The following is a 223,182-nucleotide window of genomic DNA, read 5'->3' on the forward strand; positions in this document are numbered from 1 at the left end:
GGTTGGTCGCGATCTCGTTGATCACGATCCGCAGCGCGACCATCGCGGCACCCTGCTGACCGTCGACGACCTCCACCGCGAGCTCGATCCGCTCACCGGAGTCGGTCTCGAGCCGGGACACCCCGGACGTGAGGATCGTCACCGGCCCATCCTCGGGTCGCTTCTCGATCACCATCACGGACCCGCCGATGCGGTCTTTGAACACGATCGGGTCCAAGCCGAGGGCATCGAAGATGTGGAGCGGGAAGGCGTTTTCGCCCGGGACGAGAGGGACATCGTTGCTCATGCGGCGAGCCTAGCCAAACAGGTGATCGGCGAACCAGAGGGCAGGCACCGAGCCCACAGATCGAACTGGAGCCGAGCCGCCCCTACGGCATCACCGGCAGCGCCCCCGAGGCGTGCTTGCTCAACAGCTTCACCGACTCCTCGAAGACCGCACGATTCTCGGCCGGCAGGACGGAAAGCAGCAGCCGCTCGATGTTCCGAGCATGCAGACCAGCAGCCTCGACGACCGCCCGCTCACCCTCCGCCGTCAACTCGATGAGCTGCACCCGGCCATCGTCGGCAGAGGCCCGGCGACTCACCAGCCCCTGCTCGACGGCGCGATGCACGAGCCGCGTCGCCCCACCGGACGTCACGACCTTCGCCTGTGCGATGTCCCGCACCGACAGCCCGCCGACACCCGCCCGGCCAACGATCAGCAACAGCTCGAACAGCGAATGGCTGAGACCGGTCTGCTCTTCGAGCTCCTTGCCCAGCAGGTACTCGAGCCCGTTCGCCGCACCCAACAGACGACCGAACACCAGGATGCGCGCATCACTCGCCGCGTCCTTCGCCGAAGCGAACTCGTTCTCAGTCGTCACGTCTCCACAGTAGACGCCGGGGGCAGGCCGCCGATCGGTCGGGAGATCTTCGTCCAAAGATCAGGAATAGCTGACGAGTCAGCTTTTGTTGTAGCTTCATGTACGCCGCACCGCGGCATCGACTCGGGCGCACCGAGCCTCGTCCAACCGAAGGATCCACCACCATGACGCTCAACTTCGACGTCTTCGACCTCGACTTCCCCGCCGGTTCGAAGAACAAGTCCGCCGTCCTCGTGACCGGCGAAACCGAGGCGCTCCTCGTCGACGCCGGCTTCACCCGTGCCGACGGCCACCGCCTCGTCGCGGCCATCCTCGACTCCGGCAAGACGCTCACCACGGTGTTCGTCAGCCACGCCGACCCCGACTTCACCTTCGGCCTCGAGGTCGTCGCAGACGCCTTCCCCGACGCAGCGCTCGTCGCCACCCCCATCGTCATCGAGCACATCAACGCGTCGTTCGACGGCAAGCTGACCGCCTGGGCCTCCCTCGGCGCGAACCTGCCGACGCGACTCGTCCCCCTCACCCCGCTCAGCGGCGACGCACTCGTCGTCGACGGCCAGCGCCTCGAACTCAAGGGCGCTTCAGCCGCCCTCCCGGACCGCCAGTACCTCTGGAACGCGGAGCACCGCGCCATCCTCGGTGGCGTCCTCCTCTTCCAGCAGGAGCACGTGTGGACCGCAGACACGGCGACGCCGGAACTCCGCGCAGCCTGGATCGAGCTCCTCGACGAGATGCAGGCCCTCGACCCGCAGCTCGTGATCGCCGGCCACCGCCTCCCCGACACCGCGAACGACGCGACCGCCATCGACTACACGCGCTCGTACCTGCAGGCGTTCGAGACGATCGTCGCGGCGTCCGCCGATGGTGCGGCCGTGACGCAGGCGCTCGTCGAGCAGTACCCGTCCTCGGGCATGCTCATCGCCGCCCAGATCGGACCGAAGGTCGCGAAGGGTGAGATGACATGGGGCTGAACGAGACCACCACGACCGAGCCGTCCTCGGCACCACGAGACGTCGTGCGGAGGCAATACCTCGCCTCCGCCGCCGGCGACCTCGACGCACTGCGCGCGACCCTCGCCCCCGATGTCGAGTGGACCGAGATGACCGGCTTCCCGCTCGCCGGAACGTACCGGACGCCGGAGGGCGTCACGAGCAACGTGATGGAACAACTCGGCGCGGACTGGGCCGACTGGACCGCGCACGACGACACCTACGTGGTCGACGGCGAGAACGTCGTGGTGCTCGCCCGGTACACGGCGACGCATCGCGGCACGGGTAAGGAGCTGAACGCCCGGGTGGCCCACCACTTCGTCGTCCGCGGTGGACTCATCGTGCGCTTCGAGCAGTTCGTCGACACGGCCCTCGTGCGCGACGCGAGCCGGTAGCGACGGGCGCGAGCAACCCGAGGGGCGGGGCTGACACGCCCCGCCCCTTCGCTGTCGACATGGACCGCGAACCGAAGACGGCAGTGATCCAGAGCGTCGACCTCGGTACGGTGGAACCAACGCAGCAGAGAGGCACCACGCGCATGTCGTATTCGAATCAGCCGCCCGCCCAGAACCAGCCCTACCCGTTGCCCGTGCCCGGCCCGGCTCCGGTGAAGACCGGCAAGCGCGGCAACGGCCTCGGCATCGCCGCACTCATCGTCGGCGGGTTCGCGCTCATTGGGGCGTTCATCCCGATCCTCAACTACGTCGCTGGGTTCGTCGGACTCGTCGGCCTCGTCCTCGGCATCATCGCGCTGTGCCTCAAGAACCGGAAGAAGGGCTTCGCCGTCGCCGGCACGATCGTCTCGGCCATCGCGATCGTCCTGAGCATCATCCTCGCGATCACGTACACAGCCGGGTTCGCCGGACTCGTCAGCGACGCCGTGAAGACCGCCGAAGCGAAGTCCTCCGAAGCCGCCAACAAGGAGATCTCGATCGTCTACGAGGTCAACGGCACTGCCACCGACGCCTCCATCACCTACTCCACGTACTCGGCCGGCAGCAGCAGCACCGAGCAGTCCTCCGGTCAGGCGCTCCCATTCATCAAAGAGCTGACGGTCAAGGCCGGCCAGCAGTACGACTTCGCCTCCTACTCCCTCCAGGTGCAAAACGGCGCGGAGGACACCGGGTCCGTGAGCTGCAAGATCACCGTCGACGGCGACGTGGTCGCCGAGCAGACGTCGACGGGCGCGTACGCGACGGTGTCGTGCTCCGCGTCGGGTGCCGACGGGGTGACGGAGAACAAGTAGCGCGGGCTACGAAAGCGCCTCCAGATCAGCAGACAGATCGCTGTTAGTACTCTTGGGCCGGAAGCAGCTCGGCTTGGAGCACTTCGAACAGTGGGACGGTAGTGTTCCCACCAATCTGAGTGTCGTAGCTATAACTGCCCAGAATCGTCACCCACATTTTCACATGGTCTCCCTCAACAAGCGGATCGAAAATTGGGCAGTCGGATTCCCCGTCGCCTGAGGTCGCCAGAGTGTTCTGACCGTAGTCGTAAGAGAATTCGGTCTGAGCCGCTCCAGCGCTGACCAGCATGTTGCAGCGACCAGTGGCAGAGTCGAGCTGAGTGATGGACCCGAAGACGATGAGGTTGGTGCCGATGTAGGCGTCTGGGTCCTTAGCGATGAGCGCAAACGTGCGTTCGTCCGTAGGAGCGAACGTAGACAGATCCGGTGCCGCCGGCGCAGGCGGCGGAACCGCCGTCGGCTCTTCGGTGATCGCTGGTGCCTCTGCGTCAGGAGTTTCGCTGGCACTGGTGGAACTGTCAGGGGCCTTCGCTTGGGTGCTGTCGAACCCAGCCATGAATGAGCTGAAGGCAAGGGTGATGATCAACGCCGTAATGAGCCCAAGGCTGCCAAGAATGGTGCCCACAAGGGCCATCCATCGAGTCTGCTTCTTGACCAGCGCAACGATACCCACAACAACTGCGGCCAGCCCAAGCATGACCCCCAGGACCGGAACCCAGGGAAGGAGAAAGGCTGCGATGCCCAGAATGAAGGCTGTCAGAGCGAGACCGCTGGAGGGCTTTGGCTTCTGACCCGGCGGATATCCTCCGTACGGATGTTGAGCCTGCGGGTTCGGGGCATACGGCTGCTGCTGCCCACCATACTGTGACTGCCCATGCGGGTTCGGCGTGTATGGGGGAACCTCATTCGGAGTCGCCCCCGCAGACTCTGGTGTGCTCATACGCCGAGCTTAGAGGTGGTTGACCACCTTGCTCGGCCCCTGGATGGAGCTAGTCCTCGACGACAGGGGGAAACTCCCACCCCTGAAGCGAAACTGTCTCCGACGCGCAGATCGATCAGCCCTTCGAGACGGTGATCTCCACCGGCGTCGGGTTCTGAAACAGGTCGAGCACCGGGCAGTGCGCATCGACCGCGGCGCGCAGCTCCTGGTAGCGGTCCTCGGTCTCGGGGCCGGTGATGTTGATGTTCAGCCGGATCGTCGAGAACCCCGCGCGAACCTCGTCAGTGATGCCGAAGAGGTTGCGCACGTCGAGGTCGCCCTCCGCTTCGACACCGATGTCGTCGACCTGGATGCCCAACGCGCTCGCATACAACCGGTAGACCACGATCTGGCAGGAGATGAGCGCTCCGAGCGCGAACTCGACTGGGCTCGCCGCCACATCGTCACCGGCCAGCGCAGGCGGCTCGTCGACGAGGAAGCGGTGCTTGCCCGCGGTGATCTCGCTCGCGACCGAGCCCTCGCCGGAGCCGGAGACACGGTAGGTGAGCGCCGCACTCGATGGCGCAGAGGCGATGCGCTCGGACCATGAGGCGCCGGCGGCGGCGAGGCGGTCCGCGCGCTCGGTTGCGGAGACGGAGGGGACGGGGCCCAGGTCGTTCGTGAGGAGAGTCATGCGGACAGTGTCGGCGGTGTGAGCGGTTCCTGGCCAGCGTCCGGTGTCACAACTCGTCACGAAGTCGACGGCACCGGCCTCAGGGCGGCCGGAACGTCACAACTGACCGGGCGACTCGCAGTCAGTACCGCCACTCCCAAGCGGGATTCGTCGACAGTTCGAAACCCAGGACCATGATGGCGGCGACACCGGCTCCGAGCGCAGCGAGCAGCGCTCCTCTCGCGACCGATCGCGGACGCGCGGCGCAGATGCCCGCGGCGACAGCGACGGCCGCGAGGAGAAGCACCGTGGTGAGCAAGCCAGGCAGGTCGACTTCCAGGAACTGGCAGCTCATCGGATACGACTCGCGGCAGCCGCCGTCGAAGTTCGTGACGAACAGCAGGATGAGCGCGATGTAGAGGGCGGTCAGGCCGAGGACTGCCCAGAGGACGGGTTGTCGAACGACGCGCGTCAACCGTGCCCATGTCAGCCCTTCGACAAGCTCAGGGACCGGGGATGTGCAGGTCACGGACACCCCTCCGACACGCTCACGGACCGGAGGAGCCGCCATTCCGGCGACCGACGCCGCACTCACATCGAGAGGCGGCGCACCAGCTCCTCGACGGTCGAGAACTTGATCGACTCGACGCCCTCTTCGTCGTCGTCGTCAGCCTCGACCTCGACGGCCTCGAACGCGAGGTCGGCGTCGAGCTGCACGAGCACCGAGCTGTCGGGGAACTGCTTCGGCGCGTCGAACGACAGCAGCACGGCGTCGATGAAGACGATCACCGAGCGCAGCACGAGGTCGTCACGCAGGTCGGCGGTCTCGATGACCTCGTCCGACTCGACGGCCTCTTCGATCTCCGACGCCACCCGGTCGAGCAGCACCTTCCATTCCGCCGTGGGCGTCGAGAGGACCCGCTGCGCCAAGTCGGCGAGCGCCGCCGGCTCCGGCTCGCCCTCCTGCTCCTCGGGCTCGGGGTCGACGTTGAGCATGACCTCGGCGTCGATCGCGTCAAAGCGGGCGAGCCCGTAGACGAAGGTGTCCTCGATCTCCGGTGAGGCGACGAGGCCCCGACGGGTGAGTTCTTCGGCCAGGGCAGTCAGCGATGCAGTCATGCGCGCCAGGCTATCGCGACCGGGTGAACGGAGGCGGAACATTGGTCGGCCGCCGCTACTCCTTCGTGGCGTAGATCCGGAACCGGCGCTGCGTCACGGTGATGGGGGCTGCAGTGTTCAAGTCGGAGAGTCGCTGAGCGTGCGCTTGCACGGTGAAGTCGGGAGCGTCCCACGGGACGAGGCCGACGTAGGTGACGAGGGCGACAGCATCCTTGAACTGCATCGATCCCTCCCAGTGGTCGACCTGGTCGATCCGCATCCCCACTTCCCGCAGAGCCTCCGCGTGGGCATCCACGGTGACATCGGGGTGGGTGTACTCGCTCCCGAACCATTCATGGATCTGGGGCGCGTCGAAGCCGTCAACCTGTTGGGTCAGGAACCTGCCGCCGGGGGCCAAGACGCGGGCGACCTCGGCCGCGTCGTAGGACTCGTGCCGAGACATCACCAGATCCTGGCACTGATCAGGGAGGCCGAGGACGTCGTCAGCATCCGAGTCGTACTGCAGCACCGCGACGTGGCGGGGTGCGAGCTGCGCTCTCGCTACGGGGACGTTGGGTGGCCATCCTTCAGTAGCGACGACCACGGGCGGCTGTGCGGACTCTTGGGAGAGCGATTCCAGGAGCGCGGACAACCGCTCCCCACCGCCCGTTCCCAGATCCAGGGCTCCGATGCGAGAGTCGCGCAGCGCCTGCAGGCAGTCGGTTTCGAAGTCCCACCACGGACTGTCGGAGATGAGTGCGCCATCCAGCCGAGAGAAGTCCCATCCAACCATCTGCGCTTCGGCATGTGCCGCGTTGAGGCGTTCGAGGAGGTCGTGATCAGCTCCGTGGAGCCCGCCGCTGAGCTGCTGGGAGTGCTGTTGTCGGTCGCCGATCGTCACGTTCCGAGTCTGACACTGGGCCGGTTGGGTGTCGACCCGACCTCGGTGATCTCCGCGGCAGTGCCGAGCGCAGCAAGGCCCAACCATGCTGAGTTTCCCGAATGTGTTGCGAATCGGGCGACGTTGGAACACATTCAGGCGACTCAGCACAGGTGGCGGCGCCCAAGCATCTTGAGTCGCCCAGATCTGTTGCAGATTGCGCGGAGTCGGAACACATCCGGGCAACTCAACTCAGCCCCGACCCCTTGCCTGTCAGCGGCACACGCCATGATCGCCGTATGCCCTTCGCAGACGAGCTCCTCGGCACCGCCGTCGCCCGCACCCTCACCCGCTCGCTTCAGGAGGCCGCGCCGGGCAGCCCGTTCGGGGCCACGGCCCATGCAGCCGAGCACCTCGACGGTCTCGCGCTCCGCGAGCGCGCCGACCTCCTGCGCGACGCCGTGCTCGAGGACGTCCCGGGCGACTACGCGACGCTCGCCGGCATCATCCGCACCGCCCAGGCGACGAACCCCGCGTTCACCGGCTGGCTGATCTGGCCGGTGACGAGCGCCGTCGCGGCCCGTGCAGTCGACGAGAGCACCCCCGACGCCTTCGACGACGCCATGCGACTCCTCGCCGAACTCACCGAGCGCCTCAGCGCCGAGTTCGCCATCCGCACCCTGCTCCGCCACGATCTCGACCGCGCGCTCGCCATCGTCCTCGACTGGACCACCTCCGACAACGAGCACGTCCGCCGCCTCGCCAGCGAGGGCACCCGCCCCTACCTGCCGTGGGCGGTGCGCGTGCGGGAGATCGTCGCGAACCCGGGCGTCACCGTCCCGATCCTCGATGCCCTCTACCGCGACCCGAGCGAATACGTTCGCCGGTCCGTCGCCAACCACCTCAACGACCTCAGCCGCGACGACCCGGACCTCGTCGTCGCCACAGCGAACCGCTGGCTGGCCGACCCCGACGCCAACACCCCGGTACTCGTCCGCCACGCGCTCCGCACCCTCGTGAAACGCGGTGACCCGGGCGCTCTCGCGGCTCTCGGCTTCGCCGCGGCGACGACGGAGGTCGAGGGCTTCGCGGTCGATAGCGCCCACATCCCGTTCGGCGGAACGGTCCGGTTCGTCGCGACCGTACGCAACACCGGCACCGAGACGGCCCGCCTCGCGATCGACTACGTCGTCCACCACCAGAAGGCGAACGGCTCGCAGACGACGAAGACGTTCAAGCTGACGACGACCGAGCTGGCGCCCGGCGAGCACATCCTTCTCACCCGCGAGCACTCGTTCCGCGCGATCACTACCCGTCGCTACCACCCGGGTGCGCACGGGATCGCGCTGCAGGTGAACGGGGTCGCGACCGAGCCGCTGGCGTTCGAGCTGCTGCCGCCGGTGGAGTGAGGCGAACGGCCCCACGGCCGAGCTCCGGTCCCTGAGCCGGTCCAAGGGCGCACTTCGACAAGCTCAGTGACCGAGGAGGGTACTCAGAGACCGAGGAGGGCGCTCGGTGACGGCCTGGGCGGGCCGCCCCGCACCCGACCGCATCCGGTAGTCACACCGCTCGGAATACATGTGTATTCTTACGCTATGCCTCCTCTCCCCGTCTCTGCCTCGGCACCGGCCCCCTCCCCCGAGCAAGGACCGCCTGGCGACCACCACATCGCGAGCTGGCGCGTGCGCGCGCCGTGGCTCGCCGCCATCGCCTTCGCACTCGTCCCCGTGGTGTTCACGGCCGGCGCGTCAACAGCAGCGCAACTCTCCGGGGCGAGCGAGGCCGGAGCAGCCCTCACGCTCGCCGCCGGGGCCGCCGTCTCCGCGATCCTCGGCCTGGTCGTCATGCGCCTGTCGCCGCCTCGAGTCCGCGACTACGGCTTCCGGCGTCCGCGGCGAGCGCGCGCCGCACTCTGGTTCGTCCCGGCGGCAGCCACCGTCCTGATCATCCCCTCCCAAGGCATCCGGGTCGACGCACCGACCATCGCAGCGTATGGAGTCCTCGTCGTCGCTGTCGCGCTGAACGAGGAGACCTGGTTCCGCGCCATCGTGTTCGCGATCCTCCGCGCACGCAGCACCCGCACTGCTGTCGTCGGCAGTTCCGTCCTCTTCGGTGTCCTGCACCTGGCGAACCTTGCGGGCGGTGCGGACGTCGGTTCCTCCATCCTGCAGGTGGCGTTCGCAGCCCTGTTCGGCTTCGTCGCCGCCCAACTCCTCGTGCTCACCGGCAGCCTCTGGCCCGCGATCGCCTGGCACGCCACCTGGAACTTCGTCAGCTTCATCGGCGGCGACTCGACCGACGACCGGTCGCTCATCGGACTCGGCGCCGCCTGCGTCGTCATGCTCGGCTACGCGGTGTTCCTCGGGCGCCGAACGTCCTCGCGGCCGGACGGCGCAGCGACGATCGACGCCCCAGCCCTACCCTGAGAACGTGGACCTGACCGAGCGCCAAACCCAACTCGCCGACGCGGCGCTGCGGATCGTCGCGCGGTCCGGCCTGGGCGCCCTGTCGTTCCGCGCCGTCGCGAGTGAGGACGACTGCTCGCTCGGTTCCGTGCAGAAGGCGTTCCCGAGCAAGCAGCGGATGGTGGCGGCGGCGTTCACCCGACTCCGCGACACGTCGGCGCCCCTGCCACCCGGCGAACCGGGCCGCCCGAATCTGCGGCAGTGGCTCGTCGACCTATTCATCGGCGTCCTCCCGCTCGACGAACCACGCCGAGCCGCACACCGCCAGGGCGAGGTGTTCGCGCAGGTCGCGCTCGTCGATCCGGACATCGCCGCCGCCATCGCCGAGAGCGACGCCCGACTCCGCGGGCTCATCGCCTCGCTCGTGGCACGCGGGCGTGCTGAGGGCGAGATCCCCGCGTGGGTCGATCCCGACACCGCCGCCTGGGCCGTCTGGGCGCTCGCGGGCGGCGTCGCCTCCCAGCTCACCTACGATCCCGAGCTGGAGGACGAGGTCCGCAGCCGACTCGACGCGGCGATCGGCGCCCTCCTCGGCGTCGCGTCCACCGACTGACGCGACCGCGTGGCGGGATCCGCTGAAACAGCTCGACGACTACTGGTGAACGTCCGCTGAGAATCGGTCAGGCCCGGAATGCGACCACCGCACCGCCCGTTCCCCTGAACATGACAACCATCGGAATCATCGGTTCAGGAAACATCGGCTCTCAGCTCGCACGCCTCACGGTGGCGCAGGGTCACGACGTCATCGTGTCCAACTCGCGCGGACCGGAGACGCTCACCGACCTCGTCTCGGAGCTCGGCGAGCACGCCACCGCCGGCACCGCCCTCGACGCGGCCGAGCGTGGCGACATCGTGATCGTCACCATCCCGCTGCACGCGATCGACACCGTCCCCGTCGCACCGCTCGCGGGCAAGGTCGTCATCGACACGAACAACTACTACCCCGAGCGCGACGGCCACATCGCCGAGCTCGACGAGGAGACCACCACCACGGCCGAGATGCTGCAAGCGCACCTCCCGGAATCGAAGGTCGTGAAGGCGTTCAACCACATCTACGCCGCCGACCTCACCACCAAGGGCAAGCCGTCCGGCACCCCGAACCGCCGCGCCCTCGTCATCGCCGGTGACGACGCCGACGCGAAGGCCACGGTCGCCGCGCTCATCGACTCCTTCGGGTTCGAGCCCCTCGACATCGGCGCGCTCTCCGAGGGATGGCGCATCCAGCGCGACACCCCCGGCTACGGTCCGGACGTCGACGCCGACAAGCTGCGCGAACTCGTCGCCGAGGCCAAGCGCTACCGCGACATGTAAGTCACGCCGCATCGCGAATCGCCTCGAGTGGTCGTCCAGGAGGTCCTGGAGCGACCACTCGGGGCGATTCGTCGTTCAGCGGCCCGGTGGGTCGGCCCGCCACTCGAGGAGCAGCGGCGCTTCCTCGAACCCGGCGCGGCGGTAGACCGGCGCACCCGCGTCGTTCGAGCTGACGGAGACCCGGCCGATGTCGCGAGCGCGTGCGGCGTCGAGGAGCCCGTCGACGAGGCGACCGGCGATGCCGCGACCACGGAACTCCGGGCGGACGAAGACACTCTGCACGTCGCCCGTCAGCCGGCGGAGTGTCCCGATGTTGGGTACGCGGGAGAACACGACAAGCCAAGCCATCCCGACGAGCTGATCGTCGACCTCGGCGACCAGGCACACCCGGGAGTCGGGGTCGACCGCGATCCACGAGACGAGGTCATGTGCGAACAGCGCCCGTTCCCAGTCGGCGAGCGGGGCGGTGGGCGGCGACATCATGAGCTTCAGCTCGGCGAGCCCGGCGGCATCGGCCGACGTTGCAACGCGGATCACGGCCTCGGGTTCCATGGGTCGAGTGTCGCATGGGCTGGCGGGTCCTGCGTAGGCTGCCCGCATGTACCCGCGAAGCTCGCCCACCCCTGCGGTTCGACGCGCGCTTCGGGTCGCCATCGCTGTCGCGGCGATCGCGGCGCTCAGCTCGTGTGCGCAGACCAACGCCCCGGTCGACGTCGGTGGACCGGCCACCCGCGCCATCTGGAAGCACAAGGATCCGCTGATGAGAGCCCTGGCCGACGCGCATGCGATCGATCATGACGTGTTCCTCGCCGAGCTCCGCAGCACCGACGGCAGCTTCCCCAGCGTCTACTGGAATGGCGACGATGACCCGGCGTCGCTCGGGCTGGAGGACGGAGGAGCGGTCATCTACAACCTGGTCGACGCCGGAGACGAGGCCAGTTTCCAGGGGATCATCGTCACCGGCACCGAAGTCGACCCGGCCGTGTACACCTGCTTCCAGGCGACAGTGCGGTTCGAGCGAGGAGTGGTCGTCGGCTGGAGTTCCGACCACGAGGCGGGGCAACCCGACGAACACTGCGCGGCGGAGATCGTCAATGTCCTCAGCGAGGATGCGCAGGTGGCGCCGTTCTCGGCCTTTGACGGCTGATTGTCGGCCGCACGATGGGGCGGCCGTTCGACAGGCTCAGGGACCCAGCGCCGCGAAGCGGTCCAGGGCCGCACGGAGCACGGCGCTCTCTTCGGTGCCGCCGTGGCCCTCGGTCTCGACGATCGTCAGCTCACTCGCCAGCCAGAGCTGGTGGAGCCGCCAGGCGGTCACGGCCGGTCCGCTGATGTCTCGGCGGCCGTGCACCAGCGCGCCGGGGAGGTGCGCGATACGGTCCATCCGCGACAGCACCGCCCGGTCGCCAGTGAGGAAACCGTCGTGACTCCAGTAGTGGGTGACGAGCGTCGCGAACGCCTCGCGCACGATCGCGTCAGTGAACAGCTGACCGACGCGCTCCGGGTGGTCGAGCGACACGTGCGCACTCTCCCAGCGGTCCCAGGCGGTCGCGGCGTGTGTGCGGTCCGTCGCGTCGCCCTCTCGGAGGCGGCGCGCGTAGGCCTCGACGACCCGCTCACCCTCCCGCCGACCACTGTCACCCTCGAACCGCGCCCACTCTTCAGGGAACACACGGCCGACGCCCTCGGTGATCCAGTCGACCTCGTCACGACTCGTGGTCGTCACCGCGACGAGCGCCAGCGCGATCACCCGGTCGGGATGCTCCTGCGCATAGGCGAGCGCGAGGGTCGTTCCCCACGAGACCCCGGCCACGACCCAGCGCTCTACCCCCAGCGCCTCACGCACCTGCTCGATGTCGGCGATCAGACGCTGGGTCGTGTGCTCGTCGAGCTGGTCGCGGGCGTCCACGATGTTCGGGAGGCTGCGGCCACTTCCGCGCTGATCGATGCCGATGAGGCGGTACCGCGACAGATCGAAGTGCGAGCGATACCAGCCGGAGCCGAGCGACCCGCCGGGGCCGCCGTGCAGCCAGAGCGCTGGGACGCCGTCGGGGGTGCCGGACTCTTCGACGAAGATCGACGCGCCGCCCTCCACGTCGACGAAACCGGTGGTGTGCGGGTCGGCTTGCTCCTCGGTCATCCGTGCCACGCTACACAGCTCGGGTCCTGCGTGCAGGCGTTTCGACGGGCTCAGGGACCGGCAGGGGGCGCCGCCCTTCGACAAGCTCAGGGACCGGGGACAGTTGCGCGCCCTCCGACGGGCTCAGGGACCGGGGATCCGCGAAGCGGGAAAAAGCCCGTCCGTAGACTGGGCGCCCATGGGGGAAACGAACGCAGTCACGTCAGGGTCCAAGCAGGTGTGGATCGTCGCCGGAGCGCTCCTGGTCGGGTCGGTCCTGCTCGGCCCACTCGTCCAGATCGGGTCGTTCCTCGGCTCGACCGGTGGCATCCTCGCGACGTTCTTGTCCGTCTTCTCGATCGCCCTGTTCGCGATCGGCTCAGACCGTTCCAGCAGTGTGACCGCGAGGCGCCCGCTCGGCACCGGCGCCCTCATCACGCTCGGCGTCTGGATGACGATCAGCTCGTTCGTCCGCGGTCTGGCGACGATCCCGGCCGCCGTCGAGACGTTCCTCAGCTTCGGCTACATCGACCTGCTCATCCAGTTCGTGCTCGCGGCCATCGCGACAACGCAGATCGCGCGCGCCGGAACCGTGCCCCGCCCCTGGAACCTCGCGCCGCTGTGGGTCGTGGCGGTGACAGCAGCATCGTGGGTCGTCCAGCAGATCATCGTCGTGGCGGCGGGCTCGAACGTGTCCCTCTTCATCCCGATCATCGTCATCCTCGACGGGTGGGTCCGTGTCGTCGGCCCCGTCTTCCTCGGGATCGTCGCCATCGCCCTCGCCAGCCGCGAGTCGGCCGTCGCGACTGCCGTCCGGGAGCAGGAGTCGTAGGCTGTCGGGAATCGACATCGGGGGACGTCACATGCATCGACGCATCGCAGCAGGACTCATCGCACTCACACTCGCCGCGGGGCTGAGCGCCTGCACCGGCGGAGTGACGAGCTACGCGGACCTCGAGCGCGACCAGGCCGACAAGGATCGGCTCCCGGCGAGCACCACCGGAGCCGGCAGCGACGACCCGTTCACGATCGACGCCGACTCGACCCGACTCGTCGCCGTCCAGGGCGACACGGAGATCTTCCTCGCGTCGGCGACCGAGCAGGGTCAATCTCGGAACTGCATCATCGTGTTCGCTGAGACCCAGCCGTTCCGGGCCTGCGGCAGCGGTGACCGCGTCGGCATGAGCGACAGCGTCAACGAGTACACGGTGCTCTCCGACGCCGTCGTCGACACCGCGCTCGACCCCGCCGAGGACTGGACGAAGATCAGCGAGAACGTCTTCACCCGCCCGGTCCAACCGACGACGAGCGACACGCAGTAGGGATCGGACATAGACCCTTCGACAAGCTCAGGGACCGGCGTGGTGCGTCGAGAAGACGCGGCCGCGCGATTGCGCGCGCCCTTCGACAAGCTCAGGGACCGGCGCGGCACGTCGGGCGGATACGGCCGCGGGAGTGCGAGGGCCCTTCGACAGGCGGATCCTGAGCCTGTCGAAGGGCAGGGACCGGGAGCGAGCTAGGAGACGAGTCGCTCGCGCAGGCGCTCGCCGGACGGGGCAGTGTCGCGCCGAGCCGGGCTGATCGTCGCCCAGACCTGGTCGAGGGAGAGGCCGAGCACCTCTGCGATGGCGGCGATGGTCGAGAACGCCGGCGTGGCCACGCGGCCCGACTCGATCTTCCGCAGCGTCTCCGGCGAGAGGCCGGCATCGAGGGCGATGTCGAGCATCGAACGCTCACCACGGGCCTCGCGCAGGAGCGCACCGAGGCGCTGACCGCGTTCGACATCGGTGGGGGTGAGCGGGAGGCGGACCATGCGCCCAGTGTAGTACGGGATAGTTTGACCGGTATAGTTATTGGTCGAGCGCCGTTCGCGGCACGAACACCACCGCACCACGCACGCAGCACGCCGATGGAAGGGCCCCGCATGATCGAGATCTTCACCCCCACCGAGGTCGCGAAGGCGCGTCGCACCGGCGAGCTGGTCGCGAACATCCTTCACACGCTCAAGCACCGCGTGACGGTCGGCACGAACCTCCTCGAGATCGACCGCTGGGCCAAGGCGATGATCCTCGAGGCCGGCGCCGTCTCCTGCTACGTCGACTACGCCCCCTCCTTCGGTCGCGGACCCTTCGGCCACTACATCTGCACCGCCGTCAACGACGCCGTCCTCCACGGCCTCCCCCGCGACTACACGCTGGCCGACGGCGACCTTCTCACCCTCGACCTCGCCGTCCTCCTCGACGGCATCGCCGCAGACTCGGCCATCAGCTTCGTCGTCGGCACGGCGACCCCCGAGGACCTCGCGCTCATCGAGACCACCCAGGAGGCCCTCGCCGCCGGCATCGCCGCCGCCAAGCCGGGTGCGAAGATCGGCGACATCTCCTTCGCGATCGGCACCGTGCTGCGTGGCGCCGGCTACCCGGTCAACATGGAGTTCGGTGGCCACGGCATCGGCACGACGATGCACCAGGACCCGCACGTCTCGAACGACGGTCGCGCCGGCCGCGGCTACAAGCTGCGCCCGGGCCTGCTCCTCGCGATCGAGCCGTGGGTCATGGCCGACACCGACAAGCTCGTCACCGACGCCGACGGCTGGACCCTCCGCAGCGTGACCGGCAGCCGCACGGCCCACAGCGAGCACACCATCGCGATCACCGAGGACGGCGCTGAGATCATGACGCTGCCGACCGTCACGTTCTAAACGCCTGAAGGCCTGTCGAGCCCACTCGACCGGCCCGGCACACCGTGTTTAGGCTGGTGACATGACCGACGATCGCCGCACGGTCCTCCGGGGCCGGTACCTGAGCCTCGGACTCGGCGAGCTGTTCGCCGCCGTCGTGTTCATCTGGGTCGCGTTCGTCTCGGCGCTCCCGTTGCTCGAACAGCCGACCGATGCGCTGGCGTTCTGGTCTGCCCTCGTACCGCTGCTGGTGATCCTCGTGCAGGCCGGCGTCTACTGGTTGCTCGCCCGGCGGTGGGTCAAGCAGGGCACCATGCCTCCTGGGCTGGCCGCCACCTACCGCGGGTTCCGCGTGCTCGACGCGGTCCTACTGCTCGCCGGACTCGTCGGCATCATCGTCTGGTTCCCCGCCCACCCCTTCGCGGCCATCGGCATCCCATTCGTCTGGCTCTTGGGCGCCACCGAATACGTGAACTACTTCGTCGTCCGGCTCGCCTACCCACCGCCCGTGTGGTTCAAGCGGATCGGCGAGTGGCGTACGCCTCGACTCATGCAGGACGTCCGGGCGGCTCAGCGGAGCTGACGCTCAGCGAGCGGCGCTGAGCCCGTCGATCCACTGCGCGAAGGTCTGCACACCGCGCTGCGCATCTGGCCCGGCGAGGGTGGTGCCGTCGCGCATCGCCTTGCCGAAGCCGCCGGGCAGCGGGATCTGCACGACCGGGCCACGGATGCCCGTGGCGGCGGTGTAGGCCTTGACCATCGCGGTCATCCGAAGTTCCTCGGAGCCCGCGAGATCAGCCGGGCGCCCCTGCGGCTCGCCCTCGGCCAGCTCTACCAGGCGCTCGGCGACTTCGCGCGCGGCGACCGGTTGCGAGGTCATCGTGGGCACCATCGTGACCGGCCCGAAGCGGAACCGCTCGACCATCTGCTGCGCGAACTCGTGGAACTGCGTCGCGCGCAGGATCGTCCACGGGATGCGCCCGGTGCTGACGAGTTCCTCCTGCAGCGCCTTGCCCGCGTAGTAGCCGAAGGGTGCCTTGTCGCTTCCGACGATCGACAGCGCGACGTGGTGGGGCACGCCTGCGGCGCCCTCGGCCTCGAGCAGGTTGCGGGTGACCGCCCCGAAGAACTGGCGCGACTGCTGGGCAGACTGCGTGGCTGTCGACGTCACGTCGATGACGACGTCCGCGGCCTCCAACTGCTGGGCGAGCCCGGCTCCGGTGGCGAGGTCGACGCCGGTGGAACGCGACAGCACGACCACCCGGTGTCCGCGCTCCTGGGCCACCGCGACGACGTGTCGCCCGACCATCCCGCTGCCTCCTGCGACGACGATCTTCATGCGACACTCCCCTCTGCTCGACGGATGTCACTCTATCGGCGGGAGGAAGCAGCCGTTCTCGACCGTGATCCGCAGCACGTCGGCATCGGGTCGGAGCTCCCGTTCGAAGATGATGGCGTCGTCGCGGAGCTGCGTCGACAGCTCCAGCTCGCCGTACGAGGGCACGATGAGCTTCGACCGGAACTCGTCCGAGTCGGTCGCGAGTTCGAGCGGCGGGGCGTACCCGTTGATGAGGTCGACGAGCACGGCGCGACTCGTTCCGACCGGCAGCTCGACCTCGACGGCCATGCGTGCCAGCTTCGTGGCCCGACCGGACGGCGCCTGACTGCTGCAGGGCGCCTCCGAGGCCTGGGGCGAGAACGCGAACGGCTGCCCGCCCGTCGCCGTGTTGACCATCTGCCCAAGGAGGTCTGCAGCCACGGCGAACACCTCGTCTCGGGTGGGAAGTTCGTCGTCACGCTGAGGAGCGCTCGGGTCCATCGCCGGCGCCTCGGCCACCGGCGAAGCACGATCACCCCGCGGCTCACCGACCTGTCCCGTGCAGGAGACGATCAGCAGCGCGAACACACTCAGCTGAGCGATCACTGCGACGACGATCGCCATGATCGAGCGCCGCCCGAGCGACCTGGAACGGCGGCCTGGCGGCGCCTCCGCGCGCGCATCGGTGGTCATTTCGTCCGGGATCGTGTCCACGCCTACTCCTGTCTGGCCGTGTGTCGCGACGATGGCCGTCGCGATGCTGCAGCGACGGTATCGATCGGGAGCCGGTCGACGGCTCGACAGTTGGCGGGCATGACCCGGCGAGCGCGGATCGGGTGCCTGTGGAGCGGTGTCAAGCTTGTGCACCGTCGACGATGCCGCCTCGACGACTTGCAGGCACGTCTACCACGGTGTATAACAAATCTGCACTTCAAGATACAGATCCGGATCTGACCGATCAGCCGTCCCCGAAGCGCGTTTCCCGACCGAACCCGACCAGGAACCACCCGACCCCGATGACGACCCTGCAGCACCCCGCCACCACCGGCTCCATCCGCACCCCACGCCCGCAGCTCGCGGCACTTCCCCGCACCCTGCGCCGCAGCATCCCGGCCGAGCAACGCCAGCTGTGCCGCACCCTTGCCGCCACCATCGGTGGTTTCACCCTCCTGGCAGGCCTCGTCGGTGCGCTCATCACCGGCTGGATGATGCTGCTCGCCCTCCCGGCCGCGGCGATCCTCCTCGGCGCGACCACGCCCTGAGTCTCCTGACGGGCGTCAGATCACGTCACGCGGCGATGAGCCCGGCGGCGACGTTGCTGACGGCGTGGACCATGGCGCCGGGCACGAAGGTCCCGGTCTTGTGGCGGAGCCACCCGAGCAACCATCCGGCGGCGAACTGCACCGGGATGATCGGCCAGGTGCGGAGGTCGACGGCCAGGAGCAACAGATGCGGCACGACGAACAGCGCCGCCTGCAACAGGTTGCCCCACCAGAAGCCCAGCCGACGCATGAAGACGCCGCCGAGCAGTCCGCGGAACAGCACCTCCTCGCCCACCGCCCGCAGCACCACGCCGACGCCGACGCTCACCGAGGTGAGTCGAGCGACCGACACCCCGGGAGCCTCGAGGACCTCCGCCGGAATCGTGACGATCGCCAACCATCCCGCGAGCAGGAGCGGCACCAGCAGGGCTGCCGCCCAGCCAGAGGCCGAAGGAGCTCCCCAGACGGCCCCGAGTCGCTGTCGCGCGACAGTGAGGGAGCTTCCCGCTCGGCGCGACTGCACGATGAGGTAGATGACGGCCGGAACGCAGAACACGATGAACTCGACCATGGCCCGACCCTAGCGGCACCTCTCACGAAACGAGGTGCCCGACCCGATCTCTTAAAAGTGCGTCCGCAGGAATGGCGCCGGCTCCGACGCGAAGGCGAGGTCGAGCGCTCGGACCGCCTCCGAGGACCCGGTGATGAGCCCTGCTTCGGCGAGCGCCGACACGCGCGGGCCGCCGAGGAGGACGGCTGACAGCTCGTTGATGGTGAGGCGCACAGCGTCGTCGTCGTCGTCGGCCGACTCCGGCACGTCGCCGAGGCGTTCTGCGACCGCGGCACCGTGCTCGTCGATGCGGAGCGCGAACCGACCGCCGGCGAGACCGAGCGCGTCCTCGACGTCGAGCAGGTGCTCGCGACGCTCGGACGCCGCCGGGATGGTGAACCGGCGCGCACCGAGCACGGTCGGCACGTCGACGATGCGCAGCCAGAGCGCGTCGGCTCGCGCGGTGGTCTTGACGGCGCGGCGGTCGACAAGTCGCCACTGGATGGCTTCGACCGTCGGAGCCTGGTGGAAGGTGACCTTCGTGGTGAGGCTGATCCCGGTGAGGTGCCGCCAGAGCGCGTAGCGGGCCTCCGGGGTGGTGGCGACGAGGTCGTCGACGACGATCGTGCCCCACTCCTCGCCGACGCGGTAGAGCGCGTAACCCTGTGGTTCGCCGTCGGCGTCGTCGTAGCGGAGGGCGAGCGTGTCTCCCTCACCGTGGCTGAAGTGCCGGATGGTCACCTCACGGAGGGCCTGCTTCCACCACGCGACCCCGCGGTCGATGTCACCGGTGCTGCGGGAGCGCTCGAACAGCCCGGGTGCGACGGTGGCGAGCGAGCGCGGGTCGAGCGTGTGGACGCGGCCGGCGGGCGGCGCACCCCGCCAAGCGACGCGCTTGGGGTCGACCTCGTGCGTGAACTCCCAGGTCGCCGGGGCGAAGCCGTAGCGACCGTAGATGGTCGCCTCACTCGCGGTGAGCGCGACGACTGCGGCACCGGTGGCCTTCGCGTGGTGGAGTCGGTTCTCCATCAGTGATCGCGCGATACCGCGACGTTCGTGCGAGGTGGAGACGGTCACCTCGGTGATGGCCAGGGCGCGGACGGAGCCACCGGGGATCGACAGGGCGGTCGGGAAGGAACCGAGCGTGCCGACGGGGACGAGTGGTTCGGCCGCGGTGTCGTCGTAGACCCCGAGGATGGAGCTGCCGACGAGGAGCTGACGCCGCTCGGCACGCACCGCCACGTCGGTCTCGGGCTTCGAGAGGAAGCCGCGGGACGCTGCACCCCACCAGAGGTCGAGGGCGGCGTGGTCCGTGTGGTCGAGCTCGACGGTGCGCAGGTTCATGCGACAAGCCTATTGCGGCCGCGGTGACGGACCTCGGTCGGAAAACGAACCCCGGTCACTGAGCCTGTCGAAGTGCACACCGAGAACATCACCCGGCGAACAGAGGCCAGCCCGAGAACCCTTCGACAAGCTCAGGGACCGAAAGAAGGCAGCCGGTCGGAGAAGGAACCCCGGTCACTGAGCCTGTCGAAGTGCACACCGAGAACACCACCCGGCGAGCAGAGGCCAGCCCGAGAACCCTTCGACAAGCTCAGGGACCGAAAGAAGGCACCCGATCGGAGAACCCACCCCGGTCACTGAGCCTGTCGAAGTGCACACCGAGAACACCGCCCCGAGAGAGGAGGTCACCCCGGAGCCCTTCGACAAGCTCAGGGACCGGATGAGGCTGAGCTCAGGGACCGGAGTGGCAGGAACGCAGGAGATCGGCGCGAGAGCAGGACGGGCGGGCGCGAAGCGTCCTGCTGTCGGGCGGATGTCCTGCTGCCGCGCCGGGCGGGTCAGGCGATGTAGACCTTGCGGAGGGTCTCGCGGACCGTCCAGGTGGTGCGGGCGCCGGCGGTGAGCCGGCCGATGGAGCCGGCGCGGAGCTCCAGCGACGGGGTGCCGTCGGCGAAGTCGACCGTCGCCTCACCGGAGAGGACCACGAACACCTCGTCGATCTCGGTGTCCTGCACGACACCGACACCCAACTCCCAGACGCCCACCTCAGTGTCACCGACGGCCGTGAGGGACAGGATCCCGCTCCGCGGCGACCCCGAGACCACGTCCGCTGGCGCGAGCGGGTTGTCGGCGAGCGCCACCTCGGCACCCTGAAGCACCGTGTTGGGAGCGAGCAGGTGGTCGGTCATGAGGTACCTCTCTGAGCAGGACGAAGACGAGGGGGCGGGTCGGCGCGGCCCGACGACCTACCCGACGCCCCAGCCGTAGGCGAGCTTGTGGGCTTCGAGGACGAAGAAGGTCTCGGTCGATCGCACGCCGGGCGTCGGCTGCAGGGTGTCGAGGAGGAAGGTCTTGTAGTGGTCCATGTCGCGGCACACGGCCTCGACCATCACGTCGAAGCCGCCGCTCGTGAGCACCACGTAACTCGTCTCCGCGTGCTTCGACAGCTCCTGGCACACCCCACGCGCCATCCCCGGCTCGCAGCGGATGCCGATGAGCGCCAGGTGGTCGAAGCCGATCGACAGCGGGTTCGCGATGCCGACGATCTGCAGGATCCCGGTGTCCTCGAGTCGCTGGATCCGGTAGCGGACGGACGACGCCGGCAGCCCGGTCTCGGTGGCGATCTCGGAGAACGCCTTCCGTCCGTCCTGCTGCAGGATCGCGATCAGCCGACGGTCGATGTCGTCAAGGTCGTTCATGTGGCTCCTCCGGCAGCGGGCGGATGGTCATCTGGCAAGCGTAGCGAGGGAAGCCGTGCGGCCCGGGTGCGGTGTCCGCCCCACCCGAGCCACGAGCCCCGGCCGGCCGACCGACCGACCCGAACACGGGCGGTCGACCGGGGCGACGCCGATCGAGCGGACCGAGGGAGGTCGCTGATCGGCGGATCGGTCCGACTAGCGGACGTGGATCGCGCCCGTCCGGAGGTCGGTCATGTCGTGCAGCGTGTACATGCCGCCGATCCGACCCCAGCCGGTGCCCTTGCCGCCCGCGCCACCGAAGGGCATGTTGATGTCCCACCAGCCGTTGGAGTCGTTGACGATGACCTGACCGGTCTCGAGCTCCTCCATGAAGCGGTAGGCCTTCGACAGGCTCTCGGTGAACACCGCGGACTGCAGGCCGAGCGCGTCGGCGTTGGCGATGCGGAGGATGTCGTCGTCGTCCTGCGCCGTGAGGATGGGGAGGACCGGACCGAACGACTCCTCGCGCGACAGCAGGCTGTCCTCGGAGACGCCGTCGACGATCGTGAAGTCGTAGTAGAGGTCCGTCGGGTGGCCGGTGGCACGACCGCCGCCGAGCAGGATGTCGAAGCCGAGCGCGCGGGCCTCGTCGAGGTGGCGGTCCATCTTCGCGGCGACGCCCTCGTTGTTGAGCGGGCCGAGGTTGATCCCCTCGTCGAAGGGGTTGCCGAGTCGCACGGTGGCTTTCGCGTAGGCGAGGGCGGCCTCGACGAAGGCGTCGTGGACGTTGTGGTGGACGATGAGCCGCTCGGTCGCGCAGCAGACCTGCCCGCCGCTGTAGAACGCGGAGTCGACGGCGGCCTTCGCGGCGCGTTCGATGTTCGCGTCCTCGAGGACGACGATCGGGCCGTTGCCGGAGCACTCCATGAGCGAGCGCTTGAGGCCCGCGGTGCGGACGATCTTCGCCCCGGTGGCGGACGAACCGATGAAGCCGATCGCGTCGATGCCGTCGTGGGAGACGAGCTCGGAACCGAACGCGCCGTCGCCGGGGAGGACGCTGACGAGCCCGGCCGGGACGCCCGCCTCGACGAGGCAGTCCATCGCCGCGAGGACCGCGAGGGGCGTGTTGCTCGGCGGCTTGACGATGCAGGCGTTACCGGTCGCGAGGCCCGGGGCGACGAACTCGCTGAACATGAGGAGCGGGAAGTTCCAGGGCGTGATGATGCCCCAGACGCCGACCGGCGCGCGCCAGGTGAACATGCGCTTGTCGATGTCGCTCGACGGCAGCGTCTCGCCGTAGAGGCGGAGGGCGTCCTCGGCGTGGAGGTGGAAGAGCTGCGCGGCCTCGGCGATGTCGGCGATCGACTCGGCGAGCGGCTTGCCCTGCTCCAGCGTCTGCAGGCGGGCGAGCTCTTCCACGCGGGCGCTGATCGCGTCGCCGACCCGGTGACAGATCTCCGCGCGCTTGAACACGCCGAGCTTCCGCCACTCCCGCTGCGCCTCGTGCGCACGTCGCACCGCCTCGTCGAGTTCGGCGGTGCCGGCCACGGGGATCGACGCGATGACGTCACCGGTGACGGGGCTGATCACCTCCGAGCGCTCCGAGCTGGATCCGTCGGTGAACTCGCCGGCGATGAAGAGCTGGGTGCGAGTGGGTGTCGGCAACGTGGTCATTCCGGACCTCCTGGTGTCGTGGCTGGGCCGACGACGCCGAACAGCGTCGTGCGGATGTCGTCGGGAGAATGTGGGATCAGCCTAGGACCTTGCGATTCCTCGAACAAGCAGTATTGTTTCGTCAAAGTTACGATTACAACAACGAGACCGACGCGATCTTGTCGTCACAACAATTCTTCGGCACATTGAGTGCACCAGCAGCGAGACAGCGACGTCCCGTCCCCCACGAATCGAGAAGAGCCCATGTCGACCGAACACGTCACCAGCACCGACGAGACCACGCACCTGCCGAAACGGATGCGCTGGTTCGACGGCTTCGCCATGGCGATGACCATGCCAGCCGCGCTCATCGCCACCCTCGGCGCCTCCATCACCGGCCTCGGCGGCTGGGGGGCCGCCGTCCTGTGGGCGATCTCCATGATCCTCGCCATGGGCGTCAACTGGATCTACACCGAGCTCGCCACCATGTTCCCGAACTCCTCCGGCGGCATCGCGCACTACGCGGCCGAAGCGTGGAAGTCGCGTGCACCCTGGGTCGCACCGATCACGGGCGTCGGCTACTGGCTCCCCTGGGGCACCAACCTCGCCACCTACGGCGCGGTGACCGGTGCGCTCATCCAGGCGCAGTGGTTCCCGAACGAGGACTGGGTGATCCAGCTCGGCCCGATCTCCATCACCTTCCCGATCCTCATCGGACTCGGCGTCATCGGCGTGATGTACCTCATCAACGTCATCGGCGTCCGCGTCACGATGGCGTTCGTCTACATCACGGCCGGCATCCTGCTCATCCCCCTGTTCGTGTTCATCGTCTTCCCGCTCTTCAGCGCCGACTGGGCACCGCTCGACCTCACCTGGAAGCTCGAGGGCATCGAGGGCCTGCACACCGCGATCGTCTGGCTGTACATCATGGCGTGGACCACCTTCGGCATCGAGGTCTGCGCGACCTTCGCCCCGGAGTACCGCGACTCGGTGAAGGACACGACCAAGGCGATCAAGGCCTCCGTCCTCTTCTGCCTCGGCGTCTTCTTCGTCATCCCGCTGACCCTCGGCGGCTACGCGGGTGAAGCGGCGATCGCCGACAACCCGGCGACCTTCTTCGTCGCGAGCTTCGCCTCGCTCGTCGGTGGCGCTGCGGACGTCATGGTGCTCTGCCTCATCGCCTCGCTGCTGCTCATCATGACCACCTCGGTGGCCGACGCCTCGCGCGTGCTGTTCAACATGGGCAAGGAGCGCGTCACCGTCCCGTCCCTCGGCGTGCTCAACCGTCGCGGGGTGCCGTTCCGCTCGCTCAACGTGATGCTCGTCATGAACGTCGTGATCCTGGTGGTGCTGCAGAACCCGCTCGCGATCATCGTGACCGGCAACCTCGGCTACATCCTCACGCACTTCTTCGCGGTCTCCGGCTTCTTCCTGCTGCGCAAGGACCGCCCCGACGCCGTCCGCCCGATCCGCCTGCCGCGCTTCTTCGTGCCGCTGTCGGTCGTGCTGTCGGTGCTCCTCGCGATCATCCTCATCGTCGGTGCCACCGGGTTCTCCACCACGGGCTACGGCGGGTTCCTGGAGCTCGGCATCGCGCTCGGACTGCTCGCACTGGGCGTCGTGATCTGGCTGTTCGTGCAGCGGAGCACCAAGCGCGACGCGGGCCTCGGGAGCGGCGGGGCATCCGCCGGAACCCCACGTGCCGAGACCGAACGCACCGACGCCGCCCGCACCGACTGACCGCGCACCACGCGACCGCACCGAACCACGCACCACAGGGGACCCACCATGAGAACCACCTACGAACTGGCCGAAGAGCTCGCCGACACCGCACGCCTGCGGGAACAGCTGGCCTCGGCCGAACCGGAGCCGTACTGGCTCGACGACCCGGCACGGCCCGCCCCGCTCCCCCGCCTCGAGGCGGACGTCGAGACGGACCTGGCGATCGTCGGTGGTGGGTACTCGGGCCTGTGGACGGCGCTGCTCGCGAAGGAGCGCGACCCGGACCGCCGGGTCGTGCTCCTCGAGGGCCGGCGCATCGCGTGGGCCGCGTCCGGTCGCAACGGCGGGTTCTGCGAGCCGAGCCTCACCCACGGATCCTCGAACGGCAAGAGTCGCCTGCCGCACGAGTTCGACCGCTTGGAGGAGCTGGGACGCGAGAACCTGCGCGAGATCGGCGAGACCATCGCCCGGTACGACATGGACTGCGACTGGGAGGAGACGGGCCTGCTGCAGGCGGCGACGGCCCCACACCACGTCGACTGGCTGCGGGAGAGTGCCGAGGAGCACGGCGCCCGGTTCCTCGACCGCGAGGCGATGCAGGCGGAGGTCCACTCGCCGATCTTCCAGGCCGGCCTGTTCGAGCCCACCGGAGCGGCGCTCGTCAACCCGGCCAAGCTGGCGTGGGAGCTGCGACGCGTCTGCCTCGACCTGGGTGTGGAGATCCACGAGTACACGCACGTCCGCTCGATCCGGTCGGACGCGACGTCGGTCACCCTGACGACGACGCACGGTTCGGTCGTCGCGAAGCACGTCGCCCTCGGCACCAACGTCTTCAAGGCACTCATCCCGAGCGCCCGGAAGTACACGGTGCCGGTCTACGACTACGCACTCATGACGAACCCGCTCTCCGCCGAACAGCTCGAGAGCCTGGGTTGGAAGGGCCGGCAGGGCATCTCCGACCTCGACAACCGGTTCCACTACTCGCGGCTCACGACCGACGCGAACGGGTCGACCCGCATCCTCTACGGCGGCTACGACGCGGTGTACAACTACGGCGGGCGCGTCGAGCCGCGGTTCGACCAGCGTGAGGAGTCCTTCCTCAAGCTCGCCGCCCACTTCGCCCACACCTACCCGCAGCTCGCCGACCTCGGCTTCTCCCACAAGTGGGGCGGGGCGATCGACACCTGCGGGCGGTTCTTCTCCTTCTTCGAGACCGCGCACGGCGGCAAGGTCGCGCACGCCGCCGGGTTCACCGGCCTCGGTGTCGGCGCGACGCGGTACGGCGCGAACGTCATGCTGGACCTCCTCGCCGGCACGCCGACCGAGCGCACGACGATGGACTTCGTCCAGAAGAAGCCGACGCCGTTCCCGCCCGACCCGCTCGCGTTCATCGGCGCGCGCATCTCGCTGTCGGAGATGGCCCGGGCCGACCGCAACGAGGGCAAGCGCGGGCTCTGGCTCCGCACGATGGACGCCGTCGGGCTTGGCTTCGACTCCTGAGCCGGGTTTCGACGCAGGAGCCGCAGTCCAACCCATGACAGGCGGAGCCTGGTTCGATACGGTGCAGGTGGTGGTCCCGCTCACGTCGAACCCGCACAGCTCGCATCGGCCGGCAACGGACACCGCACCGCACCAGCAGCACCTCAGACAAAGGAGCACACCAGTGAGCGACTACGCCGTCGTCAACCCCGCGACCGGAGAGACTCTCCGCGACTACCCGACGATCACGGACGAGGAGCTGCAGCAGGCGATCACCGCCGCGTCCGCCGCCCACGAGGAGTGGTCGCGTCGCGCTCCCGTCGCCGACCGCGCCGCGCTCATCGCCCGCGTCGCCGCCCTCCACACGGAGCGCCGTGAGCAGCTGGCCGAGATCGCCGTCCGCGAGATGGGCAAGACGTACGAGCAAGCGCTCGGCGAGGTCGACTTCGCCGCCGCGATCTACCAGTACTACGCCGACAACGGCGAGGCCTTCTCCGCCGACGAGCCGATCGAGCTGTCCGACGGCACCGGCTCCGCGTTCATCCGTCGCGCGTCGCTCGGCGTGCTGCTCGGCATCATGCCGTGGAACTTCCCGTATTACCAGGTGGCGCGGTTCGTCGGCCCGAACGTCGTCAACGGCAACACGATCCTCCTCAAGCACGCACCGCAGTGCCCCGAGTCGGCGCTGGCGATCGCGCAGATCTTCGACGACGCCGAAGCCGAACTCGGCGCCCACGACTCCGTGTACGTGAACATCTTCGCGACGAACGACCAGATCGCGACGGTCATCGCCGACCCGCGCGTGCAGGGCGTCTCGGTCACCGGTTCGGAACGCGCCGGTTCCGCCGTCGCCGAGCTGGCCGGCAAGCACCTCAAGAAGGTCGTGCTCGAGCTCGGCGGGTCCGACCCGTTCATCCTGCTGTCGACCGACGACCTCGACGCCGCCGTCCAGGACGCCGTCAACGCCCGCATCGACAACAACGGCCAGTCTTGCAACGCCGCCAAGCGGTTCATCATCATCGACGAGCTGTTCGACGACTTCGCCGCGAAGTTCACCGAGGTCTTCACCGCGAACGCGCCGGCCGACCCGATGGCGGAGAGCACGCAGCTCGGCCCGCTGTCGTCGGCCGCCGCGACCGAGCGACTCGGCGAGCAGCTCGGCCGCGCGAAGGCGCAGGGCGCGACGATCCTGGCATCGGGCGAGCCGGATGGGAACTTCTTCCCGCCGGCCGTCCTCACCGACGTGACGCCTGAGATGGACGCGTTCCACGAGGAGTTCTTCGGACCCGTCGCGTCGCTCTACCGGGTCGCGTCCGAGGAGGAGGCCGTGCGCCTCGCGAACGACACCCCGTTCGGCCTCGGCTCGTACGTGTACACGACCGACCAGGAGCAGGCGCTGCGGGTCGCGGACGGGATCGACGCCGGCATGGTGTGGATCAACCTCGTCCTCGGCGACGCGGCAGAGCTGCCCTTCGGCGGCGTGAAGCGCTCCGGCACCGGCCGCGAGATGGGCAAGCCCGCCATGGACGAGTTCGTCAACAAGAAGCTCATCCGCATCGCGTAGGTGTCGCGGCCCCGGTCACTGAGCTCGCGCCACCGGTCGCTGACGCCCCATCCGGCCACTGAGCTTGTCGAAGTGCGGTCCCGCCCCATGTCGACCGCCCTTCGACAAGCTCAGGGACCGGGATGGTGTGCGCGCGAGGACCGGGACACGGTGCACCCGCTCACCGCGCTCCTCACCCGCGGAACGCTTTCCGGTCACTGAGCTTGTCGAAGTGCGGTCCCGTCGTGCGGTCGCTGCCCTTCGACAAGCTCAGGGACCGAGAGGGGTGCGACTCAGGGACCGGACCGGGATGGTGCGGCTCGGGGACCTGGACGGCAGGGTGCGACTTGGGGACCGGAACCCCGTTGGGGTTCGTCTGCAAGCGGCGGTCACCCCGAGCCGAGCACCTTCTCCGCTCCCTGAGCCTGTCGAAGGGCCCACGGAGGCACCTCGACAGGCTCGGTGACCGGGGTTGGGCTCGGTGACCGGGGTTGGGCTCGGTGACCGGGGTGGGCTCGGTGACCGGGGTTGGGCTCGGTGACCGGGATGGGCTCGGTGACCTGGGCCCGAAGGACCTTCAGCCGTCGGTGAGCTGGAGGGCGCTCCACAGCTCGGCGCGGTCGCCGAAGCGCGAGAGGTCGAGGTCGAGCAGCGACTCGAGCGTGGTGATGCGCGCGCGGAGGGTCTGCCGGTGGATCCCGAGGCGGCCAGCAGCCTGATCGGTGACGCAGTTCGCCTCCAACCACGCCCGGGCCGTCTCCACGTGGACCGCCCGAGCCTCGGCTCCGAGCCCGCCCAACGGCTCCAGCAGCCGATTCGCCAACACCGATCCGCCCGACGCACTCAGCAACCCGAGCAACCCCTGCTCGGCGAGTGCCTCGTACCGCACGAGTCGCGGCGTCTCCCCGGCCGACGCGCGCGCCCGCTCGGCCTCGGACAGCCCGTCCCGCAACCCCTCCCAGCTCGTCCTCGCCGACACCCCGCCGGACAGCCCGTGGCGGCCGACGACGGCGTCCCAGAGTCCGGTGTCCGCGTCGCTCGACACGATGACGATCCGCTCGTCCTGCTCGGCGAAGAACAGCTTGCCGCCGTGCGCCGCGGCCTGCACGTCGAGCTCCGAGAGGAAGCCCAGCTCACCCTCGGGGATGTCGACCACGGCGACCCGGATCGGGTCGGGCGGCAGCGGCCCCCAGAGCCGCTGGGCGGTGCGCTCGGCGACAGCGCGGTCCCCGGAGAGCAGCAGCTCGAGGAGCCCGGAGCGCAGCTGTCGGCGTGCGAGGTCGAGGGCGCTGTGCTGCTCGAGGGCGATGCTCGCGAGGCCGATGACGCTGGAGACGAGGTCGTGCTCGGCGTGGTCGAGCGGCACGCTGGAGCCGACGGCGAGGATGCCCCGCAGCTCACCCCGGCGACCGAGCGTCAGCAGCGTCGCACCCTCGGCTCCGTCCGCGAGGTGCAGGCCGGCCCGCGACCCGCGGCGCAACACCTCCGCGACGGCGGCCTCCACACCCTCCGGCACCGGCTCGCGCGTCCTCGTCGTGACCCGGTTGCCGAGGGCGTCGTACAGCGCGACCCAGCAGCCGAGCTGCTGCCCCAGCTCCGCGAGGATCGCGGTCAGGCCGTCGGGTCGGAGCGCCGCCCTCGCGACCGCACGCTGGGCGGCGAGCGACCACTCGAGCGATGCCACGCGCGCGGCCGCGACCGCGTCGGCGACGAACCGGATGATGCCGATGAACGGGGTCCGCTCGCCAACCTCGAGCAGGGTGAACCCGTGACGCCCGCACGCGTCGACGAGACGCTGCGGGATGTCGGCGTGGATGATCCCGGTGGCGAACCCCAGCGCGAGCACGCCCCGGGCGGAGAGGCGACGGACGTACTCGTCGGCGCGACGGTCGGCGAGCTCGTCGCTCATCTCGCCGGTGAACTGCATGCCGTCGGTGAGGAGCAGCTGGCCCGGCTCCAACCAGGGCGTCGGGTCGCCGAGGTCCGAGCTGTGCACCCAGGCGATGTCGCGATCGAGGACGTCGGCGTCACCCGCGACGACGAGGCCGAGCTTGAAGACCGGCTCCGCCATGAGCGTGCGCAGGGACACGTTCGAGGACGCACGGCCGACCTCGCCAGCGATCACTGAAGTGGTGGACATGTGCCGAAGCTATCACCGATCCCGCCATGTACATCGGCCGCGTCGCTTGTCAGGCTGCAGGGGTGATCAATGACTTCCTCTCCGGCCTCGACAACGCCGGCGTCCGCGACGCCGACACCCAGCGCGTCCTGCACTCCTGGTCCGCCCAGAGCACGCTCAAGCCACTCCCCATCGCGGGTGGGCTCGGCAGTACCGTGTGGGACCACGACGGACGCCACTACCTCGACTTCTCCAGCCAGCTCGTCAACGTGAACCTCGGGTACCAGCACCCGAAGGTGGTCGCGGCGATCCAGGAGCAGGCGGCGCAGCTCACCACGATCGCGCCCGCTGCGGCGAACGCGACCCGTGCCGAGGCGGCTCGTCTCATCCTCGACCGCGCCCCCGAGGGCTTCGAGAAGGTCTTCTTCACCAACGGCGGCGCCGACGCGAACGAGAACGCGATCCGCATGGCGCGCATCGCCACCGGCCGCGACAAGGTCATCTCGACCTACCGCTCGTACCACGGCAACACGGGCGCGGCCATCGTCGCGACGGGCGACTGGCGCCGCATCCCCAACGAGTACGCCCGCGGCCACGTGCACGTGTTCGGCCCGTACCTCTACCGCACCGAGTTCTGGGCGACGACGCCGGAGGAGGAGTCGGAGCGCGCCCTCCGCCACCTCGAGCGCACCGTCCAGGCGGAAGGCCCCGGCTCGATCGCCGCGATCCTCCTCGAGACCGTGCCAGGCACCGCCGGCATCCTGACCCCGCCGCCCGGCTACCTCGCGGGTGTCCGCGCGATCGCCGACCGCTACGGCATCATACTCATCCTCGACGAGGTCATGGCCGGCTTCGCCCGCACCGGCGAGTGGTTCGCGTTCGACGCGTTCGACGTGCGCCCCGACCTCATCACCTTCGCGAAGGGCGTCAACTCCGGTTACGTGCCGCTCGGTGGCGTCATCGTCTCCGAGCACATCGCCCGCGTCTTCGACGAGCAGGTGTTCCCCGGTGGGCTCACGTACTCCGGCCACCCGCTCGCCGCCGCGAGTGTCGTCGCGACGCTCACCGCGATGGCCGAGGAGGGTGTCGTCGAACACGCCAAGGCGATCGGCGCCGACCACATCGGGCCCGCGCTCCGCTCCCTCGCCGAGCGTCACGAGCTCATCGGCGAGGTCCGTGGCAGCGGCGTCTTCTGGGCGGTCGAGCTCGTCGAGGACCGCGACACCCGCGCACCGCTCGATGCGGCGTCGATGGGTCGGTTCAAGTCGTCCCTGCTCGAGGCCGGCCTCCTGCCGTTCATCAGCGAGAACCGCATCCACGTCGTCCCGCCCGCCGTCGTGACCGCCGACGAGGTCGCCTCGGGCATCGCGATCATCGACGCCGCCCTCGGGGAGCTGCGCGCGTGAGCGGCGACCCGGACTCGTTCTGGGACTCGGTGTCGGGACTCCCGGCACCCGTCCCGGCACGACCAGCACCCAGCACCCCTGCACCCCACGACGCCCAGGAGCCCCCCGCATGACCACCACCGCCACGAGCACCACCCCCACCACCGACGCCGGTTCGCTGCCGGTCGTCCCGCACTGGATCGACGGAGCCGAGGCCCCGTCCACCTCGGGTCGGACCGCCCCGGTCTACGACCCCGCGCTCGGTGTCGCGACGAAGCACGTCGCGCTCGCGAACCAGTCGGAGATCGACCGCGCCGTCGCATCCGCTGCCGCGGCCTTCCCCGCTTGGCGCGACCTGCCGCTCGCGAAGCGTCAGCAGATCGTGTTCAAGTTCCGTGAGCTGCTCGAGGCGAAGAAGGGTGAGCTGGCGGAGATCATCACCGCGGAGCACGGCAAGGTCGTCTCCGACGCGCTCGGTGAGATCACGCGCGGGCAGGAGGTCGTGGAGTTCGCGACCGGCCTCGCACACCACCTCAAGGGCGAGTTCTCCGAGCAGGTCTCGACCGGTGTCGACGTGTACTCCACGAAGCAGCCGCTCGGGGTCGTTGGGATCATCTCGCCGTTCAACTTCCCCGCGATGGTGCCGATGTGGTTCTTCCCGATCGCGATCGCGGCCGGGAACACGGTCGTGCTGAAGCCGAGTGAGAAGGACCCGTCCGCGGCGATCTGGCTCGCGAAGCTCTGGAAGGAAGCAGGCCTCCCCGACGGGGTGTTCACGGTGTTGAACGGTGACAAGGAGGCCGTCGACGGGCTCCTCACCCACCCCGACGTCCGCGCGATCTCCTTCGTGGGTTCCACCCCGATCGCGAAGTACGTGTACGAGACCGGCACCGCACACGGCAAGCGCGTCCAGGCGCTGGGCGGGGCGAAGAACCACATGCTCGTGCTGCCCGACGCCGACCTCGACCTCGTCGCCGACTCCGCGATCAACGCCGGTTTCGGTTCCGCCGGTGAGCGGTGCATGGCGATCTCGGTCGTCGTCGCCGTGGAGCCCGTCGCGGACGAACTCATCGCGAAGATCGCCGAACGCGCAGCGACCCTGCGGATCGGTGACGGACGCCGGAACTGCGACATGGGCCCGCTCGTGACGAAGGTGCACCGCGACAAGGTCGCGTCCTACCTCGACATCGCCGAGCAGGACGGCGCCACGATCGTCGTCGACGGCCGCAACACCCCCATCGACGGCGACCCGAACGGGTTCTGGCTCGGCCCGACCCTCATCGACAACGTCCCGACGACGTCGAAGGTGTACACGGAGGAGATCTTCGGCCCCGTCCTCGCCGTCGTCCGCGTGCAGTCCTACGAAGCGGGTGTCGCGCTCATCAACGGTGGTGCGTTCGGCAACGGGACCGCGATCTTCACCAACGACGGCGGTGCCGCCCGACGGTTCCAGAACGAGATCCAGGTCGGCATGATCGGCATCAACGTGCCCATCCCCGTCCCGGTCGCGACGTTCTCCTTCGGCGGGTGGAAGGACTCCCTGTTCGGCGACACCAAGGCCCACGGCGCCGAGGGCGTCCGCTTCTTCACCCAGCAGAAGGCCATCACCTCCCGCTGGCTCGACCCCTCCCACGGCGGCATCAACCTCGGCTTCCCCCAGAACTGAGGTTCGCGCGGCGGGGGCTGGCCCTTCGACAAGCTCAGGGACCGGCGGGTGGTGTTGGTCCCTGAGCCTGTCGAAGGGCGGTCCCTGGTCCCGCCCTTGCCACGGGTCGGACTCAGCCGCGACAATGGCCCCGCCGACCACGACCGACGAGGGGCACCACCGATGGCCATCGAACCGACCGAGCTCGATCACTGCTTCACCGCGCCGATCGGCGTCGACGTGAAGGGCGACGTCTGGTCCTGCGTCGAGATGCCCGGCTCGGCCGAGTTCTTCGGCACCGGCAAATCCGTCCGCGTCGATGCGACCGTCGACGGTGTCGACCTCCCGAACGTCGGGCTCATGCCGACCGGCTCCGGTGGTCACATGCTGTCCATCAGCGCGAAGCTGCGGAAGCGTCTCGGCAAGGACATCGGCGACACCGTCGACGTCCATCTCACCCGCCGCCTGAGCTGACGACAGGAGATCCGCGCGACAGCAGGAGATCCTGAGGGAGGACCTCCTGCTGTCGGGCGGATCTCCTGTGCTCAGCCGCCCGTGACCCGGCGGATGAGGTCCTGGATGAACGGCACCACGTCCGATGCCTGGTCGACGCCCGCGAAGGCGACCGCCAGCAGCGGCCACAGCGACACGAGGAGCGCCGAGATCACCGCCGCGACGGCCAGCACCCAGGAGAGTGCGCCGTTGCGGCTGCGGACGCACCCGAGCAGGAACAGCAGCGCGAGGACGTACCCGATGAGGAGCGCGACCACGATGCCACCGACCGGGACGTTGAGCGCACCGACCGTCGCGCCGTCGGCCGCACCGATGAGCCCGAGGATCGGGATCAGCACCCCGACGACGATCAGGACGAGGAGGACGACTCCCGTGATCGCGGCCGCCCACACTGCACGCGGACGCGGACGGACGCCGTACGACGTGGTCCGACTGAAGAGCGGCATGTCACTGCTCCTTCGTCGGCGCCGCAGCTTGGACGGCCGTGGCCTCGGCGGGAGCGTCCGCCACCTCGTCGACATCAGCGACCTTCGGGGCAGGCTGGTCGTGCGTGTCATCGTCGGCGGGCTCGAGTGCGCTCGGGGTTCCGTCGACGGGCTCCGCGGCGCCGCCGTTCTGCTCGGGGTCCGAAACAAGGTCGGCATCCGGGCTGGTGGTGGCCGGCACTTCCGCTGGAACGTCGTGGATCGCGTCAGCCGCCCCGACGGGCTCGGCGCCGGCGAGGTTCGAGTCGCCGTGCGTCACCTCGTCAGCGACGGTCGCGAGCGAGTCGGCCGCGGTGGCCAGCTGGCGGGCGGCCTCGGCGAGTTCCTCCGACACGTCGTCGGAGGAATCCGACACCACCGCATCGATCGGTTCACCGGCGACGTCGCCGTCGGCCGTGAGCTCGTCGTCGGCACCCGCGACCACGCCCGGCTGCTCGTTCCCCAGCGACCGGCCGTCGTCGCCCTCGGACCGGCCGGTCCGCTGCTCCACCGCATCGCCAGCGGCGTCGGCCAGGTCGTCCGCTCCGGCTCGCGCCGAGTCCACCGCGTCCGATGCAGCAGCCTTCGCCGTGCCGAGGGCATCTCCGGCGGCCTCCGCAGCATCGCCGATCACAGCACCAGCCGCCGACGTCGCGTCACCGATCGCGGCCGTGGCGTCGTCGATCGCCTCCCCAGGATCGGGCTCGATCGGGTCGAACGGCCCGTGGATGTCGGTGACCGTGATGTCGATGTCGACCGGTCCGGGGTGGCGGGCCTCCAGCACGGCCGCGACGTCGGCCCGGACCGTGTCCGCGACCTCGTCGATGCTGGCCGGGTACTCGGCCACCAGTGAGACCTCGACGTTCAGCACGTCGTCGTCGGCCAGGACGTTGACGCCGGGGACGGCGGTGCGGCCGAGCAGGCGGGTGCGGGCGCTGTCGATGGCGCGGGCCGTCGGGGAACCGAGGGCGTGCACACCGGGGACCGTCTCGGCCGTCGAGGCGATGACCTGGGCGAGCTCGTCGGCCTCCTGCTCACGTCTCCGGCCGGAGTCGAGCTCGACCACCGGAGCGTCCGCGGGTTCCGGCGAAGCCACCGGCTCCGACACCGTCACTGTCACCGTCGGCGTCTCGGCGGAGACCGAGTCGGCCACGGCCGGTTCAGCGGCCTCCGGACCAGCGACAGCCCCGTTCGCCGGCGCGACCACAGGAGCGGGCGCGGTCCCACCCGCGTGCTCGCCGTCGTGCGACTCGATGCGACGGACCTCGTCATCGGGATGCGCGGGCACGAGCACCGTCGGGTGCTCAGCCCGGACCTCGGCCGGGGTGGGGATGTGGTGCTGGTCCGGGTGCTTCGTGTCGTCGCTCATGCGATCCTCCTCGCACCGCGTCGGCGGTGCATCGGTCCTACTGCTGTCGGTTCGGGTGCCGCAACGGCACCGCGGGGTGTCGGGTCAGACGACCCGGTTGGTGCTGGCGAGCCGCGTGCGCAGTCCGCTGACGATCTGGATGACCACCGGGGTGGACGTCCCGAGGACGCTGTCCCACTCGTGGATGGCCGCCTCGATGTCGCGCCGCAGTTGGACGGGCGAGGCGCCGCGACGAGCGTGCGCGGTGAGGCGCAGCGTGGACTGCTTGCGGATCCGGAAGCCGGTGACGTCGACGGCAACCACGTCGGGGTTGCGCCCGATCGCCTCCTCGAGGACCTGCTCGGCGACCTTCACGTCGAGCAGGACGCGACCACCGGTCGGGGTGTCCTTCGTCCGCTGCTCGTCGACCTGCAGCAGCGTTCCGGTGTGCCCGCGGCCCTGCCGGAACACGAACCAGAGGATGACGAGGATGAGCAGCAGGGCGACGACCGCCGCGACCCACAGGATCCACGGCTGGGCGTCGATGGTGTCGTTCGTCGGTCCGACGGCTCGCTCCGCGTTCTCGCTGATCGTCCGCTGCACGTCCGGCAGGAGCGCGCCCGCGGACAGGGCCGCACCGGCCGCGAGGACGACGAGTCCCACGACGAAGATGAAGAACCGGTTGAGGAATCGATTCGTGGAGTTCATCAGGCAACCGTTCCCTTGCTGCTCACGCGGACCTTGGCGCGGAGCGCCGGCCGGTAGTCGTAGGACGCGACCTCCGCGTCCACGGCCTGCTGGATCTCGCGCTGGTCGACGCGTCGGCCGCTCGTCGGCGTGACGTCGACGCGGGCGCTCCTGGCGCCGACGCTGACGCTCACCTGCGAGGGGTCGATGTCACCGGCGTACGAGGCGACGCGGGCGAGCGACTGCGCGATCACGCGGTCGTCCACGACGGCCGCGGTGCGATCGGCGATCGACCCGCGACGCCCTTGGCGGGCGGGGGCCAGCGACAGGACGATCAGCACGAGGCCGATGATCGCCGCGACCGCGCCGATGGCGACGAGCAGCGGGGCCGGTGCGGTCGCGGCAGTGAGCACCGCGGTGACGATGTCCTTCGGTGCGACGAGGAGCGCCGGCTGCCCGATCGCGGCCAGGACCGATTCGGTGCCGAGCCAGGCGAGCACGAGCGCGAGGATGATCGCGATCGTGATTGCAAGCGTCGACCGCGGCGAGTGGGTCTCGCGACGCACCGCGCGGCGGTACAGGGCTGGGGTGCTCACAACACCCTCCTTCGTTCTTCGAGCTTCGCGCCCGTGATGTGGAGGTCGACGCGTCCGATCGTCGACCCGGTCAGGTCCAGGCACCGCTCACGGATGCTGGTCTGTGCGCGTGCCAGGCGTTCGAGGACGGTTCCCGAGGTCCGGGATCCGGCGCCGAGCGGCGACACGTGGATGGGCGTGCTCGCGGTGACCGTGAGGGCACCCTGGGCGTCGGAGAGCTCGACCGAGACCTCCGACGCCCGCACACCGAGTTCCTCCGCGGTGACGGCAGACACGACGCGACGCACGGCGCGGGAGCTGATCGTGTTGCGACCATGCACGGCCTGTTCGGCCGTCACCGCCGCGGTCACGACGACCGCCGCCCGCGGAGCGCGTCGGCGACACCGCGCAGGTCGAGCTTGCCCTCGAGAACGCGTCCGATGCCGAATCCGATCAGCATGAACAGCGCGACGAGGATCATGCTCCAGAACCCGAATGCGACGGCAGCCAGTGCCAGGACGGCACCGACGAGGATGCCGCGATCGGTCGTGGTCACTGGACGCGGCTCTCGTCAGCGTCGTTGTCGTCGTCCGACGGGATGTGGACGTCGGAGACGGTGACGTTGACCTCGGTGACGTCCATGCCGACGACGTTCGAGATCGCATCGGTGACGCTGCGACGGACGTCGTCCGCGACGCGCTGGAGGTCGACGGGGTACTCGGCGACGATCACGATGTCAGCGGCGACCTGCTTCTCGCCGACCTCGACCGAGACGCCCTGACCGCGGTCCTGGGCGTTGATGGCGTTGCGGATGGCGCCGATGGCGCGAGCTGCTCCGCCGCCGAGGTCGTGCACGCCCGGGACCTCGCGGGCTGCGATGCCGGCGACCTTCTGGACGACGCCATCGGCGATGACGTTCTTGCCCGTGGAGGTGGTGGCGGCGTGGTTCGCGGTGTCGGTGGTGTTCGACATGGTGTTGCTCCTTCGGTGGCTGGTACTGCGGTTTCGCGGTCCGGGTGTCCGGTCGCGGTGCCCGTGTTCCGGGCGACATCTATGAGACTGCGCGTCACGCCCGATCCTCACGGTCGATCTCGTTTTCGTCGCGAAGCACTCAGTTTCTGGATATTCGCGACTCGTCGATCAGGCGCGGAGGGTCTGGCTCGGGCCCTCGCCGAAGCGGTTCCGGTAGGCGGAGGCGAAGCGGCCGAGGTGGACGAACCCCCACCGCTTCGCGACCTCGCCGACCGTCGTCTCCTGCGGCGAGCTGTCGGCGAGCTCGCGCCGGGTGCGGTCGAGGCGGATGTCGCGCAGGTAGGCGGTGGGCGACATGCCGAGCTCGCGACGGCAGTGGAGCTGCAGCGTCCTCGTGTGCAGCCCGGCCGCCTTCGCCGCGTCGGCGGGCGTGATGGGCTCCGCCGCGTGGTGGTGCAGGTATTCGACCGCGAGGCGGGTGCGCGCCATCGAGGGCTCGCGGAGCGGCTCCGGCAGGTCGACCACCGCCCACGGTGCGAGCTGCAGCAGCGCGAGGGCGAGCGGTCGCTGGGCGTTCATGCGGAGCAGCGGAGGGGCCGTCTCGTCGGTGAGCACCGGGGTGGAGGCGTTCAGCGCCACGCGCCAGCGCTCGATCGCCTCGGGTGTCGGCGTCGCCTCGAGGTCGAAGGACACCGCTTGACTCGGGCCGGCGTGGATCTCGGTCGCGATGTCCTCGAGGTACGGTGCGGAGAACAGCACGGAGTTCTGCCGATGCGGGGTGAGGTGCACCGTGTACGGCCGGTGGAACGGGAGGACGAACGGCGAGCGCGGGATCTCCATCCGTTGGCCGTCGCGACGCACGATCCAGCCGCCGCCGGTCGTGACCCACGAGACCACGTAGTCGGTGAGGCCCGGGGTCTCGCCGGTGACGTGCCCGGTCATCGTCGCGGTGCGGAGCGAGACGCGGTCGTCGCCGATCGACACCCACTGGAACGAGAACGGCTCGGAACCGCGGGTGACGGTGAAGCGGCTGCCGTCGTAGGCGCGCTCGTAGTTCTGCCGGGCGACCGCCGGGTCGTCGCCGCTGACCGTGACCTTGCGGATCGGAACCGTCGACACCGAGCTACTCGTGCTGCCGAGCAGCGGGCCGGTGTCGGAGTCACTCTCCGGATCTGATTCGGATGCGAGGAAGGAGTGTTGCATGGTCGTCCTTGTGCGAGTGGGGGTCTCTTCGTCGCGGGACGGGCCCCATGGCCCCGTCGGTTTCCCGCGTCATTGGAGAGACGGACCGAGAGGAGGGAATCTCACGGTTCACTCAGCAGTTCGTCAGACAACGCCGTACCGGATGCCTCGCCGCACGCGTTTGGGTGAAAACTCAGTAGTCGGGACCTCCTGGTGAGGAGATGAATCCGTCCCCGTCGCCCCGTCCCTGAGCCTGTCGGCGGGCAGCCGAAAGCGCCCGTTCCGTCGTCCTGAAGCTCTCCAGACGACGCAACGGGCGCTCTCGGTGATGTCGCAGTGCCGCCTACGTTGCGTCCAGATACCCGTTCGGGTTGAGGACGAACTTCTGCGCAGCCCCCGCATCGAACTCGGCGTACCCGCGCGGGGCGTCCTCGAGGGTGATCGCGGTGGCGTTGACGTTCTTCGCGATGTGGACCTTGTCGTGCAGGATCGCCATCATCAGGCCGTGGTTGTACTTCATGACCGGGCACTGACCGGTGGTGAACGACAGCGACTTCGCCCAACCGGTGCCGAGACTCAGCGACAGCGCGCCCTTCTTCGCGGCCTCGTCGATGCCGCCCGGGTCACCCGTCACATAGAGCCCGGGGATGCCGAGCGCGCCGCCGGCCGCCGTGATGTCCATGAGCGAGTTGAGCACGGTCGCCGGGGCTTCATGACCCGCGTCACCGCCGTGGCCACGAGCCTCGAAGCCGACGGCGTCGACCGCGCAGTCGACCTCCGGGACACCGAGGATCTGTTCGATCTGCTCCGCCGGCTCGCCCTTGGTGAGGTCGACGGTCTCGCAACCGAAGCTCCGCGCCTGCGCCAGCCGGTCGGCGTTCATGTCGCCGACGATGACTGCAGCGGCGCCGAGGAGCATGGCCCCGGTCGCTGCGGCGAGGCCGACGGGACCCGCGCCTGCCACGTAGACGGTGGAGCCGACGCCGACACCCGCCGTCACCGCACCGTGGAAGCCGGTCGGGAAGATGTCGGAGAGCATCGTGAGGTCCATGATCTTCTCGAGCGCCTGGTCGCGGTCCGGGAACTTCAGGAGGTTCCAGTCGGCGTAGGGCACGAGCACGTACTCGGCCTGGCCGCCGACCCAGCCACCCATGTCGACGTAGCCGTAGGCACTGCCCGGGCGGTCGGGGTTCACATTGAGGCAGATGCCGGTCTTGCGCTCCTTGCAGTTGCGACAGCGACCGCAGGCGATGTTGAAGGGCACCGAGACGATGTCGCCGACCTTGATGAACTCGACGTCCGGTCCGACCTCGACGACTTCACCGGTGATCTCGTGTCCGAGGACGAGGTTCGGCGGTGCCGTGGTGCGGCCGCGGACCATGTGCTGGTCGGAGCCGCAGATGTTGGTCGCGATGGTCTTGAGGATGGCACCGTGGGGGACTTTCCGGCCGACGTTGGCCGGGTTCACCCCCGGTCCGTCCTTGAGTTCGAAGGTGGGGTAGTCGATGTCGATGACCTCGACGACACCCGCTGCTTTGTAGGCGACAGCTCTGTTACCTGACACGTGATCCTCCTTGATCGCGGGCGCCCGTTGTGTGGCACCCTGTGTCTGCTCGACCCTATCCCGCCCCTGCCGCGAGCGGCAGTCCCCCGGTCCCTGAGAACACCTCCGCCGGTCGGCGAGCGCACCTCCGCCGGCCCCTGAGCCTGTCGAAGGGCCCGGTCCCTGAGACCACCTCCGCCGACCCCTGAGCTTGTCGAAGGGCACCGGTCCCTGAGCCTTTCGAAGGGCTGCCATCCCGAGACCGGCCCGCTCCCCCGCACGTTCCTCGGCACACGTCCGGTCCCTGAGCCTGTCGAAGGGCACCCCTGTGGAGAGCACGCTCGGTCGTCCGCACACCTTGTCTCGGCAGCCCGGAGGCCGTTGTCCGAAGCTGCGGTCATCCCACATGTACAGACGGAGGCCCAAAACGTACACTTGCGACATGTCCCGGATCAACGTCACCGAAGCTCGCGCGAAGTTCTCCGAGCTCATCGCGCGATCCCACACCGAAGCCGTCTTCGTGGAGCGTCGCGGGCGCGCGGAGGCCGTCATCATCAGTCCCGAACAGTACGACCGGATGATGGAGGCGCTCGAAGACGCCGAGGACGCCCGTGCCTTCGATGCGGCGATGGCCGAGGAGGGCGACAGCATCCCGTGGGCGCAGGCGAAGGCCGACCTCGGCTGGGAATGAGTCGATACGACATCGAGCTGCGGCCGGCCGCGATCAAGGCGCTCCGCAGGATCGACCCTCAGGACCAGCGGCGGATCCGTGCCGCGATCGCTCTGCTCGGGGAGAATCCACGCCCGCCGAGCGCCACGGCGTTGCAGGGGCGCCCCGGCTTCCGAGTCAGGGTGGGCAACTATCGGATCGTGTACACGATCGATGACGGTGTGCTCCTCGTGGTCGTCATCACGCTCGGCCATCGGAGCGACGTCTACCGGGGCTGACGTCCGGCGACTTCGTGTCGGCGCCCACCTCTACGCTGGTGGAGCAGACCCCGAGGAGAGCACCCAGCATGAAGAAGACTCCCTTGGCGTTGCTCGTCGCGCTCCTTGCAGCCGTCGTGGTGCTCGTCGCAACGCAGTTCGACGGCGGGATCGTGTTCGGCGAGCCGGGGTCACCAGCGCCGACGTCGCTCGCACCGACGCCCGCGGCGGTCAGTCCGAGCGCGCGGGCATCGCTCGAGGCCGCCGGCTTCGCTGTCGTGGACGCGTCCGGGCAGTTGGTCGTCTCGGCCACCGCCGTCGAAGACGCGCTGGCCGACGTCGACACCGCGACCCGGGTCGCCACCGGCTACGACCGGGACCGGTTCGGTCAGCGCTGGGCCGACATCGACCGCAACGGCTGCGACACCCGCAACGACGTGCTGGCACGCGACCTCGTCGACGTCACCTTCAAGCCGGGGACCCGCGACTGCGTCGTCCTCACCGGAGCGCTGCACGACCTCTACACGGGGACGACGATCGACTTCCAGCGCGGTGAGCGGTCGAGTCAGCTCGTGCAGATCGACCACGTCGTCCCGCTCGCGTGGGGTTGGCGTCACGGCGGGAACACGTGGACGGAGGAGCAGCGCGAGCAGTTCGCGAACGACCCGATCAACCTGCAGGCCGTCGACGGCGCGACGAACTCGTCGAAGTCCGACTCCGGCCCCGGCGATTGGATGCCGCCGGCGGCCGCGTCGCACTGCGAGTACGCGGCGCGCTTCGTCCTCGTGCTGATGGCGTACGACCTCACGGTCGATGACGCCGACCGCCAGGCGCTCGCGGGCACGCTGGACAGCTGCCGGGCGTAGCGGCGCGTGGCCGCCGCACGAGAACAGGACAACCGCCCGAGAGCCGGAGATTTCCCGCGATTCCATCCGGTTCTCGCGCCGATATCCTGCTGTCAGGCGGGACGAAAAAAGCGGCCCACCGAAGTGGACCGCTTTTCAGAACGTGCGCCCGAAGGGATTCGAACCCCCAACCTTCTGATCCGTAGTCAGATGCTCTATCCGTTGAGCTACGGGCGCATTGCTTGCTGAGAGAAGAGAACTTCGGCTCGGCAGGCCGAAGTAGAGCCTACAACACGGAAGCCGAAGACGCGAATCGTGCTGCGACGAGGTCCCGGAGCGGGAGGGGCGGCCCTTCGACAGGCTCAGGGACCGGCGTGTTCACTCAGGGACCCGGATGGCCGCTCAGGGGGGCGGGTGCGGCCCGGGACCACAGGAGCCCTCCCCATCGACACGACGGGTACCGACATGGAACAGTCGATGCGACCACCTGCCGAGAGGACGACGTGAGCGCAGCACCAGGACCGACGAACGACGGCTTCACCATGATCGGCCGACCTCCCGTCCGGGCGAACCTCGTCCTGATCGTCATCCTGTCGGGCATCCTCGCCACGATCGTCGGGTGGGGCCTCGGGAGCATCATCGATTCCGTCTTCGACATCGCGCTCGCCCCGATCATCACCATTCCGTTCTGCTTCCTCCTCACCGCCGGCATCTGCCTGTCCTACCTCCGGACCACCTTCCGCCCGGTCGGCGTCGACACCGTCCGCGGGACCGCGCTCCTCGGCGGCGAGACGATCCCGATGCGCTCGATCGTGAGCGGTGAACTCCTCACCCGCAATCCAGCCGCCACCACGCCGGCCCTCAGCCTGCGACTCACGACCGACACCGGCGCACGCGCGCGGATCATCATGAATGGCGGGTGGCTCCGGAGCCTCCCCACCTCCGACCTCGTGCCACTCGTCGCGCTCATCGCCGGCAGCGGCATCCCCGATGACACCGGTCAAGATCCGCTCGACGTCGGACGAGAGCGCATCTCCCGTTCCCTCGCCGGGAAGGGCTCGGACGTCATGATCGGCCGACGCGGGTTCATCGGCGACTGCATCACCGTGGTGGAGTCCACCGGCGACGTGAAGCTGCTCGACGCGGTGGTCCAGGCCGCGGGGCCGCTCGGCCGGAGCATCCGGGACGAGGCGATGCGGGCCGCACAGGGCGCAGTGGAGGAGGTCGTGCGCGCGCATCAGGACGTGGCTCCAGCGGCGCCTGACGCTCTGAACCCGACTCCCCTCGTGCCGCCTGCACCGCAGTACGGGTCGGTCGTCGCGGACGAGGCCGCGGGGACGGCGGTCGACGACGACACGGACGACGATCGGTTCCGTCGACCGGACGACCCGGCCCGGCTGGCCGCGGAGCAGATCGTCGACCGAGTGCGCCTCGACAAGCTCGGTGACCGGAATGGGGCGCTCGGCAATCGGGATGCGGAGCGCGTCGGCCAGGATGGGTATCGCGGCGGCCAGGAGGACGCGCTTGTCGACCCGGACGACGGACGCGAGTTGCCGTCGTGGATTCCGCCATAGGACCAGGCTCGGGTGCGGTCCTGGCTCGCGGACGACGACGACGTCGTCCACCTGCAACCGATTCCGGAGACGGTCGGCGCACGCACCCTCCGGAAGGTCTGCGATCGGATCCTCCTCGGGCTCGCCGGCATCGGGTTGCTGGCTATCTTCGGGGCGGCCATCGCGGAAGGGGTCATCGACCGCCTCCTGCCGTCCGACGCGAACGCGCTCGTCGCTGTCGCGGTCGTCGGATCCGCGCTACTGGCGTTCGTCGCGTGGATCGTCGGCGGCATCGCGCGGGCACGCGAGATCCACATCGCCCAGCGGTTCTCCCTCGAGTGGCTCGACCGGCGCGGCCCGGAACAACGCCGCCGCGGACTCCCGCCGGTGCTCCTGCAGCACTTCCTCGGCCCGATCCCCGCGTCGCGCCTGTTCGCGGCCGGGGCGTACTTCGGCACCTGCATCGGCGGCGTCGGTGTCCTCGCGGGCGCCCTCCTGTCCGTCGACCCGGAGGAGCTCGGCGCGACCGGGCCGATCATGCTCGGCGTCAGCCTCGTACTCACGGCTGTCGGGACGGTGTTCTTCATCCTGAGGTGGCGGCGGGTGAAGCGGCAGCGGGCGCTGGCGATCGAACTCGGCGGCGAGCGACTGGCCTACCTCGGGAACCTGTAGGCGAGCGGGCGGTCGGCGGGCCCTTCGACAAGCTCAGGGACCAGGGCTCAGGGACCGGAGGGAGGCTCAGGGACCAGAAGAGGGCTCCCAGCCCTTCGACAAGCTCAGGGACCGGAAGAAGACACCCAGCCCTTCGACAAGCTCAGGGACCGGAAGAAGACACCCAGCCCTTCGACAAGCTCAGGGACCGGAAGAGGGCTCAGGGACCGGAAGAGGGCTCCCAGCCCTTCGACAAGCTCAGGGACCGGAGGGAAGCTCAGGGACCGGGGACTCTCAGGGACCGGGGACTCTCAGCGAGCGACGACCTTGGCGAGCACCCAGCGCGCCTTGTCGAGGGTGTTCGCGGGTGCCGGCAGGTACTGGAACGCCCGAGCACCACGCTGCACCGGCACGCCCTGCGCCTTCGCCGCCTCCTCCAGCTGCGTGGCGAAGCGCTGCCAGCCGTCGAGGCCCTGCGGGAAGCCGAGGTACTCGGTGAGCGACGTCACCACCACCTCGGAACCTGCGCCCGTCGGCTGGACCTCGATCGTGACGTCGTCTTTGGCGACGTAGTCGATGCCCCACACGCCAGGCCGCAACGACTTGGCCTTGCGCTTCGGCAGCCCCTCGATGAGCGCGGTCGCACCGGCGGGGTCCGTGCCGAGGACGACCGAGCGCCCGAACTCCTGCAGCATCTCCGGCACCTTGGTGGCGCGACGGTTCGTCGCCGTCTCCCGAATCTTCCGGCGGCCGAGTCCCTTCAACACCCCCAGCCCGACGATGGCGAGCAGGACGAGAATGGCGATGATCGCGAGTACGTTGCTGTCCACAGGAGCCCCCCAAGGCTGTCGGTCACGAGCGGTATCACTCAGGACGAGGATGCCGCAGACTCGCCGCACGCTCAATGGGGACCGGTCCCCACCGCCGCGCGCGGGCGCGATCAACGCGGGTCAGTGCGCTTGGGAGCCGAGCTCGATGACGAGGACACCGACCGCGATCAGGCCGATACCGACGATCATCTTCGGCGTCAGCTTCTCCTTGAAGAGCACGCGCGCACCGATGGCCGTGAGCGCGACCCCGCAGGCGGCCCAGATCCCGTAGGCGATCCCGACGGGCATGCCGTTCGCGAGCGCGATGGTCAGCAATCCGAAGGCGGTCACGTAGAACACGGCGACGGGAGCGATCCACCGCTTCTTCCGCAGGCCTTCCGAGGCGCGCAGGGAGAGCGTCGCGGCGACCTCGGTGACGATGGCGCCGGCCAGGAGCAACCAGGTCATGCGCCGACCTCCTCGTTGGTCGCGGCGGGCGTCGGCGACTCCGGCGCGTGGCCCGTCTCCACGAGCACGACGCCGGCGATCACGATCGCGATGCCGAGCCCGATCGTGAAGGTGAACTGCTCGCCGAACACGAGCGACGCGAGCACCGCGGTGAGTGCGACGCCGGCGGCCGCCCAGATCCCGTAGACCACCCCGATCGGCACCCCCATGCGGAGCAGCAGGGAGAGCGCGATGAAGGAACCGGAGTATCCGACCACCGCGAGGATCACCCACCGTGGGTCTTCGATCGAGCCACGGAGCGAGAGGGTCGCCGTGACCTCCAACAGGATGGCGGCGGAGAGGATCAGCCACTTCTTCATCGAGCTTCACCTCCAGCGAGGGCCAGGAGTCGCGAGACGAGGTCGGCGCGCTGGTCGCGGCCGACGTCGAGGATGCCGGTCGCCTCGGCGATCCAGAGGCCGTTCGCCGCCAACCAGACGAGCAGGAGGGAGGTCGAATCGGTATCCTCACCGAACCCGAACCAGGTGCGGAGGTACTCGAGCCAGGGAGCGGCGAGTTCGGGACGCCTGACCGCCTCGGCGAAGACGACGAACTCGCCCTGGCTCGCCCCGCCCTCCCCGGCGAAGGCGACGAAGGCCCGCACACGCTCCTCGAGTGTCGACGTCTCGAGCGGCGCCCCCACCTCCTCCACGAGCTCGCGCTGCCAGCGAGCGACCACGTGCTCGATCACCGCGATCATCATCGCGTCCCGTGAGGGGAAGTGGTAGCGCAGGCCGGCCTTCGTCAGACCGACCTCCTGCGCCACCGCCTCGTAGGTGATGTCGGCCTCTCCGGAGGCGTCGACGACGCGGACGGCCGCGTCGAGGATCTCGTTCCGTGCACTGGGTCTCATGGAAGTTACTTTACCTTACGTAAGGTAAAGTAACTCTGGGAAGGAACCGTGAGGAAGCGGCCCGTCGCGGCCCATGTGACGCTCTGTTTCGGGCACCTCGCGAGCACCCGAGCCCCCGAGTACCGTCGTGCTGGACGGCGCCGTGATCGCCGTCGGACCCAGCCTCGACGAGACGACCCGGTGGTATCCCTGTGAGCAAGCGCATCATCCTCAACGCGTTCGACATGAGCTGCGTGACCCATCAGGCGCCCGGCCTGTGGAAGCACCCCGACAACCAGGCGCACCGCTACAACGACATCGACTACTGGATCGACCTCGCCAGACTCCTCGAGCGGGGCACCTTCGACGCCCTGTTCATCGCGGACGTCGTCGGCATCTACGACGTCTACCGTCACTCCTCCGCACCCGCGCTCATCGACTCGGCGCAACTGCCCGTCGGCGACCCGATCATCCAGGTGTCGGCCATGGCGAAGGCGACCGAGCACCTCGGCTTCGGCGTCACCGTCGCCTCCACCTACGAACTGCCCTACGCCCTCGCCCGCCGCTTCTCGACGCTCGACCACTTCACGAAGGGTCGGGTCGGCTGGAACGTCGTCACCTCCTACCTCGACTCCGCCGCCCGCAACCTCGGGCTCACCACCCAGATCAAGCACGACGACCGGTACGGCATCGGCGAGGAGTTCCTCGACGTCACCTACAAACTGTGGGAGGGCTCCTGGGAGGACGACGCGGTCGTCATCGACCGGGAGAACGGCGTCTACACCGACCCCACGAAGGTGCACCCGATCAACCACCGGGGCGAGCACTTCCAGGTGCCCGGCATCCACCTCTCGGAACCGTCGCCGCAGCGCACCCCGGTCATCTTCCAGGCCGGCGCCTCGGCCCGCGGTCGCCAGTTCGCAGCCACCCACGGCGAGGCGGTGTTCATCAACGGGCTCGTCCCGGAGCTGACCCGCAAGACGACCGACGACATCCGCGAACGCGCCGAGGCCCTCGGACGCCCGCGCGACAGCGTGAAGATCCTCACCCTCGCCACGGCGATCGTCGCCGAGACCGACGAGGAGGCGCAGGCCAAGTACGAGGAGTACCAGCAGTACATCTCGCTCGACGGCGCCCTCACCCTCTACGGCGGCTGGTCCGGCCTCGACCTCTCCTCCTTCGACCCCGACAAGCCGCTCAAGTACGTCGACACCGACGCCGCCCGCTCGGCGCTCGCGATCTTCACGCTCGCCGATCCGGAGCGCGAGTGGACGCCGCGCGACATCGCCCACTACATCGGCATCGGCGGCATCGGGCCCGTGTTCGTCGGCAGCGCCGCGACGGTCGCCGACGAGATCGAGCGCTGGATCGACGTCGCCGGTACCGACGGCTTCAACCTCGCCTACGTCATCACGCCCGGCACCTTCGAGGCCGTCGTCGACCTGCTCGTGCCCGAGCTGCGTCGCCGTGGCCGCGTCTGGGACGAGTACCCGGAGGGGACGCTGCGCGGCCGCCTGAACGGCACCGGCTCTCCCGTCGTGCCCGAGTGGCACCCGGCCCACCGCTACCGCGGTGCGTACGTCGGGCAGCCGTCCGCCGCCGACGACACCGCGCCTTCCCTCTTCGACACCGACAACGCCGACGAGACCAACGCCTACGCCCCAGAAGGAGCCTCAGCATGAGCATCGACACGATCAGCACTTCGACAGGCTCAGTGACCGGGCAGCCGGTCCCCGAAGGGCGTACGCACTGGTCCGGCACCGCCGACGACGCCGAGCTCGCGCACTGGGACGCCGTCGCCACCGAGGTCGCCACCAAGCTCGCGGTCGACGTCCTCGAACGCGACCGCGCGAACCTCGACCCCACCACCGAGCTCGACCTCCTCCGCGAATCGGGCCTCGTCAACCTGCTCGACCCCGCCGAGTTCGGCGGGGGTGGCGGACACTGGGAGAGCGCCTTCCGGGTCGTCCGCATCCTGTCGCGCGTCGACGCCTCCATCGGCCAGCTGCTCGCCTACCACTACATCAACGCCGGCAACATCGGCTTCACCGCCGACCCGGCCACGCAGGCCGAGTGGCACCGCAAAACCGTGCAGGGCCGGTGGATCTGGGGCGACTCCGTGAACCCGACGGACCCCGACCTCTCGCTCACCCAGGACGGCGACACGTTCCGCCTCAACGGACTCAAGCGGTTCTCGACGGGCGCCTCGGCCGGCGACGTCATCCTCGTCAACGCGGTCGTCCGCGGTGGCGACCACGACGGCACGATCTTCCAGTTCGTCCTCGACCGCGACCGCGCGGGCATCACCTACCTCGGCGACTGGGACGCGCTCGGCCAGCGGCTCTCCGCGTCGGGTTCCGTGCGGTTCGAGGACGTCCTCGTCGAGCAGACGGACATCCTCGGCACCGTCGGCGACGAACCGTTCTCCTCCCTCGTGACGCCCGGCATCCAGCTCGCCTTCGGCAACCTCTACCTGGGCATCGCGGAGGGCGCGCTCGCGCAGGGCACCGAGCTCGTCCGGGCGCGGAAGAACGCCTGGTTCCTCAGCCACGCCGAGACCTACCGCGACGACCCGTTCGTCCAGCGCGTCGTCGGCGAGTTCGTGTCGTCGATCGCCGCCGTCGAGGCGCTCGCCGACCGCACGAACGCCCGCTTCGACCGCATCATCGAGCGGGGAGCGGCGGTGACCGCGGAGGACCGCGGCGCCATCGCCATCGAGATCGCCAAGCTCAAGGTCGTCTCCACCGAGCTCGGCATCGAGGTCGCGAACCGCATCTTCGAGGTCACCGGCTCCAGCTCGGCGAAGGCCTCCGTGGGGCTCGACCTGTTCTGGCGGAACGTGCGCACGCACTCCCTCCACGACCCGGTCGACTACAAGAAGCTCGAAGTCGGCGCGAACCACCTGAACGGCGAGCTGCAGCCGATCTCGCTCTACACCTAGGCCTTCACGCCACTCCCCCCTTCGACAGGCTCAGGGACCGAACCCCAGCTCAGGGTCCGACAGCCCATCGGTCCCTGAGCACCTCCACCGGCCCCTGCGCACCTCCACCGGTCCCTGAGCTTGTCGAAGGGCCCACCCAGGAACGGACTCCACCATGACCACCACCTCCACCACCGCCCGCCCGGTCGGCTTCGCGGCCACCCGGGAGCTGCTCCTGCCGCTGTTCGCCGAGATCCAGGCCGGCGCCGTGGAGCGCGAACTCGAGCACCGGCTCCCGCGGGAGGAGGTGCGGAAGCTCGCCGCCGCCGGCTTCGGCGCGCTCCGGGTCCCCGCCGAGTTCGGCGGTTCGGGACTCACCTTCCCGGAGTTCACCGAGCTCCTGATCGAGGTCGCGGCGGCGGACTCGAACCTCCCGCAGATCTTCCGTGGGCACATCGCCCTCGTCGAGGACCAGCTGGTCGCGGCCCCGAGCGACCGACGCACCGCCTGGCTCGAGCGGTTCGTCGCCGGTGAGATCGTCGGCAACGCCTGGAGCGAGGTCGGCTCCGGTGCACTCGGCGTCTCCGGAACGGTCGTCACCGAGCGCGACGGCCGCTACGTCGTGAACGGCCGCAAGTTCTACACGACGGGCAGCATCTACGCCGACTGGACGGACGCGACCGCGCGACTCGTCGTCGAGGGCCAGCCCGACACCGAGGTCACCGTGCTCGTCCGCACGAACCAGCTGGGCGTGACGATCGCCGACGACTGGGACGGCTTCGGGCAGCAGCTCACCGGCACGGGGACGATCGTCTTCGAGGACGCGGTCGTCGACGCCGACCAGCTGCACCCCTTCACCGATCGGTTCCGCTACCAGACCGCGCTCTACCAGCACGTGCTCATCGCCGTGCACGCGGGGATCGCTGCGGCGGTCGAGCGCGACGCTGGGGAGCAGATCCGCGCCCGCACCCGCGTCTACACGCATGGTCTCGCGCCACTCGTGAAGGACGACGGGCAGATCCAGGCGGTGGTCGGCGAGATCTCGTCGATCGCGTTCGTCGCGAAGCAGACCGTGCTCGGGGTCGCCGCGGCGATCGAGCGGGCGTCGGAGACCGCCGCCGACCGGGATTCCGCGGATGACCTGCAGGCGAACATCGAGGCCGAGATCCGTTCCGCCCAGGCGCAGGTAGTGCTCTCAGAGCTCGTCCCACGGTCCGCGACGCTGCTGTTCAACACGCTCGGCGCCTCAGCCGTCAGCCGCACGAGCGCCCTCGACCGCCACTGGCGCAACGCCCGCACGGTCGCGTCGCACAACCCCGTCATCTACAAGACGCGCATCGTCGGCGACTGGTCCATCAACGGCACGCCGCCGCCCTTCGTCTGGGCCGTCGGCACGGCCAAGCCGCAGTAGCCCCGCGGCACGAGCGCAGGACATCCGCCCGAGAGCAGGACATTCCGCGTCGAAACGTCCTGCTCTCGGGCGGATGTCCTGCTGCCGAGCGGGCGCGGGTCAGCGGTCGGCGAAGGCGCCGCGGTAGGCGCGCAGCGGGTGCGTCTCCGGGAGGGTGGACTCCGCACCGAAGAGCTTCTCGCGGAGCGTGCCCGGCGCGTACTCCCGCTGGGCGAGACCGCGCTCCTGCAGCACCGGCATGACCTCGTCGACGAAGACCTCGTAGGAGTGCGGGATCATCCAGTTGGCGACGTTGATCCCGTCGATCCCGGCCGCGCGCCACTCGGCCAGGTGGTCGGCGATCTGCTCCGGCGTGCCGACGACGCGACCCCGCAGCTTCGCGGTGAGCTTGGCGAGGTCGCGGACGGTCGGCTCGCGGTCCGGCGAGAGGGCCTGCAGCGCCTCGAGCATGCTGTGCCCGCCCTGGGTCTCGACGTCCTTGAGCGGGGTGTCCGGGTCGATCGGCTTGCCGGTCGCCTGGTCGGTGCCGAGGTTCGAGTGCGCGAGGAACGCGTCGGCCGACAGGAGTTCGTCGTACTCGGCCTCGATGCGCTTCGCCTCCTCCTCGGTGCTGCCGACGATGAACGACATCGCCTGCCAGAACTTGACGTCGCGCGGGTCGCGGCCGGTCGCGGCGACGAGCGCGCGCGTCGACTCCGCGGACGCCCGAGCGGCCTCGATGCTGGGCGCCATCATGAACTGCACCTCGGCGTAGTTCGCGGCGAACGCCTTCCCCGCGCCGGACGACCCGGCCTGGAACAGGAGCGGCGAGCGCTGCGGTGACGGCGACGACAGGTGCGGGCCCTCCACGCGATACCGTTCGCCGACGTGGTCGATCCGGTGCACCTTGGCAGGGTCGGCGAAGACGCCGCTGGCCTTGTCGGCGAGGAGCGCGCCGTCGTCCCACGACCCCTCCCAGAGCTTGCCGACGACCGCCACGTACTCCTCGGCCCACGCGTACCGCTCGTCGTGCTCGACGAGGCGGTCGAGCCCGTAGTTGCGCGCCGCGTTCTCGAGGAAGCTCGTGACGATGTTCCAGCCGACCCGCCCACCGGACGCATGGTCGATCGTCGAGATCTTCCGGGCGAAGGTGAACGGGTGCTCCTGCAGGATCGACGAGGTGAACGCGAGGCCGAGGTGCTCGGTGCTGATCGCCAACGCCGACAGCAGCATCGACGGGTCGTTGCTCGGCAACTGCATGCCCTCGCGGGCGTTCACGTCGAAGGACGCCCCGGCACCGCCGTAGACCCCGACGACGTCGGCGAAGAAGATCGTGTCGAATCGGCCCCGCTCGAGCGTCTTCGCGAGGTCGACCCAGAGGTTCACGTCGTCGAAGGTGTGCTGTTTCGCGTCCGGGTGGCGCCAGAGACCGTGCTGCATGTGGGAGCCCGTGTTCATCACGAAGGCACCGAACTGGAGGCGGGAGGGCTGAGCGGCGGTCATCCCCTCACGCTACCGGCAGAGGCTCAGCCGAAGGTGCCCTCGACGTCCTGGCCGGAACCGGAGCTGTTGATCGAGTAGTCGACCGGATAGCCGGACGGGCTCGTTCCGGCGAGCGCCGGGTCCTGCAGGATGGCGACGATCGCAGCACCCTGCTCCGGCGTCACGTCGGTGATCCAGAGCTTCGGTTGCGTCGTCACCTCGATCTCGACGCCGGGGTAGGCCTCGACGACGGCGAGGATGGCGTCGACCATCGGCACGCTCAGCTCGGCCGGGTCGTCCGCCATGGAGAAGCGTTCCGGCACACGGTAATGCGCGCCGTCCGGGTAGATCCCACGGAGTTCCCGGACCGCCGCGGGAAGAGCGTCCATGGAGAAGACGGTGATGAGCGGTGCCCCCTCCGTGACGGCGATCGACACCTGCAGCCGCTCCGTCAGCATCAGCCGCTGCAGTTCGTCGGCGATCTCGTCGATGCTCTGATCGCTCGGCACGAGCTGCACCCGCCACGGTCCCCGTGGTGGGTCCTGTTGCTGGGCGAGCGAGGTCGGGTCGGCCTCCCGCTGGATCACGACGATCGCGATCCCCTCGAGGTCCTCACCTGCACGCTTCGCCGCGTCGGCGGCGCCGAGCACCTGCCCGACGCCGGCATCGAGCGACATCGTCACCGTCGCACCGTGACCGACGACCTCGATGTCGGCGATCCCGTCGATGTCGGCGAGCGCGCGGGTGAATCCGTCCACGGCTTCCGATCGTTGCGCTGCCGCCACCTCACGCGCGGGCGGCGGTCGGAACGCGCCCGTCGACGCCACGATGACGGCGACGACGATGAGACCGGCGAGCACCGCAGTGACGACCCGCACCCGTCGCCGGCCGATGGCGAAGGAGAGGAGCATGATGAGCGCGGCGACGATCAGCACGGGGGCTCCGTAGACGACGAGTCCGAAGACGAGTATCGCGAGTGCTGATCCGAGATTGCTCACCAGCCCACCAGCGGCTCCGCTGGCGATCAACCCCACGGGCGGTATCCCGAAGACCACCAGGACACCGAAGCCGATCCCGGCGACCATGACCGCCGTCAGGCCGCTCACGTAGGCGAGCCCGCGCGAGGGGGTCCTCCGACGGACGACCTCCATCACCGGTTGGACGATCACGAGCATGACGCCGACAGCGAGGAGGATCCACCCGCCGAGCGAGCCGAGCATCTGGTACCAGAGCTCCGCCCCCGACGGCCCGCCGAGCACGAGCGGCGCGTCGGGGCCGTACGACCCGGTCGACTGATCGACGCGCATGGCGGTGCCGACGATGTCGAACAGCGTCGTGACGACGCCCCCGATGGCGATGATGAGGACGGCCGAGACGACGAGGTCGACGGAGCGGATGAGATACGCGATCAGGAACGCGACTCGGGGCGACCGGCGGGCAGGATCCTGGGGATCCGCGGATGCGTCGTCGGGGTCGGGCGAGGTCGCCACGGTCGAGGTCGCGTGGACGGATCCGGCGGCGCTGGCCTCGGTGTCATCGCGCTCAGGCGATGTCCCGGCTGCGCCCCCGTCGCTCATGGCTCCCCACTTCCGATGCGTCTCGATGACGCTCCCCCGGTCGTCAGTCTGGCACGACCCTTTCGAGATGCTGCCGCGACCGGGCCCGTCCCGGGTCAGCGCGCGTCCAGCGCCCGGAGCTGCCGCTGGAGGGCGACCTGCCGGTACGAGGTGTCGATCAACTCAGCGATGAGTGCCCAGTCGACGTCGTCGAGCGTGCGGCCGTCGTCGCCGTCGAGACCGGCGTCGAACGCGAGCTTGCCCGACGGGCCGTCGTACTTCGGCGACCAGAACCGGTCGTCCTCGAGCCAGGCGCCGCGCTCCTCCTCGGCCGGCGTGAACGTGATGCTGTGCGGGATGCGCATCTCCGACCCGACGGTCACGAACACGCGCTTGCCCGCCTTGAACCGCGGGCGTCCGTGGCCGAACGTCTCGACGGCCTCCGGATAGGCGAGGCACAACCGCCTGACGCGTTCGACGAACGGGTCGTCGGGATCATGCACGATCGGATGCTCCATGCGCCGACGCTACTCCGCGCGGGCGTCACGCGACAGTGCTCACCGGATGGCATGCCCCGGGTGGGCGGCGTCGTACGCCGAACGCGACGCCGCGATCACCGGCCGTTGCTCGAGCGACCAGTCGGCGAGCGTCTTGATCAGGTGGGAGAGCCCCGCACCGGACGAGGTGAGGGCGTAGGACACCTGCGCGGGCACCGTCGGGTACACGGTCCGGTCGACGAGGCCGTCGCGTTCGAGTCGGCGCAGGGTCAGCGTCAGCATGCGTTGGGAGATCCCGTCGATCGCCCGCTGGAGCTCGCGGAACCGGCGGTCGCCCGACGCGAGTTCGACGACGACGAGGACCGACCACGTGTCGCCGATGCGGTCGAGCACGTCCCGGATGCCGCAGTCCGGGTGGTCCTCCTTGCCGCAGGGTTCGAGGTCGGCGGTTACCGCGGTGTGCGTGAGTGACATGGAAGTGCCTTCTTGTGGGGCCGGAACGGGGGACGCAGACTCGTCCGAGTCATCAGTCCGAACACCGAAAGGCCCTGAAATGATCCTCGTCACCGGAACCACCGGCCAACTCGGCAGCGCGATCCTCGATGCGCTCACCACCCGTGGGGCCGCACCGCTCGCGAGCAATCGCAGCGGTCAGGACGGCGCGCGACGGATCGACTTCGACGACCCCGACACCGTCTCCTTCGTCGGGGTCGACACGCTCGTCCTCGTGTCGGCGGGTGAAGCCGAGGACGACGTCGTGATCGCCCGACACGAGACGGCGATCACCGCGGCCGAGCGGGACGGGGTGCAGCACGTCGTGTACACGAGCCTCACCTCGGCCGGAGACCACCTCGCGTTCGCGCTCGCGCACCGGTGGACCGAGCGTCGACTGCAGCACAGCAGCCTGTCCTGGACGATCCTGCGGAACGGCCTGTACGCCGAGCTGTTCGGGTCGCTCCTGGCGTGGTCGGGGGACTCGCTCGGTTCGGCGTTCGGCGACGGCGCGCTCGCCGCCGTCGCGCGAGCCGACCTCGCCGAGGCCGCAGCCGTCGTCGCGATGTCACCGTCGGACCACGTCGGTCGCCGCTACGACCTCGTCGGCGAACCGATCACGGCCGCACAGGTGGCCGATCGACTGGGCGTCCCAATCCAAACCGTCTCCCTCGCCGAGCAACGGGAGGCACTGACTGAGGCCGCGCTCAAGCCGTTCCAGCCCGCCATGCTCATGTCGATCTTCACCGGCGTCCGGCACGGATTCCTCGACGGCACGGGCGACGACCTCCGCACCCTGCTCGGACGCGAACCGGCCGACGCGGTCGCAGTCGCCGCCGCCTCACTCCCGCCCCGCTGAGTCGCCCGGAACTGCACGAATCCGAGCAGAAAGCTCGCAGTTTGGGGCGACTCAGTGCTCAGGCGGCCGGCAGCGCAGCACCCCGCAGCGGGACGGCGCGACGCCAGGTGGCCATCCGCCAGACCCACTCGACCGGCCCGTAGCGGAAGTGTCGCAGCCAGAGGCGGCTGAGTACCGACTGCACCGCGATGAGCGCGACCGCTGCGACGCTCACCGCGGCCAGGTCGTCGATCTCCCGGAAGGGGACGACCAGCCCGACGACCGCGAACACGGCGCTCGCGGCGAGGTAGTTGGTGAGGGCCATGCGACCGAGAGGTTCGAAGACGGCCGCGAGCACCCGACGCACCGGCGTCTGCCAGAGCAGCGCGAATCCGGTGACGTACACGACGGCGAGGATCCCGCCCGCGATCCCTCCGGCGGTCGTGAACCGTGGGTCGCCGGGTTCGGTGGTCTGCCAGACGACGGCCGGGACGGCGAGGGCCGCCGCCACGAGGAAGGTGATCCACACGGGCCGCCGCCCGGCGTCGAGCACCTTCGGCAAGCCGTACGCCGCCGCCCCCGCACCGGCGAGGAACAGTCCGGGCAGGGTCGCGAGGCCACCGCCCGTGAGCGCGTAGGCGGCGATCGTGAGCACGACGCCGGACCCGAGCAGCGCCCAGCGCGGCAACCACAGCATGAGGGGGAGCATGAGGATCCCGCAGATCGCGTACTCGCGGAGGATCTCGCCCGGGTAGAGGAACCCGTGCGCGACACCGATCAGGAGCAACGCTCCGAGACGCAGCAGCATCGGGACGAGCGCGCCGGTGCCGCGAAGGCGGGCGCCCTGGATCACGAGCATCGCGCTCAGCCCGAAGAGGAAGGCGAAGATGGGGACGAACCGCGTCTGCACCGCGAACTCGAGCACGGTGTCCATGAGCGTGGACTGTCGCTGGTCGAACGGGATGTCGCTACCGAGCCGGGTGATGTCGGGGACGTTGACGAAGACGATGCCGACGAGTGCGAACCCGCGGAGGGCGTCGATGAGGTGCCAGCGACGCGAGGTGGCGTCGCCGGTGGACGGGACCGGCGGCGTGGAAGAAATGTTGACCTGAGGCATATCACCAGTTCAGCAGGCGTGGCGGAAGCCCGCATGCACCTGGAGGATGACGTCCTGCCACCCGGGATGGAGACCGCCCTCAGGCGGCCGGCGCCTTCGGGCAGTGCAGCTGCGTGCGCGGGCCGGTCGTGCGGTCGACGATGTGCTCGGACATGGCGTGGCCGCAGATCGGGCACCCCGACTGCGCGGCCGGCGGCAACGGCTCCTCGTTGTAGGGACCGAGGGGCGGCGGACCGAGCACCTTCCACATGCGGCCGTTCACCCAGCCGTACAGACCACCGGCCTCGCGCACGGACTCCCGGAAGGATCGTTTCTCGCTCATATTGATGAGTGTACTAATCATTTGGGTACGATGGGACCGTGACCGCCAACGAATCCACCACCGTCGCCACGGCCGATGACCTGCTCCAGCTCGAGAACCAGGTCTGCTTCGCGCTCGCCGTCGCGTCGCGCAGCGTCATCTCGCTCTACAGGCCGATCCTCGAACCGCTCGGTCTCACCCATCCGCAGTACCTCGTGATGCTCGCCCTCTGGCAGCACAGCCCGCGCTCGGTCAAGGACCTCGGCGGAGCGCTGCAGCTCGAGCCGGCGACGTTGTCCCCGCTCCTCAAGCGCCTCGAGACCGCCGGGCTCGTCCGACGCGACCGCAGCCGACTCGACGAGCGCGTCCTCGACGTCTCGCTCACCACCGCCGGCCGTGAGCTCCGCACCCAGGCGGAGGCCATCCCGCACCGGGTCATGAACGAGCTCCGGATGGACGCCGAGCATCTCACCCAGCTCCGCGAGATGCTCCACGCGGTGATCGGAGCGGCCACCACCGCGCCCGCCGTCACGGGTGTCGACCCGCGCTGACCGAGGGCTCGCCGCCAGGCGACAGCGTCAGGCCGGCGACGAGGTCGTCGTCTCCGGCGCGGTCGCGGTCCGCGGATTCCGGATGCCGACGAACGACACCACACCGCCGACGAACATGAACACGGCGGTCGCCAGGACCACCCGTGGGAACCCGTCGACGCCGAGCGCGCCACCGGCGATGATGCCGACCAGGGCGATCGACACGAGGCCGGCCACGCGCGACACCGCGTTGTTGACCGCCGATCCGATGCCGGCATGGGCCGGGTCGATCGATCCGAGGATGCCCGCGGTGAGCGGCGCGACCGTGATCGCGAGGCCGAGACCGACGAGCAGGATGCCCGGGAACAGCTGCACCCAGTAGTTCAGGTCCTGCTGCGCACCCATCATCAGCAGGAAGCCGACGCCGGCGACGATCGGTCCGATCGTCATGAACAGCCGCGGTCCGTGCTTGCCGGCCAGCTTGCCGAACCACGACGACAACGCGAGCATGACGAGCGTCGGCGGCAGCGTCGCGATGCCGGCCAGAGTGGCACTGAAGCCCGCCGTCTGCTGGATGAAGACCGCGATGGCGAAGAAGCCGAGCGAGAGGGCACCGTAGATGAAGACGGTCGCGATGTTGCCGTAGCCGAAGTTGCGCACGCGGAAGAGCGACAGCGGCAGCATCGGATCGGGGTGGCGGCGCTCCCACCAGAGGAACGCGACGAAGGACACGACCCCGCCGATGAGCGGCACGAGCAGCATCGGGCTCGACCAGCTGTAGCGCTCCTGCTCGATGAGCGCGAAGACAGGACCGCCGAGCCCGACGGCGCCGAGCACCGCGCCGACGACGTCGATACGCGGGCGGTGTTCGGGCTCGGGTACGCGGTCGGTGCGCATCATGAGCCACAGGGTGACGAGGATCGGGATGATGTTGATCGCGAAGATGAGGCGCCAGGACAACGTGTCGACGAGCACGCCGCCGAGCAGCGGGCCGGTGATGCCCGCAGCTCCCGTCCATGCCGTCCAGGTGCCGATCGCCTTGCCCTGCGCGACGCCGCTGAACGTCGAGATGATGATGGCGAGCGAACTCGGCACGAGCAGCGCAGCCGCGCCACCCTGGAGCAGCCGGGCGACGATGAGGACCTCGGCGGTCGGCGCGACGGCGCACAGGATCGAGGTGACGCCGAAGCCAATGAGCCCGATGCGGAGGATGCGGATGCGCCCGAACGCGTCGGAGAGCGAGCCCGCGAGCAGGATGAGCGACCCGAGGGTGATCAGGTAGGCGTCGACCACCCACTGCTGCACGATGAGGCCGCCGCCGAGTTCCTTCGTCATCGCGGGGAGCGCGACGTTCACGACCGAGCCGTCGAGGAACGCCACGAACGAGGAGAGGATCGCGATCGTGAGCACGAGGCGCTGCTGGCGGGTCATGGGTTCAGGGTAGCCCCGCGGACCGACGCGTCGAACGCGATCCCGAGGAAGCTCGACAGGCGTCGAAACACCGCCGACGACCGACGCCCGACGCCACGTCCTTCCCAGCCGATCCCCGCTCCGCGTTCGTAGACTGGAGCCCATGGACGACCTGTGGTGGCTCCCCTCGCTGATCGTGTTCGGGGGCGTCGGCATCATCGTCTGGTTGTTCGTCACCCTGCTGCGTCGGCGCAATCCGAAGACCCCCGTCGCCTCCATCGACGACCTCCACCGCCGCGCGGGCATCGCCCTCGTCCGCACCGACGACGCGGTCCGCGAGGCCGAGGACGAGGTCGGATTCGCCGAAGCGGAGTTCGGACGCGAAGCCGCCCGAGGGTATGCAGCCGACGTCGCCTCGGCACGCTCGGCGATCGGGGAGGCGTTCCGGCTCCGCCAGTCGCTCGAGGACGAGATCGCCGACACGGAGGCGCAGCGCCGCGCCTGGAACGAGCGGATCATCAGCGTCTGCGAGGACGTCGAGCGCACGCTGAGGGCGCGACTGCGCGGCTTCGACGAGCGGCGTGGAGCGGAGCGCTCGGCCCCCGACCTCCTCGACCAGCTCAAGCGACGCATCGACCGCGCGCGCGAACGACTCGCCACCACCGGCCTCGCGATCGCCTCGACCGCCGAGCGCTATGCGGCGAGCGCCGTCGAGGACGCCCGGGCGCTCCGCCGGGCCGCGCAGGACACGGTCGACCAGGCGACGGCCGATGCGGCGAAGACGAAGGATCGGATCGACACCGCCCGGCCGGCCGCCGCGTCACTGCACGCCCTGGGGCGCGAGCTGCAGCAGGCGGAGGACCGGCTGGACGCCGTCGAGCGTTCGCTCGCGGGTATCACTGCGGCGGAGACCGAACTCGCCGCAGCGGGGCGGGAGCTCCGCACGGTGATCGCCGAAGCGGAGGCGTTGGGCGCGACGGTGGAACGCGCGGAGACGGCCGCCGTCATCGCGGCTGCCGTCGAGCGGGCGAACCGCGCGCTCCTGGAGGCGGAGTCGGCCACGTCCGCGGACGGCGACCGCGTCCTGCCCGATCCGGTGCGACGTCTGGAGGCGGTTCGCGCCGCCGACGTCGATCTCGACGCGGCCCTTGCAACCGCCCGGAGCGCACAGCAGCGCCTCGACAACGCTCGCGAGGCGATGCGCGGGGCGCTGTTCACCGCAGACAGCAACATCCGCGTCGCCGTCGACGTCATCTCCGCGCACCGAGGGAGGGTGGGTGCCGACGCGAGGACGCGCCTCGCCGAGGCACAGCGGCAGCTCGCGCTCGCGGAGGCGGCAGCGGTCGACGATCCGGTCGAGGCGCTCGACGCCGCCCGCCGCGCGTCGCGGATCGCCCAGGACGCGGACGCTCTGGCTCGCTACGACGTCGGGTGACCCTCGATCTCCGACGACGCGAGGTCGACACTCAGCATTCATGTTCTAGAATATGAGTTCTGCTGTCGCGACGTACTCACCGTGATCGCGAAGCCCTCGCCGCCGACTCCCGAGAGGACCCCGTGCCCAGCTCGTCCGCGCGCCCGCCGCGCTCCGCGTCCCCGATCTTCACGACGCTCACCCACGGGTTCGACGCACGGGCGGCGTCCTCTCCTCCGGAACAGACCCCTCTGGCCGGAGCACCGACCCACCACGGGTCGCCGATCCCCTCACCCGACTGCCCGATCTTCGATCAGCTCGCGGGCCGACGCCTCGCCCGCCGCCGGAGTAACTTCGTTCACCCCGCCTGACCCCACCCTTCGACAAGCTCAGGGACCGGAAGAGGTGCGCGCAGCGAACACGGTCGCTACGTTCCGGATTCGGCCACGGGCCTCCGGATTCGTTCGCTGAGCCCCAGCCCCGGTCACTGAGCTTGTCGAAGTGCCCACCACCCTTCGACAAGCTTCAGGGACCGGAGTGGGAGCTCATGGGCCGGAGAGGGAGCTCAGGGACCGGAGGAGGAGCCCAGGGACCGGAGGAGGAACTCAGGGACCGGAGTGGGAGCTCAGGGACCGGGGGTGCGGAGCGCCGGTGGACGTGCCGCAGTGTAGGGACGATCGCCCGTCCGTGCTGCGCGTTTACGTTTCATCTCGAACGGTGACGGTCCGCGGTAACGCAACGGGCGTCCCTCCGCACGCCTGTGGAAACTGGCTCTGTGCACGCACCAGTGCACCCACAGACAGAGCCGAGGACCATCATGAGTGAGCACACGGGACCAGAACCGAGCGAATTGCGGGCGTCGATCGCCTCCGGCAAACGGAAGCGCCGGAACCTGCTGATCGGCGGTGTCGCGGTCGTCGCCGTCGCCGCGATCGCCGTCGTCGTCTCGGTCGTCGTCGGTGGCCAGAACGGGGCAGCCGACGCGGCGACCGGTTCCGGTGCGCCCGCCGAGCGCCTCAGCGTGAAGATCGCGGTGTCGGAGGACACGCAGTTCCAGGACGCCGTCAAGGAGGTCGCCGCTGAGAAGGGCCTCGACGTCGAGTGGGTGAACGTGAAGGACTGGGTCCTCCCGAACACCGAACTCGTCGCCGGCACCGTCGACGCGAACGCCTTCCAGCACATCCTCTACCTCTCGGCCTTCAACGCGGAGAACGACGCCGACCTGACACCGGTGTTCTCGACCGTCATCACGCAGTGGGGCGTCTTCTCGAAGACGCTCCCCGACGTCAAGGACCTCGCCGACGGCGCGCGCATCGCGATCCCCGACGACCCGTCCAACGGCGGCCGTGCCCTGAACATCCTGGCCGCGGCCGGACTCATCGAGATCGCAGCGGACGCGGGGAACTTCCCGACCGTCGAGGACGTCACCGCGAACGACAAGAACCTCCAGTTCGTGCCACTGCCCGCGACGAGCATCCCGCAGCAGTTCGACGACCCGTCCCTCGCGGCCGTCGTCGTCGGGACCTCCTACTTCGACCCGAGCCAGGGCATCACGAAGGACGACGCGCTCTTCCTCGACGACTCGCTCTCCGAGAAGAACCTGCCCTACGTCAACATCATCGCCACCCGCGCAGAGGACAAGGACAACCCGGCCTGGAAGATCCTCGAGGACACCTACGCCGACCCGCGCGTCGCCGAGGCGCTCGACGACGAGTTCGCCGGGAACTCGATCCTCGTGAAGGTGCCGGTGAAGGACCTCCGCGACAAACTCGCCGAGCTCCAATCCGAAGCCGAGTAGGACGACGGAGGGCGATCATCGCCTCGCGCGATGATCTGCCGCCACCACGCAGCGGCCGTCCGGGGTCTCCCGGACGGCCCTCCCGCGAGAGGAGCAGGTGATGAACACAGCAATCGTCTTCGAGGACGTCAGCAAGACGTTCGAGGTGAAGGGCCGTGCCTTCGAGGCGCTGCGGCACGTCGACCTGACGGTCGAGCGGGGCGAGATCTTCGGCATCGTCGGGTACTCCGGCGCCGGGAAGTCGACGCTCCTGCGCACCGTCAACGCCCTCGAGCGGCCGACGAGCGGGCGGGTCATCGTCGAGGGCCTCGAGATCTCCGCACTCGCCGGGCAGGCGCTCTACGCCGCGCGTCAGCGGATCGGCATGATCTTCCAGCAGTTCAACCTCCTGGAGTCCCGGACCGTCTACAAGAACATCGCCTACCCACTCAAACTCGCGAAGGTGCCGGACGCCGAGATCCTCGACCGCGTCGAAGAGCTCCTCGCGTTCGTCGGGCTGAGCGACAAGGCGCTCGCCTACCCGTCGCAGCTCTCCGGCGGGCAGAAGCAGCGGGTCGGCATCGCCCGCGCCCTCGCCACCCGCCCCGAGATCCTCATTTCCGACGAGGCGACCAGCGCCCTCGACCCGCAGACGACCGGCGAGGTCCTCGAGCTCCTCCGGCGGGTGAACGAGGAGTACGGCGTCACGATCCTGCTCGTCACTCACGAGATCGACGTCATCCGCGAACTCGCCGACCGGGTCGCCGTCATGGAGAGTGGCGAGGTGGTGGAACAGGGCAGTGTGTACGAGGTGTTCTCGGCACCACGCACCGCGACCGCGCGACGCTTCGTCTCGTCGGTGCTCCACCACATCCCCTCCGACGAGGTGCTCGCGAAGATCCGGGCCGTCCACCACGGCCGCCTGGTCCAGCTGCACGTCGAGGACCGCGACACCAACCACCCGTTCCTCTCGCGGGTCGCACGCGACAACGACATCGACTTCAACGTCGTGTTCGGCGGCGTCGACGAACTCCAGGGGCGACTGTTCGGCAGTCTCACGGTCGAGTTACTCGGACCGGACGACCGCGTGGACGCCGCCATCGCGGGGCTCCGAGCCACGGCGACCGTCACCGCGATCGACCCTGCGCACGCCCTTCGACAAGCTCAGGGACCGGGCGTGGGGCAACACGGACCGATCGCCGCCGGGCACGAACCGCTCGCCGAGGACCCCGACTCCCTGAAGGAGCACACCCATGCGTGACTTCGATCCCGACGCGTTCTTCCCGCGTCTCCTCAAGGCCATCGGGGAGACCGGCCTCATGGTCTCCGTGTCCTTCGCCGTCGCGACGGTCATCGGGATCCTGCTGGGCCTCCTGCTCTACGCGAGCCGGCCCGGAAACCTCCTGCAGAACCGCGTCGTGTTCGGCGTTCTCAACTTCGTCATCAACGTCATCCGACCGGTGCCCTTCCTCATCGTCGCGATCGCGCTCATCCCGCTCACGCGGCTCGTGTTCGGCACCGGCCTCGGACCGCTTCCGGCGACGATCCCGCTCATCCTCGTCGCGAGCGTCGCCATCGGTCGCGTCTCCGAGTCGAACCTCGTCGCCGTCTCACCGGGTGCCATCGAGGCAGGCGCGGCCATGGGGGCGAGCCCCGTGCGGGTGCTGTTCACGATCGTCGTGCCCGAGGCGCTCGGCCCACTCATCCTCGGACTGACCTACATCCTCGTCGCCCTCGTCGATGCGACGGCCGTGGCCGGTGTGCTCGGCGGCGGCGGCCTCGGCGACCTCGCCATGACCTACGGTTACCAGCGGTTCGACTGGATCGTCGTCGGACTCGTGGTCGTCACGCTCGTCCTGCTCGTGCAGCTCGCCCAGTTGCTCGGCAACGTGCTGGCGAAGCGGGTGCTGCACCGATGAGCACCGACGATTTCGACTCGTTCCTCTCCTCCATCCGCGGCGGCGCCGTGTCGCGCGAGACCGACCGGCGCCTCCTGTTCGACGAGGTCGCCGAGCTCAAGCACCTGGGCTTCGCCGCTGCCAGAGTGCCCGTCGCGTCCGGCGGCGGCGGGCTCACGCTCGAGCAGCTGTTCGCGCGGCTCATCGCGCTCTCGGCGGCGGACTCGAGCCTCGGGCACGTCTGGCGCGGACACATCCTGTTCGTCGAGGCGCTGCTCGCTTCGCCCGACGCCGCCTATCGGGAGCACTGGTTCGCCCGGCTGAGCGCCGGCGACCTCGTCGGGAACGCGCAGTCGGAGCGGCACGCGACCGCACACCTCGAGACCGTCCTCGACCGCGACGGCGAACTCCTCACGGTGACCGGCACGAAGTACTACACGACCGGCAGCATCTACGCCGACTGGATCCACCTGTCCGCGCTCGACGGGACCGACCGCGTCGCGGTGACCGTCTCCGCGCACGATCCAGGCACCCGCTCGGTGGACGACTGGGACGGCTTCGGACAGCCGTTGACGGGAAGCGGGACGACCACCTTCGACCGCGTGCCGGTGGACCCGCGCGACCTCGTCGTTCACAGCAGCGACGCGGCGGGGTGGCACCGGACGGGCGCCCTCCAACAGCTCATCCTGCTCGGTGTGGTGGCGGGCATCGCGCAACGTGCCCTCGAGGACACCGTCGACTATGTGCGCGCCAGGCGACGGACCGTCGGCCACGCGGGCGAGCACCTGCCACGCGAGGATCCGCTCGTGCAGTCGATCGTGGGCCAGCTGAGCAGCGTCGTGCACACGGCCCGCGCGCTCGTCCTCGCGTCTGCTCGGACCCTGGAGGAACCGGCCACCGATCCCGACGCCGCGCGTTCGGCGCTCCTGGAGGTCTTCCGCGTCCAGCAGGTCGTCCTCCCGCTCGTCCTCGATGCCCTCAGCCGCCTGTTCGAGGTCGGTGGTGCCTCCGCCGTCGGCCGGTCGACCGCGCTGGACCGGCACTGGCGGAACGTCCGGACGATCGCCTCCCACAATCCCGCCGTGCAGCGTTCGGCGGCACTCGGGCAGTTCGAACTCAACGGCACCCTGCCCGAGTGGCAGGCTCCGGGGGCGCGGCCCGAGACCGAGCCCGTTCCGGCGGATGGAGAGCAGGCATGAGCGAGACGGCGACGATCGACCGGGACCTGGCGCAGCGCTTCGCACCGCTCTTCGACGAGCTCGGGCGGGACGCCGTCGAACGGGAGCGCGAGCGCCGGCTGCCGTATGCCGAGGTGGAGGCGCTGCGGGAAGCAGGCTTCACCCGCGTGACGCTGCCGCGACGGTATGGCGGCGAGGAGGCCACACACGGCGAGCTGTTCGAGCTGCTCGCCGAGCTGGCCAGACGCGACCCGAACCTCGCGCAGCTGTTCCGCTCCCACTTCTCCTACATCGACCGCACCCTGCACGCCCCGGCGACCGCGGACCGCGAGGCGCGCCTGGCCCGGTTGGCCGACGGAGCCATCGTCGGCAACGCGAGCCACGAGCGGTCGGCCGCGAAGGTGGGCTCGCTCGCCACCCGGCTCACCGAGACGCCGGGCGGTCTCCGACTGAACGGGACCAAGTTCTACAGCACGGGCACCCTGTTCGCCGACCTCGTCGGGGTCGCCGCCGAACAGGAGGGCGAGTTCGTCTCGGTGCTCGTGGAGACGGAGGCCGCGGGTGTCGATCGGATCGATGACTGGACCGGGTTCGGACAGCGACTGACGGGCAGCGGCACCACCGTCTTCACGGAGGTCGCCGTCGACACGTCGGCGGTGACCCGGCGCGAGCCGGAACGCCCCTCGCACGGCGGCGCGTTCGTCCAGTTGGTCCTGCTGGCGGCGGTGACGGGCATCGGCCGCGCCATCGTCGACGACGCCGGCGCGTTCGTCCGCGCGCGGACCAGGACGTACAGCCACGGTGCGGCGTCGACCGCCCAGGCCGACCCGATCGTGCAGGAGGTCGTCGGCGAGCTGTCGGCGAAGTCGTTCGCCGCCGACGCCGCCCTGGCCGCCGCGACGACCGCGCTGGGGCGTTCGAGCGCGGCGATCCACGGTGCCGACCCGGACCTCGTCCAGGAACGGATCGCCGCCGTCGAGCTCGCGACGGCGCGCGCCCAGCTCGTGATCCTGCCCGCCGTGCTCGACGCCGCGACCGCCCTGTTCGACGTGGGCGGCGCGAGCGCCGTCGAGACGCACCGGGCGCTCGACCGCCACTGGCGGAACGCCCGCACGATCGCTTCGCACAACCCGTCACGCTTCAAGGCCAGGGCGATCGGCGACCACGTCGTGAACGGGACACCGATCGCCTCCTGGTGGAGCACCGGCGAGGCCTGACGCCCCGCTCCCCTCGGTCCCTGAGCTTGTCGAAGGGCAACCCGGTCCCGCCCTTCGACAGGCTCAGGAACCACCCTTCGACAAGCTCAGGGACCACTTGTCGAAGTGCTACTTCAGGCCGGAGAACGCCAGCCCGTCGATCACCCGTCGCTGGAGCACGATGAACAGGATGAGGACCGGTGCCATCGCGAGGATCGACGCGGCCATCATCACCGGGTAGTCCGTCGTCTTGTCGCTCGAGAGTGTCGCGAGACCGGCGGCGAGCGGCATCGAGTTGGCGTACGTGGAGACCACGAGCGGCCAGAGCAGTTCGTTCCACGACCACAGCACGGTCGTGATCGCGAGGACGCTGATGCTGGGCCTCGCGAGCGGCAGCATGATCTTCCAGAAGATCTGGAACGGCCCGGCGCCGTCGATCCGCGCCGCCTCCTCGAGCTCGGTCGGCAGGTTCAGGAACGCCGTCCGCATGAGGAAGGTGCCGAACGCGCTGAACAGGCCGGGTGCGACGATGCCGAGCGTGGTGTTCAGCCAGCCGAAGCCCTGCACGATCTGGTACTGCGAGATGAGGTACGCCTGCGACGGCACCATGAGGATCGACAGTGTCACGGCGAGCAGCACCGCGCGCCCGCGGAACCGCATCCGCGCGAACGCGTACCCCGCCATGGTGCAGAGGACGATCTGCGCGAGCGTCCTGATCACGGTGATGACGATCGACGTGCGCAGCTGATCGAGGAAGGGGAGGCGCTCGAACACCGCGGCGTAGTTCTGCCACTGCAGTTCGGCCGGCCAGAACGTGGGGACCACGCTCTGCACCTCCGCGTTCGTCGACAGCGACATGATGATCTGCCAGATGAACGGGAACGCCATGATGAGGCCACCGACGCCCAGCACGATGTGGGCGACGACGTGCGACCCGCGCCGCTGGCCGGGCCGACCGGCCTCGCGGCGTCGCGCGGACGCGGCGGAGGGGCGACCCGAACCCGGAACGGTGACGGCACGGGTGGTGAGCGGTGTTGTGGCCGTGAGTTGCTCAGTCATTGTTCACCCATCGTTTCTGGAGCCGGAACTGCAGGAGCGTGACGAGTCCGATGATCAGGAAGATCACGATCGCGATCGCCGCCGCGTACCCCTTGTCGTTCTGGACGAAGCCCTGGTCGTAGAAGAAGTAGACGAGCGACATGCTCTTCGGGAGCACCGGGTTGGTGCTGCCGAGGATCGCGTACAGCAGGTCGAAGAGCTGGAAGCTCGAGATGACCGTGATGATCGTGACGAAGAAGATGCTCGGGGTGAGCAGCGGCACCGTGATCGAGCGGAACTGCCGCCACCGGGTCGCGCCGTCGAGCTCCGCCGCCTCGTACAGCTCCGGTGCGATGTTCTTGAGCCCGGACGCCAGGATGATCATCGAGAAGCCGAGAGACGACCAGAGGCCGACGATCGCCACGGCGAACATCGCGGTGCCCGGCGTACTGATCCAGTAAGGGCCGTCGACACCGACGAGCGACAGCGTGTAGTTGAGGATGCCGAAGTCACCGTTGAAGATGATGCGCCAGACGATGGCCACGGCGGTCGGCATCGCGACGTACGGCAGGAAGAAGAGCACCCGGTAGAAGCTCGCGAACCGGAGCCCCGGGAGGTTCAACAGGCTCGCGAGGTAGACGGCGATCGGGATGCCGAGGAGCACCACCGCCGTGTAGATCAGCGTGTTGCCGAGGGAGGCGTAGAGCCGCGGGTCGGCGAACAGCCGGACGTAGTTCTCGATGCCCGTGAAGGTGGTGCCGCCGAACACGCCCCACTCGGTGAACGAGTAGTAGGCGGTCTGGACCATCGGCCAGATGAAGAAGACGCCGATGCCGGTGAGGAGCGGGAGGACGAAGACCCACGGCCAGGCACCGTCGCCGCGGGCGGCACCCCGCCGGGCCGCTCTCGGTGAGGAGAGCGGCGCCGACGGGGTGCGCAGCACGGTCTGACCGGTCACTTCTTGGCCAGCGCGGCGTTCATCTGCTCGGCGAGATCCTTCGCCACGTCGGCGACCGGCTTGTCGCCACTGAACGCGTCGGGCAGGAGCTCGACCTCGAGCGCGTTCCACGCGGCGGTGTTCTCAGACACCGGCAGTGGCATCGCGTAGTCGAGGGCGTCGAGGAAGACCTGCAGGTTCATCGTCGGGTAGGAGTCGACGAACGACTGCTGCGTGCCGGTGAACGCGGGGATGACGGCGCCGAGGTCGCCCTGCTGCTGCTGGGCCTCCTCGCTCGCCAGGAACACCTGCAGCGCCTGTGCGGCCTGCTTGTTCTTGCTCGCCGCCGCGACGACGTTCGAGACACCGTGGATGACCGTCGCCTGCTCCTCGCCGGTCGGCAGCGGGAAGGCCTGGGCGGTGGCGGCGACGTCGGACTCGCCGACGAGCGGACGCAGCCAGCTGCCACCCCAGTACATGGCGAGTTTGCCGGAGGTGAACCACTGGTCGGCCGGCGTGTCAGTCAGCTGTTGGATGCTGGGTGATGAGCCGTTCGCGATGAGGTCGGTCCAGAACTGGAGCCCTTCCTGGGCCTCGGGGCTGTCGTACTCGGACTCGGTCTGGTCGTCGTTGATGACCTCGCCGCCGGCCTGCAGGATCGTGTTGTAGTAGGTGGTCTGGCCGTCCATGCCGCCGGCAGCGCCGTAGACACCCTGATCCTTCAGCTTCGTCGAGATCTCCTGCGCGGCGGTGTCGAAGTCGTCCCAGGTCCAGCCGTCGGCGGGCAGCGCGACGCCGGCCTGCTCGAAGAGGGCCGTGTTGACCCAGACGCCGATCGTGTCGAAGTCCTTCGGCACGCCGTACTGGGTGTCGTCGAGCGAGTACAGCTCGTTCAGTGCCTCGGGGTAGTTCTTCGGGTCGATGTCGCCCGCCTTGACGGCGCCGGTGATCGGCTCGATCTTGCCGTTCGCCGCGTAGACCTGGAAGTTCGGGCCGTTCAACCAGAAGAGGTCGGGCAGGGTGTCGCTCGAGGCCTGCGTCTGGAGCTTCGACCAGTACGAGGCCCAGGGTGTGACGTTCACGTTGACGGTGATGTCGGGGTAGACCTTGTTGAAGGCCTCGATGTTGGCGTCGATCGCCTCGACCTGGGCCTGGTCCCAGACGCCGTAGGTGATCTCGGCCTTGAGGTCCTTCGGAGCGGCGGCGTACTCGCCACCGGTGGCGCCCCCGCCACCGGTGCTGCAGCCGGCGGTGAGCGCGGCGGCGGCGAGGAGGCCGATGCCGCTGAGGACGGCACGGCGGCGGTTGCGACCGCCGGGTGCGGTGTTGCGGTTCATGAACGGCGAAGGCATGACTGGAGTCCTTTCGAGGTGCGCTACCGGGCGGCGGCGTCGAGGGAGTGCGGTGCGGTGCTGGCGGTGAGGGAGGAGAAGTACTCGACGAGTGCGGGGTCGAGTGGCGGGACGTCGAGCGGGATCGAACCGTTGCGGAGCGAGTGGGCGGCGAGGGCACCGGCGGCGACGGCCTGGCGTGCGGCGACCGGCGACAACGTGGTGGGGGTGCCGTCGGCGACGAAGGCGAGGAACTCGTTCATCGTGTCGAGGTCGGCGTCGGCATGGCCCTCCTCGACGCCCGCGATCGGGTACTCGACGTCGCCCTCGGTGCTCCAGGTGCGACGACGGTTCCACACCTTGACGGTGCCACCTGCGGTGTCGCCGATGTTCTCGAGCCGACCGTGCGTCCCGATGACGGTGTAGTTCCGCCAGTAGTCGGGCGTGAAGTGGCACTGCTCGTAGCTGGCGGTGATCCCGTGCTCGAGGGTCATGAGCATCATCGAGACGTCCTCGACGTCGACCACGGGGTTCAGGCCGCGCTGCGCCTCGGGCGGCCAGTTGTCGTAGGAGAACCAGTCGGCCATGGTCTGGCCGCTGCGGTCCTCGTGATCGTCGACGTCGCCGTAGACCGCGAGGTCGCCCATCGCGACGACGCGCTGCGTGTACGCGCCGGCGAGGAAGTGGACGACGTCGATGTCGTGGCTCGCCTTCTGCAGGAGCAGGGTGTTCACGCGCGAGCGGTCGGCGTGCCAGTCCTTGAAGTAGTAGTCGCCGCCGTTGCCGACGAAGTGACGCACCCAGACGGACTTGACCGCGCCGATCTCGCCGCGCTCGATGACCTCGTGCATGAGCCGGACGACGGCCGCATGGCGGAAGTTGTGCCCGACGTAGAGCGGCGTCCGCGACTCGTAGGCGGCCTGGAGGACCGCGTCGGCGTCGTCGAGCGTGATCGCGAGCGGCTTCTCGAGGTAGACGGCGATGCCGGCGCGCAGCAGGTCGACCGCGATCTCCTTGTGGGTCCAGTCGGGCGTCGTCACGATCGCCGCGTCGACACCGCCCTGCGCGATGAGCGCCTCGTGGGAGTCGAACACCTCGATGTCGTCGCCGAACAGCTGCCGTGCCCGACCGCGACCGATCTCGTTGGTGTCGACCGCAGCGACGACCGATGCGGACGTGGGGCTCGTGGCGACGTGTTCGGCGATGTAGGCCCGCTGGCCGGTGCCGATGACGGCGACCCGGAGGCCTTCGGGGGTGGTGGCTGGTGCAGTGCTCACTCGATCACATCCGCTTCCTTGCGTGAAGTTGATTCATATGATGCCAAAACGATCATGAAATGACAATAGGCGATCACAGCGCTGACGCAAGTGCGGAGCGGCCGATGTGGAGAGGTTTTACCGCGCGGAAACATGGGGAGCGGGGTCGCACTTCGACAGGCTCAGTGACCGGGAGGGCGGCTCAGTGACCGGGAGGGCGGCTCAGTGACCGGAAGGGCGGGTCAGCGGCCGAGAGGAGGGGTCAACGAGCGGGAGGGTGCGGCACTTCGACAGGCTCAGTGACCGGAACGCGGCTCAGTGACCGGAAAGCGGCTCAGTGACCGGAAAGCGGCTCAGTGACCGGGAAGGGCCGCTCAGCGACCGGGAGGGGGCGGCTCAGCGTCCGGAAGGAGAGGACTCAGGCGGCGATGATGAGCTCGACGCCGGCCGCGGCCAGGGCGTCGGCAAGCGTCGGATCCACCGGCTGGTCGGTGACGAGCACGTCGATGCGGTCGAGCGGGCAGATGCGGGCGAAGGTCGCCTTCGTCATCTTGGTGCTGTCGGCGACCACGATGACCCGCTTCGCGACCTTGACGAACTCCTGGCTCACCGAGGCCTCACCCTCGTGGAGGGTGGTGGCGCCGAACTGCGCGCTCAGGCCGTCGACGCCCAGGATCGCGACGTCGAGGGCGATCTCGGCGAGCGCCCCCGCGACGAGCGATCCCACGAGTTCATAGGACTGGCGTCGTGCGACGCCACCCGTCACGACGATCTTCACGTGCGAGCGCACGGACAGTTCGAAGGCGATGTTGAGCGCGTTCGTCACGATCGTGACCGAGGCGTCGCCGTCCGAACGGACGAGGTGCTCGCTCCGCCCGATCACGCGCGCGACCTCACTCGTGGTGGTACCGCCGTTGAGTCCGACGGCGTCGCCGACGTTGATCAGGGCGGCCGTGGCCTTCGCGATGGCCATCTTGGCGTCGGCCTGGCGGGCGATCTTGTACTGCAGCGGCAGCTCGTAGCCGGTGCCGAGGGCGGCGGCACCGCCGTGGGTCCGCGTGACGAGTCGCTGTTCGGCGAGCGCCGTCAGGTCGCGACGAGCGGTGGCCGCGGAGATGCCGAGCGCTTCGCCGATCTCGGCGATCGTCACGTTGCCGCGTTCGCTCACGAGCTCGAGCAGGGCGTTGAGTCGCTGTTGCTGCGTCATCTGTCCTGCTTTTCCGGTCGGGTCGGGCGTACTGTGACCATCATATGGGCGCTCAGCCAGCGCCTGTCTGATTGATTCTGACGATTTGCACTGGTATCGATCAGATTCGATCCGCTATGGTTGCGGCAACGTATCGCCACGCTGCGATCGCGTCCCCTCACGTGAAAGGCACGTCATGCCCGAGACCTTCGTCGCCGCCGAACTGGCGTCGCAGCCCGAATCCTGGCGCACCGCCGCCGCCCTCGTGCCGGAGGCCGCCGCCGTACTGCCGCAGCCAGGTGAGCGCGTCGCGGTGGTCGGGTGCGGCACCAGCTGGTTCATCGCGATGAGCTACGCCGTGCTGCGCGAACAGGCGGGGCTCGGCATCACGGACGCGTTCGCGGGCTCGGAGTTCCCCGGCATCCGCGACTACGACCGTATCGTCGCCATCTCACGCTCCGGCACGACCACGGAGATCGTGCACCTGCTGGAGGCGGTGGGCGACTCGGTCACCACCGTCCTCATCACCGCGGTCGACGACTCCCCCGCGACCGTTCCGGCGGCACACGTCATCGCCCTCCCCTTCGCCGACGAGCGTTCCGTGGTCCAGACCCGCTTCGCCACGACGACGCTCGCGCTCCTCCGCGGCTCGCTCGGCCACGACGTCGAGGCACTCGCCGTGGAAGCCGAGCGGGCGCTGCAGATCCCGATCGACGAGTACCTCGCCGCCGACCAGGTCTCCTTCATCGGACTCGGGCACGCCGTGGGCCTCACCTTCGAGGCCGCGCTCAAGACCCGGGAGGCGGCACAGTTCTGGGCGGAGTCCTACCCCGCCATGGACTACCGCCACGGTCCTATCGCGATCGCGCAGCCCGGCCGACTCGTCTGGTCCCTCGGCCCGACGCCCGTCGGCCTGCCGGAGGACGTCGCGGCCACCGGAGCGACCTTCGTGCAGCACGACCTCGACCCCATCGCCGGGCTCGTCGTCGCCCAGCGCTTCGCGGTCGCGTTGGCTGAGGCCCGCGGCCTCGACGCCGACCACCCCCGTTCGCTCACGCGCTCCGTCATCCTGACGCCGTGACCGAGCGGGCGGTCCTCGGCATCGACGTCGGCGGGACCGGGATCAAAGCCGCATTGACGGATGCCGACGGCACGGTCCTCGGGCGCTGGCGCGAGGCGACGCCTTCGGGCGACACCTCGGGTGTCCTGACTCTCGACATCGTCCTCGGACTCGTCGGCGCCGCCAGCCGCGTCGCAGCCCCAGCGGCCGTCGGGGTGGTCGTGCCCGGCGTCGTCGACGAGCAGCACGGCGTCTGCATCCACGCGGTCAACCTCGGTTGGCGCGACCTCGCCTTCCCCGAGCTCCTCCGTCCCGCGCTCGAGGTGCCGCTCGCCTTCGGGCAGGACGTCCGCGCCGGGGCGCTGGCGGAGGCGGTCTCGGGCGCTGCAGCCGACGTCACGGGCACGATCGCGTTCGTACCGGTCGGAACCGGTCTGGCCTCGGCGCTCGTCATCGACGGCATCCCCTTCGCCGGCGGCGGCTGGGCCGGCGAGATCGGCCAGCGCGTGATCCAGGACGGCCCGCACCGCGGGCTCCGGGTCGAGGAACTCGCCTCGGCGGGCGGCATCGCACGACGCGCGGGCACCCGCGACGCGAAGACCGTCGCCGACGCCGTCGCCAGCGGTGACGCCGCCGCCATCGTCATCTGGAACGACGCCGTCGATGCACTCGCCGAGGCCCTCGCCGGCATCACCGTCGTCGCCGCACCCACCGCCATCGTGATCGGCGGTGGGCTCGCCCTCGCCGGAGCCGCCCTCTTCGAGCCACTCGAGCACGGACTCCGCGAGCGCCTCGACGTCGTCCGTGTCCCGCAGCTCCTGCCCGCTCGTCACGGCGACGAGGCGGCCACGGTCGGTGCGGGGATCCTCGCTCGCCGACTGGTGACAGCCCGATGACGACCACCCCCGCACCGCGTCGCGTCGTGGTCGTCACGCCGAACCCGGCCGTCGACATCACCTACACGGTCGCCGAGCAGCAGCTCGGGGTCACGCAACGCGTCCAGTCCGTCGTGCGTCGTGCCGGCGGGAAGGGCGTGAACGTCGCCCGCGTCCTCGAGTCGCTCAGCGTCCCGACTCTGCAGGTGCTCCCCCTCGGTGGCGCCTCCGGCACCTGGCTCGCGGACGCCCTCACGGCCGACGACCTCCCCACCCGGGTCGTGGAGCTCCGCGCCGAGACACGCTCGACGGTCGCGGTCGTCGACGGCGTCCAGCATCCGACCCTCTTCGCCGAAGCCGGTCCGGTCGTGACGCCCGAGGAGTGGACCACCCTGACGACCGAGCTCCGACGCGCCCTCCACGACGCGAGCGCACTCGTCATCTCGGGCTCGCTCCCGCCGGCCGCGCCCGACACCGTCGTCGAAGCCCTCGTCCGAACCGGGCACGACGCCGGCGTCCCGGTGATCGTCGACGTCAGCGGCACGGCGCTCCTCGCCGCGGCCCGCGCCGGTGCGACGATCCTCAAACCCAACCTCGACGAGGCCCTCGAGGCGACGGGCGCCGCCGACCTGGCATCGGCTCGCGCGGCACTCCTCGCGCTCGGGGCCCGCGCGGTCGTCATCTCCCGTGGGGCCGACGGCCTCACCGCCGGAGACGCCGATGGTGCCCACGAGGTCCCGGCCGTCCCCGGCGTCAGCGGCAACCCGACCGGCGCCGGCGATGCCGCCACGGCCGGCCTGGTCGCAGCACTCCGCGCGGGAGCCACACTTCCCGAGGCACTCCGCACGGCGGCGGCCGCAGGCGCGGCGGCCGTGCTCGAACCGATCGCCGGCGCGATCGACCTCGCCGCCTTCCACCGATTCCTCGACGCACCCGACGCACCCGACCCCATTGGAGCAACCGAATGACCACCGCCCTCGACTTCACCACGCTCCTCGCCAACGCCTCGTCCTCGAACGCCGGCATCGCGGCGTGCAACGTGGTCCTCCTCGAGCACGCGGAGGCGATCGTCGCCGGCGCCGAGGAGGCCGGGCTGCCGGTCATCCTGCAGATCAGCGAGAACTGCGTGCGGTACCACGGGTCGCTCGCCCCCATCACACTCGCCTCGCTGGCCATCGCCCGTGCAGCGACGGTCCCGGTCCTCGTCCACCTCGACCACGTGGAGTCGGCCGAGCTCGTGCGCGAGGGTGTCGAGCTCGGCGTGGACAGCGTCATGTACGACGCCTCGACCCTGCCGTACGACGAGAACGTCCGCGCGACGAAGGAGATCGTGGACTTCTGCCACGCGCGCGGCGTGGCCGTCGAAGCGGAGCTCGGCGAGGTCGGCGGGAAGGACGGCGTCCACGCTCCGGGCGCACGCACGGTGCCCGCAGAGGCCGTCGCGTTCGTCGCTGCGACCGGCGTCGACGCCCTGGCCGTGGCCGTCGGCACCTCGCACGCGATGACGAGCCGGGAGGCCGCCGTCGACCACGCGCTGATCGCACAGCTCCGCCGCGAGGTGCCCGTCCCGCTCGTGCTGCACGGTTCCTCCGGGCTCCCCGACGACGAGCTCCGCGCGGCGGTCCGTTCCGGGATGACGAAGATCAACCTCTCGACGCACCTCAACGGCTTGTTCACCCGGGCGGTGCGCGACGTCCTCGACGAGCAGCCGAAGCTCGTCGACCCCCGCACCTACGTGCGGGCCGGGCGCAGCGCGGTCGCGGCCGAGACCGCGCGGATCCTGCGCCTCCTTGCGACGGACTGAGCACTCCCAGCAATCCCACAGCAACACGCAACGCTGAGCTGTTAATATATATTGTGTTGGAGTTCTTCCAACGCCTCCACCGGTAACCGATCGTCCCCCGCGATCACCCTCCGGCCTCCCGAGCCCGATATCCCTTCGGGTGCGCGGGAGATACGGCCACCCCTCCCCTAGGTGCGGTGGCCCGAAGCTCTGCGACACCGCCGGTCGATGCTCGGGTCCAACCTCGGGCATCGACCCGCGCAAGCACTGACGCCAGGCATTCCCAGGTCGTTCTCAGCTTGGTCGCGTACGTTTGTTCCTCGAGTGCCGATGTCACAACCGGCTTCCGTGTGCAGAGTCCACACCTCCACGGATACGCCGATGCTCCCGACACGACACCACCAGCCGTCATCCAGAACGGCGAAGAACGATCCACCGGACGGCCCCAGCCGACCAGCGCAGCCGAATCTCGGCGCAGCTGCATACCGGACGGTCTCGTCGCTCCATCCATGCGACCTGCACCGATCGTCATCGCATTCCCCCTCTGGAACCGGCCCATCCATCATCCGTAACACCAGAATCGAGAACCACCATGTCCATCACTCAGACTCGGACCCCAGCGTCCTCCAACCGTTCCGCGGGCACCGCCGTCCACGGCCGCGGTCACTCCACCGAGAAGCTCACCTACCGCTTCGGTCTCCGCACCCGGGAGACCGGTGCGGAGCAGCGCGGCTCCAGCAGTGCGGCCAACCGCCGCGGCTGAGCCGCCTCACCGCTCCAATCGACGCCCCCGCACGGCTTGACCGTGCGGGGGCGTCGTGCGTCCAGAACCGGCGCCGATCCCGGCCGCTCCGGAGTTCGGACGATCGTACGGACGACCACGGCGTCCCAGGTGGGAGAATCCCCACATGGATCCCGTCGCGCTCATCTCGTGGATCGTCGTGTTCGTCGTCGTCACCGTCATCGTCTCCGGCCTGTCCGGCCGAGCGGGCGTCTCCGCCCCGGTGGCCCTGGTGCTCGTCGGCGGCGTCGCGTCGTTCATCCCCGCCGTCCCGACCGTCGAGATCGAACCCGACCTGATCCTCTACGGACTATTGCCGCCGCTGCTCTTCGCGTCGGCGATCCGGATCTCCCTCATCGACATCCGTGCCCGTAACGACGGCATCATCCTGCTCTCGGTGGGAGCGGTCGCGTTCACCGTCGTGTCGGTCGGGTTCGCCAGCTGGCTCCTCATCCCGTCGATCACCCTCGCGGCGGCGTTCGCGTTCGCAGCGGTCATCGCGCCGACCGACGCCGTCGCCGTGAGCGCGATCGCCGGACGACTCGGGCTCCCCCGCCGCGTGCTGACGATCCTCGAGGGCGAGAGCCTGCTCAACGACGCCACCGCACTCGTGGCACTCAACGCCTCGATCCTCGCCATCACGAGCGTCGTCAACCCGGTCATGATCGCCGGCGAGTTCGTCATCGAGGTCGTCGCCGGTGCCGGCGTCGGTCTCGCGGTCGGCTGGGTGCTGTCCGAGGTCCGCCGACGCCTGCGCGCCCCAGTCCTCGACACCTGCCTCTCCCTCATCACCCCGTTCCTCGCGTTCCTCCTGGCGCAGGCGATCCACGGTTCGGGCGTCCTCGCGGTGGTCACCGCCGGGCTGCTGCTCGGCTACCGGGCGCCCATCGTGCAGTCAGCCGAGGCGCGCATCGCCGAGTCGCTCAACTGGCGCACCATCCAGTTCCTCCTCGAGAACGCCGTCTTCCTGTTCATCGGGCTCAACCTGGCCGGCATCCTCGAGGGGGCGATCCAGACCGGTCCGGGGCTCTGGCCGACCGTGTTCATCAGTGTCGGGGTCCTCGCGGCGCTCATCGTCTCGCGGTTCGTGTGGGAGATGACGGTCACGGCGATCTACCGGCTCGGGCCGAGACGGCTCCGTGAGCGGAGCTGGTCGTGGGGCAACGGGATAGCCGTCTCCGCAGCGGGCGTCCGTGGCGTGGTGACCCTGGCGGCCGTGTTCCTGCTGCCCGAGGACACCCCGTCGCGCGAGTTCCTGCAGTTCCTGGCGTTCGTCGTCGTGGTCGGCACGCTCCTCTCGGGGCTCGCGCTCCCCCGGATCATCCGCGCGCTGCACCTCCCGCCGCCGAACCACAGCCAGGAGCGCGTCGAACAACTGATGCTCATGGCGGAGGTCCAGACAGCCGGCCTGGACCGCCTCGACGAGCTGACGACCGAGGCGGATGAGGAGCAGGTGCTCAACCGTCTGCGGACCAATGCGAGCTTCGTGGCCAACGCCCTCGAGCAGTACACGGGTGACGGCTCCGAACTCCGCACGGTCGCGTTCGCCCGACTCCGCCGCCAGATGATCGCGGCGGAACGCGAGGCGCTCCTCTCGGCGCGCGCCGAGGGTCGCTACCAGGAACCGGCGGTCGCCGCGGTCCTGGCGGCGATCGACGCCGAGGAGGCGACACTCAAGGCGATGACGCCGAAGCCGCCGCGGTCATAGCACCCCGGACGGTCTGCCCGCACGCCCCATCCGCACGACCGGTGCAGGACGATCGGTCGGGCAGGATGAGGGCATGATCATGTTGTTCCCGGCCGCCGTCTTCGCGGTGCTCTACGTCGCGAGTCGACGCCGCGACGCCCGCCGCCTGCGCAACGGGGTCTTCCTGGTCTCCGCGATCGCCTGCGGGCTGGTGGCGCTCCTCTCGGAGGCGTCCCGCACGACGCCGTTCACCGTCATCCTCGCCGCGTTCGGCACGGTCCTGCTGGTGGGCGTGCTCGGGGTCCTCCTCATCGGCAACGGCATCACGATGCTCCGGCTCGAAGGACGCAGCCTGGGCAACCTGCTCTCGCTGTTCGCCGGCGTCGCGATCCTCGTCCTGCCCGTGCTGGCCGTGCTGCTCGTCCTCGGAGCGCACCCGCAGTCCCTGCCCTCCTGGCTGACGATCGTCCTCGTCGCCCTGGGTCTCCTGCTCGGGTTCGCGTGCTTCTACGCGGCGGCGACGTTCGCGGCCTTCGGCGTGTACTCACTCGTCTACAGCCGCTACCGCCACACGCGGACGCCCGACGCCCTCGTCGTCCTCGGCTCCGGCCTCATCCACGGCGAGGTCCCGCCGTTGCTGCGCAGTCGCCTGGACCTGGCGCTCCGCATCTACCGGGCCGCCTCACCGGGGACGACGCGGCCGATCCTGATCCCATCCGGCGGACAGGGCGACGACGAACCCCGCCCGGAGGGCACGGCCATGGCCGAGTACCTCGTCGCGAACGGCGCGGACCCGTCCGACGTGCTCCCCGAGACCACGTCCACGAACACGCGCGAGAACCTGTTGCTCTCACGAGACCTGCAGCAGTCGGCCGGGCGGAACGGTGAGACGATCGTGGTGACGAACAACTACCACGTCCTCCGAGCGGCGCTCCTCGCACGTTCGATCGGGAGCGACGCGCAGGTGATCGGCTCCCCGACGGCCGCCTACTACGTGCCGAGCGCGTTCCTCCGCGAGTACGTCGCCATTATGGTCGAGCACCGTCTGCTCAATGCGCTGGCGATCGCAGGCGTCGCGGGCCTGATCGCCCTCGCGGTGGTCTGGTCGCTCCTGCCGATCTGAGCCGCCCTCCCACCCGAGGACGACGACGCCCGCAGCGCACGACGGGCCGTCCTCCGAATGGAACGGAGGACGGCCCGTCGGTCGCGTGATGCCCGACTCAGTCGGGTGCGGTGTCGTAGACCTCGCGGGCGTCGTCGGTGGCCTCGGAGGCCGGCCCGGAGTCGGGCTGGTGATCGGTCGAGCCGTCGGCGTCGCCACCGTCACCCTCGGCCAGCGGCGCGTCGAGTTCGGTCGAGGGCTCCGGCGTCTCGACGGCCTCCTCGGTCGCCTGCTCCTCATCGGGAGCCGCGTCTTCCGAGCCGGTGCCGTCGACGGTCTGACTCGACCCGTCCGAGCCCGGTCCGGCGGTCGTCTGGTCGGAGCTCACGAGCGCTGCGGTGTCGATGTCGGCACCCTCCCAGGCTTCCTGGTCCGCTCCGGCCGCACCGGTCGCGAGGTCGTCGCTTGAACGCTGGTCCTGCTGATCCGTCATGATGCACTCCTCTCCGCGGAACGCGTCGCGCTCCGTGTCCTCGGACTCTACGACGTGATCCTCCACGGTCTCCCGGGGTTGACAGCCGCCGACGGGCGTCCGGGCCGGTCGCGATAGCGTGGGGACATGAGCCTCCCCGTCACGGACACGCGCGTCACCTATCCCACCGGAGCCCTCGTCTCGACGGGCACGGTACTGCACGTCGAATCCGCTGGCGACCACCTCGCCGTCGTGCTCGACGAGACGGCCTGCCACCCGGTCGACGCAGCATGGCCCGACCAGCCCGCCGACACGGCGACCATCACCTTCGGTGCGGGCACGAGCGCCGTGGAGGTCGCCGTGACCGACTGCGTCGTCGCCGCGAGCGACGGCACCCGGCTGTACCTCGGCGCCGACATCCCCGTGAAGAAGGGCACCGAGGGGTGGGCCTTCCTCGTCGCCCACCTGGTCTCCACCGAGGCGGCCCGGAGCGCCGTCGAGGGCGCGACGGCCCGCATCGAGGTGGACGCGTCCACCCGGCACGCGCTCTCCGCCGGGCACACCGGGTGCCACCTCGCATCACTCGCCTTGAACGCCGCGCTCGCCGACGCCTGGCGCAAGGAGGTCGTCCCCGATGCTCTCGGGGCCCCCGATTTCGACGCGCTCGCCTGCGAGTCGTCGCGGATCGCTCCGGACGCGTCGACCGATCGTTACCGCATCGGCAAGTCGCTCCGGCGGAAGGGGTTCGACCCGGCCGCCCTCGACGACCTCGACGCGCTCGAGTCACGCATCCGGAACACGCTCGACGGTTGGTTGGACAGCGGCGCCGCCGTCCGGATCGATCGCGAGGGCGAGCTGCTCACCGATCGGCGCAGCTGGCACTGCGAGTTGCCGGGCGGCCCGGCGGTCATCGCCTGCGGCGGCACCCACGCGGCGTCGCTGAGCGAGTTCTCGAGTATCGCCGTCTGGCTGGAACGCGAAGAGGTCGACGGTGCCGTAGTGCTGTCGATGGTCAGCACGGTCGTCCCGGCCGGCTGACCGATGGCTCGGCGGCTGACCGGCGGCTAAGCGGCGATGCCCGTGGAGGCCGCGCCGCCGACGCCGGCGAGTAGACCGCCGATGACGAACACCCAGAGCAGCACGAGTGCCGCCCAGACGAGCAGGAACAGCCCGTTGAGCACGACGCCCGTGATGGCCATCGCGCGACCGGCGGGCTCGCGGCGGAGCCCCATGAGGCCGAGGACGAATCCGACGACCGGGAGCACAAAGGTGAACCCGAAGAACAGCGACACCAGGCCGATGACCATGCTGGAGATGCTGAGCCCCTTCGGCGGCGATGCCGGGTAGGGGTAGGGCGCGGGGTACACGGGCGCATACGGCTGCGCGTACGGCTGCATGGCGTACTGCGGCGGGTAGGGCTGCTGCGGCGGGTAGGGCGCCTGCTGGGCGTACGGCTGCACCCCGTACTGCTGCGGCTGGAGCTGCTGTTGCGGGTACGGCTGCGGCGGAACCGACTGCTGCGAGTGCGCCTGCTGCGGCGCAAGGGGCTGCGGCTTCGATCCGTCCGGTGTGCTCATGCCCGTCAGCCTATCGACCAGCCCGCGCTCGGTGCCCGACCCCGCGCCCCGACGGCAGCCTCCAGGTCTCTGGGAGCTCACGCTCAAGGGCGGTGAGGGGCCCGGAAAGCGACTACCGTATTCGTGCGGTCCTCGCAGTGAACCCGGAACACGGACCGCGCCACACCCAGAAGGAGCACCGTGCAGAACGACGCGATCGCCGAGGAACAGGACCATCTCGATCGGCTGCACGACGTGATCCGGTCGCAGTCGGACCTCGAGGAACGACGCTCCGAACTCGCCCTCCGCGCCTTCGACGGCGACGACGACTCGAGCTTCTCGGAACGCGATGCCCTGGTCGCCCACCACCGCCAGCGGATGGTCGAGCTGCGTTCGTCCAGCTTCGGACTCCTCTTCGGTCTCCTCGAACGCGAGACCGACGAACGGCACCACATCGGGCGCATCGGTCTGCGCGACCCGGAGAGCGGCGACCAGCTCCTGTTGGACTGGCGCGCACCGGCCTCGCGCCCGTTCTACACCGCGACGCCACTCCGCCCCGAAGGCCTCCGCCTCCGCCGCCGCATCGGCACGGCCGGTCGCCGCGTCACGGAAGTGCACGACGAGGTCCTCGACACGACCATGCTCAGCGACGACGAGCCGAGCGGCATCGGCGAGTCGGGTGCGCTGCTGGCGGCCCTCGGTCGCGCCCGGACCAAGCACATGGCGGACATCGTCGACACCATCCAGGCCGAGCAGGACGCGATCATCCGGGCACCCCTTCCCGGCACACTCCTCGTCCAGGGCGGTCCGGGCACCGGGAAGACCGCCGTCGCGCTCCACCGCGCCGCATACCTCCTGTACGAGCACCGCGAGCGGCTCATGCGCAGTGTCGTGCTCATCGTCGGGCCGAACTCGACCTTCCTCGACTACATCAGCCGCGTGCTGCCGTCGCTCGGCGAGACCGCCGTCGTCCTCGTCACACCGGCGACCCTCGTGCCCGGACTCGACGCACACGCGGAGGACTCGCTCGAGGCCGCCGAACTCAAGGGTCGGCTGCGGATGGCCGACGTCGTCGCCCGGGCCGTCCGTGAGCGCCAAGTGCCGCTCAACGAGCCGGTCACGATCCGCATCGCCGGTGACGGCCCGCTCCGCGTCACGCCGGGCGTCCTGCGGCGGATCAAGGCCGGGATCGAGCGCTCGGGCACCCCGCACAACGAGGCGAAGCTGCGGTTCGACCGCGCCGTGCTGACGCATCTCATCGGGCTCGAGGCGAAGCGCGACGGCTTCGAACCCCGCACGGGCGAGGACGCCGACGAGCGTCGACAGGAGCTGAGCGAGGAGCCCGAGGTCGAGGAGCTGCTCGACACGATGTGGCCGATCCTCGAACCGGCCGAGATCATCGACCGTCTCTTCACCGACCACGAACTGCTGGCTCGTGTCGCGCCCGACCACACCGAGGAGGAGCGTCGCCTGCTGCTCCGCGAACCCGTCGCCGGAACGGACGGCGCAGGTGAGACCGACTGGGCCGCCCGGCTCACGCCCGGCGACATCGCCCTCGTCGACGAGGCCGCCGAGCTCATCGGCGAGGACCAGCGCCCCGAGCTGGAACGGCAGCGCCGCGCCGCTTACGAGCGCCGGCACGACGTCGAGTACGCGCGCAGTGTGCTCGAGATGATCGGTGACATCAGCATCGACGACGAGGCCCAGGACGACGACTACCTCCGCTCCGCCCAGGACCTCGCCGACCGCCAGACCGTGGAGGACGACCGCAGCCCCGCTGAACGCGCCGCGAGCGACCGCACCTGGGTCTACGGGCACGTCATCATCGACGAGGCGCAGGAGCTCACCCCCATGCTGCTTCGGGCCGTCCTGCGGCGCGGCCCCAACCGCTCGATGACCCTCGTCGGCGACATCAACCAGCAGAGCACCTCCGCCACCCGCTCCAGCTGGCAGGAGCTGCTCGGCCCCCAGCTCCCGCGCTGGACGCAGGAGCTGCTCACCGTCAACTACCGGACGCCCGAGCAGATCATGGCGCTCGCCGATCCCGTCCGGCTCGAACTCGACCCGGACTCCCCGGCGCCCGTGTCGATCCGACGCGGCGAGGAGGAGCCCGTGCAGCTCACGGTCGAACCCGCCGCGCTGGCCCCGGCCGCGGTCCGCGCCGCCGTCGACGCGATCACCGCACACCCCGGCATCGCGGGCATCATCGCACCGCGCTCGCTCCTGGCGGAGATCGACGCCCTCCTCGCCGACGCCGGAGCCGATCGCGCCCGGGTATGGACCGGCACCGCGCGGGAGAGCAAGGGCCTCGAGTTCGACAGCGTCGTCCTCGTGCAGCCCGACGCGCTCGGCGGAACGGGCCACGCGGCCCTGTCACTCCGGTACGTCGCGCTCACCCGTGCCACCCAACGGCTCACGGTCGTCGACTCGTCGAGCTGACCGTGGGCAACCGGCGACGCACCGTCGTCCGGACCCCTCCAGAGCACCGGGCGACGGGAAGGACCGTAGGCTTGGGCTCTGCCAACAGAATGTGAGGCTGGGATGAAGGTCATCAGCTACAACCTCCGGAAGAACAAGGCCAGCGGCGAGCTCGTCGCGCTCACCGAAGAGTTCGGCCCCGACGTCCTCGCGTTGCAGGAGGCCGACACCCTGCAGCTGCCCGCCGAGCTCGGCGGCCTGCACCTCGCCGACAGCACCCACCGCAACCGGCTCGGCCTCGCGATCTACTACCGCCGCGACCGGTTCACCGCCGAGTCGACGCAGACGTTCGCGCTGAAGAAGTCGCTGCACGACATGGTGCTCGCGCCGGCGCACGAGCGCCTCATCGGCACCCGCCTCACCGACGTCGAGGCCGGGCGCGAACTCATCGTCGCCTCGTTCCACGCGGCCCCGCTCACCGCGCTCAACTCACTGCGTCGGCACCAGATCAAGGCCGCGCACGAGCAGCTGCACGCGATGGGCGACGTCCCGACGCTCATGGTCGGCGACTACAACTACCCGCTCTTCCAGAAGGGCCTCGGCACCAAGATGCAGGAGAGCGGCTACGACCTGAGCCTCAGCGACCGCAGCACCTACACCCGCTACAAGATGTTCCGTGGGCACTTCGACTTCGCGACGTCCGTGGGCCTGAAGATCGACCGGGTGCAGACGCTTCGCCGCGGTATCTCGGACCACCTGCCGATCCTCGTGGACGCCAGCTACGGCTTCGCCGTGCCCGAGGACGACGACGCGCCGGAGTCCGCCGCCCGCTGACCCGGTCGCCTGCCCCTGCGCGCGCCCCGTCCGGTTCGCAATTCAGGATGCGGTCGGCGCGGCGCCCTTCTGCCGCAGCGTGTGACGCGGGACACGCCGCGTTCGTCCTGAGTTGTGAACTCGGAAGCGACGTCAGATGAGGCCGCGGAGGAACTCCTGGACGCTCGTCCCGGCCTCGCGGGCCCGGCGGACCAGGCGTTCGTGCTCATCGGTCGTGAGGTCGAGGGTGAGCTGGTGCCACGTCGGCTCGACGTCGAGTGAGAACAGCGCGCCGTCGTCCTCCGCGTCGAAGACGGGGGCGGTGCGCTCTTCCTCCACCTCGAGGTCGGCGAACAGCTCCGGCTCGGTCGTCTCTGTGGCGGTGTCTGCGACGACGTCGGCCTCGGGGGTCGACGGGGTCGACGCAGCTCCGGCGCCGGTCCACCCGGGTCCCTCCGGCACCGGCGTCTTGCGCTGGAAGGCCTCAGCCGCCGTGCGGGCGCGGATGTCGGCGGCCTCGTTGAGTCGGTGACCGACGTGCCCCTTCACCCACTCGAACCGGTAGCGCCGCCCGGCGATGGCGGCGTCGATCTCCTGCATGAGCTCGAGGTTCATGACGGGTTTGCCGTCGCCCTTCTTCCAGCCCTTCTTCTTCCAGCCCGGCATCCACTTCGTGATCGAGTCGATGACGTACTTGCTGTCGCAGAGGATGTGGAGGTCCTCGTCGAGGTGCTCGGTGGCGCGGAACAGTTCGAGGACGGCGCGCAGCTCGCCCATGTTGTTCGTGCCGTGCGGCCATCCCCCGGCTGCCCAGCAATCGTCGTCGACATACCAGGCCCAGCCGGCGGGTCCGGGGTTGCCGAGGGCGGAGCCGTCTGCGGCAGCGGTGATCGTCATGAGCGCCTTTCGATGAGTGCCCTCCATCGTATCGACGCACCACCGACGCCCCGACGCCGGTCCCGTGGTGCCGCTGTCGGGCTGGCCCGGCGTCGGGCGGGCGACGTCAGGCGGGCGCGAAGACGCTGAGCGTGACGGCGACCGTGACCGTCGTGTAGCCGGGCAGGTCGGCGATCGCCTGCTCGAAGACGTCGTCGTCGAGGTGGTGGGCGCTCGGCCCCATGCGGACCTCGTCGCGCACCTCTTCCGGCATCAACTCGACGGCATAGTCGAGCGTGTCGCGGGAGCGGAGCTCGAACCCGTCGAGCTGCGCGTCGAGGCGGGCGTCCTTGCGCTCGGCGATCCCGATCATGCCGAGCCGGTCGCGCAGCTCTGCCAGGTGACCGGGTTGCGGCGTCACGACGGTGAGCAGGCCGTCCGGGCGGAGCACCCGACGCATCTCGGGACCGTTGCGTGGGCCGAAGATGCTCAACAGGTGGTCGACCGAGGCGGTCCGGAGCGGGAAGGGTGCCCAGGCGTCGGCCGTGGCGGCTGCCGCTCGTCCGTGCGCGCGGGCGGCGCGACGAGCAGCGAGCGGCGACAAGTCGAACCCGAACCCGCGCCAAGCCGGCCGGGCGTCGAGGATCCGGCCCAGGTAGTAGCCGGTCCCGCCAGCGATGTCCACGACGAGCGGGGCGCTGTCGTCGTCGACCGAGCCGTCCGGGAGGAAGCGCGCGAGCGGCAGGGTCGTGGCGACGTGGTCGGCGATCGGCTCGTAGTGCTCGGCCTCGAGGAACGCTGCGCGGGCCGCGACCATCTCCTGCGTGTCGCCGGTCTTCGGCGTCCGACCGCCGACGACGAGCGAGGCATACCCCTGCCGGGCGATGTCGAAGCTGTGACCGGCGGGGCAGCGGAGCACGCGGTCGCCGAGCTCGAGAGTCGCGGTGCAGATCGTGCACGCGAGATCGGGGGCGACGAGGCTCAGCCGATCGTGCTGCGCGACGTCAGCGAGGATCGGCATGCCTTCGAAACGCTCCGCTTCCAGCTGCTGTGTCCGTCGCCGCCGCGATGCTTCCGGTTGTCGCACTTCACCCACACGGTGAGTCTAGGCGCGCGCCGCATGGTGCGTGCGCCGGAACGTTCGAGCAGCGATCCGTCGCGGCGGGCTTCGGCACCGCGGTGACTCGATCGGCTCGGTGACTCAGTCCTCGAGCGCGCTCCGCAGACGCTCGACGTCCTCGTGTGCTGCGTCGCTCGCACGCTGCGCCCGGTCAGCCTCCCGCTGGCGTCGGGCCCACTCGCGATCGGCGTCGGCGATGTCCGCGTCGAGCTCCTCGAGCCGCCGTGCGAGGTCCTCGCGGTCACGCTGCAGTCCCGATCGCCGGACCGCCGACTCGTCCAGGAAGGCGGTCGCCTCCTCACTCGCGCTGGATGCTGCCTCCTCGTCGCGCTCGGCCGCCTCCAGCCGGGCCCGAAGGCGTCGGCGTCGGTCGTCGTCCTCGTCGGAATGGTCGCCGTCTCCGTCGCCCCACGTCCCGAGGGAGCCGTCGGCGGTGGAGCGCCCACTGGGGGATCCTGGACCGCCGACCACACCACCCCACCCCGCTCCGCTCGAGGTCGGGGCGTCGGTCAGCCGCCCGGACGACACCTGCGCGGCGAGATCGGCGTCGGCACTCGCCGCTTGCAGACTCTGGCGGACGGTCTCGATCACCGCTCCGGAGAGGGACGCCCCCTCCGCTGCTGCGGCCTCGACGGTGGCGGTGACGAGCGTCGCGATCAGCGAGCGACGTTCGGTGCCGAGCGCGCGGAGCGCTGTGGCGTCTCCGGAGCGTTGAGCGTCGCCGAGCGCGGAGCCGAGTTGTTCCAGTTCGCTGAGCAGGTCCGGGCGGTGCGCCGTCAACACGTTGAGCGCCCAGGCGGCGACCGACGGTTTGCGGAGCGCGAGGATCGCCGTCGCCAGGTCGTCGTCCCCGTCGTCGCGCGCTGCGACGGCCAGGCGTTTGCGCTCCGCCACGAAGCCGCTGAGGGGGACGCGCAGCAACTCGACGGCTGCGGACGCGAGGCCAGTCGGGGCCGGCGTTCCGGTGTCGCGGTCATCGGGCACGGTGCCGCTCCCTCGCATCATTTCACGTCAGGCTAGCGCCCTCTTGCGCCAGAACGGAGTCCGACTGTCGCCTTTTCGGGGGTCGATACCGACAATGTGGACATGGATGCCAGACCTTACCCCGACACAGCGGAGCCGCCAGAAACAGCGGCCTGCACCGACTTGAAGACCCTCCTCAGGACCGTGGACTTCCCGATCTCACGCCGCGAACTGCAGTCGATCGCCGTCCGTTCCGGACTCGACCGCGGGACGCTCGCCGCGCTCAACACGCTCACCGAAGAGCACTACGCCGGCTCGTTCAGCATCCTCCGCGAACTCCGCCACCACGGCGAGCTCCGTCGCTCCGCCTGACCACCCCGTCCGACACCTGGTGGTCTCCCCAGCGCGGTGCGCTGACGTGAGCGCGGGTCACAGACGCGGGCGCGGGTCTCCGGAGGGGCGCGCTCACGCGTGTGGGGCGCGGTGGTGTCAGCGCACCGCGTGGCGGCTCGGCCGGGCAGGCTCTCGGCACGGTGCGTGACGTCCTTGCTGCTCGCGCTCGGGCTCCTAGACTGGCCCGATGGGGAAACGCACATGGTCCGCAGCTGTCGGAATCGTCATCGCGCTCGGAGTCGCACTCACCGGCTGCGCGCCGAGTGCACCGGCACCCACCGGCACGCCCGTCGGCTCCCCGACCATGTCGGCCACGCCGGAACCGACTGCCCCTCCTGCGGAGGACGTCGTCGCCATCGTCGTCGGCCCGTTGGCACTCGAACTCGTCGATACGACCGGGACGCCACTGGAGAGCTTCGCCTACGACGACCCGTCGGAGGAGGCGCGCGCCAAGCTCACGAACCTGTTCGGAGAGGAACCCGTCGTCGAGGACAACTCGACGGGCAAAGTCCCGAACACCACCTATCAATGGGCGGGTATCAGCATCTTCGACCGCCAGGGCGACGGCGGCGAGTTCATCCCTGATTGGTCGGTCGCCGTGACGGCGTCGGCCCTCGGCGAGGTCGATTTCCGGTCCATCGAGGGGACGGTGGTCGGGGCATCGGTCAGTACCGTCCGCGAACGCTATCCGGAGCACCCCGACCAGGTTGGTGCGAACGGCGGACGTCACTTCAGCATCTCGGTGGCGGAGACACCGGTCGGTACCGACGACCAAGGCAACGAGCACACGTACTCCGTCTTCATTTCCGCGCAGGATCCCGACAGCCCCATCGAGAGCATCGGCGCACCGTACACGAACTTCGGCGACTGAGCTCACCGCCACCTGGTGGATTCCCCAGCGCGGTGCGCTGACGTGAGCGCGGGTCACAGTCGCGGGCGCGGGTCTCCGGAGGGGCGCGCTCACGCGTGCGGGGCGCGGTGACGTCAGCGCACCGCGCTGGCGATTCCGACAGACATCGCGCAACGCAGAAACCCCCGGCGAACCGAGGGTTTCGAGCTGAGATCCAGTGCGGAGACGGCGGGATTTGAACCCGCGGTCCCCTTACGGGGACTCCACCTTAGCAGGGTGGTGCACTAGGCCGAACTATGCGACGTCTCCATGTGCGCTCGCAAGCGGACGCACGACGACCAGCATAACCGGTGATGGGCGTGGTGACGAATCCCCGGGTCCGAGACGCCCTACGACACTTCGACAAGCTCAGTGACCGGGACTCTGGTTCCTGAGTCTGTCGGAGGACCGGGACCGCGGCGGCCACTTCTGCGCTCGCTGAAAGACCGTCGTCGGAGCGGTACCGGGACGCCTACTGGTTGTCGAGGGTACGACCGCGGGAGCAGGTGCGCTGGTCGGCGGTCTGGCCCGTCACGGACGACGGAAGGACCACTGCACCACCGGCGGAGGGGTCGGTCGCATCGGCGGGCGGAGCCGTCGCTGCCGGGTCGGCTCCGGCATCTGCACCCTCGGCCGGGTCGACCGCGGTGGGGTCTGCAGGATTCGCCACCGCACCGGCGCCCGTCGCGCCCGAGAGCTGGATGGGCTGATCGTTGCCGAGCGCCTCGAAGAGCGCGGCCGCCGCATCGTCGATCGGCTCGACGCCACCCTCCACGGCGGCGTTCGGGTACTGCACGAACGCGATGTTGGCGAGGTCGACCTCACGGAGCGTCATGGCGATCGCGATCATCGTGTCGAGGCTCGTCAGGCTGTCGGACAGCTGCATGTTCTTCGCCGCCGCTTTGGCCAGGGAGTAGAGGATCCCAGGGTTGGTCAGCGTCTCGGCACTCTTGACCTGCTGCATCATCGCCGACAGGAAGACCTGTTGGTTGCTGATGCGACTGAGGTCGCTGCCGTCGCCGACACCGTGCCTGGTGCGGAGGAACTGCAGCGCCTCGTACCCCTCGAGCGTGTGCTCGCCCGCCGAGAGGAAGGTGTTCGTGTACTCGTCCTCGATCGGGTCTGCGACGCACACCGTCACCCCGCCGAGCGCGGTCGACATCGCCATCACGCCACTGAACTGGACCTCTGCGGCGAACGGGATCTCGAGCCCGGTGAGCTGCGACACCGTCAGCGCCGTGCAGGCGAGCCCGCCGTAGCTCAGCGAAGTGTTGATCTTCTGCCGGCTCATCGAGTCGAACGAGCCACCGGACGGGTCGGGGCAGGACGGGATGGGGACGAACATGTCGCGCGGGAAGCTGACCACGGTCGCGTTGCTGTGGTCCTCGGAGATGTGCACGAGCATCGTGACGTCGTTGAGGTTGCCCGTCTCCTCTTCGGCATCACCGAAGACGGGGTCCTGACCGGCGCGCGAGTCGCTACCGACGATGAGGAGATTGACACCACCCGGATACGCTCCGATCGCGGGCAGGTCGGTGACCGCCTCACCCTGCGAGTCGACGAGCGCGACGCCGGGCTTCACGGTCGCGGCGACGTCCCAGAGGGCGATGCCGGCGACGATGCCACCGCTGACCAACGCGACCGCGAGCGTCGAGGCGACGATCTTCAGGCCGGTCGTGATCGGGTTCGAGCGCTTGAGTCGTCCGTGGCGGGCGATGGTCGCGAGCTTCTTCGGGCGAGGCCCACGAGCTGCCGTTCGGCGAGCCGGGGCGTCGCCGGCGGGCTCGTCGATGTCGGTCGAATGCGGGGGCATTCGTCGATTCAACCACGGGTTCATGTGAAGCGCACAGCCCGGAGCCGTGGGCTCCGAGGCGCGGGAGTCTCTCGGGGCGGTGAAAGCAGTGCGGAGGGCGTGGGATTCGAACCCCGCAACGCGCCAGCGTTGCGCCGCCAGGCCCAACCAGCCATCTGATGAACGTGCGGAGGGCGTGGGATTCGAACCCACGAGACATTTCTGCCCACCAGTTTTCAAGACTGGCTCCATCGGCCGCTCGGACAGCCCTCCTGATGGTCGATCGCCCGCGATGACGCAGCTGACGACCAGGATCGAGTGTATCGGATGGGGCCAGCGACGAAGCGGCCCCATCCGATCACGCGGAGACTACTGGTCTTCCTCCGGACGACCGGCCGTGCAGGTGTTCTGCGCGGCGTTCTGGCCCGTGATCGTGTCGGGCAGGGCGACAGGGCCGGCAGCGGACGGGTCCGCGGGCGCTGCCGGGTCCGCCGTCGCAGCGGGGTCGGCCGCCGCGTCGGTCGTCGCCGGGTCTGGCGTGACGGGCGCGTTCGGGTCGGTCACGACGTACTTGCCGGTGGCGGACAGGGCGACGGCCTGGTCGCTCTGCAGCGCCGTCCACAGGACGTCGGCATCGGACGTCGCCTCGACCCCGCCCTCGACCGTGGCCGTCGGCGTCTGGACGAACGCGACCCGGTCGAGCGGGATGTCCTTGAGCGCTGCGGCGATCGACACCATCGTGTCGATGTTGTTCAGGCTGCTCGACAGCGTCACGTTCTTCAGCGCGGCACGGGCGATCGAGTAGAGCTTGATCGGGTCGGAGAGCGTGTCGCTGCTCTTCAGCGTACGGACGAGCGAGGAGAGGAACACCTGCTGGTTCGAGATGCGAGAGAGGTCGCTGCCGTCGCCGACGCCGTGACGTGAGCGGAGGAATGCGAGGGCGGACGCGCCCGAGAGGTCGTGGGTGCCGACGTCGAGGTTGATGCCGCTCCAGGCGTCGTTGAGGGGTTCGGTGACACACACCGGCACGCCGCCGACCGCGTTCGACATCGAGATGACGCCGTCGAAGCCGATCTGCGCGGCGAACGGGATGGAGAGGCCGGTGATGCCCTCGACCGTGGAGACCGCGCAGGCGAGCCCGCCGTCGGCTCCGCCGTACATGAGGGCGGTGTTCATCTTGTCGCGACCGTTGCCGCCGTCGGCGCAGTCGCCGATCTGCACGTACATGTCGCGCGGGAAGCTGACCACGGTCGCGCTCGAGTGGTCTGCCGAGATGTGCATGAGGATCGTGACGTCGTTGAGGTTCTCGTCTCGCTCGCCGTACGCCTGGTTGCCGTCGCCCGAGTCGCTGCCGACGAGGAGCAGGTTGACGCCGCCCTCGATCGCCCCGATGTTGGGCGGCGGAGCACCCGGCGTCTCGTTGTCGAGGTGGGCGACGGGCTTGACGCTGTTGGCGAGGTCGAGGGCTGCCACGCCGGCGACCGCGATGCCGCTCACGCCGACGACGGCGGCCGTCGCGGCGACGATCTTCGCGACGGTGACGAACGGGTTCGACTTGCGGAGTCTGCCGTGACGGACGGCGGCGCGCGGTTTGGACGCGTCGGCGTTGCGGGTCATGGATCTCGCTCTCGTCTCAGGAACAGGGGTGGCCGGAACCCAGGAGACCGGGCTGCGGCGAGTCGTCCGGTGACCCCTGGAGCAGGCGCGCACCGACGCCCCGTGCCCACCGGAAACGGCGAATCGGCACGGAGCTTTGGACGATGCTAACCCGAAATGCTCCTCAGGAGCTGAGAGAGACCGTCGTCGGTGACCGTGCCGGTGACCTCCGACGCGACTGCGAGGACCTCCTCGGGCGCCTGGCCCATGGCGACACCGCGTCCTCCGGCGGCCGCCCAGCCGAGCATGTCGACGTCGTTGCGGCCGTCGCCGACGGCGACCATCTGCGAGCGCTCGAGCCCCAGCCACTCCCGGACACGCTCCAGCGCGGTCGCCTTGTTGACGCCCTTCGGCGCGATGTCGAGCCACGCCGTCCAGCCGATCGCGTAGCTCACCTGGCTGAGCCCGATCTTGTCGACGATGCGGAGGAACTCCTCCTCGTCATGACTCGGTGAGACGACGACGACGCGCGTGACGGGGCTCGTCACGAGCTCCTCGAACGGCACCTCGATCGCGTTCTCGAGGTTCCAGTCCTCCATGCCGACCGTGTACTTGCGGAAGCCGTCGGGGTACTCGACCATGTAGCTGCCCTCGGAGAGGTGCGGTTGGATGAGCCCGAGGACCTCGGTCGGGTCGAAGGTCTCCATGAAGAAGCGCTCGTAGGAGTCGGGCTTCGACTCGTCGCGCTTCATGATGAGCGCACCGTTCGCGCAGACGACGTACTGCGGCGTCAGCTCGAGCTCCTCGAGCACCGGGCGCGTGCTCTCCCAGCTGCGACCGGTGGCCAATGTGACGATGTGGCCGAGCGAGACCACGCGGCGCACCTCGTCAGCGACCGACAGGCTGAGCGAACCGTCCTCGTGCAGCACGGTGCCGTCGATGTCGAGGGCGATGAGCAACGGGGTCGCGGTGGTGGTCGTCTCGTCCGTCATCGGATCGGCCTCGCGACCTCGATGCCGCCCAGATACGGACGCAGCACCTCGGGGATGACGACGCTGCCGTCCTCCTGCTGGTGCGTCTCGAGGATCGCGACGATCCAGCGGGTGGTCGCGAGCGTTCCGTTGAGCGTCGCGACCGGCGTGGTCTTGCCCGACTCCGTGCGGTACCGGGTGTCGAGGCGACGCGCCTGGTAGGTGGTGCAGTTCGAGGTGCTGGTGAGCTCGCGGTAGGAGTCCTGCGTCGGCACCCAGGCCTCGACGTCGAACTTGCGTGCCGCGCTCGACCCGAGGTCGCCGGCGGCCGTGTCGATGACCCGGTAGCTGAGGCCGAGCGACTGCAGCATCGCCTCCTGGTACGACAGCAGGCGCTCGTGCTCGGCGGCGGCGTCCTCCGGCTTGGTGTAGACGAACATCTCGAGCTTGTTGAACTGGTGCACCCGGATGATGCCGCGGGTGTCGCGCCCGTAGGACCCGGCCTCCTTGCGGTAGCAGGTCGACCAGCCCGCGTAGCGGAGCGCGCCCTGCTCGAGGTCGAGGATCTCGTCGGAGTGGTACCCGGCGAGCGCCACCTCGCTCGTGCCGGTGAGGAAGAGGTCTTCGCCGGCGATCTGGTAGACCTCGTCGGCGTGCTCACCGAGGAAGCCGGTGCCCTTCATGATCTCGGGGCGCACGAGCGTCGGCGTGATGAGCGGGACGAAGCCGGCCTCGATCGCGCGGTCGAGCGCGAGGTTCATGAGGGCGATCTCGAGCCGGGCGCCGATGCCGCGGAGGAAGTAGAAGCGCGAACCGCTGACCTTGGTGCCGCGCTGCATGTCGATGGCGCCGAGGAGTTCGCCGAGCTCGAGGTGGTCGCGCGGGGTGAAGTCGAAGGAGGGGCGTTCGCCGACCTCGCGGAGCGTGATGAAGTCGGCCTCGCCGCCGGCGGGCACGCCGTCGAGCACCGGGTTCTGGATGCGACCGGCGACGTCGGCGAAGTAGGCCTCGGCTTCGGTCGCGACCTGCTGGGCCTCCTTGACGCGGGCGGCGAGCTGCTGCGCCTGGGCGACGAGGGCGGCCTTCTCCTCCTTGGGGGCCTTGGCGACCTGCTTGCCGAACGCGTTCTGCTCGGCACGGAGTTCCTCGAACCCGGTGATCGCGGCGCGGCGTGCGGTGTCGGCGTCGATCGCCTGGTCGACGAGGTCGACGGAGGACCCTCGCTTCTGCTGCGACGCTCGGAGGACTTCTGGCTGTTCGCGGAGGAGTACGGGATCGATCACCCGGCAAGTCTAGCGATCGAGGTCGGTGACGAGGCCCCGGGACAGTACCGTTGGGCCATGCCGACTCCCCCGCACGCCGCGCTCGTGTACAACCCGGTGAAGGTCGACGCCACCCGGCTGCGGAGCGCGTTGGAGGCGCGGTCGCAGGAGGCCGGATGGGCGGCTCCGCACCTGTATGAGACGAGTGTCGACGACCCCGGTGTCGGTCAGGCGCGGCGCGCGGTCCTCGACGGCGCTCAGGTGGTGCTCGTGGCCGGCGGCGACGGGACCGTGCGGGCCGTCGCCGAGGGGCTGCGCGGGAGCGGTGTGCCGCTGACCCTCATCCCGTCGGGGACCGGCAACCTGCTCGCGAGGAACCTGAAGCTGCCGCTCGGCGACCAGGTGTCCGCGATCGGGACGGCGTTCACGGGCGACACGCGCGCGATCGACATCGGCGTGGCCATGATCACCCGCGCCGACGGGTCGGAGGAGGAGCACGCGTTCGTGGTGATGGCCGGCATGGGCGTCGACGCGATGATGATCGCCACCGCGAATCCCGACCTCAAGAAGTCGCTCGGCTGGCTCGCCTATGTCGAGTCCGGTCTCCGCTCGATCGCCACGGCCGCGCCGTTCCGCATCCACTACCAGTTGCGCGGGCACCGTCAGCATGCGGCGACCGTGAGCTCGGTGCTCGTCGGGAACTGCGGCACGCTGCAGGGCGGGGTGCAGCTCATGCCGGACGCCGAGCTCGACGACGGGTTCCTCGACGTCGCGGTGCTGCAGCCGAAGGGTGCCTTCGGCTGGCTCCTCGTGTGGCGGAAGGTCACGTGGGAGAACCGGGTCCTGCGGCGGACTGCCGTCGGGCGACGGATGATCCGCTTCACCGAGGGCCGGGGTGGGAACACCGTGACGAACCTGCGTGCTGAGGCGCTGACCGTGCGGGTCGACGAGGCGCAGGACCTCGAGCTCGACGGCGACGCGTTCGGCATGGCGACGATGGTCGCGTTCGACGCGCACCGCGGCGGGCTGCTCGTCAAGCTCCCGTAGCCGGCGACACCACTGAGTCCGGCTACCGTCCCTCGACGAGGTCCGCGATCTCGGTGACGAGCGCCGTAGCCCGCTCGAGGTCGGGGCGGAGGTCGTGGTCGGCGTCGTCCGAGCCGAGCGACGCGGATGCCCGGGCGAACACTGCGGCGAGCGCCCCGGTCAGCCGTTCGGCCACACCGCGGCGCCGCACGACCCGCACCGCTCCGAGGAGTTCGCAGGCGATGAGCGTCCTCGTGGCGGCCACCGCGTCCTCCAGCTGGGCGACGGCCTGCGCGGCGAACGGTGCGTCCTCCTCGGCGCCGCGCGACAGGACGACCGTGCCGAGCGCCGCCGGTTGCGCCGCGTGCCGGATGTCGGTGACCGCGCCCGCCGCGACGTATTCCACCATCATCAGTCCTGAGGCACCCGGTTCCCCGTCGCCGAGGAACGGCGGCAGGCCCGTGAACGCGGGCTCGTTCAGCAGTCGCAGGCGCGAGAGGGTGACCGTCGACGTCTGCGCGAGCGCGAGCGCGGTCGCGTCCAGTTCCGCGGCCAGCTGCGCCTGGAAGAAGGCACCGTGGTGGAGGACCGCCCGTGATCCGTCATCGGCACCGAGGACGTACAGCGGGTTCTCCTGCGCAGCACCGATGAGCGCTTCCACCTGGTCCGCGAGCCGGTCCGTCGCCGTCGCCACGACACCCTGCGTGATCGCGGCGATGCGGAGTGCGAACGGGTCCTGGATCCGAGCCGGTTCCGGCGCGGGTCCGATGAGCGCGCGCAACGCCGCAGCAGCAGCTTCGACACCGGGCGCGGCTGACGCACCCGCCGCCGCCTCGGCGTACGCCTGCGCGTTGCCGTCCAGCGCGTGGAAGCTGAGCGCACAGACCGCCGACCAGGCACGGTCGAGCCTCCGCAGCTCCGCGACCGCGAGCGCCGCACGCGCGATGGTGAGGGCGCTGCTGCTGATGAACGACAGGGCGCTCTCCGACCCCCAGGCGTCCATCGGCTCCAGTGGCGTCGACGCCGGCCGTTCGCCGAGGAGGGTCAGCGCCGTACCGGCGAGCGCGGTGAGGTCGCCGGTCCCGATCGACCCGAGGGTCCGGACGGTCGGCAGTGCATCGCGGCGCAGCATCTCGGCGAGCGCCGCGACGACCGCGGGCTCGACACCCGATCCGCCGACGGCGAGCTGGTTGAGCCGGACCGCGAGCATCGCCCGCACGACCCGGTCGGGGACGACCTCCCCGGCGTCGACCGCGTGGCTGCGGAGCAGGCGGCGTGCGTGGGCATCGCCGTCGTCGGCCACCGCGGTGTCCTTGTTCGCCCCCACGCCCGTGCTCCTGCCGTAGACGGCCGCGTGCTCGGCGAGGTCCCGCGCTTCGTCATGAGCGGTGGCCAGCCGGTCGAGCACCGCGCGAGGCACCGAGGCCTCCTCCTCGAGGTCCGCGATCCGCCGCAGCTCGTCGATGCCCAGTGCTCCCGCGATCTCGATCATCCCGACACCCTCTCTTGCGCTCCGCCGTCGTGTGCACCATCCTTGCTCACACGGCGAACGTCCCACCAGATGAAATTCGAGTTTTACCTGACGGAAACATTCGAGGCGGTTCGCTGAAACGGCGGAGCCATAGCGTGGTGGCTCGACAGAGAGGGATCTGATGGCTGAATCATCGACTCGAACCGTGGAGCGTGCACTCTCGCTCCTCGCCGTGGTGTGCGACCGCGGCCGCACGACCCTCGCCGAGAGCGCGCGACTCGTCGACCTCTCGCCGAGCACCGCCCTCCGGCTCCTCCGCACCCTGGAGTCCACGGGCTTCGTCCGGAAGGACGCCGACGGCAGCTACCGACCCGGCAGCCGCGTCGTCCAGCTCGGCACGCAGGCACTCAGCAACGAGTCGCTCGTCGGCTTCTGCCACACGGAGATGCTCGACCTCGTCGAACGCACCGGCGAGTCCGCCTACCTGAGCGTCGAGGGTCACGCGTCCACCGCGCTCTACCTCGCGATCACCGAGGGCACCCACTCCGTCCGTCACGCGAGCTGGGTCGGTCGCACGATCCCCCTCGACGGGTCGGCCGCGGGTGCCGCACTCTCCGGGCGGACCCCCACCGCCGGTTACGTCACGGTCGAGCGGGGCGTCGAGTCTGACGTCACCGCGATCGCCGCTCCCGTGCGCTCGGGAGCACGGATCGTCGCGGCCCTGAGCCTCGTCATCCCGAGCTACCGGATGACCGACGACCTCATCGCCTCCTACGGCGAGCTCCTCGTCGCCGCCACGGACCGGCTCTCCAGCGGGCTCGCCTCGTACACCGGCCCCACCGACAACACACCCGCGACCGTCCCCGACGACGCCGCGGACCTCCTGGAGGGACGCGCATGATCCGCTTCACGAACGTCAAGAAGGCCTACCCGGACGGCACGGTCGCCGTCCACGACCTCTCCTTCGAGGTGCCGACCGGATCCCTCACGGTGCTCGTCGGCCCGTCCGGCTGCGGCAAGACCACCTCGCTCCGGATGATCAACCGCCTCATCGATCCGACCTCGGGGTCGATCCTGCTCGACGACGTCGAGACCCAGTCGCTCGACCGCGTCACCCTCCGTCGTCGGATCGGCTACGTCATCCAGAACGCCGGTCTCTTCCCGCACCGCACCGTCGTCGACAACGTCGCAGCGCTCCCCCGTCTGCTCGGCGGCTCGCGTCGGGAGACGCGCACCGCGGCCCTCGAGCTGCTGGAGCGCGTCGGTCTCGACGAGAAGTTCGCGAAGAAGTACCCGTGGCAGCTGTCCGGCGGTCAGCAGCAACGCGTCGGCGTCGCCCGCGCCCTCGCGACGAACCCGCCGTTCCTCCTCATGGACGAGCCCTTCAGTGCGGTCGACCCGATCGTCCGGACGCAGCTCCAGGACGAGTTCCTGCGCCTGCAGGCCGACATCTCGAAGACGATCGTGATGGTCACCCACGACATCGACGAGGCACTCAAGCTCGGCGACCAGGTCGCGGTCCTGCGCGAGGGCGGTCTCCTCGCGCAGATCGCGCCGCCGGTCGACCTCCTGACCCGCCCCCACGACGCGTTCGTCGCCGACTTCGTGGGTGAGGCCCGCGGCTACCGTGCACTCGGCTTCCTCGGGCTCGACCACGACGACGCCCTCCACCGTGAGCCCGTCGCCCGGCTCGGCGACACCGCCGTGACCGGTGTGCACGCGAGCGGCTGGGTGGTGGTCACGGACGACGAACGCCGTCCCCTCGGCTGGTTCGACACCGCAGCCGGTCACGGCTCCGTCTCGACCGACACCATCAGCGGCCACGGCCTGTTCGTGCCGCGCACGGCGTCGCTCCGCATCGCGCTCAACGCCGCGCTCGCGCACCCGAGTCGACGCGTCGGGCTCCTCGACGACGACGGCCGGCTCACCGGCACCATCGCCGCCAGCGAACTGCTCGAGCGTCCCGCCCCCGAGCGGAGCCTCCGATGACGATCGACTGGATCTGGGAGAACCTCCCGCTCATCGGCGACCTCACGCTCAACCACCTCTGGTTGACGCTCACCCCGACGGTGCTCGGCCTCCTGGTCGCCCTCCCGTTCGGCTGGTGGGCACACCGCTCGCGTCGCGGCCGACCGTTCATCGTCGGTACCGCCGGGCTGCTGTACACGATCCCGTCGCTCGCGCTGTTCATCATCCTGCCGACGATCCTCGGCACGAAGATCCTCGACCCGATCAACATCGTCATCGCACTGACCGTCTACACGGTGTCACTCCTCGTCCGCGTCGTCTCCGACGGACTCTCCTCGGTGCCGGTGGACGCGGTGCAGGCGGCCGAGGCCATGGGCTACCGGTCCTGGCAGCGGCTCGTGCTGGTGGAACTGCCCGTCGCCGTCCCGGTGATCGCCGCCGGCCTGCGCGTCGCGGTCGTCTCCAACGTCAGCATCGTGACGATGGCCGCCCTGCTCGGCATCCCGCAACTCGGGACACTGTTCACGCAGGGCTTCCAGCTCCGCCTCTTCGTGCCGCTCGTCACCGGCATCCTGCTCTGCGTCGTCCTCGCCGTGATCCTCGACCTGATCATCGTCCGGCTCGGCTCGCTCGCGACGCCCTGGCGTGATCGGACGGTGGCAGCATGAGCGTCATCGACTGGCTGACCGACCCCGCCAACTGGACCGGCCCCGACGGCATCCCCTCGCAGATGGGCTACCACCTGCTGTACACGGGTATCGCGCTCGTCATCGCCGCAGCGATCGCCGTGCCGCTCGGCGTCCTCGTCGGCTACACCGGCAAGGGCGAGCGCCTCGTCGCCGGATCGGCCAACGCGCTCCGCGCCCTGCCGACCCTCGGCCTCCTCATCCTGCTGTTCCTCCTCATCTCGCCGGTGGTCCCCGGGCAGCTCGTCTACGTCATCCCGACGATCGTCGTCCTCGTGCTCCTCGCCGTCCCGCCCATCCTGACCGGGACGTACACGGGCATCCAGAGCGCCGATCCCGACGCGGTGGGTGCCGCCCGTGGCATGGGCTACACGAAGCTGCAGATCCTCTGGCACGTCCAGCTCCCCTGCGCCCTCCCCCTGCTGCTGTCCGGCATCCGCTCGTCCACCCTCCAGGTCGTCTCGACCGCGACGGTCGCCGCCTACCTCGGCCTGCAGGGGCTCGGCCGGTACATCATCGACGGCCGCGCCCAGGCCGACTTCTTCCAGATGGCCGGCGGCGCGATCCTCGTCGCCGCCCTCGCCTTCGCGCTGGAGATCGCCTTCACCCTCCTCGGCACCCTCATCGTCTCCCCCGGTCTACGGCGCACCAGCCGCAGACGGCGGACGGCGGCCCCGACCACCGTCACCGGGGCGATCCCCCGGCCGGCCTGAGCCGCACCCGCACCGCACGACCACCTCCGCACGACCGCACCACCGATCCGTCCATCTCACCGAATCGAGGTCCTCATGCCCTTCCCCACCTTCCCCCGTCGACTCGCGGCCATCGCCGCGACCACCGCAGCCGCCGCTCTCGTCCTCACCGGCTGCGGCGGCCAGGACGCCCTCAGCAGCGACGGTGCGTCCGGCTCCTCCGGCGACGCCGTCATCATCGGCTCAGCCGACTTCACCGAGAGCCAGCTCATCGCCACCATCTACTCCCAGGCACTGCAAGCCGAGGGCGTCAAGGTGAAGGAGCAGTTCAACATCGGCAGCCGCGAGGTCTACATGGCCGCGCTGCAGGACGGCTCCATCGACCTCCTCCCCGAGTACTCGGGCGCACTGCTCAAGTACCTCGACTCCGAGTCGAAGGCCAGCACGAGCGAGGACGTCGTCGCGGAACTCGGCGACAAGCTCCCGAAGGGTGTCAGCATGCTCGACATCTCGCCCGCGGAGGACAAGGACGTGCTCGCCGTCACCCAGGAGACGGCCGACAAGTACGACCTCAAGACGATCTCCGACCTCGTGCCGTACATGTCCGAGCTCAGCCTCGGAGGCCCGCCGGAGTGGAAGACGCGCGTCAACGGCGTCGTCGGCCTCGAGCAGGTCTACGGTCTCACCTTCAAGGAGTTCGTCAGCCTCGACGCCGGCGGACCGCTCACGATGACCGCGCTCACGAGCGGCCAGGTGCAGGTCGGCGACATCTTCAGCACCGACCCGGGCCTCACCGCGAACAAGCTCGTCGCCCTCGAAGACGACAAGTCGCTCTTCGCGGCCGAGAACATCGTCCCCGTCATCAGCACGAGCAAGCTCGACGACACGATCTCGAAGACGCTCGACAAGGTCTCCGCGGCCCTCACCACTGAGGACCTCATCGAGATGAACGGCAAGGCGTCCGACGGCACGAGCCTGAAGAGCATCGCCGAGGAGTGGCTGAAGGACGCCGACCTCGGCTAGCAGCACCCTTCGACGGGCTCAGAGGCCGAGAAGCAGCTCCGGGCCGAGAACCGGCTCAGGGCCGGCGACCCGCCCCTGAGCCCGTCGGAACAGCACCACCACCACCGCACCGCAGACGTAAAGGACCAGCGCATGCCGACCACCACCCGGACCATCCGTGCCGCTCGCGGCACCACCCTCACCGCCAAGAGCTGGCAGACCGAGGGCCCGCTCCGGATGCTCATGAACAACCTCGACCCCGAGGTCGCCGAGCACCCCGAGGACCTCGTCGTCTACGGCGGCACCGGGAAGGCCGCGCGCAACTGGGAGGCGTACGACGCGATCGTCCGCACGCTCGAAGGACTGGAGGCCGACGAGACCCTGCTCGTGCAGTCCGGCAAGCCCGTCGGCGTCTTCCGCACGCACGAGTGGGCACCGCGCGTGCTCATCGCGAACTCCAACCTCGTCGGCGACTGGGCGACGTGGCCCGAGTTCCGCAAGCTCGAGGCCGAGGGTCTCACCATGTACGGGCAGATGACCGCCGGCTCGTGGATCTACATCGGCACGCAGGGCATCCTCCAGGGGACCTACGAGACCTTCGCCGCCATCGCCGACAAGCGGTTCGGTGGCAGCCTCGCCGGGACGCTGACCCTCACGGGCGGCGCCGGCGGCATGGGCGGGGCACAGCCGCTCGCCGTGACGCTCAACGAGGGCGTCGTGCTCATCGTCGACGTCGACCCGAGCCGACTGGAGCGACGCGTCGAGCACCGCTACCTCGACGAGATGACGGACGACCTCGACGACGCCGTCGGACGCGTGCTCGCCGCCAAGGCCGAACGGCGCCCGCTGTCGGTCGGTCTCGTCGGCAACGCCGCGACCGTCTTCCCCGAACTGCTGCGGCGCGGTGTCGCCATCGACATCGTCACCGACCAGACGAGCGCTCACGACCCGCTCGGCTACCTGCCCGAGGACACGGCGCTCGCCGACTGGCAGACCGAGGCGGCGGCCGACCCGGTCGACTTCACGCGCCGCTCGCGACTCGCCATGGCGAAGCAGGTGCAGGCGATGGTCGACTTCCAGGACGCCGGCGCCGAGGTCTTCGACTACGGCAACTCCATCCGCGCCGAGGCGAAACTCGGCGGTTGCGAGCGCGCCTTCGACTTCCCCGGCTTCGTGCCCGCCTACATCCGGCCGCTCTTCGCCGAGGGCAAGGGCCCGTTCCGCTGGGCGGCCCTGTCCGGCGACCCGGCGGACATCGCCGCGACCGACCGCGCCATCCTCGAACTGTTCCCCGAGGACGAGAAGCTGCGCCGCTGGATCACCTCGGCCGGCGAGAAGATCGCCTTCGAGGGGCTGCCCGCCCGAATCTGCTGGCTCGGCTACCAGGAGCGCCACCTCGCCGGCTTGAAGTTCAACGAGATGGTCGCCTCGGGTGAACTGAGCGCGCCCGTCGTCATCGGCCGCGACCACCTCGACTCCGGTTCCGTCGCCTCGCCGTACCGCGAGACGGAGGCCATGGCCGACGGCTCCGACGCGATCGCCGACTGGCCGCTGCTCAACGCCCTGCTCAACACGGCGTCCGGCGCGACCTGGGTGTCGATCCACCACGGCGGCGGGGTCGGCATCGGCCGGTCCATCCACGCCGGTCAGGTGATCGTCGCCGACGGGACGCCGCTCGCCGCCGAGAAGATCGCGCGCGTGCTCGTCAACGACCCGGGCACCGGCGTCATGCGTCACGTCGACGCCGGCTATGAGCGGGCGGCCGAGGTCGCCCGCGAACGCGGCCTGCGGGTGCCGATGTGGGAGGGCGAGTGACCGACGGCCTGATCGCCCACGGTCGGCTCGCCGGGCTCGACGAGATCGCCGGCGTCGGCGTCGATCCGGCACGCGGCGGGTACTCCCGGCACGTCTGGACGCCGGCCGAGTCGGAGCTGCGCGAGTGGTTCACGGCTCGCGCCGCCCGACTCGGGCTCGACGTCGAGACGGACCGGAACGGCAACCTGTGGGCGTGGTGGGGCGCGCGTGGGCCCGACGCGGTCGTCACCGGCAGCCACCTCGACTCCGTCCCGGGCGGCGGCGCCTTCGACGGGCCGCTCGGCGTCGTCTCAGCGCTGGACGCCGTCGCGCGTCTGCAGGCCACCGGGTTCCAACCGTCGCGTCCCGTCGCCGTCGTGGTGTTCGCCGAGGAGGAGGGGTCCCGGTTCGGGGTCGCCTGCCTCGGATCCCGGCTCCTGTCCGGTGCGATCACCGCGGACGCCGCCCGAGCGCTGACGGACGCCGACGGGGTCACCGTGGCGGAGGCCGCAGCGGCCGCCGGGCTCGCTCCCGAGCACCTCGGCCGCGACGACGAGGCGCTCGGCCGCATCGGACTCTTCATCGAGTTGCACGTGGAACAGGGTCGCGGCCTCATCGACCTCGGCTCGCCCACCGCCGTCGCCTCGTCGATCCTCGCCCACGGCCGCTGGCGACTCCGCGTGAGCGGTCAGGGGAACCACGCCGGCGCGACCGGCATGCGCGAGCGTCGTGATCCCGTGGTCGCCGCGGCACGGGCCGTCATCGCGGTCGAGCAGGCCGCCCTCGCGACGGACGACGCCCGCGCCACCGTCGGCCGCATGCGCATCGTGCCGGGCGGCACCAACGTCATCGCCTCCGAGGTCGACGCCTGGGTGGACGCGCGCGCGGCCACCGATGCCGGCACGCGCGCCCTCGTCGCGGACATCGAGAGCCGGGTGCAAGAGGCCGTCGCCGGTTCCGGCTGTACAGCGGAGCTGGTCGAGGAGTCGTGGTCGGGCGTCGTCGAGTTCGACCCAGAGCTCGCCGCGCGGCTGGCGGGCACGCTCGGCGGGGTCCCCCTGCTGCCGACGGGTGCCGGTCACGACGCCGGTGTCCTGAACGGAGCCGTGCCGACGGCGATGGTCTTCGTGCGGAACCCGACGGGCGTCTCGCACTCGCCGGAGGAGTTCGCCGAGGCGGACGACTGCGTCGCCGGTGTCGAGGCGCTCGAGACCCTGCTCCGGAGCGTCCTGTGACGGTCGCGAGCGTCGACGCCGGCGCGGCAGACGTGCGGGGTCCCATCTGGGCCGCGACGGCGATCATCGACGGTCGCCCGACCGGCCGCGTGCGCTTTACAGCCGACGACTCCGGACGGATCACCGCCGTCGAGCGGGGCGTCGAGCCGGAAGCGGGCGACCGACGCCTCGGAACGGTCGTCCCCGGCATGGGGAACGCCCACTCCCACGCGTTCCACCGTCTGCTCCGCGGACGCACCCACGCCGACGGCGGTGACTTCTGGCAGTGGCGCGAGGCGATGTACGCGGCGGCCGCGAGCCTCGACCCGGACCACTACGGCCGGGTCGCTCGCGCCGTGTTCGGCGAGATGCTCGTCTGCGGCTGGACGGCGGTCGGCGAGTTCCACTACGTGCACCACCAGGCCGACGGCACCCCGTACGCGACCGCCCACGCGATGGAACTGGCGGTCGCCGAAGCCGCCGCCGACGTCGGCATCCGGCTCACCCTCCTCGACACGGCCTACCTCGCGAGCGGCCTCGGGTCCGCCGGGGGTCCCGCCGCTCCGCTGCTCACCGAACAGCTCGCGTTCGGCGACGGCGACGCGTCCGGCTGGCTCGCCCGCTGGCATCGACTGCGCGACGCGCTCTCCGGCTCGGTCGGCGCCACCGGGCTCGTCACGCTCGGTGCCGCGCTGCACTCCGTGCGCGCCGTGCCCGTCGATGCCATGCGCACGATCCTCGCCGGCCTGCCCGACGACGTCCCGCTGCACGTACACCTGTCGGAGCAACCGCAGGAGAACGTCGACACGCTCGCGAAGACGGGCAGGACGCCGACGGGCGTGCTCGCCGCGCTCGGTGCGCTCGCCCCACGCATCAGCCTCGTCCACGCGACGCACCTGACCGACGCGGACGTCACGGCGATCGGGCGGTCCGGCGCGACCGTCGTGATGTGCCCGACGACCGAGGCCGACCTCGGTGACGGCATCGGACCGGCCCGCCGCCTCGCGGACGCGGGTGCCCGGATCGCCGTCGGCTCCGACCAGAACGCCGTGGTCGACCCGCTGCTCGAACTGCGTGGACTCGAAGCCGGTGAGCGGCTCGCCTCCGGCAGACGCGGCCGGTTCTCGCCCGCCGAGCTCCTCGCGGCGGGCACCGACAACGGGTACCGTTCGCTCGGACTCGGGCGGCACACGCTGGATGTCGGCGACCCGCTCGACCTCGTCGAGGTGTCGACGTCGAGCCTCCGCACGACCGGCATGGACCCGGCACAACTCGCCCTCGTCGCGACCGCGTCCGACGTCGTGCGGGTCGTCGTCGGCGGGCGGCTCGTCGTGGAGCGAGGTCGGCTGCTCGCGACGTCACGGGAGTCGACACCGGAAGAGCTCCTCGCGGTGGCGCTCGCCGAGCTGGCAGCATCGACGGATACGCCCCGGACAGCCACCTCGTCCCCGACACCTGATCACCCCTCGCAGGAGATGCAGCCATGACCAGCGAACTCATCACCGGCATCGCCGAGCTCACGACCAACGCCGGCTCCGGGCCGGGCGACGTCGACGGCAACCGGATCACCGATGCGGCGCTCGTCATCGAAGACGGCCGGATCGCGTGGCTCGGCGCAGCGGGCGACGCGCCCGACGCCGACGCGCGGACCGACGTGGGCGGGCGCGCCGTGCTGCCGGGTTGGGTCGACACGCACACCCATCTCGTGTTCGCGGGCGACCGCTCGGCGGAGTTCGAGGCGCGCATGGCCGGCGGCCGGTACGCGGCGGGCGGGATCGCGACGACCGTGGCGGCCACTCGAGCCGCCTCGGAGGAGCAGCTCGTCGCGGGTGCGCGGCGGTTGCGGGCGGAGGCGCTCGCGCAGGGGACGACGTTCCTCGAGGCGAAGACGGGATACGCGCTCGATGTGGAGGGCGAGGCACGATCCGCTCGCGCGGCGGCCGAGGTCGCCGACGTCGTCACCTTCCTCGGGGCCCATCTCGTGCCGGCCGGTGTCGACCGCCGCGACTACCTCGACCTCGTGACCGGACCGATGCTCGCGGCGGTGGCTCCGTTCGCGTCCTACGTCGACGCGTTCTGCGAGGTCGGCGCCTTCGACGTCGAGGAGTCGCGCGAGGTGCTGCTCGCCGGTCGCGCCGCAGGGCTGGGTGTCCGGGTGCACGGGAACCAGCTCGGCGAGAGTGGCGGAGTGCGCCTCGCGGTCGAGTTGGAGGCGGCGAGCGTCGACCACTGCAACCACCTCTCGGACGCCGACGTCGACCTCCTGGCGGGTTCGTCGACGGTCGCGACCCTGCTCCCGGCCTGCGACCTGTCGACGCGCGAGCCGTTCCCGCCGGCGCGCGCGCTCATCGACGCCGGTGCTTCGATCGCCCTCGCGACCAACTGCAACCCGGGCACCTCGTACACGACGTCGATGGCGTACTGCGTGGCGACCGCCGTGCTGCAGATGCGGCTGACGATCGCCGAAGCGGTGTGGGCGGCGACGCGGGGGGCCGGGGTGGCGGTCGGTCGCGAGCACGGGGCCGACGCCGTCGGATCGCTCCGCGTGGGTGGTCTCGCGGACCTTCAAGTGCTCGACGCCCCCTCCGTCTCACATCTCGCCTACCGGCCGGGCGTGCCGTTGACGGTCGGCGTCCGGCAGCGCGGCGAGCGCGTCACGGCAGGGACGACGCAGCGGTGAGCGACGCAGCGGAGGGTCGTGCACTCGTGCTGCTGCCGGCCGACCGGCATCGGAGCTACCGCTGGCGGAACGGGCTGGGGACCGCGACGGAGATCGCCGTCGAGGCGGTCGGGCTTCGGACCGATGGTGGGCGCGGCGATGGTGAGGGTGACGCGCCGGCCGCTCCGGGGTGGACGCTGAGCATCGCGACGGTCGAGTCGGACGTCGCCTTCTCGTCGTTCCCCGGCGTCGACCGTCAGCTGATGGCGTTGTCGGCGGGCGGACTCGGACTCGTGATCGACGGTGAGCCGGTCGAGTTGGACCGGTGGCAGGTCGCCGCCTTCGACGGGGCCTCGGCGGTGTCGTCGCGGGGCGTGGTCGGGCCGACGCTCGATCTCAACCTGATGGTGTCGCGGGACCGGTTCCGTGGATCGCTCGAGGTCGGCGTCGTCGACGGGTCGAGGCTCGTCACCACGCCGCCGGGAGCCACCACATTCGTCGTGTTCCTCGATGGACTGCTGTCGGCGACGGGGCCAGGTCTCGGCCCTGGTGCCCTCCGACGGCACGACACCCTCCGACTCGAGGCCGGCACCCTGTCCCTGACCGGCGACGCCACGATCGCGCTCGCTCAGGTCCTCTCCCACCTGTGATGGGTGCCAGCGCGGTGCGCTGACGCGAGCGCGCTCCGCAGCCGCGAGCGCGGGTCTCCGGAGAGGCGCGCTCACGTCACAGACCCGCGCCCACGCCGACTCGGCAGGTCTCGCGCCGGCGCACCGCGCTGACCTGAGACCTCCCCACCGGGTGCCGGCGCGGTGCGCCCACGCGAATGACGCACACCCGGTGTGAGCGCTCCCCGCGCACGCGAGCGCGGGGCTCCGGAGAGGCGCGCTCACGTCACAGACCCGCGCCCACGTCAGCGCACCGCGCTGACGCACTCCCCAGCGGCGACGGCTACTTCGTGCGGTCGAGGACCGCGAAGCGGAAGGTGTAGGTGGCGTCGAGCGTGTCCTCGAGGCCCGTCACGTTCTTCTGCGCGAGGACCGTCTCGGTGCCCTGGAGGAGCGGGATGATCGGAGCCGCGGTCGCGGTCAGCGATTGGATCTGCTCGATCGCCGCGATGCGCGCCGCCGGGTCGGTCGCCGTCGCCTCGGTGTCGATGAGCGCGTCGACGGCCGGGTCCGAGTACCCGTTGGCGACGGACGCCCCGGTCGTCGAGTACGCCGAACGCAGGAAGTTGTCGGGATCCGGGTAGTCCGGGAAGAACCCGAGCTGGTACGCCGGGTAACCCGACTCCGGATTCAGCTCCTTCACGTAGCTCGTCCACTCCGTCGACTGCAGGTCGACGGTGAACAGGCCGGACTCCTCCAGCTGCGACTTGATGAGCGCGTACTCCTGGTCGGAGTCGGGGCCGTAGTGGTCGCTCGTGTACTGGATCGGCAGGGCGACCGGGGTGCTGACGCCCGCGGCCGCGAGGATCGCCGCGGCCTTCGCCGGGTCCGGTGCGTCACCGTACGCGGTCTGGAATGCGGGCGTCGCACCCGTCTGGCCGTCGAGCACGACCGAGTACGCCGGCGCGTAGGTGCCCTTGTAGACCTGGTCGGCGATCTCCTCACGATCGACGAGCGACGCGACCGCCTGCCGGATGGCGAGCTTCTGTGCGTCGTTCGCGCCCGGCTGGGTGTTCAGGTTGAACGTGAGGAACCGCACTGAACCGCCCGGCCCCTCCACGACCTGCAGGTCGGAGTCGCTCCTGAGGTCGGCGACGTCCGTCGCGGTCAGCGAGCGGTAGGCGATGTCGACGTCGCCCTTCTCCAGGTCGAGCCGCAGGTTCGACGCCGTCGTGTACGGCTTGAGCACGACGTGCTGCGTCTTCGCGCGGGTCCCGGAGTAGCGCGAGTTCGCCTCGAGGGAGAGCAGCCCGCCCGCCTGGTAGCTGTCGACGGCGTAGGGGCCGGAGCCGATCACGTCGTCGTCGCTCAGCAGCTCGTCCGCCGGGAAGACCTCTTCGTCGACGATCGGCCCGGCCATGCTCGTGAGCACGTAGGGCCAGGTCTGGTCGTTCGGGACCGTGAGGTGGAAGACCACCTGGTTGCCGTCTCCCTCCTCGACGCTGTCGAGGTTCGCGAGCAGCGGCGAGGGGCCGTTGTCGGCGGCGATCTCACGGACACGGGTGAAGGAATAGACGACGTCCTCGGCCGTGAGCGCGTGGCCGTTGGAGAAGGTCAGCCCCTCCTTGACGGTGCAGACGTAGGTGGTCTCGTCGGTGAAGTCGCACGATTCCGCCGCGTCGGGGGCGGGGACGACGTCGCCCTCGTCGTAGCTGAGGAGGTGCTGGTAGATCTGGTTCTGCGGCGTGAAGGATCCGCGATCCCAGGCACCGGCCGGGTCGAGCGAGACGATCTGATCGGTCGTGCCGATGACGAGCGCGGTGGTCGTGGTGGTGCCGCCCTGGGCCGTGCACCCGGTGAGGGCGGCGACGACACCGAGGCCGATGGCGACCGTGGCGAATCTGGCGGATCGGTTCATGGAGCGGTTCCTTCGGGTGACTGCGGGGGTGCTGATGCTGATGGCGCGACGGGTACCGCGTGCGCGGCGAGCGCGAACTTCGGGTGCGGTTCGGCTCCGTCGACGAGATCGGCGATGAGGCGTCCCAGTACCGGGCCGAACTTGAACCCGTGACCGGAGAATCCCGTCGTGACGATGATGCTGTCGATCCGGTCGATCACGAAATCCTCGCTGGGGCTCAGATCGTAGAGGCAGCTGATGGTATGGGGTGCGGACGCGTCGACGCCGGGCACCCACTCGGCGACGTAGGCGGTGAGCCGCGCGAGTTCCTCGGGTTCGGCGAGGCCGTCGCGTTCGTCGGGGTGGACGTGGACGGCACCGCCGTGCAGCCCGACCTTGACCCCCTCGCCCGGCGTCAGCAGCCCGTACACACTCGACCCCTCGGCGGGGTAGTGGACGAAACTCGGCCAGGCGTCGGCGCCCAGCTCGCTCGGGAAGTGGGCAGGCTGGACCTGCGTCACGACGATCTCGGGCAGCGGACGGCCGACGCTGCGAGCGAGGGCGCCGACGAGGTCGGGCGTCCAGGAGCCGGCCGCGACGACCACGTGGTCCGCGACGACGTCGCCCAGCTCGGTGCGGACGACGGCGCCGCCGACACCGGCGGTCGGATCGGTCGACTCAGTCGGATCGACGCCCGCCACCCGCAGGCCGAAGCGCAGGGTCGCTCCGGCCACCTCGGCGAGGTCGAGCAGGGCCTCGATCGCCTCGGCGGAGTACAGTCGCCCGCCGGTCGCGTGGTGGAGGACCTCGCGGTCGAACCGCAGTCCGGGCCAGCGGTCGCTCGCCTGCTCCGGGGTGAGGCGCTCCGACGCGATCCCACCCCGGGTCATCGCCGCCTCGATCGCCGCGAGCATCTCGGGGCGGCCGTGGTCGAGCGCACCGGTGAGGTCGAGCAGCGTCCGCCCGCTCGCCGATTCGAGCGCCCGCCAAGCCGCGAGCGCCTCGGAGGTCAGGGCGACGTAGTCGTCGGCGTCGTAACCCTGACGGAAGATGCGGGTCGCGCCGTGGGAGGAGCCGTGCTCGTGACCGCGCGGGTACCGCTCGAGCAGCAGGACGTCGCGGCCCTGCTCGGCCAGCGAGCGTGCAGCCGCCGCACCGACGATCCCGGCGCCGATGACCACGACCTCGGCGCGCGCCGGCAGCGCGGTCGGCGTCGCGTCCGCTGCCGGACCCGGCGCGGTCATCGGCCCGACTCTGCAGGCAGGCCCGACTCCGTCGTCACGCGCGTCGCTGCGGTGGCGCGCGCGTCGACCGCCCGACGAGCCGGCATCGCGGCGGCCACGGCGGCCTCGTCGGCGAACGGACGGGACGGGAATCGACCGGGCGCGTACCGTGACGCGTCGACGAAGGGGCTCTCACCCGTGACCATCAGTTCGGCGAGCATCCGACCGAGTCCGGGGCCGTGCGTGACGCCGGACTCGTTGTCGCCGGCCACGACGTACAGCCCGTCCAGCTCCGGTACGGGCCCCGCGATGAAGCGGCGGTCCGCGGTGTACGACACGATCCCCTGCACGGCTTCGGCGTCGTCGACGACGGGCGCGGCGGCCGGGATGAGCTCGGAGATGATCGGCGACAGGTGCTCCCGCATCGCATCGACGAGGTCGGGGCGGTCCGGGCGACGGTCCGCCGGGCTGTCGTGCACCGCGAGCGCCTCGTAGCCGACGCCGTTGCCGTACGTGAGACCACCGAGGTGTTCCCGGATCCACAGTCCGTCGAGTTCCGGGATCATGAGGGTCGGCACCTCGCCGAGGCCGAACGGGGCGGTGGTCAGGCGGCTCGCGATCACGCGTGCGAACGGCAGCACGCGGTCCGTGGCGGCGAGGAGTTCGTTCGTCCAGGACCCGGCGGCGAGGACGACCTCGTCGCCGAGGACGCGCTCGCCGGCCGCGGTCAGCACGCCGACGGCTCGGCCACCCTCGGCGAGGAAGTCGACGACGGGCGTGTGCTCGAGGATCTCGACGCCCTCGGCCCGGGCGAGCGCCGCGAGCGCGAGTCCGGCGTCGGGCGCGCTGATCTGGATGCCGTCGGGATGGATGAACGCCCCGACGATGACCTCGGGGTCGAGACCCGGAACGAGCTCGGCGGTCTCGACGGCGGTCAGCAGCCGGGCGTCCTCGGGACGGAGCGGGTGCTCGGCGAACGGCAGCAGGTGGTCGAGCACGGCCTGTTCGGTGAGGGCGAGCCACACGTTGCCCGTGTTCCGCAGCCCGATGTCGTATCCGGACGCGTCGAGCCCGCGGTAGAAGTCGAGGCCCGCCTGCTCGAGGGCGAGTTCCGACTCGTCCCAGTACCAGGCGTAGCCCGCCGCCCAGAGGCCGACGAAGCCCGCTCCCGCGGCGGTCGTCGCTCCGGCGGCGGTGCCCGACTCGAGCACCGTCACCCGGCGCCCGGCGCGGGCGAGGTGGACGGCGGTCGCCAGGCCGAACAGGCCGGCACCGACGATGACGGTGGTTGCGGGGCGTGGGTCGGTCACCCTTCGAGGCTAGTCACTCACCGTCCAGGAGCCGACCACCCCGTCGCAATCCGACACCCGCCGCGTCCCTCGCCGGCGGATTCCGCGTCCCCGACTCAGGAGGTGCGCGGCGCGCCGGGCCCGTCAGCGGTCGACGCGCCGGAGCACTCCTGAGTCGGGGACAAGGCGGGACTAGATGACGCCCTGGGCGAGCATCGCGTCCGCGACCTTCACGAACGCGGCGGTGTTCGCCCCGACGACGTAGTCGCCCGGCCGGCCGTACCGTTCGGCGGCCTCATAAGCGGCGCGGTGCACGCCGTGCATGATGCCGCGCAGTTTCACCTCGCTGTCGTCGAAGGACCACCGCTGCCGGGCCGCGTTCTGGCTCATCTCGAGCGCCGAGGTCGCCACGCCACCGGCGTTCGCCGCCTTCCCCGGGCCGAAGAGGACGCCGGCCTGCTGGAACACCCGCACGGCCTCGGGCGTCGACGGCATGTTCGCGCCCTCCGCGACCGCGATGACGCCGTGCTTCACGAGGGCGATCGCGTCGCGTTCGTGCAGCTCGTTCTGCGTCGCACTCGGCAGCGCGATCTCCCCCGGGACGTCCCAGACGCTACCGTCGGCGACGAAGTGGGCGCCCTGACGGCGGGCTGCGTACTCGGAGATCCGGCCGCGGTCGACCTCCTTGATCTGCTTGAGGAGCTCGAGGTCGATGCCGGCGTCGTCGACCACGTACCCCGAGGAGTCCGATGCGGTGACGGCGGTGCCACCGAGCTGGTGGACCTTCTCGATCGCGTACGTCGCGACGTTCCCGGAGCCCGACACGATGACGCGCTTGCCCTCGACCCCGCGGCCGTCGACGGCGAGCATCTCGTCCACGAAGAACACCGTCCCGTACCCGGTCGCCTCGGTGCGCACCTCGGCGCCGCCCCAGCCGACGCCCTTGCCGGTGAACATGCCCGACTCGTGCCGGTTGGTGATCTTCCGGTACTGACCGAAGAGGAAGCCGATCTCGCGCGCGCCGACGCCGATGTCGCCGGCCGGGACGTCGGTGTGCTCGCCGAGGTGGCGGTAGAGCTCGTTCATGAAGCTCTGGCAGAAGCGCATGATCTCGGCGTCCGACCGCCCGTGCGGGTCGAAGTCGCTCCCGCCCTTCGCGCCGCCGATGCCCTGCGCGGTGAGGGCGTTCTTGAAGATCTGCTCGAACCCGAGGAATTTCACGATCGACAGGTTCACGCTCGGGTGGAAGCGCAGCCCGCCCTTGTACGGGCCGAGCGCCGAGTTGAACTGGACGCGGAATCCGCGGTTCACCTGCACCCGGTTGCGGTCGTCGGTCCACGGCACGCGGAAGACGACCTGCCGCTCGGGTTCGACGAGACGTTCGAGGATGCCCGCCTCGAGGTACTCGGGGTGTTCGTCGAGCGCCGGGCGGATGGACTCGAGGACTTCGAGGAGCGCCTGGTGGAACTCGGGTTCGCCCGCGTTGCGCCGCAGGGCGGCCTCCGCGACGGCGTGGACGGGGTCGGTGGACGTGGTGGTGCCGGTCACTGTGGTGCTTTCTGATCGGCCGACCAGGCGTCTCCGGCTGTCGCTCGACGGTGGTCGGAGGCAGTGGAGCGCGACTCGCCGGCGGGGAGGTACACGGGCCGTCGTGGGGCCTCGGCAAGCCTGGCAGCCGCGATAGATATCCGTCAAACGTCGACTAGACGAGCCGACCGGTCCGGTGGGACGACGACCTAGAGGTGGTCGTGCTCCGCGGCCTCGCTCGGGATGATCGGGATCGCGAGGGCAGGGAGCACGGCGACCGCGAGGAAGGCGAGCGGATAGCCGACCAGCCCGATGAGCGCACCGACCGCCGGGCCGACGACGGACGCGGCGATGAACTGGCCGGTGTTCTGCGCTCCCAGCGCCCGCCCGGCCCAGGTGGGGCCGGCCATCTCCGCGACCGAGGTGAAGGCGAGCCCGTTGTCGGCGACCGTCACGGCACTGGCGACGACGAGCGCGACGGCGACCGCCACCGGCCACTGCAGCAGCCCGACACCGGCGAGGAGCAACATGACGACGACCGCCGACACCGCCACCCAGCGCAGCGGTCGCACCCGGCTGCCGACGCGGTCGCTCAACACCCCGACGCCGATCCGGCCGATCGCTCCGACGAACTGCGCCACGCCGACGAGCACGCCCGCCGCGAGTGCGTTCCAGCCCTGATCGGTGACGAGCCACACCAGAGCGAAGGTCGTGAGGGTGAACTGCGGCACCACGAGCAGGATCGACACGGCGTGGATGCGCCAGAGGAAGCCGTCGCCTCGGTAGGGGTTGCGGGGTCGCGCGGCCACGGGGTTCGGCGTCGTCTCCGTCGGGACCGGCTTCGGCACGACGATCCGTGGCGGATTCCGGAGTCCGACGGTGCAGGCCACGGCGAGGACACCCGTCGCGACGAGCGAGATCACGAGGGCGGCGGAGATGCCCGACGCCGCCGCCACGGACGGCACCGTCACCGCGGCCGCCGTGACGCCGAGCGGCTGTGACATCTGGCGGATCCCCATCGCGAGGCCGCGGCGGTCCTTCGGGAACCAGCCGACGACGATCCGGCCGCTCGCCGAGTTCGTGCTCGCGGAGGCGGCACCACCGAGGAGGAGCAGGATGCCGAGTGGACCATAGCCGAGCGAGGGGATGAGGCCGTCCGCGGCGATCGCCCCGGCAGCGGCCAACGCGGTGAGGGCGAGGCCGCCGGCGATGACGATGCGCTCGCCGACACGGTCGGCCAGCCAGCCCCAGGCGATGAGCGTCAGCACCATGCCGAGCGTGGGGGCAGCGGCCAGGACGCCGGCCTCGGCGAGCGACATGCCCCGCTCGGCGTGCAGGAGCGGGATGAGGAACGCCGGGGTGCTGACGAAAAGAGTGCCGGCGGTCTGCGCGGCGACGCCGAGCCCGAGGACGGTCCAGGCCCGACCGGCGTTCGGCATCGGTGGGCGCGCGCCGCGAGCGGTCGCCGGGGCCACGGGGGCTGGTGTCGATCCGGTCATCGTGCCGCTTCCTGCGCTGGGCGTCTCCCACTGCTAGCATGACGGTACACCATTTTGGTATACCAATCGCCACCGGCCGGATCGGGAACACGGATGAGCACTCCGACGCAGACCACGCAGCTGTACGAGCGCCTCCGCGGGGCGATCCTGACCCTCGACCTCGCGCCCGGGCAGCCGCTCACCGAGCGGGGGCTCGAGCAACGCTTCGCGGCGTCACGGACACCCGTACGCGCCGCACTCACCCGGCTCGAGGCCGAGGGACTGGCGCGTCGGGACGGCCGCGGCTGGATCGTCGCGCCCATCGACCTCGAAGAGATCGGCCTCATCGCCGAGGTCCGTGAGGCGCTCGAGACCGCCGGCGTCCGGCTCGCCGCCGAACGCGCGACCGAAGCGCAGCTCGCCGCGATCCGCACCCTGCTCGACGAACCCCGCCCCGACGACGAGCACACGGTGCTCCGTGTCGGCGGCGACTTCCACGAGGAGCTCGCGGCACTGTCCGCGAACCACCTGCTCGCCGAAGGGGTGCGCGGCGCGATGGTCCGGCTCGCCCGTACCCGCTGGCTCGAGGTGCGGACGCCCGAGGCCCGAGAGCAGGCCGCCACGGAGCACCGCGCCATCCTCGACGCGGTCGCGGCGCGCGACCCCGAGCGCGCGGCGGACCTCGTCGCGCGCCACATCCGCGGGACGAACGAGCGGCTCATCGCCTCGCTCACGGCCGACCAGCGGCGCCTCCGCGGTCACGGTGTCGACATCGTCAGCTGAGGCAGCATTGACGCGCGGTCGGCGTCCACAACTCCTGCACCCCGCCGCGAATCCCGCTGACACGCCGTCCCCGAGCTCGGACACGAACCGACAGCCGGAGTTCTGCGCGAGCGTGACAGCTCAGTCGTCGAGCGGCTCCGCCGAGAGCAGCCCGCGCAACCAGTCACGGGCCTCGATGAACACCTCGTCGTTGTAGCGCGAGTGGTAGTCGACGGCGGTGCGGTCGGCACTCGGGTACGAGCCCAGGAAGATCACGTTCGGGCTGAAGCGTCGGAGCCCCAGCAGGGCGTCGGCCATCCGCTCGTCCTCGATGTGTCCGAGGGCGTCGATCACGAAGCGGTAGCGGCCGAGCGCGTCGCCGATGGGCCGGGACTCGATGAGACTCAGGTTCACGCCTCGCGTGGAGAACTGCTCGAGCATGCCGAGCAGCGAGCCGGACTCGTCGTTCGGCAGCTCGACGATGAGGCTCGTCTTGTCGGCGCCCGTCCTGGCCGGGATCTCCCGTGAGCGACTGACGACGACGAAGCGGGTCACGGCGTTCGGGTTGTCGCCGATGTTCTCCGCGAGTACGTCGAGGTCGTAGTGGTTCACGATGCCGGGCGGGGCGACCGCGGCGTCGGCGGTGGAGGTGCCGTCGAGGAGCGAGGCCGCGGCGGCGACGTTGCTCGACGCCGGGATGTGTCCGTGCGAGGGCAGCTTGGCGTCGAGCCAGAGGTGGCACTGCCCGTAGGCGACGGGGTGCGCGTTCACGACCGAGACGTCCTCGAGGCGGGTTCCGGGGCGGGCGACGAGCACGAAGTTCACCGGCACGAGCACCTCGCCGACGATGCGGAGACCGGGCATCGTGGCGAGTGCATCCTGCGCCACGGACACCCCTCCGTCGACCGAGTTCTCGATGGCGATGACCGCGGCTGTGCTGCGGCCCTCGAGGACGTCGCCGAGCGCCTCGCCGACGTTCGACACGGGCTTCCAGATCTGGCCCCTGGCCTCCTCGACCTGGCCGAGCGCCACCTCGGTGAACGTCCCGCTCGGACCGAGGAAACTGTAGCTCCGGAGGGCGTCGTCGGCGGGTGCGGCTGGCATGCCTCCGAGCGTACCGTGTGGTTCGCGACACGCCCTTGGACGACCGTTGACTCCCATCCAGGTCACATTCGGGTGATTTCCAGGAAGATCGGGTCATTTCGGCCCCGATACCCCCCGTTTTGAGCTATTCAAATCACGCCACTACCCGCCACAATGGATACAAGGGTGTATTGAGCGCTGCCGCTCGTCTCGGGAAGCGAGTTCACGGCCGTTCGTCTCCCCGATCTCGATGCGTGATCCATGTCGCGCGAGGCTCCACCCGACGGGCTGAGACAGGAACAGGAGTGACGTGACGAGTGTCTTCACCGACGCCGCCCCGCGGTCCACTCCCCGACTGAACCTGGCGAGCGGCAGCGAGGCCGCGTTCAGCCTCGGCTCCTCCTGGAGCCTCCCGTCGTTGTCGCTGCCGACCTGGGTGCACCGGCCGATCTCGGCGGCCCGCGCGACCCTCGTCAAGTCGCTCGTCATGACCGTCGCGATCGCCGCGATCCTGGCCGGCGTGGTCACGGTGACGCAGACCTCGACCGCCGGTGCGTCCGCGATCTCCGCCGCCGACTTCGCACCGGCGGCCTCCTCCGTCCCGACGATGACGGCCGCCGCCTTCACCACCGCCTACGCCGGGGATCTCGCCGCGGCGGCGACGACCCTCACGACGATGTCCTCATCGCAGGTCGCGCAGCTGTGGACCGAGCTCGCTCCTGGATACCGCGCACTGCTCATCACCGGTTACCCGGCGGTCATCGGCAACCTCGAGGGTGTCGCCTACACGGACCGGGCGACGGCCAACGTCTCCCGGCTCGCCGGCCTCCTCGCCGACACCGAGGCGAGCTACCGCTCGCTGACGGTGAGCAGCGACCAGGTCGACGGGCAGGCGGACTCGGCGGCCCTCGCCACGACCCTGTCGCGCCTGGACGCGATCAAGCTGCTCGCCGACCGGTACGCACCGGACGCGATCGCCGCCCGCCTCCAGCCCGAGTACCTGATCACGTTGCAGGCGGGCGGCTCCGGACCCCCGCGGGTCGCGGTCGCCGTCGGAGACGTGGACACCGCCGCCTACGTCACGGTGCTCGTCCCCGGGATGAACAGCAGCGCCCTCGAACTCGACGACTACCTGCGCGGGGCGAAGCGCATCCAGACCGCCGCAGCCGACAGTGCGGTCATCCTCTGGATCGGCGGACACAGCCCGAGCGCACTCGAGGTGCCGTCGAACGACCGGGCCATCGAGGGGGCTCCCCTGCTCGCCGGGGTGCTCGCCGGATACGACGCCGTCCGTTCCGCTCACGGCGTCGTCTCCCGGTTGAGCGTCGTGGCGCACTCCTACGGCACGGCGACGGCCTCACTCGCGTTGGCGTCCGGCGACTATCACGTCGACGACTTCGTCATGCTCGGTTCGGCCGGCATCCCGACGGAGATCGGGATCGACGATCTGCACGTCCCGGCCGGCCGCGTCTACGCCTCCCAAGCGAGCGCCGACACCCTCGCCGGTCTCGGCCAGCTCCTGTCCGGTCGAGCCGACCCCGCGACGAGCTCCTGGGGCGCGACCACCTTCGGCTCGGACGGGCTGACGCTCGGCGACGGCGACCACCTCGGCGCCGTCGAGGGACACAACGCGGTCGGGTCGAGCAACGCCGACGACCGGGGCAAGTACCTCGGGCCGGCCACCGAGAGCCTCTACGCCATCCAGCGCATCGTCACGGGTCAGGCCTACGCGGTCGCCGACCTGACGACGCCCGGATCGTCCCACCAGCGCACCTCCGTGCCGGACGCCGCGGGCGCCGGCGCGGGCGCATCCACGACGAGCGCCTCCGCGACCGCCTCCGCTTCCGCCTCGGCCGCGGCGCTCCTCGCCACGCGCTAGTCGACGGCCCTCCACTGGCACCCGGAGCAGCGACCGCTCCACAGATCTGTGTCGGCCCGCCCCTGCGCCGAGGGAACCGGGTAGCGTCGTTGACATACCGACATACGCCTTCGTAGGCTCGGCTCATGCGAACGACCATCCGACTCGCCGACGAGTTCTACGAGGCCGTCCGCGAGCACGCCTCGCAGGAGGGGAAGACCGTGACCGCCTACATCGAAGAGGCCCTGCGCGCGAAGCTGGCCGCAGCGGCCGCACCGCCCGAGCGGGAGCCCTACAAGGTCGTGCCGTACGGCCAGGGAGGACCCCGCCCAGGAATCGACCTCACGAACAACGCGCAACTCGAGGACATCATGGACGGTTTCGGGTGAAGGTGGTCGACACCAACGTCCTCATCGGCGCGTTCCGACCCGATTCACAACACCACCGCACGCTCGCAACCTGGTTGGAAGATGCCGTCCGATCGAGAGAGCCCCTGGGCGTCAGCGAAGCCGTGCTCGCGGGGTACATCCGGATCGTGACCCAGCGTCGGATCTTCGTCGATCCCACTCCGATCTCCGTCGCGCTCGAGCAGATGCAGCGACTCCGCGACGAGCCCGGCGTTCAGGTCGTCCGCCCTGGCCCGTCGTTCTGGACGGTCTTCACCTCGCTCTGTGCAGCGGTCGAGGCCCAAGGCAACCTCGTCTCGGACGCGGCCCACGCCGCACTCGCGATCGAACACCGGGCCACCTTCGTCACGCTCGATCGCGACTTCGCGCGCTTCCCCGACCTCCGCTGGGAATCGCCACTCGCCACGGGTCAAGCGCCTTCCTGACATCGGTCGTTCCTGCCAGACTGGTGCGATGAACGATCGCGCAGGTACCCCCGCCACCGAAGCAGATCTGATCGACGTCCCGTCGCTCATCGACGCGTACTACACGCTGAAGCCGGACGTCTCGATCCCCGAGCAGCGGGTGGTGTTCGGCACCTCCGGCCACCGCGGCTCCTCGCTGAACACCGCGTTCAACCAGGACCACATCGCCGCCACCACGCAGGCGATCGTCGAGTACCGCGCGAGCCAGGGGATCACCGGGCCGCTCTTCATCGGCTCCGACACCCACGCGCTCAGCGGGCCGGCGCAGACGACGGCCCTCGAGGTCCTGGTCGCCAACGGTGTGCGCGTCCTGGTCGACGAGTTCGACGACTTCGTGCCGACCCCGGCGCTCAGCCACGCGATCCTCAAGTACAACGCCGAGGGCAACGGCGACCAGGCGGACGGCATCGTCGTCACGCCCAGCCACAACCCGCCGGCCGACGGCGGCTTCAAGTACAACCCCCCGCACGGCGGACCTGCCGACTCCGACGCGACCTCCTGGATCGCGAACCGCGCCAACGAGCTCATCGCCGGTGGGCTGCACGACGTCAAGATGGCGGAACCGTCTGCCGTCGAGACGTACGACTTCCGCGGCAACTACGTCGACGACCTGAAGCACATCATCAACCTCGACGCCATCAAGCGCAGCGGGATCCGCATCGGTGCCGACCCCCTCGGCGGTGCGAGCGTCCACTACTGGCAGGCGATCGCCGACCGCTACGAGATCGACCTCACCGTCGTGAACCCGCACGTCGACCCGGCCTGGGCGTTCATGACGCTCGACTGGGACGGCAAGATCCGCATGGACCCGTCGTCGCCCTCCGCCATGGCGGCACTCGTCGCACGACGCGACGAGTTCGACCTCCTCACCGGCAATGACGCCGACGCGGACCGCCACGGCATCGTCACGCCCGACGCCGGGCTCATGAACCCCAACCATTACCTCGCCGTCGCGATCGACTACCTCTACGCGAACCGGCCGGGTTGGCGCGAGGACGCAGCCGTGGGCAAGACCCTCGTGTCATCGTCGGTCGTCGACCGCGTGGCCGAATCCCTCGGACGCCGCCTCTGGGAGGTCCCGGTCGGCTTCAAGTGGTTCGTTCCCGGTCTCGTCGACGGCTCGGTCGGCTTCGGTGGCGAGGAGAGCGCCGGCGCGAGCTTCCTCCGCTTCGACGGCTCGGTGTGGACCACCGACAAGGACGGCATCCTCCTCTGCCTGCTCGCCGCCGAGATCCTCGCCGTGACGGGCAAGACCCCTTCGGTGCTCTACCGGGAGCTGACCGAGCGCTTCGGCGACCCCGTGTACGAGCGCGTCGACGCCGCCGCCTCGAAGGAACAGAAGGCGCGGCTCGGCAAGCTCGACGGCGACGCCATCACGGCGACCGAGCTCGCCGGCGACCCGATCGTCGCGAAGCTCAGTCACGCGCCGGGCAACGACGCGGCCATCGGCGGCGTCAAGGTCGTGACCGAGCACGCGTGGTTCGCCGCTCGTCCGTCCGGCACCGAGGACGTCTACAAGATCTACGCCGAGTCGTTCAAGGGCGCGGAGCACCTCAAGCTCGTCCAGGCGGAGGCGAAGCAGATCGTCGACGCCGCCCTCGGCGCCTAGGCAGCCGACGCCTCGACGGGCTCGGTGAGCGGACACACGCTCGCCGAGCCCGTCGCCTGCATCCGAGCCCGTCGCCTGCATCCGGGCCTGTCGAGGGACGTGCCGACCCCCGGTCCCTGAGCCCACTCCGCCCCGGTCCCTGAGCCTGTCGAAGGGCTAGTTCAGGTACCCGGGAGCCGCCGGGAGTCCGAAGAACTCCTCGAGCGTCGTCACGCCCGTGTTGTGCATCTCGGTCGCGAGCGGCACGCCGATGTAGCGGTAGTGCCATGGCTCGAACGAGAAGCCGGTGACGTCGACCTTGTCGGCCGGGTACCGCAGGAGGAACCCGAAGCGGTAGGCGTTCGCGGCGAGCCACTGCCCCTCCGCCGTGTCGCCGAAGCAGGTGTTGAGCGAGCAGTTGCCGCTCTCGGCACCGATGTCCATCGTCCAGCCGGTCTGGTGCTCGCTGTAGCCGGGGCGCGCCGTCGTCGAGTCGTCGGGTTCACTGTTGTACACCGACACCTGGCTCGAGTAGCTGCGGTACGCGCTGTTCGAGGCGAGCGACAGGCCGGCCTCGGCGGAGGCGGTGTCGAACAGCTGCACGATCGCGGCGGCGGCCTCGGCACGCAACAGCGGGTCCCACGTGTGGGCGACGGGGACGGACACGAGGTCCGGTGGTGTGTAGTCGACCGGGTTCAGCGGCCGGGTCTTGTTGACGACCACCCACGGGCTCAGCGGGTCGTCGATCGAGTAGGCGGCCTTGTCGAACGCCGGCGGGGCGGGGGGCGCGACCGGAACCGTCTCCGTCGGCGTCGGGGTGGGGGTCGGCGTCGGGGTGACGGACGGGGTCGCGCTCGGCGTCTTCGTGGCGGCGGCCGGGGTGGGCGTGGCGCCGCCGGCGATGTTCACGACGAGCACCACGAGCAGGATCGCGAGCGCGGCGGCCAGGACGCTCAACGCGATCACGCGGTTGCGTCGGACGCGCCGCGAAACCGGGCGTCGATGGGAGGGCTGGTGGGCTGCGGTCACACGTCGAGCCTAACCGCGACACGGCGCATGCGCCTCTGCCACACTGTCGACAGGCTTGCACACCGGACGAGGGGCCCGACCATGACCGCAGGGACGCCAGCACACCACGCGCCGACGCACCGGAAGCGCCCGCGATTCCGTCGGCTCCTGACCGCGGCCGCCGTCGTGATCGGTCTCGGCCTCGTCGTCGCGGTCATCGCAGCCATCACCCCGTGGCCGTCCGCGCTCCTCATCCGCTCGGTGTTCGAACGCGGCGGTGCTGCGACGGTCGCCGAGATGGAACCGTACGTCCCCGACACGAAGCTCACGGAGTTCCGCGACATCGCGTACGCGGCACCGAGCGGCGGCCGACCACAGGTGGACACCACCCTCGACGTCTTCACCCCAGCGGACGGCACCGAACCGCTGACCACGATCGTCTGGATCCACGGCGGCGCCTGGATCTCCGGCGAGAAGGGCAACGTCGAGCCCTACCTCCGCATCCTCGCAGCAGCGGGGTACACGACGATCGCGGTCAACTACACGATCGCTCCCGAGGCCGTCTATCCGACGGCCGTGAACCAACTCAACGACGCCCTCGCGTACATCTCGGAGCACGCCGCCGAGTGGAACGGGAACCCGGACCGCCTCGTGCTCGCGGGCGACTCAGCGGGATCGCAGCTCGCCAGCCAGCTCGCCGTCCTCACGACCAACCCCGACTACGCGACGCTGTCGGGCATGACCCCTGGTATCGACGCCGACCAGCTCGTCGGGACGATCCTCAACTGCGGGGTCTACGACCTGCCGTCGATGGCCGAGCTCGACGGCATCGGCGCCTGGGGCCTCCAGACCGCCCTCTGGGCCTACGCGGGTACGAAGGACTGGTCGGAGACGTCGACCGGCGCGCTCATGTCGACGATCGACTTCGTCACCGTCGACTTCCCGCCGACCTTCATCACCGGCGGGAACGGCGACGCGCTCACCTGGTTGCAGTCGGTCCCGATGAGCAGCGCCCTCGAGGACGCCGGCGTCGACGTCACGAAGCTGTTCTGGGCCGCGGACCACGAGCCGGCACTCCCCCACGAGTACCAGTTCCACCTCGACCTCGACGACGCCCACGTGGCACTCACGGCCACCCTGGACTACCTCGCGGCGCTCGACGCGAACCTCGACGCAGCGACGACCACCACGCCCTGACCGAAGCGGTTGCCGCGGAACTTGCGCCGGGTGTAAGTTTGCACACTACGCAAAATCCCCAACGTCGGTGCGCCTGCAAACCGGCGCGCCCAGAGTCGAACGAGACCGCATGTCATCCAGCTCCCCCGCCTCGACCGAGCCGTCGGGATCCGCCCCCGTCCTCAGTCACCGGCAGATCCTCTTCATCATCTTCGGCCTCATGGCCGGTATGTTCCTCTCCGCACTCGACCAGACCATCGTCGGCACCTCGATGCGCACGATCGCCGACGACCTCGACGGCATGGCCCTCCAGGCGTGGGTCACCACCGCCTACCTGATCACCTCGACCGTCTCGACGCCGATCTACGGCAAGCTGTCCGACATCTTCGGCCGCCGCCCGCTGTTCATCATCGCGATCTCGATCTTCCTCATCGGCTCGCTCCTCGCCGGCATGTCCGGTTCGATGTACGAGCTGGCGATCTTCCGTGCCATCCAGGGCCTCGGCGCCGGCGGCCTCATGGCCCTGCCGCTGACGATCATGGGCGACATGCTGGCCCCGCGCGAGCGCGCCAAGTACCAGGGGTACTTCCTCGCGGTCTTCGGCGTCTCGAGCGTCATCGGCCCGCTCATCGGCGGCCTGTTCGCCGGCGCCCCCGAGCTGCTGTTCATCACCGGCTGGCGCTGGGTGTTCCTCATCAACCTGCCGATCGGTGTCATCGCGCTCGCGATCGTCCTCCGTTTCCTGCACATCCCGCACACCCGCCACAGCGTCCGCATCGACTGGTGGGGTGCCGCCACGGTCGTCCTCGCCGTCGTGCCCCTGCTGCTCGTCGCCGAGCAGGGCCGCATCTGGGGCTGGGCCTCGGCCGGGTCCATCGCCTGCTACGCCATCGGGGTCGCCGGCATCATCGGGTTCATCCTCGTCGAACGGGCCATGGGCGACGATGCGCTCATCCCGTTGAAGCTCTTCAAGAACTCGACCTTCCGGGTCGCCACCATCCTCGGCGTGCTCGTCGGGTTCGGCATGTTCGGCGCGATGATGACGGTGCCGCTGTTCCTGCAGCTCGTCGAGGGTGCGACGCCGACCGAGTCCGGCCTGCTGATGCTGCCGATGATCCTCGGCCTCATGATCTCGTCGATCGCGAGCGGCCAGATCATCGCGCGGACCGGCAAGTACAAGGCGTTCCCGATCGTCGGGACCTTCCTGCTCCTGAGCGGCTTCTTCTACTTCAGCTTCGCGACGGCCGACAAGCCCGTCTGGTGGATGATGGGCGGCATGCTGCTCGTCGGCCTCGGACTCGGCCAGCTGATGCAGACGCTGACGATCGCGAGCCAGAACGCCGTCGAGGCACGCGACATCGGGGTGGCGACGAGCTCGTCGACCTTCTTCCGTCAGATCGGTGGAACGCTGGGCACGGCCGTGATCTTCTCCGTGCTCTACACGCGGATCCCGACGACCATCGCGGCGGCGTTCGCCGACCCGACGCTCAGCGAGCGGGTCCGGGCTGCGGCGCAGGACCCGGCCGTGCTGTCGGACCCGGCGAACGAGGGCATCCTCAAGGTGCTGCAGCGGGCGCAGGAGAACAGCGGCTCGGCCGGTTCCGCGCTCGACGGCGACACCTCGTTCCTCGTCGGTGCGAACCACGACCTGGCCGCGCCGTTCCTCACGGGGTTCGCGGATGCGACCGTGACCGTGTTCTGGGTGAGCTTCGCGGTGGTCGCCGTCGCGTTCGTGCTGAGCTGGTTCCTCAAGGCGCCGCCGCTGCGGGCGAAGTCCGCGCTGCAGGAGCGCACCGACGCCCAGGCTGCGGAGGACGCCGAGGACGCCGAGGACGAGTTGTCGCTCGCCGCCCAGCGTGCCGCCGAGCTCGCGGGGTCGCAGCTGTCGCCCGACACCGCGAGCAACCGCGTCGTCGATCCGTCCGCCCGTCGCTGACCGTCGTTCGTCGGCTTGCCAGCGCACCGCGCTGACGTGAGCGCGGGGTGACCGCCGCCGGCGCACCGCGCTGAAGGGTCATCCGGGTGTCAGCGCGGTGCGCTGACGTGACCGCTGTCGAATCGGCGTCACCGCGACCCCAGCGCGTGAGCGCGCCCCTCCGGAGGGGCGCGCTCACGCCGCAGACCCGCGCTCGCGTCAGCGCACCGCGCTGGCGCCACACCCCACCCACACATCAGACGAGCATGAGAGCGCTCTCAGCAGGCGATAGCATGGGCGTGCACCCAGCCACGAGGAGCTTCGATGACGCACGCCCCCCAGCCCACCACCCGTCCGGCCCTGATCCTGCCGCCGTTCCTCTGGGGTTCCGCCACCGCGGCCGCCCAGGTCGAGGGAGCAGCGCACGAGGACGGCAAGGAGGACTCCATCTGGGACGCCTTCGCCCGGGTGCCCGGCGCGATCGCCAACGGTGACGACCTCGAGGTCGCCGTCGACCACTACCACCGCACCGCCGGCGACGTCGCGATCATGTCCGAGCTGGGCCTCGACGCCTACCGCTTCTCCACGAGCTGGGCGCGCATCAAGCCGGGCGACCGCGACGTCAACCCCGCCGGCCTCGACTTCTACAGCCGTCTCGTCGACCAGCTCCTCGACGCCGGCATCCTCCCCTGGCTCACCCTGTACCACTGGGACCTCCCGCAGGCGCTCGAGGAGCAGGGCGGCTGGACGAACCGCGATACCGCCCTGCGCTTCGTCGACTACGCCGAGGCCACCTACGAGGCGCTCGGCGACCGCGTCCAGCACTGGACGACCTTCAACGAACCGTTCTGCTCCTCCCTGCTCGGCTACGCCGTCGGCGTGCACGCACCCGGCCGCCGCGACGAGGCCGCCGCGCTCGCCGCCATCCACCACCAGCACCTCGCCCACGGCCTGGCCGCCACGCGCCTCCGCGAGCTCGGTGCCGAGCAGATCGGCATCACCCTCAACCTCACGAACGCGATCCCAGCGGACCCCACCGACCCGGCCGACGTCGACGCCGCCCGCCGCGTCGACGGGATCATGAACCGCATCTTCCTCGAACCGATCGTCCTCGGTGCGTACCCGGCCGACGTCGCCCACGACCTCGAGGGCCTCGGCCTCGACACGCTCGTCCACGACGGCGACCTCGAGACCATCTCCGCCCCGATCGACTTCCTCGGCGTCAACCACTACCACGACGACCTCGTGTCGGGTCACCCCGACGACTCCGGCGCCGACGGCGGCCACTCCGGCGCGACCGAGCGCGAGGCCGGTTCACCGTGGCTCGCCTCCCCCGACATCTCCTTCCCGAGCCGCGGCCTTCCGCGCACCGCGATGGACTGGGAGGTGCACCCCGCTGGCCTCCGCAACCTGCTCGTCCGGCTCGGCCGCGAGTACCCGACGCTGCCGCCGCTGTACGTGACCGAGAACGGTGCGGCCTACGACGACGTCGTCGCAGAGGACGGCCGCATCCACGACGTCGACCGCGACGCCTTCATCCAGGACCACATCGACCAGGTGGAACTCGCGATCGCCGACGGTGCCGACGTGCGCGGCTACTTCGTCTGGTCGCTGCTCGACAACTTCGAATGGGCGTACGGCTACGACAAGCGGTTCGGCATCGTGCGGGTCGATTACGACACGCAGGAGCGCACGATCAAGGACAGCGGACTCGCGTACGCGCGCCGCATCGCCGCCTCGCGTGTGGTGCCCGCCGTGGCGGAGCTTCCCTGACGCAGGAACACTCCGGCATGTCGCGATCGAGGGGCCGCGACACGCCGGTCACCTCCTGAGGAGCGGCACCGGCCACGGACGTCCAGACGCCCGGCGATACACTGCACTCGGCACGCTCACCCGCTCGGAAGGGGACGATGATGCAGTCCGGTCAAGGAGCCCCGACGCTCGAGATGGTGGCGGCACGCGCAGGCGTCTCCCGCGCGACCGTGTCGCGCGTCGTCAACGGCTCGCCGAAGGTCACGGCCGAGGTCGTCGCCGTCGTCAACGAGGCGATCGCCGCGCTCGACTACGTCCCGAACCGCGCCGCCCGGTCGCTGGCCTCCCGCCGCACCCAGGTCATCGCGCTCGTCGTCCCGGAGTCGACCGCCCGGGTGTTCTCGGACCCCTTCTTCGCGTCGGTCGTGCAGGGAGTGGCCCTCGAGCTGGCGGAGACCGACTACACGCTCAACCTCCTCATCGCGAGTGAGGCGAACTCCGAGAAGACCCGCCGCTACCTGCTCGGCGGCAACGTCGACGGCGCGCTCGTCGTGTCACACCACAGCGGTGACCACTCGTACACCCGACTCGGCCAGGAGCTCCCGATCGTGTTCGGCGGTCGCCCGATGGGTGCCGACGTCGTCGACAGCACCTACGTCGACGTCGACAACGTCGAGGGCGCGAGGACCGCTGCCCGTCACCTCATCGAGGCCGGCAGGACGCGGATCGCGACGATCGCGGGCCGGCAGGACATGCCGGGTGGGGTCGACCGACTCGCCGGGTGGCGTGCGGAGCTCGAGCTCGCGGGTCTTCCACACGACCTCGTCGAGGTGGGCGACTTCTCCCCCGCCGACGGCGCTGCCGCGATGCGGCGTCTCCTCGCGCGCGGCGTGCCCATCGACGGGCTCTTCGCCGCGAACGACCAGATGGCCGCCGGCGCCTACTCCGTCATCCGCGAGGCCGGGCTGACGATCCCCGGCGACATCGCCGTCGTGGGCTACGACGACGACCGCTACGGCGAGACCGCAGCGCCGCCGCTCACGACGATCGCGCAGTCGCCCGTCGACCTCGGTGCCGAGATGGCGAGGGTGCTGGTCCGTCGCCTCGCCGGCGAGCCGGTCGAGCGCGTCACGATGATGCCGACCCGCCTCGTCCCGCGCGCCTCCGTCTGACCCTCCCCGCCAGCCCGCGAACTGTCACCAGACGACAGTTCCGGGCGCAGCGACTGTGCTGAACTGACAGTTCGCGGGCTAGGAGAGGCGGGCGCGGATGATCTCGATGGCCTGCGGGTTCTCGTCGACGAGGACGTACCGACGTCCGAGCGCCTTCGCGACCGCCCCCGTCGTGCCGCTGCCGGCGAAGAAGTCGAGCACCCAATCGCCCTCGCGGGAGGACGCCTGCACGATGCGACGCAGGATCCCTTCCGGCTTCTGCGTCGGGTAGCCGGTCTTCTCGCGACCGGTCGGTGACACGATCGTGTGCCACCAGACGTCGGTGGGTAGCTTGCCGCGCGCCGCCTTCTCCGCGGTGACGAGCCCGGGCGCCATGTAGGGCTCGCGGTCGACGGTCGCGTTGTCGAAGTGGTACCCCTTCGGGTCCTTCACGTAGACGAGGATCGTGTCGTGCTTCGTCGGCCAGCGGCTCTGCGCCTTCGCGCCGTAGTCGTAGGCCCAGATGATCTCGTTGAGGAAGCACTCCCGGCCGAAGAGGGCGTCGAGGAGCACCTTCGCGTAGTGCGCCTCGCGGTAGTCGAGGTGGAGGTAGAGGGTGCCGTCGGCGGCCAGGACGCGCCAGGCCTCGACGAGGCGCGGCTCGAGGAAGCCCCAGTAGTCGTCGAAGGCGTCGTCGAAGCGTCGGAGGTCGCCGCGGATGCGCTCGTACGCCTGCCCCTTGAAGCCGGCGAAACGGTTCACCCCCGTCTCGGCCGTCCGCACCGAGGTCGAGGAGTGACGACGCTGCACGCGGCCGGTGTTGAACGGCGGGTCGAGGTAGATGAGCGTGAACGACTCGTCGGGCAGCTGCGCCACGACGTCGAGGTTGTCGCCCTCGAGAACGAGGTCGGGGCCGTCCGGGGTCCATCGCAGCGGCACTTCATCGGCTGCTGCGGCGAGGGACATGTGCCTATTCTGGCAGTCCGCTGCCCGCACACCCGGGAAGGAACGATCGGCCCCGCGCGTTGTACCGCGTATGACCACGGAGTTCGCCAACGAGACCGATGCCCAGCGCTACACCATGCACGTCGACGGCCAGCTGGTGAGCGTCGTCGACTACCGGATCTCCGGCGACTCGATCTCGTTCCCCCGCACCTTCACGACGCCGCCCTTCCGCGGCAAGGGGTACGCGGGCGAACTCGTCGCCTACGCGGTCGACGACGTCGAGCAGCACAGCGACCGTCGGATCGTCCCGATGTGCTGGTACGTGGGCGAGTGGTTCGACGCGCACCCCGAGCGTCAGGACCTCCTCACCCGCTCCGCCGGCTAGCCACCAGCGCGTCACCCACCGGCCACCTGGCGGTTACGCACGGGGACTAGCGTCCCGACCATGCAGCAGCTCGTCTCGCACTACGCCCCGCCGCCCGCACTCGACCAGGTCGACGGTTACCAGGTGGTCGACGTCGACGACGACGACCCCATCCTGCTCGACGCCGCCGGTAGCCACATCGACACGTGGCGCGAGGGCTACCCGTATGCGGAGCGCATGTCGCGAGAGCAGTACGAGAGCGACAAGCGGCTGCTCCAGATCGAGCTGCTGAAGCTGCAGAACTGGATCAAGGCGAACGACCGTCGGCTGGTCGTCGTGTTCGAGGGACGCGACGCGGCCGGCAAGGGCGGCACGATCAAGCGCTTCACCGAGCACCTCAACCCGCGTGGCGCCCGCGTCGTCGCGCTCGAGAAGCCGACCGCCCGCGAGTCCACGCAGTGGTACTTCCAGCGCTACGTCCAGCACCTGCCGGCCGCCGGCGAGATCGTGCTGTTCGACCGGTCCTGGTACAACCGGGCGGGCGTCGAACGCGTGATGGGGTTCTGCACCCCGGCGCAGTACGACGAGTTCATGCGCCAGGCCCCGCTGTTCGAACAGATGCTCGTCGGCGACGGCGTCGACCTCGTGAAGTTCTGGTTCTCCGTCTCCGCCGACGAGCAGCGCACGCGCTTCGCGATCCGCCAGGTCGACCCGGTGCGACAGTGGAAGCTCTCCCCGATGGACCTGGCCTCCCTCGACAAGTGGGGCGACTACACCCGCGCGAAGGAGGCGATGCTCGAGGCGACGGACACGGCCGACGCGCCGTGGACGATCGTCAAGAGCAACGACAAGAAGCGCGCCAGGGTCGAGGCGATGCGGCACGTGCTGCACCGCTTCGACTACGACAACAAGGACCACGAGGTCGTCGGCACGCCCGACACCAACATCGTCGGGCCAGCGGCCTCGGTCTACGAACGCGGCGAGCGCAACGTCGGCGACTGAACCGGACGCCGGGCCGCAGCTCCCGCTATCCTCTGGATCATGCAGCCGAAACCGTCGCCGTTACGCCGACTGACCTCGTCGAGCGCGATCTACGGCACCGTCGTCTACGCCGGCCTCGTCGGCGCGTCGAGCGTGTACGAGGAGGACGACGTCGAGCAGGTGCTCATCACGAGTGCGCTGACCCTCATCGTGTTCTGGCTCGCGCACGTCTACTCGGCCGCCCTCGCGCACCACGGTGACGACCGACATGAGGCGTTGGTGACGCTCGGCGCGTCGATCAGGCACGGGTTCCAGGAGTCGTCCGGGATGCTCCTGTCCGCCGTCCTTCCGACGATCCCGCTCGTGTTCGGCGTCGCCGGTGTGCTCAGCCATGAGCACGCCGTGATCCTGGCGTTGCAGGTGTCCACGCTGATGCTCTTCGTGCTCGGCTGCGCGGCGTTCGTGGTGCGCGGGTCACGCTGGTGGTGGTGTCTCCTCGGTGGCGTCGCGACGGCCCTGTTCGGGATCGTGATCATCCTGCTCGAGGCCGGCACCCACTAGTCCGGCCCGCGGTGGGTCCCGAATGGCCGGTATCGAGCGTCCGGGACCCACCGTTCGGGCCCCTTCGCGAGCTCAGCGGCGGGCGGCGAGCGCTTTCGCGGACTGCTGCGCGGCGCGACGGACCTCGCGGTCGGGGTCGCGGAGGAGCGCCTCGAGGAGCGGCTTGGCGTCCTCACCACCGACGACGGCGAGCGCCCGGGCTCCGGCAGCGCGCACACGGGCGTGGTCGTCGCTCAGCAGTGGTGCGATCGCGGCGACGTCGCCGATGCGGCGTTCGGCGCAGACGCGCGCGGCCATCTCGCGGACGCGCCAGGCCTGGTTGCCGAGGGCTCCGATGACGGGCGCGGTCGCCGAGTCGTCCCACACGTGCAGCAGGGCGCGGGTGCCCCAGAGCTCGGGCCAGTACAGCGCGGGCGCTCCGCCGAGGATGCCCTCGGCGTGGTGTCCGCCGACGACGCGGAGGAAGTCCTCACCCTCGTAGCGACCGGCGAGGAGGGACACGCAGCGTTCGACGACCCGGGTGTCGCTCTCGGCGGCCACCGCGTCGGCGAGCCGCTGCTCGAGGGACGCCTGCGTGGCGGGGGTCGACGGGTCGGGTGTCTCGTTCTGCGCTGTCATCGTCCCCCCACCCTAGCCCGCGAGCTGTCACCAACGGTGGGTGATGCAGCCGCACACCCGCCACTGGTGACAGTTCGCGGGCTGCGGCAGGCTACGGGACGCGGGTGAGCCAGGCGTCGGTGGCGAACTTGTCGGTGACGAGCTGCTCGGCGGCGGCGCGCTCGGCATCGGTGACATGGCCCGGGGTCGCGCCGGTGATCTCGACGAAGGTGTCCTTCATGCGATCGATGATCTCGGCCCGCGAGAGCCCGGTCTGGCTGCGGAGCGGGTCGACGCGTTTGGCGGCCGAGGTGGTGCCCTTGTCGCTGAGCTTCTCCCGCCCGATGCGGAGCACCTGGGTCATGAGTTCGCCGTCCATGTCGTAGCTCATCGTGACGTGGTGCAGGACGGCGCCGTTCCCGAGTCGCTTCTGCGCGGCACCGCCGATCTTGCCCGACGGGCTCGTGATGTCGTTGAGCGGCTGGTACGTCGCCTCGATGCCGAGCGAGCGGAGGGCGACGAGCACCCAGTCGTCGAGGTAGGCGTAGGAGTCGGCGAAGGTCATGCCGTTCACGAGCTCGGCCGGGACGTAGAGCGAGTAGGTGATGATGCCGCCGCGCTGCATCATCATCGCGCCGCCGCCGGAGACGCGGCGGACGACCTCGAAGCCGTTCGCCTTGGCGTTGTCGAGGTCGACCTCGTTCTTGAGCGACTGGAAGCTGCCGATGACGACGGCCGACTGGTCCCACTCCCAGATGCGGAGCGTCGGACCGCGGCGGCCCTCGCCGACCTCGTTCGTCAGGACCTCGTCGAGCGCGAGGTGGAGTTGCGGCGACACCGAGCCCTCGTGGATGAGCTGCCAGTCGTAGTCGCCCCAGCCCGTCGCCTTCGCGAGGGAGCGGCGAATGGCCGTCGCGACCGCCTCGGGCGTGAAGCCGAGGAGCACGGCGTCCTCCGGCAGGGCGCCGCGGATGGCGGCGGCGAGACCTGCGGCGTCCGTGGTGGCGGGGAGCCCAGTGACGGCGCGGTCGATCAGCGCGAGCGCGTCGTCGGGTTCGAGGAAGAAGTCACCCGCGAGGCGGAAGTCCGCGATGCGGTCGTCGACCACCTCGAGATCGACGACGACGAGCTTGCCACCCGGGACCTTGTACTCACCATGCATGCCCCCAGCCTATTCCTGGACGGCGTCCGGATTCCCCGGAAGGGGAGCCGAACCCCTCAGGAGTCGAAGCCGATGCCGAAGCGGTCCATGACCTTCAGGAGCAGGCCGTCGCGGCCCTCGTTCGCGTCGGAACGGGCGACCGCGCGGCGGACGGTCTGGATCGCGGGGTTCGCGATGGGCTCCGGCGGGATGGGGATCGGCTTGGACCGGACCATCTTCAGGCGGGTCAGCTCGGTCGACTCGCCACTCAGCAGATCGAGCATGACCTTCGCCCCGAAGCGCGTCGCTCCGACCCCGAGCCCGGTGAAGCCGGCACTGTAGGCGACGCGCCCGCCGAGTGCCGTGCCCTGGAACGCCGACAGCCGCGAACACATGTCGATCATGCCGCCCCACGCGTGGGTGAACCGGACGTCGAGTTGCGGGTAGGTCGTGAAGAAGTGGTCGGCGAGGGTCTCGAACGTCTCGCGGCGCTGATCGTGCTCCGGTCGGATCCTGCCACCCCGGTGGTAGACCGCGTCGAAGCCGCCGTAGAGGATGCGGTCGTCGGCTGACCGGCGGGAGTAGTGGAACTCACGACTCGAGTCGGCGATGCCGAAGCGGTCGGTCCACCCGATGCTCTCGAGCTGCTCCGGGGAGAGCGGCTCGGTCATGAGCACGTAGTCGTACACGGGGATCGTCAGGAGCTCCGTGCGCTTGAGGAGCGACGGGAAGCCGTTGGTGGCGAGCGCGACCTGCCGAGCCTGTACCCCGCCCTGCTTCGTGGTCACCGTGACGCCGTCGCCCGAGCGCCGCAGCCGGGTCGCCGGGGTGTGCTCGAAGACCCGCACGCCGAGCTCGATGCACGCGCGCTTCAGACCCCAGGCGAGCTTCGCCGGGTGGACGAGCGCGGTGCTCTTCCACTCGCGCTGACCAGCCAGGTACACCGGCGAATGCACGAGTGCCTGGACAGCCTCGCGATCGAGGAACACACCGTCCCCCGACACCTCGCGCAGCGCGTCCACCTGGTGCGGCTCGGTCGCGACCGTGAGCACACCCGTGTGCTCGAACTCGGCGTCGATCCCGAGGCGGTCGAGCGTGGCGACGAACTCGTCGAAGTTCTCGTCCGCCAGGCGATCGAGCTCCGGCAGTTCGTCGGCGAAGTGGCGCTCGCCGTTGTCGACGCCGTGGGTGAGGCTCTCCTCGAAGAAGCCGCCGTTCCGGCCACTCGCCGCCCAGCCGACCTCCTTGCCCTCGATGAGCACGACGTCACGCGAGGGGTCGGCCTCCTTGGCGATGAGCGCCGTCCAGAGTCCGGAATAGCCGCCACCGACGACCAGGAGATCCACCGTGACCTGGCCGACGAGTCGAGGCTCCGGCGACGGCCGATCAGGGCTGTCGAGCCAGTACGGGACCGTGCTCGCTCCCGCGAGCGACAACGCGATGCGCTCCGCCGAGTTCCGTCTGCGGTGGCTGTAGGTGGGTCCGTCCGAGGTCACCGGGTCTCCTCTGCGTCGAGTGTGGGTGCCGCGACTGTACCCCGCGGCCTCTGAGCTTGTCACCGGGTGGTGGCGTTCGCTGCCCGTCGACAGGCTCAGGGACCGGAGCGGGCGCTCACGGACCGGGGCGGCTCAGGTGCGCTTGTCGAGCCACTCCACGACGTCGCGCTCGACGTCCTCGCGGTTCAGCTCGTTGAAGATCTCGTGCCGAGCCTCGGGGTAGATGATGAGCGTCACATCCGTCAGCTTCGACCGCTTCACGTACGCGTCGCGGAGGAGGGTCAGGCCACGGACGCCACCGAGCGAGTCGTCGGACCCACCGAGGATGAGCACCGGAACCGCGCGCGGCAGGCGCTTCGGCGGGCGACCGAGGAACGCGAATGCCTGGATCGGGTTCCACACAGGCGTGACGCCGATGTCGAAGTTGCGTTCGTCGGCGGCGAACGCGGCCCAGGCGGCCGGGTCGCGGTTGAGCCACTCGAGACCGGTCTTCCCGGTCTTCCGCCAGCGCTTGTTGAGGTCGCCGGCGTTGATGACGCCGGGCATCGCGAGCGAGGTGCCCGAGAGGATGAGGAGCTCGTAGAGGTCGTGTTCGGCGACGACCTTCTGCGCCATGAGCGAGCCCCAGCTGTGCCCGAGCAAGGCGAGCCGCGACTCGGGGAAGCGGGTCCGCAGGTACCGGCCGACGGCGGCGACGGAGTCGATCGCACCCCGGGTCGTCCGAGGGCCGAGCTTGCCGAGGCCGAGGTGCTCGAGCCCCGTGCGACCGTGGCCGCGGTGGTCGTCGGCCGCGACCGTGTACCCCGCGTCGTTGAGCCGTGCGGCGAGGCGACCGTAGCGGAGGGCGTGCTCCCCCGCACCGTGGGCGATGTGCACGACGGCCCGAGGGTTCGGCACCTCCCACAGGTAGACGTAGACCGTGACGCCGTCGTCGTCGACGATCGTCTCGGTCGCATACGGTCGCGGCTCGACGGGGCGGTTCGCGTCGTCGACGGGTGGCGGGGTCTGCTCGCTCATCCCGCCAGCGTAGGCCCTCGGCCCGGCGGCGTGGCGAGTCCGTTTGCAGTTCCCGGAGGGCAGGCGTACGGTGAACGAGGCCCGAACGGCGGGCCGGCAGGTTTCGACGGAAGCGAGGTGAGCGGCCATGGCTGGTGACAGTATCCGCGCCATCGCATCGACGAACCGCCTCGCCTCCCTCACCCGGTAGGCGCTGCCACCGCCGGTGCCGAGGCGCCCTCACTCACACCTCCCCGGGTGCGATCCACCGCGATCGCCTGCACCCGCGCGGCCGCCGCACGTTCCCGTCGATCGATGGACGGAGACCTCATGGCACTCATCGACAACGGCATCTACGTGACCGGACGGCGCTCGGCGAGCCCGCGATCGCTCGACGCGACGTACGAGCTCCTCAACGACCAGCGGGGCATGGCCTGGATCGGTCTGTACCGCCCGGAACCGTCGGAGATCCGCTCCGTCGCTCAGGAGTTCGACCTGCATCCGCTCGCCGTCGAAGACGCTCTGAAGGGCCACCAGCGGGCGAAGCTCGAACGCTACGGCGACACGCTGTTCGTCGTCCTGCGTCCGGCACGCTACCTGGACGAGGAGGAGCGGGTCGAGTTCGGCGAGGTGCACCTGTTCGTCGGACCCGGGTTCGTCGTCACCGTCCGTCACGCGGAGAAGCCCGACCTCGGCCAGGTCCGGCGGCGACTCGAAGCCCGGCCCGACATCCTCGCGCTCGGCCCCGACGCCGTCCTGCACGCCGTGCTCGACCAGGTCGTCGACGGCTACGGTCCCGTCGTCGCGGGGCTCGAGAACGACATCGACGAGATCGAGGACGAGCTCTTCGGCGACGCCGCGGACGTCTCGCGTCGCATCTACGAGCTGCTGCGCCAGGTCATCGCGTTCCAGCGCGCGACCACGCCCCTGCGGGCCATGCTCCACGGCCTGCTGCAAGGCGCCGACAAGTACGGTCTCGACGAGGAGCTGCGCAACGGCTTCCGCGACGTCCTCGACCACACCCTCCGGATCGCGGAGCGCGTCGACTCCTTCCGTCACCTGCTCCGGAACGCGCTGACGGTGCACGCGACGCTCATGACGCAACAGCAGAACGAGGAGATGCGACGCCTCTCGGAGGCGAGCCTCGCGCAGAACGAGGAGTCGCGTCGGATGAGCGAGACGGCACTGGCGCAGAACGAGGAGATCAAACGGATCTCCTCCTGGGCGGCGATCCTCTTCGCCCCGACACTCATCGGCACCGTCTACGGCATGAACTTCGACGACATGCCGGAGCTCCACTGGCAGTTCGGCTACCCGGTCGCGATCGGAGCGATGCTCGTCCTCTCCGGCACTCTCTACGCCATCTTCCGAGCGCGCCGCTGGCTCTGACCGCACCCCAGCCCGCGAACTGTCACCAACGGTCAGTCCTGCACCCCGTGCACTGTCGGTTGGTGACAGTTCGCGGGTTTACTTAGGGTGGCTAATTTGCTAGGCTAACGAATCGTGGCAAGCGGAGCAGCGACGAAGACCAGGGCACTGACGATCGCCGAGCAGGCGTCCGAACTCCGGATGGGCACCTTCCGGCTCGCGAGACGACTGCGCGGGGAGAAGTCGGTCGACGACCTCAGCGATCCGCAGTTCTCCGTCCTCGGAGGGCTCTACAAAGAGGGCTCCGCAACCCTGCGGGCACTGGCCGAACGCGACCGCGTGTCCGCGCCATCCATGAATCGCACCGTCAACTGCCTCGAAGAGGCCGGGTACGTCACCCGAGAAACCGACGCGGCCGACCGCCGGAAGGTCACCATCGCCCTCACTGAAGCGGGCCACACCACCGTCACCGAGACCGTCCGGAAACGCGACGCGTGGATCACCCAGCAGCTGCGCGCGCTCACCCCGGACGAACGCGACACCCTCGCCCGCGCAGCCGAGATCATGAGGAGACTCGCCACCCAGTGAGTGCAATGTTCCGTTCCCTGTCCAGCGTCAACTACCGCATCTGGTTCATCGGCGCCCTTGTGTCGAACGTCGGCGCCTGGATGCAGGCCACCACCCAGAACTGGGTCGTGCTGACCGACCTCACCGACAACGACGCCGTGGCCGTCGGCGCCACCATGGCCCTGCAGTTCGGGCCGCAGCTCGTCCTCGTGCCGATCACCGGTCTCATCGCCGACCGCTTCGACAAGCGGAAGATCCTCATCCTCACCCAGTCGAGCCTCATGCTCCTGGCCGCAGCGCTCGGCGCCCTGCTCATCTTCGGTCACGCCGAGCTGTGGCACATGTACCTCTTCGCGCTGGCCCTCGGCATCATCAACGCCGTCGACGGCCCGGCCCGGCAGACCTTCGTCTCCGAGCTCGTCGACGAGCACAACATGTCGAACGCCGTCGCGCTCAACTCGGCGTCCTTCAACGCGGCGCGCATGGTCGGCCCCGCCATCGCCGGTCTCCTCATCGTCGCGATCGGCTCCGGGTGGGTGTTCGTCGTGAACGCCTTCACCTTCCTCGGCGTCATCGGCGCCCTGTTGGCCCTGCGCACCGGCAAGCTCCGTCGAGCGCCGCGCCCACCGCGGGCTCGAGGACAGTTCGTCGAGGGCTTCCGCTACGTCCGCGGGCGGCCGGACCTCATGGTCGTCTTCGTGATCGTGTTCATCATGGGCGCGTTCGGCATGAACTTCCCGATCTTCGCCTCGACCATGGCCGTCGAGTTCGGCAAGGGCGCGGGCGAATACGGCATCCTCTCCTCGGTGCTCGCGATCGGTTCCCTGACCGGCGCACTCCTCGCGGCGCGGCGGGCGCAGGCCCAGATGCGGATGATCGTCGGCGCGGCCGGGCTCTTCGGGGTCGCTGCGCTCACGGCCGCGTTCATGCCGAGCTACTGGTCGTTCGCCGCCGTGCTGATCCTCGTCGGCTTCTCGACGGTGACGCTCCTGACCACCGCGAACGGACTCGTGCAGACGAGCACCGAGGCGGCCGTCCGTGGCCGGGTGATGGCGCTGTACATGGCGATCCTCATGGGTGGCACCCCGATCGGCGCGCCCATCGTCGGGTGGGTGGCGAACACCTTCGGGCCGCGCTGGGCGCTCGGCCTGGGCGCACTCGCCGGGTTCGCCGCCTGCGCCACCGGCCTGGCCTACGGGGTGTTCCGTCATCACCTCCGCCTGCGCGTCGCCCCCGACTCCCGCTGGCGCCTGCAGTTCACCCACGACGGCGTCGTGTCTCCGGTCACGCCGGAGGACTTCTCGGAGCAGATCGCGCTCACCTCGCCGATCCCGCTGCCGAAGCCGAAGTCGCGCGCGAAGGCGCCCGAGCCGCGTCCGGAGTCACGTCCCGAGTCGTCGCCGGTCGACGAGTCGACGCCCCTCACCGGCTCCCGCCGCTAGGCGGGCCTCCGCTCCGACCCGCTCGGCGTTCACAACTCCTGCATCCTGCGACCGCCGGGGCTCCCGGGCGGGCGGGGCGGCGGGTGACGCGGCCGGCCGTCACCGGCAGGGCAGCAGGAGTTACGAACGAGCCGCAACCGGACGGAGGCTCGGGACCCAGCACCGCAGGTCCTCGCGATAGCGGCGGTAGGGCTCACCGAAGCGCGCCTCGAGGTCGGCCTCTTCGACCGGCCGGACCAGGACGTTCCAGACGACGGCGCCGAAGACCGCGTAGACGACGACGATCCAGGACGACAGCAGGAGTCCGACGCCGACGCCTTGGACGATACTGCCGACGGCCATCGGATTGCGGACGAAGCGATACGGTCCGGCGATGACGAGCCGGTTCGGCATCGCGGCGGGCAGTGGCGTCCCACCCCCGGTCGTCGCCATCGCGGCTGCGGACCAGAGCCCGACGACGCTCCCGAGCACCACGACGACGATGCCGGCGATGACGGCGAACGGCTCCGCACCCGGCGGCAGGGCGACCGCGACCCGCCATCGCAGCTCGAAGAACCGCAGGACGGCGGGGATCACCGCGAGGAAGACGCCCCAGAACGCGACGATCTCGACGGCGGTCCTCACGAGTTGCGAACCGGTCGACGCCGACGCATCGGCTGGGCGGAACGCGAACGGCCCGATGGCGATCCATGCTCTCGGGATCCCGCCGGTGAGGACGAGCGCGAGTGCCGTGACCGAGCCGACCGCGGCGCCGACCATCAGCAGGGCGCCGATCCCCGCCTCCTGGGTCACGGCCGCGAAGATCCCCAGCGACACGGTGACCAGCAGCGTCCATCCGGTCGCGAGGATCGCCGCCCATCGGATGGCGCATGCGGCGAGCGCCGAGGCGACGACGAAGAGTGGGACGTCGAGCACGGCCGTGACGACGGGGTCGAGGCTGCCGAGCGTCACCGCACGGACGGGCGGGACGAGGAACACCGACACCCACCATGCTGCCCCGGCGAGGGCCTGCACGGCGAAGTACCAGCGCCCCCAGCGCTCGGCGCTCATGTGATCGTCGGTGTCGGCGGCGTCATCGGCGTCGGCGGGCGATGAGCCACGCGACGAAACGCCACCCCAGGAGGAGTGCGGCGAGGACGAGGACGGTCACGATGACGAAGCTGAGTTGGACGCCCTGGCCGGAGACCGCGCGCAGCACCATCCCGACGACGACGGTCGACACCCAGACGACGACGCCGGCCCAGCGGACGGAGCGGGTCTCGCGCTGACCGAGGACGAGTGCGAGGACGTGTCCGACGAGGAGCCCGACGGCGAACGGCCACAGCGTCACGAGGAGTCCGAGGATGCCTTCGCCGTGGCTGGCGCGGCCGATGAGGACGAACACGATGACGGCGAGGAGGTCGATGCCGACGGTCGCGGCGAATCCGGCGGGGGTCCTGCTGGGGCGGTCCATCCCCTCACCCTATTGGCGTCGCCGCCGCCCACCCTGGAGGGAGGCCGCATGGCGCGCTGCGGGGCCTGTCGCTCGGTGCCGTCGCTGGCTACGATGGCGCTGACACCCGATCGACGAAGGAGCCGTCATGTCGTTCCAGGCCTATCTCGATGCCGCCGAGGCGAAGACCGGTAAGACCCCGCGCGAGCTCGTCGACGAGGCGCACGACCGCGGCTTCGACGCGTCGACCAAGGCCGGCGAGATCCTGGAGTGGCTGAAGACGGACTACGAGCTCGGCCGGGGTCATGGGATGGCGCTCGTCCACGTCATCAAGAACGGTCCGACGATCAGCGAGAAGCACGTCGGCCTCGACGGGGTGCACCGCGACGAGTCGACCGAACTCTGGCTCGACGGAGCGGCGACGAAGCCCGCCGCCCCCTGACTCCCGTCCGGGTTGCTGCCAGCGCGGTGCGCTCGCGTGAGCGCGGGTCTGTGGCGTGAGCGCGCCCCTCTGGAGACCCGCGGTCACCTGCCAGACCCGCGCTGAAGCCTGAACACCGCCGCTCGCGTCAGCGCACCGCGCTGGGCCCGGGACACCGACATTCGCATCAGCGCACCGCGCTGGCGGGCGGACACATCGCTCAGTACCAGAAGATCGGAATCCAGTCGCGATGGTGCGCGTGCACGATCGCGAGGAAGACGATCGCGTCGAAGAGCAGGTGGACCGCGAGGATGTACCCGAGCGACCGCGTCTTCGAGAACAGGTACCCCTGGAGGAGCGCGAACGGGAACGTCAGGAGCGGGCCCCATGAGCGGTAACCCAGTTCCCAGAGGAACGAGACGAAGATGACGGCCTGCAACAGGTTGGCCTGCCAGACCGGGAAGTGCCGGCGCAGCAGGGCGAAGCAGGTGCAGATGAAGAACAGCTCGTCCCACGTGCCGACCGCGTTGACGCCGACGAAGAACCGGCCGAGTTCTCCGGCGTCGCTGATCACCGGCCAGTTCTCGTAGGCACCGGAGCGGATGAAGTAGAACGGGAGGATCGCCCAGCCGAGCAGCGGGACGGCGAAGAGATAGGCGATCTCACCCTTCGTCTTCTTCTCGCGGCTGCGCCAGGGGAAGGTGATCGCCTTCCGCCGGTAGACGAATCGGTCGATGAGGAACGGGACACCGACCGCCAGCAGGAGGACGGTGCCGATGCGGAAGAAGCTCGGCCAGGAGACGTCCGCTTCCACGGACGTGGTCGAGACGATCCCGATGCCGATCGCGATGAGGAACAGGTCCTTCGCGAGGTCGCGGTCGATCAGGATCGCGGTCGCGAGCGCGGCGACGAGGAGCGGGTAGCCGGCGAGCGGCTGCATGAGGCCGAAGAGGCAGAACGCGGACGCGGCGAGCAGCACCGCGGGGATCAGCTTCATCGGGCGGCGGGCCGGGACGATCATCTCGGTCTGCATGCCGTCGATCCTACGGGTGCCGGCGCGGGGCGCTGAGGCGAGCGCGGGCTTGTAGGCGTCGGCGCGGTGCACTGACGCGAGAGCACCCGAACGGGCGCGACCGCGTGGCCTGCGCGTGAGCGCGACCCTCCGGAGACCCGCGCTCACGCGCATGACCCGCGCTCACGTCAGCGCACCGCGCTGGCGCATCCACCGAGGAGGGCATCCCGGCGGTGGAGTCGGGTCAGGCCTCTCGGGTGATCTCGACCTTCACGAAGAGCTTCGAGCGGTAGGGGCCCGCGTAGACACCACGGAGCGGGGAGACGTCACCGTAGTCACGACCCCGCCCGATGAGGACGTGACGCTCGCCCACGTCGACCATGTTGGTCGGGTCGAACCCCCGCCAGTCACCGCAGAACCATTCGACCCACGCGTGCGACTCCCCCGTCACCGTCTCGCCGATCGCCGCGTGCGGCTTCGGGTGCAGGTACCCCGACACGTAACGGGCCGGGATCCCCACCGATCGCAGCGCCCCGAGGACGATGTGCGTGATGTCCTGACAGACGCCCTTGCGGTTCGCCCACGCCTCGGCAGCGGTCGAGTACACGCTCGTGACGCCCTGCACGTAGTCCATCTGCTCGCCGATCTCCCGACTGATGGCCATCGCGGCCTCGCAGGGGCTCTCGTAGCGGTCGGCGATGGTCCGGGCGAGCTCGACGAGGTCGTCCGGCGGGGTCGTCCGGCGCGTCTGTTCCAGGTGCTCCACCCGGGTCACGGCGGCCTGGGTCGCGATGTCGAGCTGCTCCCAGCCGGTCGGGTGCGGTTCGTGCTGGCGCGGCCGGACCTCGACGAGGCTCGTCGCCGTGAGCGAGAGCTCGTCGTGCGGGGTCAGCACCTCGAACGCCGAGACCTTCATGCCCCAGTAGTCGGTGTACGTCGACTGCGACGCCCCCGGCTGGATGTCGATGTGCGAGTACAGGACGTACTGGTCCTCCGTCGTCACCGGCAGCATGCGCGCCTCGTTGTACGACGCGTTGACCTTGCCGCCGTAGGAGAAGCCGGTGCTGTGCTTGATGTGGAGCCGGGTCATGAGTTCTCTCCGATCCACGCGGGCACCGCATGAGTGGGGAAGTAGCGTTCGCGGATCGCCTCCGACACCTGGCTGGTGACGTTCTGCACGGCGTCCATCCGACCGGGGAGGTCGACGAGCGTGTCCTGGATGGGCCGGTACTCGAGGTCGCTGCGGATCTGCCCGAGCAGGCGCTGGGCGGAATCCACGGTTCCGACGCGGCCTCGGCGCGGTTCGAGGTCGCGCATGCACTCCTCGGCCCGGCTGATCGAGAACATGACCGACCGCGGGAACAGCTGGTCGAGCAGGAGGAACTCGGCCGCGTTCTTCGCGCTCGGCATGCCGCGGTACGTGCGCAGGTAGGCCTCATAGGCGCCGCACGAGCGGAGGATCGTCGTCCAGGACGGGCCGCTCGCCTCGGTGAGCGACCGCGTCGCCAGGAGTCGGGCGGTCATGTCGGCGCGTTCGAGGCTGCGACCGAGGGTGAAGAAGCGCCAGGCGTCGTCGCGACTCGTGGCGGAGTCGACGATGCCGACGGCGAGAGCCGAACGCTCGCGCACCCACCCGAAGAACTCGTGCACCTTGTCGCTCGCAACCCGGCGCGGCATCCGGGCACGCGTCGTGTTGAGGCACTCCCAGAGCTCGGTCGACACGATCTCGCGGGCACGTCGGGCGTTCTCGCGAGCGGCGCCGAGCGAGTAGGCGATCGACGCCGGGTGCGTGCGGTCGACGGCGAGCTGCGCGAGGACGTCCTGACGGGTGAGTTCCTGGTCGGCGGGCGCGTCGCTGCCCATGACGGAGAGCAGCGACCGGCAGGCGGTGTCCTCGTCGATCCACGGGTCCTCGAGCAGCAGCTGCAGGTGGACGTCGAGGATGCGCGCGGTACCGTCACTGCGTTCGATGTAGCGGCCGATCCAGAAGAGGCTCTCGGCGATGCGGCTCAGCATGATGCGTCCTCCTGCCCGCCGGCAGCGGGCGTGGCAAGCGTCTGCTGCTGTTGCTCCTGCTGGTCCTGGTTGCCGGCCGGACGGTCCTGGGGCGAATGCTCCGGGGTCGTGCCGTGGTCGTAGATGATCGGGATCGACGTCGTCTCGGTCGTGGCCTGTTCGGCGACGAGACCCTGGATGTCGTGCGACGAGGCCTCGGGCGCGGCGTTCGGATCGAAGGCGCGGCCGACCACCCAGGTGTCCTTCGAGCCGCCACCCTGGCTGGAGTTCACGACCAGCTGGCCCTCCGGCAGGGCGACGCGCGTGAGGCCGCCGGGCAGCACCCAGACGTCGTTGCCGTCGTTGACCGCGAACGGACGCAGGTCGGCGTGGCGGGGACGCATGCCGTCCTCGACGAGCGTCGGGATGGTGGAGAGCATGACGACCGGCTGCGCGATCCAGCCGCGCGGGTCCTCCTGCAGCTTCGTCTTGAGGGTCGCGAGCTCCTCCTTCGAGGCGTCCGGACCCACGACGAGGCCCTTGCCACCGGAGCCGTCGACGGGCTTGATGACGAGCTCGTCCAGGCGGTCGAGCACCTCTTCGAGGGCGAGCGGGTCCTCGAGCCGCCAGGTGTCGACGTTCGGGAGGATCGCGTCCTCGGCGAGGTAGTACTTGATGAGGTCGGGCAGGTACGTGTAGACGAGCTTGTCGTCGGCGACACCGTTCCCGACCGCGTTCGCGATGGTCACGTTGCCGAGGCGCGCGGCGAGCATGAGCCCGGGCGAACCGAGCATGGAGTCGGCGCGGAACGACAGCGGGTCGAGGAACTCGTCGTCGACGCGGCGGTAGATGACGTCGACGCGCGTGGGCCCGGCGGTCGTGCGCATGAAGACCTTGCCGCCGGAGCAGAAGAGGTCGCGACCCTCGACGAGCTCGACGCCCATGAGGCGCGCGAGCAGCGTGTGCTCGAAGTACGCGGAGTTGTACACGCCGGGGGTGAGGACGACGACGTTCGGGTCCTCGACGCCGGGCGGGGCCGACGCACGCAGCGCCTGCAGGAGCTTGTTCGGGTAGTCGCCGACGGGCCGCACGCGCATCGAGACGAACAGCTCAGGGAGCGTCTGCGCCATCACACGACGGTTGGAGATGACGTAGCTGACGCCGGACGGGACCCGGACGTTGTCCTCGAGGACACGCATCTGACCGTGCTCGTCGCGGATGAGGTCGATGCCGGAGACCTGGATGCGGACGCCGTTCGCCGCCTGGATCCCGTAGGCCTGCCGGTGGAAGTGCGACGACGAGGAGATGAGCTTCGCGGGGATGACGCCGTCGCGCACGGCGAGCTGCGGGCCGTAGACATCGGCGAGGAAGGCCTCGAGCGCCTTGACGCGCTGCTTGATGCCGGCCTCGACCTGCGTCCACTCCTGCTGCTCGATCACCCGCGGGACCGCGTCGAGCGGGAACGGACGCTCCTCGCCGGCGAAGTCGAAGGTCACGCCCTGGGCGAGGTAGGAGCTGGCGAGGGCGTCGGTGCGGCCTCGAAGCTCCTCCTGGGTCATCCGTGCGAGGGAGCTGTAGATCTCCTGATACGCCCGCCTGGCGGTCGCACCACCCGCGTGTTCCGCCGCCTCGCCGAACATCTCGTCGAAGGCGGGAACGCCGCCCGGAGTCTTACGCGGGGCGAGCGTGCCGCCATAGCCGTTGAACAGGTCACCCATGGGCCGACTCTACCGGGACACATGTTGCCGGGGTGTTTCGGAGCGCGGAGGGCCAGTCGAATGCGGTGGCCCGGGGATCGTGCTCATGGCCCGCAGGTCCGCCAAGTCCGAGAACACACCCTTTACTCAACATATATTTCAGTACTAGTATCCAAAAATCGAGATAGTCTCGATGGAACGCAAGGAGGACTATCATGTCAAGATTCGCATCCATCGCCGCCCTAGCGGTGTTCACGGTGGGGCTCACAATCCCCGGGTCGCCCGCGTTCGCGCAGGCATCCGACACCAGCGACGCTGCCGACGTAGACGCATTCATTCAAGACCTCGAAGATCACGCGGGTGACGACCCGATCGCTCTCGAGTTCATATCGGAGTTCAGCGACCTGCCGCTGGAGACGCAGGTCGACGCGGTGGAAGCCTTCAAGGACGGATCGATCGTCGATGACTTCCGTGTGATCGCCGAGCCGGAGCAGACGATGCGTATGGACAACCCGAACACTCGCGGGATAGAGGAGTGGCACACCAAGGCAAAGAACGTCGTCACGCTCTTCGGCATCACGTTTGGCGAATACAACCAGGACTTCTACTACACGGGGACTGGGAGCTCGGTCTACAGCACCGATGCCTGCGAGGCGACTTTCAGTGGCTTCACCGGCTTTTGGTCAGGCTCCGCGGCGTCCAACGCGCACTGGGTCAGCGGCGGCTCGGGCGTATGCCACTCCACGTTCCACTACTCCTTGTTCTTCCAAGGATCGAGTATCACGATGAATCAGCAGCTCCGACTCTACGTCGACGGCCGAGGTGGCGCCGCCGGGGATCTTGTGAACCTCTAGCGATATCGTGACCTCGTCGTCAGGAGATCAGGAAGCTTCGGCCGACCTACGAGGCGGCCGAGTCATTGGCGCGCTCACCGCGATATCCGCACTCGTCGCGATACCGTGTCCGGTGGCGTTCATTCCAGCCGTCATCGGTACGGTCGTCTGCTTGATGCGCAAACGGGCAAGTCGTCATGCGAGCCGCCTCGCGACAGTGGGCATCGTCATCACGTGCGCGGCTGCGACCGCCTCGACGGTCGCGACGCTCGCCTTCCTCTTGTCCGCCGCGTAGTTCCGGGTCGGTGTGCACGCCTTGCACCGACCCGGAGACACGCGTGTAAGAGATCCAGAGGTGCCTACGCGACCGAGGCGGCGGTGAGGGCGGCCAGCTCGTCGGCGGAGAGCTCGAGTGTCGCGGAGGCGAGGAGGTCGGGCAGCTGCTCGACCGTGCGGGCACTCGCGATGGGCGCGGCGACGGTCGGCTGCGAGCGGAGCCACGCGAGCGACACCGTCGCGACGGAGACGCCGTGGGCCGCGGCGACCTCGTCGAGGACGGGCAGGAGCGCGGCGTGGTCGGCGAGGTAGGCCTGCGCACCCTCGGCGCGGACGCTGTCGACGCTCGCACCCTCGCGGTACTTGCCCGTCAGGAAGCCCTTGGCGAGCGAGAAGTACGGCAGCACCGCGAGCTGCTCGCGCTCGGCGATCGTGCGCAGCTCACCCTCGAACTCGCGCTCGACGAGATTGTAGTGCGGCTGGAGGGCGATCGGGCGGTGGAGTCCCTTGGCCTCGACGATCTCGAACCACTCGGCGATGCGCGCTGCGGAGTAGTTGGAGATGCCGAGGTGGCGGATCTTGCCGGCGTCGACGAGGGACGACAGTGCCGTCACCGTCTCTTCGAGCGGCACCGACTCGTCGTCGAAGTGCGCGTAGTAGAGGTCGATGTGGTCGGTGCGGAGACGCTCGAGCGAGGCGTCGGCGGCCTTCAGGATGTTGTCGGCCGCGAGGCCCTGGAAATCGGGGTGCTGGCTGACCTTCGTCGCGATGACGAGCTCGTCGCGGTTGCCGCGGAGTTCCTGCCACTCGCCGATGAGTCGCTCGGAGTCACCGCCGGTGTTGCCGGGCACCCACGCGGAGTAGCCGTCGGCGGTGTCGATGAAGTTGCCGCCGCCCGCGACGAAGGCGTCGAGGATGTCGAACGAGGTCTGCCGGTCGGCGGTCCAGCCGAACACGTTGCCGCCGAGGTTCAGCGGGAAGACGGACAGGTCGGACGTTCCGAGGGTGGTGCGGGCGTGAGTCATCTGATGGTCCTCCAGGGTTCGGTGCATCGCTGGTGCTTCTCCTCACGCTAAGCCCGCGGGCGGCTCGACTATTCCGTCGTGTCGCCCGATGACGAGCGTGCCACCGAGGCCGGACTGGCTCTCCACGGCCCTGCGCCGACCGTCCTACAGTGGGCCGATGGGCTACCGCATCGACGACTCGAAGGACCGCATCGACCGGGACGCCGTGTGGGCCCTGCTCCGTGAGGTCTACTGGGCCAAGTGGCGCAGCCGAACCGACGTCGAGGCACAGATCGACGACGCCTGGCGCGTGATCGGCGTGTACGAGGAGGAGACCGGCGCACAGGTCGGCTTCGCTCGGGCGGTGTCCGACGGACTCGGCTTCGGTTACCTCGCTGACGTCATCGTCCACGAAGCACACCGGGGCCACGGTCTCGGTAAGCGGATCGTGCAGGCCATGATCGACGACGGTCCCGGCGCGCACTTCCGGTGGACACTCTTCACGAGCGACGCGCACGGCCTCTACGAGCAGTTCGGGTTCACCGATCCCGGCCCGACGGCGCTCGTCCGTCCAGCCGCGCAGCTGCCCGTCCACCCGAGCCAGGTGCCGACCGCCTGAGATGCGGCGAATCGCCGTCCCACGGCGACTCGAACGACGAATCGACGCACCTCACCGCAGGCCTCCAGCCGCGACGGGCTAGCGTTGACGTATGTGGATCTCCGACGACGGCCGGTACAACATCGTCGACGTGCCCGCGGAGGCGTATCCGGGGCGCGCCTATCTGCTCGAACTCGTCGCCGGTCTCGAACCCGACGAACTCCAGACGCTCGTGACCCGCATGCAGGCGTTCGACGACGCGATGATCGACCGACTCGAGGTCCTCGTCGACGACGACGCCCCCGAGGTCGCACCGGATCCGGAACGTGAGGCACCGTACGTCGACGAGATGATCCCGCGACGCGTCCTCGACTCGATCGACTGGGACGCGATCCTCACGCCACCGTTCCGGATCGAGGCGATCGACGTCGCCGGTGACCGCTGGCGCATGGACGCGTGGGCCTTCCTGGAGTCGATCGTCGAGCCGCCCGTAACCCGACCGAGCGCCCGCAACCTCGGCTCCTCCCCCATCGACCAGGCGTAGACCGGCACCTGCCGAATAGGCTGGGCGTCATGACCGACGACGACGTCACCATGACCGATCCTTCACCGCTGCTCGCCGAAGGAGCCGGACTCGAGCACCTGTACACGGGTGCGATCTGGAGCGAGGGGCCCGCGTGGATCGCGGAGACCGGACGCGTGCGCTGGAGCGACATCCCGAACGACCGCATCCTCGAGTTCGACACCGCGACCGGCGACACGGCCGTGTTCCGCGACGGCGCCGAGTACACGAACGGCCGCACGATCGACCGCGAGGGCCGGGTCGTGCAGTGCAGTCACGGGCGCCGCGCGGTCGAGATCGAGGGGCCCGACGGCCCGAGCACGCTCGTCGACCACTGGGCCGGCGGCCGCTTCAACTCCCCGAACGACGTCGTCGTGCACTCCGACGGCTCGATCTGGTTCACCGACCCGCCCTACGGCATCGACCCGAGCGGGGAGGAGGGCCACCCCGGCGAGCAGGAGTACGGCGGGTGCTACGTCTTCCGCTTCGAGCCGGACACCGGAGCGATCGAGCCGGTGATCACGGCGATGGTGCACCCGAACGGGCTCGCGTTCTCACCCGACGAGTCGATCCTGTACGTGTCCGACACCGCCACCGCCGCCCGCCGGATCGCGGCCTACGACGTCGCAGCGGACGGCGTCTCGGTCGTCGCCGGCGACACCCCCGGTCGCACCTTCGCGAGCACCGCGGTACCCGCGTCCGACGGCTTCCGGATCGACGTCGACGGCAACGTCTGGTCATCGGCGGGCGACGGCGTCGAGGTCTTCGACCCGTCCGGCGCGACCATCCTGCGCATCCCGGTCCCGGAGCGCACCGCGAACGTCTGCTTCGGCGACCCCGACGGCCGCACCCTCTACATCACGGCCAGCACGTCCCTCTACCGGATCCGAACCGCCACCCGCCAAAGCCCGCGAACTGTCACTCCAGCACAGTGACGGGGCGCTGGACTAGCGGTTGGTGACAGTTCGCGAGCTGGCCCGGGGGACGAGTTCCGGGGCGAAGACGATGTGGCGGGATGACGGAGGCGGGACGGGGGCACCGTCGGCGACGGCGAACTCCAGGAGGAGCAGCTCGACGGCGGCGACACCGAAACCCTCGTGCGGCGCCCGCACCGAGGTGAGCGGGATGATCGACGACTCCGCGAACTCGATGTCGTCGTAGCCGACGATCGCGATGTCCTCGGGCACCCGGACCCCGTGCTCGACCACGAGCGTCTGCATGATGCCGAGCGCCAGCAGGTCGTTGACCGCGAAGACGGCGTCGGGACGGGCGTCGACCGGTCGTGCGGCGATCGCTCGTCCGAGCTCGCGCCCCTCGGCGATCGTGCGCTCCGTGCCCGCGATCACCTCCAGCGTGGCTCCCGGAACCGCAGCGACGGCGGAACTCGCACCCTCGAACCGATCGGCGACCTGACGGATGCCGAGCGGACCACCGACGAACGCGAGCCGGCGACGACCGGTCTGCAGCAGGTGCTCCGCGGCGAGGAACCCACCACGGACGTCGTCGACCGACACCGACGGCTGGTCCGGTGACGATGCGAGCTGCCCGACGAGGACCGACGGGATGCCCCGCTGCCGGATGCTCGTCAACCGCTCCTCGACGGACTCGTGGGAGGCGACGAGCATGCCCTGCACACGCTGCGCCTCGAACATGCCGAGATAGGCGTCCTCGCGCTCACGACTCCGGTTCGAGTTGGCGATGAACACCGAGAGACCGTCTTCGGCCGCGCGCTGCTCCACCCCCTCGGCGATGGTCGCGAAGAACGGGTTGCTGACGTCCGGCGCGATGTACGCGATGGTGCCGCTCCGACCGAGACGGAGCTGCCAGGCCGCGTTGTTCCGCACGAACCCCAGCTGGTCGATCGCCCGCTGGATCCGTTCCTGCTTCTCCGGCGAGACGCGATCGGGGTGGTTGATGTAGTGCGACACCGTCCCCATGGAGACGTCGGCGAGCGTCGCGACCTCGCGGATTCCGACTCGTCCCATGGTTCACCCCTGCTCTCGTGCTGCATCCCCCGGGAGCGTCCCCGCGGCCCGGCTCAGTCTAGATCGCCCCGTCCGGGTCACTCCTGATCGCGATGCGGCTCCGGCCCGAGCGGCTCGGGGATCTCCACGCCGTGCTCGATGAGGGCGTCGGTGACGACCCGGATCGCGTTGAGGGCGCGAGGGAACCCCGCGTACTGCACGGTGTGGATCACCGTCTCGAGGATCTCCGTCGCGGTGCAGCCGACGTTGATCGCACCGCGGGTGTGGCCGCGCAGCTGTGGTTCGAGCCCACCGAGCGCGACCAGAGCCGCGAGGGTGATGAGCTCCCGCTGCGCCAGGGTGAGCCCCGGCCGGGAGTAGATGTCGCCGAAGTTGAACTCGATGCCGAAGCGCGCGAGGTCCTGCGCGAGCCCGGTCTGCATCGCGACGAGCCCCTCCGACTTCCCCTCGCCGTACACCTCGTCGAACTTCGCCTTGCCGCGCTCGAGTCTCGTCATGTCCTGTGGTCCTGTCGTCATCGTCCGTGGCCTCAGATCGAGTGTCCGCCGTCGAGCGGCAGGATGAGGCCGGTGAGGTTCACGGCGGCTGGTGAGGCGAGGAAGACGACCGTCTCCGCGAGGTGCTCCGGCTCGCCGAGGAGCCGGGTGGGGATCTGCGCGAGGAGCGCCTCGCGACGCTCCGGGGTGTCGTTGTCGCGGCCGGGGGTCGCCTGGGCTCCTGGGGCGAGCGCGTTCACGGTGACACCCTGCTCGGCGACCTCGATCGCGAGCGCCTTCGTGAGTCCGACGACGCCGGCCTTGGCCGCGGCGTAGGCCGTCGCCCCGCGCACGAGGCGTCCGCCACTGACGGCGGCGATGGACGCGATGCTGATGATGCGACCGGAGCGCTGTTCGAGCATCGAGGGCAGGACCGCGCGCGTGACGTTGAACACCGAGTTGAGGTTGCGGTCCATCTGGGTCATCCAGGTCTCGTACGTCATCTCGTGGAAGAAGCTGACCGCGCCGCCGCCCGCACCGTTCAGCAAGATGTCGACCCCGCCCCACTCGTCGACGATGCCGCCGACGGCAGCCTGGACGGCGTCGAAGTCGGTCAGGTCGGCCGTCGCCGATGCGGCCCGCACCCCGTGCGCACGGACGAGCTCCGCCGTCTCCTCGAGCCCCGCGGCGTTGAGGTCGAGGCCGGCGACGTCGGCACCCTCCGCGGCGAGCTTCTGGGCGATCACCCGCCCGAGCGCTCCTGCTGCTCCGGTGATGACGGCTCGTTTGCCCTGCAACCTCATGTGCGGTTCCGTTCCTCGTCCGGCGGGTTGAATCGCCGTGCATCGTCGTTGACTGTGGTCGTGCCGACATGATCGAGATCACGGGACGACGATCACCCATTCTCGTCGCCGTCTTGAAACGTGTCAATATGCATTCCGTCCAGCCATTGTCATGCTCGAAGTGCCTCGCCGAGCGGAACTGATCCGACGCTTGACATGCGACCCGAGCGCGGTTAGCCTCGGCCATTGAAACGCTTCAACTTTGCTCGCGACCATCACCGCTCGCGTCTCAACATCACTGCCACATCTTCAAGGAGGAAATGTGTCCACAGCGCACCGGGCCCCGAAACGTCGGTCGGCCACCGCCATCGCCGCACTCGGCGTCACCGCACTCGCCCTGACCGCCTGCGCAGGGAACGGCGGCGCATCGAGCGCCACGTCGTTCGACTACCTCGCGGCCGTCGAGAACTCGATCGTCCGCGACGAACTCACCGCTCTCGGCGACGGCGCGTGCGCCGCGAACGAGAAGGCACTGCCGCTCAAGGTCGAGACCCTGCCCCAGGCCGACGTGCTCCAGCGCGTCACGCTGCTCGCCAGCCAGAACGCCCTGCCCACCACCTTCACCGCACCGACCGCACCGCTGCGGCCCGGCGGCACCCTCGGCGACGACGACACCGTCCTCGACCTCGAGGACACCCTCACCGAGCTGGGCGTCATGGACGACATCCTCCCCTCGGCCGTCGCCACCGTGAAGCACATCTACGGCGACCGTTTCGTCTCGATGCCCTACCAGTACAACGTCGAGGGCTTCTTCTACAACAAGACGATGTTCACGGACCTCGGCATCGCGGTCCCGCAGACGTGGGACGAACTGCTCGACGCGGCCGACACCGTCCAGGCCTCCGGCAAGTCCGCCTTCACGGTCTCCGGCGCCCAGGGGTGGACGATCACCCGCTACATCAGCACCTACCTCTTCCGGCTGCTCGGCCCGGATGCGATGAACGACATCGCCTCCGGTGACGCCAAGCTGACCGACCCCGAGTACGTCGAGGCGATCACCGCCGTCGCGGACCTCGGGAAGTACTTCGGTGCCGGCATCACGACGATGGACATGCAGACCGCGACGAGCGAGTTCTTCACCGGCAACGCGGCCATGATGTACAACGGCACCTGGATGCTCGCCGACGTCTACAACACCGAGCTCAACCAGATCGGCGAGGACGCGGTCGGCTTCATGCCGTTCCCGACCGTCGAAGGCGGCAAGGGTTCGATCGACCAGTACCCGGCCAACACCGGTGCGGCGACCTCGTTCTCCACGAAGGGCTACGACGAGGAGAAGGTCGGCGGCTGGCTGAGCTGCATCGCGGAGAACTACGGCTCCAGCGTGCTGAAGAACCAGGGCGTCATCTCCGGGTTCAAGCTCAACGAAGAGGTCACCGACGTCCCGGCGCTCACCGCCGAGGTGCAGGGCATCATGGCCGACACCGATGAGACGGTCACCTGGTTCGAGACCTTCCTCCCCGAGAAGGCCGGCGTCGACGCCCAGACCAACGCCGCCCCGCTGCTCACCGGCGGCATCTCCCCCGAGGACTTCGCGGCGCTCGTCCAGGCCGGCGTGGACGCGGGTCTCAAGAAGTAACCGGCGATCCGGTCGCCCGGCAGTCGCCCGGCGACCGGATCCGTCCGTCCACGGACGTCCACCTCTGCAGCGGGTCTCGCACCTCGCCGCCCAGCCTCACGGTCCCCCGACCGACTCAGGAGCACAGCATGAAAGACGTCCTCGGCGACAGGAAGGCCATCGCCATCCTGCTGGGCCCGGCCCTGCTCATCTTCACCCTGGTGAAGCTCGTCCCGGTGATGTGGTCGTTCGGCCTCACCTTCTTCCAGGGCGACCTGCGCGGCTTCGAGTTCGTCGGCCTCGACAACTTCGCCCAGCTGTTCGCCGACCCGACGGCCCCGGAAGCGATCTTCTTCAGCATCAAGTACTCGCTCATCGCGACGGTCGCGCAGATCGCCCTCGGGTACGCACTCTCCCTCTTCTACGTCTTCGTCCTCAAGAAGGCGTCGACGCTCGTCCGCACGCTCGTCTTCTTCCCCGTCGTGCTGCCCACCGTCGCGGTCGGTCTGCTGTTCAAGCGCCTGTTCGAGGTCGCGCCGCAGACCGGGCCGGTCAACGCCATCCTGAACGGCTTCGGCATCGACTCGGTGGACTGGTTCAGCTCGCCCGACAGCGCGTTCTTCGTGATCATCATCATGGACCTGTGGCGGTCGATGGGCTTCTACGCCGTCCTGCTCTACGCCGGGCTCCTCGACATCCCCGAGGAGGTGATCGAGTCGGCCCGCATCGACGGCGCCCGCGGCCTGAAGCTCGTCCGGTACATCATCGTGCCGCTGTCGCTCCCCGTCCTGCTGTCCGCCGTGATCTTCAGTTTCAACGCGACGCTCAAGGTGTTCGACTCGGTGCTCGCCTTGACGGGCGGTGGGCCCGGGACGGCGACGACCCCGCTGACGCTGTACATGTACAACACGACGTTCACGTACCAGAACTACGGCTACGGCTCGACGCTCGCGTTCGTGCTCACGATCATGTGCTTCCTCGTGACGCTCCTGATCTTCAAGACCTCCCGCAAAGACCTGACGAAGGACTGACGCCATGACGACCGCCATCACCCCGGCGCGCGGCGCCACCACGCCGGCCTCGAGCGGCAGCGGCGACGGATCCGGCACTGCCGTCCGCCGGCCGAAGATGCGTCGCGCTCCCCGCTCGCGCGCCTACTACCTGCGGAAACTGCCCTCGGTCGTCCTCATCGGACTCCTGCTCGTGATCGAGATCTACCCGATCGTCTGGCTGTTCCTGTCCTCGTTCAAGAACCAGCGCGAGTTCCTGCAGGAGTCCACCTTCTCCCTCCCGGAGTCGTGGAGCTTCGACAACTACGTCACCGCCTGGACGACCGGCAACATCTCGCAGAACCTGCTCAACAGCGTCATCGTGACCCTGCCGTCACTCGTCTTCATCCTCATCTTCGGCGTCGCCGCCGCCTTCGCCCTCGAGGTGATGGTGTGGAAGCGCCGCAACCTGACACTGCTGCTGTTCATCTCCGGCATCATGATCCCCGGCCAGATGATCCTCGTGCCGCTCTTCGTCGCCTACTTCAACCTCGGCCTGACGAACACCTACTGGCCGATGATCATCACCTACACGGCACTCGGGATGCCCTTGACGGTCTTCATGATGACCGCCTACTTCCGGGCCGTGCCGCGCGAGGTGTTCGAGGCGTCGACGATCGACGGAGCCGGCATCATCCGTTCCTTCTGGTCCATCGGACTGCCGATGGTGCGGAACGCACTCTTCACGATCGGGCTCGTGCAGTTCCTGTCCATCTGGAACGACCTGCTCATCTCGCTGACGTTCACGACGAACGCCGACCTCCGCACCATCCAGGCCGGCCTGCTGAACTTCAGCGGGGAGTTCGGCCAGGTCGACTACGGGCCACTGTTCGCGGGCATCTGCATCAACGTCTTCTCGCTGCTCGTCGTATTCGTGTTCCTCAACCAGCGGATCATGAAGGGGCTGGCATCCGGCGCACTCAAGGGGTGACGCCCGAGTGCCCGACGACTGCAGGATGGACGACATGATCAACGACGACCTGACCCAGACACCCTCCACCGACCGGACGACTCCAGCGGTGGCGACACCGGACGACCTCCGCCCGCTCGGCTCGACCGGACTCCTCGCGAGCCCGGTCACGGTCGGCACCTCCGGCCTCGGCACCCCGGCGAGCGCCGACGGCTCACCGGCCGCAGGCTCCACGACGTTCGCGTCGGCCGCCCTCCGCGGGCCGAACCTGCTCGTCGACACCTCGAACGCGTACTCGGACGGGCGCAGCGAGACGGCCATCGGTGACGCCATCCGCCAGGGCGGTCTGCCCGAGGGGCGCGGGGTCGTGACGAAGGCCGACCAGGATCCGTCGACGGCGGTGTTCGACCGCGACCGGGTGCTGCGCTCCTTCGAGGAGAGTCTCGAGCGGCTCGGCGTCGAGCGCATCCCGGTGTTCCACCTGCACGACCCGTACTCGGTGTCGTTCGAGGAGGCGTCGGCACCGGACGGTGCGATCGAGGGCATGCTGGCGCTCAAGGAGCAGGGCCTGGTCGATGCGATCGGGATCGCTGCGGGTGCCATCAGCGTGATGCTGCCCTACGTTCGCACCGGCGTCTTCGACGTGCTCCTCACCCACAACCGGTTCACGCTCGTCGACCGCTCGGCGACCGGCTTGCTGGAGGAGGCGCGGTCGCGGGGGATGGGCGTCTTCAATGCGGCGCCGTTCGGGGGCGGGCTCCTCGCCGGGCGTCGTGGCCGTGACGGCAAGCCGGCCACGTACGCGTACCAGGCCGGGTCGCCCGAGCTGCTCGCCTGGGTCGACCGTGCCGACGAACTGGCCGCCCGCCACGGCATCCCGCTCGCAGCTGCCGCCCTCGCGTTCTCGACGCGATCGGAACTCGTCGACTCCACCGTCGTCGGGATGAACCGCCCGGAGCGGTTGGAACAGGTCGAGGCACTGCGCACGACCCTCATCCCCGACGACTTCTGGTCGGACCTCGACGCCCTCGGCACGCCGCCGAGCACCATCACCGACTGAGCTCCCTTCGCCTCCATCCATCCACCCACCAATCCACCCACTCCCTGTTCTCTTCCACTGTCCCTTTCTCAGGAGTCCCTCGGTGTGGCGGCCGCTGGCCGGGCCGGCGCGCCGAGGAACTCCTGAGAAAGGGACAACAGGCAGTGAAGGTTGCACGACGATGAAGGTTGCACCACGATGAACGACTCAGCAGGGCTCGCGGCGTCGTGGGTCGAAGACCCGATCCCGGGAACCGGGCGGCGGCGACCCCGGGCCGACGAACTGAGCGACGCGCGTCGGCTGTCCCTCAACGGCGACTGGGCGTTCACGCTCTCGCCCACGGCCGACGGGACGGGCGACACCTTCGGTGATCCGTCGCTCGACGACTCCTCCTGGGACCGCATCCGGGTGCCCGCGCACTGGGTCCTCGAGGGCCACGGGCAGCCGCTGCACACGAACACCGCGTTCCCGATCCCGATCGACCCGCCTCGCATGCCCGAGGAGAACCCGACGGGTGACTACCGCCGTACCTTCACCCTGCCGGAGGACTGGCGACGCTCTGACACGGTGCTGCGCTTCCAAGGTGTCGACTCCTGCGGGACCGTGTGGTTGAACGGCGTGCTCCTCGGCCACAGCAAGGGCAGCCGGCTCCCGGTGGAGTACGACGTCGGGGAGCACCTCGTCTCCGGTGAGAACGTCCTCGCCGTGCGGGTGCACCGGTGGTCGAGCGGCACCTACCTGGAGGACCAGGACATGTGGTGGTTGCCGGGGATCTTCCGCGACGTCGACCTCCTGGAACGCCCGGCCGGCGCGATCGACGACGTCCAGGTCCGCGCGAGCTACGACCACCGCGACGGCATCGGCGTCCTGCGTGTCGACACCGACGTCCCCGGCCTCGTCGACGTCCCCGAGCTCGGCATCCGCGACCTCCCCACCGGCACCGCGACCGCTCTGCCGGTCGAGCCCTGGAGCGCCGAGGTACCGCGCCTCTACACGGCGCACCTCAGGCCGCGACCGACCGACGAGACGCCCGTGGCCGGCGAGACCGTCGAGCTGCGCATCGGGTTCCGCACCGTCTCCATCGAGGACGGCCGCTTCCTCGTGAACGGCGTCCCGGTGCTGTTCCGCGGGGTCAACCGGCACGAGCACGACCAGGACCGCGGCCGTTCGCTCGACACGGAGACCATGCGGCAGGACATCCTGCTCATGAAGCGGCACAACATCAACGCCGTGCGCACGAGCCACTACCCGCCCCACCCCGACTTCCTCCGCCTCTGCGACGAGCTGGGCCTGTGGGTGGTCGAGGAGTGCGACCTCGAGACCCACGGCTTCATCTACACCGACTGGGCCGGCAATCCGCCGACGGAACCGGTCTGGCGCGACGCGATGCTCGACCGTGTCCAGCGGATGGTCGAGCGCGACAAGAACCACCCGTCGATCGTCGTCTGGTCGATGGCGAACGAGAGCTGGGTCGGCGAGAACTTCGACGTGCTGGAGCAGTGGATCCGCGATCGCGACCCGTCTCGGCCGATCATGTACGAGCGCGATCCGTCCTACCGGAACTCGGACTTCTCGAGCCTCATGTACCCCGACCAGGAGCTGCTCGAGGCCATCGGCCGTCGCGAGGAACCGACTCCCGCGGGCGTCGTGGCGGGGTCGCCGGACGACGTGCGTCGGCGGAGGCTCCCGTTCCTGCTCTGCGAGTACGCGCACGCGATGGGCAACGGACCGGGGTCGCTCGTCGACTACCAGCGGATCCTCGAGTCCTCCGACCGGTTCTGCGGCGGCTTCGTCTGGGAGTGGATCGACCACGGCTTCCGCAGCACCGACGCCGCCGGGAACGAGTTCGTCATGCACGGTGGCGATGTCGCCTTCCGACCGAACGGCGGACGCTACTGCCTCGACGGACTCGTCTTCGCCGACCGCACGCCCTCCCCCGGCCTCGCCGAGCTGCACGCCGCGATCAGTCCGGTCGAGCTCCTCCTCGACGTCCACAACTCCTGCTCGTGCGGCGCGAGCCGGAGGACGGGCCCCGACTCGCGGGCGGCGGACACGGCGATCGGTGCGGTCTGCAGGAGTTGTGGACGACAAACCGGGGGCAGGCTGACGGTGCGCAACAAGTACGACGTGCGGTCGCTCGACCACCTCGCGCTGCGATGGGTCATGGAGGACGACGGTATCGCGGTCGCGTCCGGTGAACTGGAGATGCCTGCGGTGGGTGCCCGGAGGGAGACGACCGTCGACCTGCCGACCGGTGCGCTCGTCGCACCGACAACCGTCGACGTCGATCCGGTCACCGGCGCACCCGTCGAGCGTTGGCTCACCGTGCGCGCGGTCCTGGCGACCGACGAGCCGTGGGCGGCAGCGGGACACGAGGTCGCGTTCGGGCAGGCGCAGATCCATGCCGACCGAACGGCGGATCCGACCGACGTCACCACTCCGGTCCCGATCGCGGCTCGCCCGGCTGCTGCCTCGGTCGACCGCACGCCGGGCCACCGCATCACCCTCGGCGCAGGCTCCTTCGACGCCCGCACCGGCCGACTCCGCGCGCTCGGCGACCTGGAGTTCGACGGCCCCGTCCTCGACATCATGCGCGCACCCACCGAGAACGACCGGGGCCAGGGGCCGCGGAACACGGCCGCAGCCAGTTGGAAGCTCACGGGACTCGACCGCTTCCTCCACCGGACCGACGCCGTCGAGCGGATCGACGACGGGCAGGGCGGCGGCCTGCGGGTCTCCGGCCGCAGCGCCCCGGCCGCGCACGGGCTCGGCCTGCGCTGGACGTTCGACTGGACCGACGTGGGCGGCGCCCTGGACCTGTCGGTCACCGTCGTCCCCGAGGGGATATGGGAGCACACCCCCATCGGCGATCACGTGCTGACGTTGCCGCGCCTGGGCCTCCGACTCGGACTACCGGGCAGCTACACGGATGCGACGTGGTTCGGTCGCGGACCGGGCGAGTCGTACGTCGACAGCCTCGCCGCGGCACGCGTCGGTCGCTTCACGAGCAGTGTCGACGGGCTCCAGACCGACTACCCGGTGCCCGAGGAGAACGGCAACCACGTCGGGACGCGGTGGGTGGAACTCACCGGCGACGGCCTGCCGACCCTGCGAGCCGAGCAGCTGCAGGACACCGGCTTCGACTTCACCGCCCGACGGTGGACGAGCGAAGCGCTCGAGGAGGCCCGCCACCCGCAGGACCTCCGAGACTCCGGCCGCGTATGGCTCAACCTCGACCACGCCCAGCAGGGCCTCGGCAGCTCGTCGTGCGGCCCGGCCCTGCCCGAGCGCTACCGCGTGCCGGTGGCGGAGACGACCTTCGGCGTGCGGTTGCGGACGCTCACGCCCGCCCCTGCAGGATGAGGTTCCAGTACACCCAGGGCAGGACGTAGCGGTCGGCGATGAACGTGAACCGACGCTCCTTCGCGAGTCCGTTCCAGAAGGGGATCGAGGGCTTCGGGCGGTAGCGGTCGTCGAACTCGGCGAACACCACCGTCCCGCGGGAGACCGTGAACGGGCACACCGAGTAGCCGTTGTAGACGGTGCTCGGCTCCTGGCCGGACCGCACGGCGACGAGGTTCTTCGCGAGGGTCTTCGTCTGTTGCCGGAGGGCTCCGCCGGACTTCGAACTCATCACCGCGGCGGCGTCTCCGAGCGCCCAGACGTCGGGGAACCGCGGATGCCGCAGGGTCAGTGAGTCGACCTCGACGAACCCACCCGGGTTGCCGGGGTCGGCGAGCGCCGTGGCCGCGAGCCAGTCGGGTGCGGACTGCGGCGGCACGGCGTGGAGGACATCGTAGGGGATCTCCTCCCGGAGTCCGCCCGTCACGCCGTCCTGCCCGCGATCCGGGCCGTCCTGCGGGTCGGTCTGCGCGATGGTCACCACGCGCTGCTCCGGATCGACCGCGACGAGCTCGCGCGAGAACCGCACCTCGATGCCGTACTCGGCGACCTTGCGGTCGAGTTCGGCGTCGATCATCGGCATGCCGAACATCGTGGGTGTGGGCACGACCAGCACCACACGGATGTCGTCGAGGACGCCCGTCCGCCGCCAGTAGTCGCACGCGAGGTACATCGGCTTCTGTGCGGCACCCGAGCAGCTCGCGGGGCCGGCGGGCTGCGTGAACACGACGGTGCCGGAGCGGACCGACCGGAGCACCCGCGAGGCCTTCTGCGCGTACTCGAAGGTGTAGTTGGAGATCCCCACCGGCGACGCCATCGCCTCCGTCAGACCGGGCACGGCGTCCCAGTCCTGCTGGATGCCCGGAGCGACGATGAGCTGGTCGTACTCGACGGCGGTTCCGGATTCCAGCGTCACCGTCTTCGCGACCGGGTCGATGGACTGGACCCGGTCCTGGACCCAGGTCACGCCCTTCGGCGTCACGGCGAGCTGTGGCCTCGTGGCGACCGACGCGGACGCGGTCCCGCCCGCGACGTGCGAGAACATCGGCTGGTACCGGTGGTGCTCCCGCGGTTCGATGACCGCGACGTCATCGACGCCGTATCGCCGGAGCCTCCCGGCGACGGAGAGACCGGCGTTGCCGCCACCGACGACGACCACCTCGTGATGGAGCTGTGCCGTCCTGGGATCGGTCACGGTGGCGGCGGCGCTCAGGATCCGGACTGACCGCGACCGGTGGCGTTCTGCAGCCGGTCGATGTGCTCGGAGGCCTGCGCCTTCGTCAGGTCGGCGGGGAGCTCCTCGCCGGCCTCGCGCGCCAGGGTGTCGAGGTAGCTGCGCTGCGGGCCGGTCATCGGCTCGTCGCCGGTGACCCAGTCCTCGGGGTCCTTGCTCGCGCTCGTCGAGCTGTCGTCGCCCCGGGCTCCGAGGGTCTCCTCGGTGGCGCCGATCGTCTCGGGGGCTCCGGAGGTCGTGGCGTCAGGGGTCGTTGCATCGGTCTGTTCTGCGTCAGTCATGCGGCAACGGTACGTCGAGTGGGCGATCGGGCAGGAGGGGTTGCGCGGCCCGCGCGATCGGTGTCGGAATAGCGACGGACGACCCCCGGTTGACCCAGGCGACCGCGTGCGGCCGCACCGTCCACGAAGGAGACCCATGTCCGACACCGCTTCCGGAACCGACCGATCCGCCGACGAGCCGACTCCGTCGCAGGGCATCACCATCGGCATCCTCGGCGCCGGCAAGGTCGGCACGGTCCTGGGACGACTCGCGGTCGCCGCCGGATACCGGGTGCTCATCAGCGGATCACGCGACGCCGCCCGGATCGCCCTGACGATCGACGTCCTCGCTCCGGGTGCCGTCGCCACGACCGCCGCCGAGGCAGCGGCCCAGGCCGACCTCGTCATCCTCGCGCTGCCCCTCGGCAAGCACCGGTCGGTGCCCGTCGACGAGCTGCGCGGCAAGCTCGTCATCGACTCCATGAACTACTGGTGGGAGGTCGACGGACATCGCGACGACCTCAGCGCGCCGGAGACCTCGACGAGCGAGCTGGTCGCCGCCTTCCTGCCGGAGTCACGGGTCGTGAAGGCGTTCAACCACATGGGGTACCACGACCTCGACGGGGAGCCGCGTCCGGCCGGCACGCCGGGCCGCAAGGGTATCGCGATCGCCGGCGACGCCCCGCGGACCGGGCAGCCGCCTCGGCCGTGGTCGACGCCCTCGGGTTCGACCCCGTCGAGATCGGACCGTTGCGCGCGGGCGTCGTCCTCGAACCCGGACACGAGCTCTTCGGGGCGAACATCGGGGCCGACGAGATCCGCGAGGTCGCCGAGGTGCGGGCATTGGCCGAAGCCGAGGCGGGCGTCCGCTAGGCGACGCGGCGGGTTCCAGCGTCAGATCGGTCTCGACCGTTCGGTCGCGGGGTGAGCGCCGCTGAGCGGATCACCTCCGCGAGCTCGCCGGCACGGCTCCACATCGGCCAGTGACCTGTCGGGAGGTCGACGACCTCGACCGTCTCGAGCCCCGCGACCTCGGCGAACATGGGGTGTCCGCCTCGGGCCAGGTCCAGCACTTGCGCGCTCGGGATCGAACAGCACACCAGGGTGGTCGGGACGGCGGCGCGGGCCTCGTTGGTCAGCTCGACAGCCTGTCGGAGGACGGACCCCGGCTCGGGGACCGCCCGGGCGCGGAACCGGTCGAGGACCTCGGCGCTCAAGCCGTCGAGGCTCGCCTGCTGGGCGAGGACGTCGAAGGCCGGGAGCGGAAGCTCGTCCACGTCGTCCGGGAGGTCCGGCGCGAAGACCGTTCCGGACGCCAGCGGGCCGGAGTCCACCCAGACCACCCGGCGGACGAGCTCCGGATGCCGGTCGAGGAGCAGGCTGACGGGCGCGTTGGCGCCGCTGTGCGCGACGATGACCGCTGGGTCGTCCGCGGAGACGTCCCGCCGGGCGAGGACCTCCGTGATCGCGGCCACTTGGTCGTCGAGGGTCCTGCTGGACCGGTCGGGATCGGCGTCGTCGAGGCCGGGCAGGGTGATCGCGACGGCGCGCGAGCGGTCGGGGTCGAGATGGTCGATGACGTCGTCCCAGGCCCAGGCGCCCAGCCAGTGGCCGGCGATGAGGATGATGGTCGGGGTGTCGTTCTGTGTGTTCATGACTCCAGCCTGAAGCGCACTCCAGGCAGCTGTGTGTCACTATTTCTGTCATGAATCTCGAACTCGTGAGCCGATGAAGCGGGCGGAACGGCTCCACGCCCTGTCCGAGACACTGCGTCGGGGTGGATCGCGAGGAACCTCCGCCGAGCGGTTGGCGAGGGACTTCGGCGTCTCGGTGCGCACCGTCAAGCGAGACCTGCAGGCGCTCGAGCGGAGCGGGGCGCCCATCTGGTCACGCCCCGGACCAGGTGGCGGATACGGCTTGGCCGTCGGGGCGACGCTACCCCCGGTCAGCCTGTCCCCGGTGCAGGCGGTGGCGCTCATGTCGGCGGTGTCCGCGGCACCCGACGCCCCCTACGCGGACCTGGCGGCCGCCGGAGTGCAGAAGATCCTGGACGTCCTCGACCCCAGGACCCGGGCACGAGCCGACGCACTGGCCGGTCGGATCTGGGTCGATGCGCCCCCGACCGCTTCGCGCGTCGTCCGATCGGCGCTCGAAGCGGCGATGGCCGAGCAACGGGTCGTCCGCATCCGGTACACCTCGCGGGCCGGGAGCACGACCACGCGCGACGTCGAGCCCGTGCTGTTCGCCTCGACGAACGGTCAGTGGTACCTCGTCGGATGGTGCCGAATGCGCGACGCAATGCGGTGGTTCACCGTGGCGCGCATCGAGCGAGCCAGCGTGACGTCGGTGGGCTGCAGCGGCCACACGGTGAAGGAGGTCGGCGACCCTCCCGCGAACGCGGCCCCGGTCCACGGTCACGGAAACTCGTACTGACCATCTCGAATGTCAGTGGTCCATGATGGACTGGAGGCATGATCACCACCGAGCGCCGCGAGTACCCGAGCGATGTGTTCGCAGCGCGCCTCGCCTCGTTCTCGGACCGCTTCGCGGAGCTCGCCCGGCGACGAGCCGCGCTCGACGCCGAGGAAGCCCGACTCCTCGCGGAGGCAGTGGCGTACGCTGACGCGACCACCTCCGCAGTGATGTCGTCGCGCATGTCCGAGTCGGAGGGACGCGACCTCGCACGGCGTTCGATCTGCGCATCGCTCGCCATGGCGACGCGTATGTCCGAGCCGACGCTGCAACACCGCATGGGTGAGGCGGAGACCCTCGTCCACCAGGCGCCGTCGGTGCTCGAAGCGCTGGAACGCGGCACGATCAGCGCCGGACATGCCAGGGCCGTGACCGACCAGCTGCGCGACGTCCCGGCCGGCGGGCGCGAGAGGTTCCTCCAGCAGGTGCTCCCGGTCGCCGAGCGGACCACGCCGGCGCTCCTCAAGCGACGCGCCCGGGTGCTGCGCGAACGGTTGCACCCCGAGTCGATCACGGTGCGAGCGCGCCGTTCTCGAGCCGACCGCCGAGTGACGATCGAGCCCGCCGCAGACGGCATGGCCTGGCTGAACCTCATGACGACCGCACCCATCGCGTACGCGATCATGTCGCGGCTCGACGGTGTTGCCGTGCCGGCTCGCGCCGCGGGCGACGACCGCACGCTCGCGCAGCTTCGCGCCGACGCGTTGGCCTCGCTCGCCGTGGCAGGCACCGTCAGCACCGACGGTGAGCCGATCCCCGCAGACCCGGAGTCGGGCGGGGAAGTGGTCTGGCTCGGGGGTGCGGGTGCCCCGAGCGACTGGGCCGCCAGGTCGGCTCAGCAGTCCGCGCTCATCGAGTGCCCCGTCGACGTCGAGGCGCACATCCGCCCTTCCGTCCAGCTCGGCGTGCCCGTCCTCTCGCTACTCGGCGTCACCGATGAACCGAGCACCCTCGACGGCTACGGGCCGATCGACCCCGAAACCGCCGCCCGGCTCGCGGTCGCAGCCCCGTCCATGACGAGAGTGCTCACCCAACCAGAGAGCGGCGCCGTCCTCTCCGTCGGCCGCGAGCAGTACCGGGTGCCGGCCGATCTCCAGCGCGCGGTGCGCCTGCGCGACGTCACGTGTCGGGCACCGGGATGCGGCCGGCAGGCGCGCAACTGCGACCTCGACCACACCACGGCGTGGGAGCACGGTGGCACCACGAGTATCGACAATCTGGCCACCCTCTGCCGTCATCACCATCGACTCAAACACCTACCCGGGTGGGAGGTCGAGCATCGCCCTGGCGGCACACTCCATTGGACGACACCTGACGGACGTCAACACGAAACAAGACCGGCCTTCGCCGAGACCGGATGATCGAACGAACGCCGTGCGGTGTTCAGACGATTGTCCTGAGGTAGACGACAACGGTACCGTCCGCCATGTCGCCACGCGCAGCCTGTCCCTTCCCGAAGCGGATCGGGTTCACAGCGATCGCTCCATCCTGCTCGAGCTTGCCCATCAAGCCCGCGGAGGCCGTCACGGCGGTCGCGGCCGTCGGCACCTCGGCGGAGGAGGTGAACTCGAGCCTGGCGGTATAGGTGATGGACAGGATGCCTGATCTCCGCAACTCACTGACGAGTACGTCGTCATCGAGGTCGACGCCGAACACCGTCTCGACCGACGATCGCAACTCGACCTGGCATTCGGACTCGACGGAGGCGTAACCGCACGTCTTGACCTGCCCGTCGAGAGTCGGGTAGGTGCCCTGGAATGATCCGATACCGAACCCGATCACCGCGATCACCGCGGCGACACCGGCCACGAGCATCGCGAGCGTGGTTGCGAACCGGCGAGCAGCCTGCCTGAACGGAGTCCTCGGATACTCCCGCTCGTGGAAGAACCCATCAGCCAAGGGCACGACCGCACCCGGCGCGGTTTCTTCCGTCGGCGGCTCGGTCGATGACCCGGTCATACTTCCCCCAACGCGGCGGTCCACCCCCGGACCGCCGCTCGCTCACCCTACCCGCACCGAATTCGAGGCGGCCGGTCAGCCCCGCGTCGACTGCTCGCGCTCGAACTCGTCCCGCCAGGAGTACTCGGGCTCGAAGCCGAGCCGTGTGCGGGCCTTGTCGATGGACATGAGCGTCTCGAACTCGCCGAGCCCCGCCCGCAGCGGGACACCGGGGAAGTGCGTCGCCGCGAGCTCCGCCGACGGCACGGTCGTCCCGTTGTCGGAGGCGCACACGTCATAGACCTCGAAGCCGGGCTCCGCTCGGGTCAGCGCCAGCGCGACCGCCTGCGCACCGTCACGTGCGTCGACATAGCTGAACAGGAGATCGCGTCGGTACCCGGGCTCCGACGCCCGCGCGAAGGTCCCGTACTCCCCCGGCGCCACGACGTTCGTGAACCGCAGCGCCGTGATCGACGTCCCGTCGGCCCACCGCACCAGCTGTGCGGCCATCGCCTCCTCGGCGACCTTCCCGAGCGCGTAGGTGTTGTTCGCGCGACTGACGGTCTCGTCGATCGGCAGGAACTCGGGCGCCTCCTCGAACGGGAATCCCATGGCCGTGATGCTCGATGCCGTCACGATCGTCCGGATCCCCGCCCGCAGCGCCGCGTGCAGCACGTTGAACGACACGGTCAGGTTGTTGTGGAACGTCGCCGCATCCGGCACGAGCCCGTTCACCGGGATCGCCGCCAGGTGCACCACGGCGTCGACACCTGCGAACCTCGCCGTCACCCCGAGCAGGCTGTCGATCGTCTGCCCGTAGTCGGCCAGGTCCACACGGGTGAACCCCGGCCCGGCAGTGCCCGCGACATCGAGCCCGTGCACGTCGTGGCCGTCCCGCCGCAGTCGTTCGACGGTGGCGGAACCGAGCTTGCCCGAACTCCCGGTGACGGCGATGCGCATACGGATGATCCTAGGCTCGGGCCGGGAAGTCAGCAGGCAGCGGGAGCGCGGTCACCACGTGCCCGGCGGCGTCCTCGTCGTTCGCATGCAGATGGCCGACGCGCCCACCGGCCGGGAGTCCCGTCTCCGTGAAGAAGCCGCGGATCGTCTCGTACACTTCGACGATGTCGTGGGTGTCGCCGGCCTGCGTCAGCACGATGTCGCCCGACTGCACGTAGCGCTCACCACCGTCGACGAGCACCTTCCCCTTGCCCTCGGTGATGAACCAGATCTCGTGGTCGTCGTGGTGGTGCCGGTCGAACCGTCCACCGTCGACCGACACCGCGAAGCGCCCGATCGTGCCGATCTCGCTCCAGTCCGGCTTCGAACCCGGATGCACCCAGGAGCCCGGTTCGATCACCGGCATCAGCGGTCCTGCTTCCAGCTCGGGGCCGTTCCGGCGTCGAGGATGCGCGCGTCGGGCAGGCCGTCGAGCCCCGTCTCCGCGCCACCCGGCGTGTACACGACCGACAGCCGCAGCGGGCGCCACGTCGTGTTGTAGGTGGAGTGCACGGTGTCCTTCGGGATGTACACGGCGTCGCCCTCGCGGATCGGGAACGCCGGACCGTCGCCGACCGTCTGGACCCCCTCACCGGAGATCACCGTGATGACCTCCTCCTCGCCCGGGTGCTGGTGGGGTGCGTGGCCCTGCCCGGGGTAGACGATGACCTCGCCGACCGTGAGCCCGGCGCCCTCGTCGAGATGCGGGGTGACGAGCCACTTGATGGTGCCCCAGTCGAAAACCCGGGTGGGGACCTCGTCGGGGCGACGGCCGGCGGTGGCAGGGGTGATGGCGTGTTCGGTCATGTGAGGCTCCTCATCGAGTGGTCGTGCGGTGGGCGGTGCGGGCGGTCAGCGGGTCTGGATCGCTTTGAAGTCCTCGATCTGGCGCTTGATGGCGCGCTCGGTCGGGAGACGCTCGACGGATGATGCGCCGAAGAACCCGGAGACACCCGTCGTGTTGGCGAGGATGTAGGCGGCGTCCTCGGGCTCGGCGATCGGACCGCCGTGGCACAGCACGATGACGTCGGGGTTGATCGCGACGGCCGCGTCCCGCATCTCCTGTACCCGGTGCGCCGACTCCTCCAGCGAGAGCGCCGTGGTCGCGCCGATCGTGCCGGCGGTCGTGAGGCCCATGTGCGGGACGAGGACGTCGGCACCCGCCTCGGTCATCGCGACCGTCGACTGGACGTCGAAGACGTACGGCGCCGTGAGGAGGTCGCGCTCGGTGGCGAGGCGGATCATGTCGACCTCGAGGTCGTAGCCCATGCCCGTCTCCTCGAGGTTCTGGCGGAAGACGCCGTCGAAGAGCCCGACGGTCGGGAAGTTCTGCACGCCGGTGAACCCCATCGTCTTGAGTTCATCGAGGAAGCGCTCCATGATCCGGAACGGGTCCGTCCCGTTCACGCCGGCGAGCACCGGGGTGTCGCGGACGATCGGCAGCACCTCCCGGCTCATCTCCACGACGACCTGGTTGGCGTCCCCGTAGGCGAGCAGCCCCGACAGTGAGCCGCGACCGGCCATCCGATACCGGCCGGAGTTGTAGATGATGATGAGGTCGACACCGCCCGCCTCCGCGGACTTCGCCGAGATGCCGGTGCCCGCCCCGGCGCCGATGACGGCCTCACCGCGCGCGACGGTGGCACGGAGACGTTCAAGTGCGATGGTCCTGTCCATGGTCAGTCCTCTTCCGTTGTGCTGTGCTGGCCGCTGCTGTTCCGCTCGATCAGGGCGTGCAGGGTGTCGGCTGCGATCCTCGCGAACACCGGATCGTTGAGGTGTTCCGGACGGTCGACGACGGTGACCGCACTGCCCGCCACGCCCGCGAGCACCGCATCGACGAGCGCCGCGTCGGCCGCCGGGTCGCGGAAGGGCAAGCCCTCGGCGTCGAGCGCCGAGACACCGCCGCGCGGGATCAGCAGGACGGTGGGGGCCTCGGCTCCTGCGAGCTTCGCCCCGATCCGCTCGCCCAGTTCGCGGTTCTCGTCGACCGTGGTGCGCATGAGCGTCACCGTCGCGTTGTGGACGAAGAAGTCGCGATCGGAGAACCGCTCCGGCACGGTGTCGCGAGGGCCGAAGTTCACCATGTCGAGCGCACCGAGGCTGACGAGCTGCGGGACGCCTGCCGCGCCGGCCGCGGTGAGTCGGTCGGGGCCCGCCGTCAGCACGCCGCCGACGAGGTCGTCGGCGAGTTCGGTGGTGGTGAGGTCGAGGACCCCCGCGAGCATGCCGCTGCGGGCGAGTGACTCCAGCGCCTGCCCACCCGAGCCGGTGGCGTGGAAGACGAGGACCTCGTAGCCGAGTTCGTCGAGGCGCTCGCGAGCCACGTCGACCGCGGGCGTCGTGACCCCGAACATCGACGCCCCGACGAGCGGGCGGTCCGTCCGTTCGGCGGACGAGGCCGGACCGCGCGCCTGCGCAGCCGCCGCCATGCCGGCGATGGCCGCCACCGCGTTCCCGAGGACGGCACGGGAGATCTGGTTGATCCCGGCGATGTCGACCACGCTGTAGATGAGCGTCACGTCGTTCGCGCCGACGTACGGCGCGACGTCCCCGGACGCCATCGTCGACACGAGGAGCTTCGGGGCCCCGATCGGCAGTTCGCGGAAGACCCGGGCGGCGATGGCCGACCCGCCGCTGCCGCCGAGGGCGAGGACGGCGTCGACCCGCCCGGAGGCGTGCAGCCGGCCGATCACGGTCGCGGCACCCTCGGCCATCGCACTCACGGCGGCGCCACGGTCCTCCGCGGCGAGGAGCGTCTCGAGATCGGTCCCGGCAGTGGCCGCCACCTCGTGGTTCGGGTGGTCCACGGCAGCGTCGTACCCGTGGGGCTCGCGCGTTCCGGCGTCGACGACCACGACGTCCGCGCCCAGTTCGCCGAGACGCTCGGCGACCCATCGGTACTCGGCACCCTTGGTATCGAGGGTGCCGACGAGGGCGACGGTCGGTCTGGCTGGTGCTTCGGGTGCTGTCATCGTCGCTCTCCATCGTCGTCGTCGTGAGCGCGGGCCGGCCGCGTATCGGCGCGCCCCACCTGACGGATCCGCTTCGACCCCGCCAGCGCCTCCATCCTGGTCCAGGTTTTGAAACGTGTCAAGAAGTGTCGCACCATCCTCGCTTTCTTGCATACCAACGCTGTAGCATCGGGTTTTGAAACGTGTCAGAGTTGATCGCCGAGCGAGCTGCGACGCGCCCTGCCTGACGAAAGGACCAGCAGCCACGATGGTGACCACGAGCGCCCCCAGATTCGAGCACCTCCGCGAGGCCCGAGGGATCGGCGACGCCACCCCGAGGCTGAGCTGGACGAATCTGGCGCCCGCCGGCTGGGAGCAGCACGCCGCCGAGATCGAGATCACCCGCGACGGACGGGTCACGACCACGGGCCGGGTCGCCACCGGTGAATCCGTCCTCGTCGCCTGGCCCGCCGCTCCGCTCCGCTCGCGTGAGGTGGCATCGGTGCGCGTGCGGGTGTGGGGCACCGACAGCGGCCCTGGCCGGGCGGTCGAGGCGGCCGACTGGAGCCCCGTGGCGACGGTCGAGGCCGGCCTGCTCGTACCGGGCGACTGGGTCGCGGTGCCGGTCGCAGCCGACTGGGATGAGGAGCCGGAGAGCGACACGCGTCGGCCACCGCTGCTGCGGCGGGACTTCACCGTCGGTGCCGACCTCGTGTCGGCGCGGTTGTACCTCACGGCGCACGGCGTCTACGAGGCGGAGATCAACGGTCGTCGCGTCGGGGACGAGGCGCTCGCGCCGGGCTGGACCAGCTACGCGAGCCGGCTGCGCACGGCGACGCACGATGTCACCGAGCTCCTGCAGCCAGGCGACAACGCCATCGGCTCCTGGATGGGCGACGGCTGGTACCGGGGCCGCTTGGGGTGGCGCGGTGGCTTCCGCAACCTGTTCGGCTCGGACCTGTCGCTCATCGCCCAGCTCGAACTCCGCTATGAGGACGGTCGCGTCGAGACCATCGTGACCGACGAGCACTGGCGCGCCTCGTTCGGCCCCATCATCAGCTCCGGCAACTACGACGGTGAGCACTACGACGCCCGCGAGGAGCTCCCCGGATGGTCGGAGCCCGGCTTCGACGACAGTGGGTGGGCCGGCGTACGGATCGGCACACGCGACCCCGCCACCTTCGTCGCGCCGCAGGGACCCCCGGTGCGCGCGACGCAGGAGGTCGCGCCGATCGCGGTCCTCACGAGCCCGAGCGGCAGGCGCATCCTCGACCTCGGCCAGAACCTCGTCGGTCGACTGCGGATCCGGGTCACCGGTCCGGCGGGCGAGACGGTCGTGATCCGGACCGCGGAGGTCATGCAGGAGGGCGAGATCTACACCCGTCCACTCCGCGAGGCGAAAGCGACGGACAGCTACACCCTTGCCGGCCGCCCGGCCCCGGCCGACGGAGGTCCCGCGGAGGAATGGGAGCCGCGGTTCACGATCCACGGCTTCCGGTACGCGGAGATCACCGGATGGCCGGGCGATCTCGACGTGGCGGTCGCGAACGGCGACGTCGTGGCGCGGGTCTACCACTCCGACCTCGAGCGGACGGGCTGGTTCGAGAGCTCCGACGAGCGGGTGGACCGCCTGCACGAGAACGTGCTGTGGAGCATGCGTGGGAACTTCGTCGATCTCCCCACCGACTGCCCGCAGCGGGACGAGCGCGTGGGCTGGACCGGCGACCTGCAGGTCTTCGCACGCACCGCCTCGTTCCTGTACGACGTGTCGGGCATGCTCGGCTCCTGGTTGCGCGACGTCGCGGTCGAGCAGCACGAGGACGGCACCGTGCCCTGGTACGTCCCGTTCATCCCCGACGACGGCCAGTGGACGCCGAACCGACCCGGCGCCGTGTGGGGCGACGTCGCCGTCCTCACCCCGTGGGTGCTCTACGAGCGCTTCGGCGACATCGGCGTCCTGGCGGCCCAGTACGACAGCGCGAAGCGGTGGGTCGACCTCGTCCACCGGCTCTCCGGCCCTGACCACCTGTGGAACGAGGGGTTCCAGCTGGGCGACTGGCTCGACCCGGCCGCACCACCGGATCGCCCGGCGGAGTCGCTCACCGACCGCCACCTCGTCGCCACCGCCTACTCGGCCTGGTCCACGGCGCACCTCGCGAAGACCGCCGCCGTGCTCGGCCGAGTGGACGACGCTGAGCACTACGCCGAGCTCGCTGAGGCGACCCGCCGGGCGTTCCTCGCGGAGTACGTCGGCGAGGACGGGCTGATGACGAGTGACGCCCAGACCGCGTACTCGCTCGCGATCGCGTTCGAGCTCCTACCGGACCCGGCGGCTGTGGACCGCGCCGGCGAGCGGCTGAGCGCCCTCGTCGCCGCCGCCGGCAACCGCATCGCGACGGGCTTCGTCGGGACGCCGATCGTGAGCGACGCACTGACCACGTCCGGCCATCTCGACCGCGCCTACGACCTCCTGCTCGAGGACGAGTGCCCGTCCTGGCTGTACGCGGTGGGACAGGGGGCGACCACGATCTGGGAGCGCTGGGACAGCATGCTGCCCGACGGGACCGTGAACCCGGGGCAGATGACCTCGTTCAACCACTACGCGCTCGGAGCGGTGGCCGACTGGCTCCACCGGGTCGTCGCCGGTATCGCTCCAGCCGCACCCGGCTACCGCTCGATCCTGTTCCGGCCCCGACCCGGCGGCGGGCTCACCCACGCCTCGGCCGTGCACCTGACACCCTACGGGCGGGCCTCGATCGCCTGGCGGATCGAGGCGGGCGTGCTGCACGTCGACATCGAGGTCCCCACCGGCACGACGGCGATGATCGACCTCCCCGGCCACCCACCGTTCCCCGTCCGCTCCGGCCTCCACACCGTTGCTCGCGAACTGTCACTTCCGGCTAGTGTGCAGGCCTCGCACTAGCCGCAGGCGACAGTTCGCGGGCGGAATAGGGGGGAACTGGGGCCGGTTGAATCAACCGTGAAGAAGATCGGGTTCCTGTCCTTCGGACACTGGCAAGACGTTCCGGGCTCCAGCGTGCGCACCGGGCGTGACGCACTGCTGCAGAGCATCGACCTCGCGGTCGCGGCGGAGGAGGTCGGTGTCGACGGCGCGTACGTGCGCGTGCACCACTTCGCTCGGCAGCTCGCGTCGCCGTTCCCGCTCCTGGCGGCGATGGCGGCGAAGACCTCGACGATCGAACTCGGCACCGGTGTCATCGACATGCGGTACGAGAACCCGCTCTACATGGCCGAGGAGGCGGCGGCCACCGACCTCATCAGCGACGGCCGACTGCAGCTCGGCGTGAGCCGGGGATCACCCGAGACGGCCCTCCGCGGGTCGGAGTCGTTCGGTTACGTGCCGGGCGACGATGAGACCGACGCGGACATCGCCCGCTCGCACACCGAGGTGTTCCGTGCGGCCATCGCCGGCGCGGGCGTGGCGCGTGCCAACCCGCAGATGACGGGGACCAACGGACTACTCGCGATCCAGCCGCAGTCGCCGGAGCTCGGCGAGCGCATCTGGTGGGGCGCCGGTTCCCGGTCCACGGCGGTGTGGACCGCGGAGCAGGGCATGAACCTCATGTCGTCGACGCTCCTCACCGAGGACACCGGCGTGCCGTTCGACGAACTGCAGGCGGAGCAGATCCAGATGTTCCGTGACGCCTGGTCAGAGGCCGGTCACGAGTGGCAGCCGCGGGTCTCCGTGAGCCGCAGCATCCTGCCGCTCATCGACGACGAGACGCGCCGCTACTTCGGACTGCGCGCCCAGGCAGACTCGAAGGATCAGGTCGGACACCTCGACGGCGGACTCGCGCGCTTCGGCCGCAGCTTCATCGGCGAGCCCGACGTCATCGCCGCAGAGCTCGCGGCCGACGCCGCCGTGCAGGCCGCCGACACCGTCCTCGTCACCGTCCCGAACCAGCTCGGCGTCGAGTTCAACGCGCGCATCCTGGAGTCGATCGTCAAGGACATCAAGCCGGCGCTCGGGTAGCCCGAGGAGGCCAACGGCGAACTGGAGTGGTACGCTTTTCTGTACCACTCCAGGAGGCTCTTCATGTCAGCGATCACCGCGACCGACGCACGCAAAAACTTGTTCGGTCTCATCCAGCAGGTGAACGACGACCACGTCCCGGTCGAGGTCGTGTCGAAGCGGGGAAACGCGGTCCTCGTCTCGAAGGACGATTACGACGCCATGGTCGAGACGGCCTACCTGCTCCGCAACGCCAAGGGCGCCGAGCGCCTCCTCGCCTCGATCGAACGCGCTCGGAACGGCGAGTTCGAGACCCACAAGCTGCTCGGCGCGTGACCCGGCAGCTGGCCTTCGACCGCAGCGGCTGGGAGGACTACACCTCCTGGCAGAGCCAAGACCGCAAGACGCTCAAGCGGATCAATCTGCTCATCCAGGACGTCCTCCGGGATCCGTTCGTGGGCATCGGGAAGCCCGAGCCCTTGAAGCACATCCTCTCAGGAGCCTGGTCCCGACGGATCGACGACGCGAACCGACTCGTGTACCTCGTGACCGACACCCACATCGTCATCCTGCAGGCGCGCGACCACTACTGACGATCGGCGCCGGTCCCGCCCGCGCGCAGCCACGGCCCGAAGGCGCGCACGAGGAGCGGCATCACGACGAAGGTGAGCAGCGAGACGAGCGTCACCGACAGGATGAGCGTCACCACCGGGATCGGCAGGCCGAGGATGAGTGGCCCGAGCGCCAACAGCAGCAGCGTGATGAGCGGGTACACCCCGAGCCAGGTGACGACCGCCATCTTCCAACGGGGCGGCGGCGTCATGCCGCGTACGCCCCAGCGGCGATGTCCTCGACCAGCGTCGGGCCGGTGGCATCCCATCCGTACGCGGCGCGGGTCGCCGCGCTGGACGCCGTCATCTCGGCTCCGAAGAAGCGCCCGATGAACCCGAAGTGGCCCATCGCGTCATCCGGGTCGATCGATGTCGTCGGGAGGCCGAGCATCCCGCCGATCGCCTCGGCGATCCGGCGCGTCTGCACGCCTTCCTCACCGACGGCGTGCACTCGGGCTCCCGCAGGAGCCTGCTCGAGCGCGAGTCGCACGAGTCGGGCCGCATCGCTGCGGTGCACGGCGGCCCAGGAGTTCGAGCCGTCGCCGATGTATCCGGAGACACCCGTGCGCTGCGCAGCCGCGACGATCTGTGCGATGAAGCCGTGGTCGTGGTGACCGTGCACCGTCGGTGCGAAGCGGAGAGCGATGCTCCGGACCCCGCGATCCTGGTAGTCGAACGCGAGGTTCTCGCTTCCACCGCGCATCGACTCCGGCCCGACGGCCGGGTGCGGATCGGTCTCGAGCACCGGCCGGTCCGCGTCGGGTCGGAACAGCCCTGAAGCGAGGCCGAGTGTCTTCCCGGACCCGACCAGCGCTTCGGCAAGCGTCTCGACCGCCATGCGCTCAGCGCGGTTCGACTCCGCAGGGTTCGACCAGTCGTGCTTGTTCGCGAGATGGAGCGTCGCCTCGGACTCCGCGGCACCGCGACGGAGCGACGCGAGGTCGTCAAGATCACCGCGGAGGACGACCGCCCCCTTCGCTTCGAGGGAAGCCGCGGAGGCGTTGCTGCGGGCGAGGCCGAGCACCTCGTGACCCGCCGCGAGCAACTCATCGACGGCGGCACTCCCGATCCAGCCACTTGCTCCGGTAACGAAAACACGCATGGCGCGCTCCTTTCATGTCAGTGAATGACATCACTCTAGCACCTGATGTCAGCCACTGTCATCGCTAAGATGGATCCATGGCTCGTTGGCAAGCGGATACCGAGGGGCGGCTCAAGCTGGCCGCCATCGAACTCTTCGGGACGCACGGATTCGAGGCCGTCACGGTGAGCGACATCGCCGCAGCCGTCGGTGTCACCGAGCGCACCTTCTTCCGCTACTTCACCGACAAGCGCGAGGTGCTGTTCACGAACCAGGACGACTATCAGGCGCGGTTCCTGGACGCCCTCCTCGCATCCGAAGCCACGGCGCCGATGACACTCGTCGAGGCCGCACTCCACGGGGGCGCGGCGTTCTTCGCGGACGAACGGCGCCCGTGGTCCCGCGCACGCCAGCGGATCGTCGACTCCAGCGCAGCCCTGATGGAACGCGAGTCGCTCAAGCGCAGCTCGCTCACCGACGCCCTCACGACCGCACTCATCGCAAAGGGCGTCGCGCCCGTACCCGCAGCACTCGCAGCGCAGAGCGGTTCCGCTGCCTTCCACCTGGCCTTCGCCGCCTGGATCGCCGACGATGAGACGAGATCGTTCACCGAACTGCTCGACGACGTCCTCGCCGACCTCCGCGCCCTCCTCGGCTGACCACGTGCGGCGCCTGAAGGTTAGGGCAACGTCTGCGGCGACTGCCAGGCACCCGAGCCGTCTCGCTCCAGCGGCAGCTCGGTGACGACGGCCGGCCCGGCGGTCGGGAGGGGTGCGAGCACGCGCGGTTCCGGTTCCAGAACCACCTCGATGCCCGCCGCCTGCAGCTCCTCCACGTCGAGCACGATGAGCACGAGCGGCAGCTGGAGCGACCCGTACACCCGCTCGAGCACCTCGGGTAGTCGGTCAGTGGTCGTCGCGTGGACGAAGCCGGCGTCGACGAACGGTACGGCTCGAGTCGACACCTCGTACTCGCCGAACGGCCGACTGGCCTCCCAATCGTCGACGATCGCGACATGCAGGATCTTCGTCATCTCCACCCTCTCCGTTTAATGAGACGTTACCGTATCATTAGAGCATGGAATCGAGACGTGGTCGCCCGACGGCAGCCGAACGCGACCGCCGGCGCGACGCGATCCTCGACGCCGCCATCCGCCGGTTCACCGAGCACGGGTACGGCGGGACGACGATCGAGGCGATCGCCGCCGACGCGGGCGTGACGAAGCGGACGATCTACACCTGGTTCGGCGATCTCGCCGGCATGCTGACGGCGGCGGTCGAACGGCAGCACGGGTATCTCCTCGCGGCCGACGAGCCAGGCTCCGAAGCCGAGCCCCTCGAGGACGCGGCGACACGACTCGTGATCGCGCTGCACTCGGACGTCTCGGTCGCGCTGCACCGACTCGTGATCGCGGAGTCCCCTCGGTTCCCCGAGGTCGCCGCCGGTTTCTACGCCGCCGGCCCGGCCCGCTCGATCGCGTTCCTCGCCGGCCACGTCGGCGAGCGGGCGGAGCAGCTCTACACCCTGCTCCTCGGCGAACCGCATCGACGCAGGCTGCTCGGCCTGGCCGCTGCGCCGACGCCCGATGGAGCCCGGGCACATGCCCGCGAGTGCCTGGCACTGGTCGTCGACGAATAGTCGACGCACCCGGCCACGCTCAGCGGTCGAGCGTGACCACGTCGCTCAGGCCCGCCGTCGCGTCGGCGGCCAGGACCCCGTCACGCGCGAAGTCGGCCCACATCTGACGCAGGAAGCGGCCACGACGGTCGACCTCGGCCCACGTCGCCGAGCCGATGAGCGCCGTCCGGCTCCACGACCGTTCGGTGCCGAGGAGCAGGGGCAGGTCCGTCACGTGCGACGCCCCGTAGGGGCTGCCGGGCGGCGCCCAACTGAGCTCGTACCGCGTGGCCCGACCGCCCGACGCCCGATGCCGTTCGACGAACTTCCGGGCGTCGCGCGTGTACGTGAGATGCGTCGTCGCGCCGACGAGCGCCCGCCGGATCGGGTCACCGACGAACGGCACCGAGGTCATGCGAGCGAAGGCCGGGATGAGCGGCACGTACAAGCGCGTCTCCTCCGTGGTCGAGCCGATCAGCACGTCGATGCGCGAGGCGGCCTCCCGCCAGGCGGCGTCGCGGTCGGCCTCTGCCGGGAGCGGCGCATGACCGTACTGGGTGCCGAACGCCATGCCGCCACGCAGTCCGAACCGTCGCGCCGCCCGCTCCACCTGCTCTTCGAGCGCGAGTAACTCGACCACCGGGGTGTCCCGCGTCGGGCTGCCGGCCGCCCGCATCATCGCGCTCGCCATCTTCGCCCGCCCACTACTGATGCCGAGCGGCGCGCTCTGGACGATGGCGCGCTGGAAGAGCCCCGCGGTGCCGTCGCTGATCATGAGGTGCGCGATCGCATCGCCGCCCGCCGACTGCCCGAAGAGCGTGACCGACCCCGGGTCGCCGCCGAACGCAGCGATGTGCTCGTGGACCCACCGGAGCGCGAGGACGAGGTCCAGCAGGCCGAGGTTCGCCGGCAGCGTCTCTCCGTCACCGAGGAAGCCGAGGATCCCGAGCCGGTACGTGACCGACACCACGATGACCCGCTGCTCGACGACCAGGCTGATCGGATCGTAGACGTCGAGGTCGCCGGCGCCCGTGACGTAGGCCCCGCCGTGGATCCACACCATCACCGGCAGCGACTCGTCCGGGCGCGCGTCCGCAGGGAGCGTGATCGAGAGCGCCTGGCAGTCCTCCGAGTCGACCATCCCCTCACCGGCACCCTCGAGGACGGCCTCGAGCACCCGGGAGGAACGCTGCGGCGAGGCCGGCGCCCGTTCGAAGGCCCGGAACGGCACCGGATCGCCGTCGGCGCCGACGGGAAGACCGGTCGGCTCCGGCACCTCGAAGCGCCCCGCGCGGGCGTACGGGATGCCGCGGGCCCGAACCACCGCGCCGTCGACCCGACCGAGGATCGTGCCGAGGGAGGTCTCGAAGCCGCGTGCGTCGCTCATCAGTCCACGCTATCCGTCGCTCCGGCTGAGTTGCCCGGAACCGTGCGTATTTACGGTGAAAACGCACCGTTCCGGGCGACTCAGCGCTCGGCCTACGGGATGCGGATGTAGACCGGGTCGCCCCAGATCGACAGACGGTGCTGGACGTAGCGTCCCCAGTCGGGAGAGTCGTACATGCCGCCCGCGCCGTCGTAGATCGCGATGTGACCTTCCGGCCAGTAGAGCAGGTCGCCGGCGACGGCCTCCGACGCCGAGATCTGCACGCCCGACGCTGCCTGCGCACCGGCGCCGCGAGGCAGGGACACACCGAACGCCGCGAAGACGTACTGCACGTAGCCGTCGCAGGCGAAGCTGTCGGACGGGTCGTTGCCGTTGCCGTAGGGGACGACGCCGACGAACTGCGCAGCGTAGGCGAGGATCGCCTCGCCGGATCGGGCGACGGCGGGAGCCGCGTAGGTGCGTCCCGCCGAAGCCGACGCGGACGACGAGGAGGCGGCGGATGCACTGGCGGCCGCCTCGGCTGCAGCAGCTGCAGCGGCGGCCGAGGCGGCGTCGACCTCCTCCTGGCTGGTCGCGCCGTAGCCGTCGCGCACGAAGGGCACATCGGCTGCGGTCGACGGCACGGAGTACGACACCGACTGCATCGTCGCTGCAGACGGGATCGCGCCACCGGTCGCCGCATCGACGTCGACGCCGGCAGCGGCCGCCGGCAGTGACACCGATACGAAGAGCCCGGTTGCGAGCGTCATGACGCCGAACGTGGCGAACGGCTTGGCGCGCTTCGCGAACGAGCTCTTGCCGCGTGGGGCCGAGGGCCGCTTGGTGGGCACGAGGTCGACGTGGCGTCGCTCCTCCTCGGCGGAGGCGGTCCAGCTGGCGTCTTCGAGTCGAGCCGCGCGACGGGCGGCTCGTGGGCTGAGGGCCACGTGGCGGCCGCCGGTCCGGGCGGGGGTCACGGCCGGAGTGTTCGGGTCGCGGCGCTCGAGGGCGCGCGCAGGGGTGGTGCTGGTCATGTGCGGGGTACCGTCCTGGGTCTCGGTCGCGTCGGGGGCGCGCTCGGTTCATGCTCGGTGGGTGCAGCATCGCCTCGGCAGAGCCGCCCCTCGATGACCGCGGTCGACCGGTTGCCCGATCCGAGGGAGGCGAAACGGCCACCCTACGTGGACGTCCCTGAGAGGATCCTCCGCTTGGCGCGGCCTGTGGAGGACCGATGAAGCCCGAATCGCCGATTTGCTAGCATCGTGCTAGCACTCCATTCCCACGAGAGGTGACGACATGCCCACGGTGACCGTCCGGAATCTCGATGAGGACACAAAACGCGGTCTGCAACAGCTCGGCGCCTTGCACGGACGATCGATGGAGGCGGAGATCCGGGCGATCCTCGCCGCGGCCGTCAGGACGACGACGGCTGAGGATCTCCGCGCCGCCTCGGCCGCCGACAGCGACCGACCGGGGCTGGCGGAGCGTATCCATCAGCGCTTCGTCGACCTCCACCTCGACGGTGAACTCGTCATCGAACTGCCCGACCGCGCCACGACCACCCGACCGAATCCGTTCGACGATGCCGCGAGCGCCGACGCGGACGACCCGGCCCCGAGGTGATCATCCTCGATACGAACGTCGTCTCCGAACTGTTCAAGCCACGGCCCGACCCCACGGTTGCCCGGTGGCTCGACCGGCAGGACGAGGCCGACCTCCACCTCACCGCGATGACCGCTGCCGAGCTCCTCGAAGGAGCCCTGCGCCTCCCTGCAGGCGCTCGCCGATCGGCGCTCGTCGGGGCCGTGGCGACCGTGCTCGATGCCGACTTCGCAGGACGCGTCCTCCCCTTCTCGTGGAAGCCGCGCTCGACTACGCGGAGCTCATGACGACGCGACGCCGCTCCGGCAACCCCATCGGACCTCAGGATGCGATCATCGCGGCCATCGCGAGATCCTCCGACGCCGCTCTCGCGACGCGGAACACGCGCGACTTCGCCGGTGTCGGCATCCACCTCATCGACCCGTGGGTCCCCGACCACCTGGCATGACGCAGGACGGCACTAGACTCAGGACGGGTCGACGCCGACCGTCGACTGCCGGACGACGAGTTCCGGCTGGAAGACGATCTGCTCGGGCACGCGTCGAGCGCCCGCGTCCGCCTCACGGAGCAGGAGCTCGACGGCGGTGTGGCCGATGAGTGCGCTCGGCTGACGGATCGACGACAGCGGGACGACCGCCGCCGACGCGAAGTCGATGTCGTCGTATCCGATCAGGGCGATGTCGTCCGGCACGCGCACCGAACCGAGCATGCTGAACGCCTGCAGAACCCCCATCGCGAGGAGGTCGTTGGCCGCGAACACCGCGTCGGGCCAGTCGTCACGAGGACGGTTCCGAATGGTCTCGCCCGCGGAACGGCCCTGCAGCACCGTCAACGCGGTGGTCTCCACGACCTCGAGGGTGACCTCGGCACCACCGGCCGCGGCTGCATCGACCGCCTGACGCGCACCGGCGAGCCGGTCGACGACCTGCCGGAGCGAGGACGGACCACCCACGACCGCGATACGACGCCGACCGAGTCCGATGAGGTGCTCGACCGCGAGCCGCCCGCCCGCGACGTCGTCGACGGCGACCGATGAGAAGCTCGTGTCATCGGTCTGCCGATCGACGAGGACCGTCGGCGTGCCACGGTCGCGCAGTCGGCTGAGCCGGGTGAGGTCGTCGCCGAGCGGGGTGATCAGGACACCGGCGACCCGCTGCTCCTCGAAGAGGTCGAGGTAGGCGCGCTCGCGGTCGATGCTCTCGTCGCTGTTGCCGAGCAGGACCGACCACCCCTCCGCATCGGCCCGGTCCTCGGCGCCGCGAGCGACGTCGGTGAAGAACGGGTTGCCGACATCGAGCACGACGAGGCCGACACTGCGGCTGCGACCGGCCCGGAGCTGGCGGGCCGCGTCGTTCCGCACGAAGCCGAGCTCGTCGATCGCCGCGTGGACGCGGTCGACGGTGACGGGCGAGACCTTCTCGGGGCGGTTCAGCACGTTGGAGACGGTCCCGACCGAGACGCCGGCTCTCGCCGCGACGTCCTTCACGCTCGCGCTCACGGCTCCCCTTCGCCTGTCGGACCCGCCAGGCGACGCCGGACGGGCTGGCTCATTGTTGCACGCAGCGCCTTCGCGCGCCCGCGCAGCCCGCTGCCACCCGCCCGCCGCCGTCCCCAACTCAGGACTCCCCCGGCGCGCCGCACCCACCCCAACCCGACACACCGGGCGAGTCCTGAGAACGGGTCACCCGCCCGCCTGCGTCCCCAACTCAGGAGTTCCCCGGCGCGGCGCCCCCGCCCGACCCCGACACACCGGGCGACTCCTGAGAACGGCGCGATGATCAGGCGGGATCGACCGGCAGGGCCGACGCGGCGGGCAGGGTGACGACGACCTCGAGACCGTGGCCGGGTCGGTTGTGCAGCACGATCGCCCCACCCGCGTTGCGTGCGATGGCGGCGACGATCGCGAGCCCGAGCCCGGAACCGTGCCCGGAGGACCGCGTCGCGTCCGACCGGCTGAACCGCTCGAGCGCCCGCGGTTCGAAGGCCGGGTCGAGTCCTCCGGCGTTGTCCGACACCCGGAGCGTGAGCTGACCGCCGTCGTCGTCGAGCATGACCGACACCCGGCGCGGAGCGCCCCCGCGCTCGGTGAAGGCCTGCAGCGCGTTCCCCGCGAGGTTGTCGACGACCCGACCGACATCGTCGGCGCGCACGGCGTACACCGCCGCACCCTCCCCCGGCCCGCTCTCAGCGATCGCGCTCACGTATTCGACCTCGATCCCGGCCAGCGCGTCGTCCGAGGCGACCCGGAACCGCGCGCGCTCGACCGCCTCGAGCACGTCGGCCTCCAACCTGGCCGCGCTCGTCCGCTCCTCCGGCGTCGCCGCCTCGATGCGGGACAGCTCGAGCAGCGAGGTGACGAGCGCCGACAGCCGCGTCGCACTGCGCTCCGCCCCCTCGATGTCGGCGAGCAGTTGCTCACGCGACGAGTCCTCGAGGCGCGCGAGTTCGAGCTGGGTGCGGAGGATCGCGAGCGGCGTGCGGAGCTCGTGACTCGCGTCGGACACGAGTTGCCGTTCGCGGTCCGCCGAGGCCCGCAGCCGCTCGATCAGGTCGTTGAGGGTGATCGCGAGCTGCGCGATCTCGTCGTCCGCGCGGCCGACCGGCAGCACCTCGTCCGTCGACCGTTCGCTGAGGCTCTGCGCGCTCACCCGGAGCCGCGTGACGGGCCGGAGCGACACCGTCGTCAGGATCCACCCGCCGGCCGCGACACCGAGGACGAGGAGCGCGAAGGACCCGACGAGCAGGAGGCGCATCTGGACGAGGACGGTCGTCTCCTCGGCCTCGTCGCGTCCGGCGATGACGTACCAGGTGTCGCCACCGACGGTCACGGGCTGTGACAACAGGATGTAGGTGGCTGAACCGGCGTCGACGGTGGTGACCTCCCGCGTCGCGGCGAGCGCCGGGAGTTGCGCGGCGAGGGTCGTCGGCAGGCTGAAGACCGGGATGGAGCCGTCGGGGGCGATGACCGCGATGCGGGTGCCGAGGCCGGGTCCCTGGAGCGGGTCGTCGGGTCTCGCCTGCAGCGCGAACACGTATTGTGCGCCGTCACTGCGGAGCGCCTGGACGGTGCCGTCGCGGACGATGCGCTCCAGCTGGGCGTTGATCGCGAGCCCGGCGAAGAGCGACACGACGACGGCGATGAGCAGACTGCCCCCGGCGATCCGCGTGCGGATGCCGTGGTGCCGCGTCGACCGGCGACGGTCCGACGACACGCCCTCAGCTCCCTGCGGCGACGAGCGAGAACCCCACGCCGCGGCTCGTCACGATGCGGACGCCCGCCTCCGCCAGGTCGAGTTTGCGACGGAGGCGGCTGATGTACTGGTCGACGACGTTCGGGTCGATGTTGTCGAAGGTCTCCCAGACCTCCCGCAGCATGGCCGCCCGGGAGACGACGACGCCCGGATCGGTCGCGAGCACCCGGAGGACGTCGAACTCGGTCCCGCTCAGCGGCACGTCGTGGTCGCCGACGCGTGCCCGGTGCCGGTGCAGGTCGAGCGTCAGGCCACCGACGTCCAAGCGGGGCTGCACGGTGAGCGCGTCCCGACGCCGGACCGCGCGGATCCGGGCGGCGAGCTCGGCGAAGGCGAACGGCTTGATCATGTAGTCGTCGGCTCCGGCGTCGAGCCCACGGACCCGGTCGTCCACGGCGTCGCGCGCCGTGAGCAGGATCACCGCGAGCGTCGGGTCGAGGCCTTTGAGCTCGCGGCAGACGGCGAATCCGGAGAGCCCGGGGAGCATGACGTCGACCACCGCGACCTGGAAGCCCGCGTCGCCACCGGACACCGGCGCGATCGCCTGCCGCGCGAGGTCCAGCGCGGTCGGGCCGTCGAACGCCGTCGTCACGTCGTGGCCGTCCGACCCGAGACCGCGGGACAGGAGGCCAGCCATCTCGCGTTCGTCATCGACGACGAGGATCCGCACGGTCGTCCTCCTTCGCCATCGAGCATCCACAGCCTAGGCGAGCCGACCGGGGCGCCGTTTCTGAAGGTCCTGTCAGGAACGACCGCTTCGCCTTGCCGCCCGCGATCCGACGGCCATACAGTGCAGGTGCTCCCGACCCTGAATCGATTCACATCCCGCCGGGAGCGAGCCCCTCACCGTGGAGGAACGGACCCTCAATGACGATCGACCATCCAGCGCAACCGGCGCGCACCGAACCTGCCGGGCGCAGCGCCCAGCCGGCGCTCTCCCTCATCGGAGCCGCCAAGACCTTCGGCCCCGTCGTCGCCCTGGCCGACGGCACCATCCAGATCGAGGCCGGCGAGATCCACGCGCTCGTCGGCGAGAACGGTGCCGGGAAGTCCACGCTCGTGAAGATCCTCGCCGGGCTCTACACCCCAGATGCCGGCGACTTCACCCTCGCCGGGAAGCCCGTCGCCTTCCGCGGCGTCGCCGACAGCAAGGCCGCGGGCATCTCCGTGATCTACCAGGAGCCGACCCTGTTCCCCGACCTCACCGTCGCCGAGAACATCTTCATCGGCCGCCAGCCGAAGAACGGCCTCGGACTCATCAGCACTGGCGCCATGCGGAAGGCCGCCCGCGCCCTGTTCGACCGCCTCGGCGTCCAGATCGACCCCGACCGCGTCGCCGAGGGCCTGTCGATCGCCGACCAGCAGATCATCGAGATCGCGAAGGCCATCTCGCTCGACGCCAAGGTCCTCATCATGGACGAACCGACCGCCGCGCTCTCCGGCGTCGAGGTCGACCGCCTCTTCCAGGTCGCCCGCTCCCTGCGCGACGCGGGCGCCGGCATCATGTTCATCTCCCACCGCTTCGAGGAGGTCTTCGCGCTGTGCGACCGCATCACGGTCATGCGCGACGGCCGCTACATCGCCACGCACGTCACGAACGAGACCTCCGTCGACGCGATCGTCCGGCAGATGGTCGGTCGCGACATCGCCGCCCTCTTCCCCAAGCAGGACGCGGAGATCGGCGACGCGGTCCTCACCGTCGACGGGCTGTCGCGCGCCGGCGTCTTCTCCGACATCTCGTTCACGGTGCGCTCGGGTGAGATCGTCGCCCTCGCGGGACTCGTCGGCGCCGGGCGCACCGAGGTCGCCCGCGCCGTCTTCGGCATCGACCCCTACGACACCGGACGCGTCACGCTCGACGGCAAGCCGGTGAAGGCCGGCGACCCGCAGGCCGCGATCGACGCCGGCATGGGCTTCGTCCCGGAGGACCGTCGCAAGCAGGGTCTCGTGATGGACCTGTCGGTCGCCCGCAACGCGACCCTCACCCTCCGCCACCGGCTCGCGCGGTTCGGGATCATCTCCGGCCGCCGCGAACGCGAGGCGGCCGAGGAGTGGTCGGCCCGCCTCCAGGTGAAGACCGGCTCGCAGGAGTACGCGGTCTCCACCCTCTCCGGCGGCAACCAGCAGAAGGTCGTCCTCGCGAAGTGGCTCGCCACCGAGCCGACCTTCCTCATCGTCGACGAGCCCACCCGCGGCATCGACGTCGGCACGAAGAGCGAGGTGCACCGCCTCATCTCCGAACTCGCCGGCCGCGGCATCGCGATCCTCATGATCTCCTCCGAACTGCCCGAGGTCCTCGGCATGGCCGACCGCGTCCTCGTCATGCACGAGGGCCGGATCACCGCCGAGCTCACCCGCGAAGAAGCGACCCCGGAGACCGTGATGCACGCGGCCACCGGTTCCCTGGAAGGCGCACGATGACCGACACCACCACCAAGCCGGGAGGCGGCCGCCCCGTCACCGTCGCGACCGAGCGCACGACGAACCCGATCGCATCGATCGTGCGACTCCGGGAGCTCCCGGTCACCGTCGCCCTCGTCGTCCTCGTGCTCGTGACCTACCTCGCGAACCCGCTGTTCCTGTCGGCGCAGGGGGTGAAGGACCTCCTCCTCAACGCGACGATCATGATCATCCTCGCCGTCGGTCAGGCGCTCGTCATCATCACCCGCAACGTCGACCTGTCCGTCGGCTCGATCCTGGGGCTCGTCGCCTTCGCGACCGGCACGATGTTCGCGACGATGCCGCAGCTGCCGATCATCGCGGTGTTCGCCATCGCGATGCTGCTCGGTGCGGTGCTCGGCGCGATCAACGGTGCGCTCGTCACGATCGCGAAGGTCCCCGCCCTCGTCATCACCCTGGGCACGCTCTACATCTACCGAGGCCTGAACAACGCGTGGGCCGGTGGCACGCAGTACTTCGCGGACGACCGCCCCGACGCGTTCGGGAACCTGTCCGTCGACACCGTCCTCGGCTTCCCGGTCATCACCCTCATCGCGATCCTCGTCGTGGTCGTCGTCGCCGTCTACATGGCCGGCGCCCGCTCCGGCCGCGACCTCTACGCGATCGGGTCGGACCCCGACGCCGCGAAGCTGTTCGGCATCCCGGTCGGCCGCCGCGTCTTCCTCGCCTTCCTGGCGAACGGGCTGCTCGCCGGACTCGCCGGCGTGCTCTACGCCTCGCGCTTCAACTCGGTCGGCGCGACCACCGGGTCGGGCATGGAGCTGGACGTCGTCGCGGCGGCCGTGGTCGGTGGTGTCGCGATCTTCGGCGGCAGCGGCTCCGTCGCCGGGGCCGCGATCGGCGCGATCCTCCTCACCACCATCACGAGCGCCCTCACCGCCCTGCGCGTCGACAAGTTCTGGCAGCAGGCGATCGTGGGCATCCTCATCCTGGCCGCGATCATCATCGACCGCGTCGCCAGCCTCCGTACGGCCAAGAAACTGCGAATGAGCGAGGCACGCGATGTCTGATCTGAAGACCCCGGCAGCCCCGAAGGCTCCGTTCACCAAGGGCTCCGGCCCGCTCGGCACCGACACCACCGGCGTGCTCGTGGCCGAACCGAAGGGCCGCACCGGTGCCTCGCGCATCCTCCTCGGTCGCGACGCGATCATGATCTACGCGCTGCTCGTCGTCGTCATCGGCGCCTGCCTGCTCATCCCGCGGTTCGCCTCCCCCGTCACCGTCGGCTTCCTTCTCCTCGACGTCATCCCGATCCTCCTCATCGCGATGCCGATGACGCTCGTCATCATCACCGGCGAGATCGACCTGTCCGTCGCAAGCACCGCGGGCCTCACGAGCGCCGTCATCGGTGTGCTGTGGGCCGGCGGCGGGATGGACATCGGGGTCGTCCTCCTCATCGGGCTGCTCGTCGGAGTCGTCGCCGGCGCGTTCAACGGCTTCCTCATCGCGGTGGTCGGACTCCCGTCGCTCGCGGTGACGATCGGCACGCTCGCGCTGTTCCGCGGCCTCGCGCTCGTCGTCATCGGCGACAACGCGGTCGCCAACTTCCCGCCCGAGCTCACCGCGTTCTTCACGTCGAAGATCGGCTCGACCGGCATCCCCGTGGTCATGGTCGGGGTCCTCGTCGTCGTGCTCGCCTTCGGGGTCATCCTGCACCTGACCCCCTTCGGCCGCGGGCTGTACGCGCTCGGGTACAGCACGGAGGCCGCGAGCTTCGTCGGCATCAAGGTCGCCCGCTCGAAGTTCTGGCTCTACGTCGCGACCGGCGGTGTCTCCGCCCTCGCGGGGGTGTTCTGGACGCTCCGCTACTCGAGCGCCCGCAGCGACAACGCCTCCGGGCTCGAACTCGCCGTCATCGCGGCCGTGCTCCTCGGCGGCGTCTCGATCTTCGGCGGCAAGGGGTCCATCCCGGGTGTCGTCGCGGGTGTGCTGCTCATCGGCACCATCAACTACGCGCTCCGACTCGGCCGCGTCTCCGACGTCGTCCTCATCATCGTGACCGGGACCCTGCTGATCGCCTCGGTGGTCGGCCCCAGTATCTTCGAATCCGTCAAGCAGTGGAACCACCACCGACGGATCCGACGCAGCCTGCCCCAGCACTGATCTCCCGATCGGCGCAGCCCTCGGGGCACCCCACGCCACAGCACCAGGCGTATCCAGAAAGGAACAGACAATGCAGTCGATTCGAAACCGCGCAGCAGGCCGTTCGGCCCGTCGCGCAGCGGCCCTCATCGCCGCAGCAGCCTCCCTCGCCCTCATCGCGACGGGGTGCGCCACCGGCGACTCCGCGGGATCAGGTGGTGGCGGCGGTGCCGCGGAGAGCATCACCTTCATCCCCAAGCAGCTCAACAACCCGTACACGGACGTCGTGCTCGGCGGCGGCAAGGACGGCGCGAAGGCGGCCGGCTTCAGCGCCACCGAGGTCGTCGGCCCGCTCGAGGCGAGCGCGTCCAGCCAGGTGTCGTTCATCAACGCCGAGACCCAGGCCGGCACGAACGTCATCGTCATCGCGGCGAACGACCCCGACGCCGTCTGCCCCGCCCTCAAGGAGGCCCGTGACGGCGGCGCGAAGATCGTCGCGTTCGACTCCGACACCAGCAAGGACTGCCGCGACGTCTTCATCTCCCAGGTCGTCGCCAAGGACGTCGCCCTGATCCAGACGAAGCTCATCTCGGAGCAGATCGGCGGCTCGGGCGAGATCGCGATCCTCTCGGCCACGGCCAACGCGACGAACCAGAACGAGTGGATCAAGTACATGGAGGAGGAGCTCGCCTCCAACCCGGACTACAAGGACATCAAGCTCGTCGCCAAGGTCTACGGTGACGACGACGACACGAAGTCGTTCCAGGAGGCCCAGGGTCTGCTCCAGGCGCACCCGAACCTCAAGGGCATCATCTCGCCCACGACGGTCGGCATCGCCGCGACCGCCCGCTACCTCTCCACCTCGGAGTACAAGGGCAAGGTCGCACTGACCGGCCTCGGCCTCCCGAACGAGATGCGTCCGTTCGTGAAGGACGGCACCGTCACCGCGTTCGCGCTGTGGGACCCGGCTCAGCTCGGCTACGTCGCCGCGTTCGCCGGCAAGGCACTCGCCGAGGGCACGATCACCGGCAAGGAGGGCGACACCTTCGAGGCCGGCGACCTCGGTGAGCGCGAGGTCGGCGCCGACGGCACCGTCATCGTCGGCCCGCCGACCACCTTCGACGCGTCGAACATCGACAAGTACGACTTCTAGGAGTCACCCGGTCACACCCGACTGCCCTGTCTCAGGAACTCCTCGGCATGCCGCGACCACACCCGGTCGACGCGCCGACGGACTCCTGAGTCAGGGCAGTTTGTCGGCGGCGTCGGGATCGTCGCGCTTCATCTCCAGCTCGAGCTTGCGGATGCGCTCGGCGTCCTCGGCGGCCTGGATCTCGCGCTCGAGGGCGGCGAGCTGCTCCTCCGTGCTGCTGACGGCGCGGTCGGGCTGCGACGGCGAGGGCGTCGCGGTCGTCGAGGGACCGCGACCCGGGCCCCACGAGCCGGACGTCCGCGACTGCTTCCGGCCCCGACGTTCGGGGAGCTTGATCCGGCTCGTCGACCAGTCCTTGCCGAGCAGGAACCACAGGGCGACGCCGATGAGCGGGATGAAGACGATGAGCAGCACCCACACGATCTTGGGCAGGTTGCGCACGACGGGCTCGGGCTGACCCACCACGTCGATGAGCGCGATGATCGTGAGGACGATGAGCAGCAACGACAACACGAACATGTCGTCAATCCTAGGCAGACCACCGGTGGGTTCGGCCAGGATGGTCGGATGAAGACCATCCCCCTGCCCCAGACCGACCTGACCGCGTCCAGCATCGTCCTCGGCCTCATGCGGATCGAGGCCCTCGACGACGAGGCCATCCGCACCCTCTTCCACACCGCACGAGACGCCGGCGTCACCGTGTTCGACCACGCCGACATCTACGGCTCGGAGCGTCACGGGTGCGAGCGTCGCTTCGGCGACGCCGTCACCCTCACCGCCGCCGAGCGCGAGCAGGTGCTCATCCAGTCGAAGGTCGGCATCCGCAAGGGCTTCTTCGACTTCTCGGAGGAGCACATCCTCCGCACCGTCGACGAGTCGCTCGCCGCCCTCAAGACGGACTACCTCGACCTCCTGCTCCTGCACCGCCCCGACAGCCTCGTCGAGCCGGAAGAGGTCGCGTCGGCGTTCGACACCCTGCAGGCCTCGGGCAAGGTCCGGGACTTCGGCGTCTCGAACCACACTCCGGCGCAGGTCGAGCTGCTGAAGGGCTCCGTCGAGCAGCCGCTCATCGTCAACCAGGTGCAGCTGAGCATCACCCACGCCCCGATCATCGCGTCGGGCGTCGCCGCGAACATGGCCGGCCTCGACCAGTCGATCGACCGCGACAACGGGATGCTCGACTACAGCCGCCTGACCGGCATGACCCTGCAGGCGTGGTCGCCGTTCCAGGCCGGCTTCTTCACGGGCGTCTTCATCGGCGACCGCGAGCACTACGCGGAACTGAACGACGTGCTCGACGAGCTCGCAGCCGCACACGGCGTGACGCCGTCCGGCATCGCGACCGCGTGGATCACCCGGCACCCCGCGAACATCCAGGTCGTGCTCGGCACCACCAAGCCGTCGCGCGTCCAGGAAGCGGCCGCAGGTTCCGACGTGACGCTGTCACGCGAGGAGTGGTACCGCCTCTTCACCGCCGCGGGCCACACCCTCCCGTAGCGGTCGCCTCCGGACCGTTCTCAGGACTTCCGCGGCGTGTCGGGTGGAGATCGCCCCACCACACCGGAGGAGTCCTGAGAACGGGACGAAGGTCGCGCCGGTACGCTCGGAGAGGAAGCGGAGGGCAGCATGGCGAAGCACGACATCGGGTTCGCCGCCGTCGCCAGACTCGCCGGCGTCTCGAACGCGACCGTCTCCAACACGCTCAACCGCCCCGAGATCGTCGCCCCCGCCACCCGCGAGCGCGTCCTCGCCGCGATCGAGGAACTCGACTTCGTCCCCAACCGTGCCGCCGCCACCCTGCGGCAGGGCACGAACCGGCTCATCGGCCTCGTCATCCCCGACATCGCGAACCCGTTCTACTCGGCGATCGCCCGCGGGGTCACCGAGGCCGCGGCCGAACTCGGCTACACGGTCGCGCTCTGCGTGAGCCATGACGATCCGGACCTCGAACTCCGGCATTTCGAGATGCTCGCCGAGCACCGGGCGGCGGGTGCGCTCGTCGCTCCGCTGACCGCCGACGCCTCCCGACTGGCCCAGCTGCGGCGGGTCGGCAGCCGCCTCGTCCTCATGGACCGCACCGCCCCCGAGGGCACGGGCTGCTCCGTCGCGATCGACGACGTGCACGGCGGGGAGCTGGCGGTCGCCCACCTGCTCGGCAGGCCTGCCCAGGCATCCGACGGGTCGATCGTGCTCGTGAACGGCGACCTGGCGATCCCGCAGTGCGCCGATCGACGCGAGGGTGCCCGGAACGCGTTCATCGCGGCCGGTCTCGACCCCGACGACCTCCGCGAGGTCACCGTGGACGAGATGACCGTCGACGCGGGGCGCATCGCGGGTCGTCGGATCGCGGCGCGGACACCGCGTCCGACCGGCGTGTTCTGCACGAACGACCAGCTCGCGCTCGGCGTCATCCGGGGGTTGGACGACGGCGGCCTCACGGTGCCCGACGAGGTGTCGGTGGTCGGTTACGGCGATCTCGCGCTCGCGGCCGACGGGCGGGTGCCGCTCACCACGGTCGAGCAGCCGAAGGACGAACTCGGGCGCGTGGCCGTCGAGATCCTCCTGGCCGAGCTGGGCGCCGACCGCGCGGCGCACGAGCACGTCACCCGGACGCTCGAGCCGCATCTCGTCGTCCGCGAGTCCGCTCCCCTGCCGGCCTGAGCAGCGGCGAGGCTGGACGCGGCGGTGACGCCCGGGTACAGTCGTCACCAGGATTTAATCGATTAAATACTCCCGGACCCGCACCCACCCAAGGATCGACGATGACCCACACCGCAGCAGCCACCCACCCGCTCCTCACCCCGAAGGCACGGCGGAAGCCCCGCATCGGCCTCGTCGCCGGCGGCCTCGGCACCTACTGGCCGCAGTTCCCGGAGCTGCTCCCCCAGCTCCAGGCGTCGGCCCGGTACGTCTCGGAACGCTTCCAGCAGATGGACGCCGAGGTCGTCGACGTCGGCTTCATCTCGGACGCACAGGAGGGCGACGCCGCGGCGGAGCAACTCCGACAGGGCGACTGCGACCTCATCGTCCTGTTCCTCACCACCTACCTCACCTCCTCGATGGTCCTGCCGATCGCCCAGCGCGCGAACACCCCGGTCCTCGTCATCGACCTGCAGCCGACCGAGCGGATGGACCACGCGAGCTTCGACACCGGCGCCTGGCTCGCCTACTGCGGGCAGTGCCCGGTGCCCGAGGTCGGCAACGTCTTCCGTCGCGCGGGCATCCCGTTCCGCTCGGTGTCGGGGTGGCTGCGTCAGGAGTCGGCGTGGGACCGCATCTCGCAGTGGATCCGAGCGGCGCACGTCCGCGCAGCCCTCCGTCACGCCCGCCACGGCCTCATGGGCCACGTCTACCCCGGCATGCTCGACGTCTCCACCGACCTCACTCTGCTGCCGACCACCTTCGGCTCGCACGTCGAGGTCGTGGAGTTCGACGACCTCCGCGTCCTCGTCGACGAGGTGACCGACGCCGAGGTCGCCGACCGCATGGCCCTCGCCCGGGAGATCTTCACCCTCGACGACACGGTGGTCGAGGACGACTTCGCGTGGGGTGCAAAGGTGTCGGTCGGGCTCGACCGGCTCGTCGACGAGTTCGCGCTCGACAGCCTCGCCTACTACCACCGCGGTCGCGACGGCGAACAGCACGAGCGGCTCGGTGCCGGGATGATCCTCGGCGCGTCCCTCCTCACTGCTCGCGGCATCCCCACGACCGGCGAGTACGAGCTGCGCACGACGGTCGCTCAGCTCGCGACCCAGGTCGTCGGCGCCGGTGGGTCGTTCTGCGAGATCCAGGCGCTGGACTTCGAGGACGAGGTCGTCGAGATGGGACACGACGGTCCGGCCCACCTCGCCGTCAGCTCTCGCGACCCGCTGCTGCGCGGCCTCGGGGTCTACCACGGCAAGCGCGGCTGGGGTGTGAGCGTCGAGTTCGACGTGCGGCACGGGCCGGTCACGCTGCTGGGGTTGGGGCAGGACCGCGACGGCTCGCTCGCCTTCGTCGCCTCGGAGGGCGAGGTGGTCCCCGGCCCGCTGCTCGCGATCGGCAACACGACGAGCCGTGTCGACTTCGGGCGTGACCCGGGTGTCTGGGTGGACGAGTGGAGCGCGACCGGTATCGGGCACCACTGGTCGCTGTCGCTCGGGCACCGGGCGGCTGACTACCGGGCTGCGGCGAGCCTGCTGGGGATCGACTTCCGCCAGGTGTGAGGCGCCGTCGGCCCCAGAGCCGACCCGGTCCCTGAGCCCGTCCCGGTCCCCGAGCCGAATCCGGTCCCCGAGCCGAATCCGGTCCCTGAGCCTGTCGAAGGGCAGCCCCGCCGCGGGCGCCCTCAGAACAAGAAACCCCTCGGGGGCACTTCGACAAGCTCAGTGACCGGACGAACCTGGCGCCCGGAACACACCGGCCCCTGAGCCGGTCCCGGTCCCTGAGCCTGTCGAAGGGCACTCGCGACAGGACGGGTCAGAGCACGGCGCGAAGACGCTCCGCCGCGGGCTCGACGACGGCGATCGGCGCCGGGCGCTGCAACCCGTCCAGGGCGACGGCCAGACGACGGGTGGCGCGATCGACGTCCCCACCACCCGCACCGAGTTCGCGGATCGGAGCGAGCAGTGCGGCGCGCCGCAACCAGGGCTCGTCCTGCATCCAGCGGTCGAGGACGGTCTCGGCCTTGGTCCGGGCCGTCCCGTCGAGGCGTTCCAGGAGCGGTCCGATGACGTCGGTGGCCAGCGGGTCGGCGAGCTCGGGCACCCGACCGGCGCGGACGAAGCCCTCGATCCGTGTCAGATCGGTGTGCCTGAGCACCGGGACGCTCGACTGCAGGAGGACGATCGCGGCGAGCCGACGCTCGAAGACCGGCACGGCCCACAGCTCCGAGGCGAGGGCTGCCAGCTCGTCGTGCTCGAGTCCGCGGAACTTCCGGAGGGCGTCGCGCACCGTGCCGCGCACGGCACCGACCGAGGAGCCGTAGGACCGGAGTCCGTCGCCGAGCCGCTCGGCGACGTCCGCTGCGCGGTAGCCGTCGCCCTCGTATTGGAGCGCCGCGTCGATGAACTCCCCCGCAGCACTCATCCCACCATTCTCACCCCTGGCGCCGGGTACGGTGGAGCGATGACCGTCGTGATCGTGGGACTCGGACAGCTCGGCTCGGACGTCGCCGGGAGGCTCCTGGCCCGTGGTGAGGACGTCGTCGGCGTGAAGCGCACGGCGCCCGAGACGAACCCGGCCCCCGAGCCGAACCCGGCGCCCGAGTCGGTCGAGGGGCGCTTCACCCTCCAGCTCCGCGACCTCACGACCTCCGCCCCCGATCTCCCTGCGGACACGACGGCGATCGTGGTGGCCCTTGCGCCGCGGGCACGCTCGGTCGAAGCCTATGACGCCCTCTACCGCGACGGTGTCGGGCACCTCCTCGCTGCCGTAGCCGCACTCCCCGGCACCCCACCCCGCATCCTGTTCGTCTCGTCGACCGCGGTGTGGGGCGAGGACGGCGGGGAGACGATCGACGACACCACGCCGGCCGTCCCGACCACCGGCACCGCGCGCGCCCTGCTCGCGGCTGAGGAGGCCGTCCTCGGCGCGGTGCCCGAGGCGAGCGCCATCCGCTTCGGCGGCCTCTACGGTCCGACGGCCACGATGTTCGTCGACCAGGTCCGCGACGGCCGTGTCACCCGGCCCTCCGGCTGGACCAATCGCATCCACCGTGACGACGCCGCTGCCGTGATCGTGCACCTGCTCGACCTGCCGGCGGCATCGCTCCCGCCGGTCGTGGCGGGCATCGACGAGGAGCCGGTCCTGCTGTCGACGGTCGCCGACTTCCTCGCCGACCGACTCGGCGTCGCTCCCCCGACGCTCGACGACGCCGGTCGCACCCCGGAAGAACCGCACCGCGGCAAGCGCATCACGGCGGCCGCCCTCCGCGACACCGGGTTCACCTACCGCTACCCCACGTACCGTGAGGGCTACTCGGCGCAGCTCCCCTGATCGGACGACCGGAGCGGGTCACGGCTGCTTCGTCACCTCGGCCATCGCCCGTCGACCGGACGGCACGAGCACGGCGACGGCGAGCACCACGAAGGTGAGCACGCCGGCGACGACGAGGAGCAGCTCGACGGAGACGACGTCGGCGAGCGGCCCGAACACGATCATGCCGAGCGGCATCGACACCGCCATGACGATGCCGACGAACCCGAACACGCGACCCTGCCGCTCCGGTTGGACGCGCTCCTGCAGGAGGGTCATCGACGTCGTCGAGAAGAACGGCACCGCGATCCCGAGCAGGAACATGAAGCCGAAGAAGACCCAGAGGTTGGTCGAGAGTCCGAGCCCGATGGACAGCGCCCCGAACACCACCGAGGACCCGACGATGAGGAGCACGCGGTTCCTGGTGCCGCCCCAGATCGCGATGATCGCGCCGCCGCCGACCATGCCGACGCTGAAGGCGAGCTCGTTCACGGTGAGCATCCAGACCTCGTCGCCGAAGGTGCGGGCGATCATGAGCGGCGTGAGGTAGGACGGCGCGACGACCAGCAGGAACACGATCGCGAAGAGGATGAGCAGCCAGCGCACGAAGCCGTGGTGCCAGACGTAGCGCACGCCCTCGGTGAGGTCGGCGAAGTAGCCGGGGCGCTCGCCAGACCGCACGAGCGTCCGCACCGGCACGAGCAGCAGCAGTCCGATCCCGATGGCGGCCGTGACGACGTCGACGAAGAAGATCGCGACGAGCGACGCACTCGCGTACAGTGCGCCGGCCGCGGCCGGGGCGACGAGCATCATGGCCGACTGGATGGAGCCGTTGATGCCGTTGACCCGCATGAGCTTGTCGGTCGGCGTGATCTGCGGGATGAGCGCGGAGACGGCCGGCATCTGGATGCCCGCGCCGACCGAGCGGATCGCGAGCGTGAGGAAGATGAGCCAGAGGTCGGCGGCGCCGTTGATGAGGAAGATCGCGAGCGCGAGGGTCGTGATGGCGATCGAGCCGTCGGCCGCGATGATGAGCAGTTTGCGGTTCATGCGGTCGGCCCACACCCCGCCGAAGATCGACACGATCGCCTGCGGCAGGAACCCCGCGACGGCTGCGAACGCGAGCACGACACCGGACTTCGTCTCGAGCGTGAGGTGCCACATGATCGCGTACTGCACGAGCATCGAGCCGAACAGCGAGACCGTCTGGCCGGACAGGAACACCGCGACGTCGCGACGCCAGCGCGGGCTCTCCGAGGCGACGGTCGTCTCCTCCGAACCGTCGGAACCGTCGATCGTGGGTGCATCGGTTGGCGCGTCATCGGCAGCCATGCGATCCACGCTAGGGACTTCGCTCCGAGGTGTCCAGGGGTGATCGGCGCGAACGACGGGCGCGCCCTGACCGTCGAACGGTCGATGCACCCTGTCCAGACGTTCAGACATCCGGGCAGTTGGTCCGTTGACCCGCGGCCGATCGCCCGGATACGCTGCTTGCGATCCTCTGAATCGATTCAGAGTATCCGTGAACCGAACCGAAAGGTGCGCCTCGATGACGAGTGCCCGACCCCTGCACCGCGTGTGCTTCCAGCTCCAGGTCAAACCCGAGCGCCTCGCGGAGTACCGCGAACGCCATGCCGCCGTCTGGCCGGACATGCTGCAGGCCCTCGCCGACACCGGCTGGCACAACTACTCCCTCTTCGTCCGCGACGACGGCCTCCTCATCGGGTACTTCGAGACGGCATCCCTCGAAGCCGCCCAGGCCGGCATGGCCGAGACCGAGGTCAACGCGCGCTGGCAGGCCGAGATGGGCGAGTTCTTCGTCGACCTCGACCTCCCGCCGGACCAGGGCTTCCTCCAGCTCACCGAGGTGTTCCACCTCGAGGACCAACTCGCCGCCCTGCACGAGTAGCGTCGTTGAAACGATTCACGTATGCTGCAACCAGCGCCGTGAACGCGCACCAGACCACCGGAACACGCACAGAGAAGTGACCATGACCAGTTTCGACACCATCGCCCCCCTGCTCGAGAAGCAGGCCATCGAACTCCCCTCCTGGGCGTTCGGCAACTCCGGCACCCGCTTCAAGGTGTTCACGACGCCCGGCACCCCGCGGACGCCCGAGGAGAAGATCGCCGACGCCGCCAAGGTGCACGAGTTCACCGCCCTCGCGCCGAAGGTCGCGCTCCACATCCCGTGGGACCTCGTGGACGACTTCAGCGCCCTCCGCACCTACGCCGAGGACCACGGCGTCGCGCTCGGGACGATCAACTCGAACACTTTCCAGGACGAGGACTACAAGTTCGGCAGCCTGACCCACAGCAACCCGGTGATCCGTCAGAAGGCGATCGACCACCACTTCGCCTGCATCGACGTCATGCACGCGACCGGCTCGCAGGACCTCAAGATCTGGCTCGCCGACGGCAGCAACTACCCGGGCCAGCAGGACATCCGCGGCCGGCAGGACCGCTTGGCCGACTCGCTCCAGCAGATCTACGCCCGCCTCGGCGAGGAGCAGCGACTCGTGCTCGAGTACAAGTTCTTCGAGCCGGCGTTCTATCACACCGACGTCCCCGACTGGGGAACGTCCTACGCCCAGGTGGCCCAACTCGGTGACCAGGCCCTCGTCTGCCTCGACACCGGCCACCACGCGCCTGGCACGAACATCGAGTTCATCGTCGCCCAGCTCCTGCGTCTCGGGAAGCTCGGCTCGTTCGACTTCAACTCGCGCTTCTACGCCGACGACGACCTCATCGTCGGTGCAGCCGACCCGTTCCAGCTGTTCCGGATCCTCTACGAGGTCGTCCGCGGCGGCGGCCTCGACGACGACTCGCCGGTCGCGTTCATGCTCGACCAGTGCCACAACGTGGAGGACAAGATCCCCGGGCAGATCCGCTCGGTACTGAACGTGCAGGAGATGACCGCGCGCGCACTGCTCGTCGACCGCGACGCACTGACCGCGGCACAGGAGGCCGGTGACGTCCTCGGCGCGAACGGCATCCTCATGGACGCGTTCTACACCGACGTCCGCGGGCCGCTCGCCGCCTGGCGCGAGAGCCGCGGCCTGCCATCCGACCCCTTCAGCGCCTACCTGGCCTCGGGCTACCAGCAGCAGATCGCCGAGGAGCGCGTCGGCGGGACCCAGGCGAGCTGGGGCGCTTAGGCACACCCGAGCACGAGGAAGCCCCGCGACCATCCCGGTCGCGGGGCTTCATCCACATCCGGACGTTCACAACTCAGGACGCGCGCGGCGTGTCACCCCGGGCGCGCCGGCCGAGTTCGCCGACGCGCCGGAACGGACCTGAATTGCGAACCGACAGAGCCGACTACTTCGCGAGGAAGGCGAGCAGCTGCTCGTTGACCTCCCGGTAGTGGGTCCAGAGCATGCCGTGCGGCGCGCCCTCGATCTCGACGTACTCGGCGGAGGGCAGCGCCTTCGCGAACACGCGACCGGTGGAGTCGATCGGCAGGACGCGGTCGCCGGTGCCGTGCACGATGAGCGACGGGACGTCGATCTTCGCGACGTCGGCGCGGAAGTCGGTCAGCCAGGTCGGCTGCGCAGCGACCGACGCGTACGGCGACGCGTTGTAGGCGAGCTGCGTGTTGGCCCGCAGCGCCTCCTCGCTCAGGCGCGAGCCGAGGTTCTCGTCCGTGTTGAAGAAGTTCTCGAAGAAGCTCGTGAAGAACGCGTAGCGGTCGTCGGTGACGGCGGCGAGGAGCCCGTCGAACACGTCCTGCGGGACACCCGTCGGGTTGTCGTCGGTCTGCAGCAGGTAGGGCTCGAGCGAACCGAGGAAGACGGCCTTCGCGATGCGCTCCGAGCCGTAGGTGCCGAGGTAGCGGCCGACCTCGCCGGTGCCCATCGAGAAGCCGACGAGGACCGCGTCGTGGAGGTCGAGCCCGTCGACGACGGCCTTGAGGTCGGCGGCGAAGGTGTCGTAGTCGTAGCCCTCGGTGGGCTTGGAGGACTTGCCGAAACCACGGCGGTCGTAGGTGATGACGCGGTAGCCGGCGTCGAGGAGCGCCGCGGTCTGCTTCTCCCACGAGGAGCCGTCGAGGGGGTAGCCGTGGATGAGGACGACGGGCTGGCCGCTGCCGTGATCCTCGACGTAGAGCTCCACGGAGGTGCTGTTCTCGGTTCCGACGGTGATGAACGACATGGTTCGATTCCTTTCGTCTTCGGCGTCCGGACTCGTCGCCCGGTTCCACGCCCCGAATTGAGAACGATCGTTCTCTTCGGTGTCCATCAGCATAGGGAACGATCGTTCTCAATGCAAGTACACTGATGGAATGACCAGCGAACAGACGATGACGATCGCGTCGCCGAGCCCGGCGGCCGCACCCGCGACACCGGCCTCCGTGCGCGACATCATCGTCGACGCCGCCGACCGCCTGTACTACGCGAAGGGCATCCAGTCCGTCGGCATGGACGAACTGCGCTCGGCGGCCGGCGTGTCGCTGAAGCGCCTGTACTCGGAGTTCCCGAGCAAGGAGGACATCGTCCTCGCGGTCATGAAGCGTCGACACGAGCTCTGGACCACCGGCGTCAGCGCGCTCGTGGACGACGCCGAGACGCCCCGCGACCGACTCCTCGCGATCTACGACTACCTGGCCGGCTGGTTCAGTGACGACTCGTTCCGCGGCTGCGGCTTCATCAACGCCTTCGGGGAACTCGGGGGCGTCTCGCCGGCGGTCGCCACCATCACCCGCGAACACAAGGCGTCCTTCCAGGACTACGTCGCCGACCTCGTCGCCGACGCCGGCGCTCCGGCATCGCTCGCCCCCCAGCTCGCGATCCTCGCCGAGGGCGCCCAGACGACCGCCGCCATCACCGGCTCCCCCGAGGCCGCGCTGCACGCTCGTCGCGCCGCCGAGACGCTCATCGACGCCGCCTCCTAGGGATTCGTTCGCCCAGTTGTGGGCGAACTGGACCTCGCTCGCCCGGAAAGGGGCGAACGGATGTGGTCAGGCCACACTCTGATATATTTTCTGCTCAGAACTCCCCCGGGTTCCACGCGCCGTCGACGCGTCCCACCTCAATGGAGAGAGAGCATGTCCTCACCAATCGGAACACCCGCACCCAGCATCGGATCCCCCGGCACCCGACCACCGAAGGCCTTCCTCGGCCTGTCCGGCCCGCTGCTCTGGGGATACGTCGCGATCGCCTTCTTCATGACCGGCGACGGACTCGAGCAGGCGTTCCTCTCGGACTTCCTCGTCACGAGCGAGGGCTTCAGCACCGACCAGGTGGGCTCGCTCTTCACCGTCTACGGCCTGATCGTCGCGATCGGCGCGTTCGCCTCCGGGGTGCTGGCCGAGTACTTCGGACCGCGGCGCATCATGATCGCCGCCGCCGCGGGGTGGATCGTCTTCCATGCAGGCTTCGTGTACTTCGGCATCATGCAGCACGACTTCGCGATGATGATGGTGATGTACGCCATCCGCGCCGTCGCCTACCCGCTGTTCGTCTTCGGGTTCGTCGTGTGGATCTCCTACGCCGCCCCGCAGGACAAGCTCTCGTCCGCGATGGGCTGGTTCTGGTGCTCGTACTCGGTCGGCGTCGGCGTGTTCGGGTCGTATCTGCCGAGCTTCACCATCCCGGCGTTCGGAGCCGTCGAGACGATGTGGGGCGCGATCGCCTTCATCGCCGTGGGCGGCGTGCTCGCGGGCGTCCTCGTACGCGGCAAGGGACCGGAGACCTCCGAGCCCCGCACCCTCCGGGGCCTCGGCGAGACCCTCGCGACCACGATCGCGCTCCCGTTCCGGAACGTCCAGCTCGCCTACGGCATGCTCCAGCGCGTCATCAACCAAATCTCGCTCTACGGGTTCATCGTCATGCTGCCGATCGTCTTCGTCCGCGACATCGGCTTCGAGCAGGGCACCTGGTTGCAGCTGTGGGGACTCGTGTACATCGTGACGGTGTTCACGAACCTCCTCTGGGGTGTCCTCGGCGACCGCATCGGCTGGATCCGCACCGTCCGCTGGTTCGGAAGCATCGGCATGTTCGCGTCCACGCTCCTGCTCTACTTCATCCCGCTCGTCGTCGGGCCGAACCCCTGGCTCACGGGGATCGCCGTCGTCATGTTCGGGTTCGCGGTCGCGGCCTATGTCCCACTGTCGGCGCTCATGCCGGCGCTCGAGCCGAACCACCGCGGCGGCGCGGTCGCACTCCTCAACCTGTCGGCTGGACTCTCGCAGTTCGTCGGGTCGCTGCTCGTCACCCTGCTCTGGACGTCCTTCGGCACGACGACGACCGTCATCGCGCTCGCCTGCACCTACCTCGTCGGGTTCGCGGTGACGTTCCTGATGCGGGTCGACCAGGACGCCCTGGCGAAGGCGGAGACGACGCGGAGCATCCCGACGGTTTCAGGCACGACGACGCGAACCGCCACCACGGAGACGGACCGGCCCGGGGTGGAGCACACGACCGCAGAATGACCTCAGGCGGCAGCCCTGGCCGCTCGCGCGAGCTCCGCGGAGAACACGACAGGTGGCGGATGCGAGGCGCCTCCACCGCGCTGCGCATCACGCCACGTATCGTGCTGCACATGGACACCCGATCATCCAGGACGAGCGCACTCGATTTCTGGCAAAGCCTCGAGGCGTTCACGCCGCAGGCCATGCCAGCGGTGTCGCGGAGTCGGGATGACCGCCCGTTCGTGGCGGACTACATGAACGACGACACCCCACTTCCCTGGCTCGACCCGTCATGGCCTGCCGCACGCGAGCACTTCGCCTGGGAGCACCGGGTGTACGCGGGTACCTTCGATCTCTCCTCGGCTTGGGCCGTCCTCTCACCGCCCCCGGATAGCAGTCCAGAGCGCCCAAGACCTGCCCAGAGCGCGATGTTCACCATGCGGATCCAGGACGACGGCTCGATCGTGCCCGACAGCTGGGTGCCATCGCAAAGCGCTTGGGCTGCCGGCCGCTATGCCCTGACGAATCAGATCGCCGATGTGTGGGCAGGGTTCGACGGTTTCGAAGCCACGTGGAAAGCGGCGATCTCGCGTCTGATCGTCGCCGGAGGGCTGGCGATCGGCGGCGAACCTGCGGGCGATGGCCAGACCGAACCGGTCGACAAGAGCCGAATAAAGGCGCTGCTGTTTCAGTCGATGCCCGAGCACACGCTCTCGAGGCTCACGCTCGCCGGCGGAGAACCGGGCCTCCGCATCCTCAGTCGGGAGGTCCGAGTGCGGCAGACCGCTCCCGGCTCCCCTGGGCCGGCGGACGAGACGGATTACCTCAACAGCTTCTTCTCAACCGACCTCCGGATGATCGCCGCCGACACTGCCGATCATCCCGCCGGGTCCTCGTATCTCGGGGAACGACCGCCGTCGCGTCAGGTCGATGTCCGGGCCGAGCTGCGCGCAGTGTTCGACGGCGTTGCTCCGAGCATCATGCCGGAGGGCCGGTGGCCGAGTTCACCCAACGATGCACTGTCGTTGTCCCAACAACTGGCGGTGAACCAAAGCCTGCGCGACCTCTCGGCCAACGATGGGGTCTTCGGGGTGAACGGACCGCCGGGGACCGGGAAGACCACGCTGCTCCGCGACGTGGTCGCAGCACTCGTGACGGATCGCGCGGCCGCCCTGAGCGCCTTCACTCGCCCCGCAGACGCCTTCGTCGGGAAGTTCTCATGGCGAGCCCGGGACGAGAAGCTCCGCGTGGTGCACCGACTGCACGAGTCGATTCGGGGCCGCGAGATCATCGTCGCCTCGTCGAACAACGGTGCCGTCGAGAACGTGAGTCTGGAGATCCCCGACGCCAGGTGGCTCGACTCGGCGTTCAGCTCGTTCGCACCCGACCCACTGGCCGACATCGGTTCTCTTCTGTTGCACTCGGACGAACGACCCGGATCCAGCCCGACGGCTTGGGCGGCGATCGCCGGCCAGCTCGGTAACTCGCGCAACCGTTCGCGCTTCGCCCAGAAGCTTGCATACGGACGCAGCGCGTCGCCGGACCATCCCGCCGAGGTTCGAGGGGTGATCGCGATGCTCGGGTCGCCACCGGACGAGGTGCTCCCGTGGGACGAGGCGCGGAGGCTGTTCCAGGAAGCCCGTCGCAACGTTCACAGACTCCGAGCAGACCGGCAGCGGGCGCACGAGGCACTCGGGAGGAGGGCGGCGCTCACCGCCGAGCTCGACTCCGCGCGCCGCAGCGCTTCCGATCTCATGCTCCTCGACGAAGCCCAACGGCGGGAGATCGATGCGCTGCGCGGGAGCGCCGAGGCGCTGGCCGCGGAACGGACACTCGCTCACGATGCCCTCTCCGCCCTGGCGGTGGCGAAGCCGTCATGGTTCGCCTCAGTGTGCACGCTCGGACGAGCCACCACACCGTGGCGGAACGGCATGTTGCGCCTCACGGAGCGCTGCGAAGCGCTGGCACAGGAGGCCGACCGACAGGCCCAGTCGCTCGAACGATCCCTGACGGAGAACGCGACGACCCGGGCGGCTCGGTCCTCGCATCAGCGTGAGGCCCAGACCCTGGAGCTCACGATCGCCGCCGACAGCGTAGCGATCGCCGCACAGGCGGACGGCGCCCCGTCCGAGGACTGGTTCGAAGCCACCGACGAGGCCCGAGAGACACGGGCCCCGTGGAATGATCGGGCCTACAACACCGCCCGATCCGAGCTGTTCCTGCGCGCCGTTCAACTGCATCGCGCGTTCATGTTCGCGACCCCTTCCCAGACTCGCAGCAACCTGTACTCCGCGGTCGATGTCCTCCAGAACCGCACACCATCGCAGGCTTCGCCCGCCATGATCCGAGCAGCGTGGGAAGCGCTGTTCCTGGTGGTCCCCGTGATGTCGACCACGTTCGCATCATTTCCGCGCATGATGGCATCGCTCGGTTCCGAACGTCTCGGCTGGTTGATCGTGGACGAAGCCGGGCAGGCTGCCCCGCAGCACGCGCTGTCCGGCGTCTGGCGGGTACGGCGCTGCCTGATGGTCGGTGATCCGCTGCAACTCGAACCAGTGCTCACGCTGCCGCCCGAAGTCCAGGAGCGACTTCGGGAGCTCACCGCCTGCAGCGACGCCTGGTCGCCTCGGTCCAACCCGGCGCAAGTCCTCGCCGACCGGGCATCCACGTTCGTCTCGACGATCAGGCCTCCGGATGGAGAGCCGGTCACAGTCGGATCACCGCTGCGACTGCATCGGCGCTGCAACGACCCGATGTTCTCGGTCATCAACGATGCCGTCTACGGCGGCTTGATGATGCACGGCGGTGATCCGTCCGCAGACTGCCTGCTGCCGTCTGGTGCGTCGGTGATGGACTCGGCTTGGCTGGACGTCCACACGAGCCGCTGGGACGAGAACTGCTCGCCAGCAGAGGTGGAGCGACTCGACGGCCTCCTCCAGGCACTCGGGGTGAACGGCTGGCCGATGTCGGACCTGCTGATCGTCTCACCGTTCCGGACGGTTGCGGCTGCCATCGCGCGGGTCGCGGGGCATCACGGCGTCGATCGGCGGACGCAGGCCGGAACGGTACACACGGCCCAGGGGAAGGAAGCCGCAGTCGTCATCATCGTGCTCGGCGGGCGGACGTCTGGGTCCCGCAATTGGGCCGTCGAGACACCCAACCTCTTCAACGTGGCGGTCAGTCGCGCGAAACGGCGGCTGTTCGTCATCGGTGACAGAACCGAGTGGTCGCGACTCCAGTACTTCGGTCAGCTCGCGAACCTGATGGCGACGATCCCGCCCACTGCGACGCTCACGACGCTGGTCGCGAAACCACCGGGGTCGGAGACTCCCTGAACGGAAACCTGACGCGGGCCGCGTTGACGAGGCAGCGGCCCGCGTCGTCAGCTCACACCACGGTGTACCCGCCGTCGATCCGGAAGCTCTGCCCGACGACGTAGGAGGAGCGCTCTCCGGCGAGGTAGACGACGAGGTCGCCGAGCTCGTCCGGCTCACCCATCCGGCCGGCCGGGATCCGCGACACCCAGTCCTCGGCCATGTCCGGATTGGCGGCGACGAAGTCACGCGTCATGTCGCTCGCGAAGTAGCCCGGCGCGATGGCGTTGACCCGGATCCCCAGCGGCAACCACTCGATCGCGAGACTGCTCGTGAGCATGGAGACGGCGGCCTTCGAGGCGTTGTACGCGGCCTGCGTCTGCGGCACGTTCACGGCGAAGGCGGACATCGAGGACACGTTCACGATGCTCGCGAGGTGACCCGCGTCGCGACGGTCGGCGACGAAGCGTCGCGCGAACTGCCGGGACACGAGGAAGGTCCCGGTGACGTTCACCCGGAAGAGCCGATCCCAATCGGCCACTTCGGTGTCGATCGCGCGGGCGCCGTGCGTCATCCCAGCGCTGTTGACGAGGATGTCCGGCGTCCCGAGGGTATCCGCGACGTGGTCGAGCGCGGCGTTCACGGATCCCTCATCGGTGACGTCGACCGGGAGCCCGATCACCGCGGGCGAGACCTGTGCATCGAGGACCGACGCGGCGTCGGCCACCGTCTCCAAACGGTCGAGGAGGGCGACCTGGGCGCCGGCTTCGGCGAGTGCCGTGGCCATCGCGAGCCCGAGCCCGCGGGCGCCTCCGGTGATGATCGCCGTGCGACCGGCGAGGACTGGTTCGTGTGTGGTTTCCATGGCGCCAGTCTAGAAGTTCCAGATGCTCATATATCTTTGCCCGTCCATAACTCAGGACGCTTGCGGCGCGTTGCGCACGCCACGCCGCGTCATGTCGGCGACGCGCCGGAGTGCTCCTGAATTGGGAACCGTTCGGCATCCCTCGCTGTGACATCCTGTTGAGACGGACACGAACGGACACGTCCGACACCGATGGACAGGGGGCGGCATGGCCACGACCGGCACGCTCGGCGCCGAGGAACGACGGACCCGACTGACGGCGATCCTCGAACGCGACGGCAGCATCCGCCTCGACGATGCGGCTGCGGAGCTCGACGTGTCCTCGATGACCGTGCGACGCGACCTCGCCGACCTGGAGCAGCTCGGCCTGGTGCGGCGCGTCCGGGGCGGGGCGATCCCGACCCTGCGACCGAGGACCTTCACCGAACGGTCTGCGACGGGCGTCCGCGAGAAGGGCGCCATCGTCGAGAAGCTCCGGGCGCTCATCCCGACGGACGGCGCGATCGCGATCGACGCCTCCAGCACGGCCGGTGGCATCAGTCGACTGCTCGGCGAGTCGACCCTCACGGTGGCGACCAACTCCTACCCGAACTTCCTCCTCGCCGGCGCGAACCGCGAGGTCACCGCGATCCTCGTCGGCGGCCAAGCCGAGTCGCGCACCGACAGCTTCATCGGCCCCATCGCCTGCCAGGCGGCGTCATCGGTGCTCTACCGGCGCTTCTTCCTGTCGGCCGCCGCCATCGACCCGACCGTCGGCAGCTCGGAGGTCACCCTCGAAGAAGCGCAGGTCAAGCAGGCGTTCGCCCGCGCCTCCGACGAGACGATCCTCGTCGCCGCGTCCTCGAAGCTGGGGCAGCGCGCGATGGCGGTCGGCTTCGCCCTCGCGGACGTCGACCTCCTCGTCACGGAACTCGACCCCGCCGACCCCGCGCTCGACGCCTACCGCGACGCCGTCGAACTCCTCTGAGCACCCGGCCCCGCACGTCCCGTTCTCAGGAGTCACCGCGCGCGTCGCTCCGGGCCGACCGCGACGCGCCGAGGCTCTCCTGAGATGGGGACATCCGCCATTGCGACATCTGTGACTTCTTGTCATACTTAACACGATTGAACACCGGGCACGGACGTGCCCCGACGAAGGAGTGCGAATGTCCGTGAACCCAACCGCTGCAGAGCTCATCGCCCGCAGCAACCGCCTCGGGAGGAACCCGAAGAACACCAACTACGCCGGCGGTAACACCTCGGCCAAGGGCACCGAGATCGACCCCGTCACGGGCGAGCCGGTCGAGCTCCTCTGGGTCAAGGGCTCCGGCGGCGACCTCGGCACGCTGAAGCCCGAGGGCCTCGCGGTCCTCCGCCTCGACCGCATGCGCGCCCTGCAGGACGTCTACCCCGGCCTCGACCGCGAGGACGAGATGGTCGCCGCCTTCGACTACACCCTGCACGGCAAGGGTGGCGCGGCCCCGTCGATCGACACCGCGATGCACGGCCTCGTCGACGCGGCCCACGTCGACCACCTGCACCCCGACTCCGGCATCGCCATCGCGACCGCCGCCGACGGCCCCGAACTCACCGCGAAGATCTTCGGCGACAAGGTCGTGTGGGTCCCGTGGCGTCGCCCCGGCTTCCAGCTCGGCCTCGACATTGCCGCCATCAAGGCCGACAACCCGCAGGCCATCGGCACCATCCTCGGCGGGCACGGTATCACCGCCTGGGGCGACACCTCCGAGGAGGCTGAGGCGAACTCCCTGTGGATCATCGACACCGCGGCCGCCTACATCGAGGCGAACTCCCGCCCCGAGCCCTTCGGTCCGGCGCTCGACGGCTACGCGGCCCTCCCCGAGGTCGAGCGTCGGGCCAAGGCGGCGGCCCTCGCGCCCACCATCCGCGGGCTCGCCTCCGCCGACCGCCCCGTCGTCGGCCATTTCACCGACAGCCCCGAGGTCCTCGACTTCCTGGCCTCGGCGGAGCACCCACGCCTCACCGCGCTGGGCACGAGCTGCCCCGACCACTTCCTCCGCACCAAGGTGAAGCCGCTCACGGTCGACCTGCCCGCCACAGCGAGCGTCGAGGAGGTCGTCGAGCGCCTCGGCACCCTGCACGAGGCGTACCGCGAGGACTACCAGGCCTACTACGACCGCCACGCCACGGCCGACAGCCCGGCCATCCGCGGGGCCGACCCGCTCATCGTCCTCGTCCCGGGCGTCGGCATGTTCAGCTTCGGCAAGGACAAGCAGACCGCCCGCGTCGCCGGCGAGTTCTACGTCAACGCCATCAACGTCATGCGCGGCGCCGAGGGGCTCTCGACCTACGCGCCCATCGACGAGGCCGAGAAGTTCGCGATCGAGTACTGGGCGCTCGAGGAGGCGAAGCTGCAGCGTCAGCCTGCGCCGAAGCCACTCGCGACCCGCATCGCGCTCGTCACCGGTGCCGCATCCGGCATCGGCAAGGCCATCGCCACGCGTCTCGTCGCGGAGGGCGCGGTCGTCGCGATCGCCGACCTCTCACTGGAGAAGGCGCAGGCCGCAGCAGCCGAGCTCGGCACCACGGACGTCGCGATCGGCATCGCCGCCGACGTCTCGAACGAGGCCGCCGTCCAGGCCGCGATCGACGAGACGGTCCTCGCCTTCGGTGGGCTCGACCTCGTCGTCAACAACGCCGGTCTCTCGCTGTCGAAGTCGCTCCTCGAGACCACCGAGGCCGACTGGGACCTCCAGCACAACGTCATGGCGAAGGGCTCGTTCCTCGTCTCGAAGGCCGCCGCACGCGTGCTCATCGACCAGAAGCTCGGCGGCGACATCGTCTACATCTCGTCGAAGAACTCCGTGTTCGCCGGCCCGAACAACATCGCCTACTCCGCGACGAAGGCCGACCAGGCCCACCAGGTCCGCCTCCTCGCCGCGGAGCTCGGCGAGTACGGTGTGAAGGTGAACGGCATCAACCCCGACGGCGTCGTCCGCGGCTCCGGCATCTTCGCCTCGGGCTGGGGTGCGAACCGCGCGAAGACGTACGGCATCGACGAGCAGGACCTCGGCAAGTTCTACGCGCAGCGCACCATCCTCAAGCGCGAGGTCGTCCCCGAGAACGTCGCGAACGCGGTCTTCGCGATCTGCACGAGCGACTTCAGCCACACGACCGGACTGCACATCCCCGTCGACGCGGGTGTGGCCGCAGCCTTCCTGCGATGAGCGCGGCAGGCCGGAGCGGCACCGTCGCGGCGGTCGACCTCGGGGCCACGAGCGGGCGGGTCATGCTCGGCCACGTCGGCCCCGGCGAGCTGCGCCTCGTACCGGTCGCACGGTTCCCGAACACGCCCGTCCGCACGCCGGACGGCCTGCACTGGAACATCCTCGAGTTGTACCGCTCGATCATCGCGGGGCTGTCGGGCGCAGCGAAGCAGGAGCCGCACCTCGCGAGCATCGGCATCGACTCGTGGGCGGTCGACTACGGCCTCCTCCGACAGGGGCGCCTCCTCGGCGCACCGTTCCACTACCGTGACGAACGGACGGCGGCAGGTGTCGAGGCGGTCCACGGGACAGTCCCCTTCGCCGACCTCTACCGCGTGAACGGCCTGCAGTTCCTGCCGTTCAACACCGTCTACCAGCTCGCGACCGAGCGCGACGCCGGCATGCTCGACGTCGCCGACACCGCACTCCTGGTGCCCGACCTCATCGCGCACTGGCTGACCGGTGCCCGTGTCGCCGAGGCCACCAACGCCTCGACCACCGGCCTCGTCCGCGCCGGCGAACCGACCAGGTGGGACGCCGGACTCCTCACCCGACTCGGCATCCCGGCGGCCGTCCTCCCGCCCATCGTCCAGCCGGGCGATCGCATCGGGACGCTCCTCGAAGCGGTCGCCGCCGAGGTCGGTCTGCCCTCGTCCACGCCCGTCACCGCCATCGGCTCACACGACACGGCCTCAGCGGTCGTCGCCGTCCCGATGACGACCCCGGATGCCGCCTACATCTCGTGCGGCACGTGGGGGCTCGTCGGGGTCGAGCTCGAACGACCTGTCCTCACCGAGGCGAGTCGAGCGGCGAACTTCACGAACGAGGGCGGCGTCGACGGACGCACCCGCTTCCTGCACAACGTGATGGGACTCTGGCTCCTGAGCGAGTCGGTGCGCACCTGGGAGCGCGGTGGCGAAACGATCGACCTGCCCGGGCTCATCGCCCAGGCCGCCGCGGTCGACGCACCGGTCTCGGTGTTCGATGCGAACGACCCCCGGTTCCTCGCCCCCGGCGACCTGCCGGCGCGCATCGCCGAGTTCCTCGTCGAGCACGGGCGTGCGGTGCCGCAGTCCCGTGCCGAGTTCGTCCGGTGCATCATCGAGAGCCTGGCGCAGGCGTTCGCGGATGCGGTCCACACGGCCTCCGAGCTGTCCGGGGTCCAGGTGCGTGCGATCCACGTCGTCGGCGGCGGATCCCAGAACACGCTCCTGTGCCAGCTGACGGCCGACCGAGCGGGGATCCCCGTCATCGCCGGCCCAGTCGAGGCGACGGCGCTGGGGAACGTCCTCGTGCAGGCCAGGGCGGTGGCGATCATCGACGGCGACCTCGAGTCCCTGCGCGCCCTCGTCGCCCGTTCCTTCGAGCCGACGCGCTACGAGCCGCGCAAGCCTGCCCACTCCACGTCCGTCAGCCGGTAGCGTCGCAGCATGACCGCTTCTCCACTCATCGTCAGCCTGCCCGCCGACCTGCGCGAGGAGGTGCTGTCGCAGGGCCCCCTCCCCGAGGGCGTCGAGTTCGTCGAATGGGATCTGCGCACCGAACCGCCGGTCGAGCACATCGACCTCGTCGTGCCCGTGTACCTCGGCTCGAACAAGCCGCTCGCGAACGTCGCCGCGGTGACGCCGAAGCTCGTCCAAGTGCAGTCGATCGGTTATGACGGCCTCGCGGACCTCCTCCCCGCAGGCATCACCCTCGCCAACGCGGCGACCGTGCACGAGGCCTCGACGGCGGAGCTCACGGTCGGCCTCATCCTCGCCTCGCAGCGCGGCATCCCGGACTTCGTGCGCGCCGAGCGGACGGGCGCGTGGCTGCAGAGCCAGCGCCCGAGCCTCGCCGACCGCCGCGTGCTCCTCATCGGGTACGGCGGGGTCGGCGCGGCCATCGAGGAGCGGCTGCTCCCGTTCGAGGTGGAGGTCACCCGGGTGGCGTCGAGCGCACGGGAGGACGAGCGAGGGCCGATCCACGGCATCGACGAACTGCCCGGACTCCTGCCACACGCCGAGATCGTCATCGTCGTCGTACCACTCACCGACGGCACCCGCGGCTTGATCGGACACGACTTCCTGGCGGCACTGCCCGACGACGCCCTCGTCGTGAACGTCGCCCGCGGCCCCGTCGCCGACACCGACGCACTCGTGGAGCACGCGACGAGCGGTCGCATCCGGCTGGCGCTCGACGTGACGGACCCCGAACCGCTGCCCGCCGACCACCCGCTCTGGTCCCTGCCGAACGTGCTCGTCTCCCCGCACATCGGAGGCGCGACGAGCGCCATGCTGCCGCGGATGGCGCGTCTCCTGCGTCGACAGATCGAACATCTGTTGGCCGACGAGGAGCCGGAGAACATCGTCCTCCGCACCTGAGTTCCTGGCGCCCGGGCACGTGCCCGCGCTCGCGGCACGCCCTGCGACACGGGCCACGGGCGCGGGCACGTGCCGCGACGGAGAAAAGTTCACAATGGGCTCGCGTTGAATCGGTTCAAGAGGTAGGCTTTGTGGTCTGACCACACCGCAGTGTCGAAGGAGGATCGATGAACGCACCAGTGACGGCAGCGGCCCCCGCGACGCCGCCCGCCACCGCAGCAGCGGAGCCCCGGGCCTGGGAGGTCGTGCTCGCCCGCATCGAGTCGGACCTCCTCAGCGGTGTCCTCACCCCCGGCGACCGCCTGCCCGGCGAACGACAGCTCGCGATCGACCTCGGCGTCGGTCGGTCCAGTGTCCGCGAGGCGATCCGCGTCCTCGAGGTCCTGGGGCTCATCCGCACCCACACGGGATCCGGCCCCACCGCCGGCGCGATCATCGTCGCCACGCCGTCGGGTGGCATGGCCACTCTCATGCGGCTCCAGGTCGCCGCGCAGGGCTTCGCCGTCCAGGACGTGGTCGACACCAGGCTCGTGATCGAGACCGCGGTCGTCCACAGTCTCGCGTCGCGTGCCGAAGCGGCCGTCCCCGATCTCACGCACCCCGAGTCCCTGCTCGACGCGATGGACCAGCCCACCCTCACGGAGGCCGAGTTCCTCGCCCTCGACGCGCAGTTCCACCTGTCGCTCGCCGAGGCGGAGGGCAACCAGGTCCTCGTCGCCACGATGTCGGGCCTCCGCGACTCCATCGAGCGCTACGTCCTGGCCGGTGTCCCCCAACTGGCGTCGTGGTCAGCCACCGCCGACCGTCTGCGCGCCGAGCACCGGGGCATCGTGGAAGCGATCCGCCACGCCGACGCCGAGCTGGCCCGCCAGTCCGTGCGCTCCCACATCACCAACTACTACCAGGCTCGCGAACTGTCAGAAGACGACAGTCCGCACCCCTCGACACCCACCTCAAGCGACAGTTCGCGGAAAGAAGAGACAGACCATGGTTGAACGCCGCATCCCCAAGCCCCACGACCTCCTGCCGCTCATGCAGTTCAAGAAGCCGGAGTTCAACGCCCGCCGGCGACGCCTCGCGGCCGCCACCACCATCAGCGATCTGCGCACGATCGCGAAGAAGGTCACGCCGACGGCACCCTTCGACTACACCGACGGCGCCGCCGAGGGCGAGATCTCGCTGGCCCGGGCACGGCAGGCGTTCCAGGACATCGAGTTCCACCCGGCCGTCCTGAAGAACGTCGCGAACGTCGACACCGGCTGGGACGTCCTCGGCGAGCGCGTCGCGTTCCCCTTCGGCATCGCTCCCACCGGCTTCACCCGCATGATGCAGACCGAGGGCGAACGGGCGGGAGCCTCCGCCGCAGCGGCCGCGGGCATCCCCTTCACCCTGTCGACCATGGGCACGACCTCGATCGAGGACGTCAAGGCGGCGGCACCAGGTGGCCGCAACTGGTTCCAGCTCTACATGTGGAGTGAGCGCGAACGGTCGATGGCGCTCGTCGACCGCGCGGCAGCGGCCGGCTACGACACCCTCGTCGTGACGGTCGACACCCCCGTCGGCGGCGCCCGCCTGCGCGACGTCCGCAACGGCATGACGATCCCGCCGTCGCTCACCCCGAAGACCATCGTCGACGCGCTCCCCCGCCCGGCGTGGTGGATCAACTTCCTCACCACGGAGCCGTTGGCCTTCGCGAGCCTCGACCGCTGGTCGGGAACCGTCGCGGCGCTCATCGACACGATGTTCGACCCGACCGTCGGTCCTGACGAGGTCAAGTACATCCGCGAGCAGTGGAAGGGCAAGCTCATCGTCAAGGGCGTCCAGTCGGTCGCCGATGCGAAGCTCGCCGTCGACCTCGGTGCGGACGCCGTCCAGCTCTCCAACCACGGCGGCCGCCAGCTCGACCGCGCGCCGATCCCGTTCCACCTCCTGCCGAGCGTCGTGCGCGAGGTGGGCAAGGACGCCGAGGTGCACCTCGACACCGGCATCATGAACGGCGCCGACATCGTGGCGTCCGTCGCGCTCGGTGCGCGCTTCACCTTCATCGGCCGCGCGTACCTGTACGGACTCATGGCAGGTGGGCGCGAGGGCGTCGACCGCGCGATCCAGATCCTCTCGGGCGAGATCGTGCGCACGATGAAGCTCCTGGGCGTCGCATCGCTCGAGGAGCTGCAGCCGCACCACGTGACCCAGCTGTCACGGTTCACGACGCTGCAGCCGATGCCGGAGCAGTCGTCGCTCAGCGCCGGTCGGCCGGCAGGCGCGAAGCCCGCGGCACCGGCAGCTCGGAAGGCTCCGGCCCGGAAGCCGGCGGCCGCGAAGGCCTGACCGCCCGACCGAACGCGGTCACCGCCGCACTCCACGGGTTGTCCCCGATGTCCTCCGTCGCTCCGTCGGGAACGATGGAACCGTCCCGACGGTCGCAGCACCTGCGCCGTCGGGCCGGTGTTCGACGATCTGGAGGCGACGGTGGCACAGCTCCTCGTGATCGGTGGGAGCGGCCGCACCGGGCGACTCATCATCGGCGAGGCTCTTCGCCGCGGCCACTCGGTCACCGCCCTCGTGCGCGACCCCACAGCCGTCGTCCCCGGCGACCGGCTGACGGTGGTCCAGGGGTCTCCCCTGCGGAGCGAGGACGTCGAGGAGGCCATGCGTGGCGCGCAGGCCGTCATCATCGCCCTCAGCAACATCGGCTCGTCGGACTGGCCGTGGGCGCGCCAGGTGAGTCCTCCCGATCTCATCTCGAACGCCGTGCGCATCGTGACGGACGCGATGCGGTCGCGTGGCCTCCGCAGAATCGTCCTCCTCTCCGCACTCGGTGCCGGCGAGTCGGTCCGGAGCGTCCCCGCCGGCCTGCGGTGGGCGACGCACTTCCTCCGACTCGGCACCGTCTACGCCGATCACGAGCAGGCGGACGCGTTCCTCCGCCGCTCGGAGCTCGACTGGACCATCGTGCACCCGACTGTGCTCTCGGCCAGCGACGCCCGACGCCCGGTCGTGTCGTCACCACCGGGGAGCTGGCCGAGCTCGCTCCGCATCCCACGCTGCGACGTCGCCGCGTTCCTCGTCGACGCGGTCGACGACGAGGATCTCATCGGCTCGGCTCCGGTCATCTCCTCGGGGCCGCGCCGCAGCTGACGGCCCACCCGCCGACGGGCGCCGCCGCGACTCAGGAGCCGGCGGCCGCCCGTGACGCTGCCGGACGACGCCCGATGATGCGGTCCGTCAGTTCGCAGACGCCCCACCAGGTGACGCGGAGCATCGCCTCGACGACGATGCCGCTCGTCATCTTGGAGGCCCCGAGCGTCCGCTCGGTGAAGGTGATCGGCACTTCGACGATCCGCAGACCGGCGCGGTTCGCGTGCCAGAGCATGTCGACCTGGAAGCCGTAGCCGTGGCTGTGGACCTCGTCGAGCTGCAGCCGACGCAGTGCGTCAGCGCTGAACACGCGGTAGCCGCCGGTCACGTCGCGGGCGGGGAGCCGGAGCGCGAACCGGGCGTAGGCACTGCCGACCCGCGAGATGGCCTCGCGATGCTTGGGCCAGTTGACGACGGTGCCGCCCGGGACCCAGCGCGACCCGAGGACGACGTCCGCGTCCGCGGTGGCCGCGAGGAGTGCCGGCAACTGCTCGGGGGCATGGGATCCGTCGGCGTCCATCTCGACCACATTGCCGAATCCGCGCCCGAGTGCCCAGGCGAAGCCGGCCTTGTACGCGGCGCCGAGCCCTTCCTTGCCGGTGCGGTGCAGCACGTGCACCGCGTCGTCCTCGGCCGCGAGCCGGTCGGCGATCGCTCCGGTGCCGTCGGGTGAGTTGTCGTCGACCACGAGCACCTCGACGGAGGGAGCAGCGACACGGACGCGCGCGACGATCCTCTCCAGGTTCTCGCGTTCGTTGTAGGTGGGAATGATGACCACCGTGGAATCCATGTGCCGTCCTCGTGTCTGCTCAGCCAGCGTAGCGCGCTGAACAGGACCGTATCGGCGGCCTCCGGCCGGACGGCCGGACGCTCAGGAAACGGTCGGCGAACGTCCGGCTGGGGGTCAGTTGTTGCTGGCGAAATGCGCCGGGATGAAGATGGCGAGCGCGATCATGAGGATGCCACCCATGAACCAGACGGCCTGCAGGACGTCCGTGCGGAACGCCTCGCCGAACGCCCACATGCCGCCGGCGAACAGGGCGAAGGCGATCACGACCCAGAACCCCGTCGCATCGCTCAGGGTGCCGGAGCGCCCTGCGTTGGCGCGTTCGTGGTCACGTCGTTCTCCGGCGTCCATGGGTGCCCTTCCTCAGGTTCAAGCGGTCAGTGCAGGTATACGCCGCCCCACTGGCACCCGCAACCCTCTCGGCCAGACCGATGATCGTGCAAGCCGGTGCGGCTGAGGTCGCCGAGCGACTTGCGGGGTCGTTTCGGACAATCGGCGGACCCCATGCGGCCCGCCTGGGGTCGTACCCCATTGTCGTGGCGGAGCGGCGGTTCATAGCGTCGGAGCACCACGTCCGCTCCCGACGACAGGAGAACCATGACCGCACTCACCCCCACCCAGCAGGAGACCATCAAGCAGGAGGTCTGCGAGATCCTCGAAGTGGACCCCGCCGCCGTCAGCACGGACTCGCTCTTCAAAGAGGAGCACGACGCCGACTCGATGCGAGCCATCGAGATCCTCGCTTCACTCGAGCGACTCTTCGACATCGAGATCCCCCAGGCGTCGATGGCCCGGATGGTCAACCTGCGAGGCATCCACACCGTCGTCGCCGAGGCTCTCGACGCCTCCACCGCCTCCACCCCGGCATGAGCGACCGCAGCCGACGGGTCGCGATCACGGGCGTCGGGCCGGTCACGTCGATCGGGATCGGCGCAACCGCGTTCCGCGAGGCACTGCGCGAAGGACGGTGCGGTGCTGCGCCGATCACCTCCTTCGACACGACCGGTTTCGCCTTCGCGCACGGCTGCGAGGTTGCGAATCCACCCGCAGACGACCCCCGCTTCGGGCGTGCCGCGTCGTTCGCCCGCCAGGCGGCGACGCTCGCCCTCGCTGACGCCGGTCTCGACGTCGAGCAGCTCGCCGACGCCCGGGTGACCATCCCGGTCGGCACGACGGACGGCGAGTCGCAGGACCTCGACGAGCTGTCCGACCGCCTCCGCGACCCGGATGCTCGGATCGACCCGGTCCTCGCCGGGCGCGTGCACCCGGTCCACCTCGCGGCCGGCATCGCGGAGCTCGTCGACTCGACGCTCGTCGACCTGGTCACCATCGCGACGGCATGCAGCGCCGGCAACTACGCGATCGGGTACGGATACGACGCCATCGTCGCCGGGGAGGCCGACCTGGCTCTCGTCGGCGGCGCGGACGCCCTGTGCCGGAAGACATTCACGGGCTTCTACCGGCTCGGCACCATCGCCCCGGACCTGTGCCGTCCGTTCGATGCGGACCGGTCCGGCATCCTCACCGGCGAGGGCGCGGGGATCCTCGTCCTCGAGCCGCTTCAGGTGGCCGAGGCCAGAGGCGCGACCGTCCTGGCGGAGGTCATCGGCTACGGGCTCACCTGCGACGCGTCCCACCCGGTGGCGCCCGACATCGCCGGAGTGGCGGCCTGCGTGTCGAAGGCGCTCGAGCGCTCCGGCATCCGTCCCGATGAGGTCGACCTCGTCTCGGCGCACGGGACCGGCACGAAGGCGAACGACGTCGCCGAGTGCACGGCGCTCGTCCGGGTGTTCGGGGAGCAGCCGCCGCGCACGATCTCGATCAAGTCGATGATCGGCCACTCGATGGGCGCGGCGAGCGCCATCGGCGCGATCGCCTCCGCGCAGGCACTCGAGAGCGGCTTCATCCCACCGACCATCAACCACCGCACGACGGACGACGCCTGCCCGATCGACTGCGTGCCGAACGAGTCCATCGATGCCCCGTTGCGGGTGGTCCAGAACAACGGACTCGCCTTCGGTGGGAACAATGCCGTCCTGTTGCTGCGAGCGGCGTCGTGAACGCGAGTGCCGGTGACCCCGTCCGCATCATCGGGCGGGGAGCCGTCACCTCGGTCGGCGCCAACGCGGCCGAGTGCTTCGACCGCATCCTCTCCGGGCACAGCGGTGTCGCCCTCTTGGCGGACCCGTTGCAGGGCCGGTACGCGGCGCGCCACGCCTATGAACTCGGAGACGGTCTCGCCGCTGCGACACCGGGTCGGGCCGGGGCGCTGCTCGTCGAGGCGATCGCGCAGGCGCTGGCCCAGGCGGGACTCGACGAGGGGGCCGACCTCCCGGTGATCGTCGGGACGGGCCTCGGCGAGACGAGGAGCGCCGAACTTGCCTGGATCGCCCGCGAGCCGCTTCCGACGGCTTCGTCGACGCTGGGCGAGGCGGTCCGGGCCCGGTTCGGGAGCAGTCGGGTCGAGACCATCTCGAACGCGTGCGCGGCCTCGCTCTACGCCCTCGCGATGGCCTCCGACCTCATCGACGACGGTGAGGCCGAGACGGTGGTGGTCGGCGGGGTCGACGTCATCTCCTCGAGCATGTTCGGCCTGCTCGACCGGGTGCAGCCCGAGCCGCCCGAGGCCGTCACCCCATTCGACGCCGAGCGGAAGGGAGTCCTCATGGGCGAGGGGGCTGCGGCCGTCGTGTTGTCCCGTGCCAGACGTGGTCCGGTCCTGCGGGGTGTCGCGCTCGGCTGCGACGCGGTGCACGTGACCGCTCCGGACCCCGACGGCATGGCCGCCTGCATCCGGGCAGCGCACGCGCTCGCCGGCGTCGGCGCGTCCGACGTCGACGTGGTCTTCGCCCACGGGACCGGGACGATCCTCAACGACGATGCGGAGGCGACCGCCATCCGTTTGGTCTGGACGGGTCGGGCGACTCCTCCGGTCGTCGCGGTGAAGGGTGCCACCGGTCACACCTCGGGTGGCTCTGGCCTGTTCAGCCTCGTGATGGCCGCGGAGACGCTGCACCGCGGTGTAGTCCCGCCGATCCTCGGCCTCACCTCACCGACGGCTGCGGCGGCGGGACTCGACCTCGTCACCGCTCCCAGGTCGCTGCCGAAGCACCATGTCCGCCCAAGTGAACGCCTTCGGCTTCGGTGGGTTGAACGCCGTCGCCGTCCTCGACCGGGACGAATCGCGATGAGCGCGCACGCGACCCAATCCCCGTCGACCGGCGGCGGCCTGCTCGCCGCGGGCGTCATGCTCCCCGAGCTCGGCATCCTGCGGCCGGAACATCTGCGGCAGGCATCGACCCGGGTCGACCCGGACCTGCAGGCACGGCTCGGGCGCCGAGGCCTGCGGTACAACACGAGGGCTTCCCTGCTGGCGGCGGCGGCCGCGCTCGAGGCGGTCGCCGAACATCCGGTCGAGCGCGGCGATGGGACGGCGATCGTCGCGGCGACGCTGTCCGGTTCGCTCGAGACGACCGCCGCCGCCGCCGAACGCATCGCCGGAGCGGGCAGCGGATCACTCAGTCCGATGGACTTGCCGAACGCGAGCAAGAACGTCCTGGCCGCGCAGCTGGCGATCCGACTGGGGGTGACCGGTGTCTGTCTCACGGTAGACGACGGCTTCGATGGCGCTGCGGTGTTGCGCTGGGCGTCGAGGCTGCTCCGACACGGTCGGGCGTCCCGCGTGCTCGTCGTCTGTGCCGAGGCCCCCTCGGAGGTGTCCCGGACGCTGTACCCGAGCGTCGCTCTCGTCGAGGGGTCGATCGCGCTGCTGCTCGGGCCGGATTGGGCGCGCAGCCGGCCGGCGGTCGATGAGCGCGGCGTGTTTCCGGAGTGGGCGTCGTCGGTCGAACTCGCCACGCTCGCCGCGCCGCTCCGCGCGCTCCTCGGCCCGGATGTGCGCTGATGACCGCGCCCGTCCGCCTGCTGAGCGGCCTCGCCGGCACCCCGTCGGTCTGGCGTCCACTGACGCAGGCCATCGGTCGCGAGGTCGAGGTCGAGATCCCTGCCCCGCCGTGGGCCTCGCCCGACGGCGACGAACTGCCCCGACTGGCACTCGTGGAGGACTTCCTCGCCGCCGCGTGCTCCGGCGCCGAGCTCGTCGTCGCGCACTCCTACGCCGCGACGCTCCTACTCGGGTACATGTGCGTGGCTCGTCGGCGCGGGCTCCCCACGCCGGGGCGGACCGTGCTCGTCTCGACCTTCTACCAGGGGGCGCGGGCAGAGGTCCGCTGGACTGACCTCGCTTCGTTCGTCGAACGCTTCGACGAGGTGCTCGCGGAAGGCATCCGGGCGTCGGGGATCCGTGCCGACGCGCCGTCCGACCGCGTGCTCGACATGGCCCGCCACGTACGCGAACGGATCGGAGCGTACGGCTGGCTGGCGTTCTACACCGCCTACCTCCACTCGGCCGATCTCCCGGTGCACGACCTGCCGGGCGGGATCCGTCTCGCCCACGGAGCGCTCGACACGGCGGCCCCGCCCTCGGGGTCGCGGAGGCTCCGGGCCCGCACCCGCGAGGCCGGACTCGACCTGCCGCTGCTCGAACTCGATCGATCGGCACACTTCCCGATGGTCGACGACCCCATGTCGCTGCACCACTGGTGCATCGCACCGCCCGACGTCGGAGCACCGCACCGCGGTCCCGACTCCACCCCGCGTCCATCCCCACATCCCCACCACGCATGGAAGGCATCACTGTGACCATCACCACCCCGCAGCCGTCCCCCCGCTCGGTCGACGGCCTCGACTCCGGCCGGCTCGCGATCGGCTCGACCCATCGCTCCACCCTTCGGCCCCGCTTCGAGGGGACGAACATCTGTACGTGGATCGGTTTCAAACACGTGAACTACCTCGTCGAGGAAGCGGTCCTGGCGCACTTCCGGGCCGCGGACCTCGGCCCCGGGCAGCTCTTCGAGGAGTACGCCCTCGGACTGGATCTCGTCGACGTCACCACGAGGATCCTTCACGCGCTCCACATCGACGACGAGGTCCGTGGCGAGACCAGCCGCCTGGACGATGTCGACGATGCGGCCGCCTTCCGGGTGGTCCTGTTCGTCGAACGCGCCGGTGCCACGCTCAAAGCCGTCACCTCCACGGTGCACGTCTCCCTCCGCCGTGACGACCGCCACACCGGTGTCGCCGCAGCGGCGCCGGACGTCCTGTCCGGCGCCGTCGTCGACCGGATCGCGCGTCGGGTCAGCCGCGCCGAGCCGCCGGTCGACCGACTCCCGGTCCCGGCCGGCCTGCCGACATCCGACGGAGCGACCAGCCCGACGGTGCCGGTCGAGCTCCTGGCCCGGGGCGGATCGGCGCTGGTCTGGCGGTCTCACATCCCTTACCCCTACTGCCACCACACCGTGCGCCTGCAGATGAGCGGGCACCTTCGGAACCTCGAGGAGGTCGTCGACCGCTATCTCGCGGCCCATGGCGTGAGCATCCGGACCCTACTCGATGAGCAGGACTGGATCCCCGTCGTCCCGGTGTCGCGCATCTCCATGGTCGCCGAGGCGCTTATGGAGGAAGAACTCATCACCGTCTTCGAGGTGGTCCAGGTGTTCAAACGTGCCACCTACACCGCGCGCATGGACAGCTACGTGATCCGCGACAGCGACCTTGTCCTGGTGGCCACCGGCACCATCACCCACGGGTACGCCGTCATCGAGAGCCGGTCCGACTGGTCCATGATCGAGTTCGACGACCGCCTGCTCGGCGCGCTGTGATGACGACGACGCCGGTGCTGCACGTGCTCGGCCTCGGAGCGGTCAGCGCGGCGGGCGTCGGGGTCGGGGCGTTGTGGCGGGCCATGAAGGGCGATCGCCCCGCGCCCCGGCGCACCGACGACGAGGCGTTGTCCGCGCCCGTGCGCTCGATGTTCCGCGTCGGTGACGACGAGGTGCTGGGCCACCGTGCCGCCGGATTCGGGATCACCGCTGCGCGGGAGGCGCTCGACGAGGCGGCCGGACGAGGCTTCGACGGGGCAAGCCTCCGTCTGGCCGTCGTCGTCGGCACCGGTATGGGCGAGACCACAGGGCAGGAGGCGGCGCGTTCCTCGGACGGTCGAGCGAGCGAGCAGAGCGCGTTCGAGACGGCGACGCTGATCGCCGACGCCGTCGGCGCGACGGGTCCGGTCGTCTGCGTGAGCAACGCCTGCGCCGCGTCGGCCTATGCGCTGGGCCACGCTGTCGACCTCCTGTCGGTCGGCGAGGCGGACGCGGCGCTCGTCGTCGGCGCAGAGGCCTACTCGCGGAGCGCACTCGCCGCATTCAACCGGCTCGGCGCACTCGACGCCGAAGGATGCCGACCGTTCGCCGTCGACCGGCGGGGCACCGTCTTCGGCGAGGGAGCGGGCGCATTGCTGCTCGTCCCGGAGACGCACCCCGCCGAGCCTGTCGCCCGCGTGGTGGGATCCGCCTTCAGCTGCGATGCGACGCACCCGACCGCCCCGGACGAATCCGGCGAACAACTCGAACGAGCCTTTCTCAGTTCCTGGAGCGCCGACCAGGAGGGGCCCGACGCGGTGATCCCGCACGGGACGGGCACGCAGCGCAACGACGCCGTGGAGGCGACCATGCTGGAAGCCCGTCGGCCCGATGCGCCCTGGTTCAGCCTGAAGGCGCTGCTCGGGCACACCGGTGGCGCCTCAGCGAGCCTCGCGTTCGTTGCCGCCTGTCTCATCTCCGCGAACCGGCTGCTGCCCGCGAACGTCGACGTGGGTGAACCGATCCCGTCCGCGGCACCCCGGCTGCCTGCCGCGGCGGTCACCTGGGACGTCCCGCCCCGTATCGCCGTCAACGCGTCCGCGTTCGGCGGGAGCAACTCGACCGTGCTCTTCGAAGGGATCCCGACGTGACGATCATCCTCGGAACGCACCGGGTCCTACCTCCTGATGACGCCGTCGCGTCCGGCTGCGGGGCGGACTGGTTCAGGCCGTCGGACCACCTCCCCGGACGCGGCGTCCGGCTCCTCCCGCGTGGCGTGCAATTGGCGGCTGCGGCGGTCTCCGGATTGCCGCAGGAGATGCTGTGGGCCTGTCCGGCGGACCGTCGTGGTGCCTGGATCGTGACGTCGACCTTCGCGGAACGGATGCAACAGGAGATCGATGCGGAGGTGCTCGCGTCAGGGTCGGACGGCCTCAGCCCGCTCTCGGCACCGTACTTCTCCGTGAACCTCCTGGGCGACCGCCTCGTCCGGGATCACCGCGTCAAGGGCATGGCCGTCGCCATCACCAGCCCGCGCACCGGGCTGACCGACGCGCTCGCAGGCGCGGCTCACGCTCTCGCGCTCGGCCGGGTGGACCGAGCCGTCATCGTGTGCGCCGAAGTCGACGCCGACGGTTCGGGCCGGGTCCGCGAGGGTGCCGTGGCCCTCGTCCTCGCCGCGGAGGATGATGCGCCGGACACCGACGCCGTCGTCGCCCGCGTCACGGTCGATCGAGGATTCCTCCACGGCGAGGACTCGCCTCTCCGCCTCGGTCAGGAGGCGAGCGGCGCTCCGTCCGCTGGCCGAAGCGGCCACCGGCACCTCGTCTTCTCGGACCGCGCGCAGGACAACGCGGCCCTGCACCGTGTCATCGACCTCGACGGTGAATGCGTTGACGCCGAACGGTCACCCCTCCGTCGTGGCTCGATCGATCAGGCGGTCGCCCTCGCGGACCTCGCCGAGGGCCCGGGCGGCACGCTCACGACCGTCGCGGTGGCCGGTGAGTGGTCGCGGATCGAGATCTCCACCTTGCCCGGCCGCCCCGACGCCGACGGAGGGCGCCGATGAGCCTCCGGACCGCCGCGCGCCGTTGGGCACCCGTCGCCGCGATCTCGGGCGTACTCGGAACCTTCCACCCCGCCCCCTCGGACGTCCCCGACCTCCCCCTCTGGCCGGAACCGGTGGCGGAGCGGATCACGGTGCGGTCGGGCAGGGACGGCGTCCGGGTCGCCTGCTGGTTCCTCGACTCGACGGGACCGCACTGCGTAGTGGTGATGCACGGGCTCGGACAGACCGCCGGCGACGTCGCCAGGCAGTGCGAGGCGATCAGAGCCGCCGGGCATCACGTCGTCGTCTTCGAACTGCGCAACCACGGCCGGAGCGACCGTCGGCGTCGCTTCATGCGGATGTCCGACAGGCAGGTGGCGGACCTTGCTGCGGTCGTCGACCGCGTCCGCTCCGACCCGCGCGTCACCGGGCGGATCGGGCTGTTCGCCTGTTCCTTCTCCACGTGGGCCGCGACACGGCTCGCCGCGACCGGCCGCGCGGGGACCATCGACGCACTGGTCTGCGACTCGGGCCCGGAACGGTCCACCGGGCGGGCGATCGGGAGCATCGTCGCCCGTCGAGCGGAGTTCGCGGGGCGTACCCCGGCGCAGGCGCAGCGCGCTGGGCGGTTCGCCGAATGGTTCGCCAGGACGATCATCGCCGAACCGGATTGGCCGCCGCCCCGGCTGACGACGCCCTCCCTGTTCCTCGTCGGCCGTCGTGATCGCGTGATCAGCGCCGCAGAGGTGCGCGCGTTCGCCGCCCGCTATCCGACGGCACGATGCACGGTCGATCCACGCGCCGCGCACCTCACCTGGGCGTCACGTGACCCGGAGCGCTACGACGGACTCCTCCGCGATCACTTCGACGCGCACCTCGGCGAGCCGGCGCGACGGACGGAGTGCGGACGATGAGCG

The 223,182-nt window shown here is 69.9% G+C and carries 223 protein-coding genes and 3 tRNA genes (2 of these 226 only partly in view); 124 read left to right on the plus strand and 102 right to left on the minus strand.

Annotated elements, in window-relative coordinates; translation table 11 throughout:
* Together IFR14_RS18520 and IFR14_RS18525 are read right to left on the minus strand one after the other, a co-directional pair.
* A protein-coding gene (locus IFR14_RS18520; protein ID WP_191941891.1) for a suppressor of fused domain protein crosses the window boundary here: on the minus strand, nt 1-286 show its 5' end (the start). It extends 299 nt beyond the left edge of the window; the window shows 286 of its 585 coding nt (coding positions 1-286); its start codon is at nt 284-286; its stop codon lies beyond the left edge, outside the window.
* An 82-nt stretch (nt 287-368) separates the two neighbouring features.
* Entirely contained in the window at nt 369-863 is a 495-nt protein-coding gene (locus IFR14_RS18525; RefSeq protein WP_191941892.1) for a MarR family transcriptional regulator, read from the minus strand.
* Between the two features lie 164 nt (nt 864-1,027).
* Here IFR14_RS18525 and IFR14_RS18530 point away from each other — a divergent pair, with 164 nt between their 5' ends.
* The 3 genes from IFR14_RS18530 (at nt 1,028) to IFR14_RS18540 (ending at nt 3,098) form a co-directional block, all read left to right on the plus strand.
* Nucleotides 1,028-1,834, plus strand: coding sequence for an MBL fold metallo-hydrolase (locus tag IFR14_RS18530; protein WP_191941893.1), 807 nt, complete (start codon nt 1,028-1,030; stop codon nt 1,832-1,834).
* Nucleotides 1,825-2,247, plus strand: a complete 423-nt coding sequence (locus tag IFR14_RS18535; RefSeq protein ID WP_191941894.1) for a nuclear transport factor 2 family protein — start codon at nt 1,825-1,827, stop codon at nt 2,245-2,247. Before IFR14_RS18530 ends, IFR14_RS18535 begins: the two co-directional genes overlap by 10 nt.
* A gap of 143 nt (nt 2,248-2,390) precedes the next feature.
* Nucleotides 2,391-3,098: an MmpS family transport accessory protein gene (locus tag IFR14_RS18540; RefSeq protein ID WP_191941895.1), complete on the plus strand. Its 708-nt coding sequence runs from the start codon at nt 2,391-2,393 to the stop codon at nt 3,096-3,098.
* Nucleotides 3,099-3,141: 43 nt separating this feature from the next.
* On the opposite strand, the gene IFR14_RS18545 is transcribed toward IFR14_RS18540, so the two are convergent.
* The 5 genes from IFR14_RS18545 to IFR14_RS18565 form a co-directional block, all read right to left on the minus strand.
* Nucleotides 3,142-4,038 carry a DUF4190 domain-containing protein gene (locus IFR14_RS18545; RefSeq protein ID WP_191941896.1) on the minus strand — a complete coding sequence of 299 codons (897 nt, stop codon included), beginning with the start codon at nt 4,036-4,038 and terminating at the stop codon, nt 3,142-3,144.
* A gap of 115 nt (nt 4,039-4,153) precedes the next feature.
* Nucleotides 4,154-4,711, minus strand: coding sequence for an OsmC family protein (locus tag IFR14_RS18550; RefSeq protein ID WP_191941897.1), 558 nt, complete (start codon nt 4,709-4,711; stop codon nt 4,154-4,156).
* 121 nt (nt 4,712-4,832) lie between these two features.
* A complete protein-coding gene (locus tag IFR14_RS18555) occupies nt 4,833-5,165 on the minus strand; it encodes a hypothetical protein (RefSeq protein ID WP_191941898.1) in 333 nt (110 codons plus the stop codon).
* 116 nt (nt 5,166-5,281) lie between these two features.
* Complete coding sequence (locus IFR14_RS18560; protein ID WP_191941899.1) at nt 5,282-5,809, minus strand: cytochrome C5; 528 nt, start codon at nt 5,807-5,809, stop codon at nt 5,282-5,284.
* Between the two features lie 55 nt (nt 5,810-5,864).
* Complete coding sequence (locus IFR14_RS18565) at nt 5,865-6,689, minus strand: class I SAM-dependent methyltransferase (protein WP_342365744.1); 825 nt, start codon at nt 6,687-6,689, stop codon at nt 5,865-5,867.
* Nucleotides 6,690-6,967: 278 nt separating this feature from the next.
* Here IFR14_RS18565 and IFR14_RS18570 point away from each other — a divergent pair, with 278 nt between their 5' ends.
* The 4 genes from IFR14_RS18570 to IFR14_RS18585 all read left to right on the plus strand — a co-directional run bounded on the left by IFR14_RS18570 (nt 6,968) and on the right by IFR14_RS18585 (nt 10,444).
* Nucleotides 6,968-8,077, plus strand: a complete 1,110-nt coding sequence (locus IFR14_RS18570) for a DNA alkylation repair protein (protein ID WP_191941900.1) — start codon at nt 6,968-6,970, stop codon at nt 8,075-8,077.
* A gap of 186 nt (nt 8,078-8,263) precedes the next feature.
* A complete protein-coding gene (locus IFR14_RS18575; protein WP_191941901.1) occupies nt 8,264-9,094 on the plus strand; it encodes a CPBP family intramembrane glutamic endopeptidase in 831 nt (276 codons plus the stop codon).
* A gap of 4 nt (nt 9,095-9,098) precedes the next feature.
* Complete coding sequence (locus IFR14_RS18580) at nt 9,099-9,686, plus strand: TetR family transcriptional regulator C-terminal domain-containing protein (protein WP_191941902.1); 588 nt, start codon at nt 9,099-9,101, stop codon at nt 9,684-9,686.
* 62 nt (nt 9,687-9,748) lie between these two features.
* The gene (locus tag IFR14_RS18585; RefSeq protein WP_342365771.1) at nt 9,749-10,444 is read left to right on the plus strand and encodes an NADPH-dependent F420 reductase; all 696 of its coding nucleotides are present in this window, start codon (nt 9,749-9,751) and stop codon (nt 10,442-10,444) included.
* A gap of 75 nt (nt 10,445-10,519) precedes the next feature.
* Here the strand turns inward: IFR14_RS18585 and IFR14_RS18590 are convergent, their stop codons facing one another.
* Nucleotides 10,520-10,996 (minus strand): GNAT family N-acetyltransferase, encoded by a 477-nt coding sequence (locus IFR14_RS18590; RefSeq protein WP_191941903.1) that lies wholly within the window; start codon nt 10,994-10,996, stop codon nt 10,520-10,522.
* A 46-nt stretch (nt 10,997-11,042) separates the two neighbouring features.
* Here IFR14_RS18590 and IFR14_RS18595 point away from each other — a divergent pair, with 46 nt between their 5' ends.
* Nucleotides 11,043-11,591: a hypothetical protein gene (locus tag IFR14_RS18595; RefSeq protein WP_191941904.1), complete on the plus strand. Its 549-nt coding sequence runs from the start codon at nt 11,043-11,045 to the stop codon at nt 11,589-11,591.
* Nucleotides 11,592-11,627: 36 nt separating this feature from the next.
* Here the strand turns inward: IFR14_RS18595 and IFR14_RS18600 are convergent, their stop codons facing one another.
* Complete coding sequence (locus IFR14_RS18600) at nt 11,628-12,584, minus strand: alpha/beta fold hydrolase (RefSeq protein WP_191941905.1); 957 nt, start codon at nt 12,582-12,584, stop codon at nt 11,628-11,630.
* A 178-nt stretch (nt 12,585-12,762) separates the two neighbouring features.
* On the opposite strand from IFR14_RS18600, the gene IFR14_RS18605 reads away from it, so the two are divergent.
* Together IFR14_RS18605 and IFR14_RS18610 are read left to right on the plus strand one after the other, a co-directional pair.
* On the plus strand, nt 12,763-13,395 hold the full coding sequence (locus IFR14_RS18605; RefSeq protein WP_191941906.1) for a hypothetical protein: 633 nt from the start codon (nt 12,763-12,765) through the stop codon (nt 13,393-13,395).
* Nucleotides 13,396-13,426: 31 nt separating this feature from the next.
* The gene (locus tag IFR14_RS18610) at nt 13,427-13,885 is read left to right on the plus strand and encodes a hypothetical protein (RefSeq protein WP_191941907.1); all 459 of its coding nucleotides are present in this window, start codon (nt 13,427-13,429) and stop codon (nt 13,883-13,885) included.
* 194 nt (nt 13,886-14,079) lie between these two features.
* Here IFR14_RS18610 and IFR14_RS18615 read toward each other — a convergent pair whose 3' ends face one another.
* Nucleotides 14,080-14,376, minus strand: coding sequence for a helix-turn-helix domain-containing protein (locus IFR14_RS18615; RefSeq protein WP_191941908.1), 297 nt, complete (start codon nt 14,374-14,376; stop codon nt 14,080-14,082).
* A 111-nt stretch (nt 14,377-14,487) separates the two neighbouring features.
* Here IFR14_RS18615 and map point away from each other — a divergent pair, with 111 nt between their 5' ends.
* Both map and IFR14_RS18625 read left to right on the plus strand, forming a co-directional pair.
* Entirely contained in the window at nt 14,488-15,264 is a 777-nt protein-coding gene (gene map, locus IFR14_RS18620; protein WP_079706538.1) for a type I methionyl aminopeptidase, read from the plus strand.
* 61 nt (nt 15,265-15,325) lie between these two features.
* A complete protein-coding gene (locus IFR14_RS18625) occupies nt 15,326-15,826 on the plus strand; it encodes a hypothetical protein (protein WP_191941909.1) in 501 nt (166 codons plus the stop codon).
* Nucleotides 15,827-15,829: 3 nt separating this feature from the next.
* Here IFR14_RS18625 and IFR14_RS18630 read toward each other — a convergent pair whose 3' ends face one another.
* Both IFR14_RS18630 and IFR14_RS18635 read right to left on the minus strand, forming a co-directional pair.
* On the minus strand, nt 15,830-16,582 hold the full coding sequence (locus IFR14_RS18630) for an SDR family oxidoreductase (RefSeq protein WP_191941910.1): 753 nt from the start codon (nt 16,580-16,582) through the stop codon (nt 15,830-15,832).
* Between the two features lie 27 nt (nt 16,583-16,609).
* Nucleotides 16,610-17,275, minus strand: coding sequence for a hypothetical protein (locus tag IFR14_RS18635; protein ID WP_191941911.1), 666 nt, complete (start codon nt 17,273-17,275; stop codon nt 16,610-16,612).
* Between the two features lie 302 nt (nt 17,276-17,577).
* On the opposite strand from IFR14_RS18635, the gene IFR14_RS18640 reads away from it, so the two are divergent.
* Nucleotides 17,578-17,823 carry a hypothetical protein gene (locus IFR14_RS18640; protein ID WP_191941912.1) on the plus strand — a complete coding sequence of 82 codons (246 nt, stop codon included), beginning with the start codon at nt 17,578-17,580 and terminating at the stop codon, nt 17,821-17,823.
* A gap of 25 nt (nt 17,824-17,848) precedes the next feature.
* Here the strand turns inward: IFR14_RS18640 and IFR14_RS18645 are convergent, their stop codons facing one another.
* From IFR14_RS18645 to IFR14_RS18665, 5 genes are all read right to left on the minus strand, one after another.
* The gene (locus IFR14_RS18645; RefSeq protein ID WP_191941913.1) at nt 17,849-18,394 is read right to left on the minus strand and encodes a CPBP family intramembrane glutamic endopeptidase; all 546 of its coding nucleotides are present in this window, start codon (nt 18,392-18,394) and stop codon (nt 17,849-17,851) included.
* A 51-nt stretch (nt 18,395-18,445) separates the two neighbouring features.
* Nucleotides 18,446-19,717, minus strand: a complete 1,272-nt coding sequence (locus tag IFR14_RS18650) for a GNAT family N-acetyltransferase (protein ID WP_191941914.1) — start codon at nt 19,715-19,717, stop codon at nt 18,446-18,448.
* Between the two features lie 497 nt (nt 19,718-20,214).
* Entirely contained in the window at nt 20,215-20,565 is a 351-nt protein-coding gene (locus IFR14_RS18655; RefSeq protein ID WP_191941915.1) for a cupin domain-containing protein, read from the minus strand.
* A 57-nt stretch (nt 20,566-20,622) separates the two neighbouring features.
* Nucleotides 20,623-21,075 carry an Lrp/AsnC family transcriptional regulator gene (locus IFR14_RS18660; RefSeq protein ID WP_056013555.1) on the minus strand — a complete coding sequence of 151 codons (453 nt, stop codon included), beginning with the start codon at nt 21,073-21,075 and terminating at the stop codon, nt 20,623-20,625.
* A gap of 195 nt (nt 21,076-21,270) precedes the next feature.
* On the minus strand, nt 21,271-22,728 hold the full coding sequence (locus IFR14_RS18665) for an aldehyde dehydrogenase family protein (RefSeq protein ID WP_191941916.1): 1,458 nt from the start codon (nt 22,726-22,728) through the stop codon (nt 21,271-21,273).
* Between the two features lie 243 nt (nt 22,729-22,971).
* Here IFR14_RS18665 and IFR14_RS18670 point away from each other — a divergent pair, with 243 nt between their 5' ends.
* The 3 genes from IFR14_RS18670 to IFR14_RS18680 all read left to right on the plus strand — a co-directional run bounded on the left by IFR14_RS18670 (nt 22,972) and on the right by IFR14_RS18680 (nt 27,472).
* On the plus strand, nt 22,972-24,447 hold the full coding sequence (locus IFR14_RS18670) for an APC family permease (RefSeq protein ID WP_137244075.1): 1,476 nt from the start codon (nt 22,972-22,974) through the stop codon (nt 24,445-24,447).
* Between the two features lie 48 nt (nt 24,448-24,495).
* Nucleotides 24,496-25,929: an NAD(P)/FAD-dependent oxidoreductase gene (locus IFR14_RS18675; protein ID WP_191941917.1), complete on the plus strand. Its 1,434-nt coding sequence runs from the start codon at nt 24,496-24,498 to the stop codon at nt 25,927-25,929.
* 163 nt (nt 25,930-26,092) lie between these two features.
* Nucleotides 26,093-27,472, plus strand: coding sequence for an NAD-dependent succinate-semialdehyde dehydrogenase (locus tag IFR14_RS18680; RefSeq protein ID WP_137244077.1), 1,380 nt, complete (start codon nt 26,093-26,095; stop codon nt 27,470-27,472).
* 556 nt (nt 27,473-28,028) lie between these two features.
* On the opposite strand, the gene IFR14_RS18685 is transcribed toward IFR14_RS18680, so the two are convergent.
* Nucleotides 28,029-29,591, minus strand: coding sequence for a PucR family transcriptional regulator (locus IFR14_RS18685; protein WP_191941918.1), 1,563 nt, complete (start codon nt 29,589-29,591; stop codon nt 28,029-28,031).
* 62 nt (nt 29,592-29,653) lie between these two features.
* On the opposite strand from IFR14_RS18685, the gene IFR14_RS18690 reads away from it, so the two are divergent.
* The 3 genes from IFR14_RS18690 (at nt 29,654) to IFR14_RS18700 (ending at nt 33,074) form a co-directional block, all read left to right on the plus strand.
* Nucleotides 29,654-30,976 carry an aminotransferase class III-fold pyridoxal phosphate-dependent enzyme gene (locus IFR14_RS18690; protein WP_446728100.1) on the plus strand — a complete coding sequence of 441 codons (1,323 nt, stop codon included), beginning with the start codon at nt 29,654-29,656 and terminating at the stop codon, nt 30,974-30,976.
* Between the two features lie 109 nt (nt 30,977-31,085).
* The gene (locus IFR14_RS18695) at nt 31,086-32,621 is read left to right on the plus strand and encodes a CoA-acylating methylmalonate-semialdehyde dehydrogenase (protein ID WP_191941920.1); all 1,536 of its coding nucleotides are present in this window, start codon (nt 31,086-31,088) and stop codon (nt 32,619-32,621) included.
* A gap of 162 nt (nt 32,622-32,783) precedes the next feature.
* Nucleotides 32,784-33,074, plus strand: a complete 291-nt coding sequence (locus IFR14_RS18700) for a DUF1905 domain-containing protein (RefSeq protein WP_124767520.1) — start codon at nt 32,784-32,786, stop codon at nt 33,072-33,074.
* A 71-nt stretch (nt 33,075-33,145) separates the two neighbouring features.
* Here IFR14_RS18700 and IFR14_RS18705 read toward each other — a convergent pair whose 3' ends face one another.
* From IFR14_RS18705 to fdhA, 9 genes are all read right to left on the minus strand, one after another.
* Nucleotides 33,146-33,559 carry a hypothetical protein gene (locus IFR14_RS18705; protein WP_159875964.1) on the minus strand — a complete coding sequence of 138 codons (414 nt, stop codon included), beginning with the start codon at nt 33,557-33,559 and terminating at the stop codon, nt 33,146-33,148.
* 1 nt (nt 33,560) lies between these two features.
* Nucleotides 33,561-34,946, minus strand: coding sequence for an Asp23/Gls24 family envelope stress response protein (locus IFR14_RS18710; protein WP_191941921.1), 1,386 nt, complete (start codon nt 34,944-34,946; stop codon nt 33,561-33,563).
* A gap of 84 nt (nt 34,947-35,030) precedes the next feature.
* Nucleotides 35,031-35,633 (minus strand): hypothetical protein, encoded by a 603-nt coding sequence (locus tag IFR14_RS18715; protein WP_124767523.1) that lies wholly within the window; start codon nt 35,631-35,633, stop codon nt 35,031-35,033.
* Nucleotides 35,633-36,208, minus strand: a complete 576-nt coding sequence (locus tag IFR14_RS18720) for a DUF6286 domain-containing protein (protein WP_124767524.1) — start codon at nt 36,206-36,208, stop codon at nt 35,633-35,635. Before IFR14_RS18720 ends, IFR14_RS18715 begins: the two co-directional genes overlap by 1 nt.
* Nucleotides 36,205-36,558 carry a hypothetical protein gene (locus tag IFR14_RS18725; protein WP_064296820.1) on the minus strand — a complete coding sequence of 118 codons (354 nt, stop codon included), beginning with the start codon at nt 36,556-36,558 and terminating at the stop codon, nt 36,205-36,207. The genes IFR14_RS18720 and IFR14_RS18725 overlap by 4 nt, the downstream gene beginning before the upstream one ends.
* The gene (locus IFR14_RS18730) at nt 36,555-36,743 is read right to left on the minus strand and encodes a DUF2273 domain-containing protein (RefSeq protein ID WP_064296821.1); all 189 of its coding nucleotides are present in this window, start codon (nt 36,741-36,743) and stop codon (nt 36,555-36,557) included. The genes IFR14_RS18725 and IFR14_RS18730 overlap by 4 nt, the downstream gene beginning before the upstream one ends.
* Nucleotides 36,740-37,159 (minus strand): Asp23/Gls24 family envelope stress response protein, encoded by a 420-nt coding sequence (locus IFR14_RS18735; RefSeq protein ID WP_079706516.1) that lies wholly within the window; start codon nt 37,157-37,159, stop codon nt 36,740-36,742. Before IFR14_RS18735 ends, IFR14_RS18730 begins: the two co-directional genes overlap by 4 nt.
* Before the next feature lie 168 nt (nt 37,160-37,327).
* Nucleotides 37,328-38,362, minus strand: a complete 1,035-nt coding sequence (locus IFR14_RS18740; RefSeq protein ID WP_191941922.1) for a helix-turn-helix transcriptional regulator — start codon at nt 38,360-38,362, stop codon at nt 37,328-37,330.
* A 322-nt stretch (nt 38,363-38,684) separates the two neighbouring features.
* Entirely contained in the window at nt 38,685-39,905 is a 1,221-nt protein-coding gene (gene fdhA, locus IFR14_RS18745; RefSeq protein WP_191941923.1) for a formaldehyde dehydrogenase, glutathione-independent, read from the minus strand.
* A gap of 421 nt (nt 39,906-40,326) precedes the next feature.
* On the opposite strand from fdhA, the gene IFR14_RS18750 reads away from it, so the two are divergent.
* The 3 genes from IFR14_RS18750 to IFR14_RS18760 all read left to right on the plus strand — a co-directional run bounded on the left by IFR14_RS18750 (nt 40,327) and on the right by IFR14_RS18760 (nt 41,677).
* Complete coding sequence (locus IFR14_RS18750) at nt 40,327-40,575, plus strand: type II toxin-antitoxin system Phd/YefM family antitoxin (protein ID WP_064296825.1); 249 nt, start codon at nt 40,327-40,329, stop codon at nt 40,573-40,575.
* Entirely contained in the window at nt 40,572-40,832 is a 261-nt protein-coding gene (locus IFR14_RS18755; RefSeq protein ID WP_191941924.1) for a type II toxin-antitoxin system RelE family toxin, read from the plus strand. Before IFR14_RS18750 ends, IFR14_RS18755 begins: the two co-directional genes overlap by 4 nt.
* Nucleotides 40,833-40,900: 68 nt before the next feature.
* Nucleotides 40,901-41,677, plus strand: coding sequence for an HNH endonuclease family protein (locus IFR14_RS18760; RefSeq protein ID WP_191941925.1), 777 nt, complete (start codon nt 40,901-40,903; stop codon nt 41,675-41,677).
* Between the two features lie 143 nt (nt 41,678-41,820).
* Here the strand turns inward: IFR14_RS18760 and IFR14_RS18765 are convergent.
* Nucleotides 41,821-41,893, minus strand: a tRNA-Arg gene (locus IFR14_RS18765).
* 266 nt (nt 41,894-42,159) lie between these two features.
* Here IFR14_RS18765 and IFR14_RS18770 point away from each other — a divergent pair.
* Together IFR14_RS18770 and IFR14_RS18775 are read left to right on the plus strand one after the other, a co-directional pair.
* Complete coding sequence (locus IFR14_RS18770) at nt 42,160-43,230, plus strand: hypothetical protein (RefSeq protein WP_191941926.1); 1,071 nt, start codon at nt 42,160-42,162, stop codon at nt 43,228-43,230.
* A gap of 12 nt (nt 43,231-43,242) precedes the next feature.
* Nucleotides 43,243-43,881: a hypothetical protein gene (locus IFR14_RS18775; protein WP_191941927.1), complete on the plus strand. Its 639-nt coding sequence runs from the start codon at nt 43,243-43,245 to the stop codon at nt 43,879-43,881.
* A 290-nt stretch (nt 43,882-44,171) separates the two neighbouring features.
* On the opposite strand, the gene IFR14_RS18780 is transcribed toward IFR14_RS18775, so the two are convergent.
* The 4 genes from IFR14_RS18780 to IFR14_RS18795 form a co-directional block, all read right to left on the minus strand.
* Nucleotides 44,172-44,690, minus strand: coding sequence for a hypothetical protein (locus tag IFR14_RS18780; protein ID WP_191941928.1), 519 nt, complete (start codon nt 44,688-44,690; stop codon nt 44,172-44,174).
* 120 nt (nt 44,691-44,810) lie between these two features.
* Nucleotides 44,811-45,137, minus strand: a complete 327-nt coding sequence (locus IFR14_RS18785) for a DMT family transporter (RefSeq protein ID WP_071260538.1) — start codon at nt 45,135-45,137, stop codon at nt 44,811-44,813.
* Nucleotides 45,134-45,496: a DMT family transporter gene (locus IFR14_RS18790; RefSeq protein ID WP_191941929.1), complete on the minus strand. Its 363-nt coding sequence runs from the start codon at nt 45,494-45,496 to the stop codon at nt 45,134-45,136. Before IFR14_RS18790 ends, IFR14_RS18785 begins: the two co-directional genes overlap by 4 nt.
* The gene (locus IFR14_RS18795) at nt 45,493-46,029 is read right to left on the minus strand and encodes a TetR/AcrR family transcriptional regulator (RefSeq protein WP_191941930.1); all 537 of its coding nucleotides are present in this window, start codon (nt 46,027-46,029) and stop codon (nt 45,493-45,495) included. Before IFR14_RS18795 ends, IFR14_RS18790 begins: the two co-directional genes overlap by 4 nt.
* Nucleotides 46,030-46,220: 191 nt before the next feature.
* Here IFR14_RS18795 and IFR14_RS18800 point away from each other — a divergent pair, with 191 nt between their 5' ends.
* The 3 genes from IFR14_RS18800 to IFR14_RS18810 all read left to right on the plus strand — a co-directional run bounded on the left by IFR14_RS18800 (nt 46,221) and on the right by IFR14_RS18810 (nt 50,339).
* The gene (locus IFR14_RS18800; protein WP_191941931.1) at nt 46,221-47,690 is read left to right on the plus strand and encodes an NtaA/DmoA family FMN-dependent monooxygenase; all 1,470 of its coding nucleotides are present in this window, start codon (nt 46,221-46,223) and stop codon (nt 47,688-47,690) included.
* Nucleotides 47,687-48,949: an acyl-CoA dehydrogenase family protein gene (locus tag IFR14_RS18805; RefSeq protein ID WP_191941932.1), complete on the plus strand. Its 1,263-nt coding sequence runs from the start codon at nt 47,687-47,689 to the stop codon at nt 48,947-48,949. Before IFR14_RS18800 ends, IFR14_RS18805 begins: the two co-directional genes overlap by 4 nt.
* Before the next feature lie 154 nt (nt 48,950-49,103).
* Nucleotides 49,104-50,339, plus strand: a complete 1,236-nt coding sequence (locus IFR14_RS18810; protein WP_191941933.1) for an acyl-CoA dehydrogenase family protein — start codon at nt 49,104-49,106, stop codon at nt 50,337-50,339.
* Nucleotides 50,340-50,438: 99 nt separating this feature from the next.
* Here IFR14_RS18810 and IFR14_RS18815 read toward each other — a convergent pair whose 3' ends face one another.
* The 4 genes from IFR14_RS18815 to IFR14_RS18830 all read right to left on the minus strand — a co-directional run bounded on the left by IFR14_RS18815 (nt 50,439) and on the right by IFR14_RS18830 (nt 54,327).
* The gene (locus IFR14_RS18815) at nt 50,439-51,821 is read right to left on the minus strand and encodes an LLM class flavin-dependent oxidoreductase (protein ID WP_191941934.1); all 1,383 of its coding nucleotides are present in this window, start codon (nt 51,819-51,821) and stop codon (nt 50,439-50,441) included.
* A gap of 23 nt (nt 51,822-51,844) precedes the next feature.
* Nucleotides 51,845-53,377, minus strand: coding sequence for a hypothetical protein (locus tag IFR14_RS18820; protein ID WP_191941935.1), 1,533 nt, complete (start codon nt 53,375-53,377; stop codon nt 51,845-51,847).
* A gap of 95 nt (nt 53,378-53,472) precedes the next feature.
* Complete coding sequence (locus tag IFR14_RS18825) at nt 53,473-53,874, minus strand: MmcQ/YjbR family DNA-binding protein (RefSeq protein WP_137244098.1); 402 nt, start codon at nt 53,872-53,874, stop codon at nt 53,473-53,475.
* A gap of 39 nt (nt 53,875-53,913) precedes the next feature.
* A complete protein-coding gene (locus tag IFR14_RS18830; protein ID WP_191941936.1) occupies nt 53,914-54,327 on the minus strand; it encodes a winged helix-turn-helix transcriptional regulator in 414 nt (137 codons plus the stop codon).
* 79 nt (nt 54,328-54,406) lie between these two features.
* On the opposite strand from IFR14_RS18830, the gene IFR14_RS18835 reads away from it, so the two are divergent.
* A complete protein-coding gene (locus IFR14_RS18835) occupies nt 54,407-55,204 on the plus strand; it encodes an NAD(P)H-binding protein (RefSeq protein ID WP_191941937.1) in 798 nt (265 codons plus the stop codon).
* Between the two features lie 58 nt (nt 55,205-55,262).
* Here IFR14_RS18835 and IFR14_RS18840 read toward each other — a convergent pair whose 3' ends face one another.
* The gene (locus IFR14_RS18840; protein WP_191941938.1) at nt 55,263-56,300 is read right to left on the minus strand and encodes a DUF418 domain-containing protein; all 1,038 of its coding nucleotides are present in this window, start codon (nt 56,298-56,300) and stop codon (nt 55,263-55,265) included.
* Nucleotides 56,301-56,379: 79 nt separating this feature from the next.
* Nucleotides 56,380-56,622: a hypothetical protein gene (locus IFR14_RS18845; RefSeq protein WP_064296841.1), complete on the minus strand. Its 243-nt coding sequence runs from the start codon at nt 56,620-56,622 to the stop codon at nt 56,380-56,382.
* A 38-nt stretch (nt 56,623-56,660) separates the two neighbouring features.
* Here IFR14_RS18845 and IFR14_RS18850 point away from each other — a divergent pair, with 38 nt between their 5' ends.
* Nucleotides 56,661-57,152 carry a MarR family winged helix-turn-helix transcriptional regulator gene (locus IFR14_RS18850; protein WP_191941939.1) on the plus strand — a complete coding sequence of 164 codons (492 nt, stop codon included), beginning with the start codon at nt 56,661-56,663 and terminating at the stop codon, nt 57,150-57,152.
* Between the two features lie 27 nt (nt 57,153-57,179).
* On the opposite strand, the gene IFR14_RS18855 is transcribed toward IFR14_RS18850, so the two are convergent.
* On the minus strand, nt 57,180-58,562 hold the full coding sequence (locus IFR14_RS18855; RefSeq protein WP_191941940.1) for an MFS transporter: 1,383 nt from the start codon (nt 58,560-58,562) through the stop codon (nt 57,180-57,182).
* 142 nt (nt 58,563-58,704) lie between these two features.
* Here IFR14_RS18855 and IFR14_RS18860 point away from each other — a divergent pair, with 142 nt between their 5' ends.
* The 6 genes from IFR14_RS18860 (at nt 58,705) to IFR14_RS18885 (ending at nt 66,025) form a co-directional block, all read left to right on the plus strand.
* Nucleotides 58,705-59,976: a hypothetical protein gene (locus tag IFR14_RS18860; protein WP_191941941.1), complete on the plus strand. Its 1,272-nt coding sequence runs from the start codon at nt 58,705-58,707 to the stop codon at nt 59,974-59,976.
* Between the two features lie 796 nt (nt 59,977-60,772).
* A complete protein-coding gene (locus IFR14_RS18865) occupies nt 60,773-61,753 on the plus strand; it encodes a MetQ/NlpA family ABC transporter substrate-binding protein (protein ID WP_191941942.1) in 981 nt (326 codons plus the stop codon).
* Between the two features lie 100 nt (nt 61,754-61,853).
* A complete protein-coding gene (locus IFR14_RS18870) occupies nt 61,854-62,993 on the plus strand; it encodes a methionine ABC transporter ATP-binding protein (RefSeq protein ID WP_191941943.1) in 1,140 nt (379 codons plus the stop codon).
* Nucleotides 62,986-63,651, plus strand: coding sequence for a methionine ABC transporter permease (locus IFR14_RS18875; protein ID WP_079706489.1), 666 nt, complete (start codon nt 62,986-62,988; stop codon nt 63,649-63,651). Before IFR14_RS18870 ends, IFR14_RS18875 begins: the two co-directional genes overlap by 8 nt.
* On the plus strand, nt 63,648-64,829 hold the full coding sequence (locus IFR14_RS18880) for a hypothetical protein (protein ID WP_191941944.1): 1,182 nt from the start codon (nt 63,648-63,650) through the stop codon (nt 64,827-64,829). The genes IFR14_RS18875 and IFR14_RS18880 overlap by 4 nt, the downstream gene beginning before the upstream one ends.
* Nucleotides 64,826-66,025, plus strand: coding sequence for an acyl-CoA dehydrogenase family protein (locus IFR14_RS18885; protein WP_191941945.1), 1,200 nt, complete (start codon nt 64,826-64,828; stop codon nt 66,023-66,025). The genes IFR14_RS18880 and IFR14_RS18885 overlap by 4 nt, the downstream gene beginning before the upstream one ends.
* A gap of 108 nt (nt 66,026-66,133) precedes the next feature.
* On the opposite strand, the gene IFR14_RS18890 is transcribed toward IFR14_RS18885, so the two are convergent.
* From IFR14_RS18890 to IFR14_RS18910, 5 genes are all read right to left on the minus strand, one after another.
* The gene (locus tag IFR14_RS18890) at nt 66,134-67,063 is read right to left on the minus strand and encodes a carbohydrate ABC transporter permease (RefSeq protein WP_191941946.1); all 930 of its coding nucleotides are present in this window, start codon (nt 67,061-67,063) and stop codon (nt 66,134-66,136) included.
* Nucleotides 67,056-68,000, minus strand: coding sequence for a carbohydrate ABC transporter permease (locus tag IFR14_RS18895; protein WP_307783555.1), 945 nt, complete (start codon nt 67,998-68,000; stop codon nt 67,056-67,058). The genes IFR14_RS18890 and IFR14_RS18895 overlap by 8 nt, the downstream gene beginning before the upstream one ends.
* Entirely contained in the window at nt 67,997-69,331 is a 1,335-nt protein-coding gene (locus IFR14_RS18900) for an ABC transporter substrate-binding protein (protein WP_249407044.1), read from the minus strand. The genes IFR14_RS18895 and IFR14_RS18900 overlap by 4 nt, the downstream gene beginning before the upstream one ends.
* A gap of 23 nt (nt 69,332-69,354) precedes the next feature.
* Complete coding sequence (locus IFR14_RS18905) at nt 69,355-70,587, minus strand: Gfo/Idh/MocA family oxidoreductase (protein ID WP_191941947.1); 1,233 nt, start codon at nt 70,585-70,587, stop codon at nt 69,355-69,357.
* A gap of 397 nt (nt 70,588-70,984) precedes the next feature.
* Nucleotides 70,985-71,773 carry a DeoR/GlpR family DNA-binding transcription regulator gene (locus IFR14_RS18910; protein ID WP_079706484.1) on the minus strand — a complete coding sequence of 263 codons (789 nt, stop codon included), beginning with the start codon at nt 71,771-71,773 and terminating at the stop codon, nt 70,985-70,987.
* A gap of 175 nt (nt 71,774-71,948) precedes the next feature.
* Here IFR14_RS18910 and IFR14_RS18915 point away from each other — a divergent pair, with 175 nt between their 5' ends.
* The 7 genes from IFR14_RS18915 to IFR14_RS18945 all read left to right on the plus strand — a co-directional run bounded on the left by IFR14_RS18915 (nt 71,949) and on the right by IFR14_RS18945 (nt 79,061).
* Complete coding sequence (locus IFR14_RS18915; protein ID WP_191941948.1) at nt 71,949-72,833, plus strand: SIS domain-containing protein; 885 nt, start codon at nt 71,949-71,951, stop codon at nt 72,831-72,833.
* Nucleotides 72,830-73,708, plus strand: a complete 879-nt coding sequence (locus IFR14_RS18920; RefSeq protein WP_191941949.1) for an ROK family protein — start codon at nt 72,830-72,832, stop codon at nt 73,706-73,708. Before IFR14_RS18915 ends, IFR14_RS18920 begins: the two co-directional genes overlap by 4 nt.
* A complete protein-coding gene (locus tag IFR14_RS18925; protein WP_137244109.1) occupies nt 73,705-74,655 on the plus strand; it encodes a 1-phosphofructokinase family hexose kinase in 951 nt (316 codons plus the stop codon). Before IFR14_RS18920 ends, IFR14_RS18925 begins: the two co-directional genes overlap by 4 nt.
* Entirely contained in the window at nt 74,652-75,491 is an 840-nt protein-coding gene (locus IFR14_RS18930; protein WP_137244110.1) for a class II fructose-bisphosphate aldolase, read from the plus strand. Before IFR14_RS18925 ends, IFR14_RS18930 begins: the two co-directional genes overlap by 4 nt.
* 571 nt (nt 75,492-76,062) lie before the next feature.
* Complete coding sequence (locus IFR14_RS18935) at nt 76,063-76,233, plus strand: hypothetical protein (protein WP_153303529.1); 171 nt, start codon at nt 76,063-76,065, stop codon at nt 76,231-76,233.
* Between the two features lie 145 nt (nt 76,234-76,378).
* Nucleotides 76,379-77,959, plus strand: a complete 1,581-nt coding sequence (locus IFR14_RS18940) for a cation:proton antiporter (RefSeq protein ID WP_137244111.1) — start codon at nt 76,379-76,381, stop codon at nt 77,957-77,959.
* A 73-nt stretch (nt 77,960-78,032) separates the two neighbouring features.
* Nucleotides 78,033-79,061 (plus strand): YdcF family protein, encoded by a 1,029-nt coding sequence (locus IFR14_RS18945; RefSeq protein WP_137244112.1) that lies wholly within the window; start codon nt 78,033-78,035, stop codon nt 79,059-79,061.
* A 97-nt stretch (nt 79,062-79,158) separates the two neighbouring features.
* Here the strand turns inward: IFR14_RS18945 and IFR14_RS18950 are convergent, their stop codons facing one another.
* Nucleotides 79,159-79,533, minus strand: a complete 375-nt coding sequence (locus IFR14_RS18950) for a hypothetical protein (protein ID WP_137244113.1) — start codon at nt 79,531-79,533, stop codon at nt 79,159-79,161.
* A gap of 126 nt (nt 79,534-79,659) precedes the next feature.
* On the opposite strand from IFR14_RS18950, the gene IFR14_RS18955 reads away from it, so the two are divergent.
* Nucleotides 79,660-80,550 (plus strand): metal-dependent hydrolase, encoded by an 891-nt coding sequence (locus IFR14_RS18955; RefSeq protein ID WP_137244114.1) that lies wholly within the window; start codon nt 79,660-79,662, stop codon nt 80,548-80,550.
* Between the two features lie 26 nt (nt 80,551-80,576).
* Here the strand turns inward: IFR14_RS18955 and IFR14_RS18960 are convergent, their stop codons facing one another.
* Nucleotides 80,577-81,089 (minus strand): DUF4190 domain-containing protein, encoded by a 513-nt coding sequence (locus IFR14_RS18960; protein WP_137244115.1) that lies wholly within the window; start codon nt 81,087-81,089, stop codon nt 80,577-80,579.
* A 180-nt stretch (nt 81,090-81,269) separates the two neighbouring features.
* On the opposite strand from IFR14_RS18960, the gene IFR14_RS18965 reads away from it, so the two are divergent.
* Nucleotides 81,270-83,507 carry a HelD family protein gene (locus IFR14_RS18965; RefSeq protein WP_137244116.1) on the plus strand — a complete coding sequence of 746 codons (2,238 nt, stop codon included), beginning with the start codon at nt 81,270-81,272 and terminating at the stop codon, nt 83,505-83,507.
* 102 nt (nt 83,508-83,609) lie between these two features.
* A complete protein-coding gene (locus IFR14_RS18970) occupies nt 83,610-84,320 on the plus strand; it encodes an endonuclease/exonuclease/phosphatase family protein (protein ID WP_079706474.1) in 711 nt (236 codons plus the stop codon).
* A gap of 132 nt (nt 84,321-84,452) precedes the next feature.
* Here the strand turns inward: IFR14_RS18970 and IFR14_RS18975 are convergent, their stop codons facing one another.
* From IFR14_RS18975 to IFR14_RS18985, 3 genes are all read right to left on the minus strand, one after another.
* A complete protein-coding gene (locus IFR14_RS18975; RefSeq protein WP_191941950.1) occupies nt 84,453-85,196 on the minus strand; it encodes an RNase H family protein in 744 nt (247 codons plus the stop codon).
* A 106-nt stretch (nt 85,197-85,302) separates the two neighbouring features.
* Nucleotides 85,303-86,271: a putative RNA methyltransferase gene (locus IFR14_RS18980; protein WP_191941951.1), complete on the minus strand. Its 969-nt coding sequence runs from the start codon at nt 86,269-86,271 to the stop codon at nt 85,303-85,305.
* Nucleotides 86,272-86,376: 105 nt separating this feature from the next.
* Nucleotides 86,377-87,279, minus strand: a complete 903-nt coding sequence (locus tag IFR14_RS18985; RefSeq protein ID WP_191941952.1) for a hypothetical protein — start codon at nt 87,277-87,279, stop codon at nt 86,377-86,379.
* Between the two features lie 102 nt (nt 87,280-87,381).
* Here IFR14_RS18985 and IFR14_RS18990 point away from each other — a divergent pair, with 102 nt between their 5' ends.
* Together IFR14_RS18990 and IFR14_RS18995 are read left to right on the plus strand one after the other, a co-directional pair.
* Nucleotides 87,382-87,630, plus strand: a complete 249-nt coding sequence (locus tag IFR14_RS18990; protein WP_139382499.1) for a DUF2795 domain-containing protein — start codon at nt 87,382-87,384, stop codon at nt 87,628-87,630.
* A 208-nt stretch (nt 87,631-87,838) separates the two neighbouring features.
* A complete protein-coding gene (locus IFR14_RS18995; protein WP_191941953.1) occupies nt 87,839-88,522 on the plus strand; it encodes a hypothetical protein in 684 nt (227 codons plus the stop codon).
* A gap of 199 nt (nt 88,523-88,721) precedes the next feature.
* On the opposite strand, the gene IFR14_RS19000 is transcribed toward IFR14_RS18995, so the two are convergent.
* The 6 genes from IFR14_RS19000 to serS all read right to left on the minus strand — a co-directional run bounded on the left by IFR14_RS19000 (nt 88,722) and on the right by serS (nt 94,182).
* A tRNA-Ser gene (locus IFR14_RS19000) sits at nt 88,722-88,810 on the minus strand.
* A gap of 202 nt (nt 88,811-89,012) precedes the next feature.
* Complete coding sequence (locus tag IFR14_RS19005) at nt 89,013-90,353, minus strand: LCP family protein (protein ID WP_191941954.1); 1,341 nt, start codon at nt 90,351-90,353, stop codon at nt 89,013-89,015.
* A 167-nt stretch (nt 90,354-90,520) separates the two neighbouring features.
* Nucleotides 90,521-90,605: transfer RNA gene (locus IFR14_RS19010), tRNA-Ser, on the minus strand.
* Between the two features lie 96 nt (nt 90,606-90,701).
* Complete coding sequence (locus IFR14_RS19015) at nt 90,702-91,949, minus strand: LCP family protein (RefSeq protein WP_079706469.1); 1,248 nt, start codon at nt 91,947-91,949, stop codon at nt 90,702-90,704.
* Nucleotides 91,950-92,095: 146 nt separating this feature from the next.
* Nucleotides 92,096-92,920: an HAD family hydrolase gene (locus IFR14_RS19020; RefSeq protein WP_086475291.1), complete on the minus strand. Its 825-nt coding sequence runs from the start codon at nt 92,918-92,920 to the stop codon at nt 92,096-92,098.
* A complete protein-coding gene (gene serS / locus IFR14_RS19025) occupies nt 92,917-94,182 on the minus strand; it encodes a serine--tRNA ligase (protein WP_137244123.1) in 1,266 nt (421 codons plus the stop codon). The genes IFR14_RS19020 and serS overlap by 4 nt, the downstream gene beginning before the upstream one ends.
* Nucleotides 94,183-94,239: 57 nt before the next feature.
* On the opposite strand from serS, the gene IFR14_RS19030 reads away from it, so the two are divergent.
* Nucleotides 94,240-95,208 carry a diacylglycerol/lipid kinase family protein gene (locus tag IFR14_RS19030; RefSeq protein WP_191941955.1) on the plus strand — a complete coding sequence of 323 codons (969 nt, stop codon included), beginning with the start codon at nt 94,240-94,242 and terminating at the stop codon, nt 95,206-95,208.
* A 22-nt stretch (nt 95,209-95,230) separates the two neighbouring features.
* On the opposite strand, the gene IFR14_RS19035 is transcribed toward IFR14_RS19030, so the two are convergent.
* Complete coding sequence (locus IFR14_RS19035) at nt 95,231-96,679, minus strand: aromatic amino acid lyase (protein ID WP_191941956.1); 1,449 nt, start codon at nt 96,677-96,679, stop codon at nt 95,231-95,233.
* Between the two features lie 184 nt (nt 96,680-96,863).
* Here IFR14_RS19035 and IFR14_RS19040 point away from each other — a divergent pair, with 184 nt between their 5' ends.
* The 10 genes from IFR14_RS19040 (at nt 96,864) to IFR14_RS19085 (ending at nt 107,323) form a co-directional block, all read left to right on the plus strand.
* A complete protein-coding gene (locus IFR14_RS19040; RefSeq protein WP_342365748.1) occupies nt 96,864-97,559 on the plus strand; it encodes an IclR family transcriptional regulator in 696 nt (231 codons plus the stop codon).
* Nucleotides 97,556-98,647, plus strand: coding sequence for an ABC transporter ATP-binding protein (locus IFR14_RS19045; RefSeq protein WP_137244126.1), 1,092 nt, complete (start codon nt 97,556-97,558; stop codon nt 98,645-98,647). The genes IFR14_RS19040 and IFR14_RS19045 overlap by 4 nt, the downstream gene beginning before the upstream one ends.
* Nucleotides 98,644-99,294 (plus strand): ABC transporter permease, encoded by a 651-nt coding sequence (locus IFR14_RS19050; protein WP_162852302.1) that lies wholly within the window; start codon nt 98,644-98,646, stop codon nt 99,292-99,294. The genes IFR14_RS19045 and IFR14_RS19050 overlap by 4 nt, the downstream gene beginning before the upstream one ends.
* Complete coding sequence (locus IFR14_RS19055) at nt 99,291-100,025, plus strand: ABC transporter permease (RefSeq protein ID WP_191941958.1); 735 nt, start codon at nt 99,291-99,293, stop codon at nt 100,023-100,025. The genes IFR14_RS19050 and IFR14_RS19055 overlap by 4 nt, the downstream gene beginning before the upstream one ends.
* 75 nt (nt 100,026-100,100) lie before the next feature.
* Nucleotides 100,101-101,027, plus strand: coding sequence for an ABC transporter substrate-binding protein (locus IFR14_RS19060; protein ID WP_159876080.1), 927 nt, complete (start codon nt 100,101-100,103; stop codon nt 101,025-101,027).
* Nucleotides 101,028-101,159: 132 nt separating this feature from the next.
* Entirely contained in the window at nt 101,160-102,821 is a 1,662-nt protein-coding gene (gene hutU / locus IFR14_RS19065) for a urocanate hydratase (RefSeq protein WP_191941959.1), read from the plus strand.
* Nucleotides 102,818-104,035 (plus strand): allantoate amidohydrolase, encoded by a 1,218-nt coding sequence (locus IFR14_RS19070; RefSeq protein WP_124767574.1) that lies wholly within the window; start codon nt 102,818-102,820, stop codon nt 104,033-104,035. Before hutU ends, IFR14_RS19070 begins: the two co-directional genes overlap by 4 nt.
* Nucleotides 104,032-105,501: a formimidoylglutamate deiminase gene (locus IFR14_RS19075; protein ID WP_342365749.1), complete on the plus strand. Its 1,470-nt coding sequence runs from the start codon at nt 104,032-104,034 to the stop codon at nt 105,499-105,501. Before IFR14_RS19070 ends, IFR14_RS19075 begins: the two co-directional genes overlap by 4 nt.
* A complete protein-coding gene (hutI, locus tag IFR14_RS19080) occupies nt 105,498-106,694 on the plus strand; it encodes an imidazolonepropionase (RefSeq protein ID WP_191941960.1) in 1,197 nt (398 codons plus the stop codon). Before IFR14_RS19075 ends, hutI begins: the two co-directional genes overlap by 4 nt.
* On the plus strand, nt 106,691-107,323 hold the full coding sequence (locus IFR14_RS19085; protein WP_191941961.1) for a HutD family protein: 633 nt from the start codon (nt 106,691-106,693) through the stop codon (nt 107,321-107,323). Before hutI ends, IFR14_RS19085 begins: the two co-directional genes overlap by 4 nt.
* A 301-nt stretch (nt 107,324-107,624) precedes the next feature.
* Here IFR14_RS19085 and IFR14_RS19090 read toward each other — a convergent pair whose 3' ends face one another.
* The 5 genes from IFR14_RS19090 to IFR14_RS19110 all read right to left on the minus strand — a co-directional run bounded on the left by IFR14_RS19090 (nt 107,625) and on the right by IFR14_RS19110 (nt 114,716).
* On the minus strand, nt 107,625-109,199 hold the full coding sequence (locus IFR14_RS19090) for an ABC transporter substrate-binding protein (RefSeq protein ID WP_191941962.1): 1,575 nt from the start codon (nt 109,197-109,199) through the stop codon (nt 107,625-107,627).
* Nucleotides 109,196-110,422 (minus strand): FAD-dependent oxidoreductase, encoded by a 1,227-nt coding sequence (locus tag IFR14_RS19095; RefSeq protein ID WP_191941963.1) that lies wholly within the window; start codon nt 110,420-110,422, stop codon nt 109,196-109,198. Before IFR14_RS19095 ends, IFR14_RS19090 begins: the two co-directional genes overlap by 4 nt.
* The gene (locus IFR14_RS19100) at nt 110,419-111,711 is read right to left on the minus strand and encodes an FAD-dependent oxidoreductase (RefSeq protein ID WP_191941964.1); all 1,293 of its coding nucleotides are present in this window, start codon (nt 111,709-111,711) and stop codon (nt 110,419-110,421) included. Before IFR14_RS19100 ends, IFR14_RS19095 begins: the two co-directional genes overlap by 4 nt.
* A gap of 171 nt (nt 111,712-111,882) precedes the next feature.
* The gene (gene gdhA / locus IFR14_RS19105; protein ID WP_191941965.1) at nt 111,883-113,238 is read right to left on the minus strand and encodes an NADP-specific glutamate dehydrogenase; all 1,356 of its coding nucleotides are present in this window, start codon (nt 113,236-113,238) and stop codon (nt 111,883-111,885) included.
* 188 nt (nt 113,239-113,426) lie between these two features.
* Entirely contained in the window at nt 113,427-114,716 is a 1,290-nt protein-coding gene (locus tag IFR14_RS19110) for an MFS transporter (protein WP_446728101.1), read from the minus strand.
* A 93-nt stretch (nt 114,717-114,809) separates the two neighbouring features.
* Between IFR14_RS19110 and IFR14_RS19115 the strand changes: the two genes are divergently transcribed.
* Entirely contained in the window at nt 114,810-115,478 is a 669-nt protein-coding gene (locus tag IFR14_RS19115; protein WP_064296886.1) for a GntR family transcriptional regulator, read from the plus strand.
* Between the two features lie 120 nt (nt 115,479-115,598).
* Here IFR14_RS19115 and pheA read toward each other — a convergent pair whose 3' ends face one another.
* Entirely contained in the window at nt 115,599-116,561 is a 963-nt protein-coding gene (gene pheA, locus IFR14_RS19120; protein WP_086475276.1) for a prephenate dehydratase, read from the minus strand.
* 289 nt (nt 116,562-116,850) lie between these two features.
* Here pheA and IFR14_RS19125 point away from each other — a divergent pair, with 289 nt between their 5' ends.
* The 4 genes from IFR14_RS19125 (at nt 116,851) to pgm (ending at nt 120,878) form a co-directional block, all read left to right on the plus strand.
* Nucleotides 116,851-118,419 carry an alpha/beta hydrolase gene (locus IFR14_RS19125; protein WP_191941966.1) on the plus strand — a complete coding sequence of 523 codons (1,569 nt, stop codon included), beginning with the start codon at nt 116,851-116,853 and terminating at the stop codon, nt 118,417-118,419.
* A gap of 125 nt (nt 118,420-118,544) precedes the next feature.
* Complete coding sequence (locus IFR14_RS19130) at nt 118,545-118,787, plus strand: ribbon-helix-helix protein, CopG family (protein ID WP_191941967.1); 243 nt, start codon at nt 118,545-118,547, stop codon at nt 118,785-118,787.
* A complete protein-coding gene (locus tag IFR14_RS19135) occupies nt 118,784-119,230 on the plus strand; it encodes a type II toxin-antitoxin system VapC family toxin (RefSeq protein WP_159876102.1) in 447 nt (148 codons plus the stop codon). Before IFR14_RS19130 ends, IFR14_RS19135 begins: the two co-directional genes overlap by 4 nt.
* A gap of 28 nt (nt 119,231-119,258) precedes the next feature.
* On the plus strand, nt 119,259-120,878 hold the full coding sequence (gene pgm / locus IFR14_RS19140; RefSeq protein ID WP_079706448.1) for a phosphoglucomutase (alpha-D-glucose-1,6-bisphosphate-dependent): 1,620 nt from the start codon (nt 119,259-119,261) through the stop codon (nt 120,876-120,878).
* 156 nt (nt 120,879-121,034) lie between these two features.
* Here pgm and IFR14_RS19145 read toward each other — a convergent pair whose 3' ends face one another.
* Nucleotides 121,035-121,886, minus strand: coding sequence for a M15 family metallopeptidase (locus IFR14_RS19145; RefSeq protein WP_229939707.1), 852 nt, complete (start codon nt 121,884-121,886; stop codon nt 121,035-121,037).
* Between the two features lie 81 nt (nt 121,887-121,967).
* Here IFR14_RS19145 and IFR14_RS19150 point away from each other — a divergent pair, with 81 nt between their 5' ends.
* The 4 genes from IFR14_RS19150 (at nt 121,968) to IFR14_RS19165 (ending at nt 127,880) form a co-directional block, all read left to right on the plus strand.
* Nucleotides 121,968-123,062, plus strand: coding sequence for an alpha/beta hydrolase (locus tag IFR14_RS19150; RefSeq protein WP_191941968.1), 1,095 nt, complete (start codon nt 121,968-121,970; stop codon nt 123,060-123,062).
* 109 nt (nt 123,063-123,171) lie between these two features.
* Nucleotides 123,172-124,977 carry an MDR family MFS transporter gene (locus tag IFR14_RS19155; protein ID WP_191941969.1) on the plus strand — a complete coding sequence of 602 codons (1,806 nt, stop codon included), beginning with the start codon at nt 123,172-123,174 and terminating at the stop codon, nt 124,975-124,977.
* Nucleotides 124,978-125,280: 303 nt separating this feature from the next.
* Nucleotides 125,281-126,729, plus strand: a complete 1,449-nt coding sequence (locus IFR14_RS19160) for a GH1 family beta-glucosidase (protein ID WP_191941970.1) — start codon at nt 125,281-125,283, stop codon at nt 126,727-126,729.
* Between the two features lie 137 nt (nt 126,730-126,866).
* On the plus strand, nt 126,867-127,880 hold the full coding sequence (locus IFR14_RS19165; protein ID WP_138945473.1) for a LacI family DNA-binding transcriptional regulator: 1,014 nt from the start codon (nt 126,867-126,869) through the stop codon (nt 127,878-127,880).
* A 78-nt stretch (nt 127,881-127,958) separates the two neighbouring features.
* Here IFR14_RS19165 and IFR14_RS19170 read toward each other — a convergent pair whose 3' ends face one another.
* On the minus strand, nt 127,959-128,825 hold the full coding sequence (locus tag IFR14_RS19170; RefSeq protein WP_191941971.1) for a DNA-methyltransferase: 867 nt from the start codon (nt 128,823-128,825) through the stop codon (nt 127,959-127,961).
* A 70-nt stretch (nt 128,826-128,895) separates the two neighbouring features.
* On the opposite strand from IFR14_RS19170, the gene IFR14_RS19175 reads away from it, so the two are divergent.
* Genes IFR14_RS19175 through IFR14_RS19185 form a run of 3 tightly spaced genes read left to right on the plus strand, consistent with a single transcriptional unit; the run spans nt 128,896 to nt 130,710 of the window.
* Complete coding sequence (locus tag IFR14_RS19175) at nt 128,896-129,189, plus strand: GNAT family N-acetyltransferase (RefSeq protein WP_071260637.1); 294 nt, start codon at nt 128,896-128,898, stop codon at nt 129,187-129,189.
* 60 nt (nt 129,190-129,249) lie between these two features.
* The gene (gene ppk2 / locus IFR14_RS19180; protein WP_121292258.1) at nt 129,250-130,170 is read left to right on the plus strand and encodes a polyphosphate kinase 2; all 921 of its coding nucleotides are present in this window, start codon (nt 129,250-129,252) and stop codon (nt 130,168-130,170) included.
* 39 nt (nt 130,171-130,209) lie between these two features.
* Nucleotides 130,210-130,710, plus strand: a complete 501-nt coding sequence (locus IFR14_RS19185; protein WP_079706439.1) for a hypothetical protein — start codon at nt 130,210-130,212, stop codon at nt 130,708-130,710.
* Nucleotides 130,711-130,782: 72 nt separating this feature from the next.
* Here IFR14_RS19185 and IFR14_RS19190 read toward each other — a convergent pair whose 3' ends face one another.
* The 4 genes from IFR14_RS19190 to IFR14_RS19205 all read right to left on the minus strand — a co-directional run bounded on the left by IFR14_RS19190 (nt 130,783) and on the right by IFR14_RS19205 (nt 134,961).
* Nucleotides 130,783-131,328 carry a HEAT repeat domain-containing protein gene (locus tag IFR14_RS19190; protein ID WP_191941972.1) on the minus strand — a complete coding sequence of 182 codons (546 nt, stop codon included), beginning with the start codon at nt 131,326-131,328 and terminating at the stop codon, nt 130,783-130,785.
* Between the two features lie 91 nt (nt 131,329-131,419).
* Nucleotides 131,420-132,469 carry a lipoate--protein ligase family protein gene (locus tag IFR14_RS19195; protein WP_079706437.1) on the minus strand — a complete coding sequence of 350 codons (1,050 nt, stop codon included), beginning with the start codon at nt 132,467-132,469 and terminating at the stop codon, nt 131,420-131,422.
* A gap of 56 nt (nt 132,470-132,525) precedes the next feature.
* A complete protein-coding gene (locus IFR14_RS19200; RefSeq protein WP_342365750.1) occupies nt 132,526-133,944 on the minus strand; it encodes an NAD(P)/FAD-dependent oxidoreductase in 1,419 nt (472 codons plus the stop codon).
* A 132-nt stretch (nt 133,945-134,076) separates the two neighbouring features.
* Nucleotides 134,077-134,961 carry an alpha/beta hydrolase gene (locus IFR14_RS19205; protein WP_191941973.1) on the minus strand — a complete coding sequence of 295 codons (885 nt, stop codon included), beginning with the start codon at nt 134,959-134,961 and terminating at the stop codon, nt 134,077-134,079.
* A gap of 309 nt (nt 134,962-135,270) precedes the next feature.
* Here IFR14_RS19205 and IFR14_RS19210 point away from each other — a divergent pair, with 309 nt between their 5' ends.
* From IFR14_RS19210 to IFR14_RS19220, 3 genes are all read left to right on the plus strand, one after another.
* A complete protein-coding gene (locus tag IFR14_RS19210; RefSeq protein WP_191942151.1) occupies nt 135,271-136,329 on the plus strand; it encodes a magnesium and cobalt transport protein CorA in 1,059 nt (352 codons plus the stop codon).
* A 114-nt stretch (nt 136,330-136,443) separates the two neighbouring features.
* A complete protein-coding gene (locus IFR14_RS19215) occupies nt 136,444-136,896 on the plus strand; it encodes a MarR family winged helix-turn-helix transcriptional regulator (RefSeq protein WP_229939713.1) in 453 nt (150 codons plus the stop codon).
* Between the two features lie 5 nt (nt 136,897-136,901).
* Nucleotides 136,902-138,317 (plus strand): MFS transporter, encoded by a 1,416-nt coding sequence (locus tag IFR14_RS19220; RefSeq protein WP_191941974.1) that lies wholly within the window; start codon nt 136,902-136,904, stop codon nt 138,315-138,317.
* Nucleotides 138,318-138,437: 120 nt separating this feature from the next.
* Here the strand turns inward: IFR14_RS19220 and IFR14_RS19225 are convergent, their stop codons facing one another.
* Complete coding sequence (locus IFR14_RS19225) at nt 138,438-139,367, minus strand: methyltransferase family protein (protein ID WP_191941975.1); 930 nt, start codon at nt 139,365-139,367, stop codon at nt 138,438-138,440.
* Nucleotides 139,368-139,389: 22 nt separating this feature from the next.
* Nucleotides 139,390-139,770, minus strand: coding sequence for a DUF3054 domain-containing protein (locus tag IFR14_RS19230; RefSeq protein WP_064295756.1), 381 nt, complete (start codon nt 139,768-139,770; stop codon nt 139,390-139,392).
* 127 nt (nt 139,771-139,897) lie between these two features.
* On the opposite strand from IFR14_RS19230, the gene IFR14_RS19235 reads away from it, so the two are divergent.
* Complete coding sequence (locus tag IFR14_RS19235) at nt 139,898-140,191, plus strand: DUF4287 domain-containing protein (RefSeq protein ID WP_191941976.1); 294 nt, start codon at nt 139,898-139,900, stop codon at nt 140,189-140,191.
* Nucleotides 140,192-140,390: 199 nt separating this feature from the next.
* On the opposite strand, the gene IFR14_RS19240 is transcribed toward IFR14_RS19235, so the two are convergent.
* The 4 genes from IFR14_RS19240 to IFR14_RS19255 all read right to left on the minus strand — a co-directional run bounded on the left by IFR14_RS19240 (nt 140,391) and on the right by IFR14_RS19255 (nt 144,895).
* On the minus strand, nt 140,391-141,203 hold the full coding sequence (locus IFR14_RS19240) for a CPBP family intramembrane glutamic endopeptidase (RefSeq protein ID WP_079706990.1): 813 nt from the start codon (nt 141,201-141,203) through the stop codon (nt 140,391-140,393).
* Between the two features lie 223 nt (nt 141,204-141,426).
* Entirely contained in the window at nt 141,427-142,272 is an 846-nt protein-coding gene (locus IFR14_RS19245; RefSeq protein ID WP_191941977.1) for a transglutaminase family protein, read from the minus strand.
* The gene (locus IFR14_RS19250) at nt 142,269-143,198 is read right to left on the minus strand and encodes an alpha-E domain-containing protein (protein WP_064295753.1); all 930 of its coding nucleotides are present in this window, start codon (nt 143,196-143,198) and stop codon (nt 142,269-142,271) included. The genes IFR14_RS19245 and IFR14_RS19250 overlap by 4 nt, the downstream gene beginning before the upstream one ends.
* Complete coding sequence (locus IFR14_RS19255) at nt 143,192-144,895, minus strand: circularly permuted type 2 ATP-grasp protein (protein WP_191941978.1); 1,704 nt, start codon at nt 144,893-144,895, stop codon at nt 143,192-143,194. Before IFR14_RS19255 ends, IFR14_RS19250 begins: the two co-directional genes overlap by 7 nt.
* 194 nt (nt 144,896-145,089) lie before the next feature.
* On the opposite strand from IFR14_RS19255, the gene IFR14_RS19260 reads away from it, so the two are divergent.
* Entirely contained in the window at nt 145,090-145,728 is a 639-nt protein-coding gene (locus IFR14_RS19260; protein WP_191941979.1) for a hypothetical protein, read from the plus strand.
* A gap of 338 nt (nt 145,729-146,066) precedes the next feature.
* On the opposite strand, the gene IFR14_RS19265 is transcribed toward IFR14_RS19260, so the two are convergent.
* Nucleotides 146,067-147,008 carry an aldo/keto reductase gene (locus IFR14_RS19265; RefSeq protein ID WP_191941980.1) on the minus strand — a complete coding sequence of 314 codons (942 nt, stop codon included), beginning with the start codon at nt 147,006-147,008 and terminating at the stop codon, nt 146,067-146,069.
* An 88-nt stretch (nt 147,009-147,096) separates the two neighbouring features.
* Here IFR14_RS19265 and IFR14_RS19270 point away from each other — a divergent pair, with 88 nt between their 5' ends.
* The 3 genes from IFR14_RS19270 to IFR14_RS19280 all read left to right on the plus strand — a co-directional run bounded on the left by IFR14_RS19270 (nt 147,097) and on the right by IFR14_RS19280 (nt 149,082).
* Nucleotides 147,097-147,606 carry a GNAT family N-acetyltransferase gene (locus IFR14_RS19270; RefSeq protein ID WP_249407045.1) on the plus strand — a complete coding sequence of 170 codons (510 nt, stop codon included), beginning with the start codon at nt 147,097-147,099 and terminating at the stop codon, nt 147,604-147,606.
* Nucleotides 147,607-147,697: 91 nt separating this feature from the next.
* A complete protein-coding gene (locus IFR14_RS19275; protein WP_191941981.1) occupies nt 147,698-148,129 on the plus strand; it encodes a hypothetical protein in 432 nt (143 codons plus the stop codon).
* A 29-nt stretch (nt 148,130-148,158) separates the two neighbouring features.
* The gene (locus IFR14_RS19280; RefSeq protein ID WP_249407046.1) at nt 148,159-149,082 is read left to right on the plus strand and encodes an SMP-30/gluconolactonase/LRE family protein; all 924 of its coding nucleotides are present in this window, start codon (nt 148,159-148,161) and stop codon (nt 149,080-149,082) included.
* A 12-nt stretch (nt 149,083-149,094) separates the two neighbouring features.
* On the opposite strand, the gene IFR14_RS19285 is transcribed toward IFR14_RS19280, so the two are convergent.
* The 3 genes from IFR14_RS19285 to IFR14_RS19295 all read right to left on the minus strand — a co-directional run bounded on the left by IFR14_RS19285 (nt 149,095) and on the right by IFR14_RS19295 (nt 151,411).
* Nucleotides 149,095-150,132, minus strand: coding sequence for a LacI family DNA-binding transcriptional regulator (locus IFR14_RS19285; protein ID WP_191941982.1), 1,038 nt, complete (start codon nt 150,130-150,132; stop codon nt 149,095-149,097).
* A 77-nt stretch (nt 150,133-150,209) separates the two neighbouring features.
* A complete protein-coding gene (locus tag IFR14_RS19290; RefSeq protein WP_191941983.1) occupies nt 150,210-150,629 on the minus strand; it encodes a carboxymuconolactone decarboxylase family protein in 420 nt (139 codons plus the stop codon).
* 32 nt (nt 150,630-150,661) lie between these two features.
* Entirely contained in the window at nt 150,662-151,411 is a 750-nt protein-coding gene (locus tag IFR14_RS19295) for an SDR family NAD(P)-dependent oxidoreductase (RefSeq protein ID WP_064295740.1), read from the minus strand.
* A 301-nt stretch (nt 151,412-151,712) separates the two neighbouring features.
* Between IFR14_RS19295 and IFR14_RS19300 the strand changes: the two genes are divergently transcribed.
* The 5 genes from IFR14_RS19300 to IFR14_RS19320 all read left to right on the plus strand — a co-directional run bounded on the left by IFR14_RS19300 (nt 151,713) and on the right by IFR14_RS19320 (nt 159,369).
* Nucleotides 151,713-153,029 (plus strand): extracellular solute-binding protein, encoded by a 1,317-nt coding sequence (locus IFR14_RS19300; protein WP_191941984.1) that lies wholly within the window; start codon nt 151,713-151,715, stop codon nt 153,027-153,029.
* A gap of 128 nt (nt 153,030-153,157) precedes the next feature.
* Nucleotides 153,158-154,039, plus strand: coding sequence for a carbohydrate ABC transporter permease (locus IFR14_RS19305; RefSeq protein ID WP_191941985.1), 882 nt, complete (start codon nt 153,158-153,160; stop codon nt 154,037-154,039).
* Between the two features lie 4 nt (nt 154,040-154,043).
* Nucleotides 154,044-154,988, plus strand: a complete 945-nt coding sequence (locus IFR14_RS19310) for a carbohydrate ABC transporter permease (protein WP_229939448.1) — start codon at nt 154,044-154,046, stop codon at nt 154,986-154,988.
* A 34-nt stretch (nt 154,989-155,022) separates the two neighbouring features.
* On the plus strand, nt 155,023-156,027 hold the full coding sequence (locus IFR14_RS19315; RefSeq protein WP_191941986.1) for an aldo/keto reductase: 1,005 nt from the start codon (nt 155,023-155,025) through the stop codon (nt 156,025-156,027).
* A 177-nt stretch (nt 156,028-156,204) separates the two neighbouring features.
* Entirely contained in the window at nt 156,205-159,369 is a 3,165-nt protein-coding gene (locus IFR14_RS19320) for a glycoside hydrolase family 2 TIM barrel-domain containing protein (protein WP_191941987.1), read from the plus strand.
* On the opposite strand, the gene IFR14_RS19325 is transcribed toward IFR14_RS19320, so the two are convergent.
* Both IFR14_RS19325 and IFR14_RS19330 read right to left on the minus strand, forming a co-directional pair.
* Nucleotides 159,347-160,603 carry an FAD-dependent oxidoreductase gene (locus IFR14_RS19325; RefSeq protein WP_191941988.1) on the minus strand — a complete coding sequence of 419 codons (1,257 nt, stop codon included), beginning with the start codon at nt 160,601-160,603 and terminating at the stop codon, nt 159,347-159,349. The two genes, IFR14_RS19320 and IFR14_RS19325, sit on opposite strands and share 23 nt — an antisense overlap.
* A 14-nt stretch (nt 160,604-160,617) precedes the next feature.
* Complete coding sequence (locus tag IFR14_RS19330) at nt 160,618-160,923, minus strand: DUF3072 domain-containing protein (protein WP_079706423.1); 306 nt, start codon at nt 160,921-160,923, stop codon at nt 160,618-160,620.
* Nucleotides 160,924-161,059: 136 nt separating this feature from the next.
* Between IFR14_RS19330 and IFR14_RS19335 the strand changes: the two genes are divergently transcribed.
* Entirely contained in the window at nt 161,060-161,830 is a 771-nt protein-coding gene (locus IFR14_RS19335) for an NADPH-dependent F420 reductase (protein WP_249407048.1), read from the plus strand.
* Here IFR14_RS19335 and IFR14_RS19340 read toward each other — a convergent pair.
* Nucleotides 161,772-162,557, minus strand: a complete 786-nt coding sequence (locus IFR14_RS19340) for an alpha/beta fold hydrolase (protein WP_191941989.1) — start codon at nt 162,555-162,557, stop codon at nt 161,772-161,774. The two genes, IFR14_RS19335 and IFR14_RS19340, sit on opposite strands and share 59 nt — an antisense overlap.
* Nucleotides 162,558-162,630: 73 nt before the next feature.
* Between IFR14_RS19340 and IFR14_RS19345 the strand changes: the two genes are divergently transcribed.
* Together IFR14_RS19345 and IFR14_RS21060 are read left to right on the plus strand one after the other, a co-directional pair.
* The gene (locus IFR14_RS19345) at nt 162,631-163,335 is read left to right on the plus strand and encodes a helix-turn-helix transcriptional regulator (protein WP_191941990.1); all 705 of its coding nucleotides are present in this window, start codon (nt 162,631-162,633) and stop codon (nt 163,333-163,335) included.
* Nucleotides 163,336-163,373: 38 nt separating this feature from the next.
* On the plus strand, nt 163,374-164,735 hold the full coding sequence (locus IFR14_RS21060; protein ID WP_249407049.1) for an HNH endonuclease signature motif containing protein: 1,362 nt from the start codon (nt 163,374-163,376) through the stop codon (nt 164,733-164,735).
* Between the two features lie 22 nt (nt 164,736-164,757).
* On the opposite strand, the gene IFR14_RS19355 is transcribed toward IFR14_RS21060, so the two are convergent.
* The 6 genes from IFR14_RS19355 to IFR14_RS19380 all read right to left on the minus strand — a co-directional run bounded on the left by IFR14_RS19355 (nt 164,758) and on the right by IFR14_RS19380 (nt 169,286).
* Nucleotides 164,758-165,279, minus strand: coding sequence for a hypothetical protein (locus tag IFR14_RS19355; protein ID WP_191941991.1), 522 nt, complete (start codon nt 165,277-165,279; stop codon nt 164,758-164,760).
* Nucleotides 165,280-165,408: 129 nt separating this feature from the next.
* Nucleotides 165,409-166,272, minus strand: a complete 864-nt coding sequence (locus tag IFR14_RS19360) for an NAD-dependent epimerase/dehydratase family protein (protein ID WP_191941992.1) — start codon at nt 166,270-166,272, stop codon at nt 165,409-165,411.
* A 10-nt stretch (nt 166,273-166,282) separates the two neighbouring features.
* Nucleotides 166,283-166,678, minus strand: coding sequence for an AraC family ligand binding domain-containing protein (locus IFR14_RS19365; protein WP_138945500.1), 396 nt, complete (start codon nt 166,676-166,678; stop codon nt 166,283-166,285).
* A complete protein-coding gene (locus tag IFR14_RS19370) occupies nt 166,678-167,118 on the minus strand; it encodes a cupin domain-containing protein (RefSeq protein WP_138945501.1) in 441 nt (146 codons plus the stop codon). Before IFR14_RS19370 ends, IFR14_RS19365 begins: the two co-directional genes overlap by 1 nt.
* A 45-nt stretch (nt 167,119-167,163) precedes the next feature.
* On the minus strand, nt 167,164-167,988 hold the full coding sequence (locus IFR14_RS19375) for a phosphoenolpyruvate hydrolase family protein (protein WP_191941993.1): 825 nt from the start codon (nt 167,986-167,988) through the stop codon (nt 167,164-167,166).
* 2 nt (nt 167,989-167,990) lie between these two features.
* Entirely contained in the window at nt 167,991-169,286 is a 1,296-nt protein-coding gene (locus IFR14_RS19380; protein ID WP_191941994.1) for a Tm-1-like ATP-binding domain-containing protein, read from the minus strand.
* Nucleotides 169,287-169,533: 247 nt separating this feature from the next.
* Between IFR14_RS19380 and IFR14_RS19385 the strand changes: the two genes are divergently transcribed.
* The 4 genes from IFR14_RS19385 to IFR14_RS19400 all read left to right on the plus strand — a co-directional run bounded on the left by IFR14_RS19385 (nt 169,534) and on the right by IFR14_RS19400 (nt 173,831).
* Nucleotides 169,534-172,188, plus strand: coding sequence for an alpha-L-rhamnosidase (locus tag IFR14_RS19385; protein WP_191941995.1), 2,655 nt, complete (start codon nt 169,534-169,536; stop codon nt 172,186-172,188).
* 57 nt (nt 172,189-172,245) lie between these two features.
* On the plus strand, nt 172,246-173,259 hold the full coding sequence (locus IFR14_RS19390; protein ID WP_137244175.1) for an LLM class flavin-dependent oxidoreductase: 1,014 nt from the start codon (nt 172,246-172,248) through the stop codon (nt 173,257-173,259).
* A 63-nt stretch (nt 173,260-173,322) separates the two neighbouring features.
* On the plus strand, nt 173,323-173,574 hold the full coding sequence (locus IFR14_RS19395; RefSeq protein ID WP_191941996.1) for a type II toxin-antitoxin system Phd/YefM family antitoxin: 252 nt from the start codon (nt 173,323-173,325) through the stop codon (nt 173,572-173,574).
* Nucleotides 173,571-173,831, plus strand: a complete 261-nt coding sequence (locus IFR14_RS19400) for a Txe/YoeB family addiction module toxin (protein ID WP_056010787.1) — start codon at nt 173,571-173,573, stop codon at nt 173,829-173,831. The genes IFR14_RS19395 and IFR14_RS19400 overlap by 4 nt, the downstream gene beginning before the upstream one ends.
* Here IFR14_RS19400 and IFR14_RS19405 read toward each other — a convergent pair.
* Nucleotides 173,825-174,061, minus strand: a complete 237-nt coding sequence (locus IFR14_RS19405; RefSeq protein ID WP_121292220.1) for a hypothetical protein — start codon at nt 174,059-174,061, stop codon at nt 173,825-173,827. The genes IFR14_RS19400 and IFR14_RS19405 overlap by 7 nt on opposite strands.
* Nucleotides 174,058-174,951, minus strand: a complete 894-nt coding sequence (locus tag IFR14_RS19410; protein WP_191941997.1) for an SDR family oxidoreductase — start codon at nt 174,949-174,951, stop codon at nt 174,058-174,060. Before IFR14_RS19410 ends, IFR14_RS19405 begins: the two co-directional genes overlap by 4 nt.
* A gap of 77 nt (nt 174,952-175,028) precedes the next feature.
* Here IFR14_RS19410 and IFR14_RS19415 point away from each other — a divergent pair, with 77 nt between their 5' ends.
* Nucleotides 175,029-175,589 carry a TetR family transcriptional regulator gene (locus IFR14_RS19415; RefSeq protein WP_191941998.1) on the plus strand — a complete coding sequence of 187 codons (561 nt, stop codon included), beginning with the start codon at nt 175,029-175,031 and terminating at the stop codon, nt 175,587-175,589.
* 20 nt (nt 175,590-175,609) lie between these two features.
* Here the strand turns inward: IFR14_RS19415 and IFR14_RS19420 are convergent, their stop codons facing one another.
* Nucleotides 175,610-175,963: a DUF952 domain-containing protein gene (locus IFR14_RS19420; RefSeq protein ID WP_191941999.1), complete on the minus strand. Its 354-nt coding sequence runs from the start codon at nt 175,961-175,963 to the stop codon at nt 175,610-175,612.
* Nucleotides 175,964-176,007: 44 nt separating this feature from the next.
* On the opposite strand from IFR14_RS19420, the gene IFR14_RS19425 reads away from it, so the two are divergent.
* A complete protein-coding gene (locus IFR14_RS19425; RefSeq protein WP_191942000.1) occupies nt 176,008-176,568 on the plus strand; it encodes a TetR/AcrR family transcriptional regulator in 561 nt (186 codons plus the stop codon).
* Between the two features lie 19 nt (nt 176,569-176,587).
* Here IFR14_RS19425 and IFR14_RS19430 read toward each other — a convergent pair whose 3' ends face one another.
* Nucleotides 176,588-177,934: a carboxylesterase family protein gene (locus tag IFR14_RS19430; protein ID WP_191942001.1), complete on the minus strand. Its 1,347-nt coding sequence runs from the start codon at nt 177,932-177,934 to the stop codon at nt 176,588-176,590.
* Nucleotides 177,935-178,026: 92 nt separating this feature from the next.
* Nucleotides 178,027-178,947: a C40 family peptidase gene (locus IFR14_RS19435; RefSeq protein ID WP_191942002.1), complete on the minus strand. Its 921-nt coding sequence runs from the start codon at nt 178,945-178,947 to the stop codon at nt 178,027-178,029.
* Between the two features lie 262 nt (nt 178,948-179,209).
* Between IFR14_RS19435 and IFR14_RS19440 the strand changes: the two genes are divergently transcribed.
* The 3 genes from IFR14_RS19440 to IFR14_RS21070 are packed head-to-tail and all read left to right on the plus strand — an operon-like array spanning nt 179,210 to nt 179,963.
* Nucleotides 179,210-179,536 carry a FitA-like ribbon-helix-helix domain-containing protein gene (locus IFR14_RS19440; RefSeq protein ID WP_191942003.1) on the plus strand — a complete coding sequence of 109 codons (327 nt, stop codon included), beginning with the start codon at nt 179,210-179,212 and terminating at the stop codon, nt 179,534-179,536.
* On the plus strand, nt 179,533-179,802 hold the full coding sequence (locus IFR14_RS21065; RefSeq protein ID WP_342365752.1) for a PIN domain-containing protein: 270 nt from the start codon (nt 179,533-179,535) through the stop codon (nt 179,800-179,802). Before IFR14_RS19440 ends, IFR14_RS21065 begins: the two co-directional genes overlap by 4 nt.
* Nucleotides 179,799-179,963 carry a hypothetical protein gene (locus tag IFR14_RS21070; RefSeq protein WP_249407050.1) on the plus strand — a complete coding sequence of 55 codons (165 nt, stop codon included), beginning with the start codon at nt 179,799-179,801 and terminating at the stop codon, nt 179,961-179,963. The genes IFR14_RS21065 and IFR14_RS21070 overlap by 4 nt, the downstream gene beginning before the upstream one ends.
* An 18-nt stretch (nt 179,964-179,981) precedes the next feature.
* Here IFR14_RS21070 and IFR14_RS19450 read toward each other — a convergent pair whose 3' ends face one another.
* From IFR14_RS19450 to IFR14_RS21505, 3 genes are all read right to left on the minus strand, one after another.
* Nucleotides 179,982-181,013, minus strand: a complete 1,032-nt coding sequence (locus tag IFR14_RS19450) for a LacI family DNA-binding transcriptional regulator (protein ID WP_191942004.1) — start codon at nt 181,011-181,013, stop codon at nt 179,982-179,984.
* A gap of 280 nt (nt 181,014-181,293) precedes the next feature.
* A complete protein-coding gene (locus tag IFR14_RS19455) occupies nt 181,294-182,727 on the minus strand; it encodes a sensor histidine kinase (protein ID WP_124767611.1) in 1,434 nt (477 codons plus the stop codon).
* A 4-nt stretch (nt 182,728-182,731) separates the two neighbouring features.
* Complete coding sequence (locus IFR14_RS21505) at nt 182,732-183,436, minus strand: response regulator transcription factor (protein WP_079706411.1); 705 nt, start codon at nt 183,434-183,436, stop codon at nt 182,732-182,734.
* Between the two features lie 197 nt (nt 183,437-183,633).
* Between IFR14_RS21505 and IFR14_RS19465 the strand changes: the two genes are divergently transcribed.
* The 4 genes from IFR14_RS19465 to rhaS all read left to right on the plus strand — a co-directional run bounded on the left by IFR14_RS19465 (nt 183,634) and on the right by rhaS (nt 188,461).
* Nucleotides 183,634-185,187: a sugar ABC transporter ATP-binding protein gene (locus IFR14_RS19465; RefSeq protein ID WP_079706410.1), complete on the plus strand. Its 1,554-nt coding sequence runs from the start codon at nt 183,634-183,636 to the stop codon at nt 185,185-185,187.
* Nucleotides 185,184-186,236 (plus strand): ABC transporter permease, encoded by a 1,053-nt coding sequence (locus IFR14_RS19470; RefSeq protein WP_191942005.1) that lies wholly within the window; start codon nt 185,184-185,186, stop codon nt 186,234-186,236. The genes IFR14_RS19465 and IFR14_RS19470 overlap by 4 nt, the downstream gene beginning before the upstream one ends.
* Entirely contained in the window at nt 186,229-187,329 is a 1,101-nt protein-coding gene (locus tag IFR14_RS19475) for an ABC transporter permease (RefSeq protein WP_124767613.1), read from the plus strand. The genes IFR14_RS19470 and IFR14_RS19475 overlap by 8 nt, the downstream gene beginning before the upstream one ends.
* Nucleotides 187,330-187,399: 70 nt before the next feature.
* Nucleotides 187,400-188,461, plus strand: a complete 1,062-nt coding sequence (gene rhaS, locus IFR14_RS19480) for a rhamnose ABC transporter substrate-binding protein (RefSeq protein WP_085514253.1) — start codon at nt 187,400-187,402, stop codon at nt 188,459-188,461.
* 90 nt (nt 188,462-188,551) lie between these two features.
* Here the strand turns inward: rhaS and IFR14_RS19485 are convergent, their stop codons facing one another.
* Nucleotides 188,552-188,980 carry a PLD nuclease N-terminal domain-containing protein gene (locus IFR14_RS19485; RefSeq protein WP_191942006.1) on the minus strand — a complete coding sequence of 143 codons (429 nt, stop codon included), beginning with the start codon at nt 188,978-188,980 and terminating at the stop codon, nt 188,552-188,554.
* 48 nt (nt 188,981-189,028) lie between these two features.
* On the opposite strand from IFR14_RS19485, the gene IFR14_RS19490 reads away from it, so the two are divergent.
* The 3 genes from IFR14_RS19490 to IFR14_RS19500 all read left to right on the plus strand — a co-directional run bounded on the left by IFR14_RS19490 (nt 189,029) and on the right by IFR14_RS19500 (nt 192,666).
* Nucleotides 189,029-189,958, plus strand: coding sequence for an aldo/keto reductase (locus IFR14_RS19490; RefSeq protein WP_191942007.1), 930 nt, complete (start codon nt 189,029-189,031; stop codon nt 189,956-189,958).
* 129 nt (nt 189,959-190,087) lie between these two features.
* Nucleotides 190,088-191,122 (plus strand): LacI family DNA-binding transcriptional regulator, encoded by a 1,035-nt coding sequence (locus IFR14_RS19495; RefSeq protein ID WP_191942008.1) that lies wholly within the window; start codon nt 190,088-190,090, stop codon nt 191,120-191,122.
* A 101-nt stretch (nt 191,123-191,223) separates the two neighbouring features.
* Nucleotides 191,224-192,666 carry an L-fucose/L-arabinose isomerase family protein gene (locus tag IFR14_RS19500; RefSeq protein ID WP_191942009.1) on the plus strand — a complete coding sequence of 481 codons (1,443 nt, stop codon included), beginning with the start codon at nt 191,224-191,226 and terminating at the stop codon, nt 192,664-192,666.
* Nucleotides 192,667-192,919: 253 nt separating this feature from the next.
* On the opposite strand, the gene IFR14_RS19505 is transcribed toward IFR14_RS19500, so the two are convergent.
* Nucleotides 192,920-193,528, minus strand: coding sequence for a DNA alkylation repair protein (locus tag IFR14_RS19505; RefSeq protein WP_191942010.1), 609 nt, complete (start codon nt 193,526-193,528; stop codon nt 192,920-192,922).
* A 39-nt stretch (nt 193,529-193,567) separates the two neighbouring features.
* Here IFR14_RS19505 and IFR14_RS19510 point away from each other — a divergent pair, with 39 nt between their 5' ends.
* Nucleotides 193,568-194,437: an NAD-dependent epimerase/dehydratase family protein gene (locus IFR14_RS19510; RefSeq protein WP_191942011.1), complete on the plus strand. Its 870-nt coding sequence runs from the start codon at nt 193,568-193,570 to the stop codon at nt 194,435-194,437.
* Between the two features lie 18 nt (nt 194,438-194,455).
* Here the strand turns inward: IFR14_RS19510 and IFR14_RS19515 are convergent, their stop codons facing one another.
* Nucleotides 194,456-195,748, minus strand: coding sequence for an MFS transporter (locus IFR14_RS19515; RefSeq protein ID WP_191942012.1), 1,293 nt, complete (start codon nt 195,746-195,748; stop codon nt 194,456-194,458).
* Nucleotides 195,749-195,965: 217 nt separating this feature from the next.
* Between IFR14_RS19515 and IFR14_RS19520 the strand changes: the two genes are divergently transcribed.
* Both IFR14_RS19520 and rhaI read left to right on the plus strand, forming a co-directional pair.
* A complete protein-coding gene (locus tag IFR14_RS19520) occupies nt 195,966-196,325 on the plus strand; it encodes an L-rhamnose mutarotase (RefSeq protein WP_162852304.1) in 360 nt (119 codons plus the stop codon).
* A gap of 82 nt (nt 196,326-196,407) precedes the next feature.
* On the plus strand, nt 196,408-197,574 hold the full coding sequence (rhaI, locus tag IFR14_RS19525) for an L-rhamnose isomerase (RefSeq protein ID WP_137244191.1): 1,167 nt from the start codon (nt 196,408-196,410) through the stop codon (nt 197,572-197,574).
* Between the two features lie 163 nt (nt 197,575-197,737).
* Here rhaI and IFR14_RS19530 read toward each other — a convergent pair whose 3' ends face one another.
* Entirely contained in the window at nt 197,738-198,571 is an 834-nt protein-coding gene (locus tag IFR14_RS19530) for an alpha/beta fold hydrolase (RefSeq protein ID WP_191942013.1), read from the minus strand.
* Nucleotides 198,572-198,719: 148 nt separating this feature from the next.
* Here IFR14_RS19530 and IFR14_RS19535 point away from each other — a divergent pair, with 148 nt between their 5' ends.
* The 3 genes from IFR14_RS19535 (at nt 198,720) to IFR14_RS19545 (ending at nt 204,163) form a co-directional block, all read left to right on the plus strand.
* Nucleotides 198,720-199,310: a TetR/AcrR family transcriptional regulator gene (locus IFR14_RS19535; RefSeq protein ID WP_191942155.1), complete on the plus strand. Its 591-nt coding sequence runs from the start codon at nt 198,720-198,722 to the stop codon at nt 199,308-199,310.
* Nucleotides 199,311-199,463: 153 nt separating this feature from the next.
* The gene (locus IFR14_RS19540) at nt 199,464-200,849 is read left to right on the plus strand and encodes an MFS transporter (RefSeq protein WP_191942014.1); all 1,386 of its coding nucleotides are present in this window, start codon (nt 199,464-199,466) and stop codon (nt 200,847-200,849) included.
* Nucleotides 200,850-200,959: 110 nt separating this feature from the next.
* Entirely contained in the window at nt 200,960-204,163 is a 3,204-nt protein-coding gene (locus IFR14_RS19545) for a DEAD/DEAH box helicase (protein WP_191942015.1), read from the plus strand.
* A gap of 52 nt (nt 204,164-204,215) precedes the next feature.
* Here IFR14_RS19545 and IFR14_RS19550 read toward each other — a convergent pair whose 3' ends face one another.
* Nucleotides 204,216-205,007, minus strand: coding sequence for an SDR family NAD(P)-dependent oxidoreductase (locus IFR14_RS19550; protein ID WP_191942016.1), 792 nt, complete (start codon nt 205,005-205,007; stop codon nt 204,216-204,218).
* A gap of 208 nt (nt 205,008-205,215) precedes the next feature.
* On the opposite strand from IFR14_RS19550, the gene IFR14_RS19555 reads away from it, so the two are divergent.
* The 7 genes from IFR14_RS19555 to IFR14_RS19585 all read left to right on the plus strand — a co-directional run bounded on the left by IFR14_RS19555 (nt 205,216) and on the right by IFR14_RS19585 (nt 213,732).
* Entirely contained in the window at nt 205,216-205,974 is a 759-nt protein-coding gene (locus IFR14_RS19555; RefSeq protein ID WP_191942017.1) for a DeoR/GlpR family DNA-binding transcription regulator, read from the plus strand.
* A 178-nt stretch (nt 205,975-206,152) separates the two neighbouring features.
* Nucleotides 206,153-208,192, plus strand: coding sequence for a bifunctional aldolase/short-chain dehydrogenase (locus IFR14_RS19560; protein ID WP_191942018.1), 2,040 nt, complete (start codon nt 206,153-206,155; stop codon nt 208,190-208,192).
* Nucleotides 208,189-209,652, plus strand: a complete 1,464-nt coding sequence (locus IFR14_RS19565) for a rhamnulokinase (RefSeq protein ID WP_191942019.1) — start codon at nt 208,189-208,191, stop codon at nt 209,650-209,652. Before IFR14_RS19560 ends, IFR14_RS19565 begins: the two co-directional genes overlap by 4 nt.
* A gap of 9 nt (nt 209,653-209,661) precedes the next feature.
* Entirely contained in the window at nt 209,662-210,594 is a 933-nt protein-coding gene (locus IFR14_RS19570; protein ID WP_191942020.1) for a 2-hydroxyacid dehydrogenase, read from the plus strand.
* Between the two features lie 167 nt (nt 210,595-210,761).
* Nucleotides 210,762-211,589, plus strand: coding sequence for a FadR/GntR family transcriptional regulator (locus tag IFR14_RS19575; RefSeq protein WP_191942021.1), 828 nt, complete (start codon nt 210,762-210,764; stop codon nt 211,587-211,589).
* Nucleotides 211,582-212,922 carry an alpha-hydroxy acid oxidase gene (locus IFR14_RS19580; protein WP_191942022.1) on the plus strand — a complete coding sequence of 447 codons (1,341 nt, stop codon included), beginning with the start codon at nt 211,582-211,584 and terminating at the stop codon, nt 212,920-212,922. Before IFR14_RS19575 ends, IFR14_RS19580 begins: the two co-directional genes overlap by 8 nt.
* Before the next feature lie 141 nt (nt 212,923-213,063).
* Nucleotides 213,064-213,732, plus strand: a complete 669-nt coding sequence (locus tag IFR14_RS19585; RefSeq protein WP_161578679.1) for an NAD(P)-dependent oxidoreductase — start codon at nt 213,064-213,066, stop codon at nt 213,730-213,732.
* A 31-nt stretch (nt 213,733-213,763) separates the two neighbouring features.
* Here the strand turns inward: IFR14_RS19585 and IFR14_RS19590 are convergent, their stop codons facing one another.
* Both IFR14_RS19590 and IFR14_RS19595 read right to left on the minus strand, forming a co-directional pair.
* Complete coding sequence (locus IFR14_RS19590) at nt 213,764-214,522, minus strand: polyprenol monophosphomannose synthase (RefSeq protein WP_137244201.1); 759 nt, start codon at nt 214,520-214,522, stop codon at nt 213,764-213,766.
* Between the two features lie 114 nt (nt 214,523-214,636).
* Entirely contained in the window at nt 214,637-214,870 is a 234-nt protein-coding gene (locus IFR14_RS19595; protein WP_079706387.1) for a hypothetical protein, read from the minus strand.
* 246 nt (nt 214,871-215,116) lie between these two features.
* Here IFR14_RS19595 and IFR14_RS19600 point away from each other — a divergent pair, with 246 nt between their 5' ends.
* The 9 genes in view from IFR14_RS19600 to IFR14_RS19645 are tightly spaced (each overlapping or abutting the next) and all read left to right on the plus strand, a layout consistent with a single transcriptional unit that may run on beyond the window.
* Complete coding sequence (locus tag IFR14_RS19600; RefSeq protein WP_137244202.1) at nt 215,117-215,389, plus strand: acyl carrier protein; 273 nt, start codon at nt 215,117-215,119, stop codon at nt 215,387-215,389.
* The gene (locus IFR14_RS19605) at nt 215,386-216,579 is read left to right on the plus strand and encodes a beta-ketoacyl-[acyl-carrier-protein] synthase family protein (RefSeq protein ID WP_191942023.1); all 1,194 of its coding nucleotides are present in this window, start codon (nt 215,386-215,388) and stop codon (nt 216,577-216,579) included. Before IFR14_RS19600 ends, IFR14_RS19605 begins: the two co-directional genes overlap by 4 nt.
* Complete coding sequence (locus IFR14_RS20640; RefSeq protein ID WP_198425071.1) at nt 216,576-218,423, plus strand: beta-ketoacyl synthase N-terminal-like domain-containing protein; 1,848 nt, start codon at nt 216,576-216,578, stop codon at nt 218,421-218,423. The genes IFR14_RS19605 and IFR14_RS20640 overlap by 4 nt, the downstream gene beginning before the upstream one ends.
* Nucleotides 218,423-219,220, plus strand: coding sequence for a hypothetical protein (locus IFR14_RS19620; protein ID WP_191942024.1), 798 nt, complete (start codon nt 218,423-218,425; stop codon nt 219,218-219,220). Before IFR14_RS20640 ends, IFR14_RS19620 begins: the two co-directional genes overlap by 1 nt.
* Nucleotides 219,217-220,239 carry a hypothetical protein gene (locus IFR14_RS19625; RefSeq protein WP_194719014.1) on the plus strand — a complete coding sequence of 341 codons (1,023 nt, stop codon included), beginning with the start codon at nt 219,217-219,219 and terminating at the stop codon, nt 220,237-220,239. Before IFR14_RS19620 ends, IFR14_RS19625 begins: the two co-directional genes overlap by 4 nt.
* Nucleotides 220,239-221,369 (plus strand): beta-ketoacyl synthase N-terminal-like domain-containing protein, encoded by a 1,131-nt coding sequence (locus IFR14_RS19630; RefSeq protein ID WP_137244206.1) that lies wholly within the window; start codon nt 220,239-220,241, stop codon nt 221,367-221,369. Before IFR14_RS19625 ends, IFR14_RS19630 begins: the two co-directional genes overlap by 1 nt.
* Nucleotides 221,366-222,286 carry a hypothetical protein gene (locus IFR14_RS19635; protein WP_191942025.1) on the plus strand — a complete coding sequence of 307 codons (921 nt, stop codon included), beginning with the start codon at nt 221,366-221,368 and terminating at the stop codon, nt 222,284-222,286. Before IFR14_RS19630 ends, IFR14_RS19635 begins: the two co-directional genes overlap by 4 nt.
* Entirely contained in the window at nt 222,283-223,179 is an 897-nt protein-coding gene (locus IFR14_RS19640) for an alpha/beta hydrolase (protein WP_137244208.1), read from the plus strand. The genes IFR14_RS19635 and IFR14_RS19640 overlap by 4 nt, the downstream gene beginning before the upstream one ends.
* Nucleotides 223,176-223,182, plus strand: partial view of a hypothetical protein gene (locus tag IFR14_RS19645; RefSeq protein WP_137244209.1) — the 5' end (the start) only. It continues 311 nt past the right edge of the window; only the first 7 of its 318 coding nucleotides appear in the window; its start codon is at nt 223,176-223,178; its stop codon lies beyond the right edge, outside the window. The genes IFR14_RS19640 and IFR14_RS19645 overlap by 4 nt, the downstream gene beginning before the upstream one ends.

The organism is Plantibacter sp. CFBP 8775 (assembly GCF_014839505.1).
In the GTDB taxonomy this organism is placed as follows: Bacteria; Actinomycetota; Actinomycetes; order Actinomycetales; family Microbacteriaceae; genus Plantibacter; species Plantibacter auratus.

Coding starts and splice junctions, on each gene's coding strand:
- IFR14_RS19290 (WP_191941983.1), bottom strand. CDS start 150,629: ATGACGAGACTCGAGCGCGGCAAGGCGAAGTTCGACGAGGTGTACGGC.
- IFR14_RS19560 (WP_191942018.1), top strand. CDS start 206,153: ATGTCCGTGAACCCAACCGCTGCAGAGCTCATCGCCCGCAGCAACCGC.
- IFR14_RS18545 (WP_191941896.1), bottom strand. CDS start 4,038: ATGAGCACACCAGAGTCTGCGGGGGCGACTCCGAATGAGGTTCCCCCA.
- IFR14_RS19245 (WP_191941977.1), bottom strand. CDS start 142,272: ATGACCCGGCTCCACATCAAGCACAGCACCGGCTTCTCCTACGGCGGC.
- IFR14_RS19415 (WP_191941998.1), top strand. CDS start 175,029: ATGGCTCGTTGGCAAGCGGATACCGAGGGGCGGCTCAAGCTGGCCGCC.
- IFR14_RS18645 (WP_191941913.1), bottom strand. CDS start 18,394: ATGGTCGAGTTCATCGTGTTCTGCGTTCCGGCCGTCATCTACCTCATC.
- IFR14_RS19285 (WP_191941982.1), bottom strand. CDS start 150,132: ATGGGACGAGTCGGAATCCGCGAGGTCGCGACGCTCGCCGACGTCTCC.
- IFR14_RS18590 (WP_191941903.1), bottom strand. CDS start 10,996: ATGGAACCCGAGGCCGTGATCCGCGTTGCAACGTCGGCCGATGCCGCC.
- IFR14_RS19310 (WP_229939448.1), top strand. CDS start 154,044: ATGACGACCGCCATCACCCCGGCGCGCGGCGCCACCACGCCGGCCTCG.
- IFR14_RS19115 (WP_064296886.1), top strand. CDS start 114,810: ATGAGCACTCCGACGCAGACCACGCAGCTGTACGAGCGCCTCCGCGGG.
- IFR14_RS18940 (WP_137244111.1), top strand. CDS start 76,379: ATGGATCCCGTCGCGCTCATCTCGTGGATCGTCGTGTTCGTCGTCGTC.
- IFR14_RS19630 (WP_137244206.1), top strand. CDS start 220,239: ATGACGACGACGCCGGTGCTGCACGTGCTCGGCCTCGGAGCGGTCAGC.
- IFR14_RS18675 (WP_191941917.1), top strand. CDS start 24,496: ATGAGAACCACCTACGAACTGGCCGAAGAGCTCGCCGACACCGCACGC.
- IFR14_RS18925 (WP_137244109.1), top strand. CDS start 73,705: ATGACGACCACCCCCGCACCGCGTCGCGTCGTGGTCGTCACGCCGAAC.
- IFR14_RS19320 (WP_191941987.1), top strand. CDS start 156,205: ATGAACGACTCAGCAGGGCTCGCGGCGTCGTGGGTCGAAGACCCGATC.
- IFR14_RS19150 (WP_191941968.1), top strand. CDS start 121,968: ATGACCGCAGGGACGCCAGCACACCACGCGCCGACGCACCGGAAGCGC.
- IFR14_RS19335 (WP_249407048.1), top strand. CDS start 161,060: ATGTCCGACACCGCTTCCGGAACCGACCGATCCGCCGACGAGCCGACT.
- IFR14_RS19160 (WP_191941970.1), top strand. CDS start 125,281: ATGACGCACGCCCCCCAGCCCACCACCCGTCCGGCCCTGATCCTGCCG.
- IFR14_RS19305 (WP_191941985.1), top strand. CDS start 153,158: ATGAAAGACGTCCTCGGCGACAGGAAGGCCATCGCCATCCTGCTGGGC.
- IFR14_RS18910 (WP_079706484.1), bottom strand. CDS start 71,773: ATGACGCAGCAACAGCGACTCAACGCCCTGCTCGAGCTCGTGAGCGAA.
- IFR14_RS19595 (WP_079706387.1), bottom strand. CDS start 214,870: ATGGACGCCGGAGAACGACGTGACCACGAACGCGCCAACGCAGGGCGC.
- IFR14_RS19430 (WP_191942001.1), bottom strand. CDS start 177,934: ATGAGCGACGCACGCGGCTTCGAGACCTCCCTCGGCACGATCCTCGGT.
- IFR14_RS18670 (WP_137244075.1), top strand. CDS start 22,972: ATGTCGACCGAACACGTCACCAGCACCGACGAGACCACGCACCTGCCG.
- IFR14_RS19260 (WP_191941979.1), top strand. CDS start 145,090: ATGTCAAGATTCGCATCCATCGCCGCCCTAGCGGTGTTCACGGTGGGG.
- IFR14_RS19380 (WP_191941994.1), bottom strand. CDS start 169,286: ATGACAGCACCCGAAGCACCAGCCAGACCGACCGTCGCCCTCGTCGGC.
- IFR14_RS19570 (WP_191942020.1), top strand. CDS start 209,662: ATGACCGCTTCTCCACTCATCGTCAGCCTGCCCGCCGACCTGCGCGAG.
- IFR14_RS19230 (WP_064295756.1), bottom strand. CDS start 139,770: ATGGACCGCCCCAGCAGGACCCCCGCCGGATTCGCCGCGACCGTCGGC.
- IFR14_RS18625 (WP_191941909.1), top strand. CDS start 15,326: ATGACCGACGATCGCCGCACGGTCCTCCGGGGCCGGTACCTGAGCCTC.
- map (WP_079706538.1), top strand. CDS start 14,488: ATGATCGAGATCTTCACCCCCACCGAGGTCGCGAAGGCGCGTCGCACC.
- IFR14_RS18825 (WP_137244098.1), bottom strand. CDS start 53,874: ATGGAGCATCCGATCGTGCATGATCCCGACGACCCGTTCGTCGAACGC.
- hutI (WP_191941960.1), top strand. CDS start 105,498: ATGACCAGCGAACTCATCACCGGCATCGCCGAGCTCACGACCAACGCC.
- IFR14_RS19435 (WP_191942002.1), bottom strand. CDS start 178,947: ATGACCAGCACCACCCCTGCGCGCGCCCTCGAGCGCCGCGACCCGAAC.
- IFR14_RS18865 (WP_191941942.1), top strand. CDS start 60,773: ATGAGTGAGCACACGGGACCAGAACCGAGCGAATTGCGGGCGTCGATC.
- IFR14_RS18550 (WP_191941897.1), bottom strand. CDS start 4,711: ATGACTCTCCTCACGAACGACCTGGGCCCCGTCCCCTCCGTCTCCGCA.
- IFR14_RS19620 (WP_191942024.1), top strand. CDS start 218,423: ATGACCGCGCCCGTCCGCCTGCTGAGCGGCCTCGCCGGCACCCCGTCG.
- IFR14_RS19175 (WP_071260637.1), top strand. CDS start 128,896: ATGACCACGGAGTTCGCCAACGAGACCGATGCCCAGCGCTACACCATG.
- IFR14_RS19315 (WP_191941986.1), top strand. CDS start 155,023: ATGATCAACGACGACCTGACCCAGACACCCTCCACCGACCGGACGACT.
- IFR14_RS19340 (WP_191941989.1), bottom strand. CDS start 162,557: ATGAACACACAGAACGACACCCCGACCATCATCCTCATCGCCGGCCAC.
- IFR14_RS18860 (WP_191941941.1), top strand. CDS start 58,705: ATGGACGACCTGTGGTGGCTCCCCTCGCTGATCGTGTTCGGGGGCGTC.
- IFR14_RS18685 (WP_191941918.1), bottom strand. CDS start 29,591: ATGTCCACCACTTCAGTGATCGCTGGCGAGGTCGGCCGTGCGTCCTCG.
- rhaI (WP_137244191.1), top strand. CDS start 196,408: ATGACCAGTTTCGACACCATCGCCCCCCTGCTCGAGAAGCAGGCCATC.
- IFR14_RS19530 (WP_191942013.1), bottom strand. CDS start 198,571: ATGTCGTTCATCACCGTCGGAACCGAGAACAGCACCTCCGTGGAGCTC.
- IFR14_RS19405 (WP_121292220.1), bottom strand. CDS start 174,061: ATGACGCCGCCGCCCCGTTGGAAGATGGCGGTCGTCACCTGGCTCGGG.
- IFR14_RS19050 (WP_162852302.1), top strand. CDS start 98,644: ATGACGATCGACTGGATCTGGGAGAACCTCCCGCTCATCGGCGACCTC.
- IFR14_RS19170 (WP_191941971.1), bottom strand. CDS start 128,825: ATGTCCCTCGCCGCAGCAGCCGATGAAGTGCCGCTGCGATGGACCCCG.
- IFR14_RS19210 (WP_191942151.1), top strand. CDS start 135,271: ATGGCACTCATCGACAACGGCATCTACGTGACCGGACGGCGCTCGGCG.
- IFR14_RS18900 (WP_249407044.1), bottom strand. CDS start 69,331: ATGCCTTCGCCGTTCATGAACCGCAACACCGCACCCGGCGGTCGCAAC.
- IFR14_RS19225 (WP_191941975.1), bottom strand. CDS start 139,367: ATGAGCGCCGAGCGCTGGGGGCGCTGGTACTTCGCCGTGCAGGCCCTC.
- IFR14_RS18715 (WP_124767523.1), bottom strand. CDS start 35,633: ATGAACTCCACGAATCGATTCCTCAACCGGTTCTTCATCTTCGTCGTG.
- IFR14_RS19155 (WP_191941969.1), top strand. CDS start 123,172: ATGTCATCCAGCTCCCCCGCCTCGACCGAGCCGTCGGGATCCGCCCCC.
- IFR14_RS19345 (WP_191941990.1), top strand. CDS start 162,631: ATGAAGCGGGCGGAACGGCTCCACGCCCTGTCCGAGACACTGCGTCGG.
- IFR14_RS19540 (WP_191942014.1), top strand. CDS start 199,464: ATGTCCTCACCAATCGGAACACCCGCACCCAGCATCGGATCCCCCGGC.
- IFR14_RS19370 (WP_138945501.1), bottom strand. CDS start 167,118: ATGACCGAACACGCCATCACCCCTGCCACCGCCGGCCGTCGCCCCGAC.
- IFR14_RS18915 (WP_191941948.1), top strand. CDS start 71,949: ATGCCCGAGACCTTCGTCGCCGCCGAACTGGCGTCGCAGCCCGAATCC.
- IFR14_RS18935 (WP_153303529.1), top strand. CDS start 76,063: ATGTCCATCACTCAGACTCGGACCCCAGCGTCCTCCAACCGTTCCGCG.
- IFR14_RS19265 (WP_191941980.1), bottom strand. CDS start 147,008: ATGACTCACGCCCGCACCACCCTCGGAACGTCCGACCTGTCCGTCTTC.
- IFR14_RS19500 (WP_191942009.1), top strand. CDS start 191,224: ATGACCCACACCGCAGCAGCCACCCACCCGCTCCTCACCCCGAAGGCA.
- IFR14_RS18950 (WP_137244113.1), bottom strand. CDS start 79,533: ATGACGGATCAGCAGGACCAGCGTTCAAGCGACGACCTCGCGACCGGT.
- IFR14_RS18535 (WP_191941894.1), top strand. CDS start 1,825: ATGGGGCTGAACGAGACCACCACGACCGAGCCGTCCTCGGCACCACGA.
- IFR14_RS18955 (WP_137244114.1), top strand. CDS start 79,660: ATGAGCCTCCCCGTCACGGACACGCGCGTCACCTATCCCACCGGAGCC.
- IFR14_RS18740 (WP_191941922.1), bottom strand. CDS start 38,362: ATGCAACACTCCTTCCTCGCATCCGAATCAGATCCGGAGAGTGACTCC.
- IFR14_RS18820 (WP_191941935.1), bottom strand. CDS start 53,377: ATGAGCGACGGGGGCGCAGCCGGGACATCGCCTGAGCGCGATGACACC.
- IFR14_RS19165 (WP_138945473.1), top strand. CDS start 126,867: ATGATGCAGTCCGGTCAAGGAGCCCCGACGCTCGAGATGGTGGCGGCA.
- IFR14_RS18840 (WP_191941938.1), bottom strand. CDS start 56,300: ATGCCTCAGGTCAACATTTCTTCCACGCCGCCGGTCCCGTCCACCGGC.
- IFR14_RS18845 (WP_064296841.1), bottom strand. CDS start 56,622: ATGAGCGAGAAACGATCCTTCCGGGAGTCCGTGCGCGAGGCCGGTGGT.
- IFR14_RS18870 (WP_191941943.1), top strand. CDS start 61,854: ATGAACACAGCAATCGTCTTCGAGGACGTCAGCAAGACGTTCGAGGTG.
- rhaS (WP_085514253.1), top strand. CDS start 187,400: ATGCAGTCGATTCGAAACCGCGCAGCAGGCCGTTCGGCCCGTCGCGCA.
- IFR14_RS18970 (WP_079706474.1), top strand. CDS start 83,610: ATGAAGGTCATCAGCTACAACCTCCGGAAGAACAAGGCCAGCGGCGAG.
- IFR14_RS19015 (WP_079706469.1), bottom strand. CDS start 91,949: ATGACCCGCAACGCCGACGCGTCCAAACCGCGCGCCGCCGTCCGTCAC.
- IFR14_RS19545 (WP_191942015.1), top strand. CDS start 200,960: ATGGACACCCGATCATCCAGGACGAGCGCACTCGATTTCTGGCAAAGC.
- IFR14_RS18575 (WP_191941901.1), top strand. CDS start 8,264: ATGCCTCCTCTCCCCGTCTCTGCCTCGGCACCGGCCCCCTCCCCCGAG.
- IFR14_RS18630 (WP_191941910.1), bottom strand. CDS start 16,582: ATGAAGATCGTCGTCGCAGGAGGCAGCGGGATGGTCGGGCGACACGTC.
- IFR14_RS19280 (WP_249407046.1), top strand. CDS start 148,159: ATGACCGACGACGACGTCACCATGACCGATCCTTCACCGCTGCTCGCC.
- IFR14_RS18600 (WP_191941905.1), bottom strand. CDS start 12,584: ATGACCGAGGAGCAAGCCGACCCGCACACCACCGGTTTCGTCGACGTG.
- IFR14_RS19185 (WP_079706439.1), top strand. CDS start 130,210: ATGCAGCCGAAACCGTCGCCGTTACGCCGACTGACCTCGTCGAGCGCG.
- IFR14_RS19295 (WP_064295740.1), bottom strand. CDS start 151,411: ATGAGGTTGCAGGGCAAACGAGCCGTCATCACCGGAGCAGCAGGAGCG.
- IFR14_RS19275 (WP_191941981.1), top strand. CDS start 147,698: ATGTGGATCTCCGACGACGGCCGGTACAACATCGTCGACGTGCCCGCG.
- IFR14_RS19030 (WP_191941955.1), top strand. CDS start 94,240: ATGCCGACTCCCCCGCACGCCGCGCTCGTGTACAACCCGGTGAAGGTC.
- IFR14_RS19395 (WP_191941996.1), top strand. CDS start 173,323: ATGTCAGCGATCACCGCGACCGACGCACGCAAAAACTTGTTCGGTCTC.
- IFR14_RS19250 (WP_064295753.1), bottom strand. CDS start 143,198: ATGCTGAGCCGCATCGCCGAGAGCCTCTTCTGGATCGGCCGCTACATC.
- IFR14_RS18945 (WP_137244112.1), top strand. CDS start 78,033: ATGATCATGTTGTTCCCGGCCGCCGTCTTCGCGGTGCTCTACGTCGCG.
- IFR14_RS19565 (WP_191942019.1), top strand. CDS start 208,189: ATGAGCGCGGCAGGCCGGAGCGGCACCGTCGCGGCGGTCGACCTCGGG.
- IFR14_RS19035 (WP_191941956.1), bottom strand. CDS start 96,679: ATGATCGAGATCGCGGGAGCACTGGGCATCGACGAGCTGCGGCGGATC.
- IFR14_RS18975 (WP_191941950.1), bottom strand. CDS start 85,196: ATGACGATCACCGCTGCCGCAGACGGCTCCGCCCTCGGCAACCCCGGA.
- IFR14_RS19270 (WP_249407045.1), top strand. CDS start 147,097: ATGACGAGCGTGCCACCGAGGCCGGACTGGCTCTCCACGGCCCTGCGC.
- IFR14_RS19590 (WP_137244201.1), bottom strand. CDS start 214,522: ATGGATTCCACGGTGGTCATCATTCCCACCTACAACGAACGCGAGAAC.
- IFR14_RS18815 (WP_191941934.1), bottom strand. CDS start 51,821: ATGACCGCCGCTCAGCCCTCCCGCCTCCAGTTCGGTGCCTTCGTGATG.
- IFR14_RS18795 (WP_191941930.1), bottom strand. CDS start 46,029: ATGAGACCCAGTGCACGGAACGAGATCCTCGACGCGGCCGTCCGCGTC.
- IFR14_RS19505 (WP_191942010.1), bottom strand. CDS start 193,528: ATGAGTGCTGCGGGGGAGTTCATCGACGCGGCGCTCCAATACGAGGGC.
- IFR14_RS18760 (WP_191941925.1), top strand. CDS start 40,901: ATGAAGAAGACTCCCTTGGCGTTGCTCGTCGCGCTCCTTGCAGCCGTC.
- IFR14_RS19045 (WP_137244126.1), top strand. CDS start 97,556: ATGATCCGCTTCACGAACGTCAAGAAGGCCTACCCGGACGGCACGGTC.
- ppk2 (WP_121292258.1), top strand. CDS start 129,250: ATGCAGCAGCTCGTCTCGCACTACGCCCCGCCGCCCGCACTCGACCAG.
- IFR14_RS18595 (WP_191941904.1), top strand. CDS start 11,043: ATGTACCCGCGAAGCTCGCCCACCCCTGCGGTTCGACGCGCGCTTCGG.
- IFR14_RS19495 (WP_191942008.1), top strand. CDS start 190,088: ATGGCGAAGCACGACATCGGGTTCGCCGCCGTCGCCAGACTCGCCGGC.
- IFR14_RS19130 (WP_191941967.1), top strand. CDS start 118,545: ATGCGAACGACCATCCGACTCGCCGACGAGTTCTACGAGGCCGTCCGC.
- IFR14_RS19110 (WP_446728101.1), bottom strand. CDS start 114,716: ATGACCGGATCGACACCAGCCCCCGTGGCCCCGGCGACCGCTCGCGGC.
- IFR14_RS18835 (WP_191941937.1), top strand. CDS start 54,407: ATGATCCTCGTCACCGGAACCACCGGCCAACTCGGCAGCGCGATCCTC.
- IFR14_RS18655 (WP_191941915.1), bottom strand. CDS start 20,565: ATGACCGACCACCTGCTCGCTCCCAACACGGTGCTTCAGGGTGCCGAG.
- IFR14_RS18605 (WP_191941906.1), top strand. CDS start 12,763: ATGGGGGAAACGAACGCAGTCACGTCAGGGTCCAAGCAGGTGTGGATC.
- IFR14_RS21070 (WP_249407050.1), top strand. CDS start 179,799: ATGACGACGCGACGCCGCTCCGGCAACCCCATCGGACCTCAGGATGCG.
- IFR14_RS18830 (WP_191941936.1), bottom strand. CDS start 54,327: ATGTCACTCACGCACACCGCGGTAACCGCCGACCTCGAACCCTGCGGC.
- pheA (WP_086475276.1), bottom strand. CDS start 116,561: ATGCCAGCCGCACCCGCCGACGACGCCCTCCGGAGCTACAGTTTCCTC.
- IFR14_RS19005 (WP_191941954.1), bottom strand. CDS start 90,353: ATGCCCCCGCATTCGACCGACATCGACGAGCCCGCCGGCGACGCCCCG.
- IFR14_RS19220 (WP_191941974.1), top strand. CDS start 136,902: ATGTTCCGTTCCCTGTCCAGCGTCAACTACCGCATCTGGTTCATCGGC.
- IFR14_RS18750 (WP_064296825.1), top strand. CDS start 40,327: ATGTCCCGGATCAACGTCACCGAAGCTCGCGCGAAGTTCTCCGAGCTC.
- IFR14_RS19375 (WP_191941993.1), bottom strand. CDS start 167,988: ATGGACAGGACCATCGCACTTGAACGTCTCCGTGCCACCGTCGCGCGC.
- IFR14_RS19465 (WP_079706410.1), top strand. CDS start 183,634: ATGACGATCGACCATCCAGCGCAACCGGCGCGCACCGAACCTGCCGGG.
- IFR14_RS19190 (WP_191941972.1), bottom strand. CDS start 131,328: ATGACAGCGCAGAACGAGACACCCGACCCGTCGACCCCCGCCACGCAG.
- IFR14_RS19485 (WP_191942006.1), bottom strand. CDS start 188,980: ATGTTCGTGTTGTCGTTGCTGCTCATCGTCCTCACGATCATCGCGCTC.
- IFR14_RS19195 (WP_079706437.1), bottom strand. CDS start 132,469: ATGCATGGTGAGTACAAGGTCCCGGGTGGCAAGCTCGTCGTCGTCGAT.
- IFR14_RS19605 (WP_191942023.1), top strand. CDS start 215,386: ATGAGCGACCGCAGCCGACGGGTCGCGATCACGGGCGTCGGGCCGGTC.
- IFR14_RS18885 (WP_191941945.1), top strand. CDS start 64,826: ATGAGCGAGACGGCGACGATCGACCGGGACCTGGCGCAGCGCTTCGCA.
- IFR14_RS19385 (WP_191941995.1), top strand. CDS start 169,534: ATGGTGACCACGAGCGCCCCCAGATTCGAGCACCTCCGCGAGGCCCGA.
- IFR14_RS21060 (WP_249407049.1), top strand. CDS start 163,374: ATGATCACCACCGAGCGCCGCGAGTACCCGAGCGATGTGTTCGCAGCG.
- IFR14_RS19550 (WP_191942016.1), bottom strand. CDS start 205,007: ATGGAAACCACACACGAACCAGTCCTCGCCGGTCGCACGGCGATCATC.
- IFR14_RS19060 (WP_159876080.1), top strand. CDS start 100,101: ATGCCCTTCCCCACCTTCCCCCGTCGACTCGCGGCCATCGCCGCGACC.
- IFR14_RS19055 (WP_191941958.1), top strand. CDS start 99,291: ATGAGCGTCATCGACTGGCTGACCGACCCCGCCAACTGGACCGGCCCC.
- IFR14_RS19410 (WP_191941997.1), bottom strand. CDS start 174,951: ATGCGTGTTTTCGTTACCGGAGCAAGTGGCTGGATCGGGAGTGCCGCC.
- IFR14_RS19575 (WP_191942021.1), top strand. CDS start 210,762: ATGAACGCACCAGTGACGGCAGCGGCCCCCGCGACGCCGCCCGCCACC.
- IFR14_RS19490 (WP_191942007.1), top strand. CDS start 189,029: ATGAAGACCATCCCCCTGCCCCAGACCGACCTGACCGCGTCCAGCATC.
- IFR14_RS19520 (WP_162852304.1), top strand. CDS start 195,966: ATGACGAGTGCCCGACCCCTGCACCGCGTGTGCTTCCAGCTCCAGGTC.
- IFR14_RS19095 (WP_191941963.1), bottom strand. CDS start 110,422: ATGACCGCGCCGGGTCCGGCAGCGGACGCGACGCCGACCGCGCTGCCG.
- IFR14_RS18890 (WP_191941946.1), bottom strand. CDS start 67,063: ATGACTGAGCAACTCACGGCCACAACACCGCTCACCACCCGTGCCGTC.
- IFR14_RS18990 (WP_139382499.1), top strand. CDS start 87,382: ATGGATGCCAGACCTTACCCCGACACAGCGGAGCCGCCAGAAACAGCG.
- IFR14_RS19600 (WP_137244202.1), top strand. CDS start 215,117: ATGACCGCACTCACCCCCACCCAGCAGGAGACCATCAAGCAGGAGGTC.
- IFR14_RS18755 (WP_191941924.1), top strand. CDS start 40,572: ATGAGTCGATACGACATCGAGCTGCGGCCGGCCGCGATCAAGGCGCTC.
- IFR14_RS18660 (WP_056013555.1), bottom strand. CDS start 21,075: ATGAACGACCTTGACGACATCGACCGTCGGCTGATCGCGATCCTGCAG.
- IFR14_RS19555 (WP_191942017.1), top strand. CDS start 205,216: ATGGCCACGACCGGCACGCTCGGCGCCGAGGAACGACGGACCCGACTG.
- IFR14_RS18810 (WP_191941933.1), top strand. CDS start 49,104: ATGACCACCACCTCCACCACCGCCCGCCCGGTCGGCTTCGCGGCCACC.
- IFR14_RS18880 (WP_191941944.1), top strand. CDS start 63,648: ATGAGCACCGACGATTTCGACTCGTTCCTCTCCTCCATCCGCGGCGGC.
- IFR14_RS19535 (WP_191942155.1), top strand. CDS start 198,720: ATGACGATCGCGTCGCCGAGCCCGGCGGCCGCACCCGCGACACCGGCC.
- IFR14_RS19235 (WP_191941976.1), top strand. CDS start 139,898: ATGTCGTTCCAGGCCTATCTCGATGCCGCCGAGGCGAAGACCGGTAAG.
- IFR14_RS19510 (WP_191942011.1), top strand. CDS start 193,568: ATGACCGTCGTGATCGTGGGACTCGGACAGCTCGGCTCGGACGTCGCC.
- IFR14_RS18785 (WP_071260538.1), bottom strand. CDS start 45,137: ATGACCTGGTTGCTCCTGGCCGGCGCCATCGTCACCGAGGTCGCCGCG.
- IFR14_RS19360 (WP_191941992.1), bottom strand. CDS start 166,272: ATGCGCATCGCCGTCACCGGGAGTTCGGGCAAGCTCGGTTCCGCCACC.
- IFR14_RS19330 (WP_079706423.1), bottom strand. CDS start 160,923: ATGACTGACGCAGAACAGACCGATGCAACGACCCCTGACGCCACGACC.
- IFR14_RS18805 (WP_191941932.1), top strand. CDS start 47,687: ATGAGCATCGACACGATCAGCACTTCGACAGGCTCAGTGACCGGGCAG.
- hutU (WP_191941959.1), top strand. CDS start 101,160: ATGCCGACCACCACCCGGACCATCCGTGCCGCTCGCGGCACCACCCTC.
- IFR14_RS18640 (WP_191941912.1), top strand. CDS start 17,578: ATGACGACCCTGCAGCACCCCGCCACCACCGGCTCCATCCGCACCCCA.
- IFR14_RS18875 (WP_079706489.1), top strand. CDS start 62,986: ATGCGTGACTTCGATCCCGACGCGTTCTTCCCGCGTCTCCTCAAGGCC.
- IFR14_RS18700 (WP_124767520.1), top strand. CDS start 32,784: ATGGCCATCGAACCGACCGAGCTCGATCACTGCTTCACCGCGCCGATC.
- IFR14_RS19470 (WP_191942005.1), top strand. CDS start 185,184: ATGACCGACACCACCACCAAGCCGGGAGGCGGCCGCCCCGTCACCGTC.
- IFR14_RS19020 (WP_086475291.1), bottom strand. CDS start 92,920: ATGACGGACGAGACGACCACCACCGCGACCCCGTTGCTCATCGCCCTC.
- IFR14_RS18615 (WP_191941908.1), bottom strand. CDS start 14,376: ATGGTCCGCCTCCCGCTCACCCCCACCGATGTCGAACGCGGTCAGCGC.
- IFR14_RS18995 (WP_191941953.1), top strand. CDS start 87,839: ATGGGGAAACGCACATGGTCCGCAGCTGTCGGAATCGTCATCGCGCTC.
- IFR14_RS18855 (WP_191941940.1), bottom strand. CDS start 58,562: ATGACCCGCCAGCAGCGCCTCGTGCTCACGATCGCGATCCTCTCCTCG.
- IFR14_RS18735 (WP_079706516.1), bottom strand. CDS start 37,159: ATGTCGAACACCACCGACACCGCGAACCACGCCGCCACCACCTCCACG.
- IFR14_RS19440 (WP_191942003.1), top strand. CDS start 179,210: ATGCCCACGGTGACCGTCCGGAATCTCGATGAGGACACAAAACGCGGT.
- IFR14_RS19475 (WP_124767613.1), top strand. CDS start 186,229: ATGTCTGATCTGAAGACCCCGGCAGCCCCGAAGGCTCCGTTCACCAAG.
- IFR14_RS19420 (WP_191941999.1), bottom strand. CDS start 175,963: ATGACGAAGATCCTGCATGTCGCGATCGTCGACGATTGGGAGGCCAGT.
- IFR14_RS19580 (WP_191942022.1), top strand. CDS start 211,582: ATGGTTGAACGCCGCATCCCCAAGCCCCACGACCTCCTGCCGCTCATG.
- IFR14_RS18930 (WP_137244110.1), top strand. CDS start 74,652: ATGACCACCGCCCTCGACTTCACCACGCTCCTCGCCAACGCCTCGTCC.
- IFR14_RS18530 (WP_191941893.1), top strand. CDS start 1,028: ATGACGCTCAACTTCGACGTCTTCGACCTCGACTTCCCCGCCGGTTCG.
- IFR14_RS18960 (WP_137244115.1), bottom strand. CDS start 81,089: ATGAGCACACCGGACGGATCGAAGCCGCAGCCCCTTGCGCCGCAGCAG.
- IFR14_RS19365 (WP_138945500.1), bottom strand. CDS start 166,678: ATGCCGGTGATCGAACCGGGCTCCTGGGTGCATCCGGGTTCGAAGCCG.
- pgm (WP_079706448.1), top strand. CDS start 119,259: ATGAACGATCGCGCAGGTACCCCCGCCACCGAAGCAGATCTGATCGAC.
- IFR14_RS18695 (WP_191941920.1), top strand. CDS start 31,086: ATGACCACCACCGCCACGAGCACCACCCCCACCACCGACGCCGGTTCG.
- IFR14_RS19090 (WP_191941962.1), bottom strand. CDS start 109,199: ATGAACCGATCCGCCAGATTCGCCACGGTCGCCATCGGCCTCGGTGTC.
- IFR14_RS19425 (WP_191942000.1), top strand. CDS start 176,008: ATGGAATCGAGACGTGGTCGCCCGACGGCAGCCGAACGCGACCGCCGG.
- IFR14_RS18710 (WP_191941921.1), bottom strand. CDS start 34,946: ATGAGCGACGACACGAAGCACCCGGACCAGCACCACATCCCCACCCCG.
- IFR14_RS18570 (WP_191941900.1), top strand. CDS start 6,968: ATGCCCTTCGCAGACGAGCTCCTCGGCACCGCCGTCGCCCGCACCCTC.
- IFR14_RS18705 (WP_159875964.1), bottom strand. CDS start 33,559: ATGCCGCTCTTCAGTCGGACCACGTCGTACGGCGTCCGTCCGCGTCCG.
- IFR14_RS18610 (WP_191941907.1), top strand. CDS start 13,427: ATGCATCGACGCATCGCAGCAGGACTCATCGCACTCACACTCGCCGCG.
- IFR14_RS19240 (WP_079706990.1), bottom strand. CDS start 141,203: ATGCAGACCGAGATGATCGTCCCGGCCCGCCGCCCGATGAAGCTGATC.
- IFR14_RS19255 (WP_191941978.1), bottom strand. CDS start 144,895: ATGGGTGACCTGTTCAACGGCTATGGCGGCACGCTCGCCCCGCGTAAG.
- IFR14_RS19515 (WP_191942012.1), bottom strand. CDS start 195,748: ATGGCTGCCGATGACGCGCCAACCGATGCACCCACGATCGACGGTTCC.
- IFR14_RS18560 (WP_191941899.1), bottom strand. CDS start 5,809: ATGACTGCATCGCTGACTGCCCTGGCCGAAGAACTCACCCGTCGGGGC.
- IFR14_RS18790 (WP_191941929.1), bottom strand. CDS start 45,496: ATGAAGAAGTGGCTGATCCTCTCCGCCGCCATCCTGTTGGAGGTCACG.
- IFR14_RS18650 (WP_191941914.1), bottom strand. CDS start 19,717: ATGAACCTGCGCACCGTCGAGCTCGACCACACGGACCACGCCGCCCTC.
- IFR14_RS19205 (WP_191941973.1), bottom strand. CDS start 134,961: ATGAGCGAGCAGACCCCGCCACCCGTCGACGACGCGAACCGCCCCGTC.
- IFR14_RS18665 (WP_191941916.1), bottom strand. CDS start 22,728: ATGACCACGTTGCCGACACCCACTCGCACCCAGCTCTTCATCGCCGGC.
- IFR14_RS19640 (WP_137244208.1), top strand. CDS start 222,283: ATGAGCCTCCGGACCGCCGCGCGCCGTTGGGCACCCGTCGCCGCGATC.
- IFR14_RS18540 (WP_191941895.1), top strand. CDS start 2,391: ATGTCGTATTCGAATCAGCCGCCCGCCCAGAACCAGCCCTACCCGTTG.